Annotated in this window: 197 protein-coding genes, 1 tRNA gene, 1 pseudogene and 1 riboswitch (1 of these 200 running past the window's edge); of the genes and pseudogenes, 154 read left to right on the forward strand and 45 right to left on the reverse strand. The window is 43.8% G+C overall.

Annotation, left to right across the window (positions count from 1 at the left end; all coding sequences use genetic code 11):
* On the reverse strand, positions 1-423 hold the 5' end (the start) of the coding sequence (locus COP04_RS04450) for an LCP family protein (protein ID WP_100486882.1). The gene continues 588 nt to the left of window position 1, outside the view; 423 of the gene's 1,011 nt are visible here — the first part of the coding sequence; its start codon is at positions 421-423; its stop codon lies beyond the left edge, outside the window.
* Positions 424-731: 308 nt separating this feature from the next.
* On the opposite strand from COP04_RS04450, the gene COP04_RS04455 reads away from it, so the two are divergent.
* Positions 732-1,091, forward strand: coding sequence for a 3D domain-containing protein (locus COP04_RS04455; protein WP_100486883.1), 360 nt, complete (start codon positions 732-734; stop codon positions 1,089-1,091).
* A 109-nt stretch (positions 1,092-1,200) separates the two neighbouring features.
* On the opposite strand, the gene COP04_RS19405 is transcribed toward COP04_RS04455, so the two are convergent.
* Positions 1,201-1,362 carry a hypothetical protein gene (locus COP04_RS19405; protein WP_157800170.1) on the reverse strand — a complete coding sequence of 54 codons (162 nt, stop codon included), beginning with the start codon at positions 1,360-1,362 and terminating at the stop codon, positions 1,201-1,203.
* A gap of 524 nt (positions 1,363-1,886) precedes the next feature.
* Here COP04_RS19405 and COP04_RS04460 point away from each other — a divergent pair.
* The 6 genes from COP04_RS04460 to COP04_RS04485 all read left to right on the forward strand — a co-directional run bounded on the left by COP04_RS04460 (position 1,887) and on the right by COP04_RS04485 (position 6,632).
* Complete coding sequence (locus COP04_RS04460; protein WP_162297075.1) at positions 1,887-2,210, forward strand: Na-translocating system protein MpsC family protein; 324 nt, start codon at positions 1,887-1,889, stop codon at positions 2,208-2,210.
* Positions 2,211-2,322: 112 nt separating this feature from the next.
* Positions 2,323-3,093 (forward strand): ABC transporter ATP-binding protein, encoded by a 771-nt coding sequence (locus COP04_RS04465; protein ID WP_239984760.1) that lies wholly within the window; start codon positions 2,323-2,325, stop codon positions 3,091-3,093.
* A 142-nt stretch (positions 3,094-3,235) separates the two neighbouring features.
* On the forward strand, positions 3,236-4,018 hold the full coding sequence (locus tag COP04_RS04470; RefSeq protein WP_239984951.1) for an ABC transporter permease: 783 nt from the start codon (positions 3,236-3,238) through the stop codon (positions 4,016-4,018).
* A 17-nt stretch (positions 4,019-4,035) separates the two neighbouring features.
* Positions 4,036-5,061, forward strand: coding sequence for an ABC transporter substrate-binding protein (locus tag COP04_RS04475; RefSeq protein ID WP_100486886.1), 1,026 nt, complete (start codon positions 4,036-4,038; stop codon positions 5,059-5,061).
* A gap of 38 nt (positions 5,062-5,099) precedes the next feature.
* Positions 5,100-5,738 carry a cysteine hydrolase family protein gene (locus tag COP04_RS04480; RefSeq protein WP_100486887.1) on the forward strand — a complete coding sequence of 213 codons (639 nt, stop codon included), beginning with the start codon at positions 5,100-5,102 and terminating at the stop codon, positions 5,736-5,738.
* A 228-nt stretch (positions 5,739-5,966) separates the two neighbouring features.
* On the forward strand, positions 5,967-6,632 hold the full coding sequence (locus COP04_RS04485) for a GntR family transcriptional regulator (protein ID WP_100486888.1): 666 nt from the start codon (positions 5,967-5,969) through the stop codon (positions 6,630-6,632).
* Positions 6,633-6,712: 80 nt separating this feature from the next.
* Here the strand turns inward: COP04_RS04485 and COP04_RS04490 are convergent, their stop codons facing one another.
* Both COP04_RS04490 and COP04_RS04495 read right to left on the reverse strand, forming a co-directional pair.
* Complete coding sequence (locus tag COP04_RS04490; protein WP_100486889.1) at positions 6,713-8,098, reverse strand: hypothetical protein; 1,386 nt, start codon at positions 8,096-8,098, stop codon at positions 6,713-6,715.
* A gap of 1,178 nt (positions 8,099-9,276) precedes the next feature.
* Positions 9,277-11,790, reverse strand: coding sequence for a glycoside hydrolase family 32 protein (locus COP04_RS04495; RefSeq protein WP_239984761.1), 2,514 nt, complete (start codon positions 11,788-11,790; stop codon positions 9,277-9,279).
* A gap of 998 nt (positions 11,791-12,788) precedes the next feature.
* On the opposite strand from COP04_RS04495, the gene COP04_RS04500 reads away from it, so the two are divergent.
* On the forward strand, positions 12,789-13,226 hold the full coding sequence (locus COP04_RS04500) for a helix-turn-helix domain-containing protein (RefSeq protein ID WP_100486890.1): 438 nt from the start codon (positions 12,789-12,791) through the stop codon (positions 13,224-13,226).
* 185 nt (positions 13,227-13,411) lie between these two features.
* On the opposite strand, the gene COP04_RS04505 is transcribed toward COP04_RS04500, so the two are convergent.
* Positions 13,412-14,500, reverse strand: a complete 1,089-nt coding sequence (locus COP04_RS04505; protein ID WP_100486891.1) for a glycoside hydrolase family 113 — start codon at positions 14,498-14,500, stop codon at positions 13,412-13,414.
* 343 nt (positions 14,501-14,843) lie between these two features.
* A complete protein-coding gene (locus COP04_RS04510; RefSeq protein WP_100486892.1) occupies positions 14,844-16,274 on the reverse strand; it encodes a glycosyltransferase family 2 protein in 1,431 nt (476 codons plus the stop codon).
* Positions 16,275-16,532: 258 nt separating this feature from the next.
* Here COP04_RS04510 and COP04_RS19410 point away from each other — a divergent pair, with 258 nt between their 5' ends.
* The 8 genes from COP04_RS19410 (at position 16,533) to COP04_RS04540 (ending at position 23,201) form a co-directional block, all read left to right on the forward strand.
* Positions 16,533-16,679 (forward strand): AbrB/MazE/SpoVT family DNA-binding domain-containing protein, encoded by a 147-nt coding sequence (locus COP04_RS19410; protein WP_157800172.1) that lies wholly within the window; start codon positions 16,533-16,535, stop codon positions 16,677-16,679.
* A 301-nt stretch (positions 16,680-16,980) separates the two neighbouring features.
* Positions 16,981-17,199, forward strand: coding sequence for a hypothetical protein (locus COP04_RS19415; RefSeq protein ID WP_157800173.1), 219 nt, complete (start codon positions 16,981-16,983; stop codon positions 17,197-17,199).
* A gap of 71 nt (positions 17,200-17,270) precedes the next feature.
* Positions 17,271-17,606 (forward strand): tyrosine-type recombinase/integrase, encoded by a 336-nt coding sequence (locus tag COP04_RS04515; RefSeq protein WP_100486893.1) that lies wholly within the window; start codon positions 17,271-17,273, stop codon positions 17,604-17,606.
* Between the two features lie 493 nt (positions 17,607-18,099).
* Entirely contained in the window at positions 18,100-18,945 is an 846-nt protein-coding gene (locus tag COP04_RS04520; RefSeq protein WP_100486894.1) for an AraC family transcriptional regulator, read from the forward strand.
* A gap of 82 nt (positions 18,946-19,027) precedes the next feature.
* Positions 19,028-20,227 (forward strand): multidrug efflux MFS transporter, encoded by a 1,200-nt coding sequence (locus COP04_RS04525; RefSeq protein WP_100486895.1) that lies wholly within the window; start codon positions 19,028-19,030, stop codon positions 20,225-20,227.
* Positions 20,228-20,257: 30 nt separating this feature from the next.
* Positions 20,258-20,863 carry a hydrolase gene (locus tag COP04_RS04530; RefSeq protein ID WP_100486896.1) on the forward strand — a complete coding sequence of 202 codons (606 nt, stop codon included), beginning with the start codon at positions 20,258-20,260 and terminating at the stop codon, positions 20,861-20,863.
* Positions 20,864-21,363: 500 nt separating this feature from the next.
* A complete protein-coding gene (locus COP04_RS04535) occupies positions 21,364-22,389 on the forward strand; it encodes an ATP-binding cassette domain-containing protein (protein ID WP_100486897.1) in 1,026 nt (341 codons plus the stop codon).
* Positions 22,386-23,201, forward strand: a complete 816-nt coding sequence (locus COP04_RS04540; protein WP_100486898.1) for an ABC transporter permease — start codon at positions 22,386-22,388, stop codon at positions 23,199-23,201. The genes COP04_RS04535 and COP04_RS04540 overlap by 4 nt, the downstream gene beginning before the upstream one ends.
* A gap of 327 nt (positions 23,202-23,528) precedes the next feature.
* Here the strand turns inward: COP04_RS04540 and COP04_RS04545 are convergent, their stop codons facing one another.
* A complete protein-coding gene (locus tag COP04_RS04545) occupies positions 23,529-24,200 on the reverse strand; it encodes a hypothetical protein (RefSeq protein ID WP_100486899.1) in 672 nt (223 codons plus the stop codon).
* Between the two features lie 212 nt (positions 24,201-24,412).
* A complete protein-coding gene (locus tag COP04_RS04550) occupies positions 24,413-25,399 on the reverse strand; it encodes a choloylglycine hydrolase family protein (protein ID WP_100486900.1) in 987 nt (328 codons plus the stop codon).
* A gap of 118 nt (positions 25,400-25,517) precedes the next feature.
* Here COP04_RS04550 and COP04_RS04555 point away from each other — a divergent pair, with 118 nt between their 5' ends.
* Positions 25,518-26,438 (forward strand): LysR family transcriptional regulator, encoded by a 921-nt coding sequence (locus tag COP04_RS04555; protein ID WP_275656876.1) that lies wholly within the window; start codon positions 25,518-25,520, stop codon positions 26,436-26,438.
* A gap of 130 nt (positions 26,439-26,568) precedes the next feature.
* On the opposite strand, the gene COP04_RS04560 is transcribed toward COP04_RS04555, so the two are convergent.
* Positions 26,569-26,808, reverse strand: a complete 240-nt coding sequence (locus tag COP04_RS04560; RefSeq protein ID WP_100489525.1) for a GNAT family N-acetyltransferase — start codon at positions 26,806-26,808, stop codon at positions 26,569-26,571.
* 352 nt (positions 26,809-27,160) lie between these two features.
* Here COP04_RS04560 and COP04_RS04565 point away from each other — a divergent pair, with 352 nt between their 5' ends.
* Positions 27,161-27,631 (forward strand): hypothetical protein, encoded by a 471-nt coding sequence (locus COP04_RS04565; protein WP_100486902.1) that lies wholly within the window; start codon positions 27,161-27,163, stop codon positions 27,629-27,631.
* A gap of 726 nt (positions 27,632-28,357) precedes the next feature.
* Here the strand turns inward: COP04_RS04565 and COP04_RS04570 are convergent.
* From COP04_RS04570 to COP04_RS04580, 3 genes are all read right to left on the reverse strand, one after another.
* Positions 28,358-29,017: a Crp/Fnr family transcriptional regulator gene (locus COP04_RS04570; RefSeq protein ID WP_162297077.1), complete on the reverse strand. Its 660-nt coding sequence runs from the start codon at positions 29,015-29,017 to the stop codon at positions 28,358-28,360.
* 255 nt (positions 29,018-29,272) lie between these two features.
* Positions 29,273-30,082: a BtpA family protein gene (locus COP04_RS04575; protein WP_100486904.1), complete on the reverse strand. Its 810-nt coding sequence runs from the start codon at positions 30,080-30,082 to the stop codon at positions 29,273-29,275.
* Positions 30,083-30,096: 14 nt separating this feature from the next.
* A complete protein-coding gene (locus COP04_RS04580; RefSeq protein ID WP_100486905.1) occupies positions 30,097-30,702 on the reverse strand; it encodes a phosphoribosylanthranilate isomerase in 606 nt (201 codons plus the stop codon).
* Between the two features lie 329 nt (positions 30,703-31,031).
* On the opposite strand from COP04_RS04580, the gene COP04_RS04585 reads away from it, so the two are divergent.
* The 23 genes from COP04_RS04585 (at position 31,032) to COP04_RS04695 (ending at position 56,593) form a co-directional block, all read left to right on the forward strand.
* A complete protein-coding gene (locus COP04_RS04585) occupies positions 31,032-31,778 on the forward strand; it encodes a GntR family transcriptional regulator (protein WP_100486906.1) in 747 nt (248 codons plus the stop codon).
* A 598-nt stretch (positions 31,779-32,376) separates the two neighbouring features.
* The gene (locus COP04_RS04590; RefSeq protein ID WP_100486907.1) at positions 32,377-33,573 is read left to right on the forward strand and encodes a BMP family lipoprotein; all 1,197 of its coding nucleotides are present in this window, start codon (positions 32,377-32,379) and stop codon (positions 33,571-33,573) included.
* 167 nt (positions 33,574-33,740) lie between these two features.
* On the forward strand, positions 33,741-35,267 hold the full coding sequence (locus COP04_RS04595) for an ABC transporter ATP-binding protein (RefSeq protein ID WP_100486908.1): 1,527 nt from the start codon (positions 33,741-33,743) through the stop codon (positions 35,265-35,267).
* A 5-nt stretch (positions 35,268-35,272) separates the two neighbouring features.
* Positions 35,273-36,349 carry an ABC transporter permease gene (locus COP04_RS04600; protein WP_204988020.1) on the forward strand — a complete coding sequence of 359 codons (1,077 nt, stop codon included), beginning with the start codon at positions 35,273-35,275 and terminating at the stop codon, positions 36,347-36,349.
* 6 nt (positions 36,350-36,355) lie between these two features.
* The gene (locus tag COP04_RS04605; RefSeq protein ID WP_100486910.1) at positions 36,356-37,264 is read left to right on the forward strand and encodes an ABC transporter permease; all 909 of its coding nucleotides are present in this window, start codon (positions 36,356-36,358) and stop codon (positions 37,262-37,264) included.
* A complete protein-coding gene (locus tag COP04_RS04610; RefSeq protein WP_100486911.1) occupies positions 37,257-37,823 on the forward strand; it encodes a cysteine hydrolase family protein in 567 nt (188 codons plus the stop codon). Before COP04_RS04605 ends, COP04_RS04610 begins: the two co-directional genes overlap by 8 nt.
* Complete coding sequence (locus COP04_RS04615) at positions 37,823-38,767, forward strand: carbohydrate kinase family protein (RefSeq protein WP_100486912.1); 945 nt, start codon at positions 37,823-37,825, stop codon at positions 38,765-38,767. Before COP04_RS04610 ends, COP04_RS04615 begins: the two co-directional genes overlap by 1 nt.
* A gap of 16 nt (positions 38,768-38,783) precedes the next feature.
* Positions 38,784-39,539 carry a nucleoside phosphorylase gene (locus COP04_RS04620; protein WP_100486913.1) on the forward strand — a complete coding sequence of 252 codons (756 nt, stop codon included), beginning with the start codon at positions 38,784-38,786 and terminating at the stop codon, positions 39,537-39,539.
* Entirely contained in the window at positions 39,536-40,693 is a 1,158-nt protein-coding gene (locus tag COP04_RS04625; protein WP_100486914.1) for an iron-containing alcohol dehydrogenase, read from the forward strand. Before COP04_RS04620 ends, COP04_RS04625 begins: the two co-directional genes overlap by 4 nt.
* On the forward strand, positions 40,690-41,409 hold the full coding sequence (locus tag COP04_RS04630) for a tryptophan synthase subunit alpha (RefSeq protein ID WP_100486915.1): 720 nt from the start codon (positions 40,690-40,692) through the stop codon (positions 41,407-41,409). Before COP04_RS04625 ends, COP04_RS04630 begins: the two co-directional genes overlap by 4 nt.
* Before the next feature lie 121 nt (positions 41,410-41,530).
* Positions 41,531-42,397 carry a MoaF C-terminal domain-containing protein gene (locus COP04_RS04635; RefSeq protein WP_100486916.1) on the forward strand — a complete coding sequence of 289 codons (867 nt, stop codon included), beginning with the start codon at positions 41,531-41,533 and terminating at the stop codon, positions 42,395-42,397.
* Between the two features lie 153 nt (positions 42,398-42,550).
* Positions 42,551-42,853, forward strand: coding sequence for a hypothetical protein (locus tag COP04_RS19875; protein ID WP_100486917.1), 303 nt, complete (start codon positions 42,551-42,553; stop codon positions 42,851-42,853).
* A 300-nt stretch (positions 42,854-43,153) separates the two neighbouring features.
* Complete coding sequence (locus tag COP04_RS04645) at positions 43,154-44,434, forward strand: aspartate aminotransferase family protein (RefSeq protein ID WP_100486918.1); 1,281 nt, start codon at positions 43,154-43,156, stop codon at positions 44,432-44,434.
* A 15-nt stretch (positions 44,435-44,449) separates the two neighbouring features.
* Positions 44,450-45,427 (forward strand): C-terminal binding protein, encoded by a 978-nt coding sequence (locus COP04_RS04650; protein ID WP_100486919.1) that lies wholly within the window; start codon positions 44,450-44,452, stop codon positions 45,425-45,427.
* A 461-nt stretch (positions 45,428-45,888) separates the two neighbouring features.
* Complete coding sequence (locus tag COP04_RS04655; RefSeq protein ID WP_100486920.1) at positions 45,889-46,107, forward strand: hypothetical protein; 219 nt, start codon at positions 45,889-45,891, stop codon at positions 46,105-46,107.
* Positions 46,104-48,437 (forward strand): cyclic di-GMP-binding domain-containing protein, MshE-related, encoded by a 2,334-nt coding sequence (locus COP04_RS04660; RefSeq protein WP_239984763.1) that lies wholly within the window; start codon positions 46,104-46,106, stop codon positions 48,435-48,437. The genes COP04_RS04655 and COP04_RS04660 overlap by 4 nt, the downstream gene beginning before the upstream one ends.
* An 18-nt stretch (positions 48,438-48,455) precedes the next feature.
* Positions 48,456-49,604 carry a glycosyltransferase gene (locus tag COP04_RS04665; RefSeq protein WP_100486921.1) on the forward strand — a complete coding sequence of 383 codons (1,149 nt, stop codon included), beginning with the start codon at positions 48,456-48,458 and terminating at the stop codon, positions 49,602-49,604.
* A complete protein-coding gene (locus tag COP04_RS04670) occupies positions 49,591-51,195 on the forward strand; it encodes a glycosyltransferase family 39 protein (protein ID WP_100486922.1) in 1,605 nt (534 codons plus the stop codon). The genes COP04_RS04665 and COP04_RS04670 overlap by 14 nt, the downstream gene beginning before the upstream one ends.
* Positions 51,196-51,443: 248 nt before the next feature.
* A complete protein-coding gene (locus COP04_RS04675) occupies positions 51,444-53,063 on the forward strand; it encodes a hypothetical protein (RefSeq protein WP_100486923.1) in 1,620 nt (539 codons plus the stop codon).
* A gap of 250 nt (positions 53,064-53,313) precedes the next feature.
* Complete coding sequence (locus tag COP04_RS04680) at positions 53,314-53,958, forward strand: ABC transporter permease (protein ID WP_100486924.1); 645 nt, start codon at positions 53,314-53,316, stop codon at positions 53,956-53,958.
* 18 nt (positions 53,959-53,976) lie between these two features.
* A complete protein-coding gene (locus COP04_RS04685) occupies positions 53,977-54,918 on the forward strand; it encodes an ABC transporter substrate-binding protein (protein WP_239984764.1) in 942 nt (313 codons plus the stop codon).
* Positions 54,919-54,957: 39 nt separating this feature from the next.
* Positions 54,958-55,917 carry an ABC transporter ATP-binding protein gene (locus COP04_RS04690; RefSeq protein ID WP_100486925.1) on the forward strand — a complete coding sequence of 320 codons (960 nt, stop codon included), beginning with the start codon at positions 54,958-54,960 and terminating at the stop codon, positions 55,915-55,917.
* 31 nt (positions 55,918-55,948) lie between these two features.
* Positions 55,949-56,593, forward strand: a complete 645-nt coding sequence (locus COP04_RS04695) for an ABC transporter permease (RefSeq protein WP_100486926.1) — start codon at positions 55,949-55,951, stop codon at positions 56,591-56,593.
* 249 nt (positions 56,594-56,842) lie between these two features.
* Here the strand turns inward: COP04_RS04695 and rpe are convergent, their stop codons facing one another.
* Both rpe and COP04_RS04705 read right to left on the reverse strand, forming a co-directional pair.
* Positions 56,843-57,502 (reverse strand): ribulose-phosphate 3-epimerase, encoded by a 660-nt coding sequence (rpe, locus tag COP04_RS04700; protein ID WP_100486927.1) that lies wholly within the window; start codon positions 57,500-57,502, stop codon positions 56,843-56,845.
* Positions 57,503-57,585: 83 nt separating this feature from the next.
* The gene (locus tag COP04_RS04705) at positions 57,586-58,680 is read right to left on the reverse strand and encodes a glycoside hydrolase family 113 (protein WP_100486928.1); all 1,095 of its coding nucleotides are present in this window, start codon (positions 58,678-58,680) and stop codon (positions 57,586-57,588) included.
* A 90-nt stretch (positions 58,681-58,770) separates the two neighbouring features.
* Between COP04_RS04705 and COP04_RS20425 the strand changes: the two genes are divergently transcribed.
* The 3 genes from COP04_RS20425 (at position 58,771) to COP04_RS04715 (ending at position 62,385) form a co-directional block, all read left to right on the forward strand.
* On the forward strand, positions 58,771-58,905 hold the full coding sequence (locus COP04_RS20425; protein ID WP_275656855.1) for a hypothetical protein: 135 nt from the start codon (positions 58,771-58,773) through the stop codon (positions 58,903-58,905).
* 552 nt (positions 58,906-59,457) lie between these two features.
* The gene (locus tag COP04_RS04710; RefSeq protein WP_100486929.1) at positions 59,458-60,387 is read left to right on the forward strand and encodes an oxidoreductase; all 930 of its coding nucleotides are present in this window, start codon (positions 59,458-59,460) and stop codon (positions 60,385-60,387) included.
* 48 nt (positions 60,388-60,435) lie between these two features.
* Positions 60,436-62,385, forward strand: a complete 1,950-nt coding sequence (locus tag COP04_RS04715; protein ID WP_100486930.1) for a fructose-1,6-bisphosphatase — start codon at positions 60,436-60,438, stop codon at positions 62,383-62,385.
* 596 nt (positions 62,386-62,981) lie between these two features.
* Here COP04_RS04715 and COP04_RS04720 read toward each other — a convergent pair.
* Positions 62,982-64,505 (reverse strand): alpha/beta fold hydrolase, encoded by a 1,524-nt coding sequence (locus COP04_RS04720; RefSeq protein WP_100486931.1) that lies wholly within the window; start codon positions 64,503-64,505, stop codon positions 62,982-62,984.
* Between the two features lie 82 nt (positions 64,506-64,587).
* Positions 64,588-66,114 carry an alpha/beta hydrolase gene (locus tag COP04_RS04725; protein WP_100486932.1) on the reverse strand — a complete coding sequence of 509 codons (1,527 nt, stop codon included), beginning with the start codon at positions 66,112-66,114 and terminating at the stop codon, positions 64,588-64,590.
* A 259-nt stretch (positions 66,115-66,373) separates the two neighbouring features.
* On the opposite strand from COP04_RS04725, the gene COP04_RS04730 reads away from it, so the two are divergent.
* Positions 66,374-66,628: a hypothetical protein gene (locus tag COP04_RS04730; protein WP_100486933.1), complete on the forward strand. Its 255-nt coding sequence runs from the start codon at positions 66,374-66,376 to the stop codon at positions 66,626-66,628.
* A gap of 34 nt (positions 66,629-66,662) precedes the next feature.
* On the opposite strand, the gene COP04_RS04735 is transcribed toward COP04_RS04730, so the two are convergent.
* The 3 genes from COP04_RS04735 to COP04_RS20700 all read right to left on the reverse strand — a co-directional run bounded on the left by COP04_RS04735 (position 66,663) and on the right by COP04_RS20700 (position 68,604).
* The gene (locus tag COP04_RS04735) at positions 66,663-66,977 is read right to left on the reverse strand and encodes a hypothetical protein (RefSeq protein ID WP_100486934.1); all 315 of its coding nucleotides are present in this window, start codon (positions 66,975-66,977) and stop codon (positions 66,663-66,665) included.
* Positions 66,974-67,732, reverse strand: coding sequence for a hypothetical protein (locus COP04_RS04740; RefSeq protein ID WP_100486935.1), 759 nt, complete (start codon positions 67,730-67,732; stop codon positions 66,974-66,976). The genes COP04_RS04735 and COP04_RS04740 overlap by 4 nt, the downstream gene beginning before the upstream one ends.
* A 575-nt stretch (positions 67,733-68,307) precedes the next feature.
* Complete coding sequence (locus COP04_RS20700) at positions 68,308-68,604, reverse strand: transposase (protein ID WP_100486936.1); 297 nt, start codon at positions 68,602-68,604, stop codon at positions 68,308-68,310.
* Positions 68,605-69,025: 421 nt separating this feature from the next.
* Between COP04_RS20700 and COP04_RS04750 the strand changes: the two genes are divergently transcribed.
* The 12 genes from COP04_RS04750 (at position 69,026) to COP04_RS04805 (ending at position 82,144) form a co-directional block, all read left to right on the forward strand.
* A complete protein-coding gene (locus tag COP04_RS04750; protein WP_100486937.1) occupies positions 69,026-69,796 on the forward strand; it encodes a YveK family protein in 771 nt (256 codons plus the stop codon).
* The gene (locus tag COP04_RS04755) at positions 69,780-70,472 is read left to right on the forward strand and encodes a CpsD/CapB family tyrosine-protein kinase (RefSeq protein WP_100486938.1); all 693 of its coding nucleotides are present in this window, start codon (positions 69,780-69,782) and stop codon (positions 70,470-70,472) included. Before COP04_RS04750 ends, COP04_RS04755 begins: the two co-directional genes overlap by 17 nt.
* Positions 70,473-70,615: 143 nt before the next feature.
* Positions 70,616-71,233, forward strand: coding sequence for a sugar transferase (locus COP04_RS04760; protein ID WP_275656877.1), 618 nt, complete (start codon positions 70,616-70,618; stop codon positions 71,231-71,233).
* Between the two features lie 17 nt (positions 71,234-71,250).
* Positions 71,251-72,195, forward strand: coding sequence for a GDP-L-fucose synthase family protein (locus COP04_RS04765; RefSeq protein WP_100486940.1), 945 nt, complete (start codon positions 71,251-71,253; stop codon positions 72,193-72,195).
* A gap of 28 nt (positions 72,196-72,223) precedes the next feature.
* On the forward strand, positions 72,224-73,210 hold the full coding sequence (gene gmd, locus COP04_RS04770) for a GDP-mannose 4,6-dehydratase (protein WP_100486941.1): 987 nt from the start codon (positions 72,224-72,226) through the stop codon (positions 73,208-73,210).
* 6 nt (positions 73,211-73,216) lie between these two features.
* Entirely contained in the window at positions 73,217-74,332 is a 1,116-nt protein-coding gene (locus tag COP04_RS04775) for a glycosyltransferase family 4 protein (protein WP_100486942.1), read from the forward strand.
* A gap of 1 nt (position 74,333) precedes the next feature.
* Positions 74,334-75,581: a glycosyltransferase family 4 protein gene (locus COP04_RS04780; RefSeq protein ID WP_100486943.1), complete on the forward strand. Its 1,248-nt coding sequence runs from the start codon at positions 74,334-74,336 to the stop codon at positions 75,579-75,581.
* 24 nt (positions 75,582-75,605) lie between these two features.
* Complete coding sequence (locus tag COP04_RS04785; RefSeq protein WP_100486944.1) at positions 75,606-76,673, forward strand: glycosyltransferase family 2 protein; 1,068 nt, start codon at positions 75,606-75,608, stop codon at positions 76,671-76,673.
* Between the two features lie 15 nt (positions 76,674-76,688).
* A complete protein-coding gene (locus tag COP04_RS04790; RefSeq protein WP_100486945.1) occupies positions 76,689-78,038 on the forward strand; it encodes an O-antigen ligase family protein in 1,350 nt (449 codons plus the stop codon).
* Between the two features lie 11 nt (positions 78,039-78,049).
* On the forward strand, positions 78,050-79,489 hold the full coding sequence (locus tag COP04_RS04795; protein ID WP_239984953.1) for an oligosaccharide flippase family protein: 1,440 nt from the start codon (positions 78,050-78,052) through the stop codon (positions 79,487-79,489).
* 67 nt (positions 79,490-79,556) lie between these two features.
* Positions 79,557-80,654 carry a right-handed parallel beta-helix repeat-containing protein gene (locus COP04_RS04800; protein ID WP_100486946.1) on the forward strand — a complete coding sequence of 366 codons (1,098 nt, stop codon included), beginning with the start codon at positions 79,557-79,559 and terminating at the stop codon, positions 80,652-80,654.
* 407 nt (positions 80,655-81,061) lie between these two features.
* The gene (locus tag COP04_RS04805; RefSeq protein WP_100486947.1) at positions 81,062-82,144 is read left to right on the forward strand and encodes a glycosyl hydrolase family 28-related protein; all 1,083 of its coding nucleotides are present in this window, start codon (positions 81,062-81,064) and stop codon (positions 82,142-82,144) included.
* 58 nt (positions 82,145-82,202) lie between these two features.
* On the opposite strand, the gene COP04_RS04810 is transcribed toward COP04_RS04805, so the two are convergent.
* The 6 genes from COP04_RS04810 to COP04_RS04830 all read right to left on the reverse strand — a co-directional run bounded on the left by COP04_RS04810 (position 82,203) and on the right by COP04_RS04830 (position 87,792).
* Positions 82,203-83,342, reverse strand: coding sequence for a nucleotidyltransferase family protein (locus tag COP04_RS04810; RefSeq protein ID WP_100486948.1), 1,140 nt, complete (start codon positions 83,340-83,342; stop codon positions 82,203-82,205).
* Positions 83,343-83,757: 415 nt separating this feature from the next.
* Complete coding sequence (locus COP04_RS20430; RefSeq protein ID WP_275656856.1) at positions 83,758-83,886, reverse strand: hypothetical protein; 129 nt, start codon at positions 83,884-83,886, stop codon at positions 83,758-83,760.
* Positions 83,887-84,196: 310 nt separating this feature from the next.
* Positions 84,197-85,021, reverse strand: a complete 825-nt coding sequence (locus COP04_RS04815; RefSeq protein ID WP_100486949.1) for a hypothetical protein — start codon at positions 85,019-85,021, stop codon at positions 84,197-84,199.
* A 122-nt stretch (positions 85,022-85,143) separates the two neighbouring features.
* Positions 85,144-86,925, reverse strand: coding sequence for an ABC transporter ATP-binding protein (locus COP04_RS04820; protein WP_100489529.1), 1,782 nt, complete (start codon positions 86,923-86,925; stop codon positions 85,144-85,146).
* Positions 86,926-86,984: 59 nt separating this feature from the next.
* Positions 86,985-87,509 carry a S24/S26 family peptidase gene (locus tag COP04_RS04825; protein ID WP_157800178.1) on the reverse strand — a complete coding sequence of 175 codons (525 nt, stop codon included), beginning with the start codon at positions 87,507-87,509 and terminating at the stop codon, positions 86,985-86,987.
* Positions 87,502-87,792, reverse strand: a complete 291-nt coding sequence (locus COP04_RS04830; RefSeq protein ID WP_100486951.1) for a PqqD family protein — start codon at positions 87,790-87,792, stop codon at positions 87,502-87,504. The genes COP04_RS04825 and COP04_RS04830 overlap by 8 nt, the downstream gene beginning before the upstream one ends.
* A gap of 178 nt (positions 87,793-87,970) precedes the next feature.
* On the opposite strand from COP04_RS04830, the gene COP04_RS04835 reads away from it, so the two are divergent.
* The 8 genes from COP04_RS04835 to COP04_RS04875 all read left to right on the forward strand — a co-directional run bounded on the left by COP04_RS04835 (position 87,971) and on the right by COP04_RS04875 (position 97,608).
* Positions 87,971-89,116, forward strand: coding sequence for a glycosyltransferase (locus COP04_RS04835; protein ID WP_100486952.1), 1,146 nt, complete (start codon positions 87,971-87,973; stop codon positions 89,114-89,116).
* A 1,121-nt stretch (positions 89,117-90,237) separates the two neighbouring features.
* A complete protein-coding gene (locus COP04_RS04845; protein WP_157800180.1) occupies positions 90,238-90,954 on the forward strand; it encodes a L,D-transpeptidase family protein in 717 nt (238 codons plus the stop codon).
* A 62-nt stretch (positions 90,955-91,016) separates the two neighbouring features.
* Complete coding sequence (locus COP04_RS04850) at positions 91,017-93,191, forward strand: Ig-like domain-containing protein (RefSeq protein WP_100486955.1); 2,175 nt, start codon at positions 91,017-91,019, stop codon at positions 93,189-93,191.
* 207 nt (positions 93,192-93,398) lie between these two features.
* Entirely contained in the window at positions 93,399-94,775 is a 1,377-nt protein-coding gene (locus COP04_RS04855) for a glycoside hydrolase family 1 protein (RefSeq protein WP_239984765.1), read from the forward strand.
* A gap of 23 nt (positions 94,776-94,798) precedes the next feature.
* Complete coding sequence (locus tag COP04_RS04860) at positions 94,799-96,142, forward strand: PTS sugar transporter subunit IIC (RefSeq protein ID WP_100486956.1); 1,344 nt, start codon at positions 94,799-94,801, stop codon at positions 96,140-96,142.
* A 27-nt stretch (positions 96,143-96,169) separates the two neighbouring features.
* Positions 96,170-96,481 (forward strand): PTS sugar transporter subunit IIB, encoded by a 312-nt coding sequence (locus tag COP04_RS04865; RefSeq protein WP_100486957.1) that lies wholly within the window; start codon positions 96,170-96,172, stop codon positions 96,479-96,481.
* On the forward strand, positions 96,481-96,804 hold the full coding sequence (locus COP04_RS04870; RefSeq protein ID WP_100486958.1) for a PTS lactose/cellobiose transporter subunit IIA: 324 nt from the start codon (positions 96,481-96,483) through the stop codon (positions 96,802-96,804). The genes COP04_RS04865 and COP04_RS04870 overlap by 1 nt, the downstream gene beginning before the upstream one ends.
* 84 nt (positions 96,805-96,888) lie before the next feature.
* Complete coding sequence (locus tag COP04_RS04875) at positions 96,889-97,608, forward strand: GntR family transcriptional regulator (RefSeq protein ID WP_100486959.1); 720 nt, start codon at positions 96,889-96,891, stop codon at positions 97,606-97,608.
* Positions 97,609-97,777: 169 nt separating this feature from the next.
* Here COP04_RS04875 and COP04_RS04880 read toward each other — a convergent pair whose 3' ends face one another.
* Positions 97,778-98,698 (reverse strand): carbon-nitrogen hydrolase family protein, encoded by a 921-nt coding sequence (locus COP04_RS04880; protein ID WP_100486960.1) that lies wholly within the window; start codon positions 98,696-98,698, stop codon positions 97,778-97,780.
* 438 nt (positions 98,699-99,136) lie between these two features.
* Here COP04_RS04880 and COP04_RS04885 point away from each other — a divergent pair, with 438 nt between their 5' ends.
* The 7 genes from COP04_RS04885 (at position 99,137) to COP04_RS04915 (ending at position 106,526) form a co-directional block, all read left to right on the forward strand.
* Positions 99,137-100,159, forward strand: a complete 1,023-nt coding sequence (locus COP04_RS04885) for a LacI family DNA-binding transcriptional regulator (RefSeq protein ID WP_100486961.1) — start codon at positions 99,137-99,139, stop codon at positions 100,157-100,159.
* A 97-nt stretch (positions 100,160-100,256) separates the two neighbouring features.
* On the forward strand, positions 100,257-100,997 hold the full coding sequence (locus COP04_RS04890; RefSeq protein ID WP_100486962.1) for a glutamine amidotransferase: 741 nt from the start codon (positions 100,257-100,259) through the stop codon (positions 100,995-100,997).
* A 7-nt stretch (positions 100,998-101,004) separates the two neighbouring features.
* Complete coding sequence (locus tag COP04_RS04895; RefSeq protein ID WP_100486963.1) at positions 101,005-102,294, forward strand: ArgE/DapE family deacylase; 1,290 nt, start codon at positions 101,005-101,007, stop codon at positions 102,292-102,294.
* A 92-nt stretch (positions 102,295-102,386) separates the two neighbouring features.
* Positions 102,387-103,364: an ABC transporter substrate-binding protein gene (locus tag COP04_RS04900; RefSeq protein ID WP_204988021.1), complete on the forward strand. Its 978-nt coding sequence runs from the start codon at positions 102,387-102,389 to the stop codon at positions 103,362-103,364.
* Positions 103,365-103,529: 165 nt separating this feature from the next.
* Positions 103,530-104,279, forward strand: coding sequence for an ATP-binding cassette domain-containing protein (locus COP04_RS04905; protein ID WP_204988022.1), 750 nt, complete (start codon positions 103,530-103,532; stop codon positions 104,277-104,279).
* Entirely contained in the window at positions 104,279-105,304 is a 1,026-nt protein-coding gene (locus COP04_RS04910; RefSeq protein WP_239984766.1) for an ABC transporter permease, read from the forward strand. The genes COP04_RS04905 and COP04_RS04910 overlap by 1 nt, the downstream gene beginning before the upstream one ends.
* A gap of 37 nt (positions 105,305-105,341) precedes the next feature.
* Positions 105,342-106,526, forward strand: a complete 1,185-nt coding sequence (locus COP04_RS04915; protein WP_100486964.1) for a M20 family metallopeptidase — start codon at positions 105,342-105,344, stop codon at positions 106,524-106,526.
* A gap of 374 nt (positions 106,527-106,900) precedes the next feature.
* Here the strand turns inward: COP04_RS04915 and COP04_RS04920 are convergent, their stop codons facing one another.
* Both COP04_RS04920 and COP04_RS04930 read right to left on the reverse strand, forming a co-directional pair.
* Positions 106,901-108,088, reverse strand: coding sequence for a M20 metallopeptidase family protein (locus COP04_RS04920; protein ID WP_100486965.1), 1,188 nt, complete (start codon positions 108,086-108,088; stop codon positions 106,901-106,903).
* Positions 108,089-108,425: 337 nt separating this feature from the next.
* Entirely contained in the window at positions 108,426-109,553 is a 1,128-nt protein-coding gene (locus COP04_RS04930) for a M20 peptidase aminoacylase family protein (protein ID WP_100486967.1), read from the reverse strand.
* 344 nt (positions 109,554-109,897) lie between these two features.
* On the opposite strand from COP04_RS04930, the gene COP04_RS20590 reads away from it, so the two are divergent.
* From COP04_RS20590 to COP04_RS20185, 4 genes and pseudogenes are all read left to right on the forward strand, one after another.
* Entirely contained in the window at positions 109,898-110,215 is a 318-nt protein-coding gene (locus COP04_RS20590; RefSeq protein WP_338062831.1) for a M20/M25/M40 family metallo-hydrolase, read from the forward strand.
* Positions 110,212-111,054 (forward strand): M20 family metallopeptidase, encoded by an 843-nt coding sequence (locus tag COP04_RS04935; protein ID WP_338062832.1) that lies wholly within the window; start codon positions 110,212-110,214, stop codon positions 111,052-111,054. Before COP04_RS20590 ends, COP04_RS04935 begins: the two co-directional genes overlap by 4 nt.
* Positions 111,055-111,371: 317 nt before the next feature.
* Positions 111,372-112,037 (forward strand): helix-turn-helix transcriptional regulator, encoded by a 666-nt coding sequence (locus tag COP04_RS04940; protein ID WP_100486968.1) that lies wholly within the window; start codon positions 111,372-111,374, stop codon positions 112,035-112,037.
* 156 nt (positions 112,038-112,193) lie between these two features.
* Positions 112,194-113,273 (forward strand): annotated as a pseudogene (locus tag COP04_RS20185) (MalY/PatB family protein).
* A gap of 333 nt (positions 113,274-113,606) precedes the next feature.
* On the opposite strand, the gene COP04_RS04955 reads toward COP04_RS20185, so the two are convergent.
* Both COP04_RS04955 and COP04_RS04960 read right to left on the reverse strand, forming a co-directional pair.
* Complete coding sequence (locus COP04_RS04955) at positions 113,607-114,764, reverse strand: amidohydrolase (RefSeq protein WP_100486971.1); 1,158 nt, start codon at positions 114,762-114,764, stop codon at positions 113,607-113,609.
* Between the two features lie 112 nt (positions 114,765-114,876).
* Complete coding sequence (locus COP04_RS04960; RefSeq protein WP_100486972.1) at positions 114,877-116,115, reverse strand: M20/M25/M40 family metallo-hydrolase; 1,239 nt, start codon at positions 116,113-116,115, stop codon at positions 114,877-114,879.
* Between the two features lie 469 nt (positions 116,116-116,584).
* Here COP04_RS04960 and COP04_RS04965 point away from each other — a divergent pair, with 469 nt between their 5' ends.
* The 14 genes from COP04_RS04965 (at position 116,585) to COP04_RS05030 (ending at position 136,699) form a co-directional block, all read left to right on the forward strand.
* Positions 116,585-117,802: a M20 family metallopeptidase gene (locus COP04_RS04965; protein ID WP_100486973.1), complete on the forward strand. Its 1,218-nt coding sequence runs from the start codon at positions 116,585-116,587 to the stop codon at positions 117,800-117,802.
* A gap of 29 nt (positions 117,803-117,831) precedes the next feature.
* Positions 117,832-118,857 carry an ABC transporter ATP-binding protein gene (locus COP04_RS04970; RefSeq protein WP_100486974.1) on the forward strand — a complete coding sequence of 342 codons (1,026 nt, stop codon included), beginning with the start codon at positions 117,832-117,834 and terminating at the stop codon, positions 118,855-118,857.
* Positions 118,854-119,843 carry an ABC transporter ATP-binding protein gene (locus COP04_RS04975; protein WP_100486975.1) on the forward strand — a complete coding sequence of 330 codons (990 nt, stop codon included), beginning with the start codon at positions 118,854-118,856 and terminating at the stop codon, positions 119,841-119,843. The genes COP04_RS04970 and COP04_RS04975 overlap by 4 nt, the downstream gene beginning before the upstream one ends.
* Positions 119,844-119,871: 28 nt before the next feature.
* Positions 119,872-120,822 (forward strand): ABC transporter permease, encoded by a 951-nt coding sequence (locus COP04_RS04980; RefSeq protein WP_100486976.1) that lies wholly within the window; start codon positions 119,872-119,874, stop codon positions 120,820-120,822.
* Between the two features lie 20 nt (positions 120,823-120,842).
* On the forward strand, positions 120,843-121,775 hold the full coding sequence (gene opp4C, locus COP04_RS04985) for an oligopeptide ABC transporter permease (RefSeq protein ID WP_100486977.1): 933 nt from the start codon (positions 120,843-120,845) through the stop codon (positions 121,773-121,775).
* 25 nt (positions 121,776-121,800) lie between these two features.
* Positions 121,801-123,438 (forward strand): ABC transporter substrate-binding protein, encoded by a 1,638-nt coding sequence (locus tag COP04_RS04990; protein ID WP_100489534.1) that lies wholly within the window; start codon positions 121,801-121,803, stop codon positions 123,436-123,438.
* Between the two features lie 129 nt (positions 123,439-123,567).
* Positions 123,568-124,944 (forward strand): M20/M25/M40 family metallo-hydrolase, encoded by a 1,377-nt coding sequence (locus tag COP04_RS04995; protein ID WP_100486978.1) that lies wholly within the window; start codon positions 123,568-123,570, stop codon positions 124,942-124,944.
* An 18-nt stretch (positions 124,945-124,962) separates the two neighbouring features.
* Positions 124,963-126,387 carry a M20 family metallopeptidase gene (locus COP04_RS05000; RefSeq protein WP_239984767.1) on the forward strand — a complete coding sequence of 475 codons (1,425 nt, stop codon included), beginning with the start codon at positions 124,963-124,965 and terminating at the stop codon, positions 126,385-126,387.
* A 751-nt stretch (positions 126,388-127,138) separates the two neighbouring features.
* On the forward strand, positions 127,139-129,127 hold the full coding sequence (locus tag COP04_RS05005; RefSeq protein ID WP_100486979.1) for an alpha/beta hydrolase family protein: 1,989 nt from the start codon (positions 127,139-127,141) through the stop codon (positions 129,125-129,127).
* 211 nt (positions 129,128-129,338) lie between these two features.
* Positions 129,339-130,958 (forward strand): NAD-dependent malic enzyme, encoded by a 1,620-nt coding sequence (maeA, locus tag COP04_RS05010; RefSeq protein WP_100489536.1) that lies wholly within the window; start codon positions 129,339-129,341, stop codon positions 130,956-130,958.
* Positions 130,959-131,063: 105 nt separating this feature from the next.
* Entirely contained in the window at positions 131,064-132,488 is a 1,425-nt protein-coding gene (locus COP04_RS05015; protein WP_239984768.1) for an anion permease, read from the forward strand.
* A 248-nt stretch (positions 132,489-132,736) separates the two neighbouring features.
* Positions 132,737-133,699 (forward strand): ketopantoate reductase family protein, encoded by a 963-nt coding sequence (locus COP04_RS05020; protein ID WP_100489538.1) that lies wholly within the window; start codon positions 132,737-132,739, stop codon positions 133,697-133,699.
* 223 nt (positions 133,700-133,922) lie between these two features.
* Positions 133,923-136,190 (forward strand): glycoside hydrolase family 15 protein, encoded by a 2,268-nt coding sequence (locus COP04_RS05025; protein WP_100486980.1) that lies wholly within the window; start codon positions 133,923-133,925, stop codon positions 136,188-136,190.
* A 254-nt stretch (positions 136,191-136,444) separates the two neighbouring features.
* On the forward strand, positions 136,445-136,699 hold the full coding sequence (locus tag COP04_RS05030) for an immunoglobulin-like domain-containing protein (protein WP_162297078.1): 255 nt from the start codon (positions 136,445-136,447) through the stop codon (positions 136,697-136,699).
* A gap of 249 nt (positions 136,700-136,948) precedes the next feature.
* On the opposite strand, the gene COP04_RS05035 is transcribed toward COP04_RS05030, so the two are convergent.
* Positions 136,949-137,542: a sigma-70 family RNA polymerase sigma factor gene (locus COP04_RS05035; protein WP_157800182.1), complete on the reverse strand. Its 594-nt coding sequence runs from the start codon at positions 137,540-137,542 to the stop codon at positions 136,949-136,951.
* Positions 137,543-137,775: 233 nt separating this feature from the next.
* Entirely contained in the window at positions 137,776-138,345 is a 570-nt protein-coding gene (locus tag COP04_RS05040; RefSeq protein WP_157800183.1) for a sigma-70 family RNA polymerase sigma factor, read from the reverse strand.
* A 668-nt stretch (positions 138,346-139,013) separates the two neighbouring features.
* On the opposite strand from COP04_RS05040, the gene COP04_RS05045 reads away from it, so the two are divergent.
* Complete coding sequence (locus COP04_RS05045; protein WP_239984769.1) at positions 139,014-141,155, forward strand: glycosyltransferase; 2,142 nt, start codon at positions 139,014-139,016, stop codon at positions 141,153-141,155.
* A gap of 192 nt (positions 141,156-141,347) precedes the next feature.
* Here the strand turns inward: COP04_RS05045 and COP04_RS05050 are convergent, their stop codons facing one another.
* Entirely contained in the window at positions 141,348-143,252 is a 1,905-nt protein-coding gene (locus COP04_RS05050; protein WP_100486985.1) for a fructose-specific PTS transporter subunit EIIC, read from the reverse strand.
* A 5-nt stretch (positions 143,253-143,257) separates the two neighbouring features.
* Positions 143,258-144,196, reverse strand: coding sequence for a 1-phosphofructokinase (pfkB, locus tag COP04_RS05055; protein WP_100486986.1), 939 nt, complete (start codon positions 144,194-144,196; stop codon positions 143,258-143,260).
* 101 nt (positions 144,197-144,297) lie between these two features.
* Here pfkB and COP04_RS05060 point away from each other — a divergent pair, with 101 nt between their 5' ends.
* The 9 genes from COP04_RS05060 (at position 144,298) to COP04_RS05100 (ending at position 154,316) form a co-directional block, all read left to right on the forward strand.
* The gene (locus COP04_RS05060; RefSeq protein WP_420852735.1) at positions 144,298-145,113 is read left to right on the forward strand and encodes a MurR/RpiR family transcriptional regulator; all 816 of its coding nucleotides are present in this window, start codon (positions 144,298-144,300) and stop codon (positions 145,111-145,113) included.
* Positions 145,114-145,475: 362 nt separating this feature from the next.
* Positions 145,476-146,114, forward strand: coding sequence for a Crp/Fnr family transcriptional regulator (locus tag COP04_RS05065; protein WP_100486988.1), 639 nt, complete (start codon positions 145,476-145,478; stop codon positions 146,112-146,114).
* A gap of 126 nt (positions 146,115-146,240) precedes the next feature.
* Positions 146,241-147,548 carry an ABC transporter substrate-binding protein gene (locus COP04_RS05070; protein WP_204988023.1) on the forward strand — a complete coding sequence of 436 codons (1,308 nt, stop codon included), beginning with the start codon at positions 146,241-146,243 and terminating at the stop codon, positions 147,546-147,548.
* A 102-nt stretch (positions 147,549-147,650) separates the two neighbouring features.
* Positions 147,651-148,547, forward strand: coding sequence for a carbohydrate ABC transporter permease (locus COP04_RS05075; RefSeq protein WP_100486990.1), 897 nt, complete (start codon positions 147,651-147,653; stop codon positions 148,545-148,547).
* Positions 148,534-149,361, forward strand: a complete 828-nt coding sequence (locus COP04_RS05080; RefSeq protein ID WP_100486991.1) for a carbohydrate ABC transporter permease — start codon at positions 148,534-148,536, stop codon at positions 149,359-149,361. Before COP04_RS05075 ends, COP04_RS05080 begins: the two co-directional genes overlap by 14 nt.
* Positions 149,362-149,383: 22 nt before the next feature.
* On the forward strand, positions 149,384-150,505 hold the full coding sequence (locus tag COP04_RS05085; RefSeq protein WP_100486992.1) for an ABC transporter ATP-binding protein: 1,122 nt from the start codon (positions 149,384-149,386) through the stop codon (positions 150,503-150,505).
* A gap of 3 nt (positions 150,506-150,508) precedes the next feature.
* The gene (locus COP04_RS05090) at positions 150,509-151,333 is read left to right on the forward strand and encodes a metallophosphoesterase family protein (protein WP_100486993.1); all 825 of its coding nucleotides are present in this window, start codon (positions 150,509-150,511) and stop codon (positions 151,331-151,333) included.
* A gap of 292 nt (positions 151,334-151,625) precedes the next feature.
* Positions 151,626-153,395, forward strand: a complete 1,770-nt coding sequence (locus tag COP04_RS05095; protein ID WP_157800184.1) for a zinc ribbon domain-containing protein — start codon at positions 151,626-151,628, stop codon at positions 153,393-153,395.
* Between the two features lie 180 nt (positions 153,396-153,575).
* On the forward strand, positions 153,576-154,316 hold the full coding sequence (locus tag COP04_RS05100) for a YdcF family protein (RefSeq protein ID WP_100486995.1): 741 nt from the start codon (positions 153,576-153,578) through the stop codon (positions 154,314-154,316).
* A gap of 341 nt (positions 154,317-154,657) precedes the next feature.
* Here COP04_RS05100 and COP04_RS05105 read toward each other — a convergent pair whose 3' ends face one another.
* On the reverse strand, positions 154,658-156,154 hold the full coding sequence (locus COP04_RS05105) for an ArnT family glycosyltransferase (RefSeq protein ID WP_100486996.1): 1,497 nt from the start codon (positions 156,152-156,154) through the stop codon (positions 154,658-154,660).
* Positions 156,155-156,714: 560 nt separating this feature from the next.
* Here COP04_RS05105 and COP04_RS05110 point away from each other — a divergent pair.
* The 12 genes from COP04_RS05110 to COP04_RS05165 all read left to right on the forward strand — a co-directional run bounded on the left by COP04_RS05110 (position 156,715) and on the right by COP04_RS05165 (position 172,183).
* Positions 156,715-157,317 carry an undecaprenyl-diphosphatase gene (locus COP04_RS05110; RefSeq protein WP_100486997.1) on the forward strand — a complete coding sequence of 201 codons (603 nt, stop codon included), beginning with the start codon at positions 156,715-156,717 and terminating at the stop codon, positions 157,315-157,317.
* A gap of 218 nt (positions 157,318-157,535) precedes the next feature.
* Positions 157,536-157,913, forward strand: coding sequence for an OsmC family protein (locus COP04_RS05115; RefSeq protein WP_100486998.1), 378 nt, complete (start codon positions 157,536-157,538; stop codon positions 157,911-157,913).
* 213 nt (positions 157,914-158,126) lie between these two features.
* Complete coding sequence (locus COP04_RS05120) at positions 158,127-160,148, forward strand: beta-galactosidase (RefSeq protein WP_193437388.1); 2,022 nt, start codon at positions 158,127-158,129, stop codon at positions 160,146-160,148.
* Positions 160,149-160,280: 132 nt separating this feature from the next.
* A riboswitch (SAM riboswitch) is annotated at positions 160,281-160,384 on the forward strand.
* A 169-nt stretch (positions 160,385-160,553) separates the two neighbouring features.
* Entirely contained in the window at positions 160,554-162,113 is a 1,560-nt protein-coding gene (locus COP04_RS05125) for an ABC transporter substrate-binding protein (protein WP_100486999.1), read from the forward strand.
* A gap of 75 nt (positions 162,114-162,188) precedes the next feature.
* Entirely contained in the window at positions 162,189-163,133 is a 945-nt protein-coding gene (locus COP04_RS05130; protein WP_100487000.1) for an ABC transporter permease, read from the forward strand.
* 12 nt (positions 163,134-163,145) lie between these two features.
* Positions 163,146-164,039: an ABC transporter permease gene (locus COP04_RS05135; RefSeq protein ID WP_100487001.1), complete on the forward strand. Its 894-nt coding sequence runs from the start codon at positions 163,146-163,148 to the stop codon at positions 164,037-164,039.
* Positions 164,040-164,072: 33 nt separating this feature from the next.
* Complete coding sequence (locus COP04_RS05140) at positions 164,073-165,137, forward strand: ABC transporter ATP-binding protein (protein WP_100487002.1); 1,065 nt, start codon at positions 164,073-164,075, stop codon at positions 165,135-165,137.
* Entirely contained in the window at positions 165,130-166,074 is a 945-nt protein-coding gene (locus tag COP04_RS05145) for an ABC transporter ATP-binding protein (protein ID WP_100487003.1), read from the forward strand. Before COP04_RS05140 ends, COP04_RS05145 begins: the two co-directional genes overlap by 8 nt.
* Before the next feature lie 16 nt (positions 166,075-166,090).
* On the forward strand, positions 166,091-166,477 hold the full coding sequence (locus tag COP04_RS05150) for an OsmC family protein (RefSeq protein WP_100487004.1): 387 nt from the start codon (positions 166,091-166,093) through the stop codon (positions 166,475-166,477).
* Positions 166,478-166,802: 325 nt separating this feature from the next.
* Entirely contained in the window at positions 166,803-167,777 is a 975-nt protein-coding gene (locus COP04_RS05155) for a phosphoglycerate dehydrogenase (protein WP_100487005.1), read from the forward strand.
* Positions 167,778-168,280: 503 nt separating this feature from the next.
* On the forward strand, positions 168,281-170,455 hold the full coding sequence (locus tag COP04_RS05160; protein WP_239984770.1) for a glycoside hydrolase family 3 N-terminal domain-containing protein: 2,175 nt from the start codon (positions 168,281-168,283) through the stop codon (positions 170,453-170,455).
* A 258-nt stretch (positions 170,456-170,713) separates the two neighbouring features.
* Positions 170,714-172,183: an NAD-dependent succinate-semialdehyde dehydrogenase gene (locus tag COP04_RS05165; protein WP_100487007.1), complete on the forward strand. Its 1,470-nt coding sequence runs from the start codon at positions 170,714-170,716 to the stop codon at positions 172,181-172,183.
* Between the two features lie 313 nt (positions 172,184-172,496).
* Here COP04_RS05165 and COP04_RS05170 read toward each other — a convergent pair whose 3' ends face one another.
* Positions 172,497-173,201: a GntR family transcriptional regulator gene (locus COP04_RS05170; protein WP_162297079.1), complete on the reverse strand. Its 705-nt coding sequence runs from the start codon at positions 173,199-173,201 to the stop codon at positions 172,497-172,499.
* A gap of 166 nt (positions 173,202-173,367) precedes the next feature.
* Between COP04_RS05170 and COP04_RS05175 the strand changes: the two genes are divergently transcribed.
* The 5 genes from COP04_RS05175 (at position 173,368) to COP04_RS05195 (ending at position 178,380) form a co-directional block, all read left to right on the forward strand.
* Positions 173,368-173,673 carry a PTS sugar transporter subunit IIB gene (locus COP04_RS05175; protein WP_100487009.1) on the forward strand — a complete coding sequence of 102 codons (306 nt, stop codon included), beginning with the start codon at positions 173,368-173,370 and terminating at the stop codon, positions 173,671-173,673.
* A gap of 22 nt (positions 173,674-173,695) precedes the next feature.
* Positions 173,696-175,021, forward strand: a complete 1,326-nt coding sequence (celB, locus tag COP04_RS05180; RefSeq protein ID WP_100487010.1) for a PTS cellobiose transporter subunit IIC — start codon at positions 173,696-173,698, stop codon at positions 175,019-175,021.
* A gap of 26 nt (positions 175,022-175,047) precedes the next feature.
* Entirely contained in the window at positions 175,048-175,380 is a 333-nt protein-coding gene (locus COP04_RS05185) for a PTS sugar transporter subunit IIA (protein WP_100487011.1), read from the forward strand.
* A gap of 11 nt (positions 175,381-175,391) precedes the next feature.
* A complete protein-coding gene (locus COP04_RS05190) occupies positions 175,392-176,846 on the forward strand; it encodes a glycoside hydrolase family 1 protein (RefSeq protein ID WP_100487012.1) in 1,455 nt (484 codons plus the stop codon).
* An 82-nt stretch (positions 176,847-176,928) separates the two neighbouring features.
* Entirely contained in the window at positions 176,929-178,380 is a 1,452-nt protein-coding gene (locus COP04_RS05195; protein WP_100487013.1) for a 6-phospho-beta-glucosidase, read from the forward strand.
* 209 nt (positions 178,381-178,589) lie between these two features.
* Here the strand turns inward: COP04_RS05195 and COP04_RS05200 are convergent, their stop codons facing one another.
* From COP04_RS05200 to COP04_RS05210, 3 genes are all read right to left on the reverse strand, one after another.
* On the reverse strand, positions 178,590-179,597 hold the full coding sequence (locus COP04_RS05200) for an LCP family protein (RefSeq protein WP_100487014.1): 1,008 nt from the start codon (positions 179,595-179,597) through the stop codon (positions 178,590-178,592).
* A gap of 152 nt (positions 179,598-179,749) precedes the next feature.
* Entirely contained in the window at positions 179,750-180,601 is an 852-nt protein-coding gene (locus COP04_RS05205) for a glycoside hydrolase domain-containing protein (protein WP_100487015.1), read from the reverse strand.
* Between the two features lie 458 nt (positions 180,602-181,059).
* The gene (locus COP04_RS05210; RefSeq protein WP_100487016.1) at positions 181,060-182,043 is read right to left on the reverse strand and encodes a glycosyltransferase family 2 protein; all 984 of its coding nucleotides are present in this window, start codon (positions 182,041-182,043) and stop codon (positions 181,060-181,062) included.
* 272 nt (positions 182,044-182,315) lie between these two features.
* Between COP04_RS05210 and COP04_RS05215 the strand changes: the two genes are divergently transcribed.
* The 5 genes from COP04_RS05215 (at position 182,316) to COP04_RS05235 (ending at position 187,083) form a co-directional block, all read left to right on the forward strand.
* Positions 182,316-183,014: a response regulator transcription factor gene (locus COP04_RS05215; protein WP_100487017.1), complete on the forward strand. Its 699-nt coding sequence runs from the start codon at positions 182,316-182,318 to the stop codon at positions 183,012-183,014.
* Between the two features lie 50 nt (positions 183,015-183,064).
* Positions 183,065-184,405, forward strand: a complete 1,341-nt coding sequence (locus COP04_RS05220) for a sensor histidine kinase (RefSeq protein ID WP_239984771.1) — start codon at positions 183,065-183,067, stop codon at positions 184,403-184,405.
* Between the two features lie 270 nt (positions 184,406-184,675).
* Complete coding sequence (locus tag COP04_RS05225) at positions 184,676-184,909, forward strand: nuclease-related domain-containing protein (protein WP_157800185.1); 234 nt, start codon at positions 184,676-184,678, stop codon at positions 184,907-184,909.
* Complete coding sequence (locus COP04_RS05230; RefSeq protein WP_100487020.1) at positions 184,884-185,570, forward strand: hypothetical protein; 687 nt, start codon at positions 184,884-184,886, stop codon at positions 185,568-185,570. The genes COP04_RS05225 and COP04_RS05230 overlap by 26 nt, the downstream gene beginning before the upstream one ends.
* Positions 185,571-185,763: 193 nt before the next feature.
* Positions 185,764-187,083, forward strand: coding sequence for a UDP-glucose dehydrogenase family protein (locus COP04_RS05235; RefSeq protein ID WP_100487021.1), 1,320 nt, complete (start codon positions 185,764-185,766; stop codon positions 187,081-187,083).
* A 13-nt stretch (positions 187,084-187,096) separates the two neighbouring features.
* On the opposite strand, the gene COP04_RS05240 is transcribed toward COP04_RS05235, so the two are convergent.
* On the reverse strand, positions 187,097-188,569 hold the full coding sequence (locus COP04_RS05240; RefSeq protein ID WP_100487022.1) for a glycosyltransferase family protein: 1,473 nt from the start codon (positions 188,567-188,569) through the stop codon (positions 187,097-187,099).
* Positions 188,570-188,798: 229 nt separating this feature from the next.
* Between COP04_RS05240 and COP04_RS05245 the strand changes: the two genes are divergently transcribed.
* The 15 genes from COP04_RS05245 to COP04_RS05320 all read left to right on the forward strand — a co-directional run bounded on the left by COP04_RS05245 (position 188,799) and on the right by COP04_RS05320 (position 205,958).
* On the forward strand, positions 188,799-190,031 hold the full coding sequence (locus COP04_RS05245; protein WP_100487023.1) for a glycosyltransferase: 1,233 nt from the start codon (positions 188,799-188,801) through the stop codon (positions 190,029-190,031).
* Positions 190,028-191,449: a lipopolysaccharide biosynthesis protein gene (locus COP04_RS05250; protein ID WP_100487024.1), complete on the forward strand. Its 1,422-nt coding sequence runs from the start codon at positions 190,028-190,030 to the stop codon at positions 191,447-191,449. Before COP04_RS05245 ends, COP04_RS05250 begins: the two co-directional genes overlap by 4 nt.
* A 409-nt stretch (positions 191,450-191,858) precedes the next feature.
* Positions 191,859-192,473, forward strand: a complete 615-nt coding sequence (locus COP04_RS05255; protein WP_239984954.1) for a sugar transferase — start codon at positions 191,859-191,861, stop codon at positions 192,471-192,473.
* A 153-nt stretch (positions 192,474-192,626) separates the two neighbouring features.
* Positions 192,627-193,571, forward strand: a complete 945-nt coding sequence (locus COP04_RS05260) for an NAD-dependent epimerase/dehydratase family protein (protein WP_100489541.1) — start codon at positions 192,627-192,629, stop codon at positions 193,569-193,571.
* 23 nt (positions 193,572-193,594) lie between these two features.
* On the forward strand, positions 193,595-195,067 hold the full coding sequence (gene tuaE / locus COP04_RS05265; protein ID WP_100487025.1) for a teichuronic acid biosynthesis protein TuaE: 1,473 nt from the start codon (positions 193,595-193,597) through the stop codon (positions 195,065-195,067).
* Complete coding sequence (locus COP04_RS05270) at positions 195,064-195,750, forward strand: GumC domain-containing protein (RefSeq protein ID WP_100487026.1); 687 nt, start codon at positions 195,064-195,066, stop codon at positions 195,748-195,750. The genes tuaE and COP04_RS05270 overlap by 4 nt, the downstream gene beginning before the upstream one ends.
* Positions 195,750-196,511, forward strand: coding sequence for a teichuronic acid biosynthesis protein TuaG (gene tuaG / locus COP04_RS05275; RefSeq protein ID WP_100487027.1), 762 nt, complete (start codon positions 195,750-195,752; stop codon positions 196,509-196,511). The genes COP04_RS05270 and tuaG overlap by 1 nt, the downstream gene beginning before the upstream one ends.
* 49 nt (positions 196,512-196,560) lie before the next feature.
* Positions 196,561-197,757, forward strand: a complete 1,197-nt coding sequence (gene tuaH / locus COP04_RS05280) for a teichuronic acid biosynthesis protein TuaH (RefSeq protein ID WP_100489542.1) — start codon at positions 196,561-196,563, stop codon at positions 197,755-197,757.
* A 199-nt stretch (positions 197,758-197,956) separates the two neighbouring features.
* Positions 197,957-198,766, forward strand: coding sequence for an adenosylmethionine decarboxylase (gene speD, locus COP04_RS05285; protein WP_204988024.1), 810 nt, complete (start codon positions 197,957-197,959; stop codon positions 198,764-198,766).
* A 66-nt stretch (positions 198,767-198,832) separates the two neighbouring features.
* On the forward strand, positions 198,833-200,287 hold the full coding sequence (locus tag COP04_RS05290; RefSeq protein ID WP_100487029.1) for an aminotransferase class I/II-fold pyridoxal phosphate-dependent enzyme: 1,455 nt from the start codon (positions 198,833-198,835) through the stop codon (positions 200,285-200,287).
* A gap of 2 nt (positions 200,288-200,289) precedes the next feature.
* The gene (gene speE / locus COP04_RS05295; protein ID WP_100487030.1) at positions 200,290-201,147 is read left to right on the forward strand and encodes a polyamine aminopropyltransferase; all 858 of its coding nucleotides are present in this window, start codon (positions 200,290-200,292) and stop codon (positions 201,145-201,147) included.
* Between the two features lie 220 nt (positions 201,148-201,367).
* Entirely contained in the window at positions 201,368-202,567 is a 1,200-nt protein-coding gene (locus COP04_RS05300; protein ID WP_100487031.1) for a saccharopine dehydrogenase family protein, read from the forward strand.
* Positions 202,568-202,578: 11 nt separating this feature from the next.
* On the forward strand, positions 202,579-203,715 hold the full coding sequence (nspC, locus tag COP04_RS05305; RefSeq protein ID WP_100487032.1) for a carboxynorspermidine decarboxylase: 1,137 nt from the start codon (positions 202,579-202,581) through the stop codon (positions 203,713-203,715).
* A 244-nt stretch (positions 203,716-203,959) separates the two neighbouring features.
* Entirely contained in the window at positions 203,960-204,217 is a 258-nt protein-coding gene (locus tag COP04_RS05310) for a hypothetical protein (RefSeq protein ID WP_100487033.1), read from the forward strand.
* Between the two features lie 619 nt (positions 204,218-204,836).
* Positions 204,837-205,958, forward strand: a complete 1,122-nt coding sequence (locus tag COP04_RS05320) for a metallophosphoesterase (protein ID WP_100487035.1) — start codon at positions 204,837-204,839, stop codon at positions 205,956-205,958.
* A gap of 161 nt (positions 205,959-206,119) precedes the next feature.
* On the opposite strand, the gene COP04_RS05325 is transcribed toward COP04_RS05320, so the two are convergent.
* From COP04_RS05325 to COP04_RS05340, 4 genes are all read right to left on the reverse strand, one after another.
* Positions 206,120-206,458, reverse strand: a complete 339-nt coding sequence (locus tag COP04_RS05325; protein WP_100487036.1) for a hypothetical protein — start codon at positions 206,456-206,458, stop codon at positions 206,120-206,122.
* A 51-nt stretch (positions 206,459-206,509) separates the two neighbouring features.
* On the reverse strand, positions 206,510-206,896 hold the full coding sequence (locus COP04_RS05330) for a carboxymuconolactone decarboxylase family protein (RefSeq protein ID WP_100487037.1): 387 nt from the start codon (positions 206,894-206,896) through the stop codon (positions 206,510-206,512).
* 84 nt (positions 206,897-206,980) lie between these two features.
* The gene (locus COP04_RS05335) at positions 206,981-207,586 is read right to left on the reverse strand and encodes a Crp/Fnr family transcriptional regulator (RefSeq protein ID WP_100487038.1); all 606 of its coding nucleotides are present in this window, start codon (positions 207,584-207,586) and stop codon (positions 206,981-206,983) included.
* Positions 207,587-207,769: 183 nt separating this feature from the next.
* Entirely contained in the window at positions 207,770-208,798 is a 1,029-nt protein-coding gene (locus tag COP04_RS05340; RefSeq protein ID WP_100487039.1) for a HoxN/HupN/NixA family nickel/cobalt transporter, read from the reverse strand.
* Positions 208,799-209,518: 720 nt separating this feature from the next.
* On the opposite strand from COP04_RS05340, the gene COP04_RS05345 reads away from it, so the two are divergent.
* The 8 genes from COP04_RS05345 (at position 209,519) to COP04_RS05380 (ending at position 217,145) form a co-directional block, all read left to right on the forward strand.
* The gene (locus COP04_RS05345; protein WP_204988025.1) at positions 209,519-210,433 is read left to right on the forward strand and encodes a LysR family transcriptional regulator; all 915 of its coding nucleotides are present in this window, start codon (positions 209,519-209,521) and stop codon (positions 210,431-210,433) included.
* A 287-nt stretch (positions 210,434-210,720) separates the two neighbouring features.
* On the forward strand, positions 210,721-211,995 hold the full coding sequence (larA, locus tag COP04_RS05350; RefSeq protein ID WP_100487040.1) for a nickel-dependent lactate racemase: 1,275 nt from the start codon (positions 210,721-210,723) through the stop codon (positions 211,993-211,995).
* A gap of 44 nt (positions 211,996-212,039) precedes the next feature.
* Complete coding sequence (gene larE, locus COP04_RS05355; protein WP_100489544.1) at positions 212,040-212,900, forward strand: ATP-dependent sacrificial sulfur transferase LarE; 861 nt, start codon at positions 212,040-212,042, stop codon at positions 212,898-212,900.
* Entirely contained in the window at positions 212,887-213,657 is a 771-nt protein-coding gene (gene larB / locus COP04_RS05360; protein WP_100487041.1) for a nickel pincer cofactor biosynthesis protein LarB, read from the forward strand. The genes larE and larB overlap by 14 nt, the downstream gene beginning before the upstream one ends.
* Positions 213,654-214,895, forward strand: a complete 1,242-nt coding sequence (gene larC, locus COP04_RS05365; protein WP_100487042.1) for a nickel pincer cofactor biosynthesis protein LarC — start codon at positions 213,654-213,656, stop codon at positions 214,893-214,895. The genes larB and larC overlap by 4 nt, the downstream gene beginning before the upstream one ends.
* Positions 214,896-215,063: 168 nt before the next feature.
* Positions 215,064-215,792, forward strand: a complete 729-nt coding sequence (locus tag COP04_RS05370; RefSeq protein ID WP_100487043.1) for an MIP/aquaporin family protein — start codon at positions 215,064-215,066, stop codon at positions 215,790-215,792.
* A gap of 429 nt (positions 215,793-216,221) precedes the next feature.
* Positions 216,222-216,294 (forward strand) — tRNA-Ala (locus COP04_RS05375).
* 278 nt (positions 216,295-216,572) lie between these two features.
* Positions 216,573-217,145 (forward strand): DUF4865 family protein, encoded by a 573-nt coding sequence (locus COP04_RS05380; protein ID WP_157800187.1) that lies wholly within the window; start codon positions 216,573-216,575, stop codon positions 217,143-217,145.
* A 291-nt stretch (positions 217,146-217,436) separates the two neighbouring features.
* Here COP04_RS05380 and COP04_RS05385 read toward each other — a convergent pair whose 3' ends face one another.
* A complete protein-coding gene (locus COP04_RS05385; protein ID WP_100487045.1) occupies positions 217,437-217,892 on the reverse strand; it encodes a GNAT family N-acetyltransferase in 456 nt (151 codons plus the stop codon).
* A 356-nt stretch (positions 217,893-218,248) separates the two neighbouring features.
* Between COP04_RS05385 and COP04_RS05390 the strand changes: the two genes are divergently transcribed.
* From COP04_RS05390 to COP04_RS05435, 9 genes are all read left to right on the forward strand, one after another.
* Positions 218,249-219,904 (forward strand): phospholipase C, encoded by a 1,656-nt coding sequence (locus COP04_RS05390; RefSeq protein ID WP_100487046.1) that lies wholly within the window; start codon positions 218,249-218,251, stop codon positions 219,902-219,904.
* A 377-nt stretch (positions 219,905-220,281) separates the two neighbouring features.
* Entirely contained in the window at positions 220,282-222,120 is a 1,839-nt protein-coding gene (locus COP04_RS05395) for an Ig-like domain-containing protein (RefSeq protein WP_100487047.1), read from the forward strand.
* Positions 222,121-222,342: 222 nt separating this feature from the next.
* The gene (locus tag COP04_RS05400) at positions 222,343-225,000 is read left to right on the forward strand and encodes a cation-translocating P-type ATPase (protein ID WP_100487048.1); all 2,658 of its coding nucleotides are present in this window, start codon (positions 222,343-222,345) and stop codon (positions 224,998-225,000) included.
* 294 nt (positions 225,001-225,294) lie between these two features.
* Positions 225,295-227,325 (forward strand): BglG family transcription antiterminator, encoded by a 2,031-nt coding sequence (locus tag COP04_RS05410; protein ID WP_100487050.1) that lies wholly within the window; start codon positions 225,295-225,297, stop codon positions 227,323-227,325.
* An 89-nt stretch (positions 227,326-227,414) separates the two neighbouring features.
* Positions 227,415-228,074, forward strand: coding sequence for a class II aldolase/adducin family protein (locus COP04_RS05415; protein WP_100487051.1), 660 nt, complete (start codon positions 227,415-227,417; stop codon positions 228,072-228,074).
* Between the two features lie 55 nt (positions 228,075-228,129).
* The gene (locus COP04_RS05420) at positions 228,130-228,639 is read left to right on the forward strand and encodes a PTS sugar transporter subunit IIA (protein ID WP_100487052.1); all 510 of its coding nucleotides are present in this window, start codon (positions 228,130-228,132) and stop codon (positions 228,637-228,639) included.
* Between the two features lie 30 nt (positions 228,640-228,669).
* Positions 228,670-228,969, forward strand: coding sequence for a PTS sugar transporter subunit IIB (locus COP04_RS05425; RefSeq protein WP_100487053.1), 300 nt, complete (start codon positions 228,670-228,672; stop codon positions 228,967-228,969).
* A gap of 117 nt (positions 228,970-229,086) precedes the next feature.
* Positions 229,087-230,388 (forward strand): PTS galactitol transporter subunit IIC, encoded by a 1,302-nt coding sequence (locus COP04_RS05430; RefSeq protein ID WP_100487054.1) that lies wholly within the window; start codon positions 229,087-229,089, stop codon positions 230,386-230,388.
* A 63-nt stretch (positions 230,389-230,451) separates the two neighbouring features.
* Positions 230,452-230,676, forward strand: a complete 225-nt coding sequence (locus COP04_RS05435; RefSeq protein WP_100487055.1) for a hypothetical protein — start codon at positions 230,452-230,454, stop codon at positions 230,674-230,676.
* Positions 230,677-230,686: the final 10 nt, after the last annotated feature.

Below are 230,686 nucleotides of genomic sequence, written 5' to 3' on the forward strand. Positions count from 1 at the left end.
TGAACCATGTTCGACTTGGGCTATGTATTGAACACTGGTGAGCTTCGTGTACCCGTGCCCCTGCATGTAAACGCGCGTATCCCGTGGAATACTCAGCATATTGTAGGTGTGGTTGTTCAGATCGGCATGGATCAGCACCATCGAATCGGTATGACCCGCGATATCTCCCTTCCGCACATCAGATCCGATCAGCAGGACATTAAAGGTACCGGACTTCTGTTTGTATTTGCTGTTACCGCCTGTTCCGATGATCGTTAAATTTTTAAAATGATTGGCCGGTTTCAGTGAATAATATTTATAGAAACCAAAGCTGGTTCCGGCAACAATCAAAACAAGCAGAATAATCAGAGTGTAGCGCAAAATTCTGTGACGTTTTTTTGATCTCTTTAAACCGCTTCTTGATTCATTTGTCTCTCTGGCCATATTTTTAAACCCCTCGCTTTTTTGATTAAACCTCTGCAGACAGAACCCTTATTTGCCCCTGCGGCCGACAATCTCACTTGAAACGAATTGTTTTACCTGTCCATTGTATAACAATTAGATGACAGAAAATAGATAGTATGCGGATTTATGAAGGATTGCAAGCAATAGTATTCCTTTTTTATACAAAATTATGTAAAAGCACAGATATAAATGTAATCTAATCCAAAACGGTTTGTTACATGCCTGTTACAGGTCTGTTATATAAAACTGGTAAATTTAAGCTATTAGGAAAAGAGGTATACGGGCACATGAAAAGAATATTAATGACTCTAGCCGTTGTTATTTTAATCATATCAGGTATATCCACTCCAGCGGCGGAAGCGAAAACCCGCATTCAAACAATGACAGTTTCAGCCACAGCGTATTGTGAAATGGGAAGAACTGCAACCGGCTATAATTTGAGAAAATATCCGAATGCTAAAGAAATAGCTGTTGATCCGCGTTATATTCCACTTGGTTCCAAAGTGTATGTCCCAGGATACGGAACAGCGATTGCCAGAGATACTGGTGGAGCCATAAAGGGCAGAATTATTGATGTTCACTTTAAATCGTATCACCAGGCCATCATGTGGGGAAGAAAGCATTTAAAAATAAAAGTATATCGATGATCCGTTCATATTAAAAGAAAGAATAGGAGAGAAAAGTGGGATACTTTTCTCTCCTATTCTTTTAGATTAAGCTTCAACTCCAATCATCAGTTCAGTCATTCTTTTATTCTCAATCAAACCAGTCTTCAATAATGCGGAGAAGCAGATACTGGCGTTTGCGGAGACTGAGAAGGGAAAAATAGTTTTCAAGTTCTGTGAAAACTTGCTTTTCAACCGGATCAGAGAGTTCATTGAGGAAGTTAAGTGGGACGGCGAATTTGGTGAATAGCATATTGATGGAACTCCTTTCGGAGATGGGGTAGGGAGAAAATGTAAAACCAGGGTGGGAGACATGAGGGGATCTTCCTATATGATATATAGGGAAGAAAGAAGAAAATGGTGAATATGTTTTTGGATAGTTTGCGTAAAAAGCTGGAATCCTTCAGCTAGCGTCGCTTAAGGAGCATGGGGGTCTGATGGGTAAATTCCCGTTTAAGCCAGTTGCCCTCAGACGATAAAAATTCATTTTTTGTTTCTTCCCGTTTGAGACAAAAGGTGAGATCACTTATTTTCCGGTATATTCAACTTTTTTCGCAAAGATTATATCACCGGACTAATCTTTGAGCAACATTATATAGAATTTATATGTCAGATTATCTTACACAATTACAATGTTTGATTGAAGGACATGCTATTATAAATTTATAAAATTTTAAATACATTAAAGGATTTGATTATTCCCACGCAGTGATGGGAGGTGCCGTTGCCATTGCAAAGTTGCTGCCAGTGAGCTTGGGTGAATTCAAGCAGGAGCTCATGAAAGAGTACAACTTGGTCAATCAGATGATTTTCAAGGTCGGTGTAACCGAACAGAAGGTGAGTGTGTTCGAGGATAAAGTTGTGATTATCGCGAAGCACAAGCGCATTCCGGTACTTGAGATCATAGATGAAGCGGATAAAAACTTTTCCGAGGTCATTGATCGATTGCTTATCAAGAGGTACAAAGAGGTTCTGGCAAAAAATATTACTCGACGTTTTGGCATCGGAGTTAAGCTGGTTTTAAAAGATTATGATCCGCGGAAAGAAGTTAGCGGTACATTAATCGTTTTAGATGAAAATTTGAATGAACGCGGCTGGTAGAATGAACTCATGAATGATGAGAGCAGGGCAACCGTCGGAAGAAGATCAGAGTATGGATATCTGATTTTTTCCGTCGGCTGCCTTTTTTATTTATTTTACAGGGGAGTGATTGATGATGAACAAATTGGAAATTGTGCATAGCAGTAAAACCTTCAGAAAGAACGACAAAGAGTTTTGTGCGCTGCAGGAAACAAATATGAGCATTCAGAGTGGAAAATTCGTCAGTATCATTGGTCCAAGCGGCTGTGGTAAATCGACTCTTTTCAATATTATTGCCGGCCTCCTGCCTCCTTCAACCGGCGAGGTACTCCTTGACGGAAAAAATATTGTCGGCAAGAGCGGTTGCGTCGGCTACATGCTGCAGAAGGATCTGCTGCTGCCGTGGCGGACGATTTTGGATAATGTCATTCTCGGTCTTGAGATTCGTGGTGTGCGCAAAAGCGAGGCGAGAGAACGGGCACTGCCCATGTTGCAGAAATACGGACTGAAGGGGTTTGAACATCATTTTCCCGCCGAACTTTCAGGAGGAATGAGACAGAGGGCTGCACTGCTTCGCACGTTGCTTTATGACAAAGATGTGATCCTTCTCGATGAACCCTTTGGCGCACTTGACGCACAGACCAGGCTGTTCATGCAGTCGTGGCTGCTCAAAATTTGGAATGATTTTAAAAAGACGGTTTTGTTCGTCACGCATGACATTGATGAAGCTATCTATCTGTCGGATGAGATTTATGTCTTCTCACACCGACCGGGCCGGATCAAGGCAAAGGTGGAGGTCGATCTTCCCCGACCGAGAAATGAAGAAACGCTGACTCAGACTTCTTTCCAGCACTTAAAAAAGGAACTACTCACCATGCTGAAAGTCGAGCAGGAAATAAGCTGACAGGTTTTCAGTCGAGTTTTGCAGCAAATTATTTAGGAGGATGATTTTAATGGATGGAAATGCTGAGAAAATTTCTGTCGAACAGACAGGGGTTGATCAATCGTTGGAAGTTAAAAAAAGCATACGGGTCAAAGCTAGAATAATGGAAGATGACAAGAAGGGAATCAGCGTGCGCAGCAAGGCTGTCATCGGTCAGCTGATCGTTGGAGCCGCAATCATCTTCCTGTGGGAATCTCTGACGAGGATTGGCTGGCTTGATTCCTATTATTGGAGCAGCCCGAGCATCATTGTTCAGACGGGCTGGACAGCTGCTATTCAAGGTACCCTGCTTCAGGACATGGCTTATACTTCCGGTGCAACGATTGTCGGTTTTATTCTTGGCACGTTGGTCGGCTCTGCGATTGGTTTGTCTTTCTGGTGGTCTGCACTTTATTCGAAAATTACGGAACCTTATATGATCGCTTTTAACGCAGTACCAAAACTTGCTCTGGCACCTGTTCTCGTGATCATGTTCGGTATCGGGTTCAACTCAAAGGTGATTCTGGCCTTTTTAATGACGGTCATTGTGGCAGCACTGGCGGCATACAGCGGTGTGAAGAGTGTTGATAAGGATCTTGAGAAGATGTTGTTTTCGCTTGGGGCGAAAAAGCACCACGTCTTTATGAAAGTGGTCGTGCCCTCCTCTGTCCCGTGGATGGTGAGTAGCCTGAAAATCAATATTGCGCTCGCGCTGGCTGGCACCATTGTCGGCGAATTTATCAGTTCAAGGCAGGGCGTCGGCCGGATGATCTTATATGCCGGGCAGGTGATGGACCTTAATCTAGTCTGGGTTGGCGTTGTTGTGCTGTCTTTCCTATCCATCTTCATGTATCTCGGTACGGTTTGGATAGAAAAATGGCTGCTCAAGAATAGAAAATATCAATAAAAAATGGGGGCAAAACGATGAAAAAATTAAACGGACTTTGGATTTTAATGCTGGCGACCATACTCATGCTGTCAGGCTGCGGTTCCGCATCAGGAGGATCTGCACAAGGTAAAGAAGCAGCCAGTAAAAATATTGTCATTGCCGAGCCAGTACATCTGATTGCCTACCTGCCGCTCTATGCGGCAATTGATGAAGGCTATTTTAAAAAAGAAGGGTTGGATGTCAAAACGATCACGGCAACAGGCGGCGCACACGTCACTTCAGTTGTCAGCGGTGATGCTTGGGGCAATATCGGTGGTCCGGAATCGAACCAGATGGCTAATAATGGAAATAAAGATCCGATTGTTTCAATCGTTAATGTTGTTGACCGTGCTAATGTCTACCTCATGGCCAATAAAAGGCTGAAACTGAAAGGGACCAGTGATCAAGACCTAGCGGCTTTTATGAAAGGAAAAAGTATTGCGGCAGGCCGTTATGGAGGGAGCCCGGATCTGCTGACCCGCTGGCTGCTGCTGAAAGTCGGTCTTAATCCGAACAAAGATGTGAAACTGGATGAACCCGCCGATGCATCGGCTGTTGTTTCTCTCGTAGCACAGGGCAAAGATGATATTGCGAACGGGGCGGAGCCTCAGATCAGTGAAGGGATCAAGAAGGATGCGTGGAATGAGCCGTTCTACGGGTTCCCGAGCCTCGGAGATTACGCCTACTCTGTGATCAGTGTGAAACAGTCAACCATTAATAGTCAGCCACAGACCGTGCAGAAATTTGTCAATGCCATGATCGAGGGACTTAAGCTTGTCAACAGCAATAAAACAGAAGCATTCAAGATACTGAAAAAAGAATTTCCGACTTCTTCGAACGCAAGCCTGAAAGCTTCGGTGGATCGAGCTTATAAGGACCAGTTGTGGAGCAAAGACGGTTTTATCACAAAGGCGGCAGTGGCCAAACCAATGGATGTCGTGAAAAAGACAGGTGTATACACAAAAGGTTATCAATACAGCAAGCTTGTCAACATGACCTTTGTCAATAAAGCCAATAAATAACGCTACATATTTCAAAGGAGCGAGGGGAAGAGTCATTTATGGAACTGGAAAATAGTGTCGATCCCAGTAAGACCGCATTTTTAGTCATTGATATGCAGAACGATTATTGTCACAAAGAAGGAAGCCTGGCGAAACAGGGACTGGATGTCAGTGGCGTTGCCAGCATGGTGCCTCACCTCATGCATTTGATTGACCAGGCTGAAATGTATCACGTTCCAGTCATCTATGTACGGACCATCCATGAAAAAAGCACGGATTCCGGTTCATGGATTCACCGTCTGCGCGGGAAAAGCCAGACTGATTTATGCCGGAAAGGCACATGGGGGAGCGAGTTTTACAAGCTTGTCCCCGAGGAAGAAGACATTATTGTCACAAAGCACCGTTACAGCGCCTTCATTCATACAAAACTTGATTCCGTCCTGCATACGCTCAATGTTAGAAATCTGCTGATGGCGGGAGTAAGCACAAACGTATGCGTCGAGTCGACGGCGCGCGATGGATTCATGCTTGACTACAACGTTGTCCTTCTATCAGACTGTACGGCCGCTTTTACAAGAGAGGCTTATTTGATGACGCTAACAAACATCAGCCAGTTTTTCGGCACAGTTGCTGCTTCAAATGAAGTCATTGACTGCTGGGCAACCCTTGATAAACCCGGGATGAAGATGACAACCTGATCGGTTTTCAATTTTGCTGAAATTCGATTGCTTAGCTGATTCATGCAATATTGCAAAATTTTTTTAATACAGAGGGCAAGCACATATCGTTCGTGCTGCTCTCTTTTTCTGCTCCCGGATTGTCCAAAAAATCGGCAAATAATGATCAAAACTATATCTGAGATATATCCAAAGAATCGATGTTTGTATATGATGTATATTGTATACCGGAGGAACGGAGGAGCGAATATGGCAGACTGGGACGTAAATCAGCTTGTGCCCATACGCGAATATGTCTATCGTCATTTGAAAAACCTGATTTTGGAGGGGAAATTTAAAGCGGGCGACCGTTTGGTTGAACGAGAGCTGGCAAAGACGATGCAAATCAGCAGAACGCCGATCCGTGAGGCCCTGTTTCGCCTTGAAGCACAAGGCCTGGTTAAAACAATGCCGCGCAAGGGGGTTGTCGTCGAAAGTATCTCGAAGGAAAAGATTGTCGAGATCTTTGATATTCTTTCAGTGCTTGAAGGACTGGCAAGCAAACTGGCGGCGAAGAAAACGGATAACAGAATGTCTGAAATGTGCGGACAGTGGATCGAACGGATACAGCAATTTTTGCAAAATCACCACGATGACGAGATTGAAAAATTTCATATGGACGTCTGTGATTTTCTATATAAAGCGGCGAAAAGTCCGAAGCTATACCTGATGCTTATCGATCTGACAGACTACATTCGTGCATTTGCCAGTGTCGGTTATACGAGAAAAGGACGGATGGAAGAAGCGATGGAGGAACATATTCAAATATTGGATGCGATCAGAAAAGGCGATGCAGAGAAAGCCAAGCTGCTGTCAGAGCGGCACATTGAACAGTCAAAAGCCGTTTATCTTGAAACGGCAGAGTTGGAGCCATAAGCAGATTGACTGGGAAATGCAGCGTCATCTCGAAACTTTCCCCCAAAAAATTAAAAAAGATAGTGGCCCTTTTGCTTCCATTAAATAAGATAGAGCAATTGCACAAACAGTGTGAGCAGCACGAGATAGAGGCAGGTAAAAGGGAAATTCCAGTTAGACAATTTTATTGGCTTTTCATTGATAATGCTGGACATCATACCCAGTGTGGCGTTGTAAGGACCCATCAGAAAAGCGGGAATGGCTCCGCCAAGCATGGCCACTGTGACGACAATTGGCGACTTGTTCAGTATATCGGAATGAAGGGCAGCGGAGATCAGGGCAAGCCCTACGGCGGGGTGAAGACCAATGAAAGCAAGTGCAAATGGAATCAGCGGCAGCAGGATTAAAAAAATACGAATGCCGCTAAATTGGATCAATGTATTCACCCAATGCGTGACGATCGTGTCGGCACCCGAGACATTCAATGCAGTGATGAAAAAGCCGGCTGAAAGAAAGATAAAAAACTGATTTTGCATTTTCGGTATATAGGTCTGGAAGTGGCGGACGACACCCGGGAAGAAAGGTTTGCCTTGTCCAATCAGAATGCACCAGAGGAAAGCGAACGGTATCACAATCAGACTGACCAAAAAAAGGAAGCTGAACGAAAAGAAATGATCCAGCAACGTGATCAAGGCGTTCAATAGAATAATGGCAGCAAGAATATGAAAAAGCCTGGCCGGTCGGCCGCCGGCCAGCGGCGCCAATGTTGAAGCAGCTGTTTCTTTCTTTGCGCTTTTCCACTGCAATCGTCTGCGAAAAAGCTGAAGTGGGCGGCTGATCGAGACCCAATCCAGCAAGAGACCGCCGATGCTCATGACAAGAAGAAAAGGAAGAATTTTCGAATAAGCCGTCCCTGTCAGATAAAGAACCGTCCCGACGATTGGCGTAACAGGACTCCACAAGAGCGGCATAGCATAGCCGTGGGTGATGGCACGACTCAAATAGCGCTTCTTGTTGTCAATGGGATATTCCTTAACCGAAGAAGAAATCGAGTAATAGGTCATGGGCAGGGCGGCCAGATTCATGAACGAGCTGAAGAAATAAGAGACAGCGGAAGTCAGCATGTACAGCTGAGTCGTGCTTTTGACCCGTTTGCGAATGATACTGTGCACTTCGTCCGCATATTTCCCAAAGCGGATCGGGAGCGACAGAATGGGAATAAGAGCAAATAAAGTAACCATCTGAATCATTTCACCAAATGAAGAAATAAAATGAATGGGTGCCGATCCGCCCCATAGTAGCATTGCGCTTCCACCAATCAGGAAAAAAAGGCCGAAAGTCAGTGCGAGCCCTTTTACATAACGAAGACTGACAAGAACGGCTAACATCGATAAAATGGAAACGGTCATTTGCAAAACAGGTTGCTTCGGGAAAAAAGACGAGATCATGTAGCTTAAAATGGCAAGAAGATATAGGAAACGGATCATCAATGACACCTCAATACATTGGAGTATAAATTTATTATAATCTTTTGGTATACCAAATACCATATAACTTTTTTAACTTTATAAATTCTTTTAATGGGAAAAATTAACTAAAAAAAGGGATGCAAATGGACACAAATTTCCTTTGCAAAGAGAAGTAATAGTCTGTTAATACTATTATCTGCGTTATCCGCATAAATAATTGGCGACAAGTCTTTATTTGTATATAAATTGGATCTTGGGTTTTATTGAGAGAAGGGTGTGGTGATACGCGTTTAATAATTAAGTTATAGAAAACGCCTTCTTTTCCCAAAAAATAGCACAATTGATTTTGTTGTCTTCTTTTTTCAGGCGTATACCATGGTAAGGTCTACATTTCTTGTCTTCATGAGACGTTCGTTTTGTGTGGGCGGGAAAGAGAGAAATGAGATGCTTAAGAAAATCCAATGCATAATAGACAAGTACAAATCAGAAAGATATATCAGATTTAGTATTGTTTAACTGTAGGGACTCGGAAATGTGACCAAAATGATTTTTTCGGCCCAACTACTCGTGACTTTAATCCGATTCATTTTGTGTTGCGGGAAAGGGGTAAACTGATTATCAAGAGGGAGACACTTCACGTACATAGTAATCAAGCTTTCATTATTCCTGCAAACGCTGTTGCCTGCTATTAGGCAGATCAATTTGATCCATGAGAATATTGTTAGATTGGCTTTACGGAGATTAAGTCCAAACTTCACATTCGTTATATATCAGAAAGGCTATGTTTAAGTTCAATGTTGTTCCTGCCCTCCGCTGATTGGAGGGAAGTCGCGAGACTCATGCGGGATCACGAGCCTGGTGTGACCCCGCAGCGAGGGTACTAAGCGAGGAGGCTCACGGATCGCCCGCGGAAAGCGAGTGCATGGAGCGAAAACAACAGACAAATTTAACAAAGCCATCAGAAAAATAAAAACCATAGGGAACTTTTTACACTAATAAGGCTGAAAAAATGGGCAAAAAATTGGAAGCTTATTCACAACTGTGCCATTTTAAGCGATCAGTGGCTGCTCAAGTACGCTAAGTGTTGTCAGTATATTTGTAAATAAAAAGCCGTAAACGTATTTTTCTCATTTACGGCTTTTTTAAGTGAACTGATTTTTGCCTTTGTATCCTGTGAGCCTTTTAGTACCCTCTGGTTAATTCGAGGAAACGTTCCACGCAGATCGCAGTTGGTTTACCGTGAGAGATTGGAGATCTGTTGCCCCTCCGGTAGAAAATGCGGACATGCCGTTACTGCTTGGATCCGGAAAAATCTGATCTGTGAGCAGAACCGTTCCATCATTAGCGAATAGCTCAACGGAGGACCAATCAACCAGTATGGTGAAGGTTACTTTACCATTATGGTTTACTGTTAGTGGGGCACTCTGCACACTTGGAAAATCAGAACTGAAACCGACACTTCCTGAACCTGTCCGGTCGATGTACACTTCTCCTGTTGTACTGTCATAACCGACAGTCGTTTTTTGATCAGATCCCGTTCGTAAATTTAAACCGAAAGATTTTGCTGAACCAGCTTTGAAAGTGGCGACAAGCTTGTACGCTTCGCCTTTCATGGGTAATGCAGTGGTTCCTGAATTGATTTTAAGGTTTTCAAGATGCGATGCAGATCCACGCAGTTCGTTCAGCTGCTGAACCGGCTTTTGTGCTAACACTAACGTTCCATTGACGTCACGAAGCGTCAGCTCTTTAGGGATAGTCATGGCACTGCGCCATGGTGAAGTAGGGATAGACTGGCCATAGTTCCAGTTATTCATCCAACCGATCATAATTCGTTTGCCACCAGGCGCATTATTATACGTACTCACAGCATAGTCATCTGCACCGTAATCGATCCAATGTGCACGCTGGATACTGGACAGGGCCGGTGCATCTGCGAGAGTAAATTGGTCTGCAAGGATGTGACCCCAACCACCTGTCGCATTGTCGGATATCACAATCTGAGCTTTCTTGCCAATCAAGTCATGGACATTCCAGTTGGTCCAGTCAAGATTCTCACTGTTCTGGCCGGTGCTGCTGCGTACTACCTGACCGTCGACGATCAGGTTGACTGATGTGTCTGTAGCCCACGGGGATGCCTGCTGGTCAGAGAAGACAATGTCGCCAACCATGAGATGGCCCCATCCGGTATCGCCGGTATTCTGATCGACAATCTGAATCTGAGCCTGTTTGCCAATGTATGAACCGACATTCAGGGATTTCCAGGTGAGACTGCCACTGCCTGTCCCCGTGGCTGAGGCGACGACCTGGCCGTCAACGATCACATTGACGGCAGTTGGATCCAGTTGATCATTCGGGTGATTGCCGCCTGCAATCTGAAGATTGATATATTTGTTCTTAATGGTAAAGGCAGGTGAGGTGATGGTGCCGGTACCGGGATCGCCATCAGGTGTATAGGTGTCCAGAACCTTAGCGCCGATCTGACCAGGCAGGCTCTCTGTGGTAGGACCAGAATTTGTAAAGGAACCGGTGGCAGTCCAGCCGTCCCCATAGGTACTGCCTTGGAAATCCGCAAAGATCGTCCCGTTTGGAATGGTACCCTCCGGAACAGAACCCGGAACATAAGGATTGTTGCCACCACCGATTTGAAAGTTCAGGTAGTTTTTATCGATCGTGAAAGTCGGTGAAGTCATGTTTCCTGTCGACCCATCGCCGCCGTTAAAACTATTGATGAATCCCTGACCACTCCAGCCGGTGACGGGTGTCTGTCCGGGAAGGCTGCCCGTGGCGGGCGCACTGCCAAAAGCATTTCCAGTGACAGTCCAGTTGTTAAACGTTCCGTCATCAAAATTGCCGAGTGATTCGCCGCTCGGGGACGTATACGGTTTGTCATCGGAAGTGAATGTTTTTCCATTAAATTCTCCTATAAAGTACTGAGCGCCAGAGCCACCAGCAATCCCACCCGGGTTCAAATTAACCAGCAGCACCCATTTTTCTTGCCCGTGTTTATTAGGGTTTGGCAGCGGAAATAAATCTGGGCATTCCCAAACACCGGCAGTATCTCCGGCAGGACCAAAATCGCTCAAATGAGTCCAGTTTTTAAGATTCGGTGAGCTATAGAAGCTGATCTCGTGCTGGTCGGAAAGTGCGACAGCCATAACCCATTCATGGTCTGGGGCGTACCAGAACACTTTCGGATCGCGGAAATTATCAGAACCAATATCGAGTACCGGGTTTCCAGAGTATTTTGTAAAGGTGCGGCCATTATCTGTACTATAGGCGAGTGCCTGCGACTGCTTGCCCGTACTCTTGTCTACGCTTGTATAGATAGCGACCATCGCCGGATTTCCTTTTTTGCCCAAGCCGGTAGTGTTATTCTTATCCACAACGACACAGCCGGAGAAAATCATTTCCTGTGCGTCCTGTGGTATAGCAACTGGCAGTTGTGTCCAATGGACCAAATCGCGGCTTACGGCGTGTCCCCAGGACATATTGCCCCATGTGTCGCCTGATGGATTATATTGAAAGAAAAGGTGATATTCACCGTGGTAATAAACGAGTCCATTCGGATCGTTCATCCAGTTCTGGGCTGGTGTGAAATGAAATTGCGGACGATAGGTTTCCATATAAGTGGTACTCCTGGCATTGGCAGGCCCGATCATTGCAAACGATGTGGCTACCATTGCGAATGTTATGACGACAGCAATCGTCAATTTTCTGTATCTTCTTTTTACTGCATGTCTGAAAACTTTACAGACAAAGTTCATAAGCATAAAATACACCAACTTTCACTAGTTATCAAAGTTCCATGTTCCATCATCTTTGTTTTACGTCCATGTCTGATATCTTTCCTTTTCTCCGCGTTGCCTGGCTCAACAACTTATAGAGCCAATATTCTTGGCAAAGTTCGATATTTGGTTCAGAAGTAATCCCCACTAGTACAGACAATTAGCTATTGATGCCCCCTCTCTGGTCTTTACTCTTCTTCCATGCAACTGCTGTGCCAATTTATGTATTAAAAAAAGTGTTTTGGAAACGCTTTCATCAAACTGTTTTCACAGCCTTGATTTATTAAGTTAAAACAGTAACTGCCCTTTCTGAAACAGTAAGATCCAAAATTGATTCACTATATTTGTCAAATTGTTACTTTTTGACACACATCTTTGATCTTAAGCCGATAATAAAACACTATTTGAAGCTGATCTTGAGGCAACTTGGATCATCTCAAATGATTATTGGATCAGATGCCACCATCCATTTCAGTCCAGAAAAAGACGGCATATGACGTAGTTAAAGGCGAGAACTAACTCTAAAAACTTGTCCTCTGGCAGGGGTGTCTAAGATTGATAGATCCAGCTGAAGCATTGACAAACAGGAAATCTAAAAGTTGATTGAAAAATTGCCAGACATAAATGGTGTTTTACGATTTGAAAATGAAGTCGCCAAGAATTTTTTAGATGTTTCGTAGATTTACTGGAAGATTAGCGAGGATCGTATGCCGTAATGTCTAGGTTGCACGTAGGTAGGGCAAGAAAGTGGGATTCTTGATGAATTTGGACACCAGCAAATGTTTCCTGCAGCGTTTAGGAAAACGTGTGATACTTTTTTGCCGAAAGGCATCGTCAAAATTATAAGATAAGATGTATTCTCCGGTTTTTGATTGACAATTAACTGCAGCTTATATCGAATTCAAAGGGAGTGTTTTATCGTCATGATTAAAAATGAAACCGCATATCAGAAAGCCATTGAAAAGTTAAAACAGGATCAAGAGTATATCAACAGTGAAAAAAAACGATTTGAAAAAATGAAACTGAATGCTGAACAAGTTGACATGGCAATACAGCCGCTAATATCTTTTCATGAACAATTGAAGGCAGAAGTCGAATATTATGAGCGAATCAAGCGAGGTACCTTTAATCCAATATATAAATTTACAGACATAGGGAAGACACTCATTGCATATAGAATTTATTTGAATTTGCCACAAGTTGAATTAGCTAAACGGTTACGGGTAAGCGAAGCTCAAGTATCCAGAGATGAAAGAAACGAATACTATGGTGCGACTACTGAAAAAATTGAAAATGTTATGAAAGCTATGGGAATCAAAGCCACGATCAATATCGAAATTACAGAGGAACTGGGGGCATGATTATCAATAGGACTTAATTTCCTTCAGAAGCAATAAGCAGGAAGATAATTAAAGAGTAGCGGAACATTTGAGCTTTTTGATGGCTGAGGTGTTTTTTGTTTGTAAGCATCAAATAATATTCATCTGGAGTATAGCGAGTGTAGTGCACCTCGAATATGGGCATTAAAATGATGGCAACGCTTCTCTTAATGGTTAAAATTCGAACGGATGACAGCCTCAGTGCTTTTTCTGACAAAGCTGAAATTGCCTGTACCCGTTTCCAATTCTTGTTCCGGGTCCTGACGGATATCGAGTGTCCAGTAGTAAATGCCACATAAATGCGCTTCTTTGGCTGCCTTGTAAATGGCCTGAAACCAGTTGGCCTGAACAGACGCATTAACGGGTGCTTTACTGTCCCATACAAAAGGTTTGTGATACATCCCTGATTGCGCGGCAATACCTGTTTCCTGTATTGTCAGTTTCCTGCGGACGGCGAATGGTTGCTGAATCAACCAGTCGTACAATGCCTGAGTCAATTGACTGATCGTGGCCTGATCATTCAGATGAACGCGCGGGTAGGCATCGATTCCAGGTTCGAAGGGCATTGACGGGAAGTTATCCCAGTTTGTCGCATAGCTGAGCGTGCCGCGAAATCCCGTTGCCCATATTTTTGCCTTAAGTGTGTTCCATTCCATTATTTGCGGCTGCAGCGATGTCAGTTCAGAACCTACTACAAGTTCATCAACCTTAAAACGTTTGGCAATTTTAGCATATTTTTCAATTAACTCATCGTAGGATTGGAACCATTGTTCTGTATTTTTTGGTTCAATCGATCCGCGCCAGGCAATAGGCTGCTCTTTTACAATGTTTGTTTCGTCGATAATCGGACGCAGCATGACACGTAATTGGCGCTTCTTTGCTTCCATAAGAGCATAAGTGAGCTGGCCCTGGCTGGGTGTTGCCTGACTGGCATAGACATGGGTCGGCGTGACCCCATCGGTGTAAATCGGAAAACTGATACCGACAGCGTTGGCCCCTAGCTTAACGATATAATCAAGATTCTGGTTAATTCGTTGTCTTATGAGTGAGTCAGCCATTCCGTCGACGTGGAGATAGATCTGTATGCCCTTTTGAAAGGTGTTTTTTTTCCATGGACTTGCCACAACAGCTGTAGAAGGAACATTCAATGGTTTTGTCCCTGTGATGCGATGTTTTTCCCTTGACTTATTTGTTAAGCTGCAACCACTCAGTATCAGGATTGCAGACAATACGATGATCAATATGATTTTCCACATAAGTTGAGCCATCCTTATTGGAGTTGATTTTTTATGGCTGCCCCTGATTGATCAACTGATAAGTATTTATATGGTGCACAAAGCACTAAGGCGATAAGTTATCAGCTATCAAGCCTTGAGTGAATGCCAATGGGCGCTATAACAATTTACAAGCCGGACAATGAAAAAGGGGTCGTACATTGGACAGGCATATAACAACACAATCTCCAATGGGACTCCCTGATCAACATCACGACTAATCTCGGATACGGTGTCGTATATGACACAATGCCCCTGTTGCACAGAATTCTTCGGATTCCGGGACAGATCTGGCCGGACTTCAGGAAATGTAGCTAAACAGGGCTCATTTTTTTACAACATCGAATCCCTTTGGTTTCTTAAATCCATAAATCACGCCGACGGATTCAAGCAGACTGAAAGGCCACAGTAAAACAAGCTGGGCAATGGTCCAGAAAACACGTGTGAATCGGTTTTTGATGCCATGTTCATCCAGATTTGCCTTCAGACCTGTCAGATAAAGTGTTGCGAATGAGGCGAATGACAGATTTGCCAAAAGGCGAACGACGGGGTTGACCTCATAGCCAAAGGCAAAATGAGCAAAAGTATATAGTCCGGCAAAAGGGGCCAGGGTCCACAGCGCTGTGTTCATGCCTAGGCAGATCCGCCAGCGCAGTTTGACCGGTGCATGGAGTGAAACCAGCTTCAGTCCTGAATACCATCGGCGCCGCTGTTTGACAAAATCTTTGACAGACTCAGTCGATTGTTCTTCAAGATAGCCCTTGCACCAACGCGTTCTGACCCCTTTCTGCATCAGCACCAGGGCCCAGAAAGCATCTTCAGTAATTGAGCCGACAGGACCGAAATCAAAGGGCGCTTTTTTCTCGATATCGTTTCGTACGACGATATAGGAACCGTGCAGTCCGAAAATTGTTTTCCCGAGCAGGTGCTGAAAGTAAAAACGGGCAAAATCATCCCCCGTGCGCACATTATCAGCTAGAGTCAGCCACGGGTGTTCACGCCATTTGCGATGGTAAAGAATGGCACCTTGGCCGATCCGCAGTTCGCCTGATGCTTCTTCTTCAGCAATCATTTTGGCAATCCCCTTAATTCCTGAAGAAGTCGGTTGTGTTTCCTCGTCCAAGTGGACGATCCATGCATCTTCCGGCACTTTGGAATAAATGGATGCGTAATACAAAGCACGTGCCTTGTATAATGATTTTCTAGGTGTGACATATCCGTTCGGGATGACCAGATAGTGCACATGACTGTCTTGGGGTAACTGATCAAGAGGCACATCCTCAATCACAACTTCTACAAGATAATTGAACAAAGGATGCCTTGACATCTCGTCGATACATCGATTGACAGTGCTTGCTACCGCTGAAATGTTTGTCCCGCGCGTGACGATGCGCCAGACAACGAATTGCTGAATCTCCCGCACCGTGTCCAGGTTCTCAGGATAGCGATAGGAGATCATGCCCAGAAATCCGAAGAAGCCTGGAAGGACCGCTCCGCACCATAACAAATCAAGCCAGGCGTAAATATTCTGGACTACCCCATGTGGCTGGGTACCGTGAGGCCACAGCCAATTCTGAATGAAATAGAGTGCAAGAGTAGTCAGGGTCATGACGCAAGCGATTCTTGTCCGGTGTCCCGTAATGATCCCAAGCAGTTTCCAGTCACGCTTCGGTTCGAGCCCGGTGTCCGTGACCAAGGGCGAAGCCGGCCTGGTTCGTTGTCTGCCAACAACAGATGTTACTGATTCGTCCGCCATACATATACCATCCTTTTCTCTTCGAACAACTTGTTCACCACTTTTTTCAGATAGGTCTATTAAATGATTTGAAAGTAGTGATTATGCCAGTAAAATTAATGAGTTGAAGATGATCGAAGGAGTGGTGGAAATGGTGCCTAGAAGCGAATAAATTGGGGAGTGGGCGGACTTTTGTCAAACTATCCGAGAAGGTTAATGTAAATAACGTGTTAGTGTGTTTACAAAGAACACTTGCACATAATGAACGGGAGAAAAAATATGAAGAGTATTACGAACGTGGAAAGAAAAATCAAGCGGATGGGTAACAGCTATGGAACGACTTACCCTCAGAAGGTTCTGGAACATCTTCATGTGGGAGATGGGATTACTTTCACTATTTTGGATGACGGAACGGTCACGATTTAAAAACCGAAAAAAGTGAACCTTCCTGCAGAAATTGATGCAGAATTCATTGAAAAAAAAGAATATTTCGCGATAAAAATTGCTAATCAGGAAAATAGGGCCAACGCATCTGAAATGAACATCTGGATTGAAAATCACTCAACTCAAAGATAAGAGAGGCCGTGCCAAAAGTTAGTCTCCAAAAGAAAGATCGAGAGGAGAGATCCAAGAGCGATATCAGTAAGGCTCAGAACGGGGACTATACCAGGAAGTCGGTAGACTTACCACGGAACCCACGTGGCTTAAAAAAAATCTGGCTACGACGATGACTCGAAATGAACGGGTGCATCTGGTCGACTGGAACAAACCGGACTGGTCCATTCAGAAGCAGGCGGAGCTGCTCTCGCTGAATCGTTCCGGTCTTTACTACCGACCTGTTCCTCCCTCGTCCAGAGAACGAGCCCTGCGGAAACGGATTGATGAGTTGTACACCCGGTATCCCGTTCTTCGGCTCTCGCCGAATGGCCGTCCAGCTGAACCATGAAGGCGTGACGTCAACCGTAAAGCGGTCCGGCGTCTCATGCGTCAGATGGGGATTGAGGACATCCATCCGGGATCAGAAACAAGGAGCGAAAAACACCTTATCCTGCAGAGGCTCGACGTGCGGCGCAAAAATATCTTGAAACTCGTTTGGATGATAATCCGGCTCTGTTTATGTCTAATTACAGTCGTCGATTGACGAAGCGATCAGCACAAAGAGTGATTGAAAAATATGGTTATCACGTACACCAGCTCCGGCATACCTGTTTTCGAAACATGCTGAAAAGCGGCTGGGATCTTGTTGAAGTCGCCAGTTTTGCCGGTCACAAATCAATCGAAACCACGAGGAGGTATACTTTACCTTCTGAGGAAGAGATCAATGAAAAAGCAAACAAAATCTATTCTGATTGAGATAGCGGCCCATGAATGATACGCCTTATCAGCAACTTGTCAATTTCGCACAAGAAGAACTTAAACGCCTTCAGGATGGTGGCACGTTATATCGTCAAAAGACAGCACGTTTGGTGAACGAGGGTTTGTGTCACTTATCCGACATGGAAACATTTTAGACTAAGGTTTTCATCCATAAATGCAGACTTTTACATTACAAGCCATTTTAGGGCAATTTAAGACATAGGAGGGTAAAATGAATGAATAAGCAGAGTTTGTCCTTGGTCCTTCAATCCCCAGTGATTCACGCCTGCAACTTAGGCTTGCAACAGATCCGGAGTGAATCCTTGGAAACCAGAAGTATCTTCACAGGCCACCATTCGATTCACTCGGTGAAAAACCGGTAAGTGTAGGTTTTTTTTATTAACCGCTATAATACATGATCAGAAACGGATGAAAACAAGCGAAGTTTTTCTGAGAAAATTGTAGTACCTTTTTATTGATGGAGGAAAGCATGAACGCTAATAATCTTTTTTTTCATATTCATTACTGTAAGTGCAGGAAACTTGATGAATCTGAAAGATATTCAAGGAAAATCACCAGAACGATTCAGCATCATGAACTCATTCTTTTTACTGGGGGAAAGGGATACATAACGATTGAAAAGAAAAGCTATCCGATAAAAGGAGGTAGACTTTTCTATATCTGCCCGGATGTCCCTCATTCTATAGAGTTGAATGTTATCGAATCCGATTCGGAAAAACCGCTCTATTTTCTATCCGTACATTTCAGTTATGCACGTGTGCGTCTTAACAACAGCCAATGGGAAATCAAAAACGAAGCGAAAAGACTTCTGGCGCACTTTACCTGGGAATTAAAGGATTATTATTCGATTGAAGAATTATTCAAGGCATTAGTGGATCGTTGGGATGCGAAACAGCCAGGGTACGAGTTTACAACTCAGACTTTGCTTCAGCAATTGCTGATTGCCACGGCTCAGAATATAGAAAAGCACAATCGGAATTACTCGATTTCATTAAAAATGGAAAGAATAATTAACTACATGCATCAACGTATAAATAACAAAGTGACGTTGACCGAATTGTCAGATCTGGTACAGTTGTCACCTGCCTATTTGTCAAGAACCTTCAAAGACACTACAGGTTGTTCAGTCATTGGTTATTTTAACAAAATAAAAATTGATAAAGCCAAAGAACTGATTATTGAAAGAAATAAAAAGATAAAAGAAGTGGCACAAGTGCTCGGGTTTGCGGATGAATTTTATTTCAGCCGGCTATTCAAAAAAATGGAGGGGATAAGCCCCTCAGAATTTTATAGCAAAAATGTCCATGGATTATAAGATCATGCATGTAATAAAGCTAATTATCGAGCTAAGATGAAGGATGTTATCGTTCATTACTAGCAAGGAGGGCTTCTAATTCATGCCGATCTGGAAAAGAAATTTATGGGTTTGCTGGTTTGGAATGTTTGTAACAGGTGTGGGCATGAGCCAGATCGCGCCGGTATTGCCGCTATATATAAGGCATCTTGGCGTCGACAATACCGCTTTAATTGCTCAGCTTTCAGGAATTGCCTTTGGCAGTACCTTTATCATTTCAGCTATTTTTTCACCAATTTGGGGTCACGCTGCTGACAAATTTGGACGAAAACCGATGCTATTGCGCGCCAGCCTGGGTATGGCAGTAGTTGTCGGCTGCATGGGTTTTGCACCCAATGTATACGTATTAATCGGACTCCGGTTATTGCAGGGCGTTATCACAGGTTATAGCACAGCCTGTACGACATTGATTGCCACTCAGACGGATAAGGAACATGCAGGATGGGCTTTAGGCACACTTTCAACGGCAAACATTGCCGGTTCTTTGCTTGGGCCAATGATTGGCGGGTTCATAGAAGAAAACCTGGGTATGCAAAATGTATTTTTTATAACAGGGCTGCTTATGCTGATTTCATTTTTGACCACTCTTTTATTTGTAAAAGAGTCTTTTCATCGTCAAGATAAAAGGGTGCTCAGTATTAAGGAAACATGGAGGAGCGTTCCTGAAAAAAGCTTAACGATTACACTGTTTGTGACCTTTTTTATATTAACGGTGGCATTGTATTCGGTAGAACCGATCGTCACCGTATATATTGCTCAGCTGTCTCATAATACCAGTCATATTGCTCTGCTAGCCGGAATGGCATTCTCAGCTGCAGGGCTGGCAAATATCATTGCCGCTCCAAGACTGGGGAAACTTTCCGATAAAATAGGACCGCAGAAGGTTATGCTCATTGCACTATTAGTGGCGGGATTCATTTTCATACCGCAAGCTTTTGTAAATAACGCTTGGCAGTTTATGGGACTTCGCTTTTTATTAGGGTTAGCAATGGGAGGTTTGAGTCCTTCTGTTAATATCCTGATTAAGAAAATTACACCGGATGCGATTACGGGCAGAGTTTTTGGTTTTACCATGTCAGCCGGCTATTTAGGCGTGTTTGGAGGCTCTGTTTTAGGCGGTCAAGTGGCAGGTTGGTTTGGTACCAAATATGTATTTATTGTTACAAGTGTCTTGTTACTGATCAACGCCGTATGGGTTTATTTTAAGGTATTTCGAAAACTTAATGTACAGGAAGCGGCATGACAGAAAGTAAATTGAGTGTGAGAAAGGAAAATGAAAAATTTGACACTAACAGAAAGCGAAGTAATAAAAGCCGAAAAAACAGCGCTCGTTGTGATAGATTTGCAAAATGGCATTGTAAACAGTCAGCGTGCACCTTATACCAGTGCGCAGGTTGTTCAAAATGCAGGAAGATTAGTTCATGCATTTACTGAGAAAGGGGCTTTTGTTGTTCTTGTGCGTGTTTCATCTGTTGATGGAAAAGATATATTAAAGCCAAAAACAGATTTGAAAATCAGCATGGGCAAATTTGAAGAGGACTGGGATTGCCTTGTGCCTGAACTGGAAAGCATATCAAATGCCCACTTTATTACAAAAAGACAATGGGGAGCCTTTTATGGTACTGACCTTGACTTACAGCTGCGGCGACGTGGAATAGATACGATTGTGCTATGCGGTATTTCTACTGGAATTGGTGTGGATACTACAGCAAGAGAAGCGCATCAGCGTGGCTACAATCAAATTTTTGTGGAAGATGCCATGACTGCTTCAACAAAAGAAGAACATGATTATGTTTGTCGCTACATCTTTCCCAGGATTGGTAGGATTCGTACAAGCGAAGAAGTGATTGGCCTTATTGGCGAAAGTTCAAATGCTTAATTTCAACAACCCGTTCGTCCATTGATTAAGTTTTCATTAATATATGTTATTGCATTCGTTTGGCTCATTATTGAGAAGGAAAGATCTTTTTTTGATCTCTCCTTCTCTTTTTGCATGTTTGTTAATATCTGGGGTAATGAGGTAACCAAGGAAAGAGACAGTCAAGGCGTTTTCAACCGCGTACCTTCCATAGATTCTGGCAGGGAACCCATAAGCGGTTTCCTGCTTCTATTCAATTACTTGAAGTGGGTTAGGATAATCAGTTTTCTCCTTTATTTATTCAGAATAATAAAGGTCATTCATTGTTCATAGTCCATTAATAAATTTGGTTTATCATCCCTTGTATAATCAGTCGGATATAGAAATATGCAGGTGAACGTCATGGCCTGAGAAGGAATGAAATGAAAAATCGGTCTTAAGAAGGAGGAATTTACCCGGCTTGGGTTCATTTTCAAAGCAACAAATACAAATTATAGTAATACAAAGAAGGAGGAATTGAAATGGAACGTGTAAATAGAACAGCGTCAGTCAATGACGACTGGGCCGTTGAGGCGCGCGGACTCGTCAAAATATTTGGCGACAATCATGCGGTTGACGGTGTAAATCTGAACGTGCGTGCCGGCACGATCTATGGCGTGCTTGGCCCGAACGGTGCAGGCAAGACCACAACGATCAGAATGCTCGCGACCTTGCTGCGGCCGGACGCAGGTTCGGCGCAAATCTTTGGGCACGATGTGGTGAAGGAGCCGCAGATCGTGCGTCAATTGATCGGGGTGACCGGTCAGTACGCGTCGGTCGATGAATCACTCAGTGCTACCGAAAATCTGGTCATCTTCTCCCGACTGCTTGGGCTGGGACGTGCAGAGGCACGAACTAAGGCAGCGAAGTTGCTGGAGGAATTTAGTTTAACAGAAGCCGCGAAGCGTCCGCTGAAAAATTTCTCCGGCGGCATGCGTCGCCGGCTGGATCTGGCGGCAAGCCTCATTGCGCAGCCGCCGCTTATCTTCCTGGACGAACCGACGACAGGGCTGGATCCGCGCACACGTAATCAAATGTGGGATACCATCCGCCGGCTGGTAAAAACCGGCTCAACCGTACTGTTAACAACACAGTACCTTCAAGAAGCAGATGAACTTGCCGACCGGATCGCGGTTATTGACCGTGGCCGAGTTGTCGCGGAAGGCACTGCGGATGAACTGAAGGCATCGGTTGGCAGCTCATCATTGCAATTAAGAATCCAAAATCCACAGGACATCGAGAACGCTCGTCAGACTGTTGCACATGTGCTCAAGGTCCAGTCCGCTGTCTCACCGGAAGGCGGAAAGATTACTGCACCGATGGCGGACGCCGACCGGGTCACTGATTTGCTGATCGCCTTTCGCGAGGCAGGAATCCGACTGACCGAATTAAGTGTGCAGAAACCGACCCTTGACGAAGTCTTCCTGACCATCACCGGCCACGGTGTGAAAGAGGAATCATCAAAAGCAACCCATGAGTCGGATGAAGTTAGGGGAGTAGAAATATGAAAAGTGCGATGATTAAAGCGGCTGCCGATCGCAAGCTCAATAACTATGTGAGCTTCGGCCAGTCGGTACGCAACACGGTAACAATGGCTTATAGAGGTCTGTTGAAAATTCGGCGCACGCCCGAGCAATTATTCGACGTCACGCTCCAGCCGATCATTTTCACTCTGATGTTTACCTACATTTTTGGCGGAGCGATCTCCGGAAATGTGCAGAGCTATTTACCGGTCATCATTCCCGGCATCCTCGTACAGACCGTAATCACGACCTCGATCGTCACTGGCGTCCAACTGCGTGAGGACATGGATAAGGGCGTGTTCGACCGATTCAAGTCGCTGCCAATTGCGCGCATTGCTCCGCTCTCGGGTGCCTTGCTGGCAGACACTGTCCGGTATACAATCGCGACTGTGCTCACCTTCACGATGGGGTATATCATGGGCTATCGGCCTGCCGGTGGTCTGGGGCACGTCGTCATCGCCGGGCTCCTTGTAATTGTCTGTTCCTGGGCAATCAGCTGGATCTTTGCCTTCTTTGGAGTGATCGCGCGCACAGCTTCAAGCGTACAGGGGATCTCGATGATTGCGCTGTTCCCGCTTACGTTTCTTTCCAATGCTTTTGTGCCGGTCAAGACGATGCCCAACTGGCTTCAATGGTTTGTGAAGATCAACCCGATCTCGCATCTGATCACTGCTGTCCGTGATCTAGCCAACAATGGAACTATTGGCTGGGATCTTAGCATCTCTCTCATCGGAGCTGCCGTCATTGTGGCGATTTTTGCACCTATCACGGTGCGTGCGTATATGCGTCGGACATAATCAGATCGGAGAACAGGTTTCTAAGTTTAAAGATGATTAGAGTAAATATTGTTTATATGTATTTTTTGCATTACTGGAGAGTGAAAAGTTCTCTATAAATAATTAAAAAAGATAACCCTTGTTGGAATTTTTTTGACCTCTCTTTACCAGAAGTGAGGAGAAAAATCACCAAGGGTTATTGTGCTTTTAGTTTATGCTTGTCCGTTGCGCGTGAGTTGTGCCTTGTTGAAATTTTTTGATCCGGCTTTTGAGCCGTTCCGTCCCAGTGACTGGGTCACTAGAGGATGTTATTAACACCGAAAGATGGTGTCAATAACGGTGATTACATCAAGGTTTACGATTTATGTTCTGAAAAAATTCGGTTATGACTGGCCTAAAATATTTTTCCTCACCCATTTTACGGGCTTTGACAGCATCCTCCAATTTTATATATTTACCTAGGTAAACACGTTTGCCTCCAATCGTCAGCGATGCACGATATTTACCGTTTTCTTCTACAGATACACCCTTGAATCCAGTAGAGCTATCTGATCTTACTTTGCTTTTAAGTGCTGGAATAAAGGTACCGTTTTTTCTGAAGTTTTTATTGTCATATTTTTGCAAAATTCGACCATGATCTTTTTTCCAACATCCGCACGATTTTGTTTCACCATTTATCAGATAAGTTGACATGACCTCAACAACGTTTCCACAGTCGCAGCGACACGTCCAGATCGCATGGGTTTGGGTTTTATGATGCTTTTTGGATCTTCCGATTACAGTCAATCTCCCAAATCGTGCACCTGTGAGATCCATTGTATTTGTTTTTGAAGTGATTTCTTGATTTAAACATCCGCACGATTGTGTTTTGCCGCTTCTTAACTGATCCATACTAACGATTTTTACATTACCGCAATCACACTGACAAAGATAATACCGGCGGTGTTTACTGGAATGAACTTCTTTAACAGTTGTCAGTCTGCCAAAACGTTGACCTGTGATATCTATTCTCTTCCGCATAATTAATTGCCTCAGAATATTTTGACAGTAAAATGGTCATTGAGTGCCAACCCTTTGAGCGGTTTGAACGGAAGATAAAGGAGAATGATAGAAACATAGATCAAGTCATTATTATATTTAAGAAGCAGATACGATTTCAGTCTCTTAACTTTTAATTCTGCTTTTTTTGTTTTTCTATATCCAATAAACTTTTGTGCCAGTAGAAAATTAATTCAGTTTTCATTATGAATGAGCTGAGTGCGGTGAAATGGGTAGACTTTAACCTTTTCGGTATCAAGGTTTTCATTAAATAAATGTATGGCTGAAATTTGTCGGCAATCATAACTATGGTAATAATATGTGCCTGACTCTGCGCACATAGCTGACGTGTAAATCGTGATAACTTCGGCATTTTCAGGACTAACGACAGCTCCTTTAGGGACGGAACAATTTGATAAGATATGAAAAAGTCCTGTTATCCCATCTAATTCATTGTCAATTTCCGTAATATTTTGCTTCAAGTATGCTGCTCTTACAAATCTGGATGGTGGTGTAAAGTCACCGGGTAGTCCAATTGAGCCTGATCCCTGGCTAAATGCGCTTAACTTCAAATCAATCCATTGCGTCGGCTCAAATTGTTTAGATCTGAGTCCGATATATTGTCTTAAATTTTGCAGATGCCAGTTAAAATCAGGGCTGTTTGTTAACACACCTACAGGATCATCATATACTTGAACGCCCTGTTTGGTTGGTTCGATGACGATGCATTTTCCCGATTTGTCAGATAATATCCAGTGCAAAGGAGGAGTAGTTTGGAGAGCAGGCAGAGGAACATCTAAAAAGGAAACATGATCCACAGCTTCTTTTACAGCTTGAACAGAATCGAATTGTGCCAGGCACCAAAGCACAAAGTCTTGCGGCGGCAGATTTGTTTTATTTTCAACCACTTTTTTGTTATACGAAGCAAAGCCCGGCAAATAGAGTGTGCCACAGGTCAAACCGGATTCATTTAATCCATCGGCAAGTGTGACTTTTCCTTGCTGCTGAATACCCATACCAACAACGCCCTGTTTTGCAGTAATCGTTTCTTTAGTTACATTGATCCATTTATAGCAGCGGGGTGTAATCATGACATTCTGGTTTAAATCCTTCATAAAATCCATGGTCCTGCCAAACAAATGATGCCCATCTTTTGTTTGCAATGTCAAACTGGTACACATTTTTCAATCTCTCCCCCAAATAAATATTCACCTTTCATTAGTAAGTTTACACAGTTATCTTTATTAAGTAAAATTAATTATAGTTACATTTAGTTTAAGCAAAAGTTAATCAATGGAGATGAAAAATTTGAACTTTGAACAGTTGAATATTTTAACTATATTGACTCAAGAAAGACAGTTCTCAAAGGCAGCGAATAGGTTACATATGACAACTTCTGCTGTAAGCCAGGCGATCTCCAAACTCGAAGGAGAGTTAGGCATGACATTGTTTCAGCGCTCAAGGAAGAATACTTTTCCAACAACGGATGGGCAATATGTAATCAGAATAGCACACATTATCCTTGAAAAGAGACAAGAGATTTACGACTATACATCGGATCGCCATCACCTGTTAAAATTAAAAATTAAAATAGGCTCTATTCCAGGGATTATTGATCATCTGGTTCGCTCGATAGAAATGCTTCAACATGAATTCCCTTTAATAGAAATTGACATGATCGAATTCAATACACAGGATTTGATCAAAGCATTGAAGGAAGAAAAAGTTGATTTTGCTTTACTCGGGTTTTCGGATTCACTGCCCAACTATCATTTGCCTTTTGATTTAATAAAGCTCACTGATGGAGCCTATTACTTTGCTGTGAATCAACAATCCCCGCTTGCGAAATATAATAAATTGAACTATACACAGGTGATTCAACATCCCTTTGCTCTTTATCAAGATAGTTATATTTTGAATTATGTGAGTCATATTGAAAATAAAACGCATCAATCTATTCGTGTATTGTTCAAAACGAACAATATGAGTGCTATTATCAAATCGGTTCGTCATAACATGGCGATTACATTCGGACCGCATTATGCCGTATTTAATAGTTTTTTCGATGATCTGCGAAGTATAAAAGTTATTCCGATCGAAAAGGATCCTGAGGTGCTGACGACCTATTTGTGGTTTGTTTGCTCGCAGGATAATTCGCTGGCATCCTTGAGTCAGACCCTGCTCACACTTGTTAGGCAGGAACTTCGGCTGTTACATTGACGAGATGAGTAACAAATAAAAAAGCATTTTTAGTAAAATATAGAATGGACCATTCTCAAACATATGCTAATCGTATGTATTCAACTTTTGGCGGAATTGGCTGTTTAAATTAACAACATTTTTTTACGGGCTACTTGATTTCATATCGCATAATTGGCCTAAGAGGATGGTGTCGCTCCACTTCAAAAAAACCAAGATCCTGGAATGTCCTTACAGTTCCCGTATAAATAGCGCTGTCATCCGTTCTGCCTTCCGGATCGTCAGGGAACGCCTCAAGCGTGACAGCTCCATTGGAATGGGCGAACTGGATAGCCGCTTCTAGCCGCTTTTTGGCAATCCCCTGATTTCGATAATCCGGATTAACATAAATCGGGAATGTTCCATATTAAGTTCGGAGAGTAGCGCCACACTTCTTCCCCATAGGGAACCGCATTATAAGTAGTAAGGATTCTTTTTACAAATGAAAGAATTGCAATGTTCTTATATTATTTATATTTATGGGGGAAGAAGGAAAATGAATCATCTTTCTTTTCACATTCATTACTGTAATTTCTGAAAATTTAAAGAACCTGGAAGTGATTCAAAAAATCACCAGAGCCATTTAACATCGTTGACTCATTTTTTTACTGCGACAGGAACCATCTAAGTGAGACATCATCGAATGTTCAGGGTGGTAAATCTATTTTTGTAATCTGTTTTAAAGAATGAAAGGATGTCTGAACTTGAAGAAATTTAGAGGGAAGAAACGCTATTTTCGCTGTCTATGGAGAAACGCCAATATAGATGAATATGATTTGGATTTTGGACATGACGGGTGGTTTGATTTTTGGCATGAACACCTTGATCATGATGGGCGTGGTGACGGTCATTTAAGAATTAGAAAAGAACATATAAAGGCACATTTAGCCTTATATAGAAGTGTATTGGATAAACTAAAAGGTTTTAATAAGCCCTATCAGTCTTGGATTTTTGTAGTTGATGATGACTCTGCCTATGACGCGGTTTATATTCATTCTTCAAATCCATATGGTGATTTTCCATGGAAAATAAAAAATTTAAATTGGAATTGTGCCGTCCCTGACTATTTGCAGGAATTAATTAATCAAGAAGAGTTTATTGTTGGCTACTGCGAGGATGAAGAGGGATCGAAGAGCTACATCATTCAATCGAAAAACAGCGAATATCTTCTGTAATTTTCAGTTACCCTCATTTTGGTGGGTACTGATGAAAAAAAGGAGGGGATGATTTCGAGATTGTTTTCAGTGATCACGTAACCGTAACCAACCTCAGTTGAACTGACGGTATTATACGGAGGAATGATTTCGTTATACTTCTCAGAGATAAATACCTTCGATTGAATCTAGGATAATTTAATCAGACAATATGTCCATTTGGACACTTCTCAAAAAAAGGAAAAAGTAATTCCTCGAAGTTGAGGAAGGTTTTATGTTTAATAATACTAGCGTTGCGTTAATCTATGCTAATTATTCATAATACTATGAATGTTCGATAATCATGCGGTTTCTAAACAAAAATCCTTTATAATGGAATAATAGGTTCAAAATCGACTGAACAAGTTCAATAGTCTAAGTTCGAATGGGCTTAAGTTTTTCCTTAGCCAGTAAGATTCCATCCATCCAGCTGGTCTGAAAGCTCGACCGGCTGGATGGATGTTTCCATTGCTCAGGTATTCCAACTTAATTTTGCAGCATAGATGCGAAGTGCTTTCGAATTAGCGTGAAGACTTTTTTCTGCTTCATTAATCCCCGCTCAAAATCCTAAAATTACGATTTTGGGCTTTTTAGGTGCGCCCGACGTGGGGGAGCTGGGCGATCAAAGTTTGGCTTGGTGGAGGTGGATGGGGCAGTGGAACACGTTGCTCAAAGTTAATGAAAGAAGTGGGCTCTATGAGCAAAGCATCATTCTTTCAAACGAATCAACAGCTTCTTTCTTCCGATTTTTTCTGCCCGGCCTTCTGCATAAAGCTTGTTCAAAACACGGCTGACCGTCTCAGGGGTTACTCCGATGTACTCAGCAATATACTGTTCTGTCAGGCCGAGGTTAATCAAGTATCGGCCGTCAGTCTTTCGAATACCCGAGTGAATAGCCAGTTTTTTAAGAAAGGAAATCATCCGATCGGCAGCTGTCCCGAGAATAGAATCCGAAAAACGATCCATTAGTTCCCGGCTCTTTTCGGTTAGAAATAGAGTAAGATGCAGCCGAATTTCAGGATACGAAGCAAAAATCGTGTTCATTTCATCCCGGCGAATGACGAAAAGTGTACACGTCGACAGGGTTTCGGAATTAGCCGGATAAACGTGTTCATCATTAATCAAGCCAACATGCGGGAAAAGATCTCCTTTTGAAAATAAACTGACGATCCACCTTTTCCCTTCGTCATTCTGATGATAGGCATTAGCAAGCCCACTCACAACGATATAATAATTGTCTAACTCTTTTTCTTGAAGAAAAACCGTTTCTTGGGGCTGATAAAAGCGAAATGAACCTTTTGTTTCAATCTGAAAAAGGGCTTCTTCAGATAATTCTTTCAGCCATCCGGTTGCAGGCAAATGCGGCATGATGACCCTCCTTTCTAACACGATCCTGATCATAGGATCCCAAATCATGTACGATTTATCATATTTGACAGATTAATCTTGATCTCAATCAAGGTGTTTTTTTATGTCCTCTTATATTATAAATGATAGACATTATCAATTAAAGTCACCAACATTTTTCAAAGTAATTACATTTTACCGATAAGAGGCCAGAGAGAAGAATACAGATTTCTCTCTGGCCCTTTATGAAAGAGATCATTTTATTGTTAAATAACACTAACTTCTAAATGTTTTCACGATATCCATAAATTCTTTGACACGTTTATAGTCTACAGGCTTTTCAAAAATACCGTCTACTTTAAAGGTAGTCGCACAAATTGCGCCATCAGCAACTGACAATTGGCGTTCTATGTTGTCTTTGTTACAGCCCGTGTTGCAAAAAATAGGTGTTTTTTGTACAGCATCTTTTACGACTTTTAATACTTGAGTGTTTGTTTCACTGCCAGCTGTAAGGCCGGAAACACAAATTGCGTCTGGCTTATTATTAAATTCCGTTGTTTTGGCAATTTCAGCGATGTTCCTATCGGCCAGATATTTTGCTGCTTCTGGAACGATGTTGTAGAACATTTTTACACTTTTGGCACCTAAGCGTACTCGATGCCGCGCAGTTTTGCCGGGATCTGTATTCCAGAGGCCGAAGTCGCTGGCATAGACACCGGAGATGATTTCACGAATGAATTGCGCGTCGACAGCAGCGGCCAGATCCAGAGACGCGATTGGATCCCAGAGACAGTTCACACCAAAGGGTACTTTGACATATGAGCTTAATTCGCCGATCACGCGAGCCATCGCGGCGACGGTAACAGTTTCAACTTTTGTTAAATAAGGAAGGCTGTATTCATTTGAAAACATGATACCATCCACGCCACCTTCTTGAAGTGCAATGATATCATTTTTGGCAGCCACAATTACTTTATCCATTCCACCCGCTTCATCGTATTCCGGATCCCCCGGGAGTGCCTGCAGATGGCACATGGCAATGATTGGTTTTGCCGTATCGAATATTTCTTTTATCCAGGACAACATTTTTCCCCTCCAACTTAACTGGCCTCTCTGGCAAGCTTAACTAATTCCATCATTTTGGCCGGATCTTTTTGGCCTTTTGTTTCTGCACCTGTGCTTAAATCTATTGAGTAAGGATGGAAGCGATTGATTGCATCTTGTATATTGGCAGTATTGATTCCTCCGGCTAGAAAATACGGACGGCGGATATCTTTAATCAAGTTCCAATCAAAGGTATTCCCCGTGCATCCACCGGGAGCATCCAAGAGGATAAAATCCGAACAACTTGAAATAACTTTATTAATGTCTTCCGGTACTTTTACACCGGTTGCATTGATCACCGGTTTATGTGTCTTGTCCATCACTGTCCGGACATAACTCTCGTCCTCGTTGCCATGGAGCTGTGCAAAATCGATGATTCCATCATTAAGCAGCCTTATTACATCATCAATGGGCGCATTAACAAAAGCACCTACAGATTTGATATCCGGAGACAACAGAGACTTGAATTCTCTCGCCTGTTCTTCAGTAATACAGTGCCGGTCGAAATCGGCAAAAATAAATCCTACAAAATCCGGCAATGCTTGATTGGCCGCGATGATATCTTCTCTTCTTTGCATACCGCAGATCTTTATTTTGCTCATTCATGATACACCTCCTTGATACATGATATAATGATATATCGATTCATTAGAAGGATTGTATCACGTTTTGAATTGTGCGTCAATTTAAAAAATAATAGAGATGCGCAGTCTTTAACCGGCATAGTTTTTTAGTGAAACATTTTGAACCGAATCTGTTGTCTTAGATCATACGAACCATTTCCGTCTTTGAAAGGGAAATGGTAATTTGGTAAGATTAGTAATAAGAGAAATTTTAATTTTTTCGATAATTTGATTTCAAGCTGCGAAATTGTTTTTAACTCAGGCAATGATTGACTGTGTTTTTAAATCAGTGAGAGGATGTATCAATTATGGATGTCTCAAGTTCTAATATTCAAACCGTATTACCCAAGTACTATATAGTAAAAAAGGCGGTTCTTGATTATATCCAGTCGGGAAAATTAAAAAAAGATGATTTGATCCCTACGGAGAAATTATTACAGCAAAAGTTCAATGTAAGCAGAATAACGGTCAAAAGAGCATTGGATGAATTAACAGCAGAAGGCTACTTATACAGGTTGCAGGGTCGTGGTACTTTCGTGCGTAATGTAAAAAGCGCTAATATGCCATTTTCAAAAAAAATGATTAGCTGCAGCGACGAAATCAGAAGGCAGGACATGGTCCCATCCCGCAAGGTGCTGATTAAGAAAGAAGTGAAATGTGACTATAGTGTTGCGCATGAATTGAGACAGGAAGTGGGAACTCCCGTCCTTCATTTCTCCAGAATTTATTATGCAGATGGCTCACCGATTAATTTTTCTGATGGGTATCTTTCTCTTGATGATCTTGAGGGGCTGGCTGAAATGAATCTGGAAGGACAGTCTTTAACGCATATTATCCGCAATGAATACCATCTGGATATTGAAATAACCGAGGGAAGTATTGAAGCCGTAATGGCACAGGGTAAATTACTTACTTATTTGCAAGTGGAAAAAGGATTCCCGCTGCTGAAGATGCATGCTGTATCCAGTTACATGAAAAAAGGTACTCAGAAGTATTGTGAAGTGGTCAATAGTTATTACCGTACAGATTCATTCAAAATCACCTTACAGGATTGACGTAATTTTTGCTTGGGGCAGGGAATGCAACACATTTTCTGCCTCACTTTTTCTTAAAAACTACGGATAATAACCGAATTTCAGTTTCATGTCCGCAATGCACCCGCGAGTCCAGCATTCTGTCTTTAGACGCCTGCCGGAACACTAAAAATTACTCGGATCTTAAGCAAGATCAGCCCAGTCTATTTCTATTATTGCTGGCTCGCAACTATCTTGCGAATGATCAATATCTATTAATTGTTCTAGTTTTTATCCCCAAGTCTTCTCTTCTTTTTTCACATAATCGAAACTTAGTCAGATCTATTACAGACCTGTTTTTTTATTGAGTTAGATTTTTGAACAAAAATAATATAGTTACTAAAATTCAGAATAATTTATAAAACGTATTGATTTGCGATTACTATAATGATATGATGTTATATCAATAGAGATGTTATATTTGCTCACATCGGTTTTTTATTCTGGATGCCGTTGTCAAATAATATAACATTAGTTTTTGCACTGATTTCTTGGGTGCCGTAATTAAAGGGATAAGTCGATTGATTTATTACCTTTACTTACATATATTAACAAGTATCTAAAAAAGGGGAGAATCACTATGAAAAAACGGGCCACCAGTATCTTTCTTATTTTAGTCATGTTGGTATTAACATTTTCACTATCGGGGTGCGGTTCACAGGCTTCATCTGGATCGGGCGGTTCTTCAAAAGCCAAGAACTTGAAGATAGCTATTATCACCAGTGATGCCGGTCGAAATGATAACGGATACAATGCATCAGCAATCCAGGGAGCAATAAAGGCCAGCAAACAGCTCGGCGTTCAGTATAAAGTGGTTGATTATACCAACGGGGGTACGGCCAAATCGCTTCAGGTCCTGGCGCAAAACGGTTACAATATGATTTTTACGTTGGAATATGATTTTAATGCCCTAATTCAAGGCGTTGGAAACAATCCACCGATTGCTAAACAATTTCCTAACACGACATTCGTTGTGTTTAATGACAATCCGAATGTGGACAGCCATGGAAAAACATTGTTCAAAAATGTGATCTCTGTCATGTTTAATGTGCATCAGGCGTCTTATCTTGCCGGAGCGGCGAGTGCGCTGGTCAATGAAAATGCGAAAACGCTGTTTGGCAAGGGCTATAATTTTACACCAACCAGCCAGACACGTGCCGTCGGATTTATCGGCGGGACAAATTCCAATGGCATTACTGTATTTTCGGACGGATATATCGAAGGCGTGAACTATATTGCACAACAGTTGGATGTTCATTATAATTTCTACACGAATTTCAACGCAGGATTTACGGATCCGGCCCTTGGAAGTTCTCTGTCCGGAAGCTTCTATAACAAAGGGGCTAACGTTGTCTTCGCCTGTGCCGGTGTCGTCGGGGATGGCGTGACGGCTAAAGCTAAGCAAGCAGGAAAATTGGCGATACAGGTTGACGCGAATAAAGACAGCCAGCAGCCAGGTTATGTATTAACCAGCACACTGAAAAATACGGAAGTTCCGGTGTATAAATTGACCGATGCATTGGTACATGGATCGCTCAATAAGATGGCCCGGGTCCAGAATTACTCTCTGGCATCCGGAGCAACGGGAATAACAGATATGTCGACGCTTCAGGCGCATTTGGCCAAAACACCGGAAGCTGAGGCAAAATGGAAGGAAATTAAAGCGGAATTGAATACGATTGCCAAGAAAATTAACGATGGACAGATAAAAGTGACAAATGCACAGATTGGAGAAAAATTCGATCTGTCTTCCTTGAAAAATGTTACTTTTAAATAACGCTTCTAGTGAATACAAGACGGGCGGTGTCTTGTATTCTTTTTCAACCGCATGAGCGGTCAAGGCGGAGGCGATTTGAATAAGATATGGCTGCCGCGTTTCTGCTCAAGCATATGTTACATGGACGCCTGATCTAGCCAGCTCTCTTTATTACTCTGGAGGCCAATATGAAAATAATTGAGACCGTTAATTTAACAAAAAAATTCGGAAACTTTGTTGCCAATAACGCGATCAACTTATCCGTTCAAAACAATGAAATAAGATGTATTGTCGGAGAAAACGGAGCGGGTAAAACAACTTTGATGAACATGCTGTATGGGTTGCTTAAGCCAACGTCCGGTGAAATTTTTATCAAAGGAAAGAGAGCTGTTTTCCATTCGCCGGCCGATGCCATCAGCAGAGGGCTGGGAATGGTCCATCAGCACTTTAAATTAGTGCCGAGCTTAACCATCTATGAGAATGTGCTGCTTGGTAATGAGATTGTGAAAAGCAGTTTTCTGATCAACAAAAGAAAAGAAATAGAAACCGTACGTGAATTGATTCAGAAATATAAATTCGATCTGAATCCGCTGGACAAAGTCGAGGATATTTCAATCGGAGAACGTCAAAGAGTTGAAATACTAAAGATGCTTTGCAGGAATGTCGATATTTTGATCTTTGATGAGCCCACTGCTGTACTGACGCCGCAAGAAGTGGACAAGCTTATTGAAAGCTTGAAAGAACTGCGCAGTAATGGGAAAACGATTATTGTGATTACGCACAAATTAAGAGAGGTTATGGAATTAGCCGATAACATTACGGTCATCAGGCATGGAGAGGTAGTCCGGACGGTCAGCAAAACAGAAACAACAGAGAATGAATTAGCGCAAATGATGGTCGGCCGAAAGGTCACTCTTGATGTCGCCAATCATCATAAAGAAATTGGAGATCAGAAGGAAATCTATCAGGTTAGAAATTTATCAGTGACGAATTCATATGGACGTGAAGTTTTAAAAGACATTTCTTTTTCCGTAAAAAAAGGAGAAATAGTAGGCATTGCAGGTGTAGAGGGAAATGGCCAGACGGAATTGATCGATGTTTTAACCGGATTAATGGGCATCAGGCAGGGTCGGATTTTTTTGGATAATCAGGAAGTGACCAACTTCTGGCCCGATCAGTGCAGGCGCAGCAGAATCGGCATTATACCGGAAGATCGCTTTTCTCAAGGACTGTGCGCCACAATGACACTCGCGGATAATTGCATTGCCGGTTATCACCGTAACCAATCAGTAAGCCATTGGTCACTTCTGGATTATAAAAAGATCAATGCGCTCAGGGATGATTATATTGAACAGTACGACATACGGGTCGGAAACAGGAATGGACAGGTTGGCCAGCTTTCAGGAGGCAATGCGCAAAAGTTGATTATTGCCAGGGAATTTGAAAATAAACCGGTTTTACTAATTGCCTGCCAGCCGACAAGAGGTGTTGATATTGGTTCAATTGAGTACATTCACACAAAAATCGTTCAGTATCGGGACAACGGAAACGGGGTACTGTTGATTTCGAGTGAATTGTCAGAGATTATGGCCTTATCAGACCGCATTTTGGTCATGTATAAAGGGAAAATTGTCGGATGTGTTAATCCAGAAGAAACATCTCAGGAGCAAATTGGATTGTTAATGGCAGGTATATATGATGAGCAAGGGGGATGAAGAAGTTGCCAGGAAAAAAGATACCTTTGAGCATCATAAATTCGATCATGCCCGTGATACTGGCGCTGTTAATTGGCGGCATTATTATTGCCATGATTGGACAGAATCCATTTACGACCTATCAGGTTCTGTTTCAGCAGTCACTTTTCACTCCGCAGGGGCTGGCTTACACGCTACATGGCGCGGGGCCCTTGATTTTGACGGGACTTGCGATCGCCATCACCTTTAAAGCGAATATTTTTAATATGGGCGTGGAAGGGCAGTTTATACTGGGCGGGTTTATTGCGGGGATTGTTGCTTTATATTGCAAGGCTCTTCCAGGCGGGCTCGCACAATTTATTTGTCTGATCGCCGGTATTGCAGGTGGCATGTTGTTCGCCTTAATACCTGCTTTGTTAAAGACGTACTTTAGAGTTAATGAGATGGTCGTTACCCTGATGCTCAACTATGCGATGGCGACGGTTCTGGAATTTCTTACGACAGGAATCTTTCGTGATAATGGGTCCGGCTATGTGACCACACCAATGATCCCTAAGAATGTGATGTTTCCCAGATTTGGAGACACAAGAATTACTCTCTTTTTTGTCATCGCTATTCTTGTATTTATCATCATGTATCTTGTGATGAAAAAGTCTGTGCTTGGCTATGAAACGACTGCCATGGGTAAAAATCCTGCATTCGCCGAAGCAACAGGGATGCGTGTGGGTAATAAAATTGTGACATTGATGCTGATCAGCGGTGCCCTGGCCGGCCTGGGAGGGGCAGGCTATATGCTAAGTGATCAATATAGCTATACACTCAATTTTTCCGCTAATCCTGGAATGGGCTGGGACGGGATGCTGGTGTCTTTACTTGGCGGCCACAATCCAGTTGGTATTCTTGTTGCGGCCATTTTTTATAGTGCATTAAAAAATGGCAGTCAGGATATCGATATATTCACCGGTGTACCGCAGGAAATTATAGCTGTGATACAAAGCCTTCTCATATTATTCCTTTCAGTTAAATTTATCAGCGAAAATACACATGCGCTTGATAAAATTAGATCTTTTTTTCATAAGAAAAACGGCATGGAGGAGGAATAATCACGGATGATAAGCACCATTCTTTTTGATACGATCCTGTACAGTACGCCCATCATATTGTGCGTCATTGGCGGAAATTTTGCTTATAAGGCAAACGTACTTAATATTGCTTTGGAAGGCATGATGCTGTCGGGCGCTTTCTTCTCTATGTTCATCGTTTATTTCACCGGGAATATACCGCTTGCTATAATTGGCGCACTGATTTCGGGTTTGCTCCTGGGTCTATTATTTTCCTTTCTAGGTATCACTTGTAAAGGAAATGTGATTGTCATCGGTCTAGGCATTAACATGATGGTTTCGGGTATTGCGGCCTTTGTTCTGCGGCTTATGAATAGTTCCAATATCTATGTGAAAACCATCAATGTATCCATTTTCAAAGTGAACATTCCTTTGATCGACAACATGCCGTTTATCGGGAAAATCATCAGCGGGCATACCGTGATTACTTATATCTCCTTTCTTTTAATCTTCGTCGCATGGCTGCTCATGTACCGAACGAAATTGGGCATCTATGTGAGGACTGTTGGTGAGGATGAAGATGCAGCTAAGAGTGTCGGAATCAATACAGATTTCTATAAATACATGGCGGTGTTGATTGGCGCACTCTTTTCGGCTCTGGCCGGTGTCAATCTTTCAATGGAAAACTTAATGCTATTTACAAACAATATGACAGCTGGAAGAGGCTTCATAGCGATTGCTGCTATCTATTGCGGACAAGGAAAACCAGTGACATCATCGTTGTTTGCCCTTGTATTTGGTCTGGCATGGGCCTTGTCGGTTGACCTGAGCACATATGCAGGGTCAGCTTCCGGTCTGTTCAATATCGTACCTTATATTTTGATGACCGTGGTTCTTGCAGTTGTCTCTATTTATCGATACAAAAACAATAAAATGAGGGGATATAAACTTGAATAATTCGGCTTTAATTGTCGTCGACATGGTATATGATTTTACCAATCCCAGGGGGCTGGTTTACTATCCGCAAAACAAACTCATTTTACCGAAAATCAAACAAGTAATCGATCATTGCAGGAATAAAGATATGCTGATTATTTTTTTGCAGCACTGCTATAGAAAAGGAAAATTCGATAAAAATCTAGTTGATATGCGCCCCAATTGTATTGAAGGGAGCGGAGGTGAAAAGATTGATCCGCTGCTGGAAGTCGACGAAAAAAAGGATTATGTGATCAAAAAAAGGCGTTATAGTGGTTTTTTTGGAACAGATTTGGATCTTGTACTGAGGGAAAACAATATTGTAAACACAGTGATTGTTGGAACAAAAACAAATTGCTGTATACGGGCGACAGTAACCGATGCTTATTATTTAGACTACAAGCCAGTTGTTATCCGTGAATGTGTGGCTACAAATTCAGACATCGTAAATGAAGTCCATCTAACCGATATTGAAAAATATTTCGGGGAAGTTATATCGATGAAGGAGTTCTTCGACAGGCTGGAAAAAGGTGATTTGTAATGGGTTATGATGTCTTGACAACAGGTTATGTCAGTATGGACAGGATTTTAAAAATCCAAAGTCCGGCAAAAGTAGGCTTTACTTCAATAATTAGTAATAAAGATAACTCAAAAATTAATTATGGTGGATGCTCAATTAATATATCGGTTGCGTTATGCAAACTGGGTAAGAATGCTTTACCTATCATCCGCGTGGGAGAAGACTACGAGGAAATCGGTTTTAAGGATTTTCTTATTGATCATCATGTGCCCTTAAATGGTCTGACAAAAATTGATAACGAATACACATCCTGTTCCTATTTAGTGGAAGACAAAGAAGGAAACCATATGACGCTATTCTATCCGGGAGCTATGGACAAAAAATACTGCAGGGATCCAAACGACAGTCTTTTTGCAGGCACCAGACTAGCTGTTATCACGGTGGGTCCCTATGATGATAATTTGGCCTTCTTTGAAAAATGCAAGAAATACCGAATTCCTTTAGTTTTTAGTATGAAATTGGACTTTGATGCGTTTCCCAAGGAATTTTTGTGGGACTTGCTATGCTATTCAACCATCATTTTCTCTAACGAAGCAGAAAGAAAAGCAATCGAAGAAATTTTTAAAATGGATATCACCGGATTTTTTAAAGAAGGACATGCGAATATCATTGTTACAACCTGCGGCAAAGACGGAAGTGTCTGGTATACAAAAGAAGGCGAAACATTGACTAAAGGTCTTGTTTCTGCTTATCAATGTAAAAAGATTATTGACACGACAGGGTCTGGAGATGCCTATTTGTCGGGCTTTATCTATGGCTATTTAGAAAATAAAAGGGTCAATGAATGTGCAGAACTTGGTGCAACGCTGGCTTCTTTTGTACTGGAATCTGAAGGATGCTGTACCAATCTACCGGACGGCGGCAAACTGATCATGCGTTATGAAAAATACGGTCATTCTTTATAGGGAGGAGGATTAATTTATGGAAACGTTATATATGAAACTCTCGAAAGGGAGCATCGCGCCAAATGTTATTTTATCGGGAGATCCCTGGAGGGTAGAAGTATTAAAGAAATATTTAAGTAAACCCAAAAAAGTGGGGTTTTTCAGGGAGTTTAACACATACACAGGTTCTTATCAGGGGGTTCCGATAACAGTTACATCTACTGGTATTGGAGCACCATCAGCAGCCATAGCCATGGAAGAACTCTATCAGGCGGGTATGAAGGTTGCCGTGCGTATGGGAACCATGATGACTCTGAACAGCGACATGCTTGGAGATTTCATCATTCCCTCGGCTTGTATGAGGGGAGAGAGTACAAGCAGTACATACGTTGAACGGTCTTATCCGGCTGTCGCCGATTTTGCTTTGGTGAATTGCATGAATGAAGCAGTGACATTTTTTAAAGCAAGCTATCATAACGGGATTACCTGCTCAATGGATGGGTTCTATTCAAAAATGCATGAATCCAGGCTTTCTAAAGAACTCGATTTTGATATAATGACTAATTTTGAAAAATTGAAGAGTTATCACGCGTTAGGTGTGGATATGGAATCTTCATGCATTCTCACATTAGGTAATTTGATGGGTATCAAGAGTTGCGTATTAACCGTTGCCACTGTATCGGAAAATCTGAATGAGAAGCTTCAGAGCAATGAAAGAGTAGAAGCAGAAGATCTATTATGCCGGGTCGCCTTACAGGGTATCTACATTCAGGAGGGGAGAAATAAAAAATGATGCGACCAATGAAACTGGCGGGTAATGAATTGATGTTCGGGGCAGGCAGCCTCGAGTATATACACAAAATACCTGAGAAACGGGTGTTTATCGTCATAGGTGGTTCCAGCATGGAGCGTAATGGGGTCCTGAATAAGGTGGAGAATCTTTTCCGGGACAATGGTGCTGAGGTTGCTCTATTTAAAGGAGTTAAATCAGATCCGCAATTTTCAATCGTGTGGGAAGGCGTGGAAAAAATAAAACAATTCAAACCGGATCTGATTGTCGGACTGGGCGGAGGATCTGTGATGGATGCGGCCAAGGCCATGTGGATCTATTATGAGCATCCTGAAATGACGACACTTGAAGCGCTGTTAAATGCAAAGTCATTTCCTAAATTACGGAAAAAAGCCAGATACCTTTGCATTCCGACAACGAGCGGGTCGGCTAGTGAAGTTTCAAGATCAATTGTCATCAGTGATGATGAGAAGGATCTGAAACATGGATTGGGAAATATGGAAATGATGCCTGACATAGCCATCTGCGATCCTGCAGTGGCGCTTTCGATGCCGCCGCATATTACCGCTGAAACGGGCATGGATGCGCTGACACACTCCATTGAATCCTTAGTTTCCAACAGAGCAAATTATCTTTCTGATATGCTGGCGACAAAAGCTGCATGTGATATTGCTGTCTACTTGCCTGAAGCCTATGCAAATGGGAAAAATCTCGATGCACGGGACCATATGATGATGGCCTCCATGATGGCCGGTCTGGCTTTTACGAATGTTTCATTAGGCATTGTCCACTCTATGGCTCATACAATTGGAGGATTTTATCATGTGAGCCACGGTCTGGCTGATGCGATTATACTGCCGTACATTATCAGGTACAACAGCCAGGTGCCCTATGCGAATAAAATTTATAAGGAGCTGGGCAAAAAACTGGGCAATGAAAATCTGGCTGAACTCGTCGATCATCTGAATGAACGCTTGGGCATACAGAAAATTTTAAAAGAAGTCATTCCGGACGAAGCGGATTTTAAGAATAATTTGAACAGAATGGCGGAGATTGCAAAGAAAGACGGATGCACAAAAACGAATCCGATTATTCCTGAGGTATCGGGTTTTGCCGATTTGTTCATGGAATGCTATTACGGAGGGGAAAATCTATGAAACTGATCTGTTATTTGTCAAATGGATATCCCACCCTTAATGCAAGTAAAATGATGGCGGAGAATTATGTTAATGCCGGATGTGATGTGATTGAAATTGATTTTCCAAGCCATGATCCATTTCTAGAAAATGAATTTATTGCCGACCGAATGAAAATAGCATTGGAGAACTGTGATGATTACGATGCTTATATGCGGGAAATGATAGAGATTAAGAACGGGCTTCCTCAGACAAAATTTATATTGATGGTTTATGAAAATACTATTTTGGAGATAGGATCGGATAAGTTTATACGTTTCTGTTTAAAAAATGGTTTTGCCGATATTATTTTGGTAGGTATAAAGGAAGATAAAATAAAATCCGAACTCATTCGAAATAACCTGAGAGTCAGTTGCTATGTTCAATATCAATTGTTAGATGAGGAAGTAGAGCAGGCAAAAAATTCTAATGGCTTCGTCTATTTACAGGCGAAGCCAACTCAGGGAATCATCAATCAGAGATTCCCGTTGCTGAAAAATTGTATTGATTTTTTGAGGGATCAAGGTATTGATCGCCCTATATATTGCGGGGTTGGTATTCGCACTCCTGAAGATATACTAATGGTTAAAGAATCCGGGGCAAATGGTGTATTCGTTGGAAGTGCTATTTTAAAGCTGCATGAAAATCTGCCCATGCTGGTGAAAACGATTAAGGAATATAAAGCTGCGTGTGATTAAGATTTTTCAAAATTGTTGGTGCTGGTTCCCGACTAAAGAGGCACTTGGCAAGGATTCCTGATAGATTCCTCCTGAGTGCGTGATTGACTTTAGTAAATCATCGATCTGGAGGGACATAATTATGGGAAGAGAAGGACACAAGAACAGATTTATCAGTGAAGGTGAAGTACCAATGGGTATGAGTGACAATATCATTTCAACCGTTAACTACCTTGCTCATAAAAAATTTTGCCTTTTTGAGGAAAATGGTAATGTTGTAGATTTGGATTTTTTGGGTCCGGAAGCACTCAGGTATACTGAATCCGGTTCTGTAGATAAGCATGCACCGTTCAGTGTCGTCTGTGGCTATCGTGCCTATTCTCCTCGTGAGCATATCTATTTTCTGGATTTAGTCGTTTCGCACGGAAGCACGAAATCAGTGTCTGTAATATTGGATACAGTTGATAGCATTGCAACGATCATTACTGCTGTTTTGCCGACAGCGGAGAAAATGAGCATTCCATTAATCGACCGTGCAAAGTACAATTTGCCTTTAACAGCAGTCAACCTGGAAATCCGACATGCGAAAATCAATGCACCTTTTTCTCCAGCCACGAAAAGGCATATGGAGACCAGTGATCTAATCGGGAAACGGATCTTGTTTTCTTACAGTGCTTCTGGAAGCTACGAACACATCTATCTCAACCGGGACTTTTACTGCTGGCATTGTATTGAAGGAAGTGCGAAAGGGCTATCTGATACAGATCGATGCTATTATTTGAAAATTGCGGAATACCTGTATTGTTTTATCTGGATAGAGAAAATCATTCCCACACTGGGTGTTGTTTTGGAAGACTTAGATGTTATGCGCACCTATGGGAAACTTTATGGATATGACAGTTATGAAACGGGGGAAGTTTCAAATTTTGCAATTGGCTCCTACGCCGCTTTTTTAAATCAGACGGAATATCCAGAAAGTAAATCAATTTTTGGAACCAACGCGTTTTAAGATCATATGTGTCTTAAAACGCGTTGGTTATATAATATCTTCGCCCCTTTGCTCAATATGGACAGTCATGTCAAATTAACGGGTATCAACTGGATCGCCATTGGGCTTTTTTATCTTACTTATAAAACTAACAACCTTAAAAAACAAAGGTAAGTGGCGAGGTTCAGTTTCTACAATAAATTCAGCTGGCGTTTCAGGATCGTTGCGGGAATCATTTCCCTGGGCGGTGATATGGCCTTTCAATATGGCCATCTTTGGAATAATGATCTTCCAGTTGTGTCGATATCTTCTGATGAAACCGGTTTCATCATGACTTCCAACGACAAGCAACCCACCATGATTCGGGCTTATGGCCTAACGAGTGATGCGCTCATTTTTGATGATCTGATCAATTACGGTATTGAAATCCATTCATCAATGCTTTTTTTACTCACTTCAATACAGATTGGTTCATGATTTTTCATCTCCTCATATCTCCATTTTATATTTAAATTATCCAAATTTGGGCTGGATTTTAAGTCCAACAAATTCCCACTCCAAACGAAAAATTTTTAGCCTCAGCTTATACTAAATGCTCATTCAAACGGACCAAACTTTTTTGAAGGGAAAAATTTAGTCTCTAAATTAGAGTTGAGTCCGTGTCCAATTTTCATGAATCAACCCCAGAATGGTGGCATATTCTCATAGTTGCCAAATACCTTTATATAAGACGGCTTGCGTCAGGTGCATCGTTCGTCATCAATTGGGGGAATAGGCGTGAAATTTGAGGATTATCAGCCCTATTTAAGTCCGGCTTTGACGAAAGCGACGGATTTAATTGTGGAAAGCGGCCAAGGATGCTATCTGACAGATAACCATGGTGATCGGTATCTGGATTTTGTTCAGGGTATTGCGGTCAATGCGCTTGGACACTGTCATCCGAAGATTGTCGAAGCTATCACGGAGCAGGCGAAGCAGTTAATCAATGCCTCGTTTAATTTAGTCAGTTACCCGGCGACATTGAAATTCGCAAAACGCCTGGCTGAAGAAACACCTGGGCGGCTGAATTCTGTGTTCTTTTCCAATGGCGGTGCCGAAGCGGTGGACGGTGCCTTGAAACTGGCTAAAGTCTATACCCAAAGGCCGGCAATTATTGCTTTTAAGGGTTCCTTTCATGGGCGGACGTTCGGTGCCATGTCGGTGACCGGTTCGAATGCCAAATACCGGAAGTACTACGAGCCGCTGGTTGGTTCTGTTTATTTTACCGCGTACCCTTCCAAAGATTTGTGCCCGGAAGGATTCGACGAGGCGCAGCGGACGGCGTTCTGCCTGCACGAACTGGATCATCTTTTCGACTATCTCATTGCTCCGGATCAGGTGGCGGCAATCATTATGGAGCCGGTTCAGGGTGAGGGCGGCTATGTTGTTCCGGCGAAGGCCTTCGTTCAAAAGATTCGGGATCGATGTGATCAACACGGTATTTTATTGATTATGGATGAGATTCAGTCCGGTTACGGACGAACAGGTAAAATGTTTGCCAGCGAGCATTTTGACGTTGTGCCGGATATTCTTACGGTTGGCAAAGCGATCGCCGGCGGCTTGCCGATGAGTGCGGTGGTTTCCACGCCGGAGATTATGGCCGAATGGCATCCGGGAATGCACGGAACGACATTTGGCGGCCATCCTATTTGTGCGGCAGCTGCTTTGGCGGTTTTAGATGAATTCAAACAGTCGCATTTACTGGATCACGTGAATGAGATGGGCGCGTATTTAAAAGATCAATTAAAAGGGCTTCAAAATAAATATAGCTGTATTTCCGATGTTCGAGGACTTGGATTAATGCTGGCGATTGAATTTTCACATCCGGATGGCACCCCGGGGGGAGAAATTTTGTCAAAAGTCAGAGAAGGCTGCCTGAAAGATAAGTTGCTGACGCTGTCCTGCGGTGTGCACGATAACGGCATGCGGTTTGCGACACCACTCAATGTGAAGAAAGAAGAGATTGATCAGGGGATTGCTATTATTGACAAAGTCATAAACCAAGTACAGAGAGATTAGGAAGGGAATGATGTTATGGTCAAGAAGAGAATCCTCTATTATAACATCGACGACAGCCTGGATTATGAGCGCGTGCTGCTCACTGAATGGGGCATTCAGAATATCGAATTGGTTGAAGTTAGGGATGATGGTCAGAAACCTTTTGTCGACCATGCCCGGGATGCAGATGGCGTTGTCGTTGAGTATCAGCAAATGACGCGGAAAGTCATCGAGCGATTGCCGAAACTGAAGATTATCGCACTTCAGGCGATCGGCGTAGATAATGTGGATGTCGCAGCGGCAACCGAGCAGGGTGTGTGTGTAACCAATTGTCCCGGTTTCTGTTCGGAAGAGGTGGCTCTGCATACGATCGGAATGATCATTGACCTGACACGGAAGATTACTTTTCTTGACCGCTCCGTACGACAGGGGAAATGGGACCCGTTATACGGTTATAAAACCCATCGCCTGGCTGGGAAGACAGTCGGACTCTATTTTTTCGGCAGTATTCCACAAGCAATGATGCCGATGCTGCGGGCGTTAAAGGTTAAAGTTCTCGCGTACGCGCCGACTAAAACGGAGGCTTTTTTGAAGAGATACGGTGCTGAAAAAGCGGAGACCTTCGAAAAACTGCTGACGAAATCAGATATTCTTTCACTGCATTGTCCGCTCATGGATACAACCATGCATCTCATTTCAGAGAGAGAATTAAAGCTGATGAAAAAAAGCGCCTTTCTAATTAATACCGCGCGCGGCAAGGTCGTCGATGAAAAGTCACTCGTGAAAGCTTTAAAAACAGGCGAAATTAAAGCTGCGGCTGTCGATGTCATTGAAGATGAAATAACCGAAAAAAGCGACTTATTTACCCTCGAAAACACTATTATTACGCCTCACTCGGCTTTTGTCTCTGAAGACTCCTTCTACAATGCTAGAAAAATGACGTTGGAACAATTGATACAGCGATTGAGCAAAAATCAGAAACCCTCGCATTTAGTTAATCCGAGTGTTATCTAAACAAATGGCTTCGGACGCGAGAGAACAGGGGGAAGGAAATATTCTACGAGAATGAGAGCTTCTCCTCAAAGCGTGCTGACAGTGTGATGATTCTATTTGCTTAGCTTCTACCATTCTTGGCAGTCTACGATCATCTTTTCAGAATTTTGCGAAGGAAGAAAGACTGAGCTGGTTAGACAAATAGTGACAACTATTTCTTATATTAAATTTTAACCACAAAAATGTCATGCTGATTTCATAAAATTGACAAATGTATATTTTTTACTTATTCTGTTTAAAAGGAAATGATGATACTTGTCCGTTGAACGTGGGTGCCCCAGGACAAGAGGAGTTACTGGCACAACCGGCCTTTTTCATGGCTTTTACCATGGAAAGGGTCTTTTTCTTTCTCGGTATGAAACGTTAGTCGTGTTGTGATTCAGAAGTGAAAGTTTTTCAGTTTTCAAAGGGAGGATAAAAAATTGAAACAGTGGATTCATTTTCGAAAGAAACGATCTGAACTCGCTAATTTGAGCAAAAGGGAAGCAGATTTGGATCTGCAGCTTCTGGAAACCAAAAACAGAATAGAGAAGTTGAGCCGAGTCGAGCAGGAAACGGTTAACAACCTGATCAAAAATGAAAAACGTTTGGTTGAAATTGAACAACAGTTGAAGACTTTCATTTTGGGAGTCAAATCATGAGAATCATCAATCCATTCTATTTGCAGCGTATCAATCATGAAGGCGAACCGGACACATTTGACTATAACGTTTCGTTAAAGGAAAAAGAGCTGCAGCGACTTAATGAACAAATAAATCAAAGTAGGGAAAGAACGAAGAAACGGATTAAAGAGTCCAAAGAAAAAATTGCCGAGATGTATATTCGAATTGAAAAGTTGCTCCGGAATAATGAGCAATCGCAACCATTGGATGAGGCTCTAACCCATGGTGAACAGGCAAACCATGCATTTGGCAGCCTGAGAATCGGAGAACGTTTGCTGATACGAGGCGCTATCACCGCCGAACAATTGAATCAGGCGCTTGAAGATCAAAGCAGACACGGGGGAAGAATCGGGGATACACTTGTGCATCTGGGGTATGTCACGCGCGATCAGGTAGAGCAGATCCTTGATCAGTCATTTCGAAGGCTCCTTCTTGGTGAACAATTAGTTCAATCAGGGGATCTGAGGCGAGAAGAGCTGCAGAAAGCTCTGCGCTATCAGGAGAAGATCGGCGGCGATATTGGTGAAATCCTGCTTTCCATGAATTTGATCACTCAGAACCAGCTTTATGGGGCGTTGGCTGTGCAGAATCAGGTGGGACGGCTGATTTCTTACAATAAATATGACGCTGAAAAAAATAAAATACCTAAAGGACTGGCCAGTCAGTATCATGCAATCGTGATTAGCCGGTCAGTCGAAAGGTGTGTCATCGCGGTTGAAACGCTGCTGAATAGCAAGCAGCTCTCGACGCTTTCTAAACAGCTGGATGTGCCGGTGACACAAGTTTTAGCTTCCCCTTGGGAAATGGAAGATATGTGGGGGGATATTTACAAGAAAGAATTTTTGAATGAAAGTACTGATAAGTTGAAAAATGAGCAGCCGGAAAACTCAGCAAGCGAGACTTTTACGCTCTCTCAGATTGTCTGCATGATCATTCTTAGCATTATGATTGCCGCCTCGCTTCTCTGGAATTGGTTTTATACACTGGTTATCATCAATATTATCATCCAGCTGGTTTATTTTGGGATGTCTATAACCAAGTTTGTGCTTATCCTATACGGTACGAGAGAAACCGCTCAGTTAAGGATCACGGACGAAGAGATTGCTGCGATTAATGAACGAGATTTACCGATGTACACGATTTTAGTGCCCATGTATAAAGAAAGCAATGTCATACCGAAACTGGTGACTAATTTGAGTCAACTGGATTATCCGAAAAACAAATTGGATATCCGCCTGCTTATTGAGCAAGATGATGTGGAAGCGCAGCAAGTCATTCAATCTATGAATCTCCCGCTCTATTTTCAGACTATTGTTGTTCCTGATGGTCAGCCGAAAACAAAACCGAAAGCTTGCAATTATGGTTTGATTCGCGCGCGCGGCGATTATATTGTCATCTACGATGCTGAAGATCAGCCCGATCGTGATCAGTTAAAGAAAGTTTTTCTCGCCTTTCAGAAAAGCCCGGAGAGTACAGCCTGCATTCAGGCCAAACTGAACTATTTTAACAGTGATCAGAATTTATTAACACGCTTTTTTACACAGGAATATAGTAATTGGTTTGAGCTCATGCTTCCCGGTGTCATGCAAATCAACGTTCCAATACCTTTAGGTGGGACATCAAACCATTTTAAAACAGATGTGTTGAAAAAGCTGGGTGCATGGGATCCGTACAATGTCACCGAAGATGCCGATTTGGGCATTCGCTTGTATAAACAGAAATATACAACGAAGGTGGTGGATTCGCGAACGCTTGAAGAAGCAAACAGCCGCTCCCGGAACTGGATCAGGCAGCGTTCCAGGTGGATTAAGGGTTATATGCAGACTTGGCTGGTTCATATGCGCCATCCTCTGAGGCTGCGCAAAGAACTTGGATTCAAGGGCTTTTGGGGGGCCCAGTTCATGCTTCTCTCGTCCCCTTTGCTTCCGATGCTGAATCCGATTTTCTGGTCATTGCTCGTTCTCTGGTATGCGACACACGCGGGCTGGATTCATGATTTCTTTCCCGGAGCAATCTATTATCTTGCAGCCGTTCAACTGATTATCGGGAACTTTCTGTTTATTTACACAAATATGGCAGGCACTTACTGGGTTGTTCATGATCTGTATCGCAAGAAAGAAACCTGGCTTTCTTATGGATTAGTAAAATACGCGCTTTTCACGCCCATCTACTGGGTGATGATGAGCATTGCTTCACTGAAGGCTCTCTGGCAGCTCATTAGAAAACCATTCTATTGGGAAAAGACGGTTCACGGCTTCGATACGCAAAGCCACTCCACTCCATCATCCGGTGAAAAAATACAGGTTTAGGAAGAGGAAGGTGAAAGTATGGATATCAGTGTCATTATTCCGACATTTAATGAGGGAGACAATGTCCATCTGATCGCTGAACGGTTGAAGAAAGTACTCTTACCCTTAAATAGACCCTTTGAAATCCTGTTTATGGATGACAGCATAGATGATACACCAGATCGGCTGAATGAATTGGCCAAACGCAATCCATTTGTTCATTATATTCATCGAACGAGCGAACGCGGTTTGGCCAAGGCTGTTGTTGAGGGGCTGCATCACGCGAATGGAAAAATATTGGTTGTTATGGATGCCGATCTCCAGCATCCGCCGGAAAGCATCCCGGAAATGGTGAAGAAAATTGAAGAGGGCTATCAGATGGTCATCCCATCCCGCTTCGTCAAGGGTGGCAGTGATGGAGGATTGAACAGTTATCGTAAATTTGTTTCATGGACAGCGAGAATCATAGCTAGACTGACTCTTAAGAGGCTGAGAAAGATCACCGATCCGACAAGCGGTTTCTTCGCTGTCCGTAAAGAGGCTATTGTCGGAAAAGAATTTCAACCGATTGGCTGGAAAATCCTCTTGGAAATCATTGTCCGTGCAAATATAGATCGAATCGCGGAAATACCCTACCAGTTTCATGCGCGGGATCTGGGCAGTTCAAAAATGAGTGCGGTTGAACAGCTGAGGTATCTTATTCATCTTGCCAAGCTAGTGCTGGCAAGTGAAGAAGATCGGCGGTTTTATTTATTCAGCGCTGTGGGCTTGAGTGGCGTTGTCGTCAATCTTGCCTTCTATAAACTGTTTCTTATGTCAAACTTATCAGTCATTGTGGCTTTTTTACTTTCATCCGGAATCAGTATCTTCACAAATTTTCTTCTGAATAACTCATTTACCTGGAAGATGGAAGGATCGGGCGGCTGGTTTTCCTGGGGAACCCGTTTACTGAAGTATGTTATTGTTGCTTCAGGAGGGCTTTGCGTCTCCGGTGCAATAGTGTCTTTTTTTCATTATTTTATCAACCTTCCGGCGATGATCAGCGGAATAATCGGTATCGTGGCCGGCATTGTCTGGAACTTCTTCCTGAACGACAAATGGACATTCTCGACAAGTAAAAAGTACATGCTCCCAGAAGTCAAATCACTTACAGAGCGGGATACGGTGATACACGATGTCGAAAAATAACCGCCTGGCTGTTTGGGTGCTTGGCATTCTGGTGCTTTTCAGTGAATTGCTGTTTGGTATCTGGATGGCGCATTGGAATCATTTTGTCCCTGGAGATGCAGTCAGCAGAGTTGCCAATGCCTACTATGTTCTATTCAGCCGTCAACCGCACTTAGCGGCGATTGGTTTTGTCTGGAATCCTTTGCCTAGTCTGCTGATGATTCCAATTCTGCTTGCCAAGCCTTGGTTTCCTGAATTGGCGTCAGAGGGCATCGCTGGAATTATCCTGACCTCATTGTTTGCATCGGGAACCGCTATGCTCCTGTTCAGAAGCTTTCTCAGAAGGGGGACTCCGCTGCTTTTCAGTACCGCTCTTGTGATCCTGTTCTCTTTTAATCCTTTTATTTTTTACTATGGATCAAATGGCATGAGTGAAATGATTTTTATCTTCTTTTTGGTCTGCTGCGTGACGGCATTCCTCGACTGGCTGGATTCAAAAAGTGCGATTTCAATGATTTTAATCGGATTTTCTTTGGCGCTTGCCTTCTTTACCCGATATGAGACAATATTTTTCGGGCTTGCACTTGCCGCATCCCTGATGCTTATTGTTTGGAGACGGCGCCCGAAAAACGATCAGCCGACATATGGAATTACGGCCACCTATCAGAAATTGGAAGCGAGTGAACTTATAGCCTTGCTTCCTGTTATTTATGCCGTACTGATCTGGGCTCTATTGAACTGGTCCATTATGGGTGACGGCCTGTACTTCTTGCGTTCCAATTATTCGAATCTAGCTCAGTCTGAAGGGCTGAGTAAAAATCCGCTTATTGCTCCTGTGATAGGAAATCTGGGTAATTCCTTGCTGTTTGTGGCAGAAAGAAGTGTCCCCTTTCTTATTCCGTTAGCGTCCATTATCGTTATGCGGTTGATGAGAAAAAAACTTTTACGTGTGGATTTTGTCTGTTTGTTGCTGTTCGTTTTTTCCATTCCACTCATGCAGCTTATCATGCTTTATAAGGGTTCTTCATATGGCTGGCTCAGATTCTTTTCCTACCCATTGCCGCTTGTATTCGCGTGGCTGCCCTATGAGCTGCAGAAGCAGAAAGAAAGGGGGCGTCAGTTTTACATGATCGGGGGCTGCATGACACTCATCTTTTTAGGGGGGGCTGCCTATGTGACCGGCTATTTCATGAATAACAGCAGACTGGCCCCTGAAGAACACGAGGCCATTCATTATAGGCAAAGTACTACTTTTGCGAGTAATCGGCTATCGATGAATGTTGCAAATGAATTGGATCAGCGGTTGATGAGCGATCCTAAAGCATCTATTTTAATGGATTCTTTTAATGCTTTTCAAATTATTCTGGATATGAAACGATCGAATCAGCTGATTATTACAAGCGATCTCGATTTTAAAAAGGCGTTGAATAATCCTGTTGGAAGGAAGATCAGTTATATTCTTGTGCCTCGCCCGGTTGGTGTGGCATCACTGAACGCAGTAAACGAACGCTATCATGACTTCTTCAGCAGGGGGGCTCCATTTGCGAAACTGGAGAAACAATATGGAAATGATTGGCGGCTTTACCGGGTGGTTGATCCAGCGAAGAGGTAGATGCATTGCCGAGGACGCCCGATGTAAGTGAACTGTTGATCAGATAAATGGAAATTTTTGAAAGACGTTATCGAACTATCTCTTGTATGAAATAATGGCCAGAGACGGTCTCTTACCAGTGGTGTATGAGGCGTTTTTGACGAAGTCGCCTAGAATTTTTTCTTAATGACAAATGGATATTTTCAATAGACGAGAAGAATGTTGTGAAGGATAGTTTTGAGTACTATAAGAGAATACGGTGATGAACGATGTCAAAAAGTGAACGGTTTACAACCTGGATTTTAGCCGCTCTGACCTTAGTTGCAGAGTTGATATTTGGTATCTGGATGGCACATTGGAATCATTTCATTCCGAATGATTCATTAAGTCGTGTTGCAAATGCGTACTATGTCCTTTTTAGTCGGGATCGGAGCTTGTCTGCCATTGGTTTTATTTGGAATCCACTACCAAGCCTTCTTATAATGCCGATTCTGCTGTTTAAGCCCCTTTTGCCTGAACTGGCCTATGAAGGGATAGCAAGCGTGATACTTACAGCTATATTCGCGTCGGCTACAGTTTTTATACTGATACGAAATTTTATCAGATGGACACATTCGCTTGTAATCAGTACTGTCATCATTCTATTGTTCATTTTTAACCCTTTTATCTTTCTGTATGGATCAAACGGAATGAGTGAAATGATCTTCATCTATTTCATTGTTGCGTGTGTTATCGGCTTGATTCAAAGCATGGATGATCAGGGAACAATATCGATGGTCATGATCGGATTTTGTTTAGCGCTCGGCTTTTTAACACGGTATGAATCTGTTGCATTTGGTTTTTTCTTAGCACTCAGTTTTGCAATCAATATACTAGCAAGCAGAAGGACTTCACAAGGCTTTAAACTTTCATATAAAGAAACTTATCAAAAGTTGGAAGCCAGCGAATTAATCTTATTAACGCCAGCTATTTACACTGGACTGATATGGATCTTCCTTAACTTCACTATAATGGGGAATCCACTCTACTTTTTAAACTCAAGTTATTCTAATCTTGCACAGTCAGAGGGATTAAAAAATAGCGCGACGGTTAGTGGAATAATTGGTCATTTGCCTGCTGTACTGTTATTTGTTCTGGAAAGAAGCGCGTGCTTTTTAGTCCCCTTAGTTGCCATTATCATGATACGTATTATCCGCAGAGATCTGTTTAAGACGGATTTTTTAGTGCTCCTGTTACTTATACTATCCATACCTTTGATGCAAATTTACATGCTTTATAAGGGAGCTTCTTTTGGATGGCTTCGATTTTTTGTCTACCCGTTGCCAATCATTTTCGCATGGCTTCCCTACGAACTTAAGCGTTTAAAAAATAGTGGGAAATATATTCGTTTTGTGGGTTATTTTGCGATTATTCTCTGCTTGATTGCCAGCAGTATTTCAACTTTTATTGTGATGCACAATGGAAGAATGGCCCCTGATGAATATCAGGCCATTCATTACAAGGATAGTGAAGCCGTACAACTGTCCCGGATCTCGTTAAAAATTGCGCGTGATATTGATCGAAGGGTTCAAAAAAACAGGAGTGCGAAGTTTCTGATGGATTCCTTTAGTTCAAATAGAGTGATTCTTACTACGAGATACCCGCAAAATATCGTGATCACAAGTGACAGAGATTTTAAAAACAGTCTGAAAGATCCTGTGAAATATAATATTAATTATCTGCTCGTTCCCTCAACAGGTCAGGCATCAAAGTATGGACTGGATGCGATTAATCAACAGTATCCGCATCTCTATCAGAGCGGAGCAAAGTTTGCGAAATTAGATAAAGATTATGGTGACGGTTGGCGGCTATATAAAATAATTAGCACAAATAAAAAGAGCAATAAATGATGAACAGTCAGTGACTTTTTAAACCGCAAAAACAGAAGATTTCTGAGAATAAACTCAGAGCCGGGAAACGTTACAGATTCCCAGTTTAAAGGCTTCTACCCAAGGAAGGGCGGAGTCTTTTTTTGTTGTACCTGGTATATCTCATAACTTAGTAGACAGAATGCGCCTGATTGGACAGAAAAAATTATGTCATGTACACTTTTACATGTGACTAGGGAAATCCGTTACTGAGAAGGAAGGCTGTCCGTTATTGAACTTGCTATTCAGCGCTCTGCACTACATCCAGAATAATCGTCAGGCGTTTGATCAGGCGCTGATCACTCATCTGGAATTAAGCGGTCTGGCCCTTCTCATCGGGTTCTGCATCAGTGTGCCGTTAGGCATTATATCCGCAAAATATGCCAGGCTTTCGGCAATTGTGATGAGCGTGATTAATGGTTTGAGAGTGATACCGAGTCTCGCAATCCTTGTCTTGATCATGCCCGTTCTTGGGACGGGATTTATGCCTGCACTCGTCGCTTTAACGATTCTATCCTGCCCGCCCATCCTCATTAACACGTTTCTTGGCATTCAGCGTGTGGACCGCCAAGTCATTGAGTCGGCAGAGGGAATGGGCATGAATCGTCGCTGGATTTTGGGGAAGATTGAACTTCCTCTGGCTCTTCCACTGATCATTTCGGGCGTACGGACCGCGGCAGTCGAAGTCATTTCCAGTGCAACACTGGCTGCCTTTATTGGAGGCGGCGGGCTGGGTACATTCATTATCAACGGACTCGGATTGTATAATTTTGCATTACTGCTTGTAGGGGCCGTTCCGGTGGCCCTTTTGGCGATTTGTTCCGAACTTTGTTTCAGCATCATCGAACGCTGGGTTACTAAATATCGCAACGTTTAAAACTATGGAGGTGCGCGTGTGGGACGATCAAAAAATGCTTATATTTTTGGCTTTGGCGCTATTGTAGTTGTTGTTATCATCGTTATTCTTAGTATTTCGCTTTTTTCAAAAGGGAACGGAAGTTCAAACGGATCTTCAGGAAAAAATGAGACAGTAACGATTGGATCAAAGAACTTTACAGAAAGCCTGATTCTAGGCGAAATGTATTCCGATGCATTGGAAAATGCAGGTTATAAAGTGAACAGAAAATTGAATTTGGGCGGGACACTTATTGCCCACGAAGCGTTGGTCAAGGGCCAAATTGATATGTATCCGGAATACACCGGTACGGGTTTGATGGATATCTTGAAACAAAAGGAAATGACCAATGCGAATGCCGTTTATAACGATGTTGCAAAGGCGTATAAAAAGAAGTGGAACTTGATTTGGTTGAAACCGACTCAAGCGAATGATTCACAGGGTTTGGCAGTGACAAAAAAGATCTCGGACAAATATAACATTCATACCTTTTCCGATCTGGCTAAAGAAGCCCCAAACATCAGATTTGCCGCGACTCCGGAATTTAATGACCGCGCGGATGGTCTGAAAGGATTGAAAAAAGCGTACGGAGGATTTAACTTTAAAAGCAACCAACTCTTTGATTATGGAATCAAATACAACGTTCTGCTTCAGGGCAAGGAGGACGCAACAGTTGCTTTCACAACGGATGGACAATTAACAAATAAGAATCTGGTTTTGCTGAAGGACGACAAGCATTTTTATCCTCCCTATTATGTTTGTCCGGTAATCAGGGAGAGCGTGATCAAGCATGATCCAAAGATTGTAAAAGTGCTCAATGAAGTTTCATCGAAACTGGACAGTAAAGTGATGCAGGAACTTAATGCAAAAGTAGACATACAGAAGCAGAGCTATCAGACTGTGGCCAAAGATTTTTTGATTAAAGAAGGTATCATTAAATAACTGCAGAGATTGAAAAGATTATTTAAAGGAAGGTACCCCGTGGCTGATCCATATGCGATTGTTTTTGAGAAAATCAGTAAAACGTTTAAAAATGCAAGAGAACCGTCCGTTTATGAAACAAACTTGAAAATTGAAAAAGGCAGTTTTGTGACCATTCTGGGTGCATCCGGATGCGGAAAGACGACGCTGCTGAAAATGGTTAACCGGCTTTATGAACCTTCGACGGGTAGAGTTTTGATTAATGGCGAAGACGTGTCCAAAACCTCGCCGACCTTGCTGCGGCGAAAGATGGGTTACGTCATTCAGCAGGTCGGGCTTTTTCAGCACATGACCGTTGAGCAGAATGTGGCAACCGTGCCGGAAGTGCTCGGATGGGATAAGCAGAAAATCAATCAAAGAATTGATGAGTTATTGCGTTTGGTCAAATTGTCGCCTGAGGAATTTAGAAAAAGATACCCTGGACAATTATCTGGCGGGCAGCAGCAGCGGGTAGGTATCGCCAGGGCAATGGCTGCGGATCCTTCCATTTTGCTTATGGATGAACCCTTTGGTGCAATCGATGCGATTAATCGTTCCATTCTTCAGGATGAAATTCTGCGTATACAGAAGAAGCTTCATAAAACGATTTTATTTGTGACGCATGACATTATGGAAGCTTTGAAACTGGGAGATAAGGTCATCATCATGAATCACGGAGAAATCCAGCAGTATGATGAACCATTGGCTATTTTACAAAATCCTGCCAACCCTTTTGTCAGAAGTCTTGTTCATTCAGAGGATCTGCTGCAAAGAATGGCATTTATTAAAGCCAGGGACGTCATGAACACTGGTGTGAACAATCTGGTTGCTGGTGATCAGGAACCGGCCGTGGGAGAAGAAGAAAGTTTGAAGGACGTACTGCTTTTATTGCTGCGGACTCAGGCTGATTATGTCAGGGTAGAAAGTAAAGATAAAGTCACTGTGGGCTGTATATCGTTTCAGGAATTGAAGAAGATTTAATGCGGGAAAAAGAATTTAAGTGGGGGTCTGAATGCTGAATTATATTGAAAACAATGGGCAGGAAGTCGGCTTCCTTTTTCTGCAGCATGTTGAAATAACTTTTCTGTCTCTGGCTATAGCGGTCATCATTGCTTTGCCTCTGGGCATTTTGCTGTCGAAAAGCCGGTGGGCTGCAACATTTGTCCTCCCCTTACTCAGCGTCATCTATACCATTCCAAGCCTGGCATTATTCGCTTTGCTCATACCGATTGTCGGTCTGGGGATGGTACCGGCAATTATTGCACTCGTAGCTTACAGTCTGCTTATTCTGGTCAGAAATGTCGTGGCCGGTTTCCATTCCATTGATCCGGCCATTTTGGAAGCAGGAAGAGGAATGGGACTTGATCGATGGCAGATGCTTTTTGATATAGAACTCGTGATCGCGCTGCCTGTAATCATTGGTGGAATGAGGATTGCCGCTGTTTCAGTGATCGGCATTGCAACCATTGCTTCCTGGATTAATGCTGGCGGATTAGGTGTGATGCTCTTTCAAGGTTTGAGTCAGGATAATATCCCCGAAATCATTTGGGGAACGATTCTCGTTGCCGGTCTGGCGATTGCGGTCAATTATTTATTAGCTTGGCTGGAATCAAAGGCTTTGGCGAAAGCGAAGGGTGAACCGATGAGAAATAAGTAAATCGGGATGTGGAGAAGAGCCAAGAATGACATCAACGAGGACGAAGCTCCTATAGAAGTAAAGGAAACTTTAAAATAGCCAAAAAATCAGGCACGGCAGGATATTAGGAACGTTTATTTCTATCTGATGAAAATTGTCCCACATAGTACCTGTCATACTTGATATTTTGTAAAATAGTTCTGCAAAGAAAAGTATCAGTTATTCCATAGGCGGTCAATATAACACGGAGTAAATAACACCATTGATCAATTATTCGGCATCGATTTTAGCACGAAGCTCATTTATTGCTTCCTGGTGATCATCCTGCTTGAAAATGGCTGAACCTACCACAAAAACATCGGCACCTGCATCTGCACATTGCTTGATTGTTTGAACATTAATCCCTCCGTCTACTTCAATTTCAATCTCCTTATTCTTCCTGGAAATTAAATCGTGAGTTCCCCGGATTTTTTCAAGCATTTCCTGTATGAATACCTGTCCGCCAAACCCAGGATTTACAGTCATAATCAGAATAAGATCAAGACTGTTTAAGACATAATTCAAAGCGGACAAGGGAGTAGCCGGGTTTAGAACGACACCGGCCTTTGCTCCGGATTCGCGGATGAGCTGCAACGTACGGTGGAGATGTGGACATGCCTCAGCGTGGACGCTGATGATATCAGCGCCCGCTTGTGCAAATGACTGAATATAGCGATCAGGGTCCGCGATCATTAAGTGAACATCAAGAGGTACTGATGTGATACCCCGTAATGCTTGTACTACTCCCTGCCCAAATGTAATGTTTGGAACAAAAATCCCGTCCATGACATCGACATGAATATAATCCGCACCCGCCCGCTCAACTGAGCTTATCTCATCTGCAAGATGAGTGATGTCCGCATTTAAAATAGATGGAGCAATTTTTTTCATGATTTCCAGTCCCTTGATCTGATGTTTTTCAGAAATGTTCACCCTTAGAAATGAGAATTGGGTGGAGTGCAGTGGAAACTTTATTATCTCTCAAAGTTTCTCTTAATCACCGCTCCCGCTTCCCTCCCAACGAAGCTTCCTGCCGACTGCCGTTCCGATTTTCGGAAGGGATCATGGCTGGCGTCAAGCATCCAATAGTAGATTCCCTCAGTGTGTGCGGTTTGGGCGGCATCATACATGGCGGCGAACCAGTTTGCCTGAATGGACTCCTTGATTGAACCATTGCCGGTATTCAGCCAGGGATGGGCATACATTCCTGATTGGGCCAGAATTCCGGCTTCCTGGATGGTCAGATTTTTGCGGACGGACAATGGCCATTGGGCGAACCAGTGGCTCAATGCCTGACTGAGTTGCGGGACCGTGGCCTGGTCATTCAGCTGAATGTGCGGGTAGGCGTCAATGGCCAAAGCACTGAAGGGCATGGAAGCCCAATTATTCCAATTTTCGGCATAACTTAAAACCCCTTTGTACCCCGTATGCCTGACTGCAGAACCGAGCTGCTGCCATTCTTTTTGCCGGGTCTGCAGGGAAGACAGTTCTGTTCCAATCACTAGTTCGTCGACAGTTAATTGTTTGGATAGTTCTGCGTAATGAACGATCAGTGATTGATAGGACTGGAACCAGTTATGAGTGTTTATTGGCGCGATAGAACCTCGCCAGGCAAGGGCATTCTCGGCAACAATGTTTTTTTCATCGATAATCGGCCGAAGCATGACGCGCAGCTGTCTTTTTTTTGCCTCACTGACTGTAAATTGGATCAGCTGCAGATTGGGCGTGTCTGGACCCGCATACACATGTGTGGGTGTTGCACCGTCTGTATAAATTGGGAAACTGATACCGATCGCGTTTGCTCCGAGAGAGACGACATAGTTCAAATTCCGGCTGATTGATTGTTTTTCCTGAGAGCTCCCGTCCTGTGACGCGGCGGGATGCAGATAGAGCTGAATGCCTCTTTGAAACTGGCCATGTTGCCACGGGTGCTTCACGGTTATTAATTTGGGCATAGGTTTTTGTGGCTTTGCCAAATGTTTGTGCGCTATTGTCTCAACAGGTTGAGTGGCGCAGCCGCTTAAAATAAGAATGACGACTAAAAAAAGAACGAGGATGGACTTGCGCATAGGAATCTCTCCCTTTTGCTGTCGTTATTGCTGATGAAGTTCGGATAAGTTGTTTTTATAAACGGAATGATAGTGCCCGGGTGCAACCGTGTGATTCAAGGAACGATATATTTGATCGGTTTTGTCATGGCGGTGCACCTGAACCGAGGAATGGGTACTGTGTACATGAGTAAGTTTGCTGAATTGACGGTTTTTATCACGTCAGAAACGGATGGTGGTATGTAACTTTTTGCTGCATACCAGAGCAACAATTTAAACTCGACGAAGTACGTGTAGAAAAAGTGAAGTGGCGATGAAGATGAACCCTGGCTAATGATGGACTTGACGGCCAGCCACAAACAAAAGAAATGCTATGGCTGAATAAAAGATAAACTGTCTCCGGCTGAATAATTTTTTTGCTGTAGACCGCGTGATCATCCCGCAAGCATTCTCCATAAACGTCCAAGCCTCTCTTTTTTTAACTCGTTTATGGAGTGATATTCAGCTTATGGACAAATATTCTATTATGGTGAAAAAAATAATAATGTGAAAGCGGATATATTGCTGTGGGGATTGAGATAAAAATGGAGAGATGTTTTTTACCTCACTTTAAAGTGATCATCAATTAATTGAGGCGTTCTTAGATTGACAGGAATATATATCGACTGTGGTATGTCGCATATCAGACGTTCGTAAACATGATTGAACAATAAATATTTTGGGAAGCGCATACAAAATGATGCTAGAATGGTCTTAGGGATGAAAAGTTGAATCTAAGGGAAAGGCAGGGGATTCGGCATGAAAATTGCGATAGCAGGGGCGGGGGCGATGGGCTCCCGGTTCGGATATATGTTTAAAGTGGCGGGCCAGGATGTGACGTTGATCGATAAGTGGCAGGACCATGTTTCGATAATTAATAGAAGTGGTTTAACTGTGAATGACAATGGTGTAACAAAAATATGCAGAATTCCTGCAGTTTTGCCGGATCGGGCAGATGGGCATTACGACTTAATACTCGTTCTTACTAAGGCCATGCAGCTGGATGTGATGATGAAAAGCATTCGGCCGATCATCGATGAACGGACAAACATCCTGATTCTTTCAAATGGAATCGGAAATATTGAAACACTGGAGAAATATGTATCAAAAGAACAGATTTATGCCGGTGTGACACTGTGGACTTCCGAGCTGGACGGACCTGGGAAAGTCACGTTGACCGGATCGGGATCTATTGAGCTGCAGAAAATTGGGGAGGGCTCTGATCAATTTTTTCAAGCATTAATAGATACGATGAATCAGGCAGGATTCAACGCGAAGGTCAGTCGGAATGTCCTCGTTTCGATCTGGCAGAAAGCGGCACTGAACAGTGTGCTGAATACTTATTGCACGATCCTGTCCTGCAATATCGGTCAGTTTGGCGGTTTGGAGAATGCGGTTGAACTGCTGCAGCCGTTGGTTAACGAATGTGTCACGGTGGCTCATTCGAGTGGTGTGATGATTGACCGGGATGCTATACTAAAGGCAATTGGGACTATTTTTGATCCGAAAATGGGCGGCGATCATTATCCGTCGATGTATCAGGATCTTCACAGTAAGCGCAGAACAGAAGTTGATTTTCTGAATGGCGCGTTCAGCAGAATGGGTGACAGGCTTCATATAGCGACGCCATATAATCATTTGTTAACAGATCTGATTCACGCGAAAGAACACTTGGCCCGCGCAAATTAAATATAATATGACGGGTCCATTTAAACTTGTGGCGAAGGAAGAACTGAAATGGACAAGAAAGTAAAATACTATAAATTATTAAAAGAAAAGCATGGCAGCGTCGAAAACATTGTAACTGAAATCATAAACCTAGAAGCAATCATGAATCTGCCGAAAGGGACGGAACATTTTTTAAGCGATATTCACGGAGAGTACGAGGCGTTTCAGCACGTCTTGCGGAGCGGTTCGGGCAATGTGAGGCGGAAAGTGCAGGAGTGTTCCAGCGATCATCTGTCACATGAAGCTATTGAAGAATTAATCAGTATTGTCTATTACCCTGAAGAAGTGATTGCGGAAAAAAAGAATGCTTTTGAAAACGATGAAGATTTGCACCAATGGTATTTTCAATTAATCGATAGAATGATCAATTTGATTTCTTATACGTCTACAAAGTATACCCGCTCCAAAGTCAGAAAGGCACTGAATCCTAAATTTTCTTACATCACTGAGGAACTGCTATATAGGGATAATTATGCGACAGGCGACAAAGAGGAATACTATACATCGATCATTAATACGGTGATCAGTCTTGGAAAAGTAGATGAGCTGATTGCCAGTTTTTCTTACACTATTCAGCGTCTTGTTGTCGATCATCTCCATATTGTGGGCGACATCTATGACCGTGGTCCTTCTCCGTCGAAAATTATGAACACACTGATGAATTACCACTCAGTTGACATTCAATGGGGAAATCACGACGTCACGTGGATCGGCGCGGTAGCAGGTTCACCGCTCTGCATGCTTAATGTCATAAGAATTTGCGCCCGATACAATAATCTGGATATACTGGAAGACTATTATGGTATTAATCTACGGCCTCTGTTTACTTTTTCTGAGAAATTCTATGGAGATAATCCGGCTTTTTATCCCAAAAAGGATTCTGACAATGAGGAATTATCTCTGACTGAAAAATTACAGATTACAAAGATTCATCAGGCTGTCGCTATTATGCAGTTTAAATTGGAATCGCAATTAATCAAACGCAATCCCGATTTCCATATGGAAAACCGATTGCTTCTGGATAAGGTCCATTTTGGTGGGAACAAGCAAACCATTGTTCTTAATGGGAAAAGCTATGATTTATCACATACTTGTTTCCAGACCATTGATAAAAATGAGCCGGATCGACTCATGGAAGAGGAGAAACAAGTGATTGAGAAACTTCTTCAATCATTTCAGACATCGCCGATTCTGAAAAAACATATGGACTTCTTAATGGAAAAGGGAAGCCTTTATCTCGTCTACAATGGAAATCTGCTGCTTCATGGCTGTGTGCCTCTTCATGAGAATGGTGATTTGAAATCATTGACGATTCATGGCGTCACCCGTTCCGGAAAGACCTTGCTAGATTTCTTTGAAAAGGGTATCCGCAGCAGTTACAGACATCCCGACACTCATTATGACAGCGACACAGATATGATCTGGTATTTGTGGACAGGTGAATGTTCTTCACTATTCGGAAAAGAGGAAATGACAACTTTTGAACGCTATTTTATTGAAGATTCCTCAACACATAAAGAAATAAAAAACGCCTATTATCAGCTTCGGGATAATGTGAATGTTTGCAAGAAATTATTGACTGAATTTCATCTGGACTCTGAAAATGGCCATATTATTAACGGCCACACACCGATTAAAGAAAAAAACGGAGAAAATCCGATTAAGGCGGATGGAAAGCTGATTGTCATTGACGGCGGGTTTTCAAAAGCCTATCAGGCAACAACGGGCATTGCAGGGTATACGCTCCTGTACAATTCCTATGGAATGGAATTGGCCTCTCATCAGCCCTTTACGGGCAAAAGTGATGCTATAAAAAATGGAACGGATATCATTTCTACCAAAAGGGTTGTTGAAAAAGAAGCGCAACGGATAAAAGTCAGAGAAACGAATATTGGACAGAAACTGGAGGCCGACAAGCAGGATCTGATTGTTCTCTTAAAGAACTATGCTCAATATTAAGAGATAGAAGGGGCACGGGTTGGACGGCATGAATATATTAAAAACAACAAATCTGAAATCACCTTTCTTGGGATAAATGGAGAAGAAGGCAATGAGAACGTGTCCGGAAAAAATGGTTTGATGACCACCAGAAAGCATAGATCACTGTAAAATGATCTTAGCCGCAGACGAAGAGCTTGCTAGTTGTATGCTGTTCAAACAATTAACTAGTTGTTTATCAGAGCCATATTTTCAATATAATTTGATACAAAAAGAGACCTGAAGTTTTGTCGCGGGTCTCATTAATGTGATCGTTAGATTTTTTTTAATTAAATCGTTGAGACGTTACGCTTCTAAAACATGGTAAAAGTCTTCTGGATCGATGCGTTCAATTGTTCTGATTCTCTGGACTGTGTCTGCCGATTAATTTATTAACCAGGTAGGTTTCGTAATAAAAAACGTTGCAAGAAATTCTGAAGTAAGTCGACAATGCCTGATACACTTTATTGAATTTCCAGAAGCTCTGTAGAAGCATGTATAACAAACTTCCAAAGGGCAGAATTATGAAAGGACAGGACGAAAAAAGTGGGGCATCTGAAACATGTTCAGTTGCCGTGTTATTTCCCACCGCTCAGAGCTTCCATCCAACTCTTGCAGAATCCTTCGTAAGGTTCAACGATTTTGCCCTTTTTCAATACTTTTCGGATTCTGAGATGATCTTTTTCATTTCTCAGATCAAGCAGAATCTGGGCCATGGCCCGTGAAAGCTTGTTCCTTAGGTTTGATTCCAACTGTCGCGACCAGTCTCCATTGAATGTGCTCAGCGTTTCAGGGCTGTAATCCTCCAGATAGGCAAGGAAAATTCGGCTGCGTTCATCTGCTGGCTTTTTGGACCACTGAAGATTTTCGATATTGCGGATAAATATGCCGATATCGCTTTCTCCACGGGCATTCAGTGCGACTGAGTCACGGCTGATCATCAACAGATCATGCAGAGCGGGATCAGGCTGATTCCGGAACAGGTTATTCAGATAGCTCAACTGCACACGCAGGTGATTCCTCGCTTGGCTGACTGCCATATCAGGTGTGAAGGCATCGATAATCATATCGCGTTTTACAGCTCCGTGATTCAGAATAATGAACAGGAGCAGTCCCTGGGCATTCCGCTTATTCCACTTGCCGGCAAGTTCCTGCCCGTTCCAGTAGACTGATGTATGGCCATTCAGAACGGATAGCTGCAAACTTCGATGCATGACAACCTGAGATTTTAAGGCTTTCTCAACAATGGCATTTAACCCGTTGATCATTTTCATACCGTCTGGTGTAAGGGAATTTGAGTACATCTTGTCATCCATAAACCGTTTGAACGCTGCCAGCGCAAACTTAGGTTGATCAAGCGGAATCAAAGCTGAAGCGTCGGGAACAAGCACGAATCGGTGGTTTGGCGCGTATCCGCTGAAGATCATGGCCAGAGCTGCGGGGTAGACCGGATCATATTCTCCATGCATGAACAGGGCCGGGATGCGAAGCCGTTTCAGTTTGCCGATCAGATTAAAATCCGGTGTTTGGATACGACTGTTCAGCTCACGGATGGCCGAGATAACATGCCTGTCTGCCACAGAACGAAGGGCATGAATAATCGTACGCGATTTAGCGATCGAAACGGGATGCACGCTTTGCATCATGTACCTTTTTTCAAATAGCTGATGATCGAGAAGGAGCAACTGAACGTTTGTTGCCGCTTCGCGGGCATAACTGTGACTCTGTACATAGAACGGCATCGACATGAGCGTCAGCGATGCAACAGATTCAGGCGCTTGAATCGCCAATTCAAATGCGACAATGGCGCTGTACCGGCATCCGACAACATGAACCTTATGAAGATGCAAGTGACGGAGCAGAGCAGTCAGCTCTTTCAACAAAAGTTCAAGCGACAAGGCTGCCTCGCCATCGGTACTCTGTCCATGGCTGTAAAAATCATAGGTCAGAATATTGAATTGTCTCTCGATCCCCAGCAGCAAAGGCTGCCACATAGCTGATTCCATGCAGAGATCATGTATGAATAGTACAGTGGGATTGTCCGGTTTTGCTCTATAGTAAGTATAATTAAGTTCGTAATTTTCAAATATTAAAGTCGCCATTGATAACCAGCCCCCCCTTGGCTCCGTCCAAGTCTTCACGAGAAACCAACCACTCACCTGTGCGGTTCAGTTGCTCCAAACGTCATAATACACCGGAATGCTGCATTTCAGTCAGCTGCTCATCACAGAAACCATCATATGGTTCAACCGATCTTGCGGATTGAAGTACTTCCCGTGCCAACTCAAACATATTCTTGGCTCTCAGCTTCGGGACCAGATTCTCCAGCACATTCCCCAGCATGGAATCAATTTCCTCTGCAAGAGAGAAGATCCAGTCGCTCCGAAAAGAAGAGAAATTGGCTGGATCGTATTGGCGCAGCAGGTCAATAAAAGCGATCGCCTGCTTCTTCAAAGTGAAGCCGTGTTCAGGAAAAGCTTTCAGACGGGCCAGATAATCATCGATATCACTTTCAGTTTCTGAATTCAGAGCAACGGTGCTTTCACCTATGAGCAGTATCTCATGCACATCCGGATCGTGAAAGTTGTGGAAGATCTGATTCAGATGATTGATACGGACACGCAGGTTGTTTCTGGCACGTTCTCTGGGGAGATCCGGTAGAAAGGCCGCGATCAGTTCATCCCGGCTGGCACGTCCATGGTGCAGAACCAAATAGAGCAGTAATTCTTTGGCACCCCGCTGATTCCACTTCCCGTCAACAGGCTCGTCGTTCCATAATACGGTCACATCGCGAAGCACATTGATTCTGAGCAGATGCCGGTCAGGAAGCGAGCGCTCAAGGCCTGCCTTCAGGATCCTCAGATATTTATCAGTCAGCTCCTGATGGATCGGGAATGTTGGCAATGGTGCTTTTTCACCTGTAACGAATTTCAGCAGGAGATGCGCGGAGGTCTCAGGCTGATCAAGTGGGATCTGCTGCGCGGAGTCAGGAATGATTTGCCAACGGCTATTTGGAATACAAGCAGAAAATATTGCTGCCAGCTGAGCCGGTAAGATGACATCGTTACTTCCGTGTAGAATCAGGGTTGGGACACTTATCTTAGCGAGTTCATCGATAAAATGAAAGGATACCGGGTCATAGCGTTGCTGCAAAACAGCGAGTTTATCCTTGATAACGCGCGCAGGAATATGTTGAAATGCCTCTTCAAAGAGGGCCGCTTTCCTGTCAGTCAGGGTATAGAAGCTGTCTGTCATCCATTTTTGTGTCATCAGGTCACGGTCGACGTCAATTAATTGATTAAGCAAACCGAACCGGTTTCCAAAAATATTCTTCTGGATAAAGAATACTGAAGACATCATCGTCAGAGAAGCCACTTGCGACGGAAATCTTCTGGCCAGCTCAAAACCGAGGTTGCCGCCCATTCCACATCCCACAATATGGACCTGATCGAGCCTGAGATGTTCTATGAGTGCGCGTGCTTCCGAGATCAACCGTTCGACGGTTACAGGTACATAGGGAACCTTTGTCGGTCCGTACCCATATGAATCGTAGGTGACGGTATTGACCTGTGATCCGAGACAGCGAATCAGAAGCGACCACTGACTGGAATCCATAGTCAGTCCGTGGATAAAGAGTAAAGTCGGCAGCTTTGGACCGGAAAGATGGAAAGAGTAGTGTAATTGGTAATCATTCATTGAAAGTGTTTCCATTTTCGTTACCTCTCTGTTAAGGTGCAGAATTCGGCTGCGATCCGGGAATGGGACATTTGCCGGATCGCATACTGTTTGCAGATTGAAACGATTCCGTAATGGCTAGAGTGTTAGGATCAGAGGAGACTTAGATCCCATATCTTTCAAACTCAGGGTCTCAAACAGTCAAAAATTTTCAGTACCAGGAATCAGCACAATAACTAGGGAAGACTTATCTTCCTGATACACTTAAATGAAGAGAAAGGGAGTATACTCTTTCATGAAAAAATTTGTTTTTTATTTACATCCTAAAGGAGAAGCCATAAACCATCATTCGCCGGTGTTTTTCAGTGTGATTGTTTCGAACAGCATTGAACAGGCGGCGCAGAAATTTTCAATTCTTTATGAATCAGTTTATTGCGGATTGCTAAAAGTAACAAGCAATAAGTACTACGTCTATTTTTCTAGAAATGGTCCACACAATGAAGAAGAATTCATGTATATCGTCATAGAGGATCAGGAAAGTAATTTTTAAGGGACATGGTTCCGCGCCACCCAAATGCTGCTTTTTAGCAATAGATGTCAATTCTGCCGGTTCCAGATCTGCCCCGGTCAATGCCGTAATGATTATGGATCATTTTTCTGCCAGTCTTTTCTTCCATATCAATGCGCCGGATAGAAACAGCCGGCTTCTTCTCTGAATGATGAAAAGTAATGGCAATAGACCATTTTGCCTGCACTTCCCGCAATTTCTTTGCTTTGAGGATCAGCTGGTCAACCTCCGTCTGCGGTATGTTTAAGATGGTTTCCACCAGTGTTCTTTGCTGCACAGTCAGTGGTTCCGTTGCTGCAAATTTTGTATTTCCCGGGTAGAAGTTGGTCATGATGTCAGCTCGCTGACGGATCGGTGATTATTAAAATAGCGCTGATATGTCGGCGTGACGGCGACCAGTTGTTTCAACATGGAGATGACATTCCTCATCTGTTCCGTGTTATTCGGCCAGTAAAGCACATAATCGATCAGCTGGATCAGTGCTTTTGTCCGGCTCAGCCTGACCTGCATGTCCTGAAATGACTGATGAAACAGCAGGATGCTTTCCAGCGGAACATTTCCTGAAGCGGTGTTATTGAACGAGGTACTGAATACGGTTGCACCTTCCTGTGACACTTTGATCAGTGCGGCCGGCTCCAGAGCCTCGGTTCCGAAACCTTCGGAGGCGAGCCTGTTCCCCAGACTTCCAGACATAATCCGCACCTTTCTTCCTCCATCCACAAAACTGCCGCGGATCATAATCCCCCAGCCGCAATGCGTAACGAACAGGCAGTAAAGTGCCTCAAAGGCTCTTTTCAATGCGCGGGTGTTATAAACATAAAGATTGGCAGACCGGTAGTCGTTTTCGATGTCGATTAAATAGTCGTCTTGTCGAAATATAAGTTTACTCTCATTATGAATAGTGCTATAATTACTTTTGTTTTTAAAAGTGCCATACCCACTGTGTATTCTGACAGTCATATTGACCGGATCTTTAGGGGCTTGTTTGCTGCAGCGGAAATGATCAGTGTACATCGTCATCAGGTTAGCGGAATCGGTTTGAATGTCAAAGGTATGTTCTCCTACCAGCGTGTAATTTCTGTGCATTTTTGCTCCCCCTTAATTGTAGAACACAAGTTTCAAACGCTTACGCGCATGAGCCGGCTGTTTAAAGCAGTTCTTCTGCCAGTTAAGCCTGAATTCTCAGGCCTTTGTTTGATTTTGTCGGCTGGTGCACGTAATGTTTTCCATAGCTCTTTTTTAGAAAAAGTTAAACATTTCTTTAATTTGTACGATAAAGAAGATAGATAGTTTCGACATTTGTCTGCAAACGTACTATTTTTGACACAACGACTGAATGTTTTCTCTCCTTTTGGTGAATTTTCAGGCTTCTTTTAGTATTTTCTTCTTTGTTTATCCCATATCCTATATTTTACTCCATTACACAAACGTTACAAAGCTGTGACTTCAATTTTAAATTATTTCTTGTTTTTATTAAGCATAGCATGAAACAAAGCGCTCCCAACTTTACATGAGAATTGTTTGCTCCTGAAGTGGAAGTGACAAACAGATTACTGTTTATTTTATACAGGTAAATATGCCTATTTAAAATGAACTAAATGTGTAATCAAACATTATATCGACAAAAAAATTTATTAATTATCCCGTTAGTTCATAATAAGTCACGGTCGGTGTCGTCGTACAGATGGAAGTAGGCGATGGAATAAGTTCCTCCTCAGAGTGCCGTCAAACCGGTAACAGAATGTGTTGAGATGGACTTGAAGATGCCCTCTGTTCCAGCATGACAAGTTTCCACGATAAAAAAAGTAGCAACCGCAGACAGGACAGGTGAACCCATCCTGCCATTTGACCTGAAACAAATGGGTCTCACAGGAAAATTCATTAGAAAATCGGTTCTGAAGATCAAAAAAACACATCTGATTCTGTTTGGTCATGTAGATCATTTTTCGAACATACATTCTCTATATGTTAATTATATAGAATATACGTTCGTATATCAAGAGGAAATTGAACCAGGATAATTCAGAAAAAATTTATGGGATCCTTCACAAGGAACGGCATGATGAGTGATCACGTGAATCCTGTTTTGTGATCGTTAAAGGCGACTCTCATTCTTTAATAGAATGAAAGAGTCGCCCTATTTTTTTTTACCTTATCATCACAGCTTATCCGACGCGTAACCCCCGCTCCTGCTGACTGTAATGAAGATGTTACGCTGCCTTTTGTATGATATCAATAATCAATAGCCTGAGTTTCAGCCTAGTAAGGCATAGAGAAACAGCATCCGGATGCTGTACGTCGTTTCCGTCATCTGCAAAATGCGTTGAGAAAGCAGAGAACCGAGTCTGAAAATCCTATCATTATGTCTGGAGGCCCATTATGGAAGAAGCGCTGAATTTAAAAGAACTCTTTTTCGTGCTCAGGAAAAAGCTGCTGCTCATTATTGGAATTACACTGCTCTCGGGGGCTGTTGGGGCATTGTTTACACATTATTTCATTAATCCGCAATATAATGCGACTACCCAAATCCTTGTAAACCAACTGAATAGCGGACAATCGACTCTCTATACAACAAATGCCGTACAGACTAACACGGAACTTGTGAACACGTACAGTGTGATCATTGATGATCCTTCGGTGCTGAACCAGGTCATTCAGAATCTCAATCTTAATATGACCGCCGGGCAGCTTGCGGGACTGCTGACGGTGAGTCCGGTACAGAATTCGCAGGTCTTTTCACTGACTGCGAAGACAGGGAGTCCTGAACAATCTGTACGCATTGTCAACAATGTGGCACAAGTGTTCAGGATGCAGGTGAAGAATGTGATGAAAGTTGACAACGTCAGCATTCTTTCACCGGCGACTCAGGCTTCAAGCTCTGCCAAGGTTGCCCCCAACCTTAAGATGAACACAGCCATTGCTCTGGCTCTCGGCCTGATGCTGTCTGTCGGACTGGCCTTTCTTCTGGACTATCTGGACGATTCCATCAGGACGCAAAAAGATGTCAGAAGAAAACTTGGGCTGCCTGTTCTCGGAGTGATCTCTCATATGGGCAGGCGTCAGCAACAGATGGAAAGAATCAATTCTTTTTCTGCTACTCCGTCACATCATCATGTAAATGGAGGTGCGGAACATGCGGAAGCTAAATAGGGGAAAAAAATTCGGAAAGCCGCTTAATCTGATAATTAGAATGAAAAAAAGGTCGTTGTTTGCGGAACAGTACCGGTCGATTAGGACAAGCCTTGAATCCTTTGAAAAAAAGGGGGTTCTTAAGTCGATCATAGTTACATCTTCCCGGTCCGGAGAAGGCAAATCAACGACTGCCGCGAATCTTGCTGTAGTTATGGCACAAAAGGGGAAAAAAGTGCTGTTGATTGATGCAGATATGAGAAGACCGGTGCTGCACATTGTTTTTCAAAAAACGAACAATGTGGGATTGAGCTCGGTTCTGAGGAATAACAGGGAGCTTTTCAATGTGATTCAGAAGACGGAGGTCAATAATCTGTCTGTTCTTCCAAGCGGTCCTGAGGTATCGGATCCGGCAGATCTGCTGAGTTCTTTGGAAATGAACGCGATTATCGAACGGGCACTTGGTTTATACGATCTTGTTATTCTTGATTCACCACCGGTACTGGAAGTCGCGGATACCCGGGTGATTGCCAATTGCTGTGACGGGGTTCTCTTTGTAATCAAAAGCAGGACCACCGAGAGCGACATAGCCATGATGGCTGCAGAAAATCTTTCTGAAGCCGGAGCCAGAATTCTGGGCGTTGTGCTTAATGACGCGCATGCCAGCAAGAAATATGGGAACATATTAATGCCGTGAAGTGTTGAAAGCTTATCACCATGCTGCTTCGATTATTTGTCTTTATGGAGGGAACAGGGATGGCTTTATCCAGATTAGAAGCGAACGATAGCGGCCTGCAAAATGAAAAAGTTATTGAAAGTCCGAAACTGGTCATTGAATCAATGGAACGCCATAACCTTTACCTATTTGTTAAAAGACTATCCGACATTGTGCTGTCGTCTCTCGGACTTGTTCTTCTGTCCCCGGTTTTTCTGCTCGTTTCCTTGCTGATAAAACTGGATGATCCGAAGGGGAAGGTCATATTTAGTCAAACACGTGTCGGTGAAAACGGAAAGGAGTTTGTGATGTTTAAATTCCGGTCCATGGTTCCGGATGCTGAACATCTGCTGGAAAAACTTCTTGACCGGAATGATACGGATGGGCTTATGTTCAAAATTAGGGAAGACCCGAGGATTACACGAATCGGCCGTTTTATCAGGAAAACAAGCGTAGATGAGCTTCCGCAGTTGTTCAATGTTCTGAAGGGCGATATGAGCCTTGTCGGGCCACGGCCGCCCATTCCGCGGGAAGTAAGTGCCTACTCAGCTTACGAATGGCAGCGGCTACTAGTCAGGCCAGGCTGCACGGGCCCTTGGCAGGTCGGTGGCAGAAGCAGTCTCGGTTTCGATCAGATGGTCGAACTTGATTTGTATTATATCCATCACCGGAATTTCTCGACTGATATGAAATTAATTGCCAAAACGATCTTTCTGTTATTCGGATCAAAAAATGCTTATTGAGAGAAGGAGCGGACGCTATGGAGAAGGACGCGAGGATTTACGTTGCCGGCCACAAGGGTCTGGTTGGATCGGCGATCGTCAGAAACCTTCAGGACAGAGGATTTCATCATCTGGTCTGCCGCACACATGATGAGCTTGACCTGACCGATTATCAGAAAGTCGGCGAGTTTTTCCAGTCGGAAAATATTGACTATGTTTTTCTGGCAGCCGCGAAGGTCGGCGGAATCTTAGCAAACAGCCAGTATCCTGCCGAATTTATCAAAGAGAATCTGATGATCGAGATCAACGTCATCGACTGGTCGTACAAAACCGGTGTGCGAAAGCTACTGTTTCTCGGCAGCACCTGCATTTATCCAAGGATGGCCGAACAACCGATCAGGGAATCCGAATTGCTGAATGGAACACTGGAGCCGACGAATGAAGCGTATGCTTTGGCAAAAATCACCGGGATCAAGATGTGCGAGTCTTACAACAAACAGTACGGTACTAACTATATATCGGTTATGCCGACTAATTTATACGGTCCGAATGACAACTATAACCAGGTGACGTCCCATGTGCTGCCGGCTCTTGTCAGAAAATTTTACGATGCGAAAAGGAGCGGTGATCCGTACGTCACGGTCTGGGGGACGGGCAGGCCGAAACGGGAGTTTCTGCATTCAGATGATCTTGCGGATGCCTGTATTTATCTGATGGATCATTATGACGGTCCGGATATCGTGAATATCGGTGTCGGTAAAGAATTGACGATCAGAGAACTTGCTGAACGGATCAAAAAAATAATCGGCTATACAGGCGAAATTCGCTTTGATACTTCAAAGCCAGATGGCACTCCGAGGAAAATGATTGACGTGTCGAAACTAAACGACCTGGGCTGGAAGGCAACTATTTCTCTGGATCAGGGACTGGAAAGAACCTATAGGGAATTTTTGCTCAACCTTAATGAAATTGTCGATAGATAGCAATTAATAAGAGTGGGAGGGATCAACCATGAAACGTGCGCTCATAACTGGGGTAACAGGACAGGACGGTTCTTATTTATCGGAATTTTTGATAAATAAAGGCTATAAGGTTTTTGCGCTGAGAAGAAGGACAAGCACGCCAATCTATGTCAATGTGGAATCCTTTAAGGAGCGGCTGAATTGGATTGACGGGGACCTGACTGATCTGGCGTCATTGATCCGGGCCGTTCAAATTTCAGAACCTGATGAGGTTTATAATCTGGCGGCACAGTCATTTGTCGGGACATCATGGTCGCAGCCACTTGCGACAGGTGAGATCACAGGTATAGGTGTGACGAACATGCTGGAAGCAATCCGTCTGATCAAACCCGACGCGCGATTCTACCAGGCATCAACTAGTGAAATGTTCGGGAAAGTGGCCGAGGTGCCGCAGAAAGAGACGACACCGTTCTACCCAAGAAGCCCATACAGTGCGGCCAAACTTTACGGCCATTGGATGACTGTCAATTATCGGGAAAGTTTCGATATGTTTGCTTGCTCCGGCATTTTGTTTAATCACGAATCACCTAGGCGCGGGTTAGAATTTGTTACCCGGAAAATCACGGACACTGTCGCGAGAATCAAACTCGGGCTAGCAGACGAACTCCGTCTTGGCAATCTAGATTCTAGGCGTGACTGGGGATTTGCAGGAGATTATGTCAAAGCCATGTGGCTGATGCTTCAGCAAGATCATGCCGACGATTATGTGATTTCAACGGGGGAAACACATACGGTAAGAGAATTTGTGGAAACTGCATTTTCCTACGTAGCTCTGAACTGGAAAAAATATGTTGTACAGGATGAACGGTTTATGCGCCCGGCAGAAGTCGACCTGCTTCTTGGTGATTGCTCCAAAGCGGAGAACAAACTGCACTGGAAGAAAAGTGTCGGATTTACTTCTCTGGTCCATATGATGGTCGATCATGATCTGGAACGCCATCAGGCGAATGTAGAAGACCGCAGAATGGTGCTGTGAAAGAAGATGATAAGACGCCATCTGTTGGTCATCGGTCCTGTTCCGCCTCCGATTCATGGTGAAAGTCTGGCGATTAAACACTTAATCGAATCCGAAGATGTGCGAACATCGTTCCGATTGACAGTTGTCAATACAAACAGAAAGCGGACGAATAAAGGTGGGCATTTCTCATTAACAAAAATCTTTCAGGATATCGGTATCATGCTTCATGTCCTAAGGATTGTCAGGAGAAATCCTGTCGACATCATGTATTTGTCCCTATCACAGACAAGACTTGGTCTGCTGCGTGATACACTGCTTATTCGCCTGACCGGTAAGAAAGCCGGGAGAGTGGTTGCCCATCTGCACGGCAATAATCTGAGAAATGTATTGACCTCAATGAACCCCTTAATGGAAAAATTTGTTGTTAATGCGCTGGGCAGCGTCGAATCAGGTATCGTCCTCAGCCGGAAGCTGGCTTTTAACTTTATGGGCCTGCCCAGCCACATTGAGATCATCCCTAATGGCATTGATAGCGGGTATTTTACGGCGAAAGAGGTCGAATCGGCGAGAAGCCAAAAGCTTCATGATTCTCGATTTCATATTCTCTACTTGAGCAACCTGATCGAATCAAAGGGCTTTGCCCAACTGATCCTGGCTACAATGGATTTATTAAACGAAAATGATCAGGTTGAACTCTGGTTGGCCGGTCAGATATATGATCGGCAGCTGTTTGACAAAATGATGCACGAAGTGACAGCGGCCGGGTATGATTCGAAGATCGTTTATCTGGGAACGGTGACAGGAGCGAAGAAAAAACAATTGCTTAGCGATGCTGACGTGATGGTGCTGCCAACAAAATATCCGGTCGAAGGACAGCCTATCTCGATCATCGAAGGCATGGCGTCCGGCCTGCCGATTATCTCATCTGTTCAGGGAGCGATCCCCGAGTTGATTGAAGGGAACGGAGTGGCACTGAAGGAAATCAGCCGGGCAAGCCTGGCGGCGGCGATTAAGCAACTGATGACTGACCGGGATCTATATCGTCGTTTTTCGATAAACAGCAGACAGCACTTTTTACGTCATTATACTCTGGATCATTATATTGGCGGATTAATAGCCACATTCAACCGAGGTGACTGAAGTGAAAAAGAAGATCGTTTTTGTAATCAATTATTTCTATCCCGATCCAGCGTCAACTGGCCAATTGCTTACGGAACTCTGCCTGGCACTTCAGCACGATTTTCAAATTACGGTGATTGCAGCGAAGCCGGGAAATAATTCAGCGACATCTGCATATGCGGGGGGATTATTTGAAGAAGGTGCCCTGCAACAGATCCGTATTATCCGTCTGAAGCTTCCAGGCCTGAACAAGGCTTCAAAGTTGAGCAGAATAAAATATATTCTGATGTATTTTATTCTAGCCACCATCGCGTTGCTGAGGGAAAGATCTGTAGCTATCATCTACACAATCTCGACACCACCGGTATTGGGCGGGGTCATCGGAACAATCGGCAAATTTTTAAAACGTTCCAAACACGTTTACAACATTCAGGATTTTAATCCGGAACAGGCAGAGGCAGTGGGCTATTCGAAGAATCATCTGATCTATACGGCTGCCAGGGTGGTTGACAATTTCAGTTGCAGGCATGCAAACAATATCATTCTGGTCGGTCATGATATGGCAGAAACCTTAAAGCACCGCTTTATGAGCGGTAAGCTTCCCCGTTATCAAGTCATCAACAACTGGACGGACGAAAGCGATATCGCGCCTCTACCAAAATCAGAGGTTCATATTGCTCGCTTTCTTGAAGAAAACGGACTGTCGGGGAAGTTCATCGTCATGTATTCGGGAAATCTCGGGCTCTATTATGATCTGGAAAACTTAATCAAGGTGGCCCGCAGTTTTTCCAAGATAAAGGATCTCGTTTTTGTTTTCATTGGTGAAGGGGCGGTCAAGCCGCAGATGAAGCACTATGTTGATGAGGAGGCACTGACCAATGTTTCCTTTCTGCCCTTTCAGCCTAAGAAATTTATCAGGTATTCGCTCAATGCTGCGGATGTCCATCTGGTGGTTAACCAGAGAGGGATCAAGGGGGTTTCGGTTCCGAGCAAGATATACGGCGTGATGGCTGCGGGCAAACCGGTTCTTGGTGTACTAGAAAGAGGGAGCGAAGCAGAGCGGCTGATTTCCGATTCCGATTGCGGCAGAGTGGTCGAGCCGCAGGACTATGAGGGAGTTGCCGGGTTAATCCGTTATTTCTACAACCTCGATCAGGAATCCAGAAAGGAAATCGGTTTTAGAGGACGGGCCTATCTGGAGCAGAACCTGAAGAAAGAGCACTCAATTGCGAAATATGGGGAAATGCTGACGGCTCTAGCCGACGGTTAAGCGTTAATAAGGAGGGCCCGGTGTATGCGTCCTGAAATAAGCGTTATTGTTCCCGTTTATAATGTCGAGCATTATCTGCAGCGATGCATCAGAAGCGTTTTGGCACAGTCTTTTATCAGTCTGGAGATCATTTTGGTAGATGACGGCTCCACCGATCATTCAGGAAGGATCTGTGATCTGTACCGGAAAAGGGATGATCGGATCCGGGTCATTCATAAGGAGAACGGCGGGCTGTCCGATGCCCGAAATATGGGCGTTCGCGCGGCAACGGGGAAATATATCGGTTTTGTCGACAGTGATGACTTTATTGATCGGGATATGTATTACTGGCTCTATCGGACGTTAATCGAAAACACCGCCGATATTGCTGAAGCAGGTTTTCTGAAAGCCTACAGTGACGTCGCTGAAAAGGAGAATAATGAGACCGGCAGGGTCACGGTTTATTCGGGAAGGCAGGCAGCCGTCAGCGGGATTGTAAATCACAGATGTACTACGTATGCCTGGAACAAGCTTTATAAAAGAGAGCTTTGGGATACCTTCAGTTTTCCGAAAGGTAAATTATTTGAAGATGAATTTACGACCTATAAAGTGTTTCATGCCTGCACCCGTGTCGCCGTCATCGACCGGAAGCTCTATTACTATTTCCAGCGAAAGACGAGCATTGCCCATGCCTCATTTACGCTTAAATCGCTTGACCATTGTGAGGCGCTCAGTGAAATGATCCAGTTCATTGAAAAGCAGGAACCCGAGGCGTTGCCTATTGTTTCGATAAAATATTTATTCAGCAATATCTGGCATCTTCAGGAACTGCTCGTTAATCGCAAAAAGGTTCCGGATTCCAAACCGGTAATCAATCGGATGACGCGGGAGATTATTTTCTACAGCAAATATTTGGGACGCAAGAAACAATTTGCAGAGGCGGCAAGTAGAATACTGGTCGGTCAATATTACAGTCTGTACGGACAGCGAAAGAAAATTATTTTCATGTTGTTTTTATTGAAAAGGTCTGTCCACATCTTTTTTGTTACTTTAGTTATCCGGAAGTTTGTGCAACAGTATCTCGTTTTGCAGCGCAAGAGACTCTCAAACTGAAAAGGATGGGTTCGGATGAAAATTTTTATTTATGCCGCAGCTTTTTTCTTCTGCTTAGATGATTCACCGTTCATGTTCGGGACCGGCTATAAACCGATATCCGTCATTTTCATCCTGCTCTATGTTCTTTCCAATCTGCCTGGTTTGTTTCGTCTGAGGTATAAAAGGCTTGAATTCTATATTTTTGTCTTTATGCTGATCTGTCTCTGTGTCTCGCTATTCCAGGTGATCATGAATCATTACCGTTTTGACGGACTGCTCAATGCCACTGAAACGGTTTTTGCCGGAATTATCTGCTATCTGGGTTTTAAGCTGTTTGTCGAGAAAACCAAGAATAATCCCTCGGAATATACAAAGCTTTTCCTGTGGATTGTCCGCGGCTATGGTGTCGCGGTTTTTGTTGGTTTTCTGCAATTTGTTTATATCTATATCACAGCGAATGGAGCAATCGCTTCATTGATCCACCTTTTTGTCGAAAGAACGGACTTTATTACCAACAGCCGCATTCATTTCAGTTTTTCGGAGCCTTCATTTATCAGCCTTCACACGAATCTGTTATTGCTGCCTGCCGTCATTATCCTGAAAAAGAAAGGCATGTTGACGCGCACCCATAAATTTATCGTTGGCGCATTCTTTTTTCTCTCACTGTTTGCACTATCAATTCGATTATATATAGACATTATCGTTTTTATGGCGGCTTATCTGTTTTTCACCACGAATTCCAAAACTTTTGTCAAACGGTCGCTAACTGTGCTGCTGGCCGGTTTGTCCATCGTCACACTCTCATATTTAATCTTTGTTCAGAATATTTTCGGGCTGCATTCTTATCATTACTACAGAATGGCAGATCTGATTACTCATCCGTCGGCGGCGAGCAGCGACATCTCCACTCAGATCCGGTCGACCTACACAATGATCGGGTTTCAGTCTTTTGCGGACCATCCTCTGATCGGTTACGGGCTGGGCAATTACCATTATGCTTATGTCGCCCATTTCCATGAGATTTCTCCCGATCTGGTCAATCAGGCACAGGAATTGCTGGGCGCGCTTACCGATTATAATCTGCATACTTATGATATGTTTGCCAGACTGGCGTCGGAAATGGGTATTCTCGGGATTGTTCTCATCATACTCCTCCTTTATCTGGTGATGAACGTCAGAGGCAGGAATTTTTCAAAAATGATGATTTTTCTTCTTCTGTATTCCCAGCTGCAGTTTGATTCTTTGTCGTTGATCCCTTTGTATTTCTGGATCGCGATGCTGCAAAGCGGTTTTATTGCTAATCTCGATATCGCCTATTTACCGCGTCGGGCTGCTGGAAGATTGGAAGCAAGCGAGTTCAAAAGAGAGGTCGTGTTGAGGTGAGCCGATTGAATGTGAGAAGAAATTATATGTATACGGTTCTTTATCAATGCACAGTTATGCTGGTTCCGTTAATTACGGTCCCTTACGTTTCCCGCGTTCTGCTCCCGGAAGGAATCGGTGTTTTTGCTTATACATCATCGATCGCTCAATACTTTTCACTGATCGGGATGCTGGGCATCGGGGTATATGGCAATAAGATAATCGCTATGAGCCGGGATGATAAAAAAGAGATGAGCCGGAATTTTTTTGGCATCTACTGTTTGCAGATCTTTCTCTCGGCCTTATCTATTCTGGGATACCTGGCACTTGTCTTTTTATTCATTCATTCAGAACGGCAGATTGCCATGATTCAGACGATCGCGCTTCTTGGGACGCTGGCTGACTGTACCTGGTTCTTCAGCGGACTTGAATTGTTCGGGGGAATCGTTCTAAGAAATACATTGATCAAGGTCGTTGGCCTGATTGCTATCTTTATTTTTGTTAAACATGCAGGAGACCTGGCTCTGTATACCTGGATCATGTGCCTGTCGACTTTTCTCGGACAGTTAGTCATGTGGTTCTATGTCCGCAAACTGATTGTACGCGTTCACCTTTCCTTTAGATCAGTTCTGAAACATATCCGGCCGACCTTGGTCTATTTTTTGCCGGAAGTGGCACTCCAAATCTACTTTGTATTGGATAAAACGATGATCGGGCTCTTATCGACAAAGAGCGAAGTCGGAATCTATGATTACTCGGATAAAATTCAAAAAATGGCGCTCTCTGTTGTTACTTCTCTCGGGACCGTTATGCTGCCGAGAATGACCCATACTTTTGCATCCGGCCAGTTCAATCGGGCAAAGCACTACATCATGAAGTCCCTGGACTTTTCCACATTGCTCGGGATTCCGATCACGTTCGGACTGGCCGGAATCGCCAAGGAATTTGTGCCCTGGTACATGGGCGACAGTTTTATGAAATGTGTCACGGTTTTGATTCTGATCAGTCCGACCATTTTTCTGATGGCATGGAGCGGGGTTTTCGGTTCGCAATATCTGGTGCCTCTCGGCAAAATGAAAGAGTATACCCTTTCACTCTATGCAGGAGCGATTGTCAATTTTACTGTTAATTTATTTCTGATCCGGTCATTCGGTTCTATCGGCGCCTCAATCGGAACCCTTGCCGCGGAACTGTCAGTGACACTCGTTCAGATCTATTTTATTAAGAACATCATTCCTTTTAAAAAGATTCTGCCTAGAACGGTGATCTATCTTTTCGCGGGAGCAGTGATGTACCTTCTGGTGAGAGCGGCCGGCCAGTATTTAGGATCGTCAATAATCACGACCGTTGTCCAGATTGGTGTGGGTTCCTGTTCTTACTTAATGATCATCATGGTCTGTGAATATTTCATGAAAGGCGGGATCCTGCTGAACGAGCTTAAGAAAAGGATGGGTTGGATAAATGAGGTTTAGTCTTCTAGTCTAGTATAAGAGGATTTAGAAAAACAATGGTCAAAGCGGCCTGAAGGGAGTAAACGGGATGTCACGAAGCGTAAGGATCAGTGTTCTCTTAGTTGCGGCTCTGGCCGTGATCTGCGGATTGGAAATTTACAGCATTTTCAGCTTTCACAGAAACGCTGCCTTTCCTGGACACCAACCGGTGACAAAGACTCTGGATATCCATTCGAATCCCGCTTTGATTCAGGCGAAGTCTTATCATGTAGCCGGGAATGGGAAGACGGATGATACGGATCATATCCGGCAGGCTATCAGTGCCGCGGCAGCGATAAGCGGTACCGTCTTTTTTGGCAAGGGCACCTATCTGGTGTCCGGCCCGATCGATATTCCCAGTAATGTCTCAATCATTGGATCAGGCAAAGATCAGACGATTTTTAAAGCAGCGAAGCGGAACAACGACCATATTTTTTCGCTCGGCGGCAACCAGACTGTAGAAAACGTCAGTTTTGATTCCAGACTCGGAATTATGCCCGCAGGTGATGGGATCACGATTGATGGCTGTAAATTTATGAGCAGTGTTCAGGGTATTCAGAACGCTGTCACTGTTCATTATCTAACTGTGATCAATTGTCTGTTTGAAAAATCGGGATACGGCATCCTTTCCAATCAGCAGCCGAGCTATGATGTGAAAGTGATTAATTGCCGTTTCATCAATAACTATGGAGATGCCGTTGAAATCAACGCGTCAAGCGATGGGTGGGTGATTGAAAACTGTACATTCAGCGGCATCTCCAGTAACACGCCCAATGCTGGTTTTGGTGTCGGTGCTGCTATTTCCGCAAAGAATATTGTGATTAAAGGGTGTACTTTCGAAAGGATTGACGGCCAGGGCGTACATGCCGAAGATCATTCCCAGGTAGCGATTATCAATTGTGCCTTCAGAAATAATGGCTTTCGGAACTACCCGGGCAGTCCTAAAGCGGATATTGCCGTACTCTCGCAAGCAGAGGTCTTCATCGATCATTCTTTCTTTCTGGCGTCCGACTCAAATTACAGCAAACTGGCAATCTATAATACCGATCTGCCTGTTGGCGGTTCGGTCACCGTTAATTCCTCAAAATTCTATCACAAGAGTATCGGGGCGCCGATCACTTCTGCCAGTAACCGGTTTATCCAATAAGCAAGGTTAGAAACATCTATCATGAATCCATCTTTTTACTGCATGTCAAATTGTGTCTGAGTATTGCAGACGCAAAGATTTCCTCATTCTTTTTCCCAATTAATATGAAAATTTTTTTCCTCTGCTGGACTAATTTTACCAATCCGAAAAATCAACGTGAACAAAATAAGGAAGAAATATGGATATTTTATGAAATAAAAGAATAAGTGCACTCCAGTCTTGTCGAATTATTGCAATATATGTCGCAAGAGAATACAATCCATGAGTATTGCTAGAAAGATATTTTCATAGGAAAGGCGGGAGGAGTGCTACAGCCGAGTGTGCGGCTGCGTCAAAGGCTCTGCAAAAGGGCAGGGCCTTCCATGGACTCTGATCTTCAACCCATCCCAATTTGAAAGGTGATTTTGATGTCAAGGGTGTTATCAAAAAAAAAACTGATACTTATTGCTGTGACGACTATAACTCTTTTGTTTGCCGCGTGGGCCGTTAATGTACATAGAGGATTCCTGTTTGAGAGCAAGCAAGCCGATGCCAAGTCTTCTCCAAAAATCATACTGGCAAAAGATTTTCATGTGAAAGGAAACGGGAAGACAGACGATGCGGATAATATCAGCAGGGCGATTAATGCGGCAGCGGCTGTCCATGGAACTGTTTACTTTAATAAGGGCGTTTATCTTGTTTCCTATCCGATTGAGATACCGCAATATGTTTCGATCGTGGGGGCGGGCGGAACACAGACAACATTTAAAACGACCAATCGGAAGATTAACGATGTTTTTTCGTTGCGGGGAAATCAAACATTGAAAAATATCGGATTCATTTCAAAAATCGGTATCTGGCCGATGGGCAACAATATCAAAGTAGACGGCTGCAAATTTATAAGCTCGGTTCAGGGCATTCAAATGGCCTCAACGGTGCGCAATTTTACAGTTGTCAATTCGCTTTTCACAGGATCAGGATACTCGATCCTTTCCAATCAGCATCCGAGCTATGATGTGACAATCAGCCACAGCAAATTCCTGAACAATTATTCAGACGATATTGAAATTAATGCACCAAGTCAGCGATGGACGATTGACAGCTGTACATTCAGCGGTATTTCGAGCAATACACCGTCGGCGGGCTTTGGTGTCGGCGCAGCCTTGTCTGCGAAGAATATTGTGATTAAGAATTCGACATTCAATAATATAGCAGGACAGGCCGTGCATGCTGAAGATCATTCACAGGTCGCGATTACGAACAGTAAATTCCAGAATAACGGTTATATCCACTACCCAGGCAGCCCGGAAGCGGATATTGCCGTGCTCTCCAGAGCCAATGTCAATGTCAGTCACAGCTTTTTTTACAAGTCCAATAAATGGTACAGCGGGTTAGCCATTTATAATACGGACTGGCCAGTCGGTGGAAAACTCGCAGTCAGTTCATCAAATTTCTACCACAAAATCGTTAACTGGCCTGCTCAGCTTCAAAAAAACAAATTTTATAAGTAAAAGTTCAAGATGGTCGGCAAATCCAGACCCCCTGATCGATATGGGTGGGAGGAGCCGGTCATTTTTCTCTTTCCGCCCTGCCTTTTTTCAGGTGGGTAGAATCTGAAGAAAACAGTCCGCTAAAGCGATGTGCATACAACAGGATATATTGAATCATCCGCGGATATCGTTCATCGCATGAGTGCATTGTGCGCGACATCGTGATCGGATCGGGCAAGATCTCGCGCCTGAAAAAGGTCCATTTTTGCTGCCAGGTGTCGTAATCGTCCAGTTGTTTCATCCGTCTGACCAAAGTGGGCCACGTTGCCTCCGGGTCGTTGTCTGTGCCTAGTATGCTTTTGTCCCACCACGTCCGTTTGCCGGTTCTGAGCGGCAGTGGCAGCGTCACGTTGAGATGCGGAAATTCCCTGTAAACGATGATCAGCGAGTGGACGATACGCCGGTATGTCTTCTGACATTTGGCAAAAACAAGCAGATCTTTGTAGTCAAGCTTGCCATCCAGACTGTGTATCATCTGAATGATGTCGATGAAATATTTCCAGTTGTTGAATTCATGGTTCCATCCGTGGAGACAGATCAGAAAAAACATATGAAGGTCTGAAAGTTCTCTTACGAAGCTGGCCTGATTCCTAGGAACAGAATCTTTCCAAAGAGCGTCCATATTCAGAGAGGAGGTACCCTTTCTAAGGATGTGCCAGTGCACTTCGACGTACAGGTCAAAATTATATTTGGGCAGGACTTTGTGAAAGACTTTGTGAAAGTGTTCCGGTTCGTATTGGATGCCGGAACTAAATCCAAGGCTTCCCAGCGCGGTCGCAGCTGCATCCATTTGCTGCGGTTTCACAAGTATATCGAGATCGGAAGTGCTCCTGGCATTGAGCGATCCGAAGTATTTTTCGGCAAACAGCGGCCCTTTAAACGGAATCACATGGATCCCCAGACTTTCAAACAGGTCGAGAAGCCGTTCCATCTCTTTAGCGATAACGGCGCTGATCATCATGTTTCGCATGGATCGAATTTTTAATTCATTTTGGAAGAATAACGGCGTTTCATCTAACCTGTGTCGGACCTTCAGCAGAAAGCAGAGCTGTGAAGAGATCAACAGCGACTGTGAATCATCGAGAACATGACGATAAAATGCATCGCTTTGCGGAACCGGTAATTGTGGATCGAATAGTGCGCGCAGAAGTTTCAGCATGACTGACTCTCCTCGTTATGAAAGTTATGTAGGGCTGCATTCTCAGATGGCAGTTTGTATCCTGTGATTCCATTATATGGTTTAGGACGTTACACTAATGTTACCATGATTAATTGGAAACATTTTGATATAATCACTTTATTCATCAATAAAGGTAAAAAAAGGGAAACGTGGGGGCACGTTTCCTTGTCTACAGCAGAGACCGGTTGATCTGAAAATCATTACCATCCCTTATTGCCGCTTGGCTTGCTTCCATAAGAATCTGTGCTGGCATCAGCATGGAACTGAATACTCTCATGACCGAGAACGAGCGGACGAAGAGACTTCTCTTCCTTGCAGGCTGTTTTCTCGATGATCGTTCACCTCCGTTTCACCGTTATTGGCCGTTGTAGTTCATTCCGGAATTACAGCCGATTCAATTCTTACAGCTGCTTGGCTTGCTTCCGAAAGAACCTGTGCTTGCATCGGCGTGGAACTGAATGTTTTCATGACTGAGAACAAGAGGGCGAAGAGACTTTGCTTCGTTGCGGGCTGTTTTCTCCATGATCGTTCACCTCCTTTTTGCTGTACTGACGGTAGGATGAGGCAGGAAAATCGTTATCCCGGAACCACAGCCGCTTAACTTATACAGTTACTTGGCTTGCTTCCGAAAGAGTTTGTGCTGGCATCGGCATGGAACTGAATGTTTTCATGACTGAGAACAAGCGGTCGAAGAGACTTTGCTTCGTTGCTGATTGTTTTCTCCATGGTTGTTCACCTCCCTTATAAAACGATTCGCAGCATTCAATAATAAGATTGAAGCATTGTATCAATACTCCATGATTCCAGTATAATTATTTCCCGTTACATCATCGTTACGCTCTGGCTTCAACTGCTTCCTGATGATAATCCGGTTGTGAAATCAGCTGCCAGAATGAATTGTTCTTTTGAAAATATAGATCGTAGACCGGAACCTGATCAATCATTGTTTTAAAGAGCAAAAGGATTTTCGGCATATCTTCCGGCTTGTTCGTCCAATAAAATGCCAGTTTATATAATTGCAGCAGAGCGCTGCTTTTTTTGATTTGAATTCTTTTATTCTCCGAACTCTGATGCAGTAACTGAATACTGCTGAGCGGACAGGAATCTTCAATGTTATTCGCAGGAATATCGCTGCGGAAAGGTGAGTTGAAGACCGTGATCCCTGCCGGAGTAATTTTGATCAGTGTTGCTTCATCTGAAAGCAACTGGCGCGGCTTCGACAGGCGTGCAGCTGTCGATTTGCCGACGCCCGACTCACCGGCAAATAAATGTGCCTGTCCGCCGTCAATAACACAGGAGGAGTGAATCAGGATCCCCCAATTGAGATGAAGGAGATAACTGCTGTAAAAATTGAGCAAGGCGTGCTTTAGGGCTGTTTTGTCATAGGCACGGATAACGGCTTTTTTAAAATCCCTGTCGATTTCCAACAGGTAATCTGTCCGCCTATAGAGAGTTCCGCCGGCAGCGTCGCTGATTGCAACGTGGAAGTCACTGAAAGGGGACCCGTAGTTCCCCAAAATGTCTAATGTGACATTAATCGCTCCGAAGGCCGAAGAGTTGACAAACTGGAAGTTAGGTTCAATCAACTCCCAAAGGTTAGTAGAATCACAGGTCATTTGAATGAGGTGCTCGTCCACGAGCGCGATTTTTTTAATCATACTGAATTTCTCCTTTGAATGTGGTGGCAAAAATGCCAATTGGCACAGTAAAAAGTCCGTCAGCAATGTATCTAAATTAAGGAGTGATCTGACTGCACATAGTTGGTCAGACAATTATCAGATTATATTAATGCGCGGCTTTGCTTTTCTTTCACAAAATCGGCTTGATGGAGTCTTCGATAGAGACCTTTTTCAGCCATCAATTTTTCGTGAGTTCCTTCCTGAACAATTTCCCCTTTATTCATGACCACAATTTTATCCGCATTCCGAATCGTCGAAAGGCGATGGGCAATGACAAGTGTCGTCCGGCCGGCCATAAGCTGATCAATGGCCGATTTTACCTTCATCTCTGTTTCCCCGTCCAGAGATGAAGTGGCCTCGTCCAGAAGAAGAATCGGCGCATTTTTCAGCATCGCTCTCGCGATGGCCAGTCTCTGCTTCTGACCGCCTGAAAGAAGCAATCCCCGTTCTCCGATCAGCGTGTCGTAGCCATCGGGCAAAGATTGAATAAAGTCATGAATGGATGCGGATTTGGCCGCCTGCTCAATTTCATACCTGCTTCTTTCCCGGCCAAGAAGCAGGTTGTCCCGAATGGTTCCGTTGAACAGCGTGGGATCCTGTGGCACATGGGCAATGCATCTTCTCAGTTCAGAAAGCGGCATTTCATTAATCGGATGCCCGTTCATGCGAATGACGCCTGATTGCGGCTGATAAAAATTTAATAACAAAGAAAAGAGCGTCGATTTTCCCGCACCACTGAAACCGACGATCGCCGTTTTTTTCCCCGCAGGGACTGAAAGGCTAAAATAAGTGAGTACCGGTTTGTCTGGTTTGTAGCAAAAACTGACACGATCAAATTCAATCGACTGAGGGGAAACAGGATGAATCGCGGGAAGTGTCCCTGGATCGGGAAGCCGGCCTGCTTCCAGCGGAAGATCAAAGACATGCTGGATCCGTTCGATCGATCCTGATGCCTTCTGAAATGCGGCCCAGTTCCCGGCAGCACCGGTCAGAGGATACACCAGTTGGTCGACGAGCGTGATAAAGGTGACTAGAGCGCCGACCGTCATTTGATTTCTGGAAACAAAATAGGCGCCAAGGCAAAGGCTGGCAAGAAATGTTGCACTGACGGCGGTCTGGCCGCCAGCATAATAAAGACCGCGCAGATTTGCGTTTTTCATCTCCAGATGGTATAAATTATGATTCTGTCTGGTGTACCGTTGAAAGAAAACACGCTCAAGAACGAAGGAACGGAGTACTGAAAAGCCCTGAAGCGTTTCACTTACAATCTGGGTATTGTCACCGGCAAGATTATTAATCTGACGGCTGTTTTGCCGCATCAGCAGTCCAAAAACCGCGCTCCCGGCGATCGCGGCAGGTGCGATCGCCCAGCTAATCAGTGAAAGTACAGAATTGATATGAAAAAGATAAATAAAAACACAAAGATAAACCAGCGGAAGGCGAAGCAGGTCGACCAGACGGCTGCCCAGCATATTTTCAATCTGATTCATGTCGTTATCGAACCGTGAGATAAAATCGCCCGAACGGATTGAGGAGATTGTTTCGGCACGCAGGAGAAGCGTATGTCTGAAAAGAGCGATTTTCATGTCGCGTTTCACGCCGTATATCGCCGCACATTCGAAAAATGTATCCAGATAGCCAATCAGAATTATGGACAGGAGCAGAGCGATACCAAGGAAGGTCAGCCTAGACAGACCGACCAGGTTGCCCCTGGTTGCCGCGTCTGTGATTTTTCCGAAGAAAGAAGCGAATATGATCGTCAGCAATATCCGGGTGACCATTGTAAAGGACAGGCCGGCATAAGCTGGCCAGTGTTTCAGCAGAAAAGGCCAAATCAGTTTGAATGTCAGTTTGAAGTTACTCAGGCCGAATTTCTCAATCATCTTCACTGTTCTCACCCTCTGAAAGGATCCGGTCGCGCTATTCCGCAAGGCAGAACCGGCTAAACTTTGGATCGCTTAAAATCGCGCTTAAAATCGATGGTAATCTTTTTTTTAGCGCGGCTTCGCAGATTGAGATACTTATTGATGAGCCATGATAACCTTGGAACATCAAGAATCATCCGGCACCATGCACGATCGGACAGATGCGAGATGCGGAGTCGATGCTTTGCCGCCTTCATTCCTGTCAATACACCGATCAGCTGTCCAGGGGCTACAGGAGGATCAGGATACAGATTGGAATCTCCTTTGATGAGAAAGTATTCCCAGCCGTCTGGACTGACATTAGTTCTCAGATAGCGATGGGCAATCAGCCTTCCGGAATCATTCTGATAAAGGACAATGCAGCCTCTTTTTAGAGCAGAATCTTTCTCCAACCGGGAAAAAGTGCAGATGTCGCTTTGCTGAATATACGGAAACATGCTTTGTCCGTTTGCAGTCAGAATCATCTGCCCGTGGCGATTCAGTTCATCACGGATTGCAGAGGCTATTTTTTTTTCAGACAAGCGGCGGTGTTCATCAAGCATTTTCAATTAACCCGCAAGTCACCATCTTATCAAGAAACGCCTGAATATCTTTTTTCAGCTCAAGAAAATCCGTGTCACTCTGATCCGATTTTTGCTGACTTTCAAGCAAGGACTGTGCCAATGAATCGGCGTTCTGCCGTTCTTCCAGCATCGACCAGCACCAGCTTCCGGTACCGTTCAGATGGGTTACGGTTGAATCGTCCGTATTGATGATCATTAAGCTGTCTTCATCATCCACTTCAACTGTGTCACAATCTCTTCTCCTGGTATAATAGGATTCCATCAAATCATTCCTCCCATTTTTTTAGGATACTGTCTACCAGATTATCTTACAATTCATTCCATTACATCGCCGTTACCGGAGACAGTCCGTCAATCGGAAGGACATCCCATTGACGATGCCGAATACCTAATTAAAGAAAGCTTTTTTCCTCAGACTGTTCCATCCGGAAGGACAGAGAATGCAGATGATAGCAAAAGCAACTGCGCCACGAGGCCGCCGGTTCATAACAATTGCCTATTATATTTCCGATTATGGATACGGCCATGCAGCCAGAAGTGTGGCGATTATCAGAAGGTTATGCAGGGAAAAAAATTTGGATATAAAAATAATAATTTGCCATTCTTTTGCCTATGAGTTTCTGAACGAGTCCCTTTATGATCTTATCAGCAAAGACCAAGTTGTTATGAGGAGGCTGACGAATGATATCGGATATGTTCTTAAGCCGTACGATCTGCATCCCGATGCAGATGGTCTAAAGATAAAGTACGAACAATTTGTTCGTGGTTTCTCCGAATCTGCCCGCAAGGAAACCTTATTCCTAAAGAAAAATCATGTTGATCTGGTGATCAGTGATATCCCACCTGTCCCTTTTACGGCAGCCAGGGCGGCATCCGTTCCGTCAATTGGAATCTCCAATTTCACCTGGTACACTGCATACAGCGGTCTATTGACAGAAGAGGAACGGCAGCCCCTGCTGGACAGTTATCAGGATATGGATTATTTTTTTGCATTGGCCGGGAGCAGGGAAAGACTGTGGGGGAGAAAAGGGAACGAGTCGTTTGGATTCTTTTCACGTAATATACAGCTGGAAGAAGTTAAAAGGATTAAACGTCTGGTTGATCCAGAAGCTGTCAAAACGATTGTATTCTTTGGACTGGGCATGAAAATAGAAGCAGATAATCTTGCCTCTTTGAAATTGTGGAGAAGTAAAGACTGTGTTTTTCTTGTTTCCAGCAATATGGCCGTCATAGGTGAGAATATTCATCCCATACCGGGCCAGGATACTGAATCTCAGAACTATATTGCTGCCAGCGATATTGTCATTTCAAAACCGGGATGGGGGACAGTTGCGGAGGCTGTGTCGCTTCATAAACAGCTGATTCTGGTTACTCGTGATCAGATGAGAGAGGACAATGATACAGTCGCTTATTTGCGTCATCCGGGAAGATGTGTTCTTGTAAGGTGGGAGGATTTTCATGAGTTTCAGATTACGGAAGAAATCCATCAGGAAATGGGCGGGCAGGAGAAGAACCGAGGAGAAGATTCAGAGGATGTCGTTGATCATATTGCGGAGAGAATCTGTTCGATTATAGGCGGAGATTAGCAGCTGGGAAACAGGGTGCCGGTGTGACTAGCAACGAGCAGCTTATAATAAACATAGTAGCAGAAAATGAGCCCAGCTAATGGTGAATTAAAGACAATGATGCAGACAAAAAGCATTGCGATGGTTAGCCGGGTACCTTATTGATTTCAACACCAGCTGGGTGAACGGCTCGCCTTCTGACGTGCAGTACTATCTCATTTCGTTTAATTTTAAGTCCGGGAGCAGCGGCGCACTTTCAGTTTCTTAATCTTTCGAGTCCGACATTGGTCAGTGCAGGCGAACCGAACCAAAAATGCTGAAGAGCAGTGGTATTTTTGCTGGAAAAGCATCTGCTTTATACAAGCTGCAAATCAAGGACGCATCAATAAAATTCTCTGACCGCTCACGCAATGCTGGAAACTGGCAATGGTCTTTGTCGCTTGCAACAGGAATTCGGATAACAAGCGCCGGCAGAAAAGCGATCAGACCGCAGATCATTTATAACATTTACGGGAATTGGTGCTGTGGATTCGAATCCTGATCAGAGGGGGTCCGGATAAGCCTACAAGCAAGGCTGGTTCAACCCTGAAGCCGCAATTATTGCCGCCGCAAAATTTATCGGCAGCCAATAATATTAACAATCCGACCATCAGGACACCCTATATAAAATGCGCTGGAACCCTGCAAGTCCTGCAACCCATCAATATGCTTTGAATATTGGCTGGCGGTTAAACAGAGTTCGGTGATCCAAGGTTTGTATGGTCTCCGGTCGAGCTGTCCGATAAAATTTGATGTGCCGAAATATAAGAATTGGAGCTTATATAGATATGAAAGAACGCTCAGCAGTGTGAGAACATAGCTGGGCTATAATTTTATGTATTGATAAATTGATACAGAAACCGATAAATAGTTCACAGCACGGCTGATTAAGCCCTAAGCATTTCTGTGTCGGCTACAAGGCTAGCGGTAGCGGTGTAATCAGTATTGGAAAATTGTAGAATGAGAGGCAATTAATAGATCTATCATACAATTTGAAAGAATTTTAGCCCTTGAAAAAATAAACAAGTGGTGCCACTTGTTTATTTATGTATAATAAAAACAGTTACAACAAGTTATTGCTGCTTTTTGGAAGGATGGCCCATATGAAGTCAAATAGAAAAATAGTCTCGCTATTCGTGGTATGCCTGCTTGTCGTAGTACTGCTTTTTAATGGATCCGACGCAGAGGCGCAAAATAATATATATTCGAAATCAGTGAGTGAACAGATTGTCGATCAAATGAAAACAATAAGGGAAAATAAACAACTTATTCTCGTCACGGCAAGCGGATATCATAAAGACTCAGTGACCGTCCAAACCTTTAACAGGGGTAAAAATAATAAATGGCAGCGTGTGCTGATCACTACAGGAATAATAGGTAAGAGTGGATTTACGCACAGTTTCTCGGAATGGTCGGAAGGATCTCCGGTTGGCAAATATACGATTACACAGGCATTTGGACGTTATAAAAATCCGGGGACCAATCTCCCATATCATAGAATCAGCAAATCGGATGTATGGGTCGATAATGTTCACTCGAAATATTACAATACCCTGCAAAATATGTACCGTGTTCATCAATACAGTGAAAAAATGAATATTCCTCAATATGATTATGGATTTGTCATCAATTATAATACGCAACGGGTGAGGGGAAAGGGCAGTGCGGTGTTTTTCCATATCGCGCTCGGAAAATACAAATATACCTTGGGATGCACTGCGGTGTCGGAAGAAAATGTCGTCAGGATTATGAAATGGCTCAATCCGAAAGACAAACCGGTGATTATACAAACGGTGCAAAGTGAACTCAATAAATTTTAATAGTTTTAATCTAGTAATCTGAAAAACTTGCTTAGATATGATTAGGGAAAGAGGTGGACGGCTTGGAAAAAATAAAAAAGTTATTCTTCATGCTGATCGCTTCGTTGTTTATCTTTTCTTTTTCCCTAAGCACAGTCGACTACAATCAAGCGTATGCACAGTCATCCGGGACAGAGAGCCCTGTCTTGATCAGTAATGAATCGATAGACGGGAATAGTTCAGCAAACACTGTAACATTTGACCAGAAAGATCGCTCAAATCTGATCCGTTCTGTTGAGAAAAGTGCTCATCGGCTGGATTATGTAAAGCCATTTAATCCTCCAGTTGTCAAAGAAAACATGCTCCAAAAAAGCATGTTGCTTCGCTCTGTCAAACAATCTGAGAAGCTTGGCGCTTCACGCACATTTCAAGCTTCCAATCTTGTAACCAATACATACTATCCAGAAAAAGCAACTTTAGAATATGTGGGGTCGCATGCCGATGTTTGGGTCGGTGATCCACAGTTTACCTCAGCCGACGCCACAAGACTTGGCCAGGAATTTGACCGGATTATTTATCCCTTGGACGTTTCGAATTTCGGAAGCGCGCCGAATGTTGATGGGAGTGGTAAGATAAACATTCTTTGCTTCGACATTCAGGATGGATTTGACCCGAGCAATGGTTATTCCGACTATGACGCCGGATATTTTGATCCTAGAGACTTATTCCCGAACGACCCGCCCTATATAGAAAATTCAAATCAGACGGAAATTTTTTATATCGATACCAATCCATCAATGGGGACGGGGCCAACCAAAGATGTGACTGAGGCATTTTCAACGCTTGCTCATGAATTCCAGCATATGATTAATTTTAATCAAAAATTTCTGGTACAGCAGCATGATCCTATGGATACATGGATGAACGAAGGACTTTCGATGGCTGCAGAGCAGATCTACGCAGAGCAAGTCAATGCTAACGCTGTCCTGCAGGATCAAATTGATGACTATAACAACGATCCGGACATTGCCGATGGACATTCGCTTCTTTATTGGGATAATAGTGGAGATACGATTGCCAATTATTCATTGTCCTATCTGTTTATGGAGTATCTGCGCATTCAGTGCGGTCAGGGAAACGGTATCTTTAGGCAATTAATCAACGATCCGCACAGCAATTATGTGGCGGTTCAAGACCTGATCCATAAATATATCGATCCTCAAATGTCGTTCGGAAAGTTTATGACCGATTTTCGAATAGCATTATATTTGAAAAGGAGCACGGGCAGGTTTGGGTTTCATAATGAACCGGGATTTCAAAATATCGATCCAGTGGTTGATACTGACGACAGTTCCTCAGTCAGTCTGAGGAGTGGAGGGGCTATTGTCAAATGGATGAAGCTTTCATCCATTCCAAAGACACCTCAGCGAAATATTACTTATACAAATCTTGCAGACGGCCGTTTTAATGATACGGCCTCTCCAGCTATCCCAAAAGTGTATCAGGTGGCCGACAACAACACGTCGGTTACGGGTACAGCAGAAACCCGGTCGGTAATCACGGTAACATCAGGCAGCAGGCAAATCAGCATTGGCAATGCGAATAGCACTGGAGAATATCAAGTTCCGATTCCCACATTAAAGGCAGGGACATTGCTCGAAATCTATGCGACAGACGCCGCAGGGAATAAAAGCGGCGCGAAATCCATTAAAGTTATTGCAAGCTCGAAGCCTTTAAGCCGTTCTCAGGTGAGCATTGTTAATAATCGAGGAGCAGATGACAGAATTTATGTCAACTGTCTGCAGAAGGGCGATGTAATCCGTCTCTATAATTCCCAGAAACACTGGCTAAAAACCCAGACGGCCAAGGGGAGCTCAACTATACTGTACGTTCATCAGCTGGGCAGTCAGTCCGGGAATGTTTATTTATCAGTCACGCATCCTCATTTGGGGACCAGCAATTGGACAAAGGTGTACTTTAGCGGTGAAATCTCCGCTGCCTTAAGATCGAGCCAGATCAAAGTATATAATTATAAACACCGCTATGATCAAGTCAGAGTCTACAGAATTAAAAAGGGCGACGACATCAGAGTTTACAATTCCAGAAACAGATTGATTGCGCAAAAGATTTCAGGTGGCAGTTCAGTCACTTTATATATCCGCCAGCTTGGACGAGGCAAGGGTCACATTTACATGACAATCACACATTACCATATGAGAGAGAGCAGTAAGACGTATGCCGCTTTCAAAGGAGAATAAAGAATAGCGCGCGTACCAGAAAAAAACAGTGCCTCCTGTAAATATCAGGGAGGCACTGTTTTTATAGTTTAAAAAAAGGACGAAATAATGCCCTAAAACTAAATGGGTTTTTTGTGGGAAAAAAGAAAACACAAATATAATAAAATGTATTTACATTTTATTATAAAGCGCTTACAATTGACATGTTGGATGAAGGGAGATGTGATTGTGCTGGTGAAATTAAAAGATGATTTTTTATGGGGGACTTCTGTTTCATCGATGCAGACGGAGGGAGCAGTCAATGAGGGGGGAAAGGGTCCATCAGTTTATGACGAACCAGATCTTTGTGTCAGAGGTAAAGCATCGGACTGGAAGATAGCTACTGATGATTACCATCGCTATGACGAAGACATTGCCATGATGAAAGAAATGCATTTTAATTGTTACCGCTTTTCAATATCGTGGTCGCGGGTGTTTCCATCGGGAGACGGAGCCGTCAATGAGGAAGGTCTGAAGTTTTACGACAGTCTGATTCGGCGGTTAAAGGACAATCATATTGAACCGATGATTTGTTTGTATCACTTTGATATGCCTGCACATTTAGCGAGGAAATATAATGGCTTCGCCTCAAGGTATGTCGTCGATGCATTTGTTCGTTATGGGAAGATCATTATTGATCGTTATAAAGATCAGGTCAAGTACTGGCTGACTTTTAACGAACAGAATATTTTCGGGTGGGACAGTTCGATAGGCGGGTGCTATTTACCGCCAAACGAAAAGCTTATTTATCAGGTGAATCATAATGCGTTGATCGCTCACGCAAGAGTCGTCAGCTACCTGCATCAAAAAGTTCCTCATGCATTAGCCGGTGGAATGATTGCTTATCAGCTTCGCTACCCGGCAACAACACTGCCTAAAGATCAGCTGATTACTCAGGAGATTGATGAACGGCTGAACCAGTTTTATTTTGAAGTCTATGCCAACGGAAAGTATCCGGACTATATGGTTCAGTACTTAAAAAATCACCATTGCTTTCCACAATTTGAACAAGGCGATGAAAAAGATTTGAAAGATGGAAAGGCAGACTTCCTTTCTTTCAGTTATTATGCGAGCAGTGTCATCAGTGCCAATCGTATTCCGCCGAATCTCCCTTTTTTTCAATTTGATCAGTATGGGAAGATAGAGAATGCTCTGGTTGGAACAACCGAGTGGAACTGGCAGATTGATCCCATTGGTTTCCGTCTGGCACTTGTTAAAACAGCGAACCGCTACCATCTTCCGGTTTTTCCGATTGAAAATGGAATGGGGGTTAATGAACAACGTGATGAAGACGGGCAGATCAATGATTTCTATCGCATCGATTACCATCGTGAACATATTGATGAAATGAAACGGGCTATTTTTGAAGACGGTATTGATTGTCTCGGATATCTTTCATGGGGTGCAATAGATATCATAAGTTCTCAAGGACAGATGAAGAAGAGATATGGCTTTGTTTATGTCAATCGCGATGACAGTGAAATCAGAGACCTGAAGCGAATCCCTAAAAAAAGCTTTTACTGGATGCAAAAAGTGGTCATGACAAATGGGGAAGATCTCCGTTGATCAAATAACATGGAGGGATTAAAATGAATTTTGAAAGCGGTTTCTTGAAAAGATTTACGATTTTTTCGCAGAAGCTAGGCGCCCAGGTTCATTTACGTTCTCTGCGCGATGCATTTGCAACGATCATGCCTCTTTTCATTCTGGCAGGCTTGGCTGTCCTGTTTAATAATGTTGTTATTTTACCCACTGGATTTATGTCAAAAATCGTACCGGCCAGTGTACTGACTCAATGGCAGACCTGGGGAAACCTGATTACTAACGGGACGATGAACCTGTCTTCAATAGTCATCGCTGGGGCGATTGCCTATCATCTGGCAGTCAATAAAAGATTTAAAAACCCGATTGCTGCAGTAATTAACGCCCTGTCGTGCTCCGTTGTGATGCTGCCCCTGGTCGCTCAAGTTGCTGCGATCGCTCAGCCGGATAGGCTTGTGAAGGTTTCAGGAGCCATTTCCTATGCACAGATCGGGACGCAAGGCATGTTTTCCGGAATCGTTGTGGGCCTGCTTGGGACAGAGATTTTCATGAAGCTGTCAAAGTCAAAAAGACTGCAGTTTAATCTGGGCAACGGTGTGCCGCCTGCTGTCGCCAATTCATTTCGTGTCATGCTACCTATTATCTTTTCAATCTGCCTGTTTTCTTTTGTTTCTTTTATTCTACAGGTCTATGTACACATGGACTTTGTGGCTTTGGTCGGCATATTGATTCAGCAGCCGCTTAAAGCAGTCAACACAAGTTTGCCTGGATATCTACTGATTGTGGCCTGTAGCAATCTGCTGTTTTCTGTCGGCATTCATCAGGCGGTGCTTTCAGGGCCACTGCTTGATCCGGTTTTACTGGCCAATATGAACGAAAATATGAAAGCATTTGCCGCTGGGCAGCACATCCCGAACATTATCAATTATTCATTCCACAATATCTATTCGATCATGGGTGGATCAGGAGCAACTTTTGCCCTGCTCATCGCAATCTTTATTTTTAGCAAAAACAGGGCGTCAAGGGATGTTGCCAAGCTTTCGATCGCACCTGGTATCTTCAATATCAACGAACCAGTCATTTTTGGGTTGCCGATCGTATTCAATATTCCGATGATGATTCCATTTATCTTGTCACCTGCTATTTCATCCGTTATTGCTTATCTGGCAACGTATTTTGGATGGATGAGACCTTGCGTGGTGATGATTGCCTGGACGACTCCACCTTTTATCAATTCGTTTCTGGCCACAGCGGGTGACTGGAGGGCCCCCGTTGTCCAATTGTTTATTATCGTTGTCCTTACGTTGATCTATCTGCCATTTTTGAAGGTTCATGATCATCTCTTGGAATTAAGTGCGAAAAAGGCGGCTGAAGAATCAGAAAAAAAGTAAGTAAACCTAAAAGGGGAGTGTTCGATCATGATTCATATTTTGCTGGCCTGCGCGTCGGGCATGTCGACGAGCATGGTTGTCAAAAACATGGAAAAAGCGGCACGGGACAAGGGGATTGAAGCCAAAATCTGGGCTGTTCCTGAGGTTGAAGTCGAAAATGAGAAGGATCATGTGGATGTCATACTGCTCGGGCCACAGGTAAGTTTTCTTGAGGATGAAGTAAAGACTATGGTGAATAACAAAATTCCTGTGGCAGTTATTGATATGATGGATTACGGAAAGATGAATGGAGAGGCGGTATTGAATCAGGCACTTGAATTAATTGGAGGCGGCAAGTGATGGAAGGGTTAGAGGAGAAAATTTTTACAATCATCAGCAATGTCGGCACAGCCAAAGGAAGATATGTTGCAGCACTGAATGCGAGCAAAAAAGGCGACATATCTTTGGCAAATCAGCTAATAAAAGATGGAGATAAGTTTCTCATTGAAGGGCATAAAATTCATAGCAAATTAGTACAGCAGGAAGCATCGGGAGAGGGTGAGAGCATTTCTCTTTTGCTGATTCATGCAGAGGACCAATTCATGAGTGCCGAAACAGTGAAACTTTTGGTTAAAGAGCTCATTGAAGTTTATGGCAAGATCAACAAATTAGGTATTAGCTGAAAATTTATTCCGATGGTACAGGGATACGGAAAATTGATATAATATCCCTGTATCTTTTATTAATTGGGTGAGGGGGATTCAAAGATGGTACAGCATAAAAATATAGCCAACATTCTTGAAAAAAGAATACAAAACCATGTCTACCCTCCCTTATCCCAGATTCCGACACAAAATGAATTGGCGGATGAGTTTAATACAAGCAGGGTGACCATTAAGAAAGCCATCGATACCTTAATCGCTGAAGGATTATTGGTTAGCAATCGTGGATCAGGGACATTCGTTATGTCCAATCCTCTTATCAATGAAATGAATTTCAGCGGTAAAAGCTATACGGGATTAACAGCAACCATGGGTGAGGAAAAAGACAGAATATCCAGTGCTATTATTAAGTTTGAAAGTGATTTTCCAAATTCAAGACTTCAGAAAATCTTGTTGCTGGGAGAAACAAGCCCAATCTATCATATTATCCGGTTACGCAACTTAGACAATGAACCCTTTCAACTGGAGCACACTTTTATGCCCATTGATGTCATTCCCGGAGTAAACAAGGAAATACTCTTTCATTCCATTTATTCGTATATCCAGGACTCCCTCGGCCTTAAAATAGGCAGCAGTTACCGGATCATCAAGGCCGTAAAGCCGGATGAACTGGATATCACCTATCTGGACTGCAAAACTGATGATCCGATTCTCGAAGTGGAACAGGTAGTATATCTGGATAATGGTGTACCCTTCGAATATTCTCGGTCGAGGCATCGTTACGACAAGGGCGGCATCGTGATTAATAATCAGATTGATTTGTGAACAGTATTTGTGGAGATACACCTGATGAGTAAAATTGGAAATATTAGTGTGCCTTCTTTAATTTTTTGACAATGCTAAAACAGGCCTACTTCGTATACCGTTGCAGCGGTATGGTATATGAAACAGGTCTTGAATATTAGGATCAGTAAATTTTCTAGATCTTATTTATTTACAATTTATTTACAAAAGTAGTGTTTTTAGTATCTTCTAATGCGTCCTCAAACATTTTAATATATTTATCAGGTCTCCAGTCTGTACCTTCGACTGATGAATTGTATTTAAACAGGAACCGCGTCGCAAGTGACAGATCGATGGTCGCGGTAAACATCTCAGATTCGCCGGCAACGTCATCCGTAAACTTATGCCCGGCAAAGTAATAGGGTTCCCATGTCTTTCTGCTTGGGCCAATGATGCTGCTGCCTCCCCAGAAGTCATTATACAGATCCACGCCACCTAGGTTGGCGGATGCGATATAAATACCCTCACGAATAACACCGGCTTCCAGTGTTGTGGTGCCTAATCCCTTGCCATGACATTTAGCAAGTGCCGTACTATTGATGTACAATCGGCAGCCCTTAGCAGCATAATATCGCATTAACTCGGGAAAGCAATAAGTATCATAGCAAATGGCACAACCTACAGGACCCCAAGGTGTATTTAATATAAATGGTTTATCGCCCCGAACAGCCCAGTTTGGCTCCGGTGCAGGAAGATGCATTTTACGATAGGATCCGACCAATCCATCAGGAGAAAAGACAGCCAGTGCGTTATATAGTTTAGAAGGATCTGCAGAATCCTTTTCAGGCATGCCAAAGACAGCATAAACGCCATATTTTTTGGTTAGTTCGGCAACTTCATCAGTCGATTCACCCGGTATTGTTTCTGAGAGCTTATATTGCATTTTCTCTTCAAGAGGTTTTTCAGCTTCGTCATCATAACCCGTCAGAGACATTTCTGGAAATACAATAAAATCGCTGCCTTTTTTCGCGGCACTTTCGATATACCCTTTAATACGATTCAAATTCTTTTCCTTGTCTCCCCAAACAGCATTAAAAGTGACAACGGACAAGTTAATGACATCTTTAAACATTTTACCTCTTCTTTCCATATTTTATTATTGTGCAATAATAAAATATCACTATATTGTGAAATGTCAATTTGCTTGTAAGATAATTTACCATACAAACTAAGCAATTTACTGCATCGCCAACTCTTTTTATATGTACTGTCAATCAAAGAAAGAGCCCTATTTTGTTAGATAATAACATAATTTCTGCTCAATCTCCCATATTAGTTATGTATAAGTAAAATTAAAATAATTAGATATTTCAAGAAAAAGCGATTGACTTTTCAATACAAACAGATTAATCTAAAAACATGATTTTTTGAGATCGTGTGAAACCGGTTTTAGTTAAGCCTATTAATCAGATTTATAGAATGTTTACAAATAATGTGGAACCAATTTTAATTTTTATTCAATGTGAAACCGGTTTTAGAAAATGTTTCTAATTTGGCAGGAGGCGTTGCTTTGTCCACTATAAGAGATGTTGCGAGATTGGCAGGCGTGTCGGCCGCAACTGTATCCCGTGTCTTGAATGATAAGGGCTATGTCAGTGAAGAAAAAAAAGAAAAAATCGAAAAAGTAATAAAGGAGTTGAAATACGAACCAAATCAAGTTGCTAGAGGCTTGGCAAAAAAAACGTCAAAAACCCTTGCATTAATCGTCACAGACATTGCCAATCCATTTTTTCCAGAACTTGCGAAAGGAGCTGAAAAGATCGCCTATCTAAATGGCTATTCATTATTATTGGGAAACACAAAAGGTATGGATCATCAGGATGATGATTACGTCAAGTTACTGATGAATAAATACATAGATGGCGTAATCATAGCTTCGCATGATATTGATACAAAAATATTAAAAGAGCAGGAAAACACACCAATGGTTGTGCTTGAAATGGATAATGATATCGAAAATGCCTGCACGATTAAAGTGGACAACTATTATGGAGCAATGGTAGCAACCCGTCACTTATTAACTGCCGGCTGTCGAAAGATAGCTCATATTTATGGACCTCAGTACGATTCTACTGCTAAAGAAAGATTGGAAGGTTATAAGGCAGTGATCAGTGGCACTTTGGGGGCAACAGCCATACTAACAGCTGGTGACTTTACAATAAATGGAGGAGCGGAAGCGGCTCAAAATCTTTTAAATAAATACCCTGATATAGATGGAATATTTGCAGGCAACGATTTGATGGCTATAGGTGTATTAAAAAAATTAAACCAGCTTAAGGTTAAGGTCCCCGAAGATATTGCGGTTTGTGGATTCGACGGTATCTTTCTTACACAGGTTACCAATCCGGAATTGACAACTATTGAACAGCCTATTTATAAAATGGGAGAATTGGCAGCTGAAAAGTTAATTTTTAGGATTAATCATCCTTCATATAAAAAAGAAACTATTGAGCTCAAGACAAAGTTAAATATTCGGGAATCAACATTAATCATAAGAAGTGGCAATAAGAGAAAACACTTTGTGGACAAGTAAACAAGATTGATATTAAGTTGCATAGATATGCTTTGGAAATAATTATTGCAAAATTTAAAATTAACATAGTGTTGAAAATATAAAGGGATGATTAGATATGAGGTTATTGTTCGTTGGCGAGTCTTGGGTCATACATATGATTCATACAAAGGGGTATGACAGTTTTACTTCAACAAAATATGAAGAGGGGGCGACCTATTTAATTCAGTGCTTAAGAGATTCAGGTATTGAAGTTGATTACATGCCTTCTCATGAAGTGCAAGTCAGATTTCCAAAATCAGAACAGGAAATAGAAAAATATGATGCCATTGTGTTGAGCGATATTGGCAGCAATACTTTCTTACTAAGGAATGAGACATTTTATGAGATGAAAATAGTGCCCAATGCTTTGGAACTGATCAAAAAGTTCGTAAAAGATGGCGGCGGTTTTTTGATGATCGGTGGATATCTATCTTTCACTGGTGTCGAAGGAAAAGCAAATTACAAAAATACCGTGCTTGCTGACGTTCTCCCGGTAGAATTGTTGAGCACGGATGATCGGATTGAAATGCCGCAGGGAGTCCATCCTGTTACGGTTAAAGAGGAAAATATAACGAGGGGACTGACTGAATGGCCCCCCTTTCTAGGATATAACAGATTTATTGCTAAAACAGACTCGGATGTTTTAGCGACAATCCAAAACGATCCGTTTATTGTTACCGGTCATTATGGTAAAGGAAAAACAGCATGTTTTGCAAGTGACTGCGCACCTCATTGGGGATCAAAGGAATTTGTTGATTGGGAACAATACAAAAGTTTGTGGATTCGCATTTTACAATTTATTTCAAGAAAGAGCTGATTAAAGAATGGCAGAATTAAATCTTAAAAAAACAGTTCTGGAGCAAAAAGAAAAATTTGTTGATTTTTTGTCTTTAATGGTTAAAACAGATACGCAGGTTAAAGGGCAGGGTATTCTTGGTGGAAATGAAAGATTTGGTCAGAAAATGGTTAAGCAGAAACTTCTGGATTTAAATTTTGATGTTGATGAATTCGATGTTGAAGATGACAAGATTAAAAAATTTCCTGGTGCAAATCTGGGACACCAGAATGAAAACAGGCCAAATGTTGTTGGTGTTCTGAAAGGTTCAGGGGGAGGAAGGTCCCTGATATTAAATGGGCACATTGATACAATGCCCTACGGTGATAAATCGCAATGGTCAAAGGATCCCTTCCTAGGTGAGATTGTAGATGATGAAATTTATGGACTGGGTGCTACGGATATGAAAGGTTCGCTGTCAGCAATGATTCTGGCAGCTGAAGTAATTAAGATTTCGGGCCTTCGTCTGAAGGGTGATCTTATTATTCAGTCGATAGTTGATGAGGAAGGCGGCGGAAACGGGACGATGGCATGTGTTGAAAGAGGGTACAGGGCTGACGGTGCTATTGTAGGTGAACCAACACAATTGCATCTTCAAACAGCTCATATGGGTTTTCTCTTTCATGATATCAAAGTAACCGGTGAAAGTCTTCATTCCAGTCAATTATGGGAGGGGGTTAACGCTATTGACAAGGCATTAATAATCTATCGTGCTTTAAAAAATCTTGAGCGAAGATGGCTTATGACGCGAAGACATCCGCTTTTACCGGGTCCGACCATTAATTTAGGAGTTATTGAAGGAGGTGTTGCTGGCTCGGTTGTTCCTAATTCCTGTACCATGAAGTTTTGTCTCCATTATCATCCTGAGAAAAATGAATCGAAGGAAGTTACACGGGACAGAGTAAAAGGGGAAGTGAATGAAGCCGTTAAGTTAGCCACTGATAGTGATCCGTGGTTGAAAAAAAATCCACCGCAAGTAAATATTTACCAGGAAGGTTTTCCATTTGAAACAGAACTAAGCCATCCTTTAGTGCAGGAAATGAAGCAAACGTTGAATAAGGTTATTGATCGAGCGGTAATTGAAGGAATGCCTGCAGGATGTGATGCGAGAACTTTGTCAGAATTCGGGCAGACACCGGCTATTATACTTGGGTGCGGGAATCCGCAACATTGCCACTGCGTGAACGAGTCGGTTCCTGTCCATCAATTTCTTTCACTGATTGAAATATACGCTAACTTTATAGTGACGTGGTGCGGGATAGAATCTGCCGTCAAATAGAGTCGTTATTATCCTAATGGTGACGAGAATTACTGCATATAAACAAATCCAATTTATAGATTTGAATTTGTCAAAAATCAGGAGGGGTTAACATGGCTTTTATTAAAGGTAAAACAAAAGCGCTTCTTATCGTAATGTTGGGAGTACTAATGGTTCTGGCAGGTTGTTCATCAAATAGTGGATCAACTGGCTCAGGCAAAAACAGTAAAAAAATTACTATTGGCCTGGTAACAATAAATACCGAAGCCTATTTTTTTACTGAGTCTATTAAAGGGGCACAAAAAGAAGCAAAGAGTCTTGGAGTCAATTTAATCGTCGATAACCCGAACAATGATCCTGTAAAACAGAATAATGACATTGAGGATTTGGTTAATCAAGGTGTAAGTGCTATTATTGTTGATTCAATCGATGTTAAGGGCGTTATTCCTGCTATGGAGCAAGCTGCCAAAGCAAAAATCCCTGTCGTAGCAATTGATGCGATTGTAAATAGTAAAGCGGTGAGCACACAAATTGGTGTCGATAACGCTAAAAGTAGTGAGCAACTTGGAGAATATTTTAATAATTATGTAACGAAAAATATGAAACAACCTGTACGAATGGGCGTTGTAGGTGCGCTGAACTCTTTCATACAGGTTAACCGTCAAAATGCCTTCTTGAACACAGTGAAGAAAACATCAAATCTGAAAATAGTTAACATTGTTGATGGTAAGAATGTACAACAAACAGCCATGAATGCTGCACAAAACCAAATGATCGGACATCCTGAAATGAATGCGGCATTTGCCACTGGAGAACCCGCACTTATTGGTTTGGCAGCAGCTGTTAAGTCTCAGCACAAAGAAAACAAGATTGCTGTATTTGGATGGGACCTTTCGAAACAGGCAATTGATGGTATTGATCAAGGATGGGTTAAAGCGGTCGTTCAGCAGCATCCGGAACAATTTGGCAGTGAAGGGGTCAGTGCGGCTGTAAAATTAGCTAAGAAGCAATCCGTTCCAAAGACGATCAATGCTCCGGTTACGATTGTGACAAAAAGTAATGTGGATCAATTCAGAAGTCTGTTCAAGTAATGAGCAATGCCCTTTATACGAAGATAGATCTAAATAAATATTTGGTGTTTGGGTGTTAATCATTGATTAACACCCAAATTATTAGATTCACGTCTCACCTTTCTGATTGAGCATCAAAAATTAGAACTATGAAGCTAGTAATTATTTATGAAAAGGAGAAATTCTATGATAAATGTTCCAAGAATAGCAATGAAGGATATTATGATATCTTTTGGAAGCATTAAATCGTTGAGAGGGGTCAATCTCGAGTTATATGCCGGGGAAGTTCTGGGATTAGTCGGAGACAATGGGGCAGGCAAGTCAACCTTGATGAAAGTATTAAGTGGTGTTCATGTTCCAGACAGTGGTTCAATATTGTTTGACGGTAAACCAATAAATATTAATACTCCCCTCAAGGCGAAGAAGCTTCAGATAGAAACTGTCTTTCAAGATTTGGCGCTTTGTGACACTTTGGATGTAGCAAGTAACTTATTTTTAGGGAGAGAACCGTTACGTTTCTTTCATCGCTTAATTGATAAAAAGAAAATGCATATTCTTGCAAAAGAAGAGCTCGATCGGTTGGGCGTTGTTATCCCTTCAACATATTCAGCAGTTGAAAACCTGTCGGGAGGACAAAGACAATCTGTAGCTATTGCCAGAGCCGTAACTTATCAGCCTAAGGTTTTAATTATGGATGAACCGACAGCTGCATTAGGTGTTAAGGAGGTAAGAATGGTTTTAAGCCTGATCAGAAGGGTGAAAGAAACAGGTGTCAGTGTCATTTTAATTACGCATCGTTTGCAAGATCTTTTCGAGGTCTGTGATCGGATCACTGTATTATATGAAGGAAAAATTATTGATAACAGACTTATTAAGGATTTTACCATGGAAAGTCTAAGTAATTCTATAACAGGTGAAGTTAAGGAGGCTAAATAATGGCTGAAGCAGGTGGAAATATTAAATCGGAAAAGAAATCATATAAACCAGAATTTATGAATTCAATAAAAACATCGCAATGGATTTCTGATAATAAACAGCTTATCGGAATATTCTCGGTACTCATTTTGTTATCAGTATTTTTTTCTTTCTCTACTAGCTCTTTTTTTACGACGGGTAATATGCTGAATCTTCTTCAGCAGCTTGCTCCCAATCTTATTGTAGTGGTCGTCATGACGCTTGTTATTACGACAAGTGGTATTGACCTCTCAGTTGGATCGATATTATCTCTTGCCAGTGCTTTAATTGCCGTATTATTAAGTGCCAGATGGGACAGCCTCATGGCCTTTATATTTGTGCTTATCGTTGGGGCGGTTGCCGGATTATTGAACGGCTATATTATCTCTTATCTGAGAATACCACCGTTTATTGTGACACTCGCTTCCATGATCTACGTTGAAGGTTGTGCGCTGTTAGTAACTGGTGGTTATTCAATCGGAATTAGTGGAAGCGGATGGTTAATGTCTTTAGGAAGTGGAGACCTCTTTAATATTCCCATTTCAGCAATTATTGCTATTTTGGTAGTAATAATTGGCTGGATTGTCCTTACTCAGACGAGATTTGGCACATACATCATCGGTATAGGTGCCAATGAAGAATCTGTCAGACGTTCTGGAGTAAATATCAAAAAAATAAAATTATTAACTTACATGTTTAGCGGCATGATTGCCTCGTTTGCAGGAATCATTATTGCTACACGCCTGGGATCCGGGTCGTCGAACGTTGGGACAGGCTTTGAAATGGATGTTATTGCTGCAGTTGTGCTCGGTGGTACATCACTTTTTGGAGGAATAGGAACAATGCTTGGCTCAGTTATTGGAGTATTCCTGATTGGTATTATTAATAACGGGCTAACCCTAATGAACGTATCTCCTTATATCATTCAAATTATCCAAGGAGCCGTTCTTTTATCTGCTGTTATTGTCAATACTTATTTCTTTGGAAGAGGCAAGAAAAGAATTTAAATAGGCAATTTATTTATGCCAAGAGGAAGTGGTGTTCATGAGTATTGAGGATATATTTAACTTAATTGATGAAGACGATGCTGTTTTATTCCTTAAATCATTAATACAAATAAATAGTGTAAATCCGCCTGGAAATGAAAAAAGAGTGGCTGAGGTAATAAGAGACCGATTAGAGAAAGCTGGCTTAAAAGCTGAATTGCATACTTTTGAAATGGACAGAACCAACCTTTTTGTGGAAATGATTCATAATAAACAAGTTAAGAATTCTAAAAGTCTTGTACTTAGCGGGCATCTTGATACAGTTCCAACCGGTAACACAAAATGGGAAAGCGATCCATGGAGCGCTTTCCAAAAAGACGGAAGGCTGTATGGACGGGGTTCATCGGACATGAAGAGCGGGGTTGCAGCAATGGTCCTTGCTTTGGAGTGTATTCATCGATCGGGCATTAAATTAAAGGGGAATTTAGCGTTTTTAGGAACCGCCGGAGAAGAAGTTGATGGCAGGGGCGCTCGATCTGTCACCAAGGAAGGGATAATAGAAAATGCAACAGCAATGGTTATAGGTGAACCAACAAATAACGAGGTGCTTATCGCTCACAAGGGCGTACTCTGGCTTGAGGTTACAATAAGCGGAAAAACAGCACATGCGGGATGGCCCGAAAACGGTATTAATGCCATATCAGCCATGCACCAGTTTGTAAATCAGTTGGAGAAAATGACCCTTCCAGATCACGAAATACTTGGTAAATCTACAATAAATTTAGGCATCGTAAACGGGGGTGTAGCTCCTAACATGGTCGCCGATCATTGTAAACTTACACTTGATATTCGGTTGGTACCCGGTCAGGAACGTGATGGGATCTTACACCAAACAAAAGCCCTCTTAAATGAACTATCAAATCATATGAAAATTACGTATGAGATAAAAGTATTGAACGATATGCTCCCAGTCAGCACATCTAAAGATAACCCTTTTATTAAAATATCAGCAAATACTTTACAAATGATCTTCAATAAAAAACCTGCTTTTGGTGGAGCAAATTACTACTCCGACGGATCAATTTTCACAATTAAAAATAGAGATATTCCAATACTCATTTTCGGACCGGGTAATCCTGATATGGCACATCAGCCTAACGAGTGGGTCGATGTTGAAAACTTTATTGCGTCGATCCATTACTATGTTGCTTTGGCTGTGAAGTACCTCGAAGAAGCAGAGTGAAAAGTTGTTGCTCTTCTCTCTGCTTTTTTTCTTTGAATAAAACAACGTCCGCTTCAAGGCCACTTCAGGACAAACGCTAAGTGAATGCCTCATTAAGAAAGAGCTGGGAATGGCTATTCCAAAATTACATTTTAGCAATGCTAAAAAGGATCTGCTTTACGATGCCATGATGGTGAACATGAAGCGGGTCCTTTATCGCTCAGAATTGGTTGAAATTCAGTTCCATACATGAATTGATTTCCTTGTGTGAATATACAGATTTGCAACTTTTTTCACTGGGTTAGGATTCTTCACGTTCTAAAAACCAATTTCTTAATCGGACAAGAGATCTGCACCATTAATATGAGGGAGACCCCCTAAGCTTTGATCACGTTTTATTCAGATAAAAAATCTAATGTCGTCTGAACGAACGAGGCAACACCTATAGGGAGAGCGCGCTGATCTGCATTGTAGTGCTCGGAATGTTGGGAATAGCAGCAGCCGTTCTCTTCATTTCTGCAGCCCAGCAACATGAAAGTTGTCGGTATTTTTTCGCTGAAAGCGGAGAAATCTTCAGAGCCCATGATTTTCTCCCAATTAACCAAATTTTCGTCTCCGATTACTTTTCGGACGGCTTTTTGTGCGAGCGGCGTGATCTTGACATCGTTAGTTGTTGCCGCGCAGAGAAAATTGTAATCAAAATCATAGTCACAGTCGTAGGCGGCACAGGTGTTTTTGATCACTTTTTCCATCCACTTGGGTATTTGCTTTCTCGCGTACGCGTCAAACGCTCTGTTCATTCCATCCATCTCCGCAATGCCGGGTGTAACATTGAAGCGTTCACCAGCCTTCAATGTTCCGATGTTAATGACAACCGGTGTCCGAACATCGTTCATGCGGCTGACGACGGTTTGAAGGCTTTGAACAACCGCTGCGGCGCAGACAAGTGCATCATGCCCTTGCCAAGGCGCAGAACCGTGACTGGATTGACCTCTGATTTTCAATTTCCAAAGATCGGCGCTGGCCATAAATGCGCCCGTGGGCATGACAACTTGTTCGACAGGGATATCCGACCAAATATGCATTCCGAAAGCATAATCTACATGGGGGTTTTCAAGCACGCCGGCGTTGATCATGTCTTTCGCCCCTTCAGCGATCTCCTCGGCCGGCTGGAAAAGGAATTTCACAGTACCATGAAGTTGTTCCTTCTTTTCAGATAAAAGCCGGGCTGCTCCGAGCAGCATTGAAATATGGTTATCGTGTCCGCACGCATGCATTTTGCCCGGATTCTCCGACGCAAAAAGCAGTCCAGTCTGTTCCTGTATTGGCAGAGCGTCCATATCGGCCCTGAGTGCGATTACTTTTCCATCAAACTTTCCTTTTAAAATGCCGACAACCCCTGTCTTGCCAACATGATGGACTTCAATACCCAGTTTTTCAAGAGCTTCAGCAACGACTTTAGAGGTTCTAAACTCTTCGTTTGAAAGTTCCGGGTGGCGATGAAAATCCACTCTATACTTTTCTACACAGTCCTGAATGCTTTTTGCTTCAGCTAGAACGTTGTTTTCGACGGTTTGTGTCATCAGAATATCGCCTCATTAAATTTTAAAATTCTTAACTATTAGTTTATATTAATTTCGGAAAAATGCTAGGTATCATAACGGATGCATTGGAAACAGTTGCAAAGCCTCACGACCAGCATTTTTGCAAGAAATCAGATGGGCCCCTCTCGCAATTTTCCAATGTTAATGAAGTTAAAAAAACGGTGAAGGGTGCTGCTTTTGTTGAAACACCGCTGCAGATGATCCAAGCAACACCGCCATTGCACCGGATCTTATTAGGAAAAAGCTGAGGCTATTTCCCAAATTGTTCCCTTTTGGAAAATAGTCTCGTCATTTGAGTATAAAAATTTTCTGAAGCTCAGTGGTGAGCTTTTTCCAGTGTTTTTAAAATAGCTGTTGCAAGAATACTGACTCCTGCAAACATAGCTTCGTGGTTAAAAGTCATATATGGATGATGCAATCCTGGTTTAAGATCACATCCAAGGCCAAGCATGGTTGATTTAAGGTGGGGATATTTAATAGCATATTGATGGAAATCGTCACCCCCGCTGGATGGCATCGGAGGGTCATAGTTTTCAGGGCCAAGAACATCCTTTATAGCTTCGCCCATAATTTCTATCGCTTCAGGAGCTGATACAGCCGCGGGGCTGCCATGTGACATCTTAAGATTGATTCTGACCCCGTAGCAGTCACCAACTGCGCGGACGACACGTTCCACTTTCTGAGTCAGGTCTCGCATCACTTCATTGCTCTGAGCCCGGGCGTCGAGGGTGAATTCGGCATGTCCGGGAATAATGTTCGTTGCCGATCCTGCATGAAGATTCGTCATCTTAACGGAGCACGGAACCATCGGATTGACATGAATGTGCCCGAGTTCGCTGACAATTGATGAAGCAACCTCTATTGCGTTTTGACCGAGATGAGGGCGGGAAGCATGAGCGTCTTCTCCTTCAATTACGCCCTTGATCGTTCGGCAGGCGCCGGAAAGGATGGCGGGCTTTGCTCGCTTATCTTTCGTTTCTTCTACGGGTCTGAGGTGTACTCCGTAGAAATAATCAGCGTCATCCAAAACTCCGCGTTTGCAAAGTTCAAGCGCTCCCTGTCCGATTTCTTCGGCAGGCTGAAAAACCAAACGAACGGTTCCTTCTGGAAGATTTGTCTGTTGCAGCAGCATGGCGGCGCCGAGGACCATCGACATATGTGCGTCGTGGCCACAGGAATGGTTCGCCTGGAGTTTCCCGTTTACCTCCTGCCACAGTGCATCCATGTCTGCACGAAGCGCGACAACTGGCTTTCCACTGCCAAGTTCACCGATCACACCGGGGCAATCATCGAAAGTTTTTGTCTTGTAGCCTAATTCATCTAATTTTTTTTTGATGAAAACCGTTGTGTTATATTCTTTCATACTGATTTCTGCGTGCGTATGAAAGTATTGGAAGAAATCCATGACCTGGGATTTGATTGGTTCTGTAATGTTTAGTGTCATAATAACATGCTCCTTCATCAATAGATTAATAACTAAGTTCAGAAAATACAGAACCCAATAATACTGACTGAACAGTATCATGATCATCAAAATTTTTCAATGCCTTGCACTGTTTTTTATTTTGCTATTAGGCGGAGTGAACTGAGGTATAACTATAAATACGAATACTGACAGGGAGAGAAACCGACTGGCTAGAGGAGATGGACAAGATTTAGGATTAGTTATATATTATATTCAAAATAGTTAATCTATAAAAAATATTTATATTTTAATAAACTATTCTGCATTGGGATGGATATTAGGGTGAAGTATCTGAATGGCCTTACATTAAAGGAGCATGGGGAATGGACAAAACAGAAGCTATTGAATTACTTAAGGACATACTGAAAATCAATACAACAAATCCGCCAGGAAATGAAGCGCTGGCGGTTAAGCGGCTTTTACCCGTTTTTGAAAAAGCAGGCATTGAAACGGAAATCGTGGATTATAGTGAAGGCCGCCAGCAATTGATTGCTACATATGCTGGTAAAGAAAGGGGCAAGACACTTACTTTTACGGGTCATCTTGATGTTGTCCCAGTTGGTGAGATTCCATGGGTTCATGATCCTTTCGGTGCCGAAGAAGTGGGCGGGAAAATATACGGCCGGGGTGCGGGGACATGAAAAGCGGGCTAGTTGCCATGGTTGCCGCCATTGTCGAACTGAAAGAAGCAGACACACTGCTTAAAGGGACGCTTAAATTTATGGCAACTGTAGGAGAAGAGACATCTTCGATTGGTGCCCGGCAGCTTTTGAATGAAGGATATGCTGATGATCTAGATGCTGTACTCATTGGAGAACCAACGGGAAATGAGATTGCGATTGCGGAGAAGGGCTGCCTGTGGCTTCGAATCACAACAAACGGACAAACAGGGCACGGCTCGACGCCCAGCCACGGAGTCAACGCCAACGAGCATATGATAGCCATTCTTTCTAAATTCCGATCTGAATTCTCCTTCGATTTCGAGCCGGACGATATGTTGAGTGAACCGACTTCCAGCATCGATGTTTTGCATGGCGGCAGTGGCACAAATGTCATTCCGGATAAGTGTACAGTGGAAATTGATATGAGGACATTGCCGTCACAGAATCATAAAGATATTGTCAAGAAGGTCAATGAACTGATTGATACTGTTAAAGAGGACATATCGGATTTAAATGCCAAAATTGAAGTCATTAATGACATGAAACCTGTCAAAACACCAGGAGATAATGACTTTGTGATGGAACTGATAGATGTGGTGAGTACTGTACGCGGGAAACGGGTTGTACCCTATGGTTTTTCCGGATATACCGATGGAGCCTACTTCTCACAGTCGGAGAAATCATTTCCTATCGCTGTGACAGGTCCTGGTTATCCTCCTATTTCTCATCAGCCAAACGAGTACATTGAGAAAGATGCTTTTTTTGATGCCATTGAAATTTATAAAAAAATTGCTGTTTCCTTTCTTGGGCGAAATTGATTGATTCGGAATAATAGATAAGCTCTTTGTCTCTTCAGGCATGGAGTTTTTCCTTTTTTTTTTGAAACTTACATCTGGAGCGCAGGTTTTTAAAGTCCTATAGTAATTGGCGTGAACGGGTAGTTTTATGCCTGATCGGTATTTTTTAAAGCATGGATTAACTCACTGCAGATTCTGTCTCTCATCTGACCTTCCAATAGGAAAAAATTCTACTGCAGAATCATATTGACAACATTACAAAAGTATACGAGAATGGCCTTAGTGATTAAAAATTATTATTATTATAATAAATAATTATTATATTGATCATACAGTTGATGGGCGGTGATCTTATTAAAGCAGAGTTAGAAAAGTACAAAGAATTGGTTACGTTTCTTGGTGAAGTCATGGGGAATGATGTAGAAATTATCCTTCATGATGTGACGGACCTTGAGAATTCTGTTGTTGCTATCAGCAAAACTAATTTAAGTGGCCGTACGATCGGATCTCCGGTCACAAATCTTATTCTGAAGATGCTCAAGGAAGGTAAATCGCATAACAAATCTTTCATTACAAATTATGAAGGGATGGCTAAAGACGGAACGATTTTGCGGTCCTCCACTTTTTTTATTCGTAATGATGAGAATGAGATTATCGGGATGCTATGTATTAATATAAATTATCAAAAGATGGAAAAAGTAATCAACTATTTAAGCGATTTTATAGGCGTTAATCCGCAACGGGAAATTAAAAAAGAGCATCCCATTGAGCATCTCAGTCCGTCAATCGAAGATCTTGCTGCGGCAAGTATTAAAGAAATTGTAGGTGCTATGAATATTCCACCTGAAAGAATGTCTCAGGAGGAAAAACTGGAGATTATTGAAAGACTTAACGAAAACGGAATTTTTCTATTGAAAGGCACTGTCAGTATTGTGGCAAATGAACTGAGTACTTCGGAAGCATCGATTTATCGTTATCTCAGCAAAGTTAAAAAAGCAAACTGAACTGAGTAATTTCTCAATTAAAATAAGAAAAAGGAGTGTTGCGTCATGTACGACCTTGATAGAGTCATCTCACGTATACATACGGACAGTGTCAAGTGGGATGGAACTGAAAAAAAATATGGAGCGTCCGGGCTGTTGCCGATGTGGATTGCCGATATGGACTTTCAGGCGCCTTTTCAGATACTGGATGCATTGAAGCAATGTGCGGAGTTTGGCGTATTCGGCTATACACAATGCCCGGATTCCTTAAAGGCTGTTGTCCGATCCTGGCTTTCCAGAAGATATCAATGGGAAATTGATAACGCAAATATCATTTTTAATCATAACGTTGTATCCGGTATATCACTGGCTATCCGGACGCTGACGAGCAAAAATGATAAAGTACTCGTTCATTGCCCTGTTTACAATCCCTTCTTTGAACAATTGAATCAGCTCGGGAGGGTTCCGGTTTTTTCGGATCTTGTTATCAAAGACGGCCGCTACGTCATGGATTTCGAGGATATGGAAGCAAAATTGAGCACGGAGCAAATCAGCTGCATGTTGCTATGCTCTCCTCATAACCCCGGTGGAAGAGTATGGTCGGAAGGCGAGCTCAAGAAAGTACTCGACCTGAGCAGACGCTATCACTGTGCCATCATTTCGGATGAAATTCATTCGGATATCATCTTATCAGGTCAGAAGCATACGCCCATTGCAAAGCTTGCCGGTGACGAAGGCGAAAATATTGTTACTTTGATGGCACCGACGAAAACGTTCAACATTGCCGGCATCGGACCTTCCTTTATCCTTTCTTTTAATGAGAAAATCATCGAAGCAATAAAAGAGTTCCAGAAAGAAATGGTCTAGCCAGAAATTACGCCATTTCAGATTGCTGCATTGACAGCAGCCTATGAAAACGGAGAAACATGGTTGAACAAGCTGGTTCCTTATATTGAGGAAAATATGAATCAAGTCAGAATCAAACTCTCTGAAGTCCCCAATATCCGATGTATGAAAAATGAGGGTACCTACCTGATGTGGATTGACTGCCGGGAACTTGGCTCTAATGAAGATAAAATCAATCAGTCACTGATCGAGTCAGGTGTCGCTCTTCAGATGGGGAGTACTTACGGTCCGGCTGGTCGCGGATTCGTCAGAATGAACGTTGCTGCTCCCCGATCGGTTGTTGCTGAAGGGGCTGATCGGGTTTCTCGTGGTTTCCGTAATCTACTGAGCACGATGAGCACTAGCAGATAATGGTTTTCAGATTCTCAAATAAAAAGCCCGAAAATCAGTTCATTGATTTCGGGCTTTTTATTTCTTTCATGTGTTCTGGTTTGATCAACGTTTGTTTTTTTACAAGTCGCCAGCTGAGAAAATCCGGCTATTTATTGCTGAGATGAATCAGCGTCTCAGGCAACCGCTCCTGACGCTTCGACTCACCTGTTAATAACCGAACATATGCGCCGCATAAATAGCGTCCAAAGGTCTTGAAAATGGCAACAGAACTTTAAAAAGCACAAACATGAAACAAACTCGAAGAAGTGATCTTCTGCGCTTCGGGCTTGTCCGCGTGCCTGCACTTGAAAATCATTCATTCTTCATTTTTTTCAGCATATCAACTGCCAGATTGGAGAAAAATTTGGCACTGGGAAGAATCGCTTTTTCGTCAATAATCAAATCCGGGTGATGTAATCCTGATGTCCCCGAGACACCCATAAAGAAGAATGCACCCGGAATTTTTTTTAGATATTCAGCAAAATCTTCGCCAGCCGAGGACGGGATTGGAGAAATCACATTTAAGCCGGATTTCTTGGCAGTTTCGACGGCCCAGTCTGCATATTTTTTGTTGTTAATCAATGCGGGTCCCAGTTTTGTGAAATGGAGAGTCCCTTTTGCGCCGAGTGCCTGTGCAACCCCTTCAACAACTCGCTTCATTTTTGCAGGGATACCGTCCCGGACGTGTTCCTGAAATGTACGGACAGTCCCTTCCATTTGCGCTGTCTGGGGAAGCACATTCCATGTATTACCTGCTTCTAGCCGTGTAACACTAATGACAGCATTATTTAAAGGAGAAATATTCCTACTGACGATGGTCTGCAGAGCGGTGATGATGTGAGAAGCGACAACGATTGAGTCGATGCCTTTTTCTGGTGCAGCAGCGTGTGTTCCTGTCCCCTCGACATCAATCACAAATTGATCGACCCCGGCCATTAAAGCGCCGGGCTTGATTCCGATCGTTCCCGTTGGAATATGCGGCATATCGTGCATACCGAATATCGCATTTACATCATCAAGAACACCGGTCTCCATGACTTTCAGTGCACCCCCGCCATTTTCTTCGGCCGGCTGGAAAATAATTTTGACCGTGCCTTCAATTTCATCTTCTCTTTGTTTAAGAAGAAGAGCAGCCCCAAGTATCGATGTTGTGTGAAAGTCATGGCCGCATGCATGCATTTTCCCGGGGACTTTGGAGGCAAAAGGCAGACCGGTTCTTTCCTGAATTGGAAGTGCATCAATATCTGTCCTAAGAGCAATCGTCGGTCCAGGTTTCCTGCCTCTGATAACAGCCAGAACACCGGTTTTCATCGGAAGGTCAAGCATTTCAATGTCTGCTTCGGCAAGCCAACCCTTAAGGGTTTTCGTTGTTTCGTATTCTTCAAACGACAGTTCCGGATATTCATGCAGCTGATGGCGGTAAGTGATCAGCTGCTGTTCCAATCTCGTTTCTTCTGCTGTTTTGACCATATTTGAGGATCTCCCTTGTCAGATTTGTATCGATCGGGCCTAAAGCGGAGTTTGCTATCAATCTTGTTTTGTCACAACAATTGCGCGTACGTTGTTCGACTGAATTCAGTCATTAAAGGATCAATGAATCCGTACTTCCTGATCCAGTCAAAGCCAGCAATGTAATCAAAACAGCCTGTGCACCGAGAAATCCTTTCTCAGGGTTGAAAAATTCGCCAAGTGTGTGCTCCTTGCCGCTGATTCCACCGCCGCTCATTGTAACTGCGGGGATACCTAAGCTGATCGGAACGTTAGCATCTGTGCTCGAAGCTTGCAATCTTGGTGAATAACCGAGAAAATTGACAGCTGCCGCCGCCGCTTGCACGATGGGCTGATTCGGTGCCTGAGTGCCAGCCGGACGCTCTCCGACTTTTTCAAATGAGACTTCAATGGCACTTTCCTTGTGCCAGCGCTTGTTTTCTTCATCAGCAGCTTTTCGGATCAAGCTTAATGCCTGCTTCTCCAGAGCAAGCAGAGAGTCCATGGACACAGACCGCATATCCAGAGACATGACCGCATCTTCAGCGATCGTATTGATTGACGTTCCACCTTTAACCGTCCCAACAGTGAAAGTGGTCACTGGGTTTTCCGGTACGTTCATGTCACTGATGTAAGATATAGCGCGACCAAGTGCGTGAACGGCGCTCGGCGTGCCGAAAGCTGCAAAACTATGCCCCCCGGGGCCTCTGAATCGGACGTGATAACGATGGCTGCCGACAGCTGTACAGGTTAGCGCGGCGGGATTCCCTGGTTCGATTGAGATGAAGCCGCCGATATCATTGTGTGTTCTGAAAAGAGCTTTAACTCCGCGCAGATCGCCAAGACCTTCCTCGCCCACATCCGCTACAAAGAGGATGCTGTGCTGCGGTTTTATCCCGGAACTTCGAATGGCCCGAATAATCGAGAGAAGAACGCCAAGGCCTCGACCATCGTCGGATATTCCTGGAGCGTAGATTGTGCCGCTTTTGATTGTAGCCTTGGTGTCTGTTCCTTCGGGGAAGACCGTATCCAAATGGGCGGCAATAACTATTTTTGGACCCGGCAGCTTTCCATCGTACAGGCCGGTAACATTTCCCTCCTCGTCAATAACGATATCCTTAAGGCCAAGCGCCCGGAAACGTTCAGCAATCCAAGAAGCACGTTTATCCTCCTTGAAAGATGGTGCCGGAATTTCGGTCAGCTGAATCTGTTCGGCTGCAGTATTTTCATTATCCGTTTCAAGAAAGGACATTGCATTTTTTACTTCCGCAAGTTCAGTCAATTTAGTAATCAATTGACTTATTTCGTCTGAAATAATGATTTTATTAGGCATACTATCAACTCCCAAATTTAATCAGGTAACGTGATAAAGTGTGGAGACAAAAACACCATCGGCAGATCCGCTTTTTTATCTCGACCGCCAAGCCGCTATGTACAGGCAATCCCTTCAATATCGGATAATAGTCTAAGAATACACTAGACCGTTTTCTTGAACAATGCTGAAAAGGCAAAAAATGATCAAAATAAAAAAAACTATTGCTAAATTCTAAAAAATTATTATTATAATAATATATTATAAACGAAAATTGAAAATTATTGCTAATAATTTTGAAGAAGAAGGGATTGTGTAAAATCAAGTATTATACGACAAAAATGTGCTATTTATTTTTGGCAGATGCTATTCTATAATAATTTTATAGTTTTTATGAATTCTGAAAATATTGTATTGTTTAATGACTTATAATAATCGGTCAAATAGGGGCTCGATACTTCTTTGAAAATTGTTTCTGGGGGGATCAAGGGTGAGTGAATCATGGAAGGAAGATTTAGAAAACTTATACGATACCATGGTGGAATGGCGGAGATTTCTGCATCAGCACCCCGAGCTGTCCTATCAGGAAAAAGAAACTTCGACGTTTATTTATGAGAAACTCAAAGAATTCGGCATTGATGATATCAAAACACATGTTGGAGGTTTTGGGATCGTTGCAAAGATTCATGGGGCAAAACCAGGAATCACGTTGGCACTTAGAGCGGATTTTGATGCATTGCCGATACAGGAGGAAACGGAAGTGCCTTACAAGTCCAAAGTGCCGGGTGTCATGCATGCCTGTGGACATGACGGACACACAGCAACACTTCTTGGTGTTGCCAGAGTGCTTCAGTCCCATCGCGCAGAATTGTCAGGAGATGTTGTTCTGATTCACCAACCTGCTGAGGAATTTCCCCCGGGAGGCGCGCGTGCCATGATTAAAGACGGTTGTCTCGAGGGAGTCGATGTTATATTCGGAACCCACTTATGGAGCACTGTCCCGTATGGGACGATCGGTTATCGAAAGGGCTATTTTATGGCAGCGGCTGATTATTTCAAAATAAAAATACAGGGCAGAGGCGGCCACGGATCCGCACCGCAACTGTGCGTCGATTCTGTCGTTGTCGCTTCACAAGTAGTCAATCAACTGCAGCTGGTCGTCAGCCGGGAGGTTGACCCGACAAAATCGGCAGTTTTGACCATCGGGAAATTCAATTCAGGTGTCGCACCCAATGTCATTGCGGATACAGCAGTTCTTGAAGGAACAGTCAGAACGTTCAATGAGGATGTACGGAGCAAGATCAAAAGCGAAATGGCCAGCATTATTGAAAATGTCTGCGATGCATTCCATGCGGAGGGCGCACTTGATTACAGAGACGGATATCCTGCGGTCTATAATCACGAAAAAGAATCCGATGTTTTTCAAAAAGTCATGGACGAAGCTTTTGGAAAAAATGTAGCAGTTGAAATCGCACCACAGATGGGCGGAGAAGATTTTTCCAGCTATCTGATAGAGAAACCCGGCATGTTCTGGTTCTCAGGAGCGGGGAATCCCGAGGTTGGTGCCAGTTATCCTCATCACCACCCAAAATTCAATTTTGATGAGCGCGTCATGCTGGTTGCTGGAAAAGCTTTTCTTTCACTGGTTCATGAATACCTTGCTTTGCAGGATTCTCCTGTTCTGAGTGAGAACCTAAAAGAAAGCTGATTAACTAATGCCTGAGGAGGTTAAATGATTTGGCTGGACTGTTAAAGGTGGACAAGATAAAGACCGAGTTCAAAACCGAAAAGGGCACTGTTACTTCTGTTGATGAGGTTAGTTTTGATTTGAAGGAAGGGGAAACGATTTGTCTTGTCGGAGAATCAGGCTGCGGAAAATCTGTTACTTCACTGTCGATCATGCACCTTCTGGATAAAAACGGATCGGTTACACAAGGTTCGATTGTATTCAATGGCAAGGATCTGGTGAACTTGTCGGAGACAGAGATGCGCAAGATCCGCGGGAATGAAATTTCGATGATTTTTCAGGAACCGATGACTTCTTTAAATCCTGTTCTGACGATTGGCGATCAGTTGTCAGAAGGCATTAGGCTCCATATGCGTTACTCCAGGAAAAAGGCCAGAGATTATTCGATTGAAATGCTGAAGAGCGTTGGCATTCCAAGAGCTGAGGCCATCATCGATGAATATCCTCACAAGCTTTCAGGGGGAATGAGACAGCGTGTCATGATTGCGATGGCACTAAGCTGTAAACCAAAACTTCTGATTGCGGATGAACCGACAACGGCGCTTGACGTGACAATACAGGCCCAAATTCTGAAATTAATGAAGGAACTTCGCAAGAATTTTAAAACGTCAATCGTCCTGATTACTCACGATCTCGGCGTAGTCGCGGAAATGGCTGATAAAGTCGCTGTCATGTACGCCGGACAGGTTGTCGAAGAGACAGACGTGTTCACACTGTTTGATAATCCCAAACATCCATATACGCTGGGTCTCATGAAATCAATTCCTCATATTACGAATCCGGATGATATGCGTCTTGAATCCATTCCAGGATCGGTGCCAAGCGCTCACAATATGCCGGAAGGCTGCCGCTTTTATGCGCGTTGTCCCTTTGCAATGGATAAGTGTCTAGGAGAAAAACCGGAATTAAGATCAATTAAAGATAAAAAACTTCATAGTATCAGATGCTTCCTTTACGAGAAAGAAGAAGAAGAATTTGAAAATAAAGAAAAAACCGGAAAGGAAGTGAGCATTTGACGACGCCGGAAACCGGGCTGGAGCAACCATTGTTGCAGGTCAGTCATCTAAAAAAATATTATCCTATTAAGAAAGGGGTCATCTCGCGAACCGTCGGCTACGTTAAGGCTGTGGATGATGTCAGCTTCGACATCTATCCCGGTGAAACGCTTGGACTGGTTGGTGAATCGGGCTGCGGCAAATCAACTACCGGAAGATCACTTGTAAGGCTTGAAAACCCGACAGCCGGGACGGTCTTTTTTCAAGGAAAAGATCTTGCCAACATCTCGAACAAAGAGATGCGAAAGATGCGTACAGATCTGCAGATTATCTTTCAGGACCCTTATTCTTCACTGAACCCGAGAAAACGGATTGGTGATCTGCTGGCGGAGCCCCTGGTTGCACACAAACTGGCGACAAGGGGGGAAGCCGACAAAAAGGTTAACGATATTCTCGAAATTGTAGGCCTGTCAAAACATTATAAGAACCGTTATCCTCATGAGTTTTCAGGCGGGCAGCGACAGAGAATTGGTATTGCACGCGCGCTGATGCTGCATCCTAAGCTGATTATCTGCGACGAACCGGTTTCTGCTCTCGATGTGTCGATACAGGCTCAAGTTCTTAATTTGCTGAAGGATCTGCAAAAAGAATTAAATCTGACTTATGTGTTTATTGCCCATGGTCTTGGTGCGGTGAAATATATCAGTGATCGGATTACAGTGATGTACTTGGGTAAAATCATGGAAATGGCAACCACTAGGGAAATTTTTGAACGTCCACTGCATCCATATACTGAGATTCTGCTCAGTGCGTATCCAGTGCCAAATCCACATATGCGTGATCGCGAACAAATAGTTGTGGAAGGCGATGTTCCCAGCCCAGCTAATCCGCCAAAGGGCTGCGTTTTTCATACACGGTGTCCGTTTGCCAAGGACATTTGCCGGGAAAAGATACCAAAATTGAATGGAAAAGGTCATTTAGTCGCCTGTCATTTTCCACTAGCTTGAATCTCAGAATGGAAGGGAGCGATATCAAGTGTTTCAATACATCGTCCGGAGAATTTTGATCGCCATTCCGGTATTGTTTGGCGTCACCGTTCTTAATTTTTTTATCATCAACATTGCTCCAGGCAACCCTGTTGATATGCTGGTTAACCCTTCAGCGACGCCGGCACAGATTGCAATGGAAAAGCAGTCTCTCGGTCTGGATCAACCCGTTTGGGTGCAGTACATACATTGGCTGGGCGAGCTTCTTCACGGAAATCTGGGCTATTCATACGCAACGCGGGAACCAGTCACTCAGATTCTGGCCGCGCATATTGGGCCGACGGTTCTGTTGATGGGAACTGCGCTGATTATCGGTTATCTGATCGCTATTCCCCTAGGAATCCTTTGTGCGCGAAAGCAGAATTCCTGGGTTGACTATCTAGTTACTGGCTTCTCTTTTTTCGGAATTTCTGTGCCGCACTTTTTCCTGGGTCTTGGTGTGATCTATGTTTTTGCCAGCAAATTTAATATTCTTCCCACCGGAAGTATGAATACGCTTGGCGGGAACGGAGGCATTATTGATACGGTCAGTCACTTGATTCTTCCTGCGTCGGTGCTCGCGATAGGAATCGCCGGCAATATGGTTCGTTATGTCCGCTCGAGCATGCTGGATGTGCTGGGCAAGGATTATCTCAGAACTGCTAAAGCAAAGGGTCTGCGCCAATTCATGATTACAAATAAACACGCCTTAAGGAACGCTTTGATTCCGATCATTACGGTCATTGGTATCGACATCCCGATGCTTATTGGCGGCGCTATCGTTACGGAGCAGGTTTTTCAATGGCCGGGACTTGGGCTGCTGACCATTAACTCGATTACATCGAGGGATTACTCAACTCTAATGGCTATCAATTTGCTGGCGGCGATCGCGGTGCTCCTCTCAAACTTATTGACGGATATTCTATATGCCGTAGCTGATCCTCGGATCAGGTATGAATAAGGAAAGGAGGGGAGAGAAGAATGGCAATGAATTTAAATCCCAATAAAAACATTCCGGAAATTGACCTGGAGAGAAACAGGGAAGCTGTACTTGAAGAACTGGGAAAAGAGGAAAGTTATCTTCATATGATCGCCAGACGTTTCTTCAAACACAAGCTTGCCGTGGCCGGATTGGTTATCTTTTCACTGATTATACTGATCGCATTACTGGCACCGGTCCTTTCTCCTTATGATCCGAATAAGATCTTCAGCGAATTTGAGGCTGCGCCTTCGAGTGCCCATTTGCTTGGAACGGATACAGTAGGGCGCGATGTGCTAAGCCGTATGATTTATGGTTCCCAGGTATCGATAATCGTGGGAATCGGTGCCGTCGCCATTTATGTGGTAATCGGCATTGTGCTCGGTCTGGTTGCTGGTTATTTAGGTGGCTGGGTTGACATGCTGATCATGAGAATAACTGATGTTTTCATGTCATTTCCTTATTTTATGGTCATTTTGGTGCTGGTCAGCATTGTTGGTCCAAGTTTGCTAAATATAACAGCCGTAATCGGTTTTCTCGGATGGCCGGCCATTGCCCGCTTGGTCAGGGGCAGTGTGCTTTCAATAAAAGAAATGGACTACGTAAAGGCAGGTGTTGCGCTCGGCTACTCCACGCCGAAAATATTGTTTCAGCATATTCTTCCGAATGCACTTGCACCTATAGTGGTCAATGCGACGTTTGGCGTTGCATCGGCAATTATCATGGAGGCTTCATTAAGCTTCCTGGGCATGGGGGTTAGGCCCCCCGCAGCCAGTTGGGGAAATATGCTCACCCAGGCCGAATCCATTACAGTGCTTTCATCGCAGCCTTGGCTGTGGATTCCACCAGGCTTGATGATTTTCTTGGCAGTGCTGTCGGCGAATTTTATTGGCGATGGTCTTCGCGATGCTGTGGAATCACAAAATGCAAAATAACAACAAACAGGGATGTGAATTTAACATGAATGTGTCCAAGAGTTCAGCAACAAAACACATTTTGAAGTATTTGCTTTCATCCTTTATGGCTCTGACGCTTGTATTGCTAACGGCATGCGGCAGCGGCTCATCAGGTAGCGGGGGCAGTGGAAAGGATACAATCACGCTGGGTATGGTTAACCCACCAGCGTCTTTTAACCCGATTAACACAAGTGATATTGCCGGTCAGTTTGCAGAACGTGTCATGTTTGACTCGTTTCTTGATATGACTTCTCCTATGAAATTTCAACCGAAGCTCGCAAACTCGATTACGACAACGGATGATCAGACGTATACAATCCATCTGGATCCAAAAGCGAAATGGACGGATGGTAAACCTGTAACCGCAGATGACGTAGTCTTTACGTTTAATTTAATCGCTAATCCGGCTAGTACCGTGGCTGTCGGATCCAATCTTTCGACCCTCGAAGGTTTGGATACAAGTGGAAAATTGGCGAAGGGCCAGACTGCCATTCCTGACCTGAAAAAGATTGATGAACACACGGTTTCCTTCAAAACGAAGGCGCCTGTTGATCCTAATTACATCAAAGAAATGATTGGGACAAAGATTATTACTCTACCTCAGCACGTTCTGAAAAATATAGCGCCTAAGGATCTGGCAAACAGCAAGTATATGCAGGCACCGAACGTTACTGACGGCCCGTATAAATTTGTAACGTATAATAATAATGCTTATATCCAATATAAAGCAAACGATGCTTATTATCTTGGCAAACCGAAGATACCTAAATTCTTTATTAAAATTGAACAGGCATCAAACCTCGTAGCCGACCTGCAGACCGGCGCAATTCAAGCGAACGCTTCTGGCGGCATTGGCGATATACCTTATCAGGATTTGAGCACTGCCAAGGGTCTTAAGAACGTGACAACCACAATTCATAAGCAGATCGGTTTCCAGACGATGCAGTTTAATACAAAGACGCTGCCGAACCCGAAAGTCCGTCAGGCGATAGCCTATGCTATTGATCGGCCGCAGATCGTTAGTAAGCTGCTTAAGGGCCAGGGCGAAATTATAGATGGTCCGTACACATCGCTCAGCCCTTATTTGGACAAGAGCCTGACGAAATATTCTTACGATCCTGCGAAGGCGAAACAATTGTTGAAAGAGGCAGGATGGGATTTTAACAAGACACTGAATTTTGTTGTTCCTATTGGCAACCTTGTACGCCAACAGTCAGGTGACATCATTGTTCAGAATCTTAAAGCAGCCGGCTTGAAAGTTAAGGAAACTACTTATGACTTCCCGACAATCATGCAGAAAGGTGCCGCAGGAGATTTTGATCTGCTGCTGATCGGATTCACATTCAACTTGGATCCTGACGTTTCCGCACTTTATGGCCCAGGCGGAACGTACAACTTTATGAAATATTCCGATCCGGCAGCAACGAAACTTCTTGCTGAAGGTAAGGCTGAACCTAATGCTGCGAAGAGAAAGGTTATTTATAATCAGCTACAGGCAATCTGGGAAAAAGATATGCCAGTTCTGACGCTTTATTCAAATAATGAGATTGTTTCGATCAGCAAGGATCTTTCTTACGGTGGTCCTACTCCTTATTGGCCCGGTACAGTTGCCAACTTCCAGAAATGGGCTTTTAAGAAATAATCACAGGTTGCCATTAATTTAAACGAAATAGGTATGATCACTGAAACAGCTGGTTTTCTTCTTGATCAGCTGTTTCAGCTTTTCTGAAAATTTATTTAGCTGTTTTATTAGTATAGGAGGTTCAGGTACATGGATGATTATGAAAAAAGGAAATTAAAAGATCTTGTCCAGTCAGAAATGGAGCTTTCCTTAAAGACACTTTACGCATATCTCCGACTTCCATCGATCTCGGCGCAGCATTCAGCGATTCCGGAAACGGTAGCATTCGTTTGCGATAAAATTGAATCCTTGGGCGGAGAGACAAAAGTGCTGGATGACCTTGGAGGGAATCCTGTAATCTACGGTTATTTTCCAGCTGGAGAAAAAGAAAATACCGGCAAAACATTACTATTCTACGACCACTATGATGTGCAGCCTCCAGAACCTCTCGATGAATGGCATTCGAAACCATTTGAGCCATATCGGAATGACGGAATTCTTTATGCAAGAGGGACTGCAGACAATAAGGGCTCACTGATACAGCGACTGTCCGCAGTCAAGATTCTTCAACAGGAGGGAGATTTGCCTTGTAACGTCAAGTTTCTGATTGAGGGTGAGGAAGAGATCGGCAGCCCAAGTCTGACACCTTATCTGCGTAAATATAAAGATCTCTTCAAGGCGGATGCCTGCATTTGGGAATTTGGCAGCAAAGATGCTGAAGAACGGGTTAACCTCTATGCCGGAATTAAAGGATCCGCATATTTTGAGTTGTCAGTAAAAAGCGCGGCTATCGACATCCATTCATCACTGGCGGCGTGTATAGACAATCCTGCCTGGAGGCTTGTTCAAGCTTTGTCAAGTATGAAAAATCAGAATAATGATATTTTGGTAGAAGGCTTTTTCGATGAAATCGAGGAACCCGGCGAAGATTTAAAAAAAATAGTTCACCATCTTCCGTTTGACAAAGCATCTTACGAGAAACTATTCGGACTAAAGCGGCCACTGATCACGGAAGCGCGCGGTGAGGATCCACGTGATGCACTGATGCTTTATCCGACAATGACGATTTGCGGCGTGGTCAGCGGTTATACCGGAGCAGGCGCTAAAACAGTCCTGCCTAAAGAGGCTAGAGCAAAACTGGATTGCCGTATGGTGCCCGGCCAGACCGGCGAATATTTATATAAATGTATCAAACGCCACCTTGAGCGCCATGGATTTTCGGATGTTAAGGTTGAGCTCACTGAGTCTCAAAATGCTTTTCGTTCAGATATCAGTGATCCTTTTGTACAGCTTGTGAAGACGACTGCAGAAGAAGCCTATCAAACGGGCACAGTTCTCTACCCAAATTCAGCAGGAACCGGCCCGATGTATCTGTTCAATGAATGTCTACACTTGCCGATTGTCAGTACAGGTGTTGGCTGGGCAGATTCCAAGGCCCATGCCCCAAATGAATCGATCAGAATTAAAGATTATGTAGACGGAACACTGCACATGGTTTATTTGTTGAAAGAATTTGCGGAAACCTGACAGGCAGGGGGATGAACGATGGTGGCTGATATCATGGGAGAAGTGAACGGTTTAATTGAAGGACAGGCAAAGCTGTTCGGTAGTTTAAGCGAACAAATTTGGTCCTATGCTGAATTGAGCTTCGCAGAACAAAAATCTATGGATCTTTTAATCAAAACATTTGAGAAGAAAGGTTTTTCGATAGAACGTGGTCTCGCAGGATTAAAGACATCCTTTATTGCCAGCTTTGGATCGGGCAAACCTGTTATTGCCATTCTGGGCGAATATGACGCACTGGCAGGATTGAGTCAGAAGAAGAACAGCACCATTCATGATCCGGTTACACCGAATGGCAGCGGCCATGGTTGTGGTCACAATCTCCTGGGTGTTGGTTCTCTTGCGGCTGCTTTTGCTGTAAAGGATTATCTCGTGCAGCATCATTTAGCGGGAACGGTACGCTTCTACGGCTGTCCTGCTGAGGAACGTGGAAACGGTAAGGCCTATATGGCGCGTGAGGGCTGTTTCGAAGATATAGATGCTGCCTTCTCCTGGCATCCGGGGTCAATCAATGTGGTCCAGCAATCCTCATCAAATGCTGTAATCGAGGCACGCTTTTCTTTTGATGGCGTTAGTGCCCATGCGGCCGCATTGCCTGAATTAGGCAGAAGCGCGCTCGACGCCATTGAACTCATGAATGTGGGCGTCAATTATTTGAGAGAGCACATGCCGGACAAAGCGAGGGTTCACTATGCAGTAACCAATACCGGTGGCAGCTCACCCAACGTTGTACAGTCCCATGCTGAAGAACTTTATCTTGTCCGATCACCTAAACCCAACGATGTGCGGACATTGTTTGAACGTGTGGTTAATGTGGCACGTGGGGCGGCCCTAATGACAGAAACAAAAATGTCCTACAAAATTGAAGGCGGATGCCACAATCTGATCCCCAACACAGCACTTCATCAAGTGATGCTTGGATACATGAAAAAAATCGGTTTTCCGGAAATTAGCGGAAAAGATCTTGACTTTGTCAGAGCTATATATCATTCGCTGGGTGAAAATGAGAAAAAATACGCACTTAGCCACCTTGATCCGGGGCAAAGAGCTGCTGTTTCTGAAAAACCAATTGAGGATTGGATCATGCCCCTTCCGGAAAAGGATGTATTTATGGAAGGGTCAACCGATGTCTCGGATGTCAGCTGGAATGTGCCGACTGCACAATGCATGACAGCGACATGGGCGTTCGGAACGGTCCCTCATACGTGGCAGGTTGTCGCCCAGGGCACTCATCCGTATGCACTAAACGCTGCGCTTTTCGCCGGGAAAGCTATAGCCTGCACGGCGATCCAAACGATGACAGACAGCGAATTATTGACGAAAGCGAAACAAGAGTTTAAAGAGCGTCTTTCAGGACAAGCCTATGACTGCCTGATTCCTGAGGACATCAAACCCCCGGAAAAGTAACACACTTTTTTAGGGTGAAAAGCGAACTGAGTCATTGAATGATCAGTATATTGATCATATTCTTAAAAAATTGGCTATGTTAAATTTCAATATTGGTTTCGCCACTCCGTTGATTGGAGCGGAAGGTGCGTGGGCTCCCGCGGAAAGCGAACACATGGAACGAAAATCAACAGATTAGTTTAACAAAACTCAAGAATTAAAAGGGTATCATTCACTGCAACTGTGGGTAAATGATACTCTTTTTCAAAACGCACGGATCAATTATGGATCAATGATTCCGGCTATTTCAGATTTATTGTTCAGTAAAGCACAGGCCTTTCTTATCGACTCATTGCCTGCAGAAACTGGCAATATATTTTTTGAACACGCTCAAAATTAGTTAAACGATAAAACTCGTTCGGAGCATGGGCCATCTCATCATCCATTGCTGCACCGAGCGTCAGCGTCTCCGCGCCAAGAAAACTTTTGAAAAGACTTGTCACAGGTACCGAACGGATCCGAAAATTGTTGCTTGACAGAATGGCTGTAGCTATTCAAGCATCTCCTTAAGGATCAGTAATTCAGGATAATCCTGCGATATTTTACAATTCTGAATGGACGTTTAAAAAAGGAACATTAAATTTTATTGATTCCCAGTTAACTCGTATAATCAATGGACAATTTTTCCTGAATCCTGTTGAAAAGAAAAGACTCATTCATTTTACTATTAATAAAGTTCACAGTAGCAAGAAAATTAAGGGAGGAAAGAAACATGACAAAACGATTAATTTCAATTGATGATCTGAATAAATTTACATTCACAGGTTCGCCGACATTATCGCCAGACAATAATAGTGCTGTGTATGTTGTGACACGCGTGGATAATAAAAATAACGATTATGTTTCCTCGCTCTATTTTGTCGACGGATCGTCAGAGCCAAGACAGCTGACTTATGATCGCCCTGGTGACAGATCGATCAAAAATCATCGGCCATGCTTCTCTAAGGATGGGCATAAAATATATTTTCTCTCTAATCGCACCGGAAAAAGCCAGGTTTGGTTGCTTTCTCTGGATGGAGGGGACTCTCGGGTTCTGACTGATTTTAAAGAGGATGTTTCTGATTTTGTCCTGTCTCCGGATGAATCTATGCTTGTTTGTCAGACTCCAATCGAGGAGGAAAAGCAGATTGAAAACGATGACGTCACAGTGGTCAATCGGCTTCGCTATTTGGCAAACGGGCGGGGTATTATCTCGTCCAATGAGGGACTTGTTCTTTATCATATTCAGAATCGGCAGAAAATCCTGCTGACAGATAAGGCGCGTAACGCATTCAACCCAGCTTTTTCCCCCGATGGAAAAAAGCTGTTTTTTTGCCAAAGCAAGGCTGAGCCAGACAAAACAGACTATCTTTGTGACATTTACGTTTACGATTTTTTAACGAATCAAACATCTCTTTTCTATAAAGCAAAAGGGGGTATTTTTGACATACAGGTTTCGCCTGATGGACATCTGATTGCTTTTGCAGGAAAAGAGGATGGTGAATGCAGCCCCGGGAACATTGCGATCTGGCTTGTGCCGGATACAGGTGGACAAGTCAGAAATTTGACTGAAAATGAGCAGCAATCACTTGGAAATTATGTTGGTACAGATGCTCGTTTTGATGAAGGATGCCCGGTTTTTCTTTGGAATGAGAATGGACAATCACTCATTTATCTCGTCCAGAATGGCCCTGTTTCCGGTTTAAAATGTATTGATCTTGATGGCAATGCGTCTCTTTTACATATGGAAGAAAACGAAGTGATCACTTCGTTTGATGCTAAGAAAGGGATGATCGCCGCCGTTATTTCCGCCCCTTCATCGACGGGTGATCTCTATTTCATCGGAAATGATGGAACTGCGGAACAAGTGAGTGATCACAACCGTAAACTCTTCGATGAGTTTGATCTGGCAGAACCTGTTCCTTTTACCTTTAAAGGAGCAGATGACTGGGATATAGATGGCTGGGTTATGTTTCCGCCCAAGTCTGTAAAAACTGAAGATAAAATACCTGTCGTTCTTGAAATCCATGGCGGTCCGGCATCCGCGTATGGTTATTCCTTCAATCACGAATTTCAATGTCTGGCTGCTGAAGGTTATGCTGTTGTTTTTACAAACCCGCGTGGCAGCCGAGGATATGGTGTTGCATTTTGTGGTGCCTGCTACAACGACTGGGGACGGAAAGATAAAGAAGATATTCTTAGAGGGCTTGATTATGTGCTCGATCATTACCTGGTCTGTGACCGGTCACGTCAATTTGTGACTGGGGGCAGTTATGGTGGCTTTATGACAAATACAATTGTCGGTACGACAGATCGTTTTTCTGCTGCCGTCACTCAGCGATCCATTTGCAATCTTTATAGTTTTTTTGGGACGAGCGATATTGGTTATTATTTTCTGAAACGATATTTTAACGGTGCAGATCTGTGGACTGACGAAGAAAAATTGATGAGCTTCTCACCTATTCGAAATGCTCCGAGAGTGACTACGCCTATATGCGTTATTCATAGTGAAGAAGATCACCGCTGCCCGATTGAACAGGCGGAACAATGGTACATGGCACTTCGCCGATTAGGGGTTGAGACGCGTTTTGTACGTATTAAAGGAGAAAATCATGAATTGTCAAGAAGCGGCCGCCCGAAAAACCGTTTAGCCCGACTTCATGAGATTATTGCTTGGTTTAATAAATATAATTCCACTTTTGCATCTCATGTTGATAGATAGGCATTACTGTGATTACGTAAACTCGTAGTTAACAGGGTTTAGCATTCCTATTTTTATTCCATTATCTCCCCCTCAAATGAAAAATTTTTCGCTGTGGACCGGCAGTAAATAAATTCTTTTATAGGGAACTAAAAAATATTTTTTATAAAATTGAAGTAAGGGTACCCTATTTTTATATAGAAACTTTGGTTACGGAGGGAATAAGTTGGACGTGACTCCAAATGAACTGATCAGCGATCCCTTGAAAAACAAGGGGACTGCTTTTACACAGGAAGAAAGGGACAAATTTGGGCTGAACGGTTTAATTCCGCCTGTGAAACAAACGATTGAAGAGCAGGCGAAACGTGTTTATCAGCATTATCAGTCTAAACCGGATAATCTGGAAAAAAGGCTGTTCCTAATGGATGTCTACGCGATCAATCGGACACTGTTTTATTATCTGATGGGAGAACACTTAGTTGAATTTATGCCGATTGTCTATGATCCAACGGTTGCCGAGTCGATTGAAAAATATAGTGATTTATATTTATCAGCCGACGCGGTTTATCTATCGATTGATGATCCGGATGATATCGGCAGAGCTCTGAAGCATTTCGCTGACGGTCGAATGATCCGGCTGATTGCTGTTACAGATGGGGAAGGGATCCTGGGTATTGGTGACTGGGGACTGAATGGCGGTGAAATTGCGACCGGGAAGCTTGCAGTTTACACAGCTGCGGCTGGTATCAATCCGGAACAGGTTATTCCGGTGGTTCTTGATGTAGGTACAAATAATCCAAAACTGCTTGATAATCCAAACTATCTTGGGAACCGTCACAAACGGATTTACGGGAAACTGTATGATCAGTTCATTGACCGCTTTGTTCAGGAAGTGGCACGACTTTTTCCGGATGCTTTGCTTCACTGGGAAGATTTTGGACGGTCAAATGCGGCAAATATTCTCGAGAAATATCAGGACAAGCTTTGCACATTTAATGACGATATTCAGGGTACTGGTGTTGTGATTCTTGCTGCATTGAATGGAAGCATGCGGATTTCCCAGTTGTCGATGCAGGATCAAAAGATCATCGTCTTTGGTGCGGGGACAGCGGGTTGCGGGATTGCTGATCAGATTGCCGAAGCAATGGTGCGTGATGGCCATATGGCTCCGGAAGAAGCGAAAATGCACTTCTATTTAATTGACCGGCAGGGACTCATTCTTGATAATATGGCCGACCTGACAGAAGGGCAGAGAAAATACGCACGCCCCTCTGAAAAATTTGATCATCTGAGCATGCAAACGCTCATCGATGTGGTGAAACAAGTGCACCCAACTGTATTGATCGGCACATCGACAGCACCTGGCGCTTTCACAGAAGAGGTTGTGAAAGAAATGTCCGCACATACGGAACGACCGGCCATTTTCCCGATTTCCAACCCAACCAAGCTGGTGGAAGCGAAGGCGGCGGATGTGATTAAGTGGTCTGACGGCAAGGCACTTGTCTGCACAGGTATTCCATCTGATCCGGTGGAATGGAACGGGGTAACGTATAAGATCGGGCAGGGGAACAACGCATTGGTGTATCCGGGCATTGGTTTCGGAGCAATTGTCGCCCATGCTAAAGTGGTGAATAAAAACATGTTGATTGCCGCGGCAAAAGCAGTCGGTGATATCATTGACTATACCCGGCCAGGTGCACCGATCCTTCCTGAAGTCGGGCTGCTGAAAGAAATATCCCGCAAAGTCGCAATTGCGGTCGTCACACAGGCAGTGAAGGATCACGTCAACAGAGTGGATATTGAGGATCCGGAACAAGCTGTAGATCAGTGTATTTGGAAAGCCCGGTACTGAGGAAAAATATTTTTAAACCAATAATTCAAAATTAGTACATTAAATATTCGTCCAATGGGCTTCGTACCAGACGACTTTACCGTTTTAATGAAGGGACTTTGTTTCATGACCGAAAAAATAAAGAAAGGCGCTATGCCGGAGATGAGATTCCTGATCCCGGTTCTCATAGTGATCGTGATCTGGGTATTTCCGCATCCCGCTGCGATCCATATTTTAGCATGGCATATGCTGGCTCTTTTTGTTGCAACTATTGTCGCTTTTATTCTTAAACCGATGCCGATCGGTGCGATTGCCATTATTGCGCTGACGATGACACTTGTCACTAAGACGGTGCCAACGGATGTTGCTCTGGCAAGCTTCGGTGATCCGACGATCTGGTTGATTGTTATGGCTTTTTTCATTTCAAGAGGATTTATCAAGACCGGATTTGGCTCGCGGATTGCTTACTTATTTGTCCGGCTCTTCGGAAGAAAGACACTTGGATTAAGTTACGCCTTACTTGCCTGCGATTTAATTCTTTCTCCGGCGACGCCAAGCAATACTGCCAGAGCAGGGGGAATCCTTTATCCGATTATTCAATCTCTGGCGGACTCTTTCGGCTCAAAAGCCTCAGATCATACGCAAAGGAAGATGGGGTCCTTTCTCATCTACAGTGCTTTTCAGGGAAATCTGATTACTTCCGCAATGTTCATAACCGCAATGGCGGCGAATCCACTGGCAACAACATTGGCAGCAAGTATGGGGGTCCATATCTCATGGATGGGATGGTTGATGGCTTCTCTGGTTCCAGGTTTAATCAGCCTGATTACTGTTCCTTGGCTGATTTACCGGCTTTATCCGCCTGAAATCAAGGAATCTCCTGATGCCGTTCAGTTCGCTGAGACGAAACTGCAGAAAATGGGACCACTCTCAAAATCGGAGAAGAGCATGCTTTTTTGTTTTATTGTGATCCTGATTCTCTGGATAACCGGCAGCTTGATCGGTGTCGACGCAACAGTTACAGCGTTAATTGGTTTGTCACTTTTGCTGTTGCTCCACGTCCTGAACTGGGAAGATGTAAGGAGTGAAAAGGGAGCATGGAACACTCTGATTTGGTTCGCTGTTCTCATTATGATGGCTGACGAGTTGAATAAGATGGGTCTCATTCCCTGGTTCAGTCAGTTCATGGTTCACGTGGTTCATGGCTTATCGTGGCCGCTCGTTCTGCTCATCCTCGTTCTGGTTTACTTTTACAGCCATTACCTGTTTGCCAGCGCAACGGCTCACGTCAGTGCAATGTATGGCGCATTTCTCGGAGTTGCGATTGCGTCTGGAGTTCCGGCGATGCTGGCTGCACTCGTTTTTGGCTTTATGAGCAATCTGATGGGCTCGACTTCCCATTACGGTATGGGTCCTGCGCCGATTCTCTTTGGTTCCGGCTATGTCTCGCAGGGAAAATGGTGGTCTCTGAATTTAGTTCTTTCGATTGTATACATGATTATCTGGCTTGGAATTGGCGGATTCTACTGGCATCTCATTGGAATTTTTTAATGGAGAGCTGATCTTTTTGAATCAGTGCATGCTCGATGAAAAGGATAACTCACCATGGATCGTTGATTAATCTATGGACGGGGTTGCCCTAATCCCACAGCAGGTACGAAAATGACCCGCTTTTTTTAATCGCATTCATCAAGAAGGATCAGCGGCTTTCGCACAAAATGGCAGATAAATTTGCATGTTGTAAAATAAAGGTCTATTTTTGAATGAAAGAGATTGCAAACAGAGAGGATGGAAGCCATATGAAAATTGCGGTCATCGGTGCCGGAGCTATGGGATTGCGCTACGGTGTGCTGCTTCAGGAAACGGGAAATGATGTTGATTTTGTTGAACCATGGGAGCCGAGTTATCGTGCAATCAGGGAGCAGGGCGGCGCCTACGTTTCGAGAGATTACAAGAACCAGCATCTTGTGCCGATAAATGTCTATCTGCCGTCAGAGTATCATCAGACGCCGGATCTGGCCATTTTATTTGTCAAACAGATGCAGTCGGAAGAAGCGATGGAGGCCTGCAGCCATTTTATTGGCAAGAATACATATGTGCTGACAAATCAGAATGGAATTGGATCGGTCGATATCATAAAAAAGTATGTGCCGGATGAGCATATTATTGCTGGTATCGCACTGATTGCGACCGTGCTTGATGCGCCTGGAAAAGTCGATTTCATGGGAGCAAAGGGGGCAGGGCACACTCATCTGGCCAACGTGACGGAAAAGCCGGATGCGTTCACGCGCCGGGTTGTTGAGGAATTTGAGAAAGCCGGTATGAATCCGACACTGCATACCAACTATATGGGCACGCTATGGGGAAAGTTATTGATGAATTCAGTGATTAATACGCTTTGCACGCTCATGGATATCACGATGGGTGAGTACGTTGCCTACTCCGGGGCTGCCGATTTAACACGGCGGCTGATTGATGAGGGCTATGCGGCAGGTCTCGCGGATGGTGTTCGATTCATGCAGAGTCGTGAAGAAATGGCGGATATCATCTTTCATGAAAGCTCACAGGTCAATCCGCTCCACCATCCGTCCATGTATCAGGATATGGTCAATAACCGGCCTACCGAAGTGGATTATATCAACGGTTATATCGTTAAGGTAGCAAAAAAGCATCACTTGAAGGCAGAAAGCCATGAGATGCTTGTTGAACTGCTTCATTTGGCTGAACAGGTGAAGCGGCTTAAAGCAGGGGAAAGCAAATAGTTTTTAAGGGCACATATTTCACATGTGTGTAGTTGCTTTTGCACACATCTATGAACTCTTCTCTCTTTTTACCTGACTAAATAACCATTTTTTGTTCCTATTTTTCTATTATAAGACTGAATGATTAGTAGGAAAGTAATGGGAAATGTGCAAAAAATTGTGCAAAATTCTGGCACATAATTTGCAGGTAGAGTCATGAATAAAAGAGGGAAGGGGATATTTGATGAATTTATTAAGAAGAAAATCAAAGCAGATTTTTATTATTCTATTGTCTCTGATTGTTTGCACGGCGCTGGCAGGAATTCGTCCGCTGAAGGTAAGTGCAGACAGCGGCAGTGCGGCTGCGCCTGTGTATACGGGTCACAATTCCTGGAGTCAGTTGACGACATCCAATGGTCTTGCGGCAGCCATTTATTCCGCGGCACAAGGGAAACTGATTCGTTTTCAAAGGCATATTTACAGCCATGTTGATGCGAACAGTACCACACCGAACTTTATGTGGGATTCCTATTTTGGCTATGGTATTGATGGAGGCAAAGCGACCTGGCTGAATAATGTTGCCGTTGACTCGGCTAAATATGTAAACGGTACCAATATTATTAATGCCGTTCAGAACGATAACGGTCTGCAGTTCGACAGTTATTATTTCACACCTTTTTCAGGAAAGAATCAGCATCAATCCAGCTTATTGGTTTTGCTGATGAAAGTAACCAATAACAGCGGCACCGATAAAAAAGTATCTGTATTTTCATCAGAAAATCTTCATCTGGGAACGGACTATGGAACTACAGATGAGCAGACTGCCTACAACGCGAATAATGATTATTTGAAGGAATTCAACGGAAAAAACGGGAGTATTGCCATTTATAAAAATCTGAATCTTTCCAATGAACACCATGAAACGGGAATATCAGGCAGCGGGACGGGCAATAATCCCTGGTATGATGCTGCAAACAACGGAAAACTTGACGATCATGTGGTAAGCGAAGGAAATGATATTTCCGCAGGGTTTGAAAATCGGACGAATGAACTGGCGGCCGGCCAGTCAAAATGGTACGGGGTCATTATCGGCCTGAACGAAGACAGAAACGAAAGCAATTTAAGCGACGATGTACTGTCACTTGCGAACACAGCGTTGAGCAGCCCCGAGGCACTTCTGACTCAGGAAAAAGACTGGTGGGCCAACTGGCACAGCAAAGAAAAAATGCCCGCCGGCCTCTCTGAACAGGAACAGCAGGTTTACAGACAGTCAACAGCCGTACTGAAAATGTCTCAGAGCAGAGAATCCGGATCGAGCTATGGGCAGGTTCTCGCCAGCCTGATACCTGGGGAATGGAGTATCGCCTGGGCGCGCGACGGAAATTATTCCATTCAGGCGCTTATTGAATCGGGACATTATCAAGAGGCAAGAGATGCTTTGAAGTTCATGTTTGATGCCAAAATGAGACAGGCTGAAGATGGTTCGGGAGAGAATTATTATCAGAAAAATTTCATTGAAAGTACGGATACAAGCCCCCCAACTTATGGACTGGGTGTCCATTTGAGCAGCAACTATCTGATCTCAGTCTGCCGCTACTTTGGGAATGGAACAGAAGAATCCGACTGGAACAATAACGGTCCAAATATTGAATTTGACGGCTGGGGCCTGTTCCTTTGGAGTGTTGACCAATATGTCAGAGCAACCGGTGATACCGGTTTTCTGGCAGATAATAATAAGAACTACTGGAACAAGCTGACTAAGCAGGATGCGGATCTGTTGATTGAGCTGATCGATCCTGCGAATGGACTGATCCAGCCGGATTCCTCTATTTGGGAAGAGCACTGGACGCCATTTAATGTTCTTGGCACAGCACCGTCACGGCAGCAATTTGCCTATACGGATATTACGGCTTATCAGGGACTGAAATCTGCGGCAGATCTTGCTAAATTGATGGGCGATGAACGATCTGAGAACAAGTACAGTGATGCTGCAGCGTCGATCAAGGATGCGGTGCTGAATCATCTCGTCGTTCATTCTGACGGATACCGAACGATTGCATCATCTCTCGAGAGAAAGAACGACCCTTCACACTATAATGATGGTTCAACAGTAGAAGCCATCAATTTCGGGCTAGTTAATCCACGATCCAACCTGGCTTCTGGCATGATCCAGGCTTTTAATCAGAACCTGCATATTACAACGGGCAGTACGCCTGGTTTCAAACGCGATCAGGATGGGGATCTATACGATTCGAGAGAATGGGGTTTCATTGATTTGAGAATTGCCGGTGCACTGTCGAAGATGGGCAGAGACGGCGAAGCCAAGACACTTCTCGACTGGATGACCAGCCAGGCATCAGCAAATTACAATCTGATACCGGAACTGCTTGACTATAATACCCAAGATTACGCTGGCTCGGTACCGATGGGAGGATTTGGCTCTGGATCGTACATTCTGGGCATTAACGATTATTACAATCAGCAGAAAAGCGGCAATGAAAGGCAGCAATAAGCGCAGTGGAACAGGTAGAGTCCAACCTGTCTCAGACCGATGTAGCTATAGCCCGTCCATTGGTTGGCAAACTGAAAAATAAAGCTCTGAAAAAAAGTTGACGAAGCGCCTGGATGCCATTCAGAAATCCCTCGCTTCAAAAAGCAGGAAGGGCTGAATTAAGCAGTATGCAAAAAACGATCTGTCGCAAATAAAGCGGAGCAGATCGTTTTTTTTGTACACTTTTTTAATGGATGACGAATGCTAATAACAAATTGGGCAACAATCCGACAATTACCGGCCCGAATGAGATACAGATTAATTATGGATCTGCCTTCAACGCACTTGACGGTATTGCGGCAAGTGATCCGAAAGATGGCGATCTGGCATTGGCTATCACCGTTTCGGGTGACACGGTCAACACGAGAAAACCTGGCACATATAAGATCGGGTATTTGGTTGCCAATCAGGCCTGCGTTACGGCTCAACACGGAACAACGGTTCGAGTAGGTCGGTGTGACAATAAATAATCCGGGTCAGGATTAATATGAATTCCCCGGTTACTAATCGGCAGCCGGATAGATCACCGTGAATTTCTGTGATCCGAATATTAATTTTACCGTTACGAGAATCACTGATCTGTATTTAGCCAGGACAATAAGCATTTGTCAATCCGTATCAACACCCGTCAAATACAAGTTGGCGAGTGAAGAGCAGCGTCCTGTTCGGTTAGAAATTCGGAACAAAAAGATAACCACATTTTTCAAATGAAAATATTCTTATTGATTTTTCATCAATGAATCCTTCAAAGGCAGCAGCTTTTTCCGCAGACTTTTTTTCCATGAGCGTACAGTATGTTCTGAGACGTGGGCGAATTCAGCAACCTGGCAGGTTTCCCAATCTTTAAAAAGAATCAATTGCAAGTATAGGCGTTCGCGGGGACTGAGAAGAAACAGATAGCTTGCTAAAAGGGCATGCAGCTGTTTACTTATGGGTGTTTGCGGGATAAATGGAATCTCAGGAGCGGAGTTCAAGGGGTTCAGGGTTTCGCGGCATTTATGGCGATGAAGCTTCCTGAGGTAGTCCGAGAGCCGGCCTTTCACCGTTCGGTCGGCGAAGGCAATGAAGACATTTTCGGGGTGCTTTCCTGGATCGACTTTATCCGGATCGAAAAGAAGGTTGGCATCCCAGAAAGCAATTCGTGCAATCTGCATCAGGTCATCCCGGTCAGCAGCGCCGCGGAGATGGCATGCGTAGCTAGCATAATAACTATGGACCGCTTTGATAATTTTAGGTTCATATTTTCTAAGCAATCGTTCAAAGGCAATTTCAGGAGATTCGGCGGGTACGGCGAATAGATCAGTGAATGGCAAGATCGGGGCTCCTTTCGGGGATCGTGTTTTTTTGAATAGAGAAAAAATGTGGGGAGAATGTTGACAGAGGGAAAATGGAACTGAACGATTCTTTCATATTGTATATAGTCAATGGGTGTTGAAAACGGTGAGTAAAAGTTTTGCTTTTTTTACATTGTAGGAGTTTGATCTGTGAGTTAAAAAAAAACGGGCGTCTGCTTGTTATTCCAGACGTCCATTTAAGATGGATCGTTTTATAAAGTTAGGGCCAGGTATCTTATTTTGGATATGAGCTGCTTTTTCCAGAGGTATACGGTGCCGGGACAAACACCGTGGATTTCGGAAATTTCCCGGATAGAATACCCATGAAGGATATGTAATCGGTAGAAACTATATTCAGTATGGGACAGGGTGAAACGGATCATCGACCGGGTCAGCTGTGCAGAAATAGGTACGGAATGGACGATGTGGTCAAAATGTTCGTGACTGTCAATGAGTCTGTTGGCGGCTGCATGTTTTTGGTGGTTTTGAATATACCTCCTGAGGCTTCGCTGGACAGTCCGTTTCAAGTAGCATTGAAAAACAGATTCAGCAGTACGGCCGGAGGATACTTTACTAACATCAAATGATTGATCTGCGTGCCATATGGCAACCACACCCTCCTGAATCATGTCTTTCCAATCGAAGTTTTGAAGCGACAGTGAACTGTTATTGAGCGCTTTTCTGGCCAGTGAATAGATCAGCGGGCGATACTTTTCATGCAAAACTTCAAAAGTCTGTTCTTTTGAACCACAGTTCTTTGCAAACAAATCCGAATACGACACTGTCATTTCCCTCTCGTTTTAGATTTGGTCAAGCCATTCGTAAAGCATGCGGGGTGAAGTGGAATGTAGAAATCCGGGGAAAAGGCCAAGGTTATGAAGAACTGAAATGAGATAACTTTAAATAATCGGTAAAAAAGAATCCCTACTAAATATATAGCATGAAAACACTAGATTTTTTAAAGAAATTGTATCCGGTTCCAGAAAAATATAAATGTCGTCAAACAATGTTCACAATTATGACTGTCAGCTTCGCAGGCACCATGATTGATCAGTATGAAGTTATTAATCAAAGAGAGGGAATAGGAAGCCAGAAAATGACGAAACCTGATTGCCGCTGATCTGTTCTTCGCCAATTCATGTATTTGTTTTGCTGTAACGGTCAAAAATTGCAAGATTCTGTCGAAAATTATTAAACTTTTAAATTGGCGTTTTCAATACAGAATCTGGATGTTACTGTTTTACGGTTTCGTCGGCACAAGTGGGTGAACAATACGGAATTCTTGCATGTGGCCTATCCCGTTGGAGCAATCTGTCTGTTAATCTTGCTCTTTATTGGAGCCTTATGGGATGAGCAAATCTTTAAGAAACCACTGATACTATTGTGCTGCCTGACAAGCGCAATTTATCTATGTTGGAGATTTTTTTTCACACTGCCTGGGCAGGGCATTGTGAATGAAGTGGCAGGGATTATCTTACTAATAACGGAATGTATCGGCTTTTTGCAGATGCTTGTTTTTTATACTCTTGTTTGGAAGCCAGCGCCACAAAATGACATACCGCTGGAACGGCTGGGTAGCATTCCAACTGTAGACATTCTGATTGCAACTTACAATGAACCGATCGTTGTTCTGAAACGGACAGTAGCCGGATGTCTGAATCTGGATTATCCTTCTGACCGCTGCACGATTTATCTATGTGACGATGGTGACCGTCAGGAAGTCAAAGAATTAGCCAACCATTTTCATGTTCGCTATGTGAGGAGGGAAGACCACACTTCAGCTAAAGCCGGAAATCTGAATCACGCACTGCACAATTCGAAAGGCGAGTTTGTCGTCACACTGGATGCCGATATGGTTCCACTGGCACCTTTTTTGCACAGGACACTCGGCCTTTTTGTCGATCCGGATGTGGCATTTGTCCAGGTACCCCAGGCTTTCTATAATGATGACCCCTATCAGTACAACACCTTTTCGTCCCATCATGTACCCAATGAGCAAGACTTTTTTATGAGAACATTGCAATCAGGGAAGGCACGTTTTAACGCTGTGATGTTCGTAGGCAGCAATGCTGTTTTTCGGCGGCAGGCATTGGAAGCAATTGGGGGATTCGCTACAGGCGTTATCACGGAAGACATGGCGACGGGGATGATGCTGCAAGCGAAAAAATTCAAAACGCGGTTTGTTGGTGAAGTGCTGGCTATGGGTCTTGCTCCGGAGTCGTGGGGCGATTTGCTGAAACAGCGTGACCGGTGGTGCAGAGGTAATATTCAATGCGCGAAAAAATGGAATCCATTGATGCTGCAGGGGTTATCGCCAATGCAGCGCCTGCTTTATCTGGATGGCCTTGTTTACTGGTTCTTTGGTCTGTTTAAGCTGGTGTATATAGCGGCACCGCTGGCTTTTCTATTGTTTGGCATTTATTCATTGAAAACAGATATTCTATCCATTATCACTTTCTGGATACCCTTCTTTCTTAGCACGATGCTTGCTTTTCGTGTTGTTTCAAAACGGCAGCGCAGCACGATCTGGAGTCACATTTACGACACATCAATGGCACCCCGGTTGGCACTATCGGTGGTGATGGAACTTTTTTTCAACAAGCAGATTCAGTTTAAAGTCACACCTAAAGGAAAGAGAACCGACCAAAAAGATTTCCAGTGGACGGCGGTTTTGCCACATTTGATTTTGCTTGCGCTCACTGTTGTTGCCTTTTCGAAAACAGCGGTTGATTATTTTTATTTTCGTGATATCAGGATCAGTATTGTCAGTTTTAACCTGTTTTGGGCGCTTTACAATATGATCGGACTGGTCATATCGGTGACGATTGCTGTTAACAGACCCCGTTTCCGGCGAGCTGAACGTTTTTCGGTCAGCCAGCCGGCCCGGGTTAAGTACATCACTCGTGAGCGGCAGAAACATGTCACTCAAGCCAGGGTCGTTGATATGAGTGAGACAGGTGCGCGGATTTATATCATCGATGGGAAAATTTGTAAAACAGCGAAGGCCACGTTTCAATCTTTAGCAATTGAAACAGTTGGTGACCTCCCCTGCCATGTGGTTTGGATGATGCCTGATTCCGGAACGGGTGGGGCGTTTCTCGGACTTCATTTTGAAGAACTGAGCGATGCTCAATACATCCGTGTCATTCAGCTTCTGTTCAATATGAATAACCCACGCCGCCCCTTTGTTGAGCAACGTTCAGATTTTGTTTCAACGATTTATCGCTTTTTCACACATTCCTTTGTATTGACTCGTGCCCGTCACCGAAAAAGCATCCGTGAATTGATTCATGCCGACGGCCAGCTCTTCCCCTTATCATCGAACAAACTTGATTTGGCGGTACTGGAGGCTGCGGCTGCTCTTGAACAAGATACGGCATTCGATGAATCCCGCAAACGCCCAATGGAAAAACCAGTAATGATCATTGATATCAGTACAACCGGTTGCCAGATCAAAAGCACTTTTTCCCTTGGTATCCATCAGAAAATCGTACTGTCATCAAATAAAGCGCGAATAAATCTGGTCAAAGCTGAAGTTGTCTGGACAAAGAAAAAAATAGGAAAATATCTTTCCGGCTTACGTTTTCTCTAACCCTTGCTGATCAATTGACGCTCTTTCAATTAGCAAAATATTTAAGGTTGACGAATAAGCATTTACACGATAGCAAATTTTTTATAATAAATTCAAGCAGAAACCCGAAACAGAATCGATAGAGATTCCATTTCGGTTTTTTGAATCCGCAAGTGAGACAATTCCATATACTCTTAACTTAGGAAAAAGTCGTTACGCATTTAAAGCATTAAATAATTCCTTTTTCGTTCGGGCGTTCTGGAGAGCGCTGACGATTGACTGGTTCATCAATTTTTGTGCCATGTCCGAGAGATAGTGCATATGTGCGCTACTTCCGTTTTCAGGTATCAAGTAGGCGATTGCGATTGATACCGGTAGACCATCCAATGTTTTCCAATCATTAATTTTTCTCTTGGTCTTGATGACAAACATAGCCGCATTTTCGATAGTCGGCGACTGTGCATGCGGAATCGCAAAACCGCCTTCCATTCCGGTTGAGCTCTGCGATTCTCGTTTGTTAAAAGCTTCGATTAATGCCTTGCGGTCCTTAACGTATCCTTTATCAAAAGCTTTATCAGCAATGAACTGAAAGAGTTCTTCCTTGTTTTGAATCTGATCATTTTCCAGGTAAATATTATCGACGGTCAACAGAGATGGTTCCTGCTCATCAGTAGTTTGAAATTCATTTTTTAAAGATCCAGAGGTGAAGTTGATTCCAGATTTGTTTTCTTGTCGAACGGTTCTTTTCTGATCCCAGGCAATCAGGAATCCGGCAACAAGAGCGCCTGCGACAATGTCCATAACCCAGAGAAATGGATGGTTGACGATCGGCAGAATGATGAAACCTCCGTGAGGTGCGGGAACTTGGATCTTCATATAATAGGTCAGAATTGCTGCTATGGATGAACCAACCATGAGAAAGGGTATGACTGTCAACGGTTTTTTGGCTGCAAATGGTATGGCACCTTCTGTAATATGTGTCGATCCTAACAGAAAATTTACATATCCGGCATTCCGTTCTTCCGCTGTATAAGCGTTCTTTGCAAATAAGACGGCAAATCCGGTGGCAAGAGGCGGCGCAATGCAGGCCGCTGAAACACCGGCCATGAAGTAATAGTTGCCTTGGGCAAGCAACGCCGTTCCGGTCAAATACGCTGCCTTATTCACCGGGCCGCCCATATCGAATGCACACATCATGCCAATGACGAGTCCAAGAATGAGTGGGCTTGAGTTCTGCAAACCGGAGACAAACTGCATCATGCCCTTGTTAATGGCCGACATCGGCGATGACAGGAAAAACATAAGAAGGCCACCAATAAAAGTGCCAAGTACAGGCAGAAGGAAAATAGCTTTCAATCCGTCCAGTTGCCGGGGCAGACTTTTCAATAAGTATTCCAGCAAAACAATGATATAACCGGAAAGGAATCCGCTTACAATTCCGCCCAGAAAACCGGTACCGTTAGTGAAAGCAATCATCCCTGTGATGAAGCCGACGACAAGTCCGGGGCGTTTACCAATGGCCTGCGCAATATACGCGGAGAGAATCGGCACCATCAGCCCCATAGCAATGGCACCAATGTGATTGAGTTGAAAAGCAAGCGGGTTATATTGCGGGTTTCCCGGTTCGGCGGAATGAATGCCAAACATAAAAGAAATAGCCAGAAGAACACCGCCGGCGACAACGACAGGAATCATATGGGAGACACCATTCATCAGATAAACGTAAATTTTGTGCAGAAGAGAATCTTCACTTTCCGATCGATCATGGCCAGCATTTGATGATCGCTGTTTTCCTTCCTTGAAAGGTGACAGGTCTTCATTAAGTATTTTGTTAATCAGTTCATCCGGATCTTTAATGCCCTTGGATACAGAAACTTTAATCACTCGTTTTCCAATAAAACGGTCTTCATCGACATCTTTATCAGCGGCAATAATGACGCCATAAGCTTCTTTAATTTCTTTATCCGTCAACGCATTTTCGATACCGACCTGTCCGTGGGTTTCGACCTTGATTGAAATGCCTTTTTTCTCTGCCGCATCTTCCAGAGCTTTCTTTGCCATAAAAGTGTGAGCAATACCAGTTGGACAACCAGTGGCCGCAATGATTTTCTTTTCCATTTTCCTCAAACCCCGCTTTCAGTTTTGTTTGTGACATGGACTTGCTGAAGCAAAAACGGGACATCCTGAAGACTGCTTAGTCCCGCTGCAAAAGCCGTTGAGGAAGCTGCTGCGGTTGCAAACGCCAGTGCTTCATCCAGACCTTTACCTTTGATTAGTGAGCCGATAAAGGTGGCCAGCATTGTGTCACCGGCGCATGCCGTGTTAACAACATGGCCTTTTGGTGCGCTGGCAACGAGAGTGTACTTCTCATCCAGATAAATGGCGCCTTTTGATCCGCGCGAAACGATAATGTGTCGAGCGCCCATTTTCAGCAACTTTCGGGCTCCGTTAATGATTTCTTCATCACTGGAAAGGGCATCGGGATCAGTGTTCAGGAAGGCCGCCAGTTCTTCGTCGCTTGGCTTGATCAGCTTTGGACCGTAAGGCAGGCATTCCAGCAATGCTTTTGAACTGACATCCAGGATTAAAGAAAAACCGTTTTGTCTCGAAAGCTGCGCGATCTCGATGAGGATGCTGTCATCAACGTTTCTAGGCAGGGAACCTGAGACAAACAGGCTGTCCGCTGCGCTGAACCCGCTGATCAGTTTCAGCAATTCCTGCTGGCTCATTCTACTAATCTCAGGGCCGTGGTTGACGGCTTTATACTCCAGTTCGCCAGTCCGGATAAAAGTATTAATTCTCGTGATGCCGTCGACATGAACAAACGCGGTTCCGATACCCTTTTCCTTCAATGTTGATTCGATAAATTTCCCGGTAAATCCACCAAGAAATCCAGTAGCCACACTGTTGATACCCATTTTCTTTAACATGAATGAGATATTAATCGCTTTTCCATTTGCCTGATAATCTTCATAATGACTGCGATTGACAACAAAGGGTTTGAATGTATCAAATTCTGAAAATAAATCGATGGCTGGATTCATGGTACATGTATAGATCATATCCGGTTGTCACTCCTTTCCCTGTCGTCCATGTATTCAGTATCGCATAACTTTGGCGAAAAGATTTTCAGATCATGATATAATTGCTGTAAGGCTTTACATTGTTGAGAGAAAGGGATATTCCATTGACATCGACTTTCCTGACCCGAATCTATGAGCACGAACATCTACTGAGCAGCAGCGAAAAATATCTTGTTGAATACATCAAAAATCATCTTGATCAAATTTCACAATTATCGATTGTACAGCTAAGTTTGGAAGCCAGCGTTTCGACAGCGACAATTGTCAGAGCTATGCAGAAACTGGGATACAGCGGTTTTACATCTTTTAAAATTCGGCTGAAAGATGAGCACGCGGAGAACATTAAATTTACCGCTGTAGAAAAAGTGGATCACAAGATTAAAGAAGCAATTTTTAAAAACGAGCGTGAAGTAGTTCAAACGATTGGGATGCTTGACAGCGGGACTATTGAGGATGCATTGCAGAAAATGATTCATGCCGATAAAATCATGCTGTTCGCACGGGGCCTTTCCGAATTGATTGGCAAAGAGATGATGATTAAACTGCAGCTCCTGGGAAAATACAGCGAAATGCATGATGATCCGAATATCATCCGGACTATCAGTAAGCGCTTACGGCCCACTGATCTGGTGATGTTCATTTCTCTGAACGGGAGAACGGAGGAACTTGTTGAGGCGGCGAGGAACTGTAAAGCAAGCGGCGTCAGCACGATCACACTGACGGCGAACCGGAACAGCCCGCTCTGTGATCTGTCGGAAATTTCCATTGTCGGGTACAAATCACAAATCTCATATTTTCCAGATTATGAAGTGCACTCCCGTCTGCCTATTATGGTGATTGCCCGTATTATACTGGATGCCTATGTTATACGGACGCGGGAGAAAGATAATAATTGATATTCGACACGCAAGGGGAGATATTCGGCTGACAGGTTCAGATAAATTACCGCTGTATCATTTCAGCCCACTACCTAATCTATTGTTTACTGAAAATTGATGCAAAATTAATTGGAGCTTTAATGTAGTTCGCTAAACTGAATACGTGGGAACAGAATTGCCGGTCCTAAGCCGGCAGTTTTTTTGTTCTATGCAAAGGTTGTAAATGATTTTTATGGATAGTGTTAAGACTCTGCAAAGTGTCGGTTATCCGACAGAAATATGAGAAGTCGCTGGGCTATACTCGCTTCAGAGATCAGAATTTCGAATTTAAGCGATTATGTTACGGGACACTGAATATTCAGATAAAGGAGCAGCATACAATGATTGCCAAAACAGCTGACAGCGCGCTACATCGTTTGTTTCGAAAATCTGGATCTTTAAAAGAGTTCAAGAAAAATTCATTTGTATTCGTTAAAGGAGATATGGCCAGGGAAACATTTTTTATTGAAGACGGCTTGCTGAAGATATGCCAGACGACCTGTACAGGTCAGGATGTGACCTTTTTCATCCGGAATGCCCATGAGTTCTTTGGTGTGGCTGAAGTAGTTCTTCAGCAGGATCATCCTTGCTATGCGCAATGTCTTCGCACAAGCAAAATCTGGACACTTCCGGCACAGATTTTGCACGAAAAAATTTATTCAGACCCTGAGGTCAACCAGGAGGTTTTACAGACACTGACGCGCCGGCTCATTCAGCAGGAATATACCGTGGAACAGCTGGCCTGCAAATCTGCCTCGTCCAGGCTGGCCTGGCTCATTAATCAACTGTGCCATGATGAAATGAAAAGCGGCTGGTCTTTGCACCTCTCACTGACACATGAGGAGATGTCCAACATTATTGGCTGCAGCAGACAGACAATCTCCGAAACTTTTAATGAATGGCGTTCCAGAGGGATCATCCATTACAGCCGGAATAACCTGACCATCGTCAGGCCGGATCATCTGATTGCTTACCTATAAGGAGGCGAGTGCCGCAGAGCATGGAGCGCTTAATCTGCTTATAACAGCGAAGAAAGAATGTGTATTGCTCGTTTGAAAAATCAGGAGACAGAGATGCTTTACCATTTACGATTGGGGAGGAAAATGATGAATATCCGATGGACAAGAATGAGTTTACTTTCATTACTGATAGCTGCTGTATTAATTCTCCCTCTTGCAGGATGTGGCTCGAATGGCAATGCGACAGGGGCTGCCAATAAAAAAACGGTGATTGAATACTGGCACGTGAACGCACAGACACAGGGTGGCCAGGCTGTTGATCAGCTGGTTAAAGACTTTAACGCGCAAAGCAAAGATGTCAAAGTGATTGCCAAATATAATCCGGACATGTATAAAGGCTTGATGCAGAACCTGCAGGCTGAAAAAGCAGCAGGCAAAACTCCGGCACTGGTCCAGGTCGGCTGGGCTTATCTCGATTATTTCTCCAATAATTTCGGCTATATGGATCCAAATGAGGCCATCAATAAATTTGATCCGAGCGATAAAAATTTTCTGAAGGACAAGTTTTTGCCTAACATACTTGATTTAGCAAAAACGTCAAAAGGCCAGATCGGGATTCCCTATTCTTTAAGTTCTCCGATTCTGTATTTGAACAAAGATATACTGAAACAAGCAGGGTTGAGCGAGAATGGGCCAAAAACCTGGCAGCAAGTTCAGCAGTTTGCCAAAGTCATCAAAGACAAAACCCAGAAATACGGGCTTTACGTTCAGGAACCTGCCGATACGTGGGCTCAGCAGTCGTTAATGCTCAGCAATGGTGCGCAGATTATTGATAAAAACGGGAAGGCGACTTTTGCTTCAAAAGAAGGTATCCAGGCTTATCAACTGTATGCAGATATGGTCTTAAAAGATAAAACAGCATTGCATGTTCCTTGGGACCAAGGAGTTACCGCATTTATTAATGGTAATGTCGGCATGCTTTATACCACGGTTGCACAAATGAGCAATGTGGAAAAAGGCGCGAAGTTCAATGTTTCGGCGATCCCTTCCCCTCCCTTTGAAGGCCATCCGGCAAAGGTTCCGGCTGGTGGTTCTTTTCTGGCCATTACTGCTCAGACTGATGCCCAGCAGAAGGCAGCCTGGGAATTTGAAAAATACCTGTACAGTGTTCCGGCAATGGCAACATGGACAGAAGCAACGGGCTATGTACCGCCGCGTAAAGATGTCGCGGATGCTAAAGACGGGCTGAAAGATTTTGTCGCCAAGAACCCGATGATCAAGTCGGCACTCGACCAGATGGACAAAGCCGTTCCGTGGACATCATTCCCTGGAAATTCCGGGTTGCAGGCCGAACAGGCTATGATTGATACGCGCGATAAAATCCTTGGCGGACAGGAACCAGTTGCCAAAGCGCTGAAGGATGCCCAAACCCAGATCAATCAATTGGAAAAATAAAAGAAGTTAAAAAACGGGAAGTGAGCGCTTTTCAATTTTAAAGCTGCGCACTTCCGCATTTATAGCACTTAACTACTTAGAATGATAAAAGGAGACTCCCGTATGGAAAGAGTGTCCATAAACCGAAACAAACTGATTGCTTATGTCTTTATTATTCCGTCACTAGTCATATTTGCTGTGTTTCTGATCTGGCCGGTTTTCTACACATTCTATTTAAGCTTTCTGAACTGGAATATGATTTCTCCGACAAAGCAATTTGTCGGGCTGAATAACTACGTCAGCCTTTTTCAGGATCCGATCACATACAAAATACTGATCAATACATTTATCTATCTGGGTATCTTGCTTATTTTGAACTGCCTGCTTCCTTATATACTGTCTTTTGTTCTTGAATACGTCATTACAAAAGGGAAAAATTTCTATAAAAAGGTTATTTTCATCCCAAGTATAGTTTCTCTAGTCGTTGGTTCAATGCTTTATGTCTGGATACTGAATCCTGTTTCCGGTCCCGTTGCGATCATTTTTAAGCATATGGGGATCTATTTACCGATTTGGAGCAATACGAGCGGCCTGGTCCTTGTTGTTCTAAGCCTGATTACTTCATGGAAAGTGTTTGGCTACAATTTTATCGTATTGCTGGCTGGAGTCTCCAATATTCCGGCCGGTGTCATCGAGGCAGCAAAAATGGACAACGTTCCGCTTTATCGGATTTTTCTTCAGATTGTTCTGCCGATGAGCAGCGCCACGGGGATCTATGTCTTTATCATGACTATTGTTCAGGGACTGCAGTACGTTTTCACTCCGATCAATGTCATAACGCAGGGCGGCCCGAATTATGCCAGCTCGAACCTGATCTATCATTCCTATCAGGATGCTTTTGTCCTTTACAAAACGGGGGAGTCAGCCGCTTTGTCAACCATCACATTGCTGTTGTTTGTTTGTCTGCTTTGGTTGGAGTTTAAGTTTGTGGAAAAGAAGGTGTACTATGCCGGCAAATAAATCAAGAAATGCCCTGTTATGGCACCTTTTGCTGCTTGTTTTCCTGATCCTTGCGCTATTCCCGATTCTCTTTGCTGTCTCGAATTCTTTTAAGACTTTGAGCGAATCATATAATTCGATGCTCAGTCTGATTCCGGGGAAGCCGACCTTTGGAAACTATGTAACGATCTTTACGACACTGCCTATGGTTAACATCATATTAAATACGTTTATCATTGCGACACTCGTGACGGTTTTCAAACTTGTGACCAGCTATTTTGCAGCCTACGCCTTTACTTTTTTTCGGTTTACCGGAGAGAAAATGTTCTATTTTCTCTTTGTGGCGACCATTTTTGTTCCATTCACTGTTGTCATGATTCCAAACTATTTAATTGTCTCGAAAATAGGCCTGCTGGATAACATATACGGCGTTGTCCTCCCGCAGCTTTGCGACGCCACAGGGATATTTCTATTGACTCAGACGATGCGGACGATTCCCAAATCGCTCATTGAGGTTTCAAAGCTCGACAACATCGGCACTCTCGGTATCCTGAGAGACATCGTCTTTCCGTTGACACGGCCTGCGGTAGTTTCAATCGGAATCATGTTTTTCATCAATTCGTGGAATGAGTACGTATGGCCGACTCTGATTCTGAAGAACCAGGCCAATTTCACACTGCCGCTCGTACTGCAAATGTTTATCAGTTCGGAAGGCGGCACCAATTTTCCGATTGCCATGTCGATTTCAATGGTGACGATGATCATTCCACTCATTTTATATATCTTTTTTCAGAGGTATATATTGAACACGTTCAGCCAGTCTGGGATTAAGTAAAGTGAATGAAGGAGATCGTTACATGCAGAATCCATATATTCGACTTGAAAATATTTGTAAAAAGTATGGGAAGACACCAGTTATTGAAAGACTGAATCTAACCATCAATAAGGGTGAGCGGCTGGTTCTTTTGGGACCGTCGGGCTGCGGCAAGTCAACAACTTTGCGAATGATTGCCGGGCTGGAGAATATTTCGGACGGCCAGCTCTTTATCGATCACAAAAAAATGAATGATGTGCCGGCTGGAAAACGCGGTATTTCAATGGTCTTCCAGGATTATGCGCTGTATCCGCATATGACTGTCGAAAGAAACATTTCTTATGCACTTAAAGTGAACAAAATGGATCGTGAAGAAATACTGCGCAGGCAGAAAAAAGTGATTTCAATTCTGAACCTTGAAGGGTTTGAAAAACGCTATCCCCGGGATTTGTCGGGAGGCCAGAGGCAGCGTGTCGCGTTGGCACGTTCGATTGCCAAACAAAGCAGCATATTCCTTCTTGATGAACCGCTGTCGAACCTGGATGCACAGATGCGGATCAGCGCCCGGAGAGAATTATTGAAAATTCATCAGCTCTATCATCAGACATTCATTTATGTGACGCATGATCAGATTGAAGCGATGACATTGGGTGAACGGATCGCGCTGATGAAGGACGGTGCCTTGCAGATGCTCGACACGCCTTACAATACGTACCATCATCCGTCCAATGTTTTTGTGGCCAAATTTATTGGCACGCCGTCGACCAATATGCTGGAAACCCGCTTTGAAGATGGTTTTCTGCATTTTAAAGACGTGTCAATTAAACTGATAGAACCATGGATCCGCTTGATTCAACAATCCCGAATCACAGATCTGTATCTAGGCATTCGTCCGGAATACATCAAGCTGGCGGAGACAAGCGATGCTTTGACGGGTGTGGTTATTCGTACAGAAGAATACGGGAATCAGCTGGGCGTCATTTTTCAATTTGATGGAATTGAAATGACAGCGATCAGTGAGGACAGAGACTGGAAAGAAAATATGAAGATCTACTTCTCAATCGATCAGGAGAAGATGTTTCTGTTCGATCATGCATCAACGCAAACCATTGGGTATCCAGATGAATTTTCCCGTTCAGAAGAAACTATTGAATTGGAGCGCTAAGCAGTGGGACATAAAATAACAATCGTTCATATTTCAGATATACATCTTAACCCGGTTTTTAAAAAGGATATCTTCGGGATGGGCATTGATACACTTAGTAAATTTTTAGCTTTATTTGATGATGTCAAAGAGAAAAATATTCATCCGGACTGTTTTGTCATCAGCGGTGATCTGATTCACGAGGGGACTGAGGATGATTACGGGTACTTGCATAAGATTGTGCAGCAGAAACAGCAGGAATTCGGCGTGCCTGTCTTTGTCTGCCTTGGGAATCACGATACTCGTGAACCGTTCTGGGCAGGATACAAGGGTGATAAAAATAAGAACGACGAATATTACTATTCTGCCATGGTTCAGGGATTAAGACTGATTTTTTTGGACAGCAAGAACGGAACCGATGAAGAAGGCGTCATTTCCGAAAAGCAGCTGGACTGGCTCAATCAGGAATTAATGCAACCTAATCCTGAGGGAACACTGATCATTGTGCATCATCCATTGTTTTGCAAGAATCTTGATTATATGAAATACAGTATACTTCAGAATACAGATCAGTTATTGTCTGTGCTTCAGGGTAAAGACGTTCTGGCAGTCCTGAGTGGACACATCCATTTTAATGCGGTTTTTAATCTTTCAGGTCTGATGAATTCAGTGATCGCCGCAGCTTCCTATGGCATTGACTGTTCGAATGTCCATCTCCATAAATTTACGGATGACAGTTCATACGGAATTATCACCGTTGAGGATCAGAGCGTGATGGTGCAGCAATTATCCATGCCAAGCACGAAAAACGTTAAATATGAATTGCCGATCAAACAGTTGGAAAACTGAGCGTCGGCATGCCGTGTTTATCGACATAAAAGAAGCTTCACTAAAAAAATTCACCGTTATGTAGATCGACACGCGGTGATTTTTTTTCTGATTGCTCAATTACGGAAATTCGTTAGCTTGTTCCCCATTTTTGTGCTTCAGTTTAATTGTTGTTATTTTAAATACTACTTAAATGCTGCATGGCCGCTAATAAAATATTAACGCTATGACTCCCCTCTCTTGTATTTAATCATGTATAATGAATCTGCATTTATCCTTTTTTTATTAAATGAACAGAAAGAAGGTTTGTCATTTGTTCTGCAGAAATTGCGGCGCAAAGAATCCTGATGGCGCAAGATTTTGCGCAAATTGCGGTGCGTCACTCATTGCGCCGCATGCCCCAGCCCAATCTCAAGAGCCGAAAATGTCTGATATTCCAAGCGTTTCAGAAGAACCCAAGATTTCTGAAACCTTAAATATATCCGAACCTCTTGTGGCAGCAGAAGCTCCGATATCTGCAGATGTTTCGGCAGCACCGGATGCCGCCATTATTCCGGGCCTTCCGGGTGAAGCGCGGATACCCGATGACGTGAAAGATCTGGAAATGATCAGAAGGCCAGAGATGGTTAGGCCTCCGGAAGGCTTGCGGATCCCGGAACAGCAGACGGGTAACCTGAAGGAACAGGCCGTGTTTTCTGACGTCTTTGCTGCGACCGCACAGCGCGAAACACGTTTCGACGAGCCTGAAACTAAAACGCGTTTACATAAAAAACTTTGGTTGATTCCGCTTTTGATTGTGGTTATTCTGGGTGCGGTGGCCTACTTTACGGGTAAATACCTGACTGATCCGAGCAGAACTGTTGCTGCGTTTGAACAGGCCGTTCGCGATCAGAATGTACATGAGTTGAAAAAGCTGATTCTGCCGAATGAACACGCGGATGTGAACGACAATCAGATTCAAGCGATGCTTCGTCTATTCGACAGTCAGCCTGATACATATCGAGCCATTGTTGCTTCGTTAAATCAGTCGGCAAAGTCACCGGATATCATCCAGCCGGATAATATGCTCTATTATTTACAAAAATCCGGCAAAAAGTATTTGATTTTTGACAATTATCGAATTGGTACGAATTCCATTCAAGCAAAAATAACCACAAATCTGCAGGGAATGCAAGTCGGCATCTTAGGTGTCGGTCATTCGAAAATCGCTGATCAGGCAGATAGTAACACACCGCAGACTCTTGATGTTGGGCCGGTGATACCGGGTGAATATACTTTTTACGGCAAATCAAAGGTCTTGAATACGTCAAAGATGGTTAGTCTCACTTCTGCCGGCAAAAATGTGGATTTTTCCGGTGTGTATATTCAGGTCCGAAGTAATATCAGTGATGCCGAGTTGTATGTGAATGGCAAGGATACAGGGGAAACGATTGCGGAGGCCGGAGCGTACGGACCATTCAAGAAAAATGACACACCCGTATTCTATGCAAAATATACCGTTAATGGCCAATCGATTCAGACAGATCCGGTTTCGGTTTCGAGCGGAAACTCAAGCTTCGGTACCGGCTTTTCTCTCGACCAGGCTCAAACGGATGGTATTGATCTAAACTTTAATCAGGTAGATTCGGGAAACTTTTACGTTTTGGACAGCCAAAATGAGCAGGCGAATATTAGCACATTGAATAATTATTTTCCGGGATTTTATGATGCGCTTTCCACCGCGGTGTCTCTGGATGATGCAACGAACTTCGCTAATTATTTTGAAAGCGGCACAGACTATGCGAAGGCTCAAATTCAGAGTGCGGATAACTTTTACAAACAGGGCGTTTCGGAATCGAATACATCGTTTAATATCAATAGCGTGATCAGTCTCGGCGGCGGGGTGTTCAGTGTAACTGTTGATGAAAGCTGGGATGAAACGATTACTGATCCGAACTCAGGTAGTCAGACAAGCAAAAGCTTTTCCTATACTGACACTTACCAGCTTAAAGAAACGGCGCCCGGAATACTGAAAATTGTCGGTCAGAAAATAACCAACCGGCAGGATACATCGAATGCTTCATCTTCCGGTTCGAGCTTTTAATTGGTCTCACAATGACTATTTGTGGCAATCGATGCGCTTCACCGGCACGACTGTTTTGATTCATCAGAATAATATAGGTGTCAAATCTGTTTAAAAAAGTGGACATTGATTTCATGTATTAGGAATAGAGCCGTTGAAGCACGATGATCTTATGGATGAAGCGAAGAGCGGAGGTTCACGATGGAATACGTCATCAAATTTATTTATGGATTTATTTTGCCTCCGGGCCTGTTTGTAACCTTGCTGATTATTCTAAGCATATGGCTGTACAAGCGGAATCGGACGCTTTCTTTCTTGGTCGGTGGATTTACTTTTTTCCTTTATCTTTCTTTTATTCCGCTGACTGGAGTTCTGCTTATCCATCCGCTCGAGAACAGCTATCAGCCGCCTGCCCATGTCCGTGGTGACGTGATTGTCATGCTGGGCGGCGGGGCGACGCTGGGCACCCCGGATATGAATGGGGAAGGCCAGCTGTCCGGAGACGCAGCGAATCGGCTGATCACCACATTTCGTCTGTATCGGGAAACCGGGCTTCCCGTGATTACCTCGGGAGGCAAGGTTTATCCGGACAGCGGTATCGAGGCAGTGATTGCGAAGCGCGAACTGATCGCACTCGGCATGCCCGCAGATAAAATAATTCTTGAGGATAAGAGCATTACCACACGCCAAAATGCGTTATATACAAAAAAGTTGCTTGAGCGGCATCATTACAGCCGGCCGATTCTAGTGACTTCCGCTTTCCATATGCCTCGTGCTGCCCGGAATTTCAGCAAAATCGGTATCAAAGTGCAGCCCTATCCAACGGATTATCTTACCAGCAAAAAAGTTGCCATATATCCGGGACAGTTCGTTCCATCCGATGGCAGCGTGACTTTTACAGCGATTAAAGAATATGTCGGATTGCTGACGGTACTGTTTTAATTGATCTAGCAGAGGGAGACAGGCAGTCATTGATTTCAATGATACTCAGGTAATGGCGATGATTCCCCGCTGAGATCGGAAGATGGCTACGGGATAACTGACTTTGAAGAATACTGACATTGCAATGGACAATCATTCTTAAAAAGAAATGAGAAGTTTCTTGAATAGAAATAAGGACCTTACATCATTATTCCTGCTATAAGGTCCTTATTTTCATTATATGGAGTTTCCAGATACGAACGGAATCACAGCACAGACATCGATTGTCCGCTTTGCATACTAGCTGGATGTAGTACAAAAAGCAATGCTTCAATCGTTTTTCTTCTTTTCACGTTTCTATATTATGTCAATTTATCCAAGGCAGTTCCCTGATCACTGTGATGGCTAGGATCAATGGCTTTTCTTGATACAATATAACCCCATGTATCGGAGGCAACAGTCCGTAATTTATTCGTTTTGATAAAGGTTGCGGTGTCATATTTTTTTTGTATGAAAAGCAGGGCTCTTTGTGTATTCAGAAAATCTCTAAAGTTGCCATTGCTAACCCGTAAATTGGCTGACAGCTCTGCTGTTAACACAGCGTCCTGCGACCATGGCTTTGTTCGGTCGTAGCTAAACAGCGTGGCGCCCCTGACTGTTTTCACCTCCCGCAATTTTTGGATCAGGACAAGCTGTGAATTAATCGGAGGATGAGTGACGTATTGATAAATTTTCATTTCGTAAGAAGCCGAAACAAACAAGAGAGAAGCCAGAAGTATGATTCTCATTTCTAATTTTCCGCTTCTCAGAAAACGGCTGGAAAGCACACCTATTATAATGGCCAATGCAGGATAAATAGGTATGATATACCAACTGATTTTCGTTTGCGCAAGGGAAAAAAGGAATAAAGGTACACTTGCCCAGGCAGCAATGCAGATCCAATAAGCTTTTTGTGCCGAAATTATCTTTTTGAAGGCTATTCTCTGATTAGCATAGGCTAAGATCAGACCATACAGAATGACCAGCCAGTAAATAAAATAATGTGAGAGAATATTAAGGTAATAAAGTTTTCCCCCAAAGTGGCCCTCAATTGTAGTCGTTGAACGCTTAAACAGATCATAGGCAATCATTTCCTTGAAAAAGGTAAATCCATCATACTGATACCTTAGAACTACCCATACCAAGATTGGCACTGATAGACAACAACCAAGAATGAACCAGTTTTTGAACGACAGCTTCTTATATTTTCCTGAAAAAAAGAAATATAGACCCATGATAACGATAATGTTGCCTGCATGCCAACTTTTTGTTAAAAAAGCCAATGCGAATGCAAGCCCGGAAACGTAAATCCACCTGTTATTTTTATCTGAAAGAAGCAGTGAAAGAATGGCCGACGTAAACAGGAAGAGATAAAGGGCATCCGGGTCCCCCGTTCTGGCGCAGTGATTGGTGAAAAACTGTAGACATGTCGTCAGCACCAGTGCCGATACGACAGAAGCAACTTTTCCATGCCTTTTCAGGACAAACAGCGTCACCGTGATGACTGTGAGCAGAGCGCAGACGGCTGAGACCAGTCTGAGCCCGAGTGCATTGAATCCGGCTATTTTGTAACCAAGTATGATCGTCCAGAAACTGAGAGGAGGTTTCAGATTCCAGTAATCCGGCTTATACATGTATGTATTTACAATAAAATTTCTGGATATGAGCATTTCATATGCACTGACGCCATGCCTTGCTTCATCAAAACTGGCAATTGGAAAACTGCCCAAATTGTAGAAAAGATTGTAAAAGGTAACACCCAGTAAAGCGCTTGTGAATAACAAATAAACTAAATTAGACTGATTCAATATACGTTTCATGATTGACTCCTTGCCTTTAATCATTCGCGGATCCTTGATGATTAAATATTAATCCGGAATAGAGTGCAGGAGCAGGAATTGATTATCGACCCGCTGTTTGTTAACCATGCTGAATTTCATCAACCGATTATTTTCTGCACAGACTTCACTCTTTTCGAATAATGGCCACTACATTAAATACATGGATATGGTTCGCATTTTATACTTCGTAGTTGACACTCAAATTCTAAGGGGGGGCTAGGGGCAAAGATTGTATCCACAGGGCCAGCCAAAACGAGAAACAATCTGAAAAATAACAGGATTTAGATTTTTTTGCTCCGGAAAGAGGGTTGCGTTGATTGATCAAGGAACCTGGGAGTATTAACGCAAACCTACCGCCTGCTGCCGGAATAAAACCAATATTTAACTGAACATCACTGTAAGCACAGCCCTTTCAGAATATGGGACCCACTTTAATTCTTATTTGTAAATGCGTTTTTAACATTTCTTAACATTGCGTTCACAAATCCTGCCGGGTGCTCGAATTTTATCAGGTGTTAAGAAGGGAGACGGAATGTTCAATGAATCCGTTTGATGTTACTGTATTCCATGCAATTAATAATCTGGCAGGGCATGTCTCTTGGTTGGATATGTTCTTTGCTTTCGTTTCGCAGTATTCGCCCGAAATTTATGCGCTTCTTTTCATTGTTTTCTGGTTCAGCTTGCCCCGATCACAGTTTGAAGGGCGCCATTCCTTGATACTCGCCGTGTTTTCAGCAATCCTCGCGCTTTGTATCAATGTAATCATCTCGCATATATGGGCGCGGCCGAGACCGTTTGTTGCGCTGCCTCATGGTACTGTTCACCAGCTTATTCCCCATGCTCCCGATGCTTCTTTTCCAAGCGATCACGGATCGGGCGGCACGGCCATTGCCTCCGCTACCTGGGGTAAAAACAAGTGGATTAACCGTATTCTTACGACCTTTACAGCAATTATGCTGTTTTCGAGAATTTATACCGGCGTTCACTGGCCGACGGACATTCTTGGGAGCATCGTTGTCGGACTTTTTTCAAGCTGGATTATCCGTAAATACTCGCGGCTTTTCTACCCTATAACAAAAATCCTCCTGAGAATTTTCCACCTTCAGTCTCAACATTATAAGGAGTCTCATGGAAACAAGTAATATTCGTTTCAAAAAAACATCTAACTTCGGCAAAGCCTGCTGATTGGAAAATCAGCAGGCTTTGCCCATTTCACTATAAAACTGGCAGATGATCGGTGTTGTTTTAACTGGTTTTCGGTTGGACATAAAAGATTTTTGCCTGTCATACGTTTTATTAGAGGATCATGTAGAAGTTCACATGCCATGTAATATAGAAATTTAGTTGTGAGGTGATCGTGATGGAACTCATTCAACAATCAGAAACCATCGAGCTTGTCCATGAAAACGGAAACTGGCTGCTCGGCAGGCAAAAAGGTTTTTCACCGGTTCAGCTGATCGCCGCATCTGCGGCTGCGTGCAGTACTTATGTATTTGAACAGTTACTTGACGGACAACAGATCCCGTATCAGCTGATCAACGTCTCTTTCGATTATCAGGAGAGTACTGCCTATCCCAATCCAATCTCGCAAATTGACGTCCGCTTCCTGATTGATGTGCCACGAGCAAGTCAGGAAGCCGCCAAACAAATTTTCATGCAAATTCCCGGGAACTGTCCGGTCATCCAGTCTCTCCATCCGCGTATCAGGCTTAATGAATCTGTGACGTTCGCCGAATGACCGGCAACGACACTGCTGACGGATACGGCTGGCAAAATTCCAAATCCAAATTGATAAACCGGCAGAAGGAATGGCTGGTAAGCTGTAAAAAGACAAGATACAGGTAAGAAGTTTCATAAGAAATATGTACATTGAAGTGACAGGATTGCAGCATAGCAATTAAGCTAATTTTCCTGGATCTACTCTAGCTCATTCATAAGGAGACTGTCCGGCATGCTGAGTGTACAAACCGCCTTTTATTATGGCGGAGACTATAATCCGGAACAATGGGATGAATCGGTATGGGCTGAAGATATGCGGCTGATGAAGAAAGCCGGCGTTAATTATGTCAGCGTTAATATTTTCAGTTGGGCAAGCCTTCAACCGGATGAGGAAACCTATGATTTCGGTACTTTGGATAAAATCATGAACATGCTGGCCGCGAATGCTATTCGTGCTGATCTAGCAACGGCGACAGCCGCACCCCCGGCCTGGCTGGCACGCAAGTATCCGCAGTCGCTTCCGGTTTCGATTGACGGAACACGGCTTCTGCCGGGATCACGCCAGCATTACTGCCCGAACAGCACGGATTATCAAAGATTGGCGGCGGCTCTTGCTGAACAGCTTGCATTTCGCTATCGGAATCATCCGGCACTGACCATGTGGCATGTCAATAATGAATACGGCTGCCATGTTTCCGAGTGTTACTGCGAAACGTGCAAAGCTAAATTTCAAGTATGGCTGAAGAAAAAGTATGGTGCGATCGCAAAATTAAATAAAAGCTGGTCGACGGATTTCTGGAGTCAGCGATATTACGCATGGGAAGAAATCAACCTTCCAGGGAAAATGCCGGCGCAGCACAATCCGAATCAGCAGGTGGACTATAAACGTTTTATGAATGATTCCATTCTGGATTTATTTAAAATGGAACGGGATATCATCAAAAACTATACACCGCGGATTCCGGTGATGACCAATCTGATGGGGCTGCATAAGCCAATCAACGGTTTTATGTGGGCTAAGAAGATGGATCTAGTCACATGGGACGCTTATCCGGATCCCTTCCAGCATGTCCCTTATGAATACTTTATGGCACATGATTTGACACGGAGCCTGAAGAAACAACCTTTTTTGTTAATGGAGCAGGCGCCCGGTGCGGTCAATTGGCGGGAACAAAATGCTGTAAAAACACCCGGGCAGATGCGCTTGTGGAGTTATGAGGCGGTGGCTCACGGAGCGGATGGCATCATGTTCTTTCAGTGGCGGGCATCACAGGGAGGAGCGGAGAAGTTTCACAGCGGAATGGTTCCCCACTCCAATGATGAAGACAGCCGCAGTTTCCGGGAAGTGGCTGCGCTTGGACAGGAATTGAAAAAGTGCCGCGAGCTGGTTGGCACAACATTCAAGGCGGAAGTTGCGATTGTTTTTGATTGGGAAAACTGGTGGGCTTTGGAGCAAAGTTCAAAACCATCGAATCTCGTCCGGTATGCCTCCGAACTGGGCACCTATTACCGTACTCTTCGCGAACTGAACATTAGTGCTGATTTTGTCCCTTTCGAAGAAGATTTAACACCTTATCGTGTTGTACTGGCGCCGGCCAGTTATCAGGTGCCGCAATCTTTTACTGAAAAAGTGAAAGCATATGTCCGGCATGGAGGAATCTTTCTGACCAACTTCTTCAGCGGGATTGTCGATCTTTCCGACCGGGTCTATCTCGGCGGTTATCCCGGGGCATACCGAGAGCTGCTCGGCATCTACGTTGAGGAATTCGCACCAATGAAGAAAGGACAGGTTCACCAAATCGCAACGCCATGGGGAGATTCATCGATCCGGATCTGGGAAGAGTACATTCAACTGCGAGGAGCTGGCGCACTGGCGACATTCAAAAACGGTTATCTCACAGGTATGCCTGCAGTCACCAGCCATGCCTACGGAAAGGGACAGGCCTATTATGTCGGCACTCATCCCGATACAGTCTATCTGAAACATCTGCTTATCGGCATCATGGAAAGAACTCAAGTTTTCCCGCCACTGAGCGTGCCTGAAGATGTGGAAGTAACGGTGCGTGAAAGCCACAATATAAAATACTATTTTATTCTCAACCATTCCGATACTGAAAAAATGTTCGCCATTGATCCGATCTTTGTTGATCTTTTAACCGGACGTGAGGAAAGTAGACTAATCAAACTGGCACCGAGGGATGTTAAGATTCTGAGGGCAGAAAAAGAGAAAATCAGTTATGAAAAAACAGATTGAACGGGATTTAAATATCAGCTGTTATTTGATACTGTCAAAATACAAATTAATTCTATCAAATAAATAGGTTTTAATGATTGACAGCGTCAGTCTTACCCTTTATAGTAGTTACATCAACTCAATTGAATATAATTCTTATCTAGAGCGGCGGAGGGACTGGCCCAGTGAAGCCCGACAACCAGCACATGGTGCACGGTGTTAATTCCAGGAACACGATGGTGTTCAAAAGATGAGAGGGACGGATAACAACAGGCCTTTTTATCTTTGCGGCTTGTTTTTTTTGCCGCTGAAAAAAGCGTAGGCAGAGGACATAGAGATATCAATCATCTGCCTGCGCCGCCATTGCATTCTAGAGAGACTATATTTCAGAGGGGAAATTGTGTTAACAGCGGGGGGAAGTTGATTTTGAAGAAATCTTTGGTTGTCCTTTTGGCTCTTATTTTTATATTAACGTTAAGCGCATGCGGGTCAAACAATACAGCATCAAACAATAGTAAAAACGGAGGGTCGTTAACGGTTGCCGTACCCGGTGATCCACTTGTTCTGAACCCTAATTACGCCAGCGACCGAGTAACCCTGACGATTCAACAGGCGCTCTATTCGCCCCTGTTTTACATCAACGGGAGAAACGTTACACCGGCATTGGCGGATAAGCTGACCGCCTCAAAGGATCAACTGAAATATACGCTGATTCTGAAGAAAAATCTGAAATGGAGTGACGGTACGCCCCTCACGGCAGATGATATTGTCTTCACGCTGAATTCGATCCTTGACACGAAACAGAACAGTGATCTCCGCGGGAACTTTGTCTTTAACAACGAACCTGTAAAAGTTGCGGCGATCAACAAAAATACGGTTGTCTTCACCTTACCCACGGTGGCACCGGCTTTTCCGCTAAGTCTGGAACAGCTTTATCCAATTCCGCAGCACGTGTTTAAAAACGAAGGCGATCTCCAGAAGAGTACGAAGAATAATCATCCGGTCGGTTCCGGCCCTTTCCGGTTTGTTACCTATAAATCCGGCCAATATGTAGAAACGCAGCGGAATAACTATTATTTCGGCGGGAAAGCACATCTTGATAAAGTTATTTTCCAGATTACAAAAGATCAAAATGCAGCCAACCTTGCACTTGAAAATGGAAGTATTCAATTGAAAGCCATTCAGCCGGCTGATGTAAAGAATGTGACTAGCAGGGGAAATACAGAAGTTATTTCATATCCTGAATATCGCTTGAACTATGCAGTCTTCAATGAGAATGTGCCGGCATTTAAAAACAAAACATTCCGCCAGGCATTGTCCTATGCGCTTAACCGTGAGGACGTTATCAAATCTGCATATGGGTCGAGCAAGTACGGCGTGCCTGCCTCATCGATCTTTACTTCCGATGTAAAATTCCAGGATACGAACGTCCAAGCTTATCCTTATAATCTGACAAAAGCGAGACAACTTTTGGGTAAGAGCAAAGTGGATACGAAGCAACCGCTTTCTATTATTTACCTGAATAATAATCCGGCTCAGGAAAGCATTGCCCTTTATTTCCAGCAACAGTTTAAAAAAATCGGCTTGAATCTTCAGCTGAAACCAACAGATCCTACGGCACTGAATAATATTACTCTTGACCGGAACAGCAAGGCTTACGGCATTTTGTTAAACGGTTATATCATGGGGCCGGAAGCCGATGTGTATAAAGTACTTTATCAGTCGGATTCACCTTATAATTACGCCAACTATCACAATTCCAAATTGGATAAGCTCTGGAACGCGGCCGCTGTTGAGACCAATCAGACCAAACGCGCAGCTTATTATGATCAGATTCAGAAACAAATCGCAGATGATGCGGTCATCTATCCAATCTCTTACGATGATGCGATACTCGCTATAAATAAAAAATTTGGTGGCATACAGGCAGCAAAACCGCAACCGGTAACTATTTTCAGAGATCTGTCAAAACTCTATCTGAAATAATAATGAAATACAGTTTATGAGATGGATTAGAGACTTGGTGGAAACACCAAGTCTGTTTTTTGGAGGGAATAACGATTGAGCAAAATGATAGCAAGGCGTGTACTTCAAATCGTTCCAATGCTGTTCGTAATTTCCATTATTTCTTTTGCTCTGGCTAAGCTCGCTCCCGGTGATCCGGTAAAAATGTATGTGACACCTAACATGCATCCGGAAGATGTCGAACGGATCCGGAGAAGCCTAGGGCTCAATCTGCCCATTTATGAGCAGTATATCCGCTGGCTGATTCAGGTCTTACATGGGAATCTGGGTTACTCTCTTCAAAACAGCCAGCCTGTTCTGGGGCAGATTCTTCAGAGACTTCCGGCAACGATCGGCTTAATGGGATCATCACTCGTGCTGACTCTGATTTTTGCTGTCCCGCTTGGGTTGGTGGCGGCGAAATATGCTGATACCTGGCTGGATCAGGTACTGAATTTGCTTTCATACATCAGCATCTCTATTCCTGTTTTCTGGTTCGGTATCATCCTGATTGATTTTTTTTCCGTCCAGCTGAACTGGCTGCCTTCTCTCGGTATGAGGACGATCGGCGTCAACAGTTTTCCCGACCTGGTGCAGCATGCCATTCTGCCGATAGCGACATTGACTTTCCAAGGGTGCGGCGCTTATTACCGGTATGTCCGGTCAAATACGATATCTGAACTTAAGAAAAGTTATGTAGAATTTGGCTATGCCAAAGGGTTGCCTGATTGGAAGATACTCTGGAATCATGTCCTGAAAAATGTATTGCTGCCTGTGATTACACTGCTCGGGATGTCGCTGCCGATGCTTATTTCCGGTGCGTATATTACGGAAAGTGTTTTTTCGTGGCCAGGACTGGGTCTGTTGAGTGTCGACGCCATTTTCAGCTTGGATTATCCGGTGATTATGGCGATGACTTTATTTTCTGGATTGATGCTGATATTGGGCAATCTCTTTGCAGACATTACTTATCAAATTGTCGATCCAAGAATTCGAAAGTAAGGTGAATCATAGATGCATGATGAACGTTTTGAACTCCTGCCCAATATCGCGCAGTCATCCGGACAGGTAGCTTATAAAGAACGCCGTGAGTCCGTGCTTTATCGGCTATGCCATGACAAACGGGCGATCGCTGCGTGCATCGTTTTGATTATTATCTCCGCTTTTTGCTTGTTTGCTTTTCTGTCACCTTATGACCCCAACTATTTGTCAATTCAGGACAAGCTGCTTTTACCTTCGGCTACTCACTGGTTTGGGACAGATGATCATGGACGGGATTATTTTACACGTGTCCTCTATGGCGGGAGAGTGTCGCTCGCGGTTGGGCTGTTTTCTATGCTAATTGCTGTTTTTCTTGGGACGATAGTTGGGACGGTATCCGGATATCTCGGCGGATTTGTTGACAGCTTTTTTATGAGGTTTCTCGATATTTTCATGTCACTTCCATCGTTCTTTGTACTGATGATCCTTAATGCCTATCTGAAACCGAGCGTGCAGAATATCATTATCATTATCGGGCTGCTCTCATGGATGGATGTTGCCAGGGTTGTCCGTTCGCAGACAATGAGTATTAAAGAGCAGGAGTTCATGCTTTATGCCAGAGCCATTGGGGTAAGAATGTGGCGCGCTATTTTTAAACATATCGTTCCCGGAGTCATGCCGTCCATTGTTGTAGCCGCCTCCCTGAACGTCGCTAATGCGATTTTGACCGAATCCGCCCTAAGCTTTCTGGGACTTGGCGTTCAGCCGCCCGCGTCTTCGTGGGGAAGCATGCTGAATAATGCACAGGGATACATCGGGACCGCGACATATCTTGCTGTCTTCCCGGGTGTTCTCATCCTGGTTGTCATTCTTTCCTTTAATATTCTAGGTGACACACTCAGAGATGCATTGGAACCAAAGAATTGATCAGAATACAAGCCTTTGTTGAGGTGGATATACATGGCGAAAAAGAAAATACTGGAAATTAATGAACTGGCAGTATCTTTTAAAACACATGCAGGAGAAGTACAGGCCATTCGCGGGATTGATCTGGCTTTATATAAGGGCGAGACACTCGCAATTGTCGGTGAATCCGGCTCGGGAAAATCAGTGACAGCAAGAGCAGTTATGGGCCTGCTGTCACAAAAGCAGGCAATGATCAAGAGTGGCAGCATTCTTTTTGGCGGTATGGATTTGCTGCATGTCTCTCAGAGGCAAATGCGAAAAATCCGTGGGAAAGACATTGCCATGATCTTTCAGGATCCTATGACTTCGCTGAATCCGACAATGACGATTGAGCGGCAAATTATCGAACCTTTGCGGATGCACCAGCGATTAATAAAAAGCGCAGCGAAAAAAAAAGCCGTGGAATTGCTGAAAATGGTTGGCATTCCCCAGCCGGAGATCCGGATTAAACAATATCCTCACCAATTTTCCGGTGGAATGCGTCAAAGGGTGGTTATTGCTGTTGCATTAGCCTGTGACCCCCAAATTCTGATTGCCGATGAGCCGACCACTGCACTGGATGTCACAATTCAGGCAAAAATTCTCGAACTATTAAATGGGCTTCAGAAAAAGACTCAGACATCTATTATTTTTATTACTCATGATTTGGGTGTTGTCGCCAATATGGCCAATCGTGTTGCGGTTATGTACGCCGGAAAAATTGTGGAAGTCGGAACGGTCGATGAAATTTTTTATAATCCGAAACATCCCTACACATGGGGATTGCTCAGTTCGATGCCGACACTGAATCTGAAAGACAAGGAATTGTATTCAATTCCCGGATCGATCCCTGATTTGATTGATCCGCCTCAGGGGGATGCATTTGCTCCGCGCAACCCCTATGCAATGAAAATTGATACAGAAGAACAACCGCCAATGTTTAAAATTTCAGAGACTCATTATGCAGCGACTTGGCTGCTTGATCCGAGAGCGCCTAAGGTTGATCCGCCTGAGGAAATTGTGCGCCGGGAGAAGATTTTTAAACAGCTGCAGGAGGCTGGTGAGATCATTGATGAGTGAGGACAGAAAGAAGTTGCTGGAAATCCGGCATCTGAAAAAGTATTTTTCTCCGGGAACCCGTAAAGAAGTCCGCGCGGTTGATGACATCTCTTTTGATATTTATGAGGGCGAGACATTTGGGCTGGTAGGAGAATCAGGATGCGGAAAATCAACTACGGGAAGAACGATTATCCAGCTTTATGATCGAACGGACGGGGAAATACTCTTTAATGGGAAAAATGTGTTTCAAATGAAGGGCGCTTCTGAACGGGATGTACTCCGGCGGGACATTCAGATGATTTTTCAGGATCCCTTTGCTTCTATTGATCCTCATTTTACTGCGAAAGATATTATTGCAGAGGGCATGGATGTCCACCATCTATACAAGACACGGGCGGAGCGTGATCAAAAGGTCTATGATTTGCTGGAAGAGGTCGGTCTGACGCGCGAGCATGCAGAACGAAATCCTCATGAATTTTCCGGAGGCCAGAGGCAGCGGATAGGTATTGCACGAGCACTCGCCGTCAGCCCGAAACTGATTATTGCCGATGAACCGATTTCCGCACTGGATGTATCCATCCAGGCGCAGGTTGTTAACTTGTTGAAAAGGATTCAACGCCAAAAAGGATTGACCTATTTGTTCATTGCCCATGATCTATCTATGGTTAAATATATAAGCGATCGAATTGCAGTGATGCATAAAGGCAAAATTGTTGAACTGGCTGATTCAGATGAACTCTACTGCTCTCCTCTTCATCCGTACACAAAGTCACTTCTGTCCGCCATTCCACAGCCCGATCCGATATTCGAACGAAAGCGTCAGCGCATTGACTATCAATGGAGAGAAGAGCAGGGAGATACCGGAAAACTGTACGAAATTTCTCCTAAACATTTTGTCTTTTGTTTGGAAGATGAAATTGCGGACTATCACCGTAAATACAATGCTTTAAAAAAATAAAAAGGAGGATCACGTAATGCAGCTCATTGACAATTCAGGCCACGTTGAACTCATTCATGAAAATGGAAATTGGGTTCTGCTGAGGGAACTCGGATTTTCTCCAATACAGACTGTTGTTGCTGCAACTGCTGCCTGCAGTACATATGTTTATGAAGGAATCCTTAGCAAGCAAAAAATTCCATATAAAATGATGGGCATTGATGTGGATTATGAAAGAAACACGGAGCTGGAAACCCAGCCTATTTCAAAAATATTTGTCCATTTTCACATCAGAGTCAGTCAGAAGGATCAGACAAAAGCGACCAAAGACCTGCATCTGATTCCAAAGAACTGCCCCGTTGTTCAATCATTAAATCCATCGATAGAAATCAGCGAAACGGTAACTTTTGTGGAGGAGGTATGAGATTGTAGCTGACTTGTTGACTGATTAGGATGGATTTCGCCTAATAGGAATCAAAGAAGTTGATGAAAAATTTGGGATTGCCGTGAATCCGGCAAACAGTATAAAAACGGAATGAGAGTTTTCTTACTCTTTGTCTGTTCATTCCAACGTAAATTAGTGGCAATAATGATCTTTTAAGCTCCCTCTTGTTGAAAGAAAGCTGAACGCAAAAGCCGTGCTGCTTGGTAAGATTGCCTGAGACCTGTTAAAATGGATATATAAAAACCCATGGGACTTGCGGGCTTGAATGATTGAGCAGCACTGTCCTGAAGGGAGGATCAAGGGCATGAAAGTTTTATTTTGTGTTGGAAAATCCTATTTTCCAATTCATCAAACGATGGTCAGCCAGCTTGAAGCCATTGGCGCGGAAGTGAACTGCCTGATGTTCGATCAGGCACGCAGCAAACAGAATATCATTGAAGCAATACGTGATGCATCTGTTTATATCACTGCGGTAGCCCCCGCTGATCGTGAAGTAATTGATGCCGCGCCACAGCTTAAATACATTTTAAAAACAGGTACCGGTCTCGATAACGTTGATATTGACTATGCGACGAAAAAAGGGATTTACGTCAGTAATGCCCCTGGTGAGAACGCGACGTCGGTCGCAGAACTCGCAATCGGGTTAATGGTCGCAATCTCAAGGAAGATCCCACAGCTGGATAAACAGACGAAAGAAGGCCACTGGCTCCACAGCAACGGGTTTGAGTGCAGTGGCAAGACTTTGGGTATTATCGGCTTTGGTTCCATCGGCATGAAAATTGCGCGGATTGCCGGTGCATTCGATATGAAAGTGATTGCCTATGGCGTGCACAAGGATTATGATGCCGCAGCCAGGTTGGGTACATCATTCGTGGAACTGGACAGGTTGCTTGCTGAATCCGATTATATTGTTGTCAGCACGTCACTGAAGAAAACCAATTATCATCTGGTTGATGCCCGGGCCATAGATAAAATGAAATCTTCTGCGTTCCTGATCAATATTTCCCGAGGAGCACTGATTGACGAACCGGCTTTGTTTGATGCTCTGCGCCTGGAAAAAATCGGCGGGGCCGCACTTGATGTTTTCGAATCTGAGCCGCCTGCAGAACTGCTTCCCGATCTTGATAATCTGATCACCACCCCGCATATCGGTGGAACGACAAAGGAAAGTGTCAATAGGGTAGCTCAGGTGACGGTGGAAAATATCCGCCGGTTTATTCATCATGAGCCACTGGCTTATTTGGCTAATCAAAAAGAACTTCATCACATAAAACAGTGAAAAACGCAGACTTAGATGTCTGCGTTTTTTGGATCAGAAAGCATAAATTTTTTTCGCCTATTGAAGGAAAATACACGGCAAAATGTTGCAAGCACTTTGTTAGGAGCTTGATTCAGTTTTAACTTAGAGAAAAGATCTGATGAGTCACCCTTTCTGTCCAATCAGAGTCCCATATCAACGAATCCTGGAGACAATATCAATGAAAAACAGATTCGAATCAACAAAAATGGATTTTCTGTATAAATCAGACCTTTAGTGAACACTAAAAACCACTTCCTCTCGATCCTATTCTTTTTGGTTCGTTGTCCGTGAAGAAATACGCAACAACGATAAGAATATAATCAAGAAGACGTGCATTTTTCACCCAGCATTTATATATATCTCCTTCTATTCGTTTTTGCAAATTAGGAAAAAATTTTGAGAAAAGGGTAAAAAGATAATCTGAAAGTTTGATTTTCTTTATGAAAACGTTGGTACTGTCTTCTTATGGAAAGGAGGGTATTTTGAAAGAACATCAACTCAGAGTTCTGCTTGAAAAACTCAGCCTGAAAGAAAAAGTCGGCCAGCTGGTACAACTAGTAAGTAATTTCTATCCGGATTTGGATGGGAAAGTGACCGGACCCATGGTGGAAATGGGCGTGACTGACGAGCTTGTGGCAAACAGCGGATCCGTCTTGGGAGCTTCCGGAGCCAGGCAGATTAAAAAAATGCTCAGAAAACAGCTGGAAAAAAACAGGCATCATATTCCTCTTCTTGTTATGGCGGATGTGATTCATGGGTATAAAACGATTTTTCCTATTCCGCTGGCCATGGGTTGCTCCTGGGATCCGGTTCTTGTGGAAAAAGCGGCTGAAATTTCTGCACGTGAGGCTTCTGTTTCCGGTGTCCATGTTGTTTTTGCCCCAATGGTTGACCTAGTGCGTGATCCGAGATGGGGCCGCGTGATGGAGTCGACCGGTGAAGATCCCTATCTGAATTCAGTATTCGCCAAAGCTTTCGTTAACGGTTTTCAAGGAAAGGATCTAAAGAATGATTTGAACCGGACAGCAGCCTGTGTCAAGCATTTTGCCGGCTACGGAGCGGTTGAAGGCGGGCGTGAGTATAACACAGTGAATATGTCGGAACGTCAGATGAGGCAGGATTATTTACCATCTTACAAATCAGCGCTGGATGCCGGCTGCAGGCTGATTATGACCTCTTATAATATAGTGGATGGGATCCCTGCTTCTGCGAATCAATGGCTCCTGCGCCGGGTGCTCAGGGATGAATGGAAATTTGACGGAGTCGTTATTTCCGACCGGGATGCTGTGCGCGAATTGATCCCGCATGGGGTGGCGGAAGATGAAAAGGAAGCAGCGCTTAAGGCGGTAAAAGCCGGCGTTGATATAGAAATGATGACGCTTTGCTATACGCATCATCTAGCAGAATTGATTGATGAGAAAAGGATTCCAGAGTCACTCCTTGACGAGGCTGCGTGGCGGATTCTGAAGCTGAAAAATGATCTCGGACTTTTTGAAAATCCGTTTCGCGGTGCCGATGAAGACAGGGAAAAAGAGTTGGTTTATTGCCCTGCCCACCGTAACATGGAGAGAAAAATTGCCGAACAAAGCTGCGTTCTGCTGAAAAACAATGGTACCCTGCCTTTGAAAAAGAAGCAGAAATTGGCCATTATCGGGCCATTCTCGAACAGCGGTGATATTCTAGGCGCCTGGTCCTGGCGTGGAGATCCGAATGCCACAGAGTCTCTCTCCGGAGCTTTCAAGTCTGAAGATGACTTTGAAATCTCTTCGGCCCGGGGTTCAGGAATTTTAGAGCGCCGGCCGGAACTGCTGAATGAAGCAGTTGAAACTGCGAATGCAGCAGATTTGTTGATCCTTGCCGTTGGAGAATCACCGCAAATGAGCGGCGAGGCATCGAGCAGAGCGGATATTAGGCTTCCGACGTGCCAACTCGAACTGATACGTGAATTAAAAAAACAACATAAACCGATGGTAGGTGTGCTTTTTAACGGGCGGCCACTTGATCTGACCGCGTGGATCGATGACATCGATGCATTGCTGGAGGTCTGGTATCCGGGATCCGATGGAGCGCGGGCTGTTGCCAATTTGCTGACAGGGAAAGCTAACCCGTCGGGAAAACTGAGTATGTCTTTTCCAAGGACAGTCGGCCAGATTCCGGTCTATTATAATCACTACAATACTGGGCGCCCTCCATCAGAAAATCCTAATACAAAGAAATACGTTTCAAAATATATTGATTGTCCGAATGATCCACTTTTTCCATTCGGATTTGGATTGAGTTATACAAATTTCGGTTATAGTGGACTGACTCTTTCCTCAGAAAAGGTTACAGACTCTGTGTCGATTGATGTCAGTGTTGATGTCAGTAATACCGGAACGTTTACCGGATCAGAAGTTGTGCAGCTTTACATCCGGGATGTTACAGGCGAAGTCGTGCGCCCCCTGAAAGAATTGAAAATGTTTAAGAAGATCGTGCTTCGGCCCGGTGAATGCCAGACAGTTCGTTTTACGATTGATGAACCCATGCTTAGATATTATCACTCTGATCTCAGTTATCGTAGTGATGAAGGCAGCTTTGAAGTTTTGGTTGGTGGTGACAGTGTCAGAACGTTGAACAAGCCGTTTAAATTAAGAAAAGTGTGGGGTGCTGATTCATGATGGGTAAGAATACTAACTTATGCCTCAGAAACGTTTAGACAGCCACGCAAACTTTTGGATGTCCTTTTATTCACCGCCTGTCATTTTGCAGGCGGCATTTTGGGGTGCGTGTACCAGGAAAAACGAGGCGGAGCTGTGGAAAGTCGATAAGCGATAAGGTATGCTTAATTTGGCTATCCTGTACGCTACACACATAGTCGCAGGTGGCTCATTTTGATCCTGATGATACAGCAATTTTTAATTGAATGAGGTGGCATCATGACAGAATTCGATACTTATTTGAAAAGTGCACCGACTCAACTCTTTATTGGTGGCCAATGGGTGGACGCTGAGAACGGTGAGAAAGATGAAGTCGTCAACCCGGCAACCGGACAGGTGATTGCCCGCGTCGCCCGTGGAGGTGCAGCTGATACGGAAAAAGCGATTGCGGCGGCGAACCTGGCTTTTCTTGAATGGTCGGAAACACCGGCTGATCAGCGGGCGCAGATTATGCGGACGATTGCTGATCTGATTGTTGCCGATGCTGACAGGCTGGCCGCGATTATGACTATTGAGCAGGGAAAACCGCTGGCTCAGGCAAAGGGTGAAGTGCTCGCCGGTGCAGAGAGTGTCCGCTGGTATGCGGAAGAATTGCGTCGCATTTATGGTGAAACGGTTCCTGGACCGAACGGGCAGCTGTTCCTCGTGCAGAAAGAACCGCTGGGGGTTGTCGGAGCGATTACACCGTGGAACTTTCCTTCTTCGATGATCACGCGGAAAATTTCCCCGGCAATCGCTGCAGGAAATACAATCGTTCTTAAGCCGTCTCCGGAAACACCGCTCTCTGCTACTGCTCTGATGGCGATATTTCAGAAAGGCGGGCTTCCGGACGGCGTCGTCAATCTGGTTACAGGTGATGCACCTGCGATTGGCAGGGTACTGACACAAAGTAATGCTGTGAGAAAAATTGCTTTTACCGGATCAACGGCAGTCGGCAAGTTGCTCTTCGGCCAGTCTGCTGAAACAGTGAAAAAAGTCTCGCTTGAACTGGGCGGACACGCTCCGTTTATTGTTTTTGCAGATGCGCCTGTTGAAAAAGTCGTTGCTGATCTGGTCAGTTCCAAATTCAGGAACAACGGTCAGGTCTGCACGTCCCCAAACCGGATTTTTGTTCATCAGTCGATTGTGGAAACATTTACAACTCAGCTCGCAGCTGCCGTAAGACAGGTGAAAGTCGGCTATGGGCTTGAGGACGGTGTGGATGCCGGTCCGCTGATCCGGGAGGACGCGATTGCGAAAATTGACCGTCAAATTGCAGACGCCGTTGCTAAAGGGGCAAAGCTTGCGACTGGCGGCAAACGGCTGACAGACGGCGCTTTTGCGGAAGGATACTTCTATGCACCGACTGTTCTGACTGGTGTCACAAATAAAATGGAAATATTTTATGAAGAAACATTCGGACCGGTGATCCCGGTCATCACATTTTCCGGTACCGATGAAGTGATCGCCATGGCGAATGACACTGCATACGGGCTTGCCAGCTACTTTTATACAGCAGATCTGAAACGGATCGCTAAGGTCAGCAAAAAACTCCAGTATGGCATGGTCGGCGTCAACAGCAATACGGTTGCATATACGCAGGCACCGTTCGGCGGTGTAAAGCATTCGGGATTGGGCCGTGAGAACGGGCACCAGGGCATTGAAGAGTATGTGAATGTGAAATTTATCAATCTGAAATATGACTTTTAAACTTCTATATGGAAAAGATAGCAGACCTGCTCTTAGCACCCTTCAGGAATAGTAACGACGGAAGGGTGTTATTTTTTAAGAACGAGAGGGTATAACGTTCACAAAAATATCATGTATAATAAAAAGGGGCTGTGCTGAAATATAGCAAAGAAACTGCAAAACAATGAACTTGAAAAATACAAAAAGTCTAGTTGTCTGCCGATTCCATTGTTAAAATGGATCTCAGATAGCTGGGCTTTTTGGTTACAGCATGATTTAAAAGTGACATGCGCGATTTCCGAAATTTTTGTATGATTTTACAAAGTGTTTGTCCTTAGTCACGCTGCACAGGCGTATACAAAACGATCTGATCATTGTTGTACAACGTTTCAGATATATTAAAGATGATACTGCTTTTGAGGTAATTAATTTCCCGGATCATCAGACTTGAGGATCCTTTTTGTACATTTAGATGTTCACATTCTTCATCGGTTAGAGGCTTAACTGAAATGTACTCATCTGAGAAGCGTATTTCCAATTTAAGGTCATTTTCAATATAAGAATAGATCGAGTTTTTCGCGATGTCTTCGTTCAGGTATTTGATAATATTTTTATTGTAATAAGAATCTTCGATTGAAAGAGGATGGTTATCAATAAATCGTAATCGTTTGACCCGATAAATCGGCGTGCCGATGTCACACGAGAAATTGCTGGCTAACTTTTTATCAGCGCTGATCAGACCGAAATTCAATAGTTTAGAGGTGATGCTATGTTCCGGCAACACTCTACTGAGACCGATTTTCACAGCTAAATTAAGAACATTTCTGTCTCCAATGGTTTTTTTATTGATGTAAAGGCCACTGCCCTGAATTTTGTGAATATACCCCTGTTTGACCAGAATGTTAATGGCACTCCGAATCGTGTTTCTGCTTACACTATACATTTCTAAAAGCTCTTTCTCTGTAGGTAATTTCTTCCCGAACGCATGAGCACGTATTTTTCTTTGCATGTCCTCAGCCACTTCTTTATATTTCGCCACTTTGATCCCTCCATATAATTCAACTAATACCATAAATTGTTTGAGTAAAGCAATGATATTATGAAAATAATTTATTTATTGGTACTTGATTAATTGGTACCAATAAATTATACTGTATTTGTTAAAAGAAAGCGATTACATTCCGAGCGAAAAGGGGAGAGTTTTTATGAAAATTGTTCTTTGCTGCGCTGCTGGTATGTCAACAAGTTTATTAGTCTCGAAAATGGAAACGGCTTCAAAATTACAGAATAAGGATAATACAATAATAGCTATTCCTGCTGAACAAGTGCCTTCAGAAATCGACTCAGCAGATGTTCTTCTTCTTGGTCCACAGGTCAGATATCTGCTTGCTAAATTCAAGAAACTTGGAGAAGAAAAAAATGTTCCGGTTGATGTGATCGGTTCTATTGAATATGGCACGATGAACGGCGAAAAAGTGCTTGCACAAGCTGAGCGTTTAATAAAAAAATGATGCGGGAAAAGAGGGAAAAGAAATGAGCGAAACAAAAGGCAACTTTATTGACGAAAAATTGTTACCGATAGCCGGGAAGATTGCGAGTCAGAGGCATCTTATCGCGCTTCGTGACGGTATTATGCTGGCCATGCCATTAATCATTATCGGATCATTATTCCTGATCATAGCGAATTTCCCCATTCAAGCTTATCAGAATTTCATGGCAGGAATATTTGGAAAGAACTGGGCGACTGTTGCACAATATCCGGTTAATGCGACATTCAGTATTATGGGACTTGTAGCCGCTTTTGGTATTGCCTATTATTTGGCGCAGAGTTATAAAGTGGATCCTCTGTCGTCCGGAATTATTTCGGTCGCCGCATTTTTACTTGCTATTCCATTGGATAAACTTAGCGATATCCCTTTAGCGTTACTTGGCAGCCAGGGATTGTTCATGGCCATTATTTTCGGATTAGGATCAGCCGAAATTTATCGCTTTTTTATTCAGAAAAACATTACTATCAAAATGCCGGATTCAGTACCTCCTGCAGTAAGCAAATCATTCTCCGCTTTAATTCCCGGATTTGCTGTTGTTCTGCTGGTTTGGGTGCTGCGGATATTAGTTGAGAATACTTCAATCGGCAGTATACCCAATGTCATTACATCCGTTATTGGAAAACCATTGAGTATGGTTGGCGGCAGCTACGGAGGAAGTTTGATTGCTGAATTTTGTATCGTGTTCCTGTGGTCCTTTGGTATTCATGGCGCCAATATTGTCGGTGGTATCATGGCACCAATCTGGTATGGTGCGATGGATGCTAACCGTGTCGCATTTCAGGCACACCACATGTTACCTAACATTATCACGCAGCAGATTTTCGATAACTTTATTAATCTTGGCGGATCAGGAACGACGATCGCTCTTGCATTTATGATAGCCTTCCTCGCCAAGAGCCAGCAGTTGAGGGCACTGGGAAAACTTGTGGTTGGACCGGCCATATTTAACATTAACGAACCGATTTTGTTTGGCTTGCCCATTGTAATGAATCCGATGATGATTATTCCTTTTGTTGTAAGCCCAATCGTTGCTTTAACCACAACGTATTTTTCAATGAAGCTTGGATGGGTTGCGTTAACAGCAGGCATAGCCGTACCGTGGACAACACCGCCTATTATTTCCGGTTATCTGGCAACCGGCGGCCACATTTCCGGAGCGATCATTCAATTGGTTAACATTGTCATTACATTCTTTATCTATTTTCCATTTTTTCGTGCTGTTGACAAGCAAAAGTTGAAAGAAGAAGAGGAATACAACAAAGAGCACAACATCACAGTCGGGTCTCCTGCTGAGACACTACAGGCATAAAAAAATAAAGAAATTAGGTGTTAACGATGAGACAGGAAGAAACTTTTCAGCTGATATTGCATGGCGGAAACGGACGCAGTTTTGCGATGGAGGCGATCTATCAGGCAAAAGACGGTAACATCAAAGAAGCAAAGGAAAGCTTGAAAAAAGCCGGTGATGAACTGGTTCAGGCACATCATGTCCAGACCAAAGCATTACAGGATGAAATCAAAGCAGCCTCAGAGGATAGAGGAAACGCTGTTTCTCTGCTTGAAGTACATGGTCAGGATCATTTAATGAATGCCATGACGGTTAAAGATCTGGCCACTGAGATTGTTGCTTTATATGATTATATTGATAAAAAATTTACTGAAAAATAAGGGGTGGCATGATGTCTCAAAATAATACGGTTCCATTTCCGAAAGAATTTCTCTGGGGCGGTGCAACAGCCGCCAATCAGATTGAGGGAGCGTACAACATAGATGGGAAAGGTTTAGACGCTCAGGACTTGATGCCTTTTGTCGTTAAGGAGCAGCGCAAGGGTAAAATCAATATGGATCTGACCTCTAAGCAGTTTGAGCATAACCTGGCGGATCAGGATGGTATTTATCCGAAAAGATTCGGTATCGATTTTTATCATCGTTATAAGGAGGATATCAGACTCTTTGCTGAACTCGGTTTCAAAGTTTTCAGAATCTCAATCTCATGGTCGCGCATTTTTCCAAAGGGTTATGAGGAGAAACCGAATGAAATGGGGTTAGCTTTTTACGACAGCGTTTTTGATGAGTGCCGTAAATATGGCATTCAGCCCTTGGTCACTCTGTCTCATTACGAAACACCTGTTGGACTGATTGAAAAATATAATGGGTGGGAAAGCCGCGAAGTCATTGATCACTTTATTCGCTATGCGACAACTGTGCTTAATCAGTACAAAAATAAGGTGAAATATTGGCTGACATTTAACGAAATTAATGTGATTACTAAAAGCCCTTATACCGGTGGAGGCATTATTACGGATAGGGCGAAGGATCCGATCAGTGTTGGTTATCAGGGAGCACATCACCAATTTGTGGCCAGTGCCCTTGTTACAAAAATTGCACACTCGATCAATCCGGATTTCCTTATCGGCTGTATGCTGGCTAGAAGTGAAATCTATCCGGGAACTAATGATCCTGAGGATATTTTGCTCGCGCAAAAAGAAAACAACTTAAATCTTTTTTTTACTGATGTTCAGGTTCGCGGTGAATACCCGTCCTTTATGGATCGGTATTTTGAGGAAAATGGGATCAACATTCAAAAGGAAGCAGGAGACGATGAAATTCTGAAGTGCCACCCCGTTGACTTTTTATCATTTAGTTATTATACGTCCTTGAGTGTATCAACCCATCGAAATGAGGAAGCTTCGGAGGGCAACCTTTTTCAGGGACAGGTCAATCCTTATCTGGAGACTTCCGACTGGGGCTGGCAGATTGATCCGATTGGTTTAAGAGTGTCACTGAATGATATGTATGACCGTTACCGCGTGCCACTGTTTGTCGTTGAAAATGGATTAGGAGCCTACGACAAAGTTGAAGATGGCCAGATTCATGATGATTACCGGATCAGCTATTTACGTGAGCATATCCGCCAGATTGGGGAAGCGCTTTGTGACGGTGTGGAAGTAATCGGTTACACTTCATGGGGCCCGATTGATTTGGTCAGCATGTCTACCTCAGAGATGAGTAAACGCTATGGATTTATCTATGTCGATCAGGACGATGAAGGGAAAGGGACATTAGACCGTTTAAAGAAGGACTCATTCTATTGGTATCAAAGGGTGATCAGCAGTAACGGCCGTGATCTGTGATGAAGCATATCCCAGATCAGACTGTGACTTGACATAGTATTCAGTGCGAAAATATCTGTGAATAGAAGGGAGTTCAATTAATATGCCACATGATGCATTGTTCCCGGATCATTTCCTTTTTGGCGGTGCTCTAGCGGGAAATCAGTATGAAGGTGGTTTTGATCAGGGGAGAAAGGGCCTGTCGATTGTCGATGTGGAGCCGGCAGGTCCTGAACGAAAAGAAATGCTGGAGCATCCTAAAAAATATCTGCAAGTGAGGGATGATCTGTATTACCCCTCGCACAGGGCTATTGAGTTCTACGATCACTTTAAAGAAGATATTAGGCTTTTTGGTGAGATGCATTTCTCGGCACTGAGAATTTCTATTGCATGGGCAAGAATTTTCCCCAATGGTGACGAAACAGAGCCCAATGAAGAAGGACTTAAGTTTTATGATCAGGTGTTTGACGAACTGGAGAAGTATCATATTGAACCGGTCGTGACGATCTCACATTATGAAACACCGCTCGGGTTGGTTAAGATGTATGGCGGCTGGTCTAATCGAAAGCTCATTGACTTCTATCTGAGATACGCTGAAACGCTCTTTAAGCGCTACGGTAACCGCGTGAAGTACTGGATGAGTTTCAATGAAATCAACTGCATTGTAACCAGTCCTTTCATAGCGGGTGCGCTGGTACTTGATGATGTTCCTAATAAGAAACAGGCGATTTACCAGGCATCACACTACGAACTGGTGGCGAGTGCGAAAGCGACCAAACTGTTGCACGAACTTGTTCCGAATGCTGAAATGGGCTGCATGCTGGCTTTTTCACCCTTCTACGCGAATACCTGCAAACCGGAAGATCAGATCGCCGCACTGCAGCAGAATCGGGTCACCCTTTTTTTCGGTGATGTGCATGCGCGGGGTTGTTATCCGTCCTATATGAACCGGTTTTTTAAAGCGAACGGTATCGAACTTGAAATTACCGATGAAGACCGGAAGGTGCTCCGGGAGAATACCGTGGATTACATTTCGTTCAGCTATTATATGAGTTTTACGACTGACGCGGATCAGAGGAGTTTACTTGCGAACGAGGTTTTTGAACCTGTTAAGAATCCATATGTTGAGGCATCGGACTGGGGCTGGCCAATCGATCCGGTGGGGCTGAGATATGCGCTGAACCTCTTGTACGATCGTTACCAGAAACCACTTTTTATTGTTGAGAACGGGCTGGGTGCCAGGGATGAGATTGAACCCGACGGCTCAATTCATGATGATTATCGGATCAACTATCTGAATGATCACTTGGTTCAAGTGGCCGAAGCCATTAAAGACGGTGTCGATCTGATCGGTTACACCACGTGGGGACCGATTGATGTGGTCAGTGCAGGCACCGGTGAAATGGAGAAACGCTACGGTTTCATCTATGTGGACCGGGACAATAAAGGAAACGGATCACTGGAACGCCGGAAGAAGAAAAGTTTTGACTGGTACCGGGATGTGATTGATTCAAAGGGAGCAACGCTGAATCTCAGCAAAGAAACAATAAAATAAGTACGTTCGATGCATGTTGCTGGCAGCAATCGGAATCAAGGTGTACTGAAAGCTGTATCAAAATTTGTTCTCGATTAACCGGATACTTAAAAACTAGTACTAACAAAAAAGGGAGATTGCATGGTAGTCTAAAAGATACCATGCAATCTCCCTAATATTTTAAACAGGATACATATTCGTATCAGTAATATCCCTGAATTTATCTCATATTAATTCTGGAAATATTTTTTGATAACTGACTGCAGCTGACTGGAATCAAGAATAATCTCGTCGTTATTCGCTTTCAATACATCGTCATACATGACAGCGTTGGTGCCTTTAACCTGACGGTAATGGATTTGCTGTTCCGGATGGAAACTGCTCTTTGCGCTTAATCCTACACTGAGCATGTCTTCCGATGACATATTAGTTGCAATCAGGAATTTTGGCAACGAGTTTGACAATGCGGGTAGCTTGGTTACATTGGCGGGCTGCATCACCTTTTTGGCGATGCCGATTAGGGCAGCTTCCTGCAATTGCTGCCGCCCATAGTCAGTACCTGGCAACGAGTAGCGTTCGTGAACCAACTCAGTCACTGTCTGACCGTCAAAAGATTGGAGACCTGGCTGATAGGTTCTTCCCGCAAATGCTCCATTCCATGGATGTGTGAGTGTCACTTTGAAAGGCAGGTTCATTTCAATACCACCGATTGAGTTGACCATATCCTGAAGGCCCCAGTAATTAGTCTCAGCATAAAAGTTAATTGGTACGCCTGTCAATTTCGATACAGCTTTTACTGCATCGAGAATTCCCTGTTGTGTGCCATTTTTAGACTGGGAAACATACTGGACACTCGTGAGTTTTGTGTAGCCGTAACCGTCCATGTAAACCCGGGTATCGCGAGGAATGCTTAACATATCATAAGTATGATTTTTCAGATTGGCATGTATCAGCACCATGGAATCGGTGTGACCGATTGATTCACCCTTCCGCGCGTCCGAGCCGATCAGCAGTAGATTAAAAGCGCCTGGTGCTTGTTTTACATTCCCATCGCCTCCGATAACTTTCAAGTTACTGAAGCGATTATCAGGGCTCAGCCGATGAATCTCATAAGCTGTGAATCCTGCTGCAATGGCAACAAGCAGAACCAAGACAAGCAGGACGTTGCGCAGTACTTTGTGCCTTTTCTTGCTTTTTCTCACGTTGGATCTGGATGGATTATCGTCAATATTCCGCATTTTTTTCAATCCTTTTCATTATTTCCCGAGAAATTTGTCGATACGAGTGACCACCGAATAATGATACTCTATTTCGGAATAAAATTCTATACCATGTTGATGATTATTCCCGCAGTGATAGGTTTTTTGCGATGTCTCATAATCGGATCAGGTCAGAACATCACGCTCCACGTTTTTGGGCCGACAATCCCATCTGGAATCAGGTCATGCCTTTTCTGGTAGTTAATGACCGCCTGTTCCGTTTTCAGCCCGAAAATTCCGTCTGCCCTAACGCCAACCGCGTTCTGAATGCTCACAATATCTTTACCTTTGCTACCGCGCCTGATTAACTGACCCGGGTAAGGGACGATGGTTGACTGCTGTATAGAATCAGGTCTGGCTGCCTTTCTCTTTAAATCGACACTGTCAGCTTTTGTTGCTGCGATACTGCCCCAAATACCCGATGGTTTAAGAACATTGTCAAAGTCTACGAGAATTCCAGCCATTTTCCGTCCGTTGTCGTGCTGATAGATATGAGCATAGGCCGACAACTTTCCCCTGGACCAGGCATAGGTCTGATAGAAAAAATCAGCCGCTCCCGAGCGGACCAAGACTTCAATCACGGCAAATGAACCATAGACGCCAACTTTATACGTACTGATTACAGATTTAATACTACGAAAGTAATTGATGATTAAATCCATTTCCCTATTGGTAGCATCATAGTCAACTGTAAAGTAGATTGGCGTTCCCGCGGGTTGACCGATTCCTGAGGCGAAATGCACCGCTTCTTTTGCGTCTTTTGCTCCCTGGTCCCTTGTAAAATATAAGCTGCTGACTGGATTCTTTTCCCAGATACTAAAAAGCTTCAAACCTGCGGAAAGAATATGCGCGACTTCAGCACGATTCACTGTCTTCCATGATATTTCCGGTCCCAGATAACGCCCGATCGCCTGAACACCCGATGCTTTCAGGTGTTCTATGGAGGCTTCTGTTAACTTTGACGCACAGTCGATGGCTTTCATTCATAATCCACTTCCTTTTCTATTAAAATTGAGATCCAATTAGACTGCTTTAGGCCAGGTTCTCACTCTTTTAAATAGAAGGAAAAGCAGAGAAACGGTCAGCACTATGTAATAGTGACTGCTTTTTCCTGGTACTAATGCGTCAAACGGCACGAAATTTTAAAGCTACATCAAAAGGATCCGTATACAAAAATAAAGAAGCTGCTCCTAAAATCATGAGACTGATTTCAAGGGCAGCTTTCTTATAATCTGTTCCGTTTAATCATGCGCTTTTTCAATCTGACTCGGATCGCCTGGAGAAGCTGTATTTCCGAAGATATCATCTGTTTCCCCATCCTTTTCCTTGAAGTCATGAAACCGTAGAAAAGCAGCATCAGGAGGGCAGTGAGAACAGGACGCAGTGTGTAGCGCTTTTCAGATAGGGTGCTTCGTAACTTTGATAGACCTTGAACTTCATCTCAGAGTGCCTTTTTCTCGAATGCTTCACTGCCGAACTCTAAAAGGCGTTTTTCAATCGTGTAACGTGGACGGTGTTTTGTCTCTTTAAAAATCTTTCCAACATATTCTCCGATTATTCCGGTTGCAATGAGCTGCAAGCCTCCGATCATCCATATCGAGATGATCATCGATGTCCATCCTGTAACAGCGTGACCGAAAATGTACTGGGCCAGAGCATACACGCCGATCAGGAAGCCGATCCCGGCTACTAATCCGCCGAGATAAGTCACCATTCGGATCGGGGTAATTGAAAAAGAGGTCAGACCGTCAATCGCCAAATTCAGCATCTTTTTCAGCGGGTATTTGGACTCCCCGGCGAAGCGCTCCGCACGGTTATAGTACACTTCAGTACTCTTGAATCCGAGCAGCGGAATCATGCCGCGCAGGAAAATATTCTCTTCCTGATATTTCACGAATTCATCAAGCACCCGCCGGTCGAGCAGACGAAAATCCGCATGGTTCGGCACCATTTTGACGCCTAACTTTTTCATCATACCGTAGAAAAGAAGCGCGGTGTTACGCTTAAAGAAAGTGTCGGTTTCACGTTTGTCGCGCACACCATAAACAATGTCGTAACCTTCATGGTATTTGAGCAAAAATTTTCTTATCGCGTTCACATCATCCTGAAGATCCGCGTCAATCGTGATAACACAGTCTGAATAAGGCCGCGCCGTTTCGATCCCGGCAATCAGCGCGTTCTGGTGGCTAAAGTTGCGGCTGAGTTTCAGTCCGGTAATTTCCCTGTATTCCTGTATGTACCGGTCAATGATTTCCCAGGTCCGGTCGCTGCTCCCGTCATCAACAAAGAGAATTGTACTGCTGTATGAAGCCAGATTTTCCTGGCACACTTGAGCTAATACAGCGCGCAGCCGTTTGCTGGATTCTTCCAGCACGGCTTCTTCGTTATAGCAGGGCACAACAATTGTCAGAATAGGCGTGTCCATTATATTTTTTCCTCCTGAATGTCTCGTTAGAAAATCAGTGTGTAAATATTTATAAAGAATTGCTTCCCGTTGTTTTTCAAATTTTATGGTAAACTTGCTTTGTTGCACAGTAACAAATTCACAATGAAAATATGATGAGATTTTTCTCATTAAATTCTCACGTCACATTTCTTACCGCTTATTAGGAGATTCTATATAATAGAAGCTGGATTCATGTGGATCAATCAGACGCTGGCATGCATTCTGACAGTAAAAGAGAAGGGTTATTCATCATGGGAAAAACAAATATTCTGCTTGTCGAAGACGAAAAAAGTGTAGCTTCATTTGTTGCGACGGAACTCAGCTTTGAAAATTATCAAGTTGAGGAAGCTTATGACGGGGAACAGGCGCTGGATTTATTTTTTCAGGATGATTCCAAATGGGATCTGATCTTGCTGGACTGGATGCTGCCTAAGCTGAACGGACTTGAAATTTGCCGTCGTATTCGCAAGAAAAGTTTGGTACCGATCATTATCATGACTGCTCGCGATTATATTGGTGATAAAGTGGCCGGCCTTGACGGCGGGGCGGATGACTATATTACCAAACCATTTGAAATTGAAGAGCTTCTGGCCCGGGTCCGCGTGGCTATTCGCCGCAGAGAAAGTTATTCGGCAGCACCGGCAAGTCATGTCTATACGGCAGGGGATCTGGTTCTGGATACTGAAAAGCGGACGGCTTCGCGGCATAATGAAACATTTGACTTGACGCAGCGCGAATTTGATCTGCTTGCCACACTGATGAGAAATGAGGGTAAGGTGTTGACGCGGGACGAACTGCTGTCAAAAGTCTGGGGCTTTGATTATATGGGACAGACCAATATTGTTGACGTTTATATCCGCTATCTTCGGAAAAAAGTCGACAACTCGGAAACTGAAAAATTGATCCATACTGTACGAGGCGTCGGTTATGCACTAAGGGTTGAAAAATGAGGGCATGGCTGGCAGCTTTCAGGTTGAAAAGGAAGACGATGCTTTTTCAGATGAACTTTTGGTATATTCTGACTCTCTTCTTAACGGTGCTGTTTATTGGCGTTGCCGTGCTGTCCATTATCAGTTACCAGTTGTATAAGGGGACAGAGCAGGAAGTCCAGTACGTGGAAAATCAGCTGGTGCAGGAGTCGATGGAGAAAAACCCGGACTGGACTGATACCATTGCAAACATCCTTTACGATCAACATCCGGATTTGTATGTACGGATTGAAACGCCGGATGCGAAAACGATTTATTCTAAGGGCAGTGAAAGCATCACGGATCAGAACAGTTACATGATCAAGCTATCGTTGTTCTCCTCCATTTCTTTTAAAAAGAAATTCATTCCGATTTACCATCATCGCGCATCATATAATGGCTATACCTTCGATCTATATGTCCGGATGGACGGCATCCATAACTATATTGTTATCATGATCAGGGTGCTGGCGCTTTGCGTCATTCTGGGCATTGTGATCGGTTCACTGGCAATCTATCAGCTGTCCCGAAGACTGAACCGGCCGCTTATGGATGTCACGGAGATGATTCATCAGGTGACTGAGACCAGAGATTTGAAGCAGCGCGTGCTTGTTGCGGATCAGCCTAGAGAAGTGCATGATCTGGCACTGTCTTTCAACCAGTTAATGAATCAGCTGGATCGTCAGATCGAACGCGAACGGCGTTTCGTCTCGGATGCGTCACATGAATTGAGGACTCCGCTCTCCGCGATCCGGGGCCATGTCGAGCTGATTCAGCGCCACGGGTTCGGCCATCCGGAAGTCATCGATCGGTCGATTCATTTTGTCGATCAGGAATCTAAACGCATGCAGCGCCTGATTGAACAGCTGCTGATGATTGCCCGCCTTGACCGAAGATCAAAGCTCCTTGAGACCGTGAATCTGTCGATGATCGCAAAAAATGTGATTGCCGATTACACGTCGAGTGTAGCTCAGCACTTTACGGCTGATATTGCCGATGGAACCTATGCGCTGGCAAATGAAGACTATGTTCACCAAGTCCTCGTTTCACTGCTCGGAAACGCGAAGAAATACACGCCGGACGATGGCTGGATCAAAATTAATGTCAACGGAGATCACCAGTTTTCTTATATCCGCGTTCAAAATTCGGGGCCGCGCATACCTGATGAGGAAAAAAAGAAGATTTTCACCCGTTTTTACCGGCTGGATCAATCCAGATCGAGTGAAGCCGGTGGATCCGGGCTGGGTCTGGCAATTGTTAAGGAATTAGTGGAACTTGATGAGGGCAAGATCTGGGTTGAAGATCTTAAACCGGTTGGCAGCGAGTTCATCGTCCGGCTGAAAGCCAGAACAGCAATCGATCTGAATGCATGACGGTTTACATAGAGAGGGAATCGAGCAATCGACCGGATTATGAACTTTTCGTTTTGAAAGAACGGAGAGTTCTTTTTTTACTTCGCTGAAAAGGAGATGTTTGGTCGTCCGTCGAATTAATTAAATTAAATAGTTTCTTTTTTCCTCTCATTACATTCTGTGCTCTATCCTCATTTAAAAAAGAGGTGACCCCGTGTTCATCAAACATTCAAAACACCGCTGCATGTTTTATAGCTTCAGGCTCTGTGCAGGAGGTTCTCCGGAGACATTTTGCAAAAAGATAAACTTGGAAAACAGTTGAAAAGATATCTGGTCAGCTGCAAAGGAGAAGCCGCCGTTGCCTATCAGCTCGGTTTTCTTCCGGAAAAAGAATTCCTGATTCTCCACAATTTAAGGCTTCGAAACAGTTTGCATCATTTCCAAATGGATTGCCTTCTTCTGAACACTTACTTTTTTCTTATCGTGGAAGTCAAAAACATTGCCGGAACCCTTCACTTCGATTGAAAAATTCACCAGTTTTTCTGCAAAATGGATCATGAAAACAGACACTTCACGGATCCATTTGTACAGACGGATGGATCGTTTTCGGGATCAGCTGCAGCACTGGCTTGCTGTCAATAAAACAGAGCCAGCGTCGATTGAAAAGCTTGTTGTTATGGCTTCACCTCATGCCGTGCTGCAGACGCAGCAGGCAGATGATGACTTCTTCAAATCCGTTACTTTCCCCGATCGGCTTTCGCCGCGTATTCCTGAAATCGGCCGTTGGCATCCTGAACATTTTCTTTCGAGGAAAAAACTCAGAACAATCACCCGTAACATATGCAACGCAGACGAACCGCTCGGATTAAATGTGTTTCAAACTTATCACGTTCATCCGAATCAGATCATCTGCGGTGTTCAGTGCCCATCATGCAGCAAGTTCGGTATGCACCGGCTGAAAGCAAGGTGGCATCGTCACGCCTGCGGACACCTGTCAAAGGGCGCTCACGTGCAGGCATTTAAAGACTATCACCCGCTTTTCAGGCCACTGATCACTAATAGAGGATGCCGGGAGTTTTTGCTGCTGGAATCGAGAAATGTAGTTTGCAGAATTTTGAAGTCGCCGGGCATGCACTCTTTTGGTCAGGGAAAAGGAACTTTTTATCGTCTTGTATTTGACGAATGAAAGGAATGGCGCATATTTTCTGAGAATGACGCATAAATCAAAAGACTCTATAAAAATTTAACACGATTATTGTCCGTATTTTACAAGTGCTTCAAATTCGGGTTCTACAATTGAAAATGCCTGTTTCTATGCATGAAACAGGCGGATCACGGATATTTTATAAAATAATGAGAGATATTGGAGGAGTGGCGGCATGAGAATCGCTGTTATCGGTACGGGATATGTTGGTCTGGTGACTGGTGTGGCGCTTTCGGAAATTGGTCATGCGGTGACATGCATTGATATTGATCCGAAAAAAGTGGAAAGGCTGAATCAGGGTGAACCGACGATTTATGAACCGGGACTGCAGGAACTGATACAGAAAAATATGGCGAATCACCGCCTGGCATTCACTTCAAAACATAAAATCGGCCTTGAGGATGCTCAGGTCGTCTACATAGCTGTCGGCACACCGCAGCGCCCGGACGGATCAGCAAATCTTGATTATGTTGAGCAGGCGGCTTGTGATATTGCTAAGAATATCAGTCGTCCGGTGATTGTTGTAATTAAAAGCACGGTTCCGGTTGGCACAAATTTTCATATAAAGAGACTAATCAATGGCGCGACGAAAGACGGAATCCAGATCGATATTGCTTCTAATCCGGAATTCTTGCGTGAAGGATCGGCAGTTGAAGATACATTCAACGGTAATCGAATTGTTATCGGTACCGAAAACCCGGCGGCTGCGGATATTCTGGAGGAAATCAACCGTCCGTTTGGCATTCCGATCCTGAAAACCGATTTGGCCAGCAGTGAGATGATCAAATATGCGTCAAATGCGTTTCTGGCGACAAAAATCAGTTTTATTAATGAAATTGCCAACATCTGCGAAGAACTGGGGGCCAATGTTAATGAAGTTGCCAGGGGCATGGGTCTGGATCACCGGATCGGGTCAAAGTTTCTTAAAGCGGGGATTGGTTATGGAGGATCCTGCTTCCCAAAGGACACCAACGCGCTGGTGCAATTGGCCGGTAACCACGACCATGAATTTAACTTGCTAAAATCGGTGATTGAAGTGAATAATCATCAGCAGGTTCTACTGATCGATAAAATATTGTCACGTTTTGGTACACTTAAAGGGAAGAAAGTTGCGGTTCTTGGACTGGCCTTCAAACCAAATACCGACGACCTGAGAGAGTCTCCGGCACTTGTCCTGATTCCAAAGCTTGCCGAACTGGGCGCTGAAATCACCGCTTATGATCCGATTGCCGTGACTAATGCCGAGAAGAGACTGGACGAGAGAGTTACCTACACGGAGAATGTGACCGAAGCGCTGCGCGGGGCGGACTGTGCCGTGATCGTTACCGACTGGGAGGACATAAGGAGGTTGGATCTTTCCATTTACAGCAGACTGATGAAGCGCCCGATTGTCTTTGATGGCCGCAATTGCTATAACCTGAGCAAGGTAAAAAAATCTGCCCTTGAGTACTACTCAATAGGTCGCCCGAGCCAGATACCTGAACTGATCCAGTAGATGGAGCAAACGTTTATCTGTCCTCTGTTTGACCGCCGTTAAAGAATGAATCAAAATAACCGACAACACTGATTATGATCAGAATCGGAGTCAGGCTTACAAGATAGCGTGAACGGGTTTCCCAAATAATCAGAAACAGAAAAAAACCGATCACCGACGCCATTGAAAAAGTTAAAAATGGGCTGACAGACTTTCGTTTTAAATAGGGTATGCCGGCCAGAAACACACCCGTAAGCAGTACCAGAAGTTGAATGCGTGCATAGCCCTGGACGAACCAGTCCACTGGATGGTGCATCAGAAATTTGAAGTTCTGGGGGAAAACAGGCTTTCGCTTCAGTACGTTCAGAGTATAAAATGTTCCATCGGTCCATGTTTCTGCATTTTTTTCAATCAGAAAACGGATATTTCCCTGCCAGCCTTTTTTGGAAATGCGTTCTCTCAATTCATTAAGTTGAATACGGGTAACTTCTTTGTGCGGATATTTTTGTAATTGCCGCTTCGTGCGAAGGACATCACTCTCCAGATATTTTCCATAATGCGGCTGATTTTGTCCCATTAAAAGCCAATGTGTCACTGGAAATTTGAGCTGTTCGGTCTGCTGGCGGTCGGCCACGCCGCTTTCATAAATACAGAAATTAAAAATGAACTGAATGATGAATAGGGTGATCAGAGGAAGAAATACATAGACTTTTTTCCATCTTCTGAAAGAAATAAGCATGGTCAGGCTGAAGGCAATGACGAAGACAATCATAGAGCCCTTTAGAAGCACGCCCAGTGCCAGGATGAAAGAGGCGGCTATGATAAACTTAAATCCGCTTCTAAAAGCCCCTGATCGTTCCATAAGCAGGCTGACCGGAATGAGCAGAAAAACAAGTGACAGAGTATCCGTATAGACAATCGGTGCGTAGAAGATAAAGGGGAAAAAGAGTACGCTGGCCATCAGGCTTAAAATGCCTGCCGGTTTTCCTGCCAGTTTCGCGGTTATCCGATAGATCAGGTACTGGCTGAACGTGATATTGGCGATATTGAAGACCAGGTCGCTGATTATTGGAGAGACAGGCAGTCTATCGATTAATGCCAGAAGGATGACGACCAGTAAATTGTTCGGGTAGTACTCGAAATAGTGATTAATTTTTCCACCTTCGGCAAGCAGTCTCGCACTTTTGACCACGACCCCGAAATCCCATGAAGGGTGCACGCATAAAAAAACAACGGCTAAAAATTGCAGACAGACGCTGAAAATCAGAAGGACGGCTGCGGATCGGTTCATGGGGACCCTTTGGATCAGTCTGACGATTTGCCGGCGATAATAATAAAGCGATGCGATCATCAGGCATGAAAGCAGCAGCGTGGCAGCTTTAAACAGAAATGGCGCTGAAAGCCCAATGGACTGGTAACCTCGTGTAAAAAGAATATTCAGGCTGATAATGAATGCAAGAATGATTAAAAACAAATAAACAATAGTTCGATTAAGAAGGTTTGACATGATATGCTCCTTAAAAGGAAGATGTGAAAAACTGCCGGTAGGAAACCGGATAAACTGAATCTTAGTTGTAAAAAAACGGATTGTCTATTGTATGAGGATATTCTTTATTAAATTTTTACAATATGTGATCAATGTATACATAGGAATCCAGAAAGGCCATAGGCTTGCATCGCTTTGCGCGCATCCGGCGGCTCTATGTCTGGATGCATCCATAAAAAGGAAGTATGAGATGAAAATTCTTTTTTTTGTCGGTGAGTTTCCTAAACTCTCGCAAACCTTTATACTCAACCAGATTACAGGTTTGATTGATGCCGGCCATGATATAAAAATTATTGCTAAAAGAAGTGCTCCCGGCCAGCGGGTCCATGCGGATGCAGTAAGCTATCGCCTTGCGGAAAAGACGGTTTACTACGATAAAAATGGAAAGAACGGCAAACTGCAAAAGGTTTTCAGCTTGATTAAAAACTTTTCTTGTCTTTCAGGCGCGCTTCTTTTTGGTAAGAATGTTACGGGACGCGTATCGCTGAAAGAACTGATCAGGTATCCTAATTTGGTGTTTCTGATCCGTACGCTGAGCAAAACAGACCTGTCTGACCGCGAAGTTATTCTTGCCCATTTTGGACCGAATGGCATCCTGGCGCGCAAATGTATTGAAATGGGGCTCCTGAAGGGCCGGCTGTTCACCGCTTTTCACGGTTATGACATGCTCCGTTATATTAATGAAAAAGGCAAAGATGCTTATCGCGATTTGTTTCATTCGCCGGCTGTGTTGCTGCCAATCAGCAACTTCTGGGAAAAACGGTGTATTGAACTGGGAGCGGATCCCAAACGGATTACGGTTCACCACATGGGGATTGATCTGAAAAAGTTTAGTGGCTACCCGGCGCGTCCTGAGCGGCTGCTCCGAATTGTATCGGCCGCCCGGTTCGTCGAAAAAAAAGGTTTGGAATACGGGATTGCTGCTGTTGCCCGGCTCGTTGAAAAAGGCTATAACGTTCATTATGAAATTGCAGGCGACGGTCCGCTGAAGGACAAGTTGAACGGTCTTATTTCGTTGCGTCCTCTTGCAGATCATGTCCATTTGGCCGGCTGGAAAACTCAGGACGAGTGGATAGAAATCATGAAAGACGCCCAAATTGTTTTAGCGCCGAGTGTGACAGCGGATGATGGAGATATGGAAGGCATTCCGGTTCAGCTGATGGAGGCGATGGCCATGGAGAAAATCGTCGTTTCCACGGTTCACAGTGGTATTCCTGAGTTGATACATGATCGAGAAAATGGTTATTTGGTCATGGAAAAAGATGCTGAAGGGCTGGCGGACACGATTGAACGCATCATGAAAAACACGGATAAATGGCCAGAACTTGTTAGAAATGCTCGCAGGACCGTGGAGAGTCAATGTAACATTGTCCGTCAGAATGAGAAACTGATACAGATCTTTGAAGGGGAAAAGCCGTTATGAATGGTTTTATTAAGAGATTACTTGGCTTTTCAATCGGTCCGGTTGGAGGCGCGGTCATAGCATTTGTCACAATTCCGCTTACCACACACTTCGTCTCTCCCGATGAATATGGAAAGGCTGGCATGTTTACTGTATTTCAGACTTTGATGGTCACACTTCTATATCTGGGCGTCGATCAGGCCTATACTCGCGAATATAACGACGCCAAAGACCGACAGGCTCTCTTTAAAAATGCGCTGCTTCTGCCGCTTGCACTGTCGGTCATTCTGCTGTTTTCCATCTCCCTGAGTTCAGGCTGGATATCCTATCTTCTTTTCGGAAAGAACAGTTATCATTTTGCAGCTATCCTGCTCGGCGTGATGCTGGTTTTTATGATCATGGAACGATTTATCCTGCTCTCCATACGGATGGACGAGAGAGCGTTTGAGTATTCGGTATTCAATATCCTGATCAAACTGGTGATTCTGCTTGCCACGCTTTTATTTGTTCTGCTGATCCGCAGGGATTTTCTCGCTGTCGTCTATTCAGCGGCGATCGGCCAGATTGCGGGAGACGCCTACCTGATTTTCAGATATCGGAGGCTGCTGGTTTATAAGAATTTTCATCTTGACAGCATACTAATCCGGCAGCTTCTGGAATTTGGAATCCCGCTCGTCATTGCTGCATCAGTTGCTTCTGTTTTAAATTCCGCCGGACGTCTTGCTTTAAGGACTTGGAGCACTTTTTACGAGATAGGTATTTTCACGGCGACAGTAAAAATTTCAGCGGCACTTTCCGTTGTTCAGACGAGTTTTACAAACTTCTGGGTTCCGACCGCTTATCGCTGGTATAGTGAGCACAAAGATATTTTTTATTACAAAGTGGTCAGCGACAGTGTTTTGTTATTCATGTCCACCTTGTTTTTCCTGATCCTGATTTTTAAGAACTTAATTGTTTGGCTGCTGTCGCCCGGATACAGTGACGCCATTTATATTCTTGGCTTTCTTTGTCTCCAGCCGGTGATGTACACGATCAGTGAAACAACCACTCTTGGCATTGTCTTCTCTAAAAAGAGCTACCTGAACATCTGGGTCAGCCTGATTTCGCTTCTGCCATGCCTGGTCCTGAATGCGGTGCTCATTCCCCGTTACGGCGCGGCCGGTGCGGCTTGCGCGACGGGAGTGTCCTATGTTTTTTTCTTCTGGGGCAGAAGCCACTTTTCCAATAAAAATTGGACAGGTTTTCCTCTCGGTATTCACTTTGCGGTGATCCTGATCATGTTTGCGGGTGCGCTCGTGAATGCTTTTCCTCTTAAGTATATTCTTCTCTTGAATTTGGGCATGATGATACTGGTGCTTGTCAGTCAGGCGGGTACAATACGCAGGATCAAGATTGTTGCATTTGCCAGAAAGAATACCCGAAAATTCTCAAAGAACTGATGGTCACTTTAAGAAAGTATAAAGATTTAAAGGATTATTAAACAGCCGAATAGACATCGGATCTTCGACTAAGAACGTGCACGGTTCTGTGCACAACGTCGAAGTCACCGCATCCTACGGAAGTACGTCCTGTGGCTTTGCCAATCGGCAAGTTTTCTTTAAAAGTATACGATGATTCATTTCCGGAGACTTTGCAGCTGTCTGCTCCTTTTTTCGGCTTTCCGTGTCATACAATATCCAGTCTCTGTGCCCTCATCAGGCGTTTTACAAAACCTTTAACGAAATACCATGATCCCTATACAACCGCTCTCTATAATAAAAAAATGTATTAAAGAAGAATTGAGCGGTAAAGAGGTGTCCTTTCGTGAATGCAGAAAAACAGATAAAGATGGGCGGCGGCTATGCGATCATGGCAGTGCCAAAAGCGGCACTGCCGGCGGGGGCCGAGCCTTATCTGCACCTAAAAAGATTAGCCGACGTTTTTTTGGCGGCTACAGGATTAGTGTTTGCTATACCGATTATTCTGGTATTTTCCATTTTAATCGTGATTGAAACACCAGGCCCGATTTTTTATGCTCAAGAGAGACTGGGGAAAAATGGAAAGAAATTTCTGCTGATTAAGCTCAGATCGATGCGCAAGGATGCCGAGAAAGCCGGAGCAAAGTGGGCAGCGGCACATGACCCGCGTGTTACAGGGATCGGGCGGATCATCCGAAAGACACGGATTGATGAGCTGCCGCAGCTGTTTTCCGTTCTTAAAGGTGATATGTCATTGGTTGGCCCTCGTCCTGAACGCCCGATGTTTACGGAAAAATTTGAACGGGAGATTCCGGGATTCAAGAGTCGGCTGATGGTGAAACCCGGGCTGACCGGGCTGGCGCAGGTCAGCGGTGGCTATGATCTCTCCCCGCGACAAAAACTAATGTATGATCTGGAATATATCCGCAATTTATCGCCAAAACTGGAACTTGAAATTCTGCTGAAAACAGTGAGAGTAGTTCTGACCGGAGAGGGCGCACGTTAAGAAAAAATTTCACGAATGGTCACAATTAGAATAGGACAAACTTCATTGAATAAAATAAAACAATGAAACGTCTCATACCGACAGAAGTTATCTATGTGAAAATCAGAGGGCCGGTTATTTGTTTCGAAAAAAATGAGAATCGGGTGAATGCTGATGGATAAAGTGATTGTTACAGGTGGAGCAGGATTTATCGGATCACATGTTGTTGAAGAATTGATCCGGCAGGGCTACGAAGTCTTGGTGATCGACAACTTCTCTACAGGGCATCATGAAAATCTAGCAGGGCTCCCGGTCAAAGTGTATATCTGTGATGTAGCCGATTCCGCAGTAATTAATCTTGTTCAATCTCTCAAACCTGATTTTATCGTACATCTTGCAGCACAGGTCAGTGTCGCCCAGTCGGTAAAGGATCCGCTATTTGATGCCAGAACGAATGTGGTTGGCTCACTCAACATGATTAATGCCGCAAAATATGTTGGGGCGAAGAAAGTAGTTTTTGCATCGTCCGCTGCCGTATATGGCAATCCCAGGTCACTCCCGGTGCTGGCTACCCACCCGGCGGATCCTGAATCGCCATATGGACTGACAAAGCTGACGGTAGAGAATTATTTGCGCTTGTATCACAAACTGTATCATCTTCCATTCAGTATTCTGCGTTTCAGTAATGTTTACGGGCCAAGGCAGGATGCCGCGGGAGAGGGCGGAGTTATTTCTATTTTTTCCGATCGGATCCGCAAAGGGACACCGCCGATGATTTATGGTGATGGAAAACAAACGAGGGATTTTATCTTCGTAAAAGATGTGGCATCCGCTGTTGTCCGTTCCTTAAGCGTTGAAAAGAATATCTGCGCCAATGTTTCTTCCGGTTCTTCGGTGTCAATTAATCGGTTGTTTGAATTGATGAAAATAGTTGCTCATTCCGATATAGAAGTATTTTATGGGCCTGAACGCCAAGGGGATATACGCGACAGCACGCTGTCCAATGAAATGACGAAAATGCTGCTGGATTGGGCACCAGTTTATAATCTTACGAGCGGTTTACAGGAAACGCTAAGCATTGCCGGTGCAAGGAATGCTGTATTTCATTCAAACATTTAAACATAGAGAAAACAGGAGATCGCATGATAAATCTTAAAAATCTGCCGACCGGGGAAATTACGGGAATATTCGCAGTTCTGCTTGCGGGACTGGTTGGTATTTGCCTGTCAGGTTCTGCACCGATACAGCTTTTTTTCTTATTTTGCTGGATATGGGCACTGATTGCTGCATGTCTGTTAATAAAAGTGTTGCATCTGGGTGGGCAGGTGTTGGCCGGTGCGATGTACTTATTTATTGCCACCACATTCTTAAATCAGTCTCCGCTGAGCTTGTCAGTCGGTGTTTTCTCTCTATTTATTTACAGGCTGATGCTGATCGTTTCTCTGGTCATTCTTCTTGTTCAGGCGACTGGCAGAAAGGGGCTCTATGATATCTGGAAACAGATCAATGTCAAAGGCGTGCTGCTCTTCCTGATTTTTTGGATGGTCTACGGCGGTGTTTCGCTTTTGTGGGTGCAGTCGGTCACAGATGGCATTAAGTATCTCTTTCTGCTTGGAATCGGTATCCTGTTTATCTTCCTTGCTGTCTTCTCATTTACAAAGGTCAGGCAACTGACCGTGTTCTATGGCATTTGGCTTGTGATGACTGCAATACTTATTGTAATAGGTCTGGTCAATCATTTTGCAAAGATACAACTGCCTACTTCGACTTTATATGGCGGACCGGCGTACAAACTTGGTTTTCCAACTGCAGTTTTTACAAATCAGAATGACTTTGCCACACTTTTGAGTATTTCATTCTTTTTTTATCTTTCCTGTGCAAAAAATGTATGGGGCTCAGGATATAAAGTAGTGGCTTGGATGATGGCGGCACTTTGTCTGTATCTGATTTTTTTAACACAGTCACGGGCTGGTTTACTTGGTATAGCGGCAGGACTGGCATTTTTTGTCTTTTTAATTTTTCCGGACCGGGCAAAAAAGTTCAGTCTCGTTGCCGCAGCTTTGGCCGTGCTTGGCGGAGCGATCCTGTTTTCAGGATCAATAGCTGCAAAGCTGAGCGGTTTTTTTTCAGAGGAAACCGGTTTTTCAGTTAACGATGTAACATCTTCCAATGTTGTCCGGACGCATCTGCTGCAAAGTGCAGTGCATTATATTGCCAATAGCTACGGTTTTGGTGTTGGAGCAGGAAATCTTTCTTATTATCTGGAATTCAAACCGGTTTTCAACACCGACCGCATTTACGAAGTGCATAATTGGCTGATGGAAATTACAGGGAATTTTGGCCTGCTGATTGGTGCAGGCTATCTGGCGATGTATGCCGCTTTGTTTTTCAGTCTGTATCGCCTGCATCGCAAATTAATAGAAAAAGAGCGGCGGATGCTCGTAGAAGCAGCTTTATCCGGGCAACTTGCCTTTTTGATTTCAAGCATCAGCCCAAGCTCGGTCAGCAATCTGTATTTTCACTGGGTTTTCCTTGGATTTGTGATTACACTGGTTTCCGTGCTGCAAGAAGAATGGCGCATGAATGAAACAAACATCGGAGGAGCAAAAAGATGAACGTCATACGGCGAATATGGGCACGGCTGAAAAAGTACATTTGGATCGTTCTTGCGGTTCCCGTTATTTTAGGAGGGATCGGCTGGTTTATCCCTGCAGCGCACGATTCGTCAAGTTATCAGGCAAGTGCGACCCTTTCATTAGGAATGTACTGGAATAATGACTATAATACACCGGAGCCCGTTATTCAGCTTCTCACCAACGGACCTTTTTATCAGAACAATTTACCGGAATTATGGAATAACCAGAAGCAGAGTCTGCTTTCACACTTGAATGTCACTTCGTTAAAAGGAAACCTGATTCAGCTGACCTATTCAGGAGCTTCAAAGGTCAATGCAGCCGCGACCGTCAATCGCATTGCTCAGGCTTTCCTGAAAAGTGATCAGGAACGGTATCAAACAAGACGGGCGCTGACAGATCAAACCATTCAGGCGGTCAATCAGTCGAAAACGAACGGAAACACGGATATAGACCGGGAACGTTTTCTTTATCAGCTTGGATCGGATAAATTAAAGATGAAACCGGCGACACTTCTGGAGCAGGCAACTGCCGGAACCGGTCAAGGAAGCAATACTTTTTCACCGAAAAAGCGCGCAGTACTTGGTATCATGCTCGGCCTGACACTTGTTTTCCTCTGGGCAGTTTTTCCGGAGTTTGTCAGAGAAAAAGAGGAGGGTATGTAATGCCGCACATTGATCCGGAAGTTTCGGTGATTACGCCTTCTTATAATGTGGAAAAAACAATTGAGGCAACGATCCGTTCAGTGCTGGGACAGACTTTCCGGGATTGGGAGATGATTATTGCCGATGACTGTTCAACCGACCGGACCCGGATGAAACTGGCGGCCGCCGAATTTGCCGATGAACGGATCCATACGGTATTTTTGGGCAAAAACAGTGGCGCTGCCGCAGCACGCAACATGGCACTGGATCTTGCAAGAGGTCGTTACATTGCTTTTCTTGACAGCGATGACTGCTGGAAACCTGAGAAGCTTGAAAAGCAGCTGGATTTTATGAAGAAAAATGGCTATGCGTTCTCTTTTACGGGTTACGAATATATTAATTCCGACGGTGTGCCGCTCCACAAAGTAGTTAAAGCGCCTGCCCGAGTCGTTTATCAGGATATGCTGAAAAATACGATTGTCGGCTGTCTGACGGTAATGATCGACAGGAAACAGGCAGGACGTTTCTCAATGCCCAATTTACGTTCCCGCCAGGATCTGGCTACATGGCTGGGTTTGCTGAAAAAAGGTATTGTCGCTTATGGCCTGAATGAAACGCTGTCCGAGTATCGGATCAGCGGAAAAACATCACTTTCAGGAAACAAATGGAAGGCTGCACGCAAAACCTGGTTTGTTTATCGTCAGGTTGAAAAGTTGCCTATGCTGCTGTCCTTTTGGTATTTCTGCCACTATGCGGCACACGCATTGATTAAACGGTTCTGATTGTGGAGGTGATTCTGTGAAACAAATACATGTAATCATCGCGACCGGCATGTGGGAACAGGACGGCCTCAGATATCGCCGCCACCGGCTGGCTGAATTTCTGCAGCGTCAGCCGGAAACACAGGAAGTCATTTGGATCTGTCCGACACCTGACCGTCAGTTTTCCGGTTTTACGATGTTGAAAAACGGCATCCGTGAGTTTGCGGTTCAGGATCTTTTGCCAAACCGGATTTTCCGCTTCGGCCGATTTGTCGATTTGTTTTACCAGCCCAAGTTGAAATTGTTGCTCTCAAAGCTTTTTCAGCTGAACGGACATTTTAAATTTTATCTGTGGTATACTTGCCCCGAATTTCCGCTGCTCTCTGATCTTTTTCCTTGGGATAAAGTGGTCTATGACTGCAGTGATCTGTGGTCTGCGCCAATCAGTGGGGAGCTGTCGCCGGTCTATTTGATTCGTCAATGGCTGATCTCTGGAGCAGAACAGCGAATTATTGGCCGGTCCGACTTGATTTTCTGTACTTCGGATTATCTGCACGAACAGATGCTGAAAAAAGTGCAGATCGACAAATGTTCCCGGATTTTCACAGCAGAAAATGGTGTTGAATATGACCTGTTTTCCAGAGAGCTTCCAGCTGTGAAAACCTTGCCGGAAAATTTCGCTGGAACAGTACTGGGTTATATCGGCGGCATTAAGCCTAAGCTTGATTTCGAACTGATCAGACAGGCTGCGGTGAAAAAGCGCGATTGGCTGTTCCTGTTCGTAGGTCCTGACGGAACAGGCGATGATCCCGCGTTTCGCCGGTTGCTTGATGAAAAAAATGTGCTCTGGCTTGGGAGTGTGCCGCCAGCAGATGTTCCGGAATATATGAAACTGGTGGATGTCGGTATCATGCCGTATAAACCGTCTCCATATAATCAGGCTGTTTTCCCGCTCAAACTTTTTGAGTTTCTCGCAGCAGGGAAACCGGCAGTCGGCGTTCATCTGCCATCGACACAAAAATATAGCGAAGAAGGTGTATACGCTTCACTTAATACAGATGATCCTGATTCTTTTGTGCGGGCCTGCGAGCAGATGGAATCGTTGAAAAATCATGAGGATTTAGTGGCGAAGCGCAGAGGAAGCGCCCAGGCAAAAGACTGGAATGAAATCTTCAGGAAAATGCTGGAACAGGTTTTGGATTATTTGGACAGTGAAGCGATGGGTAGTGCAGGCAGTGTGCGCCAGGCAGGCTTGCGCAATTTTTAAACTTGACTTAGCCTTTGTTCTGTATATAATTAAGATTGAATTTTTATAGTAAAATTAAGAAAAACAGAGGATTTCGGAGAATCACGAAAGTTTTTCTCTACTCACAGGAATTCATTCATTCATTTCAAGATATTCCCCTATATATTATCAAATCGTCTCTTCAGATTCCGATCAAAAAGGAAAGGCTGTGAGGATAGGGTTGGAGGATAAGCTGAAACTGTACGGCTTTAACAACCTCACAAAGGCACTAAGCTTCAACATTTATGATGTTTGCTATGCAAAGAGTGAGCGTGAGCAGCGTGACTATATATCTTACATCGATGAGCAGTACAATTCAGAAAGGCTGACACATATCCTCTGCCGGGTAACGGAGATGATTGGTGCTCACGTCCTGAATATTAGCAAGCAGGACTATGATCCCCAGGGCGCAAGCGTCACGATACTGATCGCCGAACAGGAATTCCCGAAGGATCAGATCGACCGTTCCTGCAATCTCGGACAGCTTGATCAATTCACCGGCCGCGATACAGTGCTTGGTCATCTCGACAAAAGCCATGTTACGGTGCATACGTACCCCGAATTTCATCCGGGCAATGCAATTGCCACATTCCGGGTAGACATTGACGTGGCTACTTGCGGCGAAATTACGCCGCTTAATACACTGAACTATTTGATCGGCCGGTTTGACTCTGACATTATTACGGCGGATTATCGTGTGCGCGGTTTTACTAGAGATGTCAACGGGAAGAAACTGTTCATGGATCATTCCATGACCTCGATTCAGGACTATATTGACGAAACAACACTCGATAAATACGATGCAGTCGATATAAATGTTTATCAGGCGAACCTTTTTCACACAAAAATGTTGATTAAGGAGCCGGAACTGCAAAACTATCTGTTCAACCGGGACGTGCTGGAGATTCCACCGAAAGAACGGTTGAAAATCAGCAGCAGTCTGCGCCGGGAGATGATCGAAATTTTCAGTGGTGCCAATATTTTCGATTAAAAAAATTTACGCCATCCGGCAGCGCTGCTGCTTGGGCGATTGATTCATGGAGAATGAGGAAAAAAGATGAACCATCTTTCACAAGATAAAGCGCCTGTTCTTGAGGCGCTGCAACGCTATAAATCGATGCGGGTTGTACCGTTTGATGTTCCCGGGCATAAACGGGGGAAGGGCAACCGCGAACTGACCGAATTTCTGGGGGCTCAGTGCCTTACTGTGGATGTCAATTCGATGAAACCGCTGGATAATCTATGCCACCCGGTATCGGTGATCAAGGACGCCGAAGCACTGGCGGCCGAAGCCTTTGGGGCGGAGCACGCTTTTTTTATGGTTAACGGGACTACATCAGCCGTCCAGAGCATGGTGATGAGTGTCTGCAAGCGCGGGGAGAAAATTATTATGCCGCGCAATGTGCACCGCAGCGCCATCAATGCACTGATTCTAAGCGGTGCGGTCCCCGTCTATGTCAATCCGGGTGTGGACAAGGAACTGGGCATTTCACTGGGCATGTCGCTGACGGATGTGGAGCGCGCAATCATTGAAAATCCCGAGGCGAAGGCAGTCCTGATCAATAACCCGACTTATTATGGCGTGTGCTCTAATTTGAAGGCCATTACGGATCTTGCTCACCGTTACAATATGCGCGTGCTTGTTGACGAGGCACATGGCACACATTTCTACTTTGGTAAAAACCTTCCAATGTCTGCCATGGCCGCCGGCGCCGATATGGCGGCAGTCAGCATGCATAAATCCGGAGGGTCGCTGACTCAGAGTTCGCTTTTGCTGGTCAATAACGGACTCAGTGAAGGTTATGTCCGTCAGATTATCAACCTGGCTCAGACAACCAGTGGTTCGTATCTGCTGATCTCTTCATTGGATATCTCGCGGCGCAATCTGGTGCTGCGCGGAGAGCAAGTTTTTCAGAAAGTCAGTGAAATGGCGGAATATGCACGGACGGAAATCAACAGAATCGGCGGATACTATGCTTTTTCATCCGAGCGGGTGAATGGTGATACGATATTCGATTTTGACGTGACCAAGTTGTCGGTGCACACACTGGACATTGGTCTGGCGGGGATTGAAGTCTATGATTTGCTCCGTGACGAATACGATATCCAGATTGAATTCGGTGATATCGGAAATATTCTTGCCTATATCTCAATCGGAGACCGGATTTTGGACCTGGAGCGGCTCGTCTCCTCCCTGTCTGAGATCAAAAGGCGTTATTCAAAAGACAAAGCAGGGATGCTGAGTCAGGAATACATCCGCCCGCAGGTCGAGCTTGCGCCTCAAGATGCTTTCTATGCCGATAGCGAGTCACTGCCGCTCAATGAAAGCGCTGGCCGTATTTGCAGCGAGTTTGTCATGTGTTATCCGCCCGGAATCCCGATTCTTGCCCCCGGTGAGAAAATTACGTCCGAAATTCTTGAATACATAAAATATGCTAAGGAAAAAGGCTGTTTCTTGACTGGTACACAGGACAGCCAAGTGAACCATATACAGGTGATTAAGGAGGGATAAGCTTGGAACTTTGGTTTACGGAAAAACACACGGAGCATGTCAAGTTTTCCATCCAGGTCGACAAGCAACTCTACTCCGGACAAAGTGAATTTCAGCGGATTGATATCTTCGATTCCCCCGAATTCGGAAGATTTCTGACACTGGACGGGTACATGATGCTTACGGAAAAAGACGAATTTATCTATCATGAAATGATCGTCCATGTACCGATGGCGGTGCATCCTTCAGCAAAAAAGGTGCTGGTGATCGGCGGCGGGGACGGGGGCGCCGTACGTGAACTGACCCGCTATCCCGGGATCGAGCAGATTGATCTTGTGGAGATTGACCGGCAGGTGGTCGAAGTGTGCAAAAAATATTTGCCTCAGACAGCCGGCCGGCTGAATGATCCGCGTGTTTCGATTCATTATGAGGACGGTCTTAAGTTTGTCCGCACAGAAGAAAATGTATATGATTTAATTATTGTTGATTCAACCGATCCGTTCGGGCCGGGTGAAGGGTTGTTCACAAAAGAGTTCTATGGCAATTGTTTTAAGGCGCTGAAGGAAGATGGCCTGATGGTTAACCAGCAGGAGAGCCCGTTCTATCCGGTTGATGCCGTGGCTATGCAGCGCGCCCACAAGCGGATCGTCGATTCTTTTCCAATCAGTCGTGTCTATCAGTCGCATATTCCGACTTATCCGTCCGGCCATTGGCTGTTCGGGTTCGCTTCAAAAAAGTACCATCCGACAGAGGATTTCGACTCGCATGCCTGGATGCAACTGTGCCTGAAAACGAGATACTATAATCCTAAAATCCACGTCGGCGCATTTGCATTGCCTAACTATGTTAAGGCACTACTTGAAGAAGTGGAACCGGGCTGACCAGTGTGGCTAAAATTCATGTTTGTTGATAAAAGTCCGAATTTCGCTGATAAATATTTGGAAACTGTTGATAAAAAAGTGAAACTTGCTGATAAGCATCGATGCAATTCAGGCCAAAACTGTCCGGATTAATGCCAAATGTAAATCGAAAGTGCTGCACACTTTTAACAACCAGAAACAAAAATTTTACCAATAAAACAACTCAGGGGGGCGTTAGATAATGGGTAAAGCGTTAATTATCGGAGCTGGCGGCGTTGCGAGTGTTGTTGTACATAAATGCTGCCAGAATCCGGATGTTTTTGAAGAAATCTGCATCGCAAGCCGGACGGTTTCAAAGTGTGAGTTGCTGAAGCAGAAACTGGACGGAGGCAGGACAAAAATCCAGACGGCGCAGGTCGATGCCAATAACGTTCCGGAGCTAATAGCACTGATCAAGCAATTCCAGCCCGATATTGTGATTAACGTGGCACTTCCTTATCAGGATCTGACCATTATGGATGCGTGCCTTGCCACTAAAGTGGATTATGTTGATACTGCAAATTACGAGCCAGAGGACACGGCGAAATTTGAATATAAATGGCAGTGGGCATACCGCGACCGATTCAAAGACGCCGGAATCACCGCCCTGCTTGGCAGTGGTTTTGATCCTGGCGTCACCGGTGTTTTCTCCGCTTATGCTCAGAAACACTACTTTGATAAAATCAGCCAGATCGACATTCTCGATGCTAATGCCGGTGATCACGGTTATCCGTTCGCAACGAACTTCAATCCGGAGATCAATATTCGCGAAGTTACGGCAAAAGGCAGTTACTACAATAATGGAAAATTTGTCGAAACCGATCCGATGTCGATCAAGCAAGTCTATAATTTTCCGCAGATCGGGCCGAAAGACATTTATCTCCTGCATCATGAAGAAATGGAGTCACTGGCACTCAATATCAAGGGCATCAAAAAAATCAGATTCTGGATGACTTTTTCTCAGAAATATCTCACGCATCTTGAAGTCCTGCAAAATGTCGGCATGACATCGATTGAACCAATTGACTTTGAAGGAAAGAAAATCGTTCCGTTGCAATTTCTTAAAGCAGTCCTGCCGGATCCGGCATCGCTTGGGCCGAGGACTAAAGGTAAAACAAACATCGGCTGCATCTTCCAGGGCGAAAAAGACGGAAACCCGGTTACCTATTATGTTTACAATGTCTGTGACCATCAGGAATGCTACAAGGAAGTCGGATCGCAGGCGGTATCTTACACAACCGGTGTGCCGGCGATGATTGGTGCTTCAATGGTGCTGACCGGAAAATGGAAAAAACCGGGCGTTTATAATATCGAAGAATTTGATCCGGATCCCTTTATGGAGGCACTGAATCAATTCGGTTTGCCTTGGCACGAAAGCTTTGCGCCTGAACTGGTTAAGTGAGGGGACGGCCGATGAACTTGGATTTTAATCAGGTGCCCTCTCCCGGTTACGTGGTCGATGAGCGCCTGCTGACAAAGAATCTCGAAATCCTGAAATCGATTCAGGACCGGACCGGCTGCAAAATTCTGCTCGCTCAAAAAGCTTTTTCCATGTTCGCCCTTTACCCTTTGATCGGGAACTATCTGAGCGGGGTGGCATCAAGTTCACTCTTCGAAGCCCGGCTCGGCCATGAAGAAATGGGCAAAGAAGTGCATGTCTATTCACCGGCGTACAGTGACGGCGATTTTGAAAACATATTGAACTATGCGGACCATATCGTTTTCAACTCATTCAGTCAGTGGAAGCATTTTAAAGATCGCGTACAGCGATCACCCAAAAAGATCGAGTGCGGCATCCGCGTAAATCCGGAATATTCGGAAGTGGAAACCGGGCTGTACGATCCGTGCGCACCCTATTCCAGAATGGGTGTCACAAAAGCCAACTTTCACCCGGAATGGCTGGATGGGATTGATGGCCTGCATTTTCATACGTTGTGCGAACAGAATTCAGATGCTCTGGAACATACATTACAAATTATCGATAAAAAATTTGGTAAATATCTGAAAGAAATGAAATGGCTCAATTTTGGCGGCGGGCATCATATCACACGGCCGGATTATGACCTTGAGCGGCTGATCCGCTGCATCCGATTGATGCAGGAAAAGTACGGGCTTGAAGTTTATCTTGAACCTGGTGAAGCCGTGGCGCTTAATACAGGTTATCTCGTCAGTACGGTGCTGGATATCACTCATAATGGGATGGACATTGCCATTCTGGACACATCGGCAACTTGCCACATGCCGGATGTACTGGAAATGCCGTATCGTCCCGAAATGATCGGTGCGGGAAAGCCGGGCGAACTCGACCATACTTATCGGCTCGGCGGGCCGACCTGCCTCGCAGGCGATATCATTGGTGACTACTCCTTTAACGAACCACTGCATGTCGGCGACAGGCTCATTTTCCGGGACATGGCGATTTATTCGATGGTCAAGAATAATACGTTCAATGGCATCGCACTGCCTTGCATTGCCACGTTTAATGAAACGGACGGATTGCGCGTTGTCAAACGGTTTGGCTATGATCAGTTTAAAAACCGCCTGTCATGAAAGTATTTTACAGAAAAATATCTGCTTCAGATCAGGACGTCTGCCATTCAATGGGCGGGCTTTTTTTTGCATGGCGTAATGATTTTGTAACAACAAATAGGGTCCAATTCAATGGACAGTTTTTTTTGTTTTTGGACGAGTGAGCCAGAATATTTGCCCGTCGGTCGAATAAATAATAAAATACAGGTGAAAATTTTTTTTGCGCTGAGACTTAAAATCGACCTGCTCAAAGAGGGAAATGATTATGAATCAATATGCGGTGTTTGAAGAATTTAATGGAGTGACCTCATTGCCTGTTGACACCCATCGCCCTAGCGCAGTGATGACAGCTGAAACAATGATGTCGGCCATCCGTTCATTCGCAGATAAAAATAAATTAAAACTGATCAGTTTCGATGAATTGGAAGGCGGATCGATGCGCGCATTTTATCAACGGAAAAAACTGTTTCATCGTTCGGAGGAACTTGTTTATTATGTTTGTTCATCCGGACAAGATGACTGAGCCAGACTAAAAATGGAAACCTGAATTTAAAAAAAATCCAAGGAATCTTAAAAACTGTGGGGCTCATAAGGATAATGAAATGATCGCGTTAGTATATTCATTGTACTATTGCAACGGAATGAAATTCTGTGGCATCAAGCTTTCATCTTGGCTTAAAAAACCGAAAATACAGGTAGGAACACAAAAAGCAACAGTCGCTATTAATCGCATGCGACTGTTTTTTTAATGAAAGTAAGCTCCGGATATTCACGGAGCTGTCTTCGATGATTCATCAGTTTCTCCGCGAATAAGTCCATATCTTCTTTATTCCTCATCATTTGCGTCTTCGTTTGTCCGCCTGCCCGGTCAGAATGTGATTTAAAGTAAGAATACGTGTTCTTCATTCTTCAAACAAGCGCAGCATAAATTGATGTGGAGAAATCATTTGCGCCCAATGACTGTGCGCCTCAGTCTAAAATGAGGGCTTCATCCGATTAAAACCAATACTGTTTGTTCTTCTTGATCGGTTTTCTTTATTATGCTTCCACGCAAAGGCAAGTTTTAGCAGAGGACTTTTGCAATCTTTTCAGTCAGGTGGGACATAATAAAACGGCATTTTTATACAGGAGGGCAGCAGGTGATGAAATTTATAAAAAAACGGGGAACATTTAAATTCAGCAGAATATGGGTAGCCGGATTGCTGTTCTGCACTCTGTCTTTGGTTCAGATCGGGCATTCCGATGCGAGGCCCGTTCCGAGTGGTGTGACTGCTTCTGATGAGAACCACTTGCACGGGAATCCGGGGACAAACCAGGAATACCATTCGCGGGCTGCCTATCTTAAGCCGCCTGAGCTTCCGTTACAAAGTCCGTTATCGCTCAGGGGAAAAACAACTCATCCACTCTTCAAGGGAATCGATACGATTGATTTTACTTTTGGCGTGCTTCCTGACACACAGTTTTACAGCAAGTCCTATCCTGAGACTTTTAAAAAAATAAATCAATGGTTTGTTGCTAATCAGGGGGTACTGAATCTAAAATATGTTTTTCATCTGGGGGATATTGTAAATAACGTGGATGAGTTTTACCAATGGAAGACTGCATCTGAAGCGATGCATTTGTTTGAACAGGCACAGATTCCTTATGGCGTCATTGCCGGCAATCATGACGTCGGCAGTCGGGATAACTATACGTTTTATGGTCGATATTTCGGCGAGAACAGATTCCGGTCGAATTCGTGGTACGGCGGCTCATACAAAAATAATAAAGGACACTTTGATCTGATCAATGCCTCCGGCCGTAAGTACATCATGTTGGCGATGGGATGGGGCATCGGCGAAAGTGAGATTGACTGGATGAATCAGGTACTCCGCCTTTACCCGAAACGGACGGCCATACTGTACGTTCATGATTATTTAAGCGACGAAGGCAAAAGGACACAGGAGGGACAAATGCTCTTTAAAAAAGTTGTCCGTGGGAATGCAAATGTCCGTCTGGTCTTGAACGGTCACTATTCAGGAGCAGCCAGGAGAGTGGACGAACTTGACGACAATAGGGATGGGAAACCGGATCGGCAGGTGATGCAGATTCTCTCCGATTATCAGTCGGTCAATGGAGGAGAGGGTTTTATACGGATTATGGGTTTTGATCTTGTCCATAATAGAGTTTACGTTCGGACGTTTTCACCGCGGAATAACCGCACGCATGCCTATAAAGAAGAAGAAGATAACTTTTCATTTCACTTTGACTTGAAAGGAAAATAACAACCGCTGTGCATCTTCGCTATGCGTATAATATTTGGGCCTATTGCAAAAAAAGTAGTGAAGAGGCTGGATTCCAAGGATCACATAGCGCTTTTTTCGAAATCGAGATGAGAACCGAATTCAAAAAGTCGTCACTGTATCTAATCAACGAGTACTATTTTTTAATGCTTAATTGAAGAAATACCCGTCATGAGCGCCAGTCCATACTCATAAGAAGTTAAAATCAAGTTTTTCCACCTCTTTACTAGATCGAAGCTTGATGGATTGTTAAGAACATTTTGGATATTTAAATAAAAAAGAGAAAACTCCTTTAACTGGAATTTATCTCTTTTTAAACTCCCCAATTCCGAAATATATTGTTCCACTTGATTTTTTTCTTCAAAGTTTTTGAATATATGAATGTTTACCATCTTATGAGCATCAACTTCGATTAAGCTTTGAGTGCTACTCATGCGCCGATGCTTATCAGGAGGTACAAAGCCTCCATATGCGATGAGCATCCCGGTACTCTTTTTGTTTGGAAAAATATGCTGAAAAATTAAAGCACGTGTTTAATCGAATGGATGAATCTTTCTTTCTTTAAATACTTGATCCACAATATTCAGCGAGTTTAAAATTCTTGGAAGCCCGCATGGGAGAGAACATTGGACAATAGCTTCAACAATCTCTTTTGGTTTTAAGCCTGCATTTAAGCCTGCGTTAATATGCAGGTGTAGCCAGGAATTACAATCTCCTTGAGTTGTCAGTGAAGCAATTAATACAAGTTCTCTTTGTTTCAAATCAAGACCGTCTCTGCAAAAAATATCACCGAAAGCATACTCCACAATATGTTTGCCAAAACCGGGTGCAAGATTCTCTAGTAGCTCAATAGTATCTTCACTCTGCTTTCCGCCAATTTGCTGCATTTTTTTCCAGCCCGCTTTAAACCGTTCAGACATAAAAATACCTCCTGTTAAGTGAAATACTTGCAACAATCACATGATCACGTTAACAGAGGTGTCTCTTTACTTCATTAACTTATGTTAAGAAGATTTCAATTTTGTCCGTATCCTACTCAGTGAAACCGGGGAGATTCCAACGTAAGAAGCAATATAAAGCTGCTTTAGACGATTCTCTAATCCCGGAAAATTTTCTTTGAATCTCAAATACCGCGTCGTAGCATCATCCAGCATTAAATATTCAATTCTGTCCTCTTCAATTTTGTGGATGCGCTCAATTTCTTTTGAAAACATTTCTACCCAGCAGGCATGTTTTAAAAGTTTCTTTGCTTCGTCCACATCATCAATTTTCAGCACAATGGAATCCTCTAATGCCTGAAAATAATAATCTGATACTTCAGGAAGATAGTCTATGTCTACTAAAGAACGACTATGGGCGGTCATAAAATCATTTTCCCTGAAAAAGTGCTTTGTGTATTCTTCCCCGGCTTCATTTATATGGAATCCTCGAAATAAGCCTGAAATAATAAATCCAAGCCATGGTTTCGTATCTCCTGACTTAATGAAGTGGTCATCTTGCTTGATTGAAACTGGTTTTAATAACTTTATAAGACTGTACAATTCTTCATCTGAAATATTAATGTAGGAATTAATCACTTTTAGAAGTTGATTTTTATATTCCTGTTTCATTTCTGTAACTCCCTAATTGAGTGTTAATTTAGCCGGGATGATCTTCTGAACCGTGACGACCGATATATTTCTGTGAAGACTGATTTAATTACAGGGGCGACTGATTATTTCTCACGAAGACCGATTTATTTGTAATGAGGACCGATTTAATGGTTTGGACAATTGCAATAAACAAAATGACGGTCAAATACCGATCCCGTTCCATTTATCCTCGATCTTAAAAATTCTCCATATAATGTAAGACATAGTCCAGAGACCGATGAAAATGATGATTAATCCATACCCCAGCCAGTTAAAATCTATTTGTTGTACCCAGGTCCATAACCCGCCCTTTAAACCGGCTTCTTTAGTGATAACCTGAATAAGCTCGATACCTCCGATTAATAATGCCGCTAAAACAGATATAGACGTGATCGTGATGTTATAGTAGATTTTTCGGGCGGGCGTATCAAAAGACCATTTATAAGCTTTTGACATCATAATTGAATCTGTAGTGTCCATAACATTCATTCCGGCTGCAAATAGAAGAGGTAATGAAATAATTCCAAGAAAAGGCATTACTGTTTTTGCTGCATCTGCAGAAAGAGCTAATAGTGCGATCTCTGTGGCGGTATCAAAACCAAGTCCAAAAAGAAAGCCTAATGGATATACCTGCCAGCTATTATTAATAAATTTGAAAAACGGTTTGAATAAATTGGACAATAAGCCCCTTGAAAGAAGTATTTCCTCAAATTTTTGTTGATCAAATGCCTTATGTTTCAGTTTTACAAACATTTTTTGTAAATCAATCAAGATAATGATATTAAAAAGTGCAATAACAATTAGAAAAGTACCGGAAATAACTGAACCAATTATACTACCAACGTGTTCAAACAAGGGCATATGACTTTGAACCCAGCGAACAGACAGTCCTAAAATAACAGCTGTAAGAAACACAACGGTTGAATGACCCAAAGAAAAATAAAACCCAACACCCACAGGATCCTTTTTTTGCTGGATCAGCTTCCGAACGGTGTTATCAATCGCTGCAATATGGTCAGCATCAAAAGCATGGCGAAGACCCAGAGTATAGGCAAGCAATCCAAGACCTAGTATCACTGGATAATTTCGAGATGCAATGAGAAGAAAACAAAACCCAATGATATGTAATAATACTGTCCCGAGGCAGTAGGGTAACCAATTGTGACTTAATAAAATCTTTTTTGCTCTCAATTTATTCTGCTCCGTTTAATTTATTTATTTTTTAATAAAATGGCTTTGTTTAAATTCAATGTTGTTTTTGCCCTCCATTGATTGGAGCGGAAGGAGCGAGACTCCTGCGGGATCAGCGAGTCTGGTGAGACCCCGCAGCGAGGGTACCGAGCGAGGAGGCTCACGGATCGCCCGCGGAAAGCGAGCGCGTGGAGCGGAAAACAACAGACAAGTTTAACAAAGCCAATAAAATAAAACCACGAAATACAACTCATCAATAAGACGAGTTCATAACCTTCGTGGTTAATAGAAAACTATGTATGTGATCAAAACATGCAAATCAATCATTTCAGAGATTAAGCAAGACTTCGTGTCCTGCACGTTTATAATACGATAACTTTAAATATAAGTAAATCATAAAAAAAACTCACCGATGATGGGGAGTAATTGGGGGGAGTCCAATTGTCATCTGAGAATTTAAAAACGTCAAATCAGCTTGAATGAAAATCTCACACCCATTAGCATGCTTTATTATAGATGCAGACTCACTGTGCATACAATAAGTATTGTCATAAGGTGAGAAACGAGCGGGGTGCACTTTTGCGGTACAAGTCGTAGCGCAGGACCTCTTTACAAAGTCGAGACAGATGTCTTACACTGATAACCAAAATCTTTTTCATGCAAATTTCTCAATCAGTTCATCATTTTATGGTTTGCATGTTGTATTAAGGGGATCTAAGAATGGTCAATTTGCCTAGTATCACGGAGCTCGAGGATTTTTTAATTTATGGGCGCCTTACTAATTTTTCCCTTGCCGCGACTGAAGCTAACGTGACACAGTCTGCCTTCAGTTTCCAGATGAAAAAACTTGAGGAAACGGTTGGTGTCCACTTGATTGAACGGTCAAACCGCGGAAGTCGTTTAACTCCCGAAGGCGAATTTTTCTACCGGAAGCTTAATGAAATCCTGCCGAATTTGAAAGCCGCGATCTATGACGTGCAGCAGATTAACGGGAAAAAACCACTTGAATTAAAAGTTGGCGTCCTGACATCACTCGGCGATGTATTAATGAATCAGCATGCGGCCTATTTCCACCAGAAATATTCCAATATATTTATTACTGTATACAGCATGGAAAAAGACAGTTTGATTCAATCCCTTGAGAATGAAAGTATTGACATCGCCTCGACATTCCTCTCGTCAGATATCAAAGTTGGCGATTATAATCAGGCTTTCTTCAGAACAGATCGAATTGTCTACTATGCGCCAAAGCTTTCGATACCTGGGGAAAAAGTTAAGGCACAGAAAATCCTGGAATTCCCATTTGTCAAGTATCCTTCACACTATCTAATGAGTGCAATTACGGACGCTTATCTGATTGAACAAGGACGGGCCGAACCGAAGGCGACGGTTCAGCTCTCCACGCCCTACGCCATTATTAATTATTGTAAGGAGAATGATGCCGGTGCCCTGCTTCCCGAACGCTTATTAACTGCCCTCGAAGAAAACAAGAAACCGAGCAAACAATATACCCTTGAACCAGTCTTTGATCTAAAAACCTACCTGCTTTATAAAAAAGGAAACCCCAAATATCAAGTCATGAAACTATTCATTGACTATGTGATCAAGCTCAATCAAGCTTTCCGTTTGAACTGATTCCCTCCCCTTTTTATCTATTATTTTCTCCTGTTGTGTTGATTTATAACCATTTTTTTCTTCAAAAAATCTCATAACTAAAGTTTCTTAAATTGATGTTCACAATATCTTACTAACTTCTGCCATTGATTTTTTTTATGACTGCCATCTTTATTATTTGTTATACAGGAGCGAAAGGGCAGGTGTATACTTCCTTTTGAGCTCAGGCAGTCGCGGAGTATCCGCATTCCTGCTTCCCAAGGGAAACAGTCAATCTCTGAAAATTTTTCAGAAGGAGTCATGTAAAAGTGGCATTGATAAATTTACCTTATGACAAAAAGACGTTAACCTTAAACATCAATGATGAAAATCTTGCCGGTGTTTTGAAATCTCAGGCAGATAATTTTTCAGTAAATCAGAGTGAGCAGGAAGTTGTTGAAGCATCGCTGAACCATCCGATCGGTTCACCAAAGCTGGAGGAGCTTGTTAAAGGCAAGAGGCATATCGTCATTATCAGCTCCGATCACACACGTCCGGTTCCTTCAAAAATCACGATGCCGATTCTCCTGCGCCGGATTCGTTCGGTCGAAGCAAATGCCGATATTAAAATTCTTGTAGCGACAGGCTTCCATCGTCCATCGACACATGAAGAATTGGTGAGCAAATACGGGAAAGAAATCGTCGCAAATGAACAAATTGTCATGCATGTATCCAAGGATGATTCATCCATGGTACAGATTGGCACTTTGCCTTCCGGCGGGCCCTGCATCATTAACAAAGTCGCCGTCGAAGCGGATCTGCTGATCGCCGAAGGTTTTATCGAATCACATTTTTTTGCCGGTTTTTCGGGGGGACGCAAGTCCGTTTTGCCGGGAATCGCCTCTTACAAAACGATCATGGCTAACCACTGCGGTGAATTTATTGATTCAAACAAGGCGAGAACAGGTAATCTGCATCATAATCCGATTCACAAAGACATGCTCTACGCAGCAAAAAAAGCCAAACTGAAATTTATTCTGAATGTCGTTTTAGACGAAAAAAAACACATTATTAAAAGCTTTGCCGGTGATCTTGAAGAAGCACACAAAACCGGCTGCCAATTTTTGGAACAGATGGCTGAAGTTAAAAAAGTGCCCAGCGATATCACCGTTGTCACCAATGGCGGCTATCCTCTGGATCAGAACATTTATCAGGCTGTTAAAGGAATGACTGCAGCTGAAGCAACCAACAAAGAAGGCGGCAGCATTGTCATGGTCGCCGGCTGTGCGGATGGGCACGGCGGTGAAGGTTTCTATCGAAATCTTGCCGATGTCGCTGATCCTGCTGATTTTCTCAAACAGGCAACCCATACGGCGCGTCAGGAAACGGTTCCTGATCAGTGGACTTCACAGATTCTGGCCCGCATACTAACGAAGCATCACGTCATCATCATGTCAGATATGGTTGATCCACAGTTAATCACCTCCATGCATATGGAACTGGCGACAACACTCAATGATGCCATGGAAAAAGCGTATATGCGCGAAGGGAAAGATGCAAGGGTTACTATCATTCCGGACGGACTGGGTGTCATTGTTAAGTGAATTTTCGCATTGTCTCTGAATTATTTTTAAAGGGAGTTTTCATCATGCTTTCCACCTATAATGCCAAACTTGAGAAACTGAAACAATTGCTGCACAGTTATGAAAAGATTGCCATTGCTTTTTCCGGAGGAGTAGACAGCACCTTTCTGCTCGCTGTTGCCAATGAGGAACTGGGAGATGGGGCACTGGCACTGACAATTCAGTCGCCTACGATTACCGACGATGATTTAAGGGATGTCAAAGCTTTCTATCTCAAAAATACGGTGAACTATAAAATCATCCACTTAAATCAGCTGGATCGTCCCGCGTTTCGTCATAATCCGGCTGATCGCTGTTATTACTGCAAGCAAATGGAATTTTCCAGTATGGCTGATGAAGCAAAAAAACATGGTATTCACTGGATCGCTGCCGGAATTAATCTCGATGACAAAGGAGATTATCGTCCGGGTATGCGGGCACTCAAAGAAATTGGCGTTGTCAGTCCGTTGAAAGAAGCCGGAATGACAAAAACAGATATTCGCTATTTTTCCAAGATGTATCATCTGCCGACGTGGAACAAACCGGCAAGCAGCTGCCTTGCTTCTCGGGTACAATATGGCGAAGTGATCACTGAAGAAAAGCTCCAGAAGATCAGTGCCGCGGAAAGGGTTCTGAAAGACATGGGCATTCGGAATTTGCGTGTCCGCTATCACCATGGCAATATCGCCAGAATTGAAGTGGCGCCGGAAGAACGCGCCTTCTTTTTTGACGCAACAATCATGGACACGGTTGCTGCCCAGTTTCGAAAAATTGGGTTTTCCTATACCGCGCTTGATTTGCAAGGCTATCGGCGTGGAAGCCTGAATGAAACACTCGACCTGGAGACCAAACAAAAAGCAAAGATGAATATCCATGTTTCAAGATAATCTCACTGACTTATTAGAAAACGTGCAAAATGGCGCTTTGTCGATTACGGATGCCGTTAGCCGTTTGAAGACTTTGCCCTTCGAAGATCTGGGTTACGCCAAAGTAGATCATCACCGATCGATACGCAACGGTTTCCCGGAAGTCATCTATTGTGAAGGAAAGACTACTGATCAGATCAGGGGCATTTTTTTAGTACTTATGCGCAGTGAGAACAATATTCTGGCGACACGTGCTTCTTCCGAAAACTTCGCCGGCGTCCGGCAAATTGCACCAAACGCGGTTTATTATCAACAGGCCCGTTGCATCGTTGTCAACCCCGTCAAAAAGAATCAGGATGCCAATCACTATATTGCTGTAGTAACAGCTGGAACATCCGACATCCCCGTTGCGGAAGAAGCGGCGGTTACCGCTGAGACATTTGGAAATCATGTTGAACGTATTTACGATGTCGGTGTCGCAGGGCTCCATAGACTGCTCGCACAATTGGACCGGCTCAGAAAAGCGGACGTTGTCATTGTTGTTGCCGGCATGGAAGGCGCATTGGCCAGTGTTGTCGGCGGCTTGGTCGAACACCCGGTTCTTGCCGTGCCGACAAGTGTCGGTTACGGTGCCAGTCTGCACGGAATTGCCGCATTATTGACCATGTTGAACAGCTGTGCGAGTGGGATCAGCGTAGTCAATATTGATAATGGTTTTGGAGCTGCTTACTCTGCCAGTCTCATAATAAAAGAAATAATGAATGGGTGTCAAGAATGAAAATACTATATTTCGACTGTTTTTCGGGGATCAGCGGCGATATGATACTTGGTACGCTGATTGATCTCGGCCTTGATCCTGCCTATTTGACCGATGCGCTTAAAAAGTTACATCTAGACGGTTATTCTATCGTTTATTCACAAAAATTCACCGGAGGAATTATCGGGAGCGATGTTGACGTCCGGCTTGAACACCCTGAATTTACTGACGGGCATCACTCAGAACATCATCACCATCGCAATTTGGAAGACTGTCAGTCTATTATCAATAAAAGTTCCCTGTCCGACTGGGTGAAAAAACATGCCAATCGGGTATTCGAAGAAGTGGCGCGTGCTGAAGCACATGTTCATGGCAAACCTGTTGAGAAAGTTCATTTTCATGAAGTAGGCGCTGTCGACAGCATTATTGATATTGTCGGCGCATTCATTGGCCTCGAGAAACTGGGTATTGAAAGGGTCTACGCCTCTGCACTCCACGACGGACATGGCTTTATTAACTGTGCGCACGGCCGGATGCCGGTTCCCGTCCCGGCGGTCGCCGAGATGCTGGCTTCAAGCCAAAGAAACATTCCTTATGAACAAGGCAATGTTCCGACCGAATTAATTACTCCGACAGGAATGGCGATCATTAAAACGATTGCCGCGGGTTTCGGCCTTCAGCCATCGATGCACGTGCTTAAGATAGGTTATGGAACGGGAAAAAGGGATACCGGAGGGATGAATGCGCTTCGCGGCATGCTAGGCGAACAAAAAGAATCAACAAAAAACGATGAAGTAGTACTGCTTGAAGCCAATATTGATAACCAGACCGGCGAGATGCTGGGTTATGTCATGAACCGGCTTCTTAACGCTGGCGCGCTCGATGTCTTTTACACACCAATTTATATGAAAAAAAATCGGCCGGCGATTAAATTCTCCGTTCTCGCAACGCCGGCTGCTGAAGAAAAAATGGTCGATCTCATCTTAGCTGAGACGACAACACTTGGCGTCCGTGTCAGCCGTTGTCCACGTTTTATCATGAAGAGGGAAATATTGAAAGTGCAAACCGAATACGGCGTGATCCATGTGAAGCACGCCTCCTGGAATGAAATCGATAAATGGTCCCCGGAATTTGATGATTGCGCTTTTCTGGCCCAGGAATATCACGTTCCTCTGGCAGAAATTTATGAAGAGGCTGAGCGCAGCATTCGCCTATTAAAAGTGGAAAAAGAATTACAGGGAAATCGACCGGCTCATTAAGCGATGATTCGCCAGAAAAATAGGAGTATCAAGTAAGCAAATGGATTGCAGCCGCAGCCGCTGTCCCCTGAATAAAAAGGTTCAGTTATTCGATTTAAGGAAGCTTTATCTGAAGCAATACGAATTCATCCAATATTAAAATATGCTAATTAATGTGAGGGATTATTTATGGTTTACAGTCTTGGCGTGCAATGGCTCAGTGAATTGTTAGGTACAGCTATTATGATTCTTTTCGGCAATGGAGCCGTTGCCAATGTTGAGCTCAAAGGAACTAAAGGGTACCACAACGGCTGGATGATCATAGCCGTGGGCTACGGATTCGGAGTCATGATACCCGTTATGATGTTCGGATCGATAAGCGGCGCGCAAATCAATCCGGCGATTACCTTGGGACTGGCCGCCAATGGCTTATTCCCTTGGTCTCATGTTTTGACCTATATAAGTGCTCAGATGATCGGTGCCATGCTTGGACAATTCTTGCTGATCATCGCCTATAAACCTTTCTATAATAAAACGGACAATACACAAGCTATTCTCGGAACCTGTTCCACAATTTCCGCATCGGGAAGTTATCTGAACGGTTTCATTAATGAGTTTTTAGGAACTTTTCTTCTCGTTTTTGGCGCGATGCTGATCCTGCATTCACAGGCCCTGATGCATGAAGCTGGAGCCGCACAAATGGGCGTTGGTTTTCTCGTCTGGGTATTAGTTGCTTCCCTTGGCGGCCCGACAGGACCCGGACTCAATCCTGCCCGGGATTTAGGCCCGCGAATCATTCACGCACTGTTCCCGCTTCCTCAAAAGGGGGACTCTCAGTGGTCTTATGCTTGGATCCCTGTTGTCGCGCCAATCGTTGCCAGTATTCTTGCCGTCTGCCTTTTCAAAACGGTCTATTAATTCTTTTAACCCGAAGTTCAATGAAACAGAATGAAAGAGTAAATACTTAAAATCCCTTAATCTCAATATTATTTGAGGTCGGGATTTTTGTTCGTTCAAATTTAGCTGGCGAGCCCCAAGAATCTTACGGTTAATTAACTTGGTCAATTTAGAAATTCACTTTGTTTCTTTCAAATTTTATCAACTGAAAATGTTGTGGGTAAAAAATTAATTATTAATTACAAAATAAATGCGAACCCAAATCTACAGGGCTAAGCTGTTATCAATAACTTTTTTTAATGATTAGTGCCAATACCCCATCAAATCGAGCGGAAGTTTTGTCATTTAACTGAGCTGCTTACAAATTATCTTGACCTCTGTGCAGATAATAGTGTAACATAGTTATGTTGTCGACTTAGAGGTATTAGGCCTTTATTGACTTATGTTTTTGGGGCATTAGCTCAGCTGGGAGAGCGTTGCGCTGGCAGCGCAAAGGTCAGGGGTTCGAGCCCCCTATGCTCCATAAATGGTACTGGAAAGGGATCTTTCAGCGGTAAAAAGAGAAAAAGTGCACAGCATCAGATTCATTTTTATCCCGTTTCAGACCTCTGAGGGTGAAGTTTTCAGAACTTTACTCTTGGAGGTCTTTTTCTGTTCTCATTGAGTTGGTTTGGCGGGAAACGCTGACAGTTAAAAGTGAAGTGAGGCAGCTCTTGTTCATAAGTGACACTAACGAATGACTCTGTAATAATAAAAGATATAGATATAGGTTCAAAATAAAAAGTACGGGAGGTTTTGATGATGTTTGCCATCCAATATGAAATTGCTCTGCCTGCTGATTATAATATGGAGATAATACGCCGTCGTGTTGAAAACGGTGGTTCAGCTTATGATCATTATCAAGGGCTTGGTTTAAAGGCTTTTCTTATTCAAGATAAAAATGAAGAAGAAACACCAGTTAATCAGTATGCAACTTTCTATCTCTGGACAGACACACAGGCAGCATCGAAATTTCTTTGGGGAGGAAACGGATTTCAAGCGATCGTACGAGATTTTGGCAGGCCAACCGTTCAGACATGGCTGGGCGGTAAATTTTCCTTGGGAAATTCATCAAAACGTGCTCCTGCTTTTTTGGTAAAAGAAACGACAAAAATCCCTGCATTTATTGACCCGCAAGACAGTGCTGCCGTTGCAAATCAGAGAATGAATCAATTACTGCAAAATAGTCGCCTGCATTCAACCGCTTATGCGATGAACCCAACGACATGGGAGTTGATCGTGGTGTCCCTCTGGACAGAAAAACCAGCATTAAGTGTGGAGTCAGTTTTGTACAGGATTCTTCACTTATCCACTCCCGAAATTACAAGCCTGTGAGCATTTATGCAGCAGCAGTACACCTTTCAAAAATATTTCCTGCAACGTTTAATACACATGAGCAGGCATATGATATATTGACAATCAATCATATCTTCGGAGGGCTGGCACGAATGAGGCATTAAAAAGGGGATTAGAAGAATGCCAATAAAGAATTAAAAACAGTGCGGCACTCATTGTGGATGTCCGAGATCCGCCATCATTCTTGGGAGTTAAGTACTCGTTTATGAGAGTCAAGCACCCTCAGTCAGCAATTTTGCACCCCTACCTTTGCACCTTCGATGAGAGCTTTTATTTTCGCTCTAAAATATACGTCTTTTTATAAAAGCCAAATTTCTGATAAAAATCTAAAGCGTTCTCGTTGCCTTCACACACACCTATAATAATGGTTTGTGCTTTATGATTTTCTAACCAAGCTATCGATCGATTCATGAGTTCAGCGCCAAACCCATATTTGCGATAGTCCTTTTCAATGAATAGGGAATCAATCTCCCCGCATTTGTCCTTATCGATGGTACAAATACAATAACCAATATAGGTATTATTGTCCTTATCTAAAATTAAATTTATGTTTACATCACGACCAGGTTCTAAGAACTTTTGTTTTCGCTTTTCAAAAGTGAAGCACTCAAATTTATATGAAAAATGGGTTGAAAGATTTTTATGGTGGTTGTTTAGTTTCTCCCATAGGGGCTGTACAGCATCAAGCAACTCTTTTCCACCATCAATCACTGCTAAGTGTCTCATCATGTATCCCTCGCGTTTTTAAAAGATTAGAATCCAAGCTTATTATGATGGACACATAATTTTTACGCAATCCAAGTTTGCTATTCAGTGTAATGCTCGTACGTCCAGTGGAGGTTTTGTTTTTTTATTTGTTTACTCAATTAGCTCTTCTTTAACATGTCACTTATCATACACGCATTGCTTAAGCGCTTTTCCTGTCCCAATCTATGCCGGTACAAGAAACATAGATACTAATCCATTTTTCCTAATAGTCGCCAATTTTTACAAATAGAAAATATTATGAAAATCAAGGATTAATCTTTTGGAACTATGATCAAATTGTGACAAATTTATTTGGAATGGGAGACGATTGGAAAATGATCAGGCTCAAGTTAAAGAAAAAGTGGACGGCCGGTTTGATTGCCGCCATGCTGGTTGCGACCGGCGGTTACTTTGCTTTGCCGGATGCCCAGACATTGGCTGCAAAATCAGCGCCCCAGCTCAGTAACAGCTATTCCTACGTTAAGTATCAGGGAAGTACGACCACGCCGATCAAACATGTTGTCGTCATTTTTCAGGAGAATATCTCATTTGATCATTATTTTGGGACCTATCCGCATGCCCTGAATCCAAAGGGCGAACCTGCTTTCCATGCCGCGCCGGATACGCCGACTGTCAACGGCTTGAGTTCCTCACTTCTGACGAATAATCCCAATGGGGTAAATCCGCAGAGACTGGACCGCACGCAGGCAGTCACGAGCGGCAATGATCACAGTTACACAAATGAGCAGAAGGCAGCTAACGGCGGTCAGATGAATCAATTTGTTGCTTATGGGGGACATGGTGCAACGAACGTCATGAATTATTATGATGGAAACACAGTCACCGGATTATGGAATTATGCGCAGCATAACGCTTTGAATGATAACTCATTTGGGACAAGCTATGGTCCTTCTTCACCGGGCGCTCTGAATCTTATTTCCGGTCAGACTCACGGAGCAGTGCCTTATACTGCAAATGCCACTGCCGGCGGTCAAAAAATCAGCAGCGGCGTTGTCAGCGGACTGGTCAATAATGGCACGCTGTACAATGATATCGATCCTTACTTTGACAATACATCAAAAGGAAACACAGTGGCCATGACGGGCAAGAATGTCGGCAACATGCTCAATGATAAGCATATCACTTGGGGCTGGTTTGAAGGCGGTTTTCACAGCGCAGGCGAACAGCACAAGAATGTTGGCGGAGTGAATTCTACCGATTACATCCCGCATCATGAACCCTTCCAGTATTATCAATCAACAGCAAATCAAAATCATGTGGCGCCGTCTACAGCTTCGATGATTGGAAAGACGGATCAGGCGAATCACCAGTACGATCTGACCGATTTCTGGACAGCTGCAAAATCAGGCAATCTGCCTTCCGTAAGCTTCTTAAAAGCGCCTGCTTATCAGGATGGACATTCCGGCTATTCTGATCCGCTCGATGAACAGACATTTCTTACAAATACGATCAACAATCTCGAACAGCTATCATCGTGGAAAGATACTGCAGTCATCATCGCTTATGATGATTCGGACGGATGGTACGATCACGTGATGCCGCCACTCGTCAATGGGTCAAATGATCCGACGGCTGATGCGCTTAACGGGCCGGGTGTTGCCGGTCAGGTTAAACCTGGTGCTTATTTTGACCGCGCGGGTTACGGGCCTCGGCTTCCGCTCCTGGTGATCTCTCCATATGCCAAATCTAATTTTGTTGATAATACATTGACCGACCAATCCTCGATCTTGCGGTTCATTGAAGACAACTGGGGGTTAGGGGGAATAGGTGACCAATCTTTTGATGCTATGGCCGGAAGCCTGGAGAACATGTTTGATTTTACGGATCATGGAAATAACAAACCGCTCTATCTGAATCCGGGTACCGGTCTGGTTGAAAGCAAAGCTGCTGCAAAAAAGCAGGGAACGGACTATCTGAAGACACTTTATGAAGATGCAGGTGTCACACTGCCAAAAGAAATATCAAAATAATCCACTAAAATGTATGAATGACTTTTTTTAATCAGGTCAGGTGCGAACGGCTTCATGGTGACTTCCCGGGTGCTGCTCATTATTGGGCAGGCCTGGGAAGTTTTTTGTTAATGGAAAAAGCTGCATTTAAGAGAGCAGGAATATCTCCGTACAGCTTCGTATTCGACATTGAAATGTGTTGATTTCTCGGATAAACTGGTTTTAGCAAGAATCATAATAGATTAAGAATATTTTTTCACGGTATTATTCAAACGATTCTATCAAACTATGAGAAGAAAATTTGGCGAAGCCAAGTCTACGGCATAGATTAAGGCCTTAATATTACTTATGCCGTTTCTTAACTCTCCGATTAGCGTCAGAAAGGCGGGCAGAGGACGATGAAAAAAATAAACAGCGGGATCATTCTTTTGCTTACCTTTTTGATGATTCTCTTTCCGGCCCCTTCAGCGGTTTTGGCAGCCGGAAGTGCCGCAACCGTTTCTCATCCGGTTCTGATCAGCAATGAATCGCCGAATGGTAATTTATCGGAGAACGTAGCCGGCTATATAGCCGGTGTTCAGCATGTCGCCGGTGAAAAGATCGTCAGAGGCGATCTTGATCAGATCCGTCCGCAAAGGAAAATCAACCGGAACGAAATATTAAAAAACAAGAGTGATGTGGCTCTGAAAACGGTCCAGAAGCCAATCACTTCCCGGAAATTCTGGATTTATGATTTCAATAATTACAACAGCAGGCAGATCAATGCCACACTTAAATATCAAGGCCAACATACAAATTTATGGGAGAATGGCAATGAGCTGTCGGCCGCCGATCTGGACAAATTAGGAACAGTCTTTGATCAAACGATTTATCCGCTGGATACCCAAACTTTTGGCAGCCCCTCCAATGTGGATGGGGATGGCAAAATCAATATATTATGCTATGACATCAGCGGCGGGTCAGGTGAAGCGTTGACTGCAGGCTACTTTGATCCCAATGATCTGACTGCCATGCCGGATTCCAATCACTCCGAGTTGCTTTATATTGATTCCGGCGCTTCGATGGGGGATGCCGGACATAAAGATCTCAGTAATGCGCTGACGACGATGGCTCATGAATTTCAGCATTTAATCAACTATAACCAGAAGGTTCTGGTGCAAAAGCATCAGGAGATGGATACATGGATGAATGAGGGGCTTGCGATGGCAGCCGAACAGATTTACTCTGAGAAGATTCATTCCGGACAGGTGCTTCAGGATCGAATTGATTATTACAATGATGATCCATCCGCATCGATTTCCTCGGGACAGTCTCTTGTTTACTGGGATTATGCTGGTGACGATCTTGCCAATTATTCTTTGTCTTATTTATTTTTTCAGTACTTGAGGATCCAGTGCGGGCAGGGGAATGCCGTTTATAAACAGGTGATTGATGATCCGCACAGCAATTATCTCGCCATTCAGGATGTGATTCAGCGTTACATTAATCCGAAGATAACTTTTGGTGAATTCATGACGGACTTTCGGTTCGCATTGTATCTGAATAAACGTTCGGGATTGTACGGATTTCATGGGGAAGCGGGCTTCCAATCGATCAAGAAAAGAGTCTATAATGTCAAATCTGGTTTTCCGAAGCTCAGGGGTGGCGGTGCGATTGTTGCGGCAAATTCGGCATCTGTGAATTTGGCAACTAAGGGTGTAGATGTAACGTATACGAATCTTGCTTCGACTGACCAGACAGTGCCGGCACGTCCGCTGGCAGGCCGGGTGACGGACAAGAGCCAGGCTGTGTCCGGCACAACCGAGGCGAACGCGACCGTTATCATTACTTCGGGCGGAAAAATACTGGCCGAGGGAAGAACTGGTGCCTCCGGATGGTTCACGCTGCCGATTAAGAAACAAAAGGGAAATTCGGTGCTTGATATTTTTGCTGAAGACGCTGCCGGAAATGTTGGTACATCGGACGTAGTCAGGGTTGCCGATTTAACACCGCCGGCACGTCCGACCGTCTATCATTTTTCCAATCGGCAGCTGTCGGTCACTGGAAAAGCAGAGCCAGGTTCAAGGGTTATGATCACATTGGGAAAGAAGACGCTTGGATCGGCCACAACGAGCAGCAAGGGGTATTTTTCCGTGCGCCTTGCCAAAAAACAGCAAGCGGGGGAACATCTTGCGGCTTATGCAACGGATCAGTCCGCAAACAGAAGTGCTGCATGCTATTTCATTGTAACCCGGTAAAACATCTCCAGATGCCCCATACTCAATCTCATCGCGGGTGTTGAAAAAAGCATAGATGTAAACGGATACATTTCCGGCAATCATAAGATATGCTGATAAAATAGTCTCCGAAAATTGATAAAGTGTAATTAATGCCAATAACTCCCGGCCGATCGGGTAAAGATAACAGAATAAGCAGCACAGTTGCTCGATTGAGTTGATCCAAAGATGGGGTGGGCAAATATGTGGTTTTCCAAATCGGCCGACGGGGTTTTTAAAGCGTTCAATGTTGAACCATTGCAAGGGCTTTCTTCGGAGGAAGCGCTGATTAGGCTGAAAAAATATGGAGAAAACAAGCTGAAGGGCAAACCTGCGAAGAGCCTTGCAGCGCTTTTTTTCTCCCAGCTCAGGGATATGCTCATTTATGTTCTGATGGGTGCTGCTGTCGTCACATTACTTATTGGAGAATATGCGGATGCTGTGATTATCTTGCTTGTTGTCCTATTAAATGCAGTGATCGGTGTTTTTCAGGAATACAAAGCGGGAAAAGCAATCGAGGCGCTGAAAAGGCTGACGGTCCCGAAGGCGCTGGTGCGCCGCGATGGAGAAGTCAAAGAGCTTGATTCCGGAGAGCTTGTGCCGGGCGATGTCATTGTGCTCGACACCGGACGGTTCGTTCCCGCGGATCTGCGCCTGGTTGAAAGCGTGAATTTGCAGATTGAAGAATCAGCGCTGACCGGTGAGTCGGTGCCTTCAGAGAAAAATGCGGAGGATGTTTTCAGCGATCCGAAGACGCCGCTCGGCGATCAGTTGAATATGGCATTCATGTCAACGCTGGCAACGTACGGGCGGGGCGAAGGGATTGTAGTCGGGACGGGAATGAACACGGAAATCGGGAAAATAGCTCGGGTGCTTGACGAGGATGATGATGATTTGACGCCGCTTCAGAAGAAGCTGGCTGATTTAGGAAAAATGCTGGGCTACATCGCGATCGCAATCTGTGTGGCTATTTTTATTATTGCACTGATCCAGAAGCGTGACCTTTTTGAAATGTTTCTGACCGCTATCAGTCTGGCGGTTGCCGCTATTCCGGAAGGACTTCCGGCAATTGTTGCCATCGTCCTGGCACTGGGGGTGACACGCATGTCACGTATCCACGCGATTGTCAAAAGGCTGCCGGCGGTCGAAACGCTTGGTTCTGTGAATATCATCTGCTCGGATAAAACGGGAACGCTAACCCAAAACAAAATGACTGTCGTCCACACTTATATGTACCGGAAATTCATCGATGTTCCAAAAGGGGAACCAGCAGATACCGGGACGCAGGACATGAAGGATATGATCGAGTCATTCGTTCTGTGTTCGGACGCGACATATGAAAATGATGAAAGCACGGGTGATCCGACGGAGGTGGCGTTGGTCGTTCTTGGCGAGAAATACCACCTGCCTAAAAGAGCTCTTGATTCAGCGCATGAAAGGATTGCCGAAAGGCCGTTTGATTCCGACCGGAAGCTGATGTCGACTTTGAACAGAGAAGGTAACGGGTTCCGAATTCATACCAAGGGTGCCATTGACAATATCCTGAAGATTGCGACCCATGCCCGGGCTGACGGTAAAGTTGTACCGTTGACTGCAGAGATGAAAAACGATTATCTAAGGGCGGCTGAAAAAATGTCTGATCGGGCGCTAAGGGTGCTTGGCGCGGCCTATAAAGATACGGAAAAAGTGCTTGAACCCGATGAGATGGAAAAGGATCTGACTGTGCTCGGCCTCGTTGGCATGATTGATCCGCCGAGGCTTGAAGTCCGCGACGCGATCGGAAAAGCTAAAAGTGCAGGAATCACACCGGTGATGATTACCGGGGATCACCAGCATACGGCTGCAGCCATTGCCAAGGAACTCGGCATCAGTGCAGCGCCGAATCAGGTTATTTCCGGCAGCGAAATTGACGCTATACCGGACGATGTATTTAATAAAGAAATGAACCGTTATCGCGTCTTTGCCCGCGTGTCTCCAGAGCATAAAGTCCGGATTGTCAAAGCTTTTCAATCACAAGGTAACATTGTGTCGATGACTGGCGATGGGGTGAATGACGCGCCTTCACTGAAGCGGGCGGATATCGGCGTTGCTATGGGCATTACCGGTACAGATGTGTCCAAGGGTGCCAGCGATATGATTCTGATGGATGACAATTTTGCGACGATTGTTGCTGCAATTGAAGAAGGACGCAATATTTACAATAATATCAGGAAATCAGTCGTCTTCCTGTTGTCCTGCAATCTTGGGGAAATCATAGCAATTTTTGCTTCGGTACTCTTTTCCTGGCCGGTACCGCTGATGCCAACCCAAATCCTCTGGATCAATCTGATCACCGACACTTTCCCGGCCATCGCGTTGGGCGTTGATCCCGGCGACCGGAATATCATGAAGGAAAAGCCAAGAAGCCCGAAAGAAAGCTTCTTCGCAGGCGGTGCCGCACTCAGGGCAATTTTGGGCGGAACATTGATTGGTATTCTGACACTGGCGGCTTTTTATTTCGGATTAAATGAGCATGGATTTGGCATGGCTTCAAAAGGGATTCCTGAAGATGTGCTCACTTATGCCGAAACGATGGCCTTCGTTGTGCTGGCAGCTTCCCAGCTTTTTTATGCGCTGGCCATGCGCCACTCATTTCAGTCGATTTTCAGAATCGGTTTGCTTTCCAATAAATATCTCATTGCTTCAATTCTGTTTGGACTGGTTCTGCAGTGTGCTGTCATATCAACCTCTTTTCTGTCCGGTGCCTTTCATGTGCAGATGCTGTCGCTCCGGGACTGGAGCATTGTGATCGCTCTTTCCCTTATTCCGCTTGCAGTAAATGAATGCATCAAAGCAGGAATGAGAATCAGATCAGGGAAATAAATGAAATCCAGAATTTAAAAAAAGCAGTCCCCCGCAAAAACAGCTGTTTTTTTCTGCCCCGAATCAAGAGAAACTCGCATGAAGTGGGTGATAAAAGTTCGAAAGCGGATGATTACTCCACCTGGCAGCTGGAACGCAAAGTAGTGCTGCGGTAAATTCCTGTATTTTACTAAGGTCAGGCGCCTAGTTTTCAGAACACAGCTTTATCACATTTATAATGAAAACGCTTTAATAAGTTGTGATGAAGTCTCACCGGCAACCATTTATAATTCAGATTGTAGGGGGGCTGAGAACATGGGACTGGAAGAACGCGAAATGATCAAGCATATTCTGGCACAAAATAACCCCAGCTTAAACGAGATTGAGAACAATTTATCGAAGAGCAAGGATGAGATCGTCCAAATCATTCATTCCATTAATACGATTCTCCCTCATGAATCTATCGAAGTGGTGGACGGTGATTTAAGCATCTCGGATAAATGTGCAGATGAGTTGTACGGTTTGCTTATCGGGGAGCATAATCTGAACTCCTATGATCGTGATGTTGAGCTGAGAAAATGCTTGATTGAAGTCGAGCTCATGGTCCATCAGAGTGTCAACTCCCTGCAAACACTGTCTGAACAGTTTTATGTCAGCAGAAACACGATGTTCGCTGATATTAAACAACTAAAGGAGGAATTGAAAGCCCTTCAACTGGGTGTGAACTATTCTCGGAGAACCGGGTATCAGATTAAAGGTCCGGAGTATCTTCTCAGAAACCAACTCGTTCATGTGACCCGGAATTTGTTAAAGACAGCCTACGGAAAGTCCTGTCTGGCCCGATTAAATTTTATCGACCGGAAAGATGTCACGAAGTTAAAAGACAAATTGGCACTCATTGAAGAAAAAACACAGATTCGTTTAACAGATGAACAGGTTGAAGATCTTCCTTATGTGTTGGCTATTCTGATGGAGCGGATACGCAGCTATCCCGAGCCGTGGAATTTTAAAATTGAGAAGTATGATATCAGGAATACTTTAGAATTTCCTGTTATCAAAGAAGAGCTCAGTGATTTCTCTTACCTGAAAGAAATCGACGTACTCTACTTTTCTTTGCACATCCTGTCATCTAACAGAATCGAATCCGCACTGGACTTTTCAAACAGTGAGGAGATCAGATTGGCCGTGAATCTATTTGTTGACACACTGAAACGTAAACTTGCCGTTAAATTTATTAAAGAAACTGATTTTAAAGAAAAAATTTTATTACACATCCAGCCGGCAATTTTCAGGAATATTCTTGGATTCCGAGTAAACAATCCTTTGACAAACAGGTTTATGAGCGAACATTATGACATTTTCATGACCGTAGCAGATGCGGCAGCTCCGTTCGAACAAATTATTGGCCATGAACTATCGGATGAAGAAATCGCTTATTTGTCAATGATCGTGCTTGGCTGGCTCTACCAGTCGGAAGAGGAAAATGGCGCAACTTATTTCAAGGCTGTCGTTCTCTGCCCCAATGGCACATCAGTTTCAAAATTATTATTGGAGAATTTGAAAGATATGTTCCCGCAGATAGAATTTGTCGGTGCATTTTCTTTCAGGCAATTCGAAAAAACAGATATGGCTCTGGACTTTATTTTCACAACAATACCGATTCAAAACCGTGCGACAACGATTATTGTTCCTCCGTTCCTTGAACCTGAGAGCAGAAGGGAGCTAAGGGCCACAGTATCGAAATTGTTAAAAAGGGATCCCGGCAAGCAGGCAAAAAGCATCATCTCAGCCATCAAGAATCTGATTCCTGAGGATAAAATTGATTTAGTCGAAAGCAAATTAAAAACTTTTTTCGATGATAAAAGCGAATCTGATATTAAAAACAATAAAGCTGAAAAAATGTGGCTCAGGGAAGAAAATATTTCATTAATCGACGATTATATCACTTGGCAGAATTGTGTTGCTGTTGCTTTTACCCCTTTATTTAGCAGAAAAACGGTTAATGACGATTATGTCGACCGAACCAAGAGAATCTTTTACAAAAATTACAACCACATGCTGATCGGCCCTAAAATTTATTTGCCGCATGCCGAACCGACGGATGACACGGGGCGTGCCGATATTCAGATTACAATCTTTAAACATGCTGTTATTAATCCGGAAGGTATCCCATTTAACGTCATAGTAGGCTTGGTCCCCTCCAGATTGAATAATCATGTGCCACTTCTGCTCAAACTGAATGATTTCTTCTTAAAAAAAGAATCGAGTATTAAAATGATACACGCCGAAACGGCAAAAACAGTGCTGGAGCTTATTGAAGGAGGTGAGTGCGTTGGTCGCGATTAACTTTGAGAGAAACAGTTTCCCTTGACACAGTTGCTATTCCATGTGTGATGTTTATTAAATGAGTAAAAAAATAAAAGGGAGCGATCAAATTGCTGGAACATTTGAAAAAAGATGTGTGTGAGATTTCTAAAAAGGCGCAGCGTGAAGGGTTGTGCAAACACAAATCGGGCAACTTCAGCGCACGGGATCCCAAAAGCGGTCTGTTTGTTTTTACACCGTCAGGCGTGGATCGTGAATTATTAACCCCACGGGATCTGGTCGTCGTTGATAAAAATGTCCATGTAATTGAAAACTTATCTAACCTGAAGCCGACAAGTGAACTGTTGATGCATCTCAGAGTATACGAAGAACGTCCTGATGTGCATGCGGTGGTGCACACCCATTCAATGTACGCCACATCGTTCGCTGTCCTAAGCAAGACCATTCCGGCGATCGTCTACGAATTGCAGGCATTGGGGGCTAAAAGGGGCTATGTTCCTGTTGCTCCGTATGGTCGCCCGGGGACCTATGAACTTGCCGATCATGTTGCCGAGACGCTGAAAGATTCAGATGTGGCGCTGATGGAGAAACACGGGAGTATCGGCGCCGGCAAGGACATCTATGACGCGTACCTCAAAGTAAATTATCTCGAAGAACTGGCTCAGATGTATTACAACGTCCTGACGGTAAGAGGCGGACAGGAACCGGATGTGCTGCCGAAATCGGAAATTGCGGAATGGGCCTATCCGAAAGAAGTCATTTTTTCGTAAACAAATGAAAACGTTTACAATAAAAAACAACACCAATTTGAGGGGGGGATAAAAAATGACCAATGAGGATTCTCAGGAATTTGAAGTTTTTTTTAAGCAGAATTTGGTTTTCCGCGATGTTGAATATCCCGATGTGTCAACTTTTTTCAGAAGAATTGCGGATCTTCTGGAAGCAAAAGGGTATGTGCAGCCGACCTTTTATCAAGCGATTGCCGAGCGGGAAGCAAATTACCCGACAGGCCTTCAAACTGCTTCTGTCGGTGTGGCCATCCCGCATGCGGATCCGGTAAATTTAAAAAAACCGTTTATTTCAGTAGTCCGTCCCAAAGATCCAATTGAATTTTCGCCGATGGGAGGCTCTCAGAATGACCCCAAAGTCAAAGCTTCAATTATCTTTGTGCTTGGGGTCACACGGGATGGCCTTCAGGTGAAAGTGCTTCAGAAACTGATGGCTATGCTTTCGGATGAGCGTTTGACAAAGGCTTTGCTTCACGCCGAAAGTGACAGGAGAATACTTGAGATTATTGAAAGATTTTTTATCGACACAAAGGCGTCAGTCAGCTGATAAAACTAAAAATAGAAAGGAAGTATTATCATGGCAAAGATAATTGTAGCTTGCGGTTCAGGAGTGGCTACCTCTCAGACAGTGGCATCGAAGATTAACAAATTGCTCAGTGAAAAAAAGATAAAATCAGCGGTTGAGGCTGTCGATATTAAATCACTGGATAAGTTTATCAAGGATGCGGATGTCTATGTGTCGATCGTAAGAACTAAGAAGGATTACCACATTCCTGTAATTAACGGCATCGCATTTTTAACAGGCATGGGGCAGGATAAAGAATTTGAAAAATTAGTCGATGCCATCAAAAAAGCTGACGCGCACAAAGTCAGATAAGGCGAGGGATCATGTCTTCCCCGGTACTGAAGTATCCTCGAGGTTCAGCTGGATCGTGTCGAAGAGATTCAACATAGAATTGCAGCGTTTCATATCAAAAAAATGGAGGGGAAAACAATGCAAGTGTTAAAGGAAGTCGTCAACTATGTGCTCAATCTTGGCGCACCCGTATTCGTCCCACTGATTATGCTGGTTGTCGGATTGGTCGCGCGGATGAAATTCAAAGACGCATTTTCTGCGGCTCTGACACTGGGAATTGCATTTACAGGGATGACGCTTGTGATTAACTTCATGACCGGCGCAATCAGCCCGGCTGCTCAGGCACTTTCTCAACGAACGGGCATTACCTTAACTGCTGTCGACGGCGGCTGGCCGGGTATGGCGGCCATTTCATGGGCCTGGCCTTACGCATTTTTAATGTTTCCGCTGCAAATTGTCATTAATATCGTTATGCTGATTTTCAACTGGACAAAAACGCTCAACGTGGACATGTGGAACGTCTGGGCAAAAATTTTTACAGCCGTAATGGTCGCTTATATTTCAAACAACCTGATCCTCGGTTTTGTAGCTGCGGCCATTCAGATTGTTCTTGAACTTAAGGCGGGTGATATTTGGGGACCGCGCGTTGAAAAACTGACTGGTATTCCCGGTGTTACCGTTCCGCACCATATCACTCTGCTAGCCAATATTCTGCATCCTCTTGAAATTGTCATGAACAAAACACCCTTACTGGGCAAAAAAATTGACTCAGACTTTCTGAAAGAGAAAATCGGCATCTTCGGTGAGAATGAAGTCATGGGGGCGATCATCGGTCTCTTGCTTGGTTTTGCTGCCGGATACAGCATTTCCAACTCGCTGACTCTGGCCGTCAAGGCAGCCGCGGCGCTGGTGCTGTTCCCGATGATTTCGAAGCTATTCTCTCAGGCACTGTCTCCGATTTCAGAAGGCGTTTCTGAATTCATGAGAAACAAGTTCAAAGATAAGGAAGTCTATATCGGGCTTGACTGGCCGATTCTGGCGGGACGCAGCGAACTATGGGTAGCTGTAATCATTACGATTCCGATTTTACTGATTTTCTCAATCATCTTGCCGGGCAATGCCGTTCTTCCGTTTGCAGGTATTATCAACCTGTCGTTTGTTGTCGCAGCTCTCCTGCTGACGAATGCGAACATTATTCACATGATTGTTATGGGGCTGATTACTTCACCGCTGTTCCTGTATGCCGCAACTTACTTCGCCCCATATATCACGCGGCTTGGACGATCGGTCGGCACCGTTTCCATCCCCCATGGCATGATGCTCAGCTGGAGCACCTTTGAATCTCCTGATCTTCGCTTCCCTGGCCCAATCCGCCAGCTGGAATATCTGGGCGATTCTGGGGCTGGCAGGCTGGTTCGGAATGTTCTACTGGATGTATAAAGATATTAACAACCAGAATGAAAAAGAGGCTGCAGCAGAACCTGTTGAGGAAAGTGATGCGTCATGACCCGCAAAATATTTTGGATGAGCATGCTGATTCTCGCAACGGCACTTTTCATTGCAACCCTTTTCTCTAATAATATGATTCTGCTGCTCATCAGTCTGGTTCTGGCTCTGTTCGTTCGCATTGGCGGTAACAAAGTCCTGTTCAAAAATTTTTATAAAAAGAGACTGGAAAAGGTAAAACGGCTGAGAGGCCTGTCAGTAAATAAGGAGGCTGACAAATAGCTGAAATATT

This window comes from Sporolactobacillus pectinivorans, assembly GCF_002802965.1.
GTDB classification, from domain to species: domain Bacteria; phylum Bacillota; class Bacilli; order Bacillales; family Sporolactobacillaceae; genus Sporolactobacillus; species Sporolactobacillus pectinivorans.

What these genes read in the sequence shown, in the direction of transcription:
- COP04_RS04485 (WP_100486888.1), top strand. Translation starts at nt 5,967, where the DNA reads ATGGCAGACTGGGACGTAAATCAGCTTGTGCCCATACGCGAATATGTC.
- COP04_RS04630 (WP_100486915.1), top strand. Translation starts at nt 40,690, where the DNA reads ATGAAACTGATCTGTTATTTGTCAAATGGATATCCCACCCTTAATGCA.
- COP04_RS05210 (WP_100487016.1), bottom strand. Translation starts at nt 182,043, where the DNA reads ATGGACACGCCTATTCTGACAATTGTTGTGCCCTGCTATAACGAAGAA.
- COP04_RS04705 (WP_100486928.1), bottom strand. Translation starts at nt 58,680, where the DNA reads ATGCGCAAGTCCATCCTCGTTCTTTTTTTAGTCGTCATTCTTATTTTA.
- COP04_RS20590 (WP_338062831.1), top strand. Translation starts at nt 109,898, where the DNA reads ATGGACAAAACAGAAGCTATTGAATTACTTAAGGACATACTGAAAATC.
- COP04_RS05120 (WP_193437388.1), top strand. Translation starts at nt 158,127, where the DNA reads ATGCTGAGTGTACAAACCGCCTTTTATTATGGCGGAGACTATAATCCG.
- gmd (WP_100486941.1), top strand. Translation starts at nt 72,224, where the DNA reads ATGAAACGTGCGCTCATAACTGGGGTAACAGGACAGGACGGTTCTTAT.
- COP04_RS05330 (WP_100487037.1), bottom strand. Translation starts at nt 206,896, where the DNA reads ATGTCTGAACGGTTTAAAGCGGGCTGGAAAAAAATGCAGCAAATTGGC.
- COP04_RS05070 (WP_204988023.1), top strand. Translation starts at nt 146,241, where the DNA reads ATGAATATCCGATGGACAAGAATGAGTTTACTTTCATTACTGATAGCT.
- COP04_RS04920 (WP_100486965.1), bottom strand. Translation starts at nt 108,088, where the DNA reads ATGACACAAACCGTCGAAAACAACGTTCTAGCTGAAGCAAAAAGCATT.
- COP04_RS04830 (WP_100486951.1), bottom strand. Translation starts at nt 87,792, where the DNA reads ATGGAATCCTATTATACCAGGAGAAGAGATTGTGACACAGTTGAAGTG.
- COP04_RS04790 (WP_100486945.1), top strand. Translation starts at nt 76,689, where the DNA reads ATGAAAATTTTTATTTATGCCGCAGCTTTTTTCTTCTGCTTAGATGAT.
- COP04_RS04890 (WP_100486962.1), top strand. Translation starts at nt 100,257, where the DNA reads ATGAGGTTATTGTTCGTTGGCGAGTCTTGGGTCATACATATGATTCAT.
- COP04_RS04895 (WP_100486963.1), top strand. Translation starts at nt 101,005, where the DNA reads ATGGCAGAATTAAATCTTAAAAAAACAGTTCTGGAGCAAAAAGAAAAA.
- COP04_RS05155 (WP_100487005.1), top strand. Translation starts at nt 166,803, where the DNA reads ATGAAAGTTTTATTTTGTGTTGGAAAATCCTATTTTCCAATTCATCAA.
- COP04_RS04590 (WP_100486907.1), top strand. Translation starts at nt 32,377, where the DNA reads ATGAAAAAACGGGCCACCAGTATCTTTCTTATTTTAGTCATGTTGGTA.
- COP04_RS04540 (WP_100486898.1), top strand. Translation starts at nt 22,386, where the DNA reads ATGAAAAGTGCGATGATTAAAGCGGCTGCCGATCGCAAGCTCAATAAC.
- COP04_RS04730 (WP_100486933.1), top strand. Translation starts at nt 66,374, where the DNA reads ATGAAAAAATTTGTTTTTTATTTACATCCTAAAGGAGAAGCCATAAAC.
- COP04_RS04755 (WP_100486938.1), top strand. Translation starts at nt 69,780, where the DNA reads ATGCGGAAGCTAAATAGGGGAAAAAAATTCGGAAAGCCGCTTAATCTG.
- tuaE (WP_100487025.1), top strand. Translation starts at nt 193,595, where the DNA reads ATGATAAATCTTAAAAATCTGCCGACCGGGGAAATTACGGGAATATTC.
- COP04_RS04930 (WP_100486967.1), bottom strand. Translation starts at nt 109,553, where the DNA reads ATGACACTAAACATTACAGAACCAATCAAATCCCAGGTCATGGATTTC.
- COP04_RS05215 (WP_100487017.1), top strand. Translation starts at nt 182,316, where the DNA reads ATGGGAAAAACAAATATTCTGCTTGTCGAAGACGAAAAAAGTGTAGCT.
- celB (WP_100487010.1), top strand. Translation starts at nt 173,696, where the DNA reads ATGAGCGAAACAAAAGGCAACTTTATTGACGAAAAATTGTTACCGATA.
- COP04_RS05345 (WP_204988025.1), top strand. Translation starts at nt 209,519, where the DNA reads ATGGTCAATTTGCCTAGTATCACGGAGCTCGAGGATTTTTTAATTTAT.
- COP04_RS05300 (WP_100487031.1), top strand. Translation starts at nt 201,368, where the DNA reads ATGGGTAAAGCGTTAATTATCGGAGCTGGCGGCGTTGCGAGTGTTGTT.
- COP04_RS04620 (WP_100486913.1), top strand. Translation starts at nt 38,784, where the DNA reads ATGGAAACGTTATATATGAAACTCTCGAAAGGGAGCATCGCGCCAAAT.
- COP04_RS05380 (WP_157800187.1), top strand. Translation starts at nt 216,573, where the DNA reads ATGTTTGCCATCCAATATGAAATTGCTCTGCCTGCTGATTATAATATG.
- COP04_RS04765 (WP_100486940.1), top strand. Translation starts at nt 71,251, where the DNA reads ATGGAGAAGGACGCGAGGATTTACGTTGCCGGCCACAAGGGTCTGGTT.
- COP04_RS05235 (WP_100487021.1), top strand. Translation starts at nt 185,764, where the DNA reads ATGAGAATCGCTGTTATCGGTACGGGATATGTTGGTCTGGTGACTGGT.
- COP04_RS04865 (WP_100486957.1), top strand. Translation starts at nt 96,170, where the DNA reads ATGATTCATATTTTGCTGGCCTGCGCGTCGGGCATGTCGACGAGCATG.
- COP04_RS05240 (WP_100487022.1), bottom strand. Translation starts at nt 188,569, where the DNA reads ATGTCAAACCTTCTTAATCGAACTATTGTTTATTTGTTTTTAATCATT.
- COP04_RS19410 (WP_157800172.1), top strand. Translation starts at nt 16,533, where the DNA reads ATGAAGAGTATTACGAACGTGGAAAGAAAAATCAAGCGGATGGGTAAC.
- COP04_RS05000 (WP_239984767.1), top strand. Translation starts at nt 124,963, where the DNA reads ATGGTGGCTGATATCATGGGAGAAGTGAACGGTTTAATTGAAGGACAG.
- COP04_RS04665 (WP_100486921.1), top strand. Translation starts at nt 48,456, where the DNA reads ATGGATATCAGTGTCATTATTCCGACATTTAATGAGGGAGACAATGTC.
- COP04_RS04660 (WP_239984763.1), top strand. Translation starts at nt 46,104, where the DNA reads ATGAGAATCATCAATCCATTCTATTTGCAGCGTATCAATCATGAAGGC.
- COP04_RS04825 (WP_157800178.1), bottom strand. Translation starts at nt 87,509, where the DNA reads ATGCTTGATGAACACCGCCGCTTGTCTGAAAAAAAAATAGCCTCTGCA.
- COP04_RS04605 (WP_100486910.1), top strand. Translation starts at nt 36,356, where the DNA reads ATGATAAGCACCATTCTTTTTGATACGATCCTGTACAGTACGCCCATC.
- COP04_RS05195 (WP_100487013.1), top strand. Translation starts at nt 176,929, where the DNA reads ATGCCACATGATGCATTGTTCCCGGATCATTTCCTTTTTGGCGGTGCT.
- COP04_RS05100 (WP_100486995.1), top strand. Translation starts at nt 153,576, where the DNA reads ATGGAATACGTCATCAAATTTATTTATGGATTTATTTTGCCTCCGGGC.
- COP04_RS05205 (WP_100487015.1), bottom strand. Translation starts at nt 180,601, where the DNA reads ATGAAAGCCATCGACTGTGCGTCAAAGTTAACAGAAGCCTCCATAGAA.
- COP04_RS04475 (WP_100486886.1), top strand. Translation starts at nt 4,036, where the DNA reads ATGAAAAAATTAAACGGACTTTGGATTTTAATGCTGGCGACCATACTC.
- COP04_RS05335 (WP_100487038.1), bottom strand. Translation starts at nt 207,586, where the DNA reads ATGAAACAGGAATATAAAAATCAACTTCTAAAAGTGATTAATTCCTAC.
- COP04_RS04805 (WP_100486947.1), top strand. Translation starts at nt 81,062, where the DNA reads ATGTCAAGGGTGTTATCAAAAAAAAAACTGATACTTATTGCTGTGACG.
- COP04_RS05065 (WP_100486988.1), top strand. Translation starts at nt 145,476, where the DNA reads ATGATTGCCAAAACAGCTGACAGCGCGCTACATCGTTTGTTTCGAAAA.
- COP04_RS05150 (WP_100487004.1), top strand. Translation starts at nt 166,091, where the DNA reads ATGCAGCTCATTGACAATTCAGGCCACGTTGAACTCATTCATGAAAAT.
- COP04_RS04900 (WP_204988021.1), top strand. Translation starts at nt 102,387, where the DNA reads ATGGCTTTTATTAAAGGTAAAACAAAAGCGCTTCTTATCGTAATGTTG.
- COP04_RS05290 (WP_100487029.1), top strand. Translation starts at nt 198,833, where the DNA reads ATGAACCATCTTTCACAAGATAAAGCGCCTGTTCTTGAGGCGCTGCAA.
- COP04_RS04675 (WP_100486923.1), top strand. Translation starts at nt 51,444, where the DNA reads ATGTCAAAAAGTGAACGGTTTACAACCTGGATTTTAGCCGCTCTGACC.
- COP04_RS05110 (WP_100486997.1), top strand. Translation starts at nt 156,715, where the DNA reads ATGAATCCGTTTGATGTTACTGTATTCCATGCAATTAATAATCTGGCA.
- larC (WP_100487042.1), top strand. Translation starts at nt 213,654, where the DNA reads ATGAAAATACTATATTTCGACTGTTTTTCGGGGATCAGCGGCGATATG.
- COP04_RS05140 (WP_100487002.1), top strand. Translation starts at nt 164,073, where the DNA reads ATGGCGAAAAAGAAAATACTGGAAATTAATGAACTGGCAGTATCTTTT.
- COP04_RS04955 (WP_100486971.1), bottom strand. Translation starts at nt 114,764, where the DNA reads ATGGTCAAAACAGCAGAAGAAACGAGATTGGAACAGCAGCTGATCACT.
- COP04_RS20430 (WP_275656856.1), bottom strand. Translation starts at nt 83,886, where the DNA reads ATGGAGAAAACAGCCCGCAACGAAGCAAAGTCTCTTCGCCCTCTTGTT.
- COP04_RS04810 (WP_100486948.1), bottom strand. Translation starts at nt 83,342, where the DNA reads ATGCTGAAACTTCTGCGCGCACTATTCGATCCACAATTACCGGTTCCG.
- tuaG (WP_100487027.1), top strand. Translation starts at nt 195,750, where the DNA reads ATGCCGCACATTGATCCGGAAGTTTCGGTGATTACGCCTTCTTATAAT.
- COP04_RS04720 (WP_100486931.1), bottom strand. Translation starts at nt 64,505, where the DNA reads ATGGCGACTTTAATATTTGAAAATTACGAACTTAATTATACTTACTAT.
- COP04_RS04710 (WP_100486929.1), top strand. Translation starts at nt 59,458, where the DNA reads ATGAAAATTGCGATAGCAGGGGCGGGGGCGATGGGCTCCCGGTTCGGA.
- COP04_RS04960 (WP_100486972.1), bottom strand. Translation starts at nt 116,115, where the DNA reads ATGCCTAATAAAATCATTATTTCAGACGAAATAAGTCAATTGATTACT.
- COP04_RS04835 (WP_100486952.1), top strand. Translation starts at nt 87,971, where the DNA reads ATGCAGATGATAGCAAAAGCAACTGCGCCACGAGGCCGCCGGTTCATA.
- COP04_RS04525 (WP_100486895.1), top strand. Translation starts at nt 19,028, where the DNA reads ATGCCGATCTGGAAAAGAAATTTATGGGTTTGCTGGTTTGGAATGTTT.
- COP04_RS05080 (WP_100486991.1), top strand. Translation starts at nt 148,534, where the DNA reads ATGCCGGCAAATAAATCAAGAAATGCCCTGTTATGGCACCTTTTGCTG.
- COP04_RS05200 (WP_100487014.1), bottom strand. Translation starts at nt 179,597, where the DNA reads ATGCGGAATATTGACGATAATCCATCCAGATCCAACGTGAGAAAAAGC.
- COP04_RS04815 (WP_100486949.1), bottom strand. Translation starts at nt 85,021, where the DNA reads ATGATTAAAAAAATCGCGCTCGTGGACGAGCACCTCATTCAAATGACC.
- COP04_RS05430 (WP_100487054.1), top strand. Translation starts at nt 229,087, where the DNA reads ATGCAAGTGTTAAAGGAAGTCGTCAACTATGTGCTCAATCTTGGCGCA.
- COP04_RS04510 (WP_100486892.1), bottom strand. Translation starts at nt 16,274, where the DNA reads ATGGCGGACGAATCAGTAACATCTGTTGTTGGCAGACAACGAACCAGG.
- COP04_RS04585 (WP_100486906.1), top strand. Translation starts at nt 31,032, where the DNA reads ATGGATGTCTCAAGTTCTAATATTCAAACCGTATTACCCAAGTACTAT.
- COP04_RS04575 (WP_100486904.1), bottom strand. Translation starts at nt 30,082, where the DNA reads ATGTTGTCCTGGATAAAAGAAATATTCGATACGGCAAAACCAATCATT.
- COP04_RS04615 (WP_100486912.1), top strand. Translation starts at nt 37,823, where the DNA reads ATGGGTTATGATGTCTTGACAACAGGTTATGTCAGTATGGACAGGATT.
- COP04_RS05370 (WP_100487043.1), top strand. Translation starts at nt 215,064, where the DNA reads ATGGTTTACAGTCTTGGCGTGCAATGGCTCAGTGAATTGTTAGGTACA.
- larB (WP_100487041.1), top strand. Translation starts at nt 212,887, where the DNA reads ATGTTTCAAGATAATCTCACTGACTTATTAGAAAACGTGCAAAATGGC.
- COP04_RS05400 (WP_100487048.1), top strand. Translation starts at nt 222,343, where the DNA reads ATGTGGTTTTCCAAATCGGCCGACGGGGTTTTTAAAGCGTTCAATGTT.
- COP04_RS05270 (WP_100487026.1), top strand. Translation starts at nt 195,064, where the DNA reads ATGAACGTCATACGGCGAATATGGGCACGGCTGAAAAAGTACATTTGG.
- COP04_RS04595 (WP_100486908.1), top strand. Translation starts at nt 33,741, where the DNA reads ATGAAAATAATTGAGACCGTTAATTTAACAAAAAAATTCGGAAACTTT.
- COP04_RS04455 (WP_100486883.1), top strand. Translation starts at nt 732, where the DNA reads ATGAAAAGAATATTAATGACTCTAGCCGTTGTTATTTTAATCATATCA.
- rpe (WP_100486927.1), bottom strand. Translation starts at nt 57,502, where the DNA reads ATGAAAAAAATTGCTCCATCTATTTTAAATGCGGACATCACTCATCTT.
- COP04_RS05320 (WP_100487035.1), top strand. Translation starts at nt 204,837, where the DNA reads ATGAAATTTATAAAAAAACGGGGAACATTTAAATTCAGCAGAATATGG.
- COP04_RS05175 (WP_100487009.1), top strand. Translation starts at nt 173,368, where the DNA reads ATGAAAATTGTTCTTTGCTGCGCTGCTGGTATGTCAACAAGTTTATTA.
- COP04_RS05105 (WP_100486996.1), bottom strand. Translation starts at nt 156,154, where the DNA reads ATGAAACGTATATTGAATCAGTCTAATTTAGTTTATTTGTTATTCACA.
- COP04_RS05435 (WP_100487055.1), top strand. Translation starts at nt 230,452, where the DNA reads ATGACCCGCAAAATATTTTGGATGAGCATGCTGATTCTCGCAACGGCA.
- COP04_RS05425 (WP_100487053.1), top strand. Translation starts at nt 228,670, where the DNA reads ATGGCAAAGATAATTGTAGCTTGCGGTTCAGGAGTGGCTACCTCTCAG.
- COP04_RS04735 (WP_100486934.1), bottom strand. Translation starts at nt 66,977, where the DNA reads ATGACCAACTTCTACCCGGGAAATACAAAATTTGCAGCAACGGAACCA.
- COP04_RS05015 (WP_239984768.1), top strand. Translation starts at nt 131,064, where the DNA reads ATGACCGAAAAAATAAAGAAAGGCGCTATGCCGGAGATGAGATTCCTG.
- COP04_RS05390 (WP_100487046.1), top strand. Translation starts at nt 218,249, where the DNA reads ATGATCAGGCTCAAGTTAAAGAAAAAGTGGACGGCCGGTTTGATTGCC.
- COP04_RS05310 (WP_100487033.1), top strand. Translation starts at nt 203,960, where the DNA reads ATGAATCAATATGCGGTGTTTGAAGAATTTAATGGAGTGACCTCATTG.
- COP04_RS05385 (WP_100487045.1), bottom strand. Translation starts at nt 217,892, where the DNA reads ATGAGACACTTAGCAGTGATTGATGGTGGAAAAGAGTTGCTTGATGCT.
- COP04_RS05325 (WP_100487036.1), bottom strand. Translation starts at nt 206,458, where the DNA reads ATGCTCATCGCATATGGAGGCTTTGTACCTCCTGATAAGCATCGGCGC.
- COP04_RS04800 (WP_100486946.1), top strand. Translation starts at nt 79,557, where the DNA reads ATGTCACGAAGCGTAAGGATCAGTGTTCTCTTAGTTGCGGCTCTGGCC.
- COP04_RS04460 (WP_162297075.1), top strand. Translation starts at nt 1,887, where the DNA reads ATGAAAGAGTACAACTTGGTCAATCAGATGATTTTCAAGGTCGGTGTA.
- COP04_RS05410 (WP_100487050.1), top strand. Translation starts at nt 225,295, where the DNA reads ATGGGACTGGAAGAACGCGAAATGATCAAGCATATTCTGGCACAAAAT.
- COP04_RS04775 (WP_100486942.1), top strand. Translation starts at nt 73,217, where the DNA reads ATGATAAGACGCCATCTGTTGGTCATCGGTCCTGTTCCGCCTCCGATT.
- COP04_RS04915 (WP_100486964.1), top strand. Translation starts at nt 105,342, where the DNA reads ATGAGTATTGAGGATATATTTAACTTAATTGATGAAGACGATGCTGTT.
- COP04_RS04695 (WP_100486926.1), top strand. Translation starts at nt 55,949, where the DNA reads ATGCTGAATTATATTGAAAACAATGGGCAGGAAGTCGGCTTCCTTTTT.
- COP04_RS05050 (WP_100486985.1), bottom strand. Translation starts at nt 143,252, where the DNA reads ATGGAAAAGAAAATCATTGCGGCCACTGGTTGTCCAACTGGTATTGCT.
- COP04_RS19405 (WP_157800170.1), bottom strand. Translation starts at nt 1,362, where the DNA reads ATGCTATTCACCAAATTCGCCGTCCCACTTAACTTCCTCAATGAACTC.
- COP04_RS05250 (WP_100487024.1), top strand. Translation starts at nt 190,028, where the DNA reads ATGAATGGTTTTATTAAGAGATTACTTGGCTTTTCAATCGGTCCGGTT.
- COP04_RS05115 (WP_100486998.1), top strand. Translation starts at nt 157,536, where the DNA reads ATGGAACTCATTCAACAATCAGAAACCATCGAGCTTGTCCATGAAAAC.
- COP04_RS04570 (WP_162297077.1), bottom strand. Translation starts at nt 29,017, where the DNA reads ATGCCGCATTTGCCTGCAACCGGATGGCTGAAAGAATTATCTGAAGAA.
- COP04_RS05420 (WP_100487052.1), top strand. Translation starts at nt 228,130, where the DNA reads ATGACCAATGAGGATTCTCAGGAATTTGAAGTTTTTTTTAAGCAGAAT.
- COP04_RS04740 (WP_100486935.1), bottom strand. Translation starts at nt 67,732, where the DNA reads ATGCACAGAAATTACACGCTGGTAGGAGAACATACCTTTGACATTCAA.
- COP04_RS04905 (WP_204988022.1), top strand. Translation starts at nt 103,530, where the DNA reads ATGATAAATGTTCCAAGAATAGCAATGAAGGATATTATGATATCTTTT.
- COP04_RS05245 (WP_100487023.1), top strand. Translation starts at nt 188,799, where the DNA reads ATGAAAATTCTTTTTTTTGTCGGTGAGTTTCCTAAACTCTCGCAAACC.
- COP04_RS04550 (WP_100486900.1), bottom strand. Translation starts at nt 25,399, where the DNA reads ATGTGTACCAGTTTGACATTGCAAACAAAAGATGGGCATCATTTGTTT.
- COP04_RS04535 (WP_100486897.1), top strand. Translation starts at nt 21,364, where the DNA reads ATGGAACGTGTAAATAGAACAGCGTCAGTCAATGACGACTGGGCCGTT.
- COP04_RS04940 (WP_100486968.1), top strand. Translation starts at nt 111,372, where the DNA reads ATGGGCGGTGATCTTATTAAAGCAGAGTTAGAAAAGTACAAAGAATTG.
- COP04_RS05145 (WP_100487003.1), top strand. Translation starts at nt 165,130, where the DNA reads ATGAGTGAGGACAGAAAGAAGTTGCTGGAAATCCGGCATCTGAAAAAG.
- COP04_RS05395 (WP_100487047.1), top strand. Translation starts at nt 220,282, where the DNA reads ATGAAAAAAATAAACAGCGGGATCATTCTTTTGCTTACCTTTTTGATG.
- COP04_RS04520 (WP_100486894.1), top strand. Translation starts at nt 18,100, where the DNA reads ATGAACGCTAATAATCTTTTTTTTCATATTCATTACTGTAAGTGCAGG.
- COP04_RS04845 (WP_157800180.1), top strand. Translation starts at nt 90,238, where the DNA reads ATGAAGTCAAATAGAAAAATAGTCTCGCTATTCGTGGTATGCCTGCTT.
- tuaH (WP_100489542.1), top strand. Translation starts at nt 196,561, where the DNA reads ATGTGGGAACAGGACGGCCTCAGATATCGCCGCCACCGGCTGGCTGAA.
- COP04_RS05085 (WP_100486992.1), top strand. Translation starts at nt 149,384, where the DNA reads ATGCAGAATCCATATATTCGACTTGAAAATATTTGTAAAAAGTATGGG.
- COP04_RS04505 (WP_100486891.1), bottom strand. Translation starts at nt 14,500, where the DNA reads ATGTGGAAAATCATATTGATCATCGTATTGTCTGCAATCCTGATACTG.
- COP04_RS04910 (WP_239984766.1), top strand. Translation starts at nt 104,279, where the DNA reads ATGGCTGAAGCAGGTGGAAATATTAAATCGGAAAAGAAATCATATAAA.
- COP04_RS04820 (WP_100489529.1), bottom strand. Translation starts at nt 86,925, where the DNA reads ATGATTGAGAAATTCGGCCTGAGTAACTTCAAACTGACATTCAAACTG.
- COP04_RS04995 (WP_100486978.1), top strand. Translation starts at nt 123,568, where the DNA reads ATGGATGATTATGAAAAAAGGAAATTAAAAGATCTTGTCCAGTCAGAA.
- COP04_RS04580 (WP_100486905.1), bottom strand. Translation starts at nt 30,702, where the DNA reads ATGAGCAAAATAAAGATCTGCGGTATGCAAAGAAGAGAAGATATCATC.
- COP04_RS04465 (WP_239984760.1), top strand. Translation starts at nt 2,323, where the DNA reads ATGATGAACAAATTGGAAATTGTGCATAGCAGTAAAACCTTCAGAAAG.
- COP04_RS04670 (WP_100486922.1), top strand. Translation starts at nt 49,591, where the DNA reads ATGTCGAAAAATAACCGCCTGGCTGTTTGGGTGCTTGGCATTCTGGTG.
- COP04_RS04635 (WP_100486916.1), top strand. Translation starts at nt 41,531, where the DNA reads ATGGGAAGAGAAGGACACAAGAACAGATTTATCAGTGAAGGTGAAGTA.
- COP04_RS05005 (WP_100486979.1), top strand. Translation starts at nt 127,139, where the DNA reads ATGACAAAACGATTAATTTCAATTGATGATCTGAATAAATTTACATTC.
- COP04_RS05135 (WP_100487001.1), top strand. Translation starts at nt 163,146, where the DNA reads ATGCATGATGAACGTTTTGAACTCCTGCCCAATATCGCGCAGTCATCC.
- COP04_RS04935 (WP_338062832.1), top strand. Translation starts at nt 110,212, where the DNA reads ATGAAAAGCGGGCTAGTTGCCATGGTTGCCGCCATTGTCGAACTGAAA.
- COP04_RS05020 (WP_100489538.1), top strand. Translation starts at nt 132,737, where the DNA reads ATGAAAATTGCGGTCATCGGTGCCGGAGCTATGGGATTGCGCTACGGT.
- COP04_RS04530 (WP_100486896.1), top strand. Translation starts at nt 20,258, where the DNA reads ATGAAAAATTTGACACTAACAGAAAGCGAAGTAATAAAAGCCGAAAAA.
- COP04_RS05185 (WP_100487011.1), top strand. Translation starts at nt 175,048, where the DNA reads ATGAGACAGGAAGAAACTTTTCAGCTGATATTGCATGGCGGAAACGGA.
- COP04_RS04715 (WP_100486930.1), top strand. Translation starts at nt 60,436, where the DNA reads ATGGACAAGAAAGTAAAATACTATAAATTATTAAAAGAAAAGCATGGC.
- opp4C (WP_100486977.1), top strand. Translation starts at nt 120,843, where the DNA reads ATGGCAATGAATTTAAATCCCAATAAAAACATTCCGGAAATTGACCTG.
- COP04_RS04625 (WP_100486914.1), top strand. Translation starts at nt 39,536, where the DNA reads ATGATGCGACCAATGAAACTGGCGGGTAATGAATTGATGTTCGGGGCA.
- COP04_RS04880 (WP_100486960.1), bottom strand. Translation starts at nt 98,698, where the DNA reads ATGTTTAAAGATGTCATTAACTTGTCCGTTGTCACTTTTAATGCTGTT.
- COP04_RS04490 (WP_100486889.1), bottom strand. Translation starts at nt 8,098, where the DNA reads ATGATCCGTTTCCTATATCTTCTTGCCATTTTAAGCTACATGATCTCG.
- COP04_RS04650 (WP_100486919.1), top strand. Translation starts at nt 44,450, where the DNA reads ATGGTCAAGAAGAGAATCCTCTATTATAACATCGACGACAGCCTGGAT.
- COP04_RS04870 (WP_100486958.1), top strand. Translation starts at nt 96,481, where the DNA reads ATGGAAGGGTTAGAGGAGAAAATTTTTACAATCATCAGCAATGTCGGC.
- COP04_RS04760 (WP_275656877.1), top strand. Translation starts at nt 70,616, where the DNA reads ATGGAACGCCATAACCTTTACCTATTTGTTAAAAGACTATCCGACATT.
- COP04_RS04750 (WP_100486937.1), top strand. Translation starts at nt 69,026, where the DNA reads ATGGAAGAAGCGCTGAATTTAAAAGAACTCTTTTTCGTGCTCAGGAAA.
- COP04_RS04785 (WP_100486944.1), top strand. Translation starts at nt 75,606, where the DNA reads ATGCGTCCTGAAATAAGCGTTATTGTTCCCGTTTATAATGTCGAGCAT.
- nspC (WP_100487032.1), top strand. Translation starts at nt 202,579, where the DNA reads ATGAACTTGGATTTTAATCAGGTGCCCTCTCCCGGTTACGTGGTCGAT.
- pfkB (WP_100486986.1), bottom strand. Translation starts at nt 144,196, where the DNA reads ATGATCTATACATGTACCATGAATCCAGCCATCGATTTATTTTCAGAA.
- COP04_RS04555 (WP_275656876.1), top strand. Translation starts at nt 25,518, where the DNA reads ATGAAAAATTTGAACTTTGAACAGTTGAATATTTTAACTATATTGACT.
- COP04_RS19415 (WP_157800173.1), top strand. Translation starts at nt 16,981, where the DNA reads ATGACTCGAAATGAACGGGTGCATCTGGTCGACTGGAACAAACCGGAC.
- COP04_RS04860 (WP_100486956.1), top strand. Translation starts at nt 94,799, where the DNA reads ATGAATTTTGAAAGCGGTTTCTTGAAAAGATTTACGATTTTTTCGCAG.
- COP04_RS05255 (WP_239984954.1), top strand. Translation starts at nt 191,859, where the DNA reads ATGGCAGTGCCAAAAGCGGCACTGCCGGCGGGGGCCGAGCCTTATCTG.
- COP04_RS04500 (WP_100486890.1), top strand. Translation starts at nt 12,789, where the DNA reads ATGATTAAAAATGAAACCGCATATCAGAAAGCCATTGAAAAGTTAAAA.
- COP04_RS04725 (WP_100486932.1), bottom strand. Translation starts at nt 66,114, where the DNA reads ATGGAAACACTTTCAATGAATGATTACCAATTACACTACTCTTTCCAT.
- COP04_RS04990 (WP_100489534.1), top strand. Translation starts at nt 121,801, where the DNA reads ATGAATGTGTCCAAGAGTTCAGCAACAAAACACATTTTGAAGTATTTG.
- COP04_RS04470 (WP_239984951.1), top strand. Translation starts at nt 3,236, where the DNA reads ATGGAAGATGACAAGAAGGGAATCAGCGTGCGCAGCAAGGCTGTCATC.
- COP04_RS05165 (WP_100487007.1), top strand. Translation starts at nt 170,714, where the DNA reads ATGACAGAATTCGATACTTATTTGAAAAGTGCACCGACTCAACTCTTT.
- COP04_RS05190 (WP_100487012.1), top strand. Translation starts at nt 175,392, where the DNA reads ATGTCTCAAAATAATACGGTTCCATTTCCGAAAGAATTTCTCTGGGGC.
- COP04_RS20700 (WP_100486936.1), bottom strand. Translation starts at nt 68,604, where the DNA reads ATGTATGTTCGAAAAATGATCTACATGACCAAACAGAATCAGATGTGT.
- COP04_RS04545 (WP_100486899.1), bottom strand. Translation starts at nt 24,200, where the DNA reads ATGCGGAAGAGAATAGATATCACAGGTCAACGTTTTGGCAGACTGACA.
- larE (WP_100489544.1), top strand. Translation starts at nt 212,040, where the DNA reads ATGCTTTCCACCTATAATGCCAAACTTGAGAAACTGAAACAATTGCTG.
- COP04_RS05220 (WP_239984771.1), top strand. Translation starts at nt 183,065, where the DNA reads ATGAACTTTTGGTATATTCTGACTCTCTTCTTAACGGTGCTGTTTATT.
- COP04_RS05260 (WP_100489541.1), top strand. Translation starts at nt 192,627, where the DNA reads ATGGATAAAGTGATTGTTACAGGTGGAGCAGGATTTATCGGATCACAT.
- COP04_RS04875 (WP_100486959.1), top strand. Translation starts at nt 96,889, where the DNA reads ATGGTACAGCATAAAAATATAGCCAACATTCTTGAAAAAAGAATACAA.
- COP04_RS05025 (WP_100486980.1), top strand. Translation starts at nt 133,923, where the DNA reads ATGAATTTATTAAGAAGAAAATCAAAGCAGATTTTTATTATTCTATTG.
- COP04_RS05075 (WP_100486990.1), top strand. Translation starts at nt 147,651, where the DNA reads ATGGAAAGAGTGTCCATAAACCGAAACAAACTGATTGCTTATGTCTTT.
- COP04_RS04480 (WP_100486887.1), top strand. Translation starts at nt 5,100, where the DNA reads ATGGAACTGGAAAATAGTGTCGATCCCAGTAAGACCGCATTTTTAGTC.